This is a genomic window from Streptomyces sp. NPDC015532 (assembly GCF_043078065.1).
Classification (GTDB): Bacteria; Actinomycetota; Actinomycetes; order Streptomycetales; family Streptomycetaceae; genus Streptomyces.
In genome coordinates, this window is record NZ_JBIBSY010000008.1 from 32,089 (window position 1) to 236,159 (window position 204,071).

The 204,071-nt window shown below is 71.8% G+C and carries 173 protein-coding genes, 1 tRNA gene, 3 pseudogenes and 3 riboswitches; of the genes and pseudogenes, 96 read left to right on the top strand and 81 right to left on the bottom strand.

Annotated elements, in window-relative coordinates; all coding sequences use genetic code 11:
• The 3 genes and pseudogenes from ACF07B_RS23690 to ACF07B_RS23700 form a co-directional block, all read left to right on the top strand.
• On the top strand, positions 1 to 547 hold a 547-nt coding region (locus ACF07B_RS23690), incomplete at its 5' end, for a tetratricopeptide repeat protein (RefSeq protein ID WP_392180387.1).
• Between the two features lie 314 nt (positions 548 to 861).
• Positions 862 to 1,098: pseudogene (locus tag ACF07B_RS23695) on the top strand (ABC transporter permease); the annotation flags it as partial.
• Positions 1,099 to 1,347: 249 nt separating this feature from the next.
• Positions 1,348 to 1,830, top strand: a complete 483-nt coding sequence (locus ACF07B_RS23700; RefSeq protein WP_392180388.1) for a hypothetical protein — start codon at positions 1,348 to 1,350, stop codon at positions 1,828 to 1,830.
• 77 nt (positions 1,831 to 1,907) lie between these two features.
• On the opposite strand, the gene ACF07B_RS23705 is transcribed toward ACF07B_RS23700, so the two are convergent.
• Positions 1,908 to 3,251: a chloride channel protein gene (locus tag ACF07B_RS23705; RefSeq protein ID WP_392180389.1), complete on the bottom strand. Its 1,344-nt coding sequence runs from the start codon at positions 3,249 to 3,251 to the stop codon at positions 1,908 to 1,910.
• 295 nt (positions 3,252 to 3,546) lie between these two features.
• On the opposite strand from ACF07B_RS23705, the pseudogene ACF07B_RS23710 reads away from it, so the two are divergent.
• Together ACF07B_RS23710 and ACF07B_RS23715 are read left to right on the top strand one after the other, a co-directional pair.
• Positions 3,547 to 3,693 (top strand): annotated as a pseudogene (locus ACF07B_RS23710) (multidrug ABC transporter permease); the annotation flags it as partial.
• A 115-nt stretch (positions 3,694 to 3,808) separates the two neighbouring features.
• Positions 3,809 to 5,446, top strand: a complete 1,638-nt coding sequence (locus ACF07B_RS23715; RefSeq protein WP_392180390.1) for an MFS transporter — start codon at positions 3,809 to 3,811, stop codon at positions 5,444 to 5,446.
• 69 nt (positions 5,447 to 5,515) lie between these two features.
• On the opposite strand, the gene ACF07B_RS23720 is transcribed toward ACF07B_RS23715, so the two are convergent.
• Positions 5,516 to 8,248 carry a SpoIIE family protein phosphatase gene (locus tag ACF07B_RS23720; RefSeq protein WP_392180391.1) on the bottom strand — a complete coding sequence of 911 codons (2,733 nt, stop codon included), beginning with the start codon at positions 8,246 to 8,248 and terminating at the stop codon, positions 5,516 to 5,518.
• A gap of 188 nt (positions 8,249 to 8,436) precedes the next feature.
• Between ACF07B_RS23720 and ACF07B_RS23725 the strand changes: the two genes are divergently transcribed.
• Positions 8,437 to 8,673 carry a DUF6296 family protein gene (locus ACF07B_RS23725; protein WP_362408212.1) on the top strand — a complete coding sequence of 79 codons (237 nt, stop codon included), beginning with the start codon at positions 8,437 to 8,439 and terminating at the stop codon, positions 8,671 to 8,673.
• Here ACF07B_RS23725 and ACF07B_RS23730 read toward each other — a convergent pair.
• Together ACF07B_RS23730 and ACF07B_RS23735 are read right to left on the bottom strand one after the other, a co-directional pair.
• Positions 8,634 to 9,212 (bottom strand): GNAT family N-acetyltransferase, encoded by a 579-nt coding sequence (locus tag ACF07B_RS23730; protein WP_392180392.1) that lies wholly within the window; start codon positions 9,210 to 9,212, stop codon positions 8,634 to 8,636. The genes ACF07B_RS23725 and ACF07B_RS23730 overlap by 40 nt on opposite strands.
• A 79-nt stretch (positions 9,213 to 9,291) precedes the next feature.
• Positions 9,292 to 11,535 (bottom strand): MMPL family transporter, encoded by a 2,244-nt coding sequence (locus tag ACF07B_RS23735; protein ID WP_369481447.1) that lies wholly within the window; start codon positions 11,533 to 11,535, stop codon positions 9,292 to 9,294.
• Positions 11,536 to 12,010: 475 nt separating this feature from the next.
• Between ACF07B_RS23735 and ACF07B_RS23740 the strand changes: the two genes are divergently transcribed.
• Positions 12,011 to 14,365 carry a M4 family metallopeptidase gene (locus ACF07B_RS23740; protein ID WP_369481495.1) on the top strand — a complete coding sequence of 785 codons (2,355 nt, stop codon included), beginning with the start codon at positions 12,011 to 12,013 and terminating at the stop codon, positions 14,363 to 14,365.
• An 80-nt stretch (positions 14,366 to 14,445) separates the two neighbouring features.
• Here the strand turns inward: ACF07B_RS23740 and ACF07B_RS23745 are convergent, their stop codons facing one another.
• Positions 14,446 to 15,066 carry an L-threonylcarbamoyladenylate synthase gene (locus ACF07B_RS23745; protein WP_362408217.1) on the bottom strand — a complete coding sequence of 207 codons (621 nt, stop codon included), beginning with the start codon at positions 15,064 to 15,066 and terminating at the stop codon, positions 14,446 to 14,448.
• Positions 15,067 to 15,223: 157 nt separating this feature from the next.
• On the opposite strand from ACF07B_RS23745, the gene ACF07B_RS23750 reads away from it, so the two are divergent.
• Both ACF07B_RS23750 and ACF07B_RS23755 read left to right on the top strand, forming a co-directional pair.
• On the top strand, positions 15,224 to 16,297 hold the full coding sequence (locus ACF07B_RS23750) for a dihydrodipicolinate reductase (protein WP_392180393.1): 1,074 nt from the start codon (positions 15,224 to 15,226) through the stop codon (positions 16,295 to 16,297).
• A 9-nt stretch (positions 16,298 to 16,306) separates the two neighbouring features.
• The gene (locus ACF07B_RS23755) at positions 16,307 to 16,786 is read left to right on the top strand and encodes a carboxymuconolactone decarboxylase family protein (protein WP_392180591.1); all 480 of its coding nucleotides are present in this window, start codon (positions 16,307 to 16,309) and stop codon (positions 16,784 to 16,786) included.
• Positions 16,787 to 16,855: 69 nt separating this feature from the next.
• On the opposite strand, the gene ACF07B_RS23760 is transcribed toward ACF07B_RS23755, so the two are convergent.
• A complete protein-coding gene (locus tag ACF07B_RS23760; protein WP_392180394.1) occupies positions 16,856 to 18,499 on the bottom strand; it encodes a GMC oxidoreductase in 1,644 nt (547 codons plus the stop codon).
• A 249-nt stretch (positions 18,500 to 18,748) separates the two neighbouring features.
• Here ACF07B_RS23760 and kstD point away from each other — a divergent pair, with 249 nt between their 5' ends.
• Positions 18,749 to 20,551 (top strand): 3-oxosteroid 1-dehydrogenase, encoded by a 1,803-nt coding sequence (gene kstD / locus ACF07B_RS23765; protein ID WP_392180395.1) that lies wholly within the window; start codon positions 18,749 to 18,751, stop codon positions 20,549 to 20,551.
• A gap of 9 nt (positions 20,552 to 20,560) precedes the next feature.
• On the opposite strand, the gene ACF07B_RS23770 is transcribed toward kstD, so the two are convergent.
• Positions 20,561 to 21,694 (bottom strand): PP2C family protein-serine/threonine phosphatase, encoded by a 1,134-nt coding sequence (locus ACF07B_RS23770; RefSeq protein WP_392180396.1) that lies wholly within the window; start codon positions 21,692 to 21,694, stop codon positions 20,561 to 20,563.
• Positions 21,695 to 22,107: 413 nt separating this feature from the next.
• Here ACF07B_RS23770 and ACF07B_RS23775 point away from each other — a divergent pair, with 413 nt between their 5' ends.
• The gene (locus ACF07B_RS23775; protein ID WP_392180592.1) at positions 22,108 to 22,914 is read left to right on the top strand and encodes a DMT family transporter; all 807 of its coding nucleotides are present in this window, start codon (positions 22,108 to 22,110) and stop codon (positions 22,912 to 22,914) included.
• Positions 22,915 to 23,039: 125 nt separating this feature from the next.
• Positions 23,040 to 23,753, top strand: coding sequence for an HAD family hydrolase (locus ACF07B_RS23780; RefSeq protein WP_392180397.1), 714 nt, complete (start codon positions 23,040 to 23,042; stop codon positions 23,751 to 23,753).
• A gap of 181 nt (positions 23,754 to 23,934) precedes the next feature.
• Here the strand turns inward: ACF07B_RS23780 and ACF07B_RS23785 are convergent, their stop codons facing one another.
• From ACF07B_RS23785 to ACF07B_RS23795, 3 genes are all read right to left on the bottom strand, one after another.
• Positions 23,935 to 26,352, bottom strand: a complete 2,418-nt coding sequence (locus tag ACF07B_RS23785) for a SpoIIE family protein phosphatase (RefSeq protein WP_392180398.1) — start codon at positions 26,350 to 26,352, stop codon at positions 23,935 to 23,937.
• 102 nt (positions 26,353 to 26,454) lie between these two features.
• Entirely contained in the window at positions 26,455 to 30,732 is a 4,278-nt protein-coding gene (locus ACF07B_RS23790; RefSeq protein WP_392180399.1) for a HAMP domain-containing protein, read from the bottom strand.
• A gap of 354 nt (positions 30,733 to 31,086) precedes the next feature.
• Complete coding sequence (locus tag ACF07B_RS23795; RefSeq protein WP_392180400.1) at positions 31,087 to 31,968, bottom strand: RNA polymerase sigma factor SigF; 882 nt, start codon at positions 31,966 to 31,968, stop codon at positions 31,087 to 31,089.
• 474 nt (positions 31,969 to 32,442) lie between these two features.
• Here ACF07B_RS23795 and ACF07B_RS23800 point away from each other — a divergent pair, with 474 nt between their 5' ends.
• Entirely contained in the window at positions 32,443 to 33,378 is a 936-nt protein-coding gene (locus ACF07B_RS23800; protein ID WP_392180401.1) for an anti-sigma factor RsbA family regulatory protein, read from the top strand.
• 99 nt (positions 33,379 to 33,477) lie between these two features.
• Here ACF07B_RS23800 and ACF07B_RS23805 read toward each other — a convergent pair whose 3' ends face one another.
• Complete coding sequence (locus ACF07B_RS23805) at positions 33,478 to 34,047, bottom strand: Dps family protein (RefSeq protein WP_392180402.1); 570 nt, start codon at positions 34,045 to 34,047, stop codon at positions 33,478 to 33,480.
• A 332-nt stretch (positions 34,048 to 34,379) separates the two neighbouring features.
• Here ACF07B_RS23805 and ACF07B_RS23810 point away from each other — a divergent pair, with 332 nt between their 5' ends.
• The 12 genes from ACF07B_RS23810 (at position 34,380) to ACF07B_RS23865 (ending at position 42,832) form a co-directional block, all read left to right on the top strand.
• Positions 34,380 to 34,736 (top strand): DUF5133 domain-containing protein, encoded by a 357-nt coding sequence (locus ACF07B_RS23810; protein WP_384243136.1) that lies wholly within the window; start codon positions 34,380 to 34,382, stop codon positions 34,734 to 34,736.
• Positions 34,737 to 34,872: 136 nt separating this feature from the next.
• Positions 34,873 to 35,322, top strand: coding sequence for a hypothetical protein (locus ACF07B_RS23815; RefSeq protein ID WP_392180403.1), 450 nt, complete (start codon positions 34,873 to 34,875; stop codon positions 35,320 to 35,322).
• 432 nt (positions 35,323 to 35,754) lie between these two features.
• Entirely contained in the window at positions 35,755 to 35,931 is a 177-nt protein-coding gene (locus tag ACF07B_RS23820) for a hypothetical protein (RefSeq protein WP_192582574.1), read from the top strand.
• Between the two features lie 195 nt (positions 35,932 to 36,126).
• Complete coding sequence (locus ACF07B_RS23825) at positions 36,127 to 37,794, top strand: PP2C family protein-serine/threonine phosphatase (RefSeq protein WP_392180404.1); 1,668 nt, start codon at positions 36,127 to 36,129, stop codon at positions 37,792 to 37,794.
• Positions 37,791 to 37,991, top strand: coding sequence for a hypothetical protein (locus ACF07B_RS23830; protein ID WP_392180405.1), 201 nt, complete (start codon positions 37,791 to 37,793; stop codon positions 37,989 to 37,991). The genes ACF07B_RS23825 and ACF07B_RS23830 overlap by 4 nt, the downstream gene beginning before the upstream one ends.
• Positions 37,988 to 38,371, top strand: a complete 384-nt coding sequence (locus ACF07B_RS23835; protein WP_392180406.1) for an STAS domain-containing protein — start codon at positions 37,988 to 37,990, stop codon at positions 38,369 to 38,371. The genes ACF07B_RS23830 and ACF07B_RS23835 overlap by 4 nt, the downstream gene beginning before the upstream one ends.
• Before the next feature lie 155 nt (positions 38,372 to 38,526).
• Positions 38,527 to 38,892, top strand: a complete 366-nt coding sequence (locus ACF07B_RS23840; protein WP_384243079.1) for a PRC-barrel domain-containing protein — start codon at positions 38,527 to 38,529, stop codon at positions 38,890 to 38,892.
• A gap of 97 nt (positions 38,893 to 38,989) precedes the next feature.
• Positions 38,990 to 39,361 (top strand): STAS domain-containing protein, encoded by a 372-nt coding sequence (locus ACF07B_RS23845; protein ID WP_369481462.1) that lies wholly within the window; start codon positions 38,990 to 38,992, stop codon positions 39,359 to 39,361.
• Positions 39,358 to 39,789, top strand: a complete 432-nt coding sequence (locus ACF07B_RS23850) for an ATP-binding protein (RefSeq protein ID WP_392180407.1) — start codon at positions 39,358 to 39,360, stop codon at positions 39,787 to 39,789. The genes ACF07B_RS23845 and ACF07B_RS23850 overlap by 4 nt, the downstream gene beginning before the upstream one ends.
• 299 nt (positions 39,790 to 40,088) lie before the next feature.
• Entirely contained in the window at positions 40,089 to 41,012 is a 924-nt protein-coding gene (locus ACF07B_RS23855) for a YihY/virulence factor BrkB family protein (RefSeq protein WP_392180408.1), read from the top strand.
• A gap of 79 nt (positions 41,013 to 41,091) precedes the next feature.
• Entirely contained in the window at positions 41,092 to 41,370 is a 279-nt protein-coding gene (locus tag ACF07B_RS23860) for a GlsB/YeaQ/YmgE family stress response membrane protein (RefSeq protein WP_392180409.1), read from the top strand.
• Between the two features lie 253 nt (positions 41,371 to 41,623).
• Positions 41,624 to 42,832: a cysteine desulfurase-like protein gene (locus ACF07B_RS23865; RefSeq protein ID WP_392180410.1), complete on the top strand. Its 1,209-nt coding sequence runs from the start codon at positions 41,624 to 41,626 to the stop codon at positions 42,830 to 42,832.
• Positions 42,833 to 42,904: 72 nt separating this feature from the next.
• Here ACF07B_RS23865 and ACF07B_RS23870 read toward each other — a convergent pair whose 3' ends face one another.
• The 4 genes from ACF07B_RS23870 to ACF07B_RS23885 all read right to left on the bottom strand — a co-directional run bounded on the left by ACF07B_RS23870 (position 42,905) and on the right by ACF07B_RS23885 (position 47,222).
• Positions 42,905 to 43,990, bottom strand: coding sequence for a MerR family transcriptional regulator (locus tag ACF07B_RS23870; protein ID WP_392180411.1), 1,086 nt, complete (start codon positions 43,988 to 43,990; stop codon positions 42,905 to 42,907).
• A 248-nt stretch (positions 43,991 to 44,238) separates the two neighbouring features.
• A complete protein-coding gene (locus ACF07B_RS23875) occupies positions 44,239 to 45,126 on the bottom strand; it encodes an oxygenase MpaB family protein (RefSeq protein WP_369481468.1) in 888 nt (295 codons plus the stop codon).
• A 219-nt stretch (positions 45,127 to 45,345) separates the two neighbouring features.
• The gene (locus tag ACF07B_RS23880; RefSeq protein WP_392180412.1) at positions 45,346 to 46,296 is read right to left on the bottom strand and encodes an ornithine cyclodeaminase family protein; all 951 of its coding nucleotides are present in this window, start codon (positions 46,294 to 46,296) and stop codon (positions 45,346 to 45,348) included.
• Positions 46,293 to 47,222 (bottom strand): IclR family transcriptional regulator, encoded by a 930-nt coding sequence (locus ACF07B_RS23885; protein ID WP_392180413.1) that lies wholly within the window; start codon positions 47,220 to 47,222, stop codon positions 46,293 to 46,295. Before ACF07B_RS23885 ends, ACF07B_RS23880 begins: the two co-directional genes overlap by 4 nt.
• A 155-nt stretch (positions 47,223 to 47,377) precedes the next feature.
• On the opposite strand from ACF07B_RS23885, the gene ACF07B_RS23890 reads away from it, so the two are divergent.
• The 4 genes from ACF07B_RS23890 (at position 47,378) to ACF07B_RS23905 (ending at position 52,083) form a co-directional block, all read left to right on the top strand.
• A complete protein-coding gene (locus ACF07B_RS23890; RefSeq protein ID WP_392180414.1) occupies positions 47,378 to 48,805 on the top strand; it encodes an amidohydrolase family protein in 1,428 nt (475 codons plus the stop codon).
• Positions 48,802 to 49,881: a dipeptidase gene (locus ACF07B_RS23895; protein ID WP_392180415.1), complete on the top strand. Its 1,080-nt coding sequence runs from the start codon at positions 48,802 to 48,804 to the stop codon at positions 49,879 to 49,881. Before ACF07B_RS23890 ends, ACF07B_RS23895 begins: the two co-directional genes overlap by 4 nt.
• A 367-nt stretch (positions 49,882 to 50,248) precedes the next feature.
• Positions 50,249 to 51,598 (top strand): transaminase, encoded by a 1,350-nt coding sequence (locus ACF07B_RS23900; RefSeq protein WP_392180416.1) that lies wholly within the window; start codon positions 50,249 to 50,251, stop codon positions 51,596 to 51,598.
• 44 nt (positions 51,599 to 51,642) lie between these two features.
• On the top strand, positions 51,643 to 52,083 hold the full coding sequence (locus ACF07B_RS23905) for an Lrp/AsnC family transcriptional regulator (RefSeq protein WP_362390699.1): 441 nt from the start codon (positions 51,643 to 51,645) through the stop codon (positions 52,081 to 52,083).
• A gap of 108 nt (positions 52,084 to 52,191) precedes the next feature.
• On the opposite strand, the gene ACF07B_RS23910 is transcribed toward ACF07B_RS23905, so the two are convergent.
• Positions 52,192 to 54,462: an FUSC family protein gene (locus ACF07B_RS23910; RefSeq protein WP_392180417.1), complete on the bottom strand. Its 2,271-nt coding sequence runs from the start codon at positions 54,460 to 54,462 to the stop codon at positions 52,192 to 52,194.
• Positions 54,463 to 54,615: 153 nt separating this feature from the next.
• Here ACF07B_RS23910 and ACF07B_RS23915 point away from each other — a divergent pair, with 153 nt between their 5' ends.
• Positions 54,616 to 55,263 carry a GNAT family N-acetyltransferase gene (locus ACF07B_RS23915; protein ID WP_392180418.1) on the top strand — a complete coding sequence of 216 codons (648 nt, stop codon included), beginning with the start codon at positions 54,616 to 54,618 and terminating at the stop codon, positions 55,261 to 55,263.
• Positions 55,264 to 55,374: 111 nt separating this feature from the next.
• On the opposite strand, the gene ACF07B_RS23920 is transcribed toward ACF07B_RS23915, so the two are convergent.
• Positions 55,375 to 56,829 (bottom strand): MFS transporter, encoded by a 1,455-nt coding sequence (locus ACF07B_RS23920; protein ID WP_392180419.1) that lies wholly within the window; start codon positions 56,827 to 56,829, stop codon positions 55,375 to 55,377.
• Between the two features lie 185 nt (positions 56,830 to 57,014).
• On the opposite strand from ACF07B_RS23920, the gene ACF07B_RS23925 reads away from it, so the two are divergent.
• Positions 57,015 to 57,470 carry a MarR family winged helix-turn-helix transcriptional regulator gene (locus tag ACF07B_RS23925; protein WP_369481477.1) on the top strand — a complete coding sequence of 152 codons (456 nt, stop codon included), beginning with the start codon at positions 57,015 to 57,017 and terminating at the stop codon, positions 57,468 to 57,470.
• A 119-nt stretch (positions 57,471 to 57,589) separates the two neighbouring features.
• Positions 57,590 to 58,153 (top strand): exonuclease domain-containing protein, encoded by a 564-nt coding sequence (locus ACF07B_RS23930; RefSeq protein WP_392180420.1) that lies wholly within the window; start codon positions 57,590 to 57,592, stop codon positions 58,151 to 58,153.
• A gap of 33 nt (positions 58,154 to 58,186) precedes the next feature.
• Here ACF07B_RS23930 and ACF07B_RS23935 read toward each other — a convergent pair whose 3' ends face one another.
• On the bottom strand, positions 58,187 to 58,780 hold the full coding sequence (locus ACF07B_RS23935) for a DinB family protein (RefSeq protein ID WP_392180421.1): 594 nt from the start codon (positions 58,778 to 58,780) through the stop codon (positions 58,187 to 58,189).
• Positions 58,781 to 59,009: 229 nt separating this feature from the next.
• Here ACF07B_RS23935 and ACF07B_RS23940 point away from each other — a divergent pair, with 229 nt between their 5' ends.
• The 3 genes from ACF07B_RS23940 to ACF07B_RS23950 all read left to right on the top strand — a co-directional run bounded on the left by ACF07B_RS23940 (position 59,010) and on the right by ACF07B_RS23950 (position 61,596).
• Positions 59,010 to 59,384 (top strand): VOC family protein, encoded by a 375-nt coding sequence (locus ACF07B_RS23940; protein ID WP_362390711.1) that lies wholly within the window; start codon positions 59,010 to 59,012, stop codon positions 59,382 to 59,384.
• Between the two features lie 252 nt (positions 59,385 to 59,636).
• Positions 59,637 to 60,341 (top strand): beta-glucanase, encoded by a 705-nt coding sequence (locus ACF07B_RS23945; protein WP_392180422.1) that lies wholly within the window; start codon positions 59,637 to 59,639, stop codon positions 60,339 to 60,341.
• 526 nt (positions 60,342 to 60,867) lie between these two features.
• Positions 60,868 to 61,596, top strand: coding sequence for an alpha/beta hydrolase (locus ACF07B_RS23950; protein ID WP_392180423.1), 729 nt, complete (start codon positions 60,868 to 60,870; stop codon positions 61,594 to 61,596).
• A gap of 10 nt (positions 61,597 to 61,606) precedes the next feature.
• Here ACF07B_RS23950 and ACF07B_RS23955 read toward each other — a convergent pair whose 3' ends face one another.
• Positions 61,607 to 61,837 (bottom strand): hypothetical protein, encoded by a 231-nt coding sequence (locus ACF07B_RS23955; RefSeq protein WP_392180424.1) that lies wholly within the window; start codon positions 61,835 to 61,837, stop codon positions 61,607 to 61,609.
• A 499-nt stretch (positions 61,838 to 62,336) separates the two neighbouring features.
• Positions 62,337 to 62,508, top strand: a riboswitch (cyclic di-AMP (ydaO/yuaA leader).
• 7 nt (positions 62,509 to 62,515) lie between these two features.
• On the opposite strand from ACF07B_RS23955, the gene ACF07B_RS23960 reads away from it, so the two are divergent.
• A complete protein-coding gene (locus ACF07B_RS23960; protein ID WP_392180425.1) occupies positions 62,516 to 64,393 on the top strand; it encodes an NlpC/P60 family protein in 1,878 nt (625 codons plus the stop codon).
• Positions 64,394 to 64,487: 94 nt separating this feature from the next.
• Here ACF07B_RS23960 and ACF07B_RS23965 read toward each other — a convergent pair whose 3' ends face one another.
• Positions 64,488 to 64,805: a hypothetical protein gene (locus ACF07B_RS23965; RefSeq protein ID WP_392180426.1), complete on the bottom strand. Its 318-nt coding sequence runs from the start codon at positions 64,803 to 64,805 to the stop codon at positions 64,488 to 64,490.
• 178 nt (positions 64,806 to 64,983) lie between these two features.
• Here ACF07B_RS23965 and ACF07B_RS23970 point away from each other — a divergent pair, with 178 nt between their 5' ends.
• The 4 genes from ACF07B_RS23970 to ACF07B_RS23985 all read left to right on the top strand — a co-directional run bounded on the left by ACF07B_RS23970 (position 64,984) and on the right by ACF07B_RS23985 (position 68,683).
• Complete coding sequence (locus ACF07B_RS23970) at positions 64,984 to 65,514, top strand: PadR family transcriptional regulator (protein WP_369481484.1); 531 nt, start codon at positions 64,984 to 64,986, stop codon at positions 65,512 to 65,514.
• A gap of 84 nt (positions 65,515 to 65,598) precedes the next feature.
• The gene (locus tag ACF07B_RS23975) at positions 65,599 to 66,774 is read left to right on the top strand and encodes a DUF2306 domain-containing protein (RefSeq protein WP_392180427.1); all 1,176 of its coding nucleotides are present in this window, start codon (positions 65,599 to 65,601) and stop codon (positions 66,772 to 66,774) included.
• Between the two features lie 59 nt (positions 66,775 to 66,833).
• A complete protein-coding gene (locus ACF07B_RS23980; protein WP_392180428.1) occupies positions 66,834 to 67,760 on the top strand; it encodes a hypothetical protein in 927 nt (308 codons plus the stop codon).
• Positions 67,761 to 67,990: 230 nt separating this feature from the next.
• Positions 67,991 to 68,683, top strand: coding sequence for a hypothetical protein (locus ACF07B_RS23985; RefSeq protein ID WP_392180429.1), 693 nt, complete (start codon positions 67,991 to 67,993; stop codon positions 68,681 to 68,683).
• A 66-nt stretch (positions 68,684 to 68,749) separates the two neighbouring features.
• Here the strand turns inward: ACF07B_RS23985 and ACF07B_RS23990 are convergent, their stop codons facing one another.
• The gene (locus ACF07B_RS23990) at positions 68,750 to 69,979 is read right to left on the bottom strand and encodes a PP2C family protein-serine/threonine phosphatase (RefSeq protein ID WP_392180430.1); all 1,230 of its coding nucleotides are present in this window, start codon (positions 69,977 to 69,979) and stop codon (positions 68,750 to 68,752) included.
• A 367-nt stretch (positions 69,980 to 70,346) separates the two neighbouring features.
• Here ACF07B_RS23990 and ACF07B_RS23995 point away from each other — a divergent pair, with 367 nt between their 5' ends.
• The 4 genes from ACF07B_RS23995 (at position 70,347) to ACF07B_RS24010 (ending at position 73,995) form a co-directional block, all read left to right on the top strand.
• Positions 70,347 to 72,422, top strand: coding sequence for a DUF1996 domain-containing protein (locus tag ACF07B_RS23995; protein WP_392180431.1), 2,076 nt, complete (start codon positions 70,347 to 70,349; stop codon positions 72,420 to 72,422).
• A 256-nt stretch (positions 72,423 to 72,678) separates the two neighbouring features.
• Positions 72,679 to 73,110, top strand: coding sequence for a hypothetical protein (locus tag ACF07B_RS24000; RefSeq protein ID WP_362390737.1), 432 nt, complete (start codon positions 72,679 to 72,681; stop codon positions 73,108 to 73,110).
• Between the two features lie 74 nt (positions 73,111 to 73,184).
• Positions 73,185 to 73,258: transfer RNA gene (locus ACF07B_RS24005), tRNA-Met, on the top strand.
• Between the two features lie 143 nt (positions 73,259 to 73,401).
• Positions 73,402 to 73,995, top strand: coding sequence for a uridine kinase (locus ACF07B_RS24010; protein ID WP_392180432.1), 594 nt, complete (start codon positions 73,402 to 73,404; stop codon positions 73,993 to 73,995).
• Positions 73,996 to 74,007: 12 nt separating this feature from the next.
• Here ACF07B_RS24010 and ACF07B_RS24015 read toward each other — a convergent pair whose 3' ends face one another.
• Positions 74,008 to 74,238: a hypothetical protein gene (locus ACF07B_RS24015; protein ID WP_392180433.1), complete on the bottom strand. Its 231-nt coding sequence runs from the start codon at positions 74,236 to 74,238 to the stop codon at positions 74,008 to 74,010.
• Between ACF07B_RS24015 and ACF07B_RS24020 the strand changes: the two genes are divergently transcribed.
• The gene (locus ACF07B_RS24020) at positions 74,215 to 74,667 is read left to right on the top strand and encodes a flavodoxin family protein (RefSeq protein ID WP_362390743.1); all 453 of its coding nucleotides are present in this window, start codon (positions 74,215 to 74,217) and stop codon (positions 74,665 to 74,667) included. The two genes, ACF07B_RS24015 and ACF07B_RS24020, sit on opposite strands and share 24 nt — an antisense overlap.
• Here ACF07B_RS24020 and ACF07B_RS24025 read toward each other — a convergent pair whose 3' ends face one another.
• The 3 genes from ACF07B_RS24025 to ACF07B_RS24035 all read right to left on the bottom strand — a co-directional run bounded on the left by ACF07B_RS24025 (position 74,668) and on the right by ACF07B_RS24035 (position 78,282).
• On the bottom strand, positions 74,668 to 76,308 hold the full coding sequence (locus ACF07B_RS24025) for an FAD-dependent monooxygenase (protein WP_392180434.1): 1,641 nt from the start codon (positions 76,306 to 76,308) through the stop codon (positions 74,668 to 74,670).
• A 127-nt stretch (positions 76,309 to 76,435) separates the two neighbouring features.
• Entirely contained in the window at positions 76,436 to 77,614 is a 1,179-nt protein-coding gene (locus ACF07B_RS24030) for a PP2C family protein-serine/threonine phosphatase (protein WP_392180435.1), read from the bottom strand.
• Positions 77,615 to 77,808: 194 nt separating this feature from the next.
• Positions 77,809 to 78,282 carry a hypothetical protein gene (locus tag ACF07B_RS24035; protein WP_392180436.1) on the bottom strand — a complete coding sequence of 158 codons (474 nt, stop codon included), beginning with the start codon at positions 78,280 to 78,282 and terminating at the stop codon, positions 77,809 to 77,811.
• Between the two features lie 275 nt (positions 78,283 to 78,557).
• Here ACF07B_RS24035 and ACF07B_RS24040 point away from each other — a divergent pair, with 275 nt between their 5' ends.
• Positions 78,558 to 79,205 carry a TetR family transcriptional regulator gene (locus ACF07B_RS24040; protein WP_392180593.1) on the top strand — a complete coding sequence of 216 codons (648 nt, stop codon included), beginning with the start codon at positions 78,558 to 78,560 and terminating at the stop codon, positions 79,203 to 79,205.
• 421 nt (positions 79,206 to 79,626) lie between these two features.
• Here the strand turns inward: ACF07B_RS24040 and ACF07B_RS24045 are convergent, their stop codons facing one another.
• The 7 genes from ACF07B_RS24045 to katG form a co-directional block, all read right to left on the bottom strand.
• Positions 79,627 to 81,189: an MFS transporter gene (locus ACF07B_RS24045; RefSeq protein ID WP_392180437.1), complete on the bottom strand. Its 1,563-nt coding sequence runs from the start codon at positions 81,187 to 81,189 to the stop codon at positions 79,627 to 79,629.
• Between the two features lie 769 nt (positions 81,190 to 81,958).
• A complete protein-coding gene (locus tag ACF07B_RS24050; protein ID WP_392180438.1) occupies positions 81,959 to 82,711 on the bottom strand; it encodes an FAD binding domain-containing protein in 753 nt (250 codons plus the stop codon).
• A gap of 259 nt (positions 82,712 to 82,970) precedes the next feature.
• The gene (locus ACF07B_RS24055; protein WP_392180439.1) at positions 82,971 to 83,804 is read right to left on the bottom strand and encodes an ABC transporter ATP-binding protein; all 834 of its coding nucleotides are present in this window, start codon (positions 83,802 to 83,804) and stop codon (positions 82,971 to 82,973) included.
• A gap of 130 nt (positions 83,805 to 83,934) precedes the next feature.
• Positions 83,935 to 84,663, bottom strand: a complete 729-nt coding sequence (locus ACF07B_RS24060) for a hypothetical protein (RefSeq protein ID WP_392180440.1) — start codon at positions 84,661 to 84,663, stop codon at positions 83,935 to 83,937.
• Positions 84,664 to 84,802: 139 nt separating this feature from the next.
• Entirely contained in the window at positions 84,803 to 85,396 is a 594-nt protein-coding gene (locus ACF07B_RS24065; RefSeq protein ID WP_392180441.1) for a hypothetical protein, read from the bottom strand.
• A 181-nt stretch (positions 85,397 to 85,577) separates the two neighbouring features.
• Positions 85,578 to 86,978 carry a dihydrolipoyl dehydrogenase gene (gene lpdA / locus ACF07B_RS24070; protein ID WP_369483158.1) on the bottom strand — a complete coding sequence of 467 codons (1,401 nt, stop codon included), beginning with the start codon at positions 86,976 to 86,978 and terminating at the stop codon, positions 85,578 to 85,580.
• A gap of 123 nt (positions 86,979 to 87,101) precedes the next feature.
• Complete coding sequence (gene katG, locus ACF07B_RS24075; RefSeq protein WP_392180442.1) at positions 87,102 to 89,324, bottom strand: catalase/peroxidase HPI; 2,223 nt, start codon at positions 89,322 to 89,324, stop codon at positions 87,102 to 87,104.
• Between the two features lie 592 nt (positions 89,325 to 89,916).
• Between katG and ACF07B_RS24080 the strand changes: the two genes are divergently transcribed.
• Positions 89,917 to 90,327 (top strand): Fur family transcriptional regulator, encoded by a 411-nt coding sequence (locus tag ACF07B_RS24080; protein ID WP_384241767.1) that lies wholly within the window; start codon positions 89,917 to 89,919, stop codon positions 90,325 to 90,327.
• A 170-nt stretch (positions 90,328 to 90,497) separates the two neighbouring features.
• Positions 90,498 to 90,989: a GNAT family N-acetyltransferase gene (locus ACF07B_RS24085; RefSeq protein ID WP_369484600.1), complete on the top strand. Its 492-nt coding sequence runs from the start codon at positions 90,498 to 90,500 to the stop codon at positions 90,987 to 90,989.
• On the opposite strand, the gene ligA is transcribed toward ACF07B_RS24085, so the two are convergent.
• Positions 90,977 to 93,061, bottom strand: coding sequence for an NAD-dependent DNA ligase LigA (ligA, locus tag ACF07B_RS24090; protein ID WP_392180443.1), 2,085 nt, complete (start codon positions 93,059 to 93,061; stop codon positions 90,977 to 90,979). The two genes, ACF07B_RS24085 and ligA, sit on opposite strands and share 13 nt — an antisense overlap.
• Before the next feature lie 235 nt (positions 93,062 to 93,296).
• Here ligA and ACF07B_RS24095 point away from each other — a divergent pair, with 235 nt between their 5' ends.
• Entirely contained in the window at positions 93,297 to 94,271 is a 975-nt protein-coding gene (locus ACF07B_RS24095) for a helix-turn-helix domain-containing protein (RefSeq protein WP_392180444.1), read from the top strand.
• A 27-nt stretch (positions 94,272 to 94,298) separates the two neighbouring features.
• Here ACF07B_RS24095 and ACF07B_RS24100 read toward each other — a convergent pair whose 3' ends face one another.
• From ACF07B_RS24100 to ACF07B_RS24140, 9 genes are all read right to left on the bottom strand, one after another.
• Positions 94,299 to 94,673, bottom strand: coding sequence for a metalloregulator ArsR/SmtB family transcription factor (locus ACF07B_RS24100; RefSeq protein WP_384241774.1), 375 nt, complete (start codon positions 94,671 to 94,673; stop codon positions 94,299 to 94,301).
• Positions 94,674 to 94,952: 279 nt separating this feature from the next.
• On the bottom strand, positions 94,953 to 95,327 hold the full coding sequence (locus ACF07B_RS24105; protein ID WP_326789871.1) for a hypothetical protein: 375 nt from the start codon (positions 95,325 to 95,327) through the stop codon (positions 94,953 to 94,955).
• Positions 95,328 to 95,498: 171 nt separating this feature from the next.
• A complete protein-coding gene (locus ACF07B_RS24110) occupies positions 95,499 to 97,499 on the bottom strand; it encodes an acetoacetate--CoA ligase (protein WP_392180445.1) in 2,001 nt (666 codons plus the stop codon).
• Positions 97,500 to 97,531: 32 nt separating this feature from the next.
• Positions 97,532 to 98,110, bottom strand: coding sequence for an RBBP9/YdeN family alpha/beta hydrolase (locus tag ACF07B_RS24115; protein ID WP_392180446.1), 579 nt, complete (start codon positions 98,108 to 98,110; stop codon positions 97,532 to 97,534).
• Positions 98,107 to 99,459: an MFS transporter gene (locus tag ACF07B_RS24120; RefSeq protein WP_392180447.1), complete on the bottom strand. Its 1,353-nt coding sequence runs from the start codon at positions 99,457 to 99,459 to the stop codon at positions 98,107 to 98,109. Before ACF07B_RS24120 ends, ACF07B_RS24115 begins: the two co-directional genes overlap by 4 nt.
• 35 nt (positions 99,460 to 99,494) lie before the next feature.
• Positions 99,495 to 100,403: a TauD/TfdA dioxygenase family protein gene (locus tag ACF07B_RS24125; RefSeq protein WP_392180448.1), complete on the bottom strand. Its 909-nt coding sequence runs from the start codon at positions 100,401 to 100,403 to the stop codon at positions 99,495 to 99,497.
• Between the two features lie 54 nt (positions 100,404 to 100,457).
• On the bottom strand, positions 100,458 to 101,432 hold the full coding sequence (locus ACF07B_RS24130) for a quinone oxidoreductase (protein WP_369484590.1): 975 nt from the start codon (positions 101,430 to 101,432) through the stop codon (positions 100,458 to 100,460).
• A 433-nt stretch (positions 101,433 to 101,865) separates the two neighbouring features.
• Positions 101,866 to 102,918: a 3-keto-5-aminohexanoate cleavage protein gene (locus tag ACF07B_RS24135; protein ID WP_392180449.1), complete on the bottom strand. Its 1,053-nt coding sequence runs from the start codon at positions 102,916 to 102,918 to the stop codon at positions 101,866 to 101,868.
• Between the two features lie 357 nt (positions 102,919 to 103,275).
• Positions 103,276 to 104,277 (bottom strand): AraC family transcriptional regulator, encoded by a 1,002-nt coding sequence (locus tag ACF07B_RS24140; protein WP_369484588.1) that lies wholly within the window; start codon positions 104,275 to 104,277, stop codon positions 103,276 to 103,278.
• 161 nt (positions 104,278 to 104,438) lie between these two features.
• Between ACF07B_RS24140 and ACF07B_RS24145 the strand changes: the two genes are divergently transcribed.
• Together ACF07B_RS24145 and ACF07B_RS24150 are read left to right on the top strand one after the other, a co-directional pair.
• On the top strand, positions 104,439 to 105,518 hold the full coding sequence (locus ACF07B_RS24145; protein ID WP_392180450.1) for a TauD/TfdA family dioxygenase: 1,080 nt from the start codon (positions 104,439 to 104,441) through the stop codon (positions 105,516 to 105,518).
• A complete protein-coding gene (locus ACF07B_RS24150; RefSeq protein WP_392180451.1) occupies positions 105,515 to 107,008 on the top strand; it encodes a long-chain fatty acid--CoA ligase in 1,494 nt (497 codons plus the stop codon). The genes ACF07B_RS24145 and ACF07B_RS24150 overlap by 4 nt, the downstream gene beginning before the upstream one ends.
• Positions 107,009 to 107,054: 46 nt before the next feature.
• Here the strand turns inward: ACF07B_RS24150 and ACF07B_RS24155 are convergent, their stop codons facing one another.
• From ACF07B_RS24155 to sigK, 8 genes are all read right to left on the bottom strand, one after another.
• Positions 107,055 to 108,665, bottom strand: a complete 1,611-nt coding sequence (locus ACF07B_RS24155) for a cation acetate symporter (protein WP_392180452.1) — start codon at positions 108,663 to 108,665, stop codon at positions 107,055 to 107,057.
• Positions 108,662 to 109,135: a DUF485 domain-containing protein gene (locus ACF07B_RS24160; protein WP_392180453.1), complete on the bottom strand. Its 474-nt coding sequence runs from the start codon at positions 109,133 to 109,135 to the stop codon at positions 108,662 to 108,664. Before ACF07B_RS24160 ends, ACF07B_RS24155 begins: the two co-directional genes overlap by 4 nt.
• Positions 109,136 to 109,367: 232 nt before the next feature.
• Positions 109,368 to 109,931 carry a hypothetical protein gene (locus ACF07B_RS24165; RefSeq protein WP_392180454.1) on the bottom strand — a complete coding sequence of 188 codons (564 nt, stop codon included), beginning with the start codon at positions 109,929 to 109,931 and terminating at the stop codon, positions 109,368 to 109,370.
• Positions 109,932 to 110,305: 374 nt separating this feature from the next.
• Complete coding sequence (locus tag ACF07B_RS24170; protein WP_392180455.1) at positions 110,306 to 110,797, bottom strand: peptidylprolyl isomerase; 492 nt, start codon at positions 110,795 to 110,797, stop codon at positions 110,306 to 110,308.
• Positions 110,798 to 111,111: 314 nt separating this feature from the next.
• Entirely contained in the window at positions 111,112 to 112,629 is a 1,518-nt protein-coding gene (glpK, locus tag ACF07B_RS24175) for a glycerol kinase GlpK (protein WP_392180456.1), read from the bottom strand.
• A gap of 24 nt (positions 112,630 to 112,653) precedes the next feature.
• The gene (locus tag ACF07B_RS24180; protein WP_392180457.1) at positions 112,654 to 113,499 is read right to left on the bottom strand and encodes an MIP/aquaporin family protein; all 846 of its coding nucleotides are present in this window, start codon (positions 113,497 to 113,499) and stop codon (positions 112,654 to 112,656) included.
• Between the two features lie 196 nt (positions 113,500 to 113,695).
• Positions 113,696 to 114,430 (bottom strand): anti-sigma factor domain-containing protein, encoded by a 735-nt coding sequence (locus ACF07B_RS24185; RefSeq protein ID WP_392180458.1) that lies wholly within the window; start codon positions 114,428 to 114,430, stop codon positions 113,696 to 113,698.
• The gene (gene sigK / locus ACF07B_RS24190; RefSeq protein ID WP_384242736.1) at positions 114,427 to 115,029 is read right to left on the bottom strand and encodes an ECF RNA polymerase sigma factor SigK; all 603 of its coding nucleotides are present in this window, start codon (positions 115,027 to 115,029) and stop codon (positions 114,427 to 114,429) included. The genes ACF07B_RS24185 and sigK overlap by 4 nt, the downstream gene beginning before the upstream one ends.
• Positions 115,030 to 115,538: 509 nt before the next feature.
• Between sigK and ACF07B_RS24195 the strand changes: the two genes are divergently transcribed.
• The 5 genes from ACF07B_RS24195 (at position 115,539) to ACF07B_RS24215 (ending at position 119,451) form a co-directional block, all read left to right on the top strand.
• A complete protein-coding gene (locus ACF07B_RS24195) occupies positions 115,539 to 115,895 on the top strand; it encodes a hypothetical protein (protein WP_362390815.1) in 357 nt (118 codons plus the stop codon).
• 104 nt (positions 115,896 to 115,999) lie between these two features.
• Positions 116,000 to 116,359: a DUF6204 family protein gene (locus ACF07B_RS24200; RefSeq protein WP_369484576.1), complete on the top strand. Its 360-nt coding sequence runs from the start codon at positions 116,000 to 116,002 to the stop codon at positions 116,357 to 116,359.
• Positions 116,360 to 116,419: 60 nt separating this feature from the next.
• Positions 116,420 to 116,878: a MarR family winged helix-turn-helix transcriptional regulator gene (locus ACF07B_RS24205; protein WP_392180459.1), complete on the top strand. Its 459-nt coding sequence runs from the start codon at positions 116,420 to 116,422 to the stop codon at positions 116,876 to 116,878.
• Between the two features lie 485 nt (positions 116,879 to 117,363).
• Positions 117,364 to 118,122: an IclR family transcriptional regulator gene (locus tag ACF07B_RS24210; protein WP_392180460.1), complete on the top strand. Its 759-nt coding sequence runs from the start codon at positions 117,364 to 117,366 to the stop codon at positions 118,120 to 118,122.
• A gap of 90 nt (positions 118,123 to 118,212) precedes the next feature.
• On the top strand, positions 118,213 to 119,451 hold the full coding sequence (locus tag ACF07B_RS24215) for a PP2C family protein-serine/threonine phosphatase (protein ID WP_392180461.1): 1,239 nt from the start codon (positions 118,213 to 118,215) through the stop codon (positions 119,449 to 119,451).
• Positions 119,452 to 119,525: 74 nt separating this feature from the next.
• Here ACF07B_RS24215 and ACF07B_RS24220 read toward each other — a convergent pair whose 3' ends face one another.
• The 3 genes from ACF07B_RS24220 to ACF07B_RS24230 form a co-directional block, all read right to left on the bottom strand.
• The gene (locus tag ACF07B_RS24220; protein WP_392180462.1) at positions 119,526 to 120,482 is read right to left on the bottom strand and encodes an expansin EXLX1 family cellulose-binding protein; all 957 of its coding nucleotides are present in this window, start codon (positions 120,480 to 120,482) and stop codon (positions 119,526 to 119,528) included.
• Between the two features lie 113 nt (positions 120,483 to 120,595).
• Entirely contained in the window at positions 120,596 to 121,756 is a 1,161-nt protein-coding gene (locus ACF07B_RS24225; RefSeq protein ID WP_392180594.1) for an acyltransferase family protein, read from the bottom strand.
• A 422-nt stretch (positions 121,757 to 122,178) separates the two neighbouring features.
• The gene (locus ACF07B_RS24230) at positions 122,179 to 122,574 is read right to left on the bottom strand and encodes a cupin domain-containing protein (protein WP_392180463.1); all 396 of its coding nucleotides are present in this window, start codon (positions 122,572 to 122,574) and stop codon (positions 122,179 to 122,181) included.
• Between the two features lie 200 nt (positions 122,575 to 122,774).
• On the opposite strand from ACF07B_RS24230, the gene ACF07B_RS24235 reads away from it, so the two are divergent.
• The gene (locus ACF07B_RS24235; protein WP_369484570.1) at positions 122,775 to 123,641 is read left to right on the top strand and encodes a helix-turn-helix domain-containing protein; all 867 of its coding nucleotides are present in this window, start codon (positions 122,775 to 122,777) and stop codon (positions 123,639 to 123,641) included.
• A gap of 195 nt (positions 123,642 to 123,836) precedes the next feature.
• Here the strand turns inward: ACF07B_RS24235 and ACF07B_RS24240 are convergent, their stop codons facing one another.
• Both ACF07B_RS24240 and ACF07B_RS24245 read right to left on the bottom strand, forming a co-directional pair.
• On the bottom strand, positions 123,837 to 124,628 hold the full coding sequence (locus ACF07B_RS24240; protein ID WP_392180464.1) for a glutathione S-transferase C-terminal domain-containing protein: 792 nt from the start codon (positions 124,626 to 124,628) through the stop codon (positions 123,837 to 123,839).
• 111 nt (positions 124,629 to 124,739) lie between these two features.
• Positions 124,740 to 124,805, bottom strand: coding sequence for a putative leader peptide (locus ACF07B_RS24245; RefSeq protein WP_351121255.1), 66 nt, complete (start codon positions 124,803 to 124,805; stop codon positions 124,740 to 124,742).
• Positions 124,806 to 124,841: 36 nt separating this feature from the next.
• A riboswitch (SAM riboswitch) is annotated at positions 124,842 to 124,986 on the bottom strand.
• Between the two features lie 484 nt (positions 124,987 to 125,470).
• Here ACF07B_RS24245 and ACF07B_RS24250 point away from each other — a divergent pair.
• From ACF07B_RS24250 to ACF07B_RS24290, 9 genes are all read left to right on the top strand, one after another.
• Positions 125,471 to 126,475 carry an amino acid ABC transporter permease gene (locus ACF07B_RS24250; protein WP_392180465.1) on the top strand — a complete coding sequence of 335 codons (1,005 nt, stop codon included), beginning with the start codon at positions 125,471 to 125,473 and terminating at the stop codon, positions 126,473 to 126,475.
• Positions 126,472 to 127,371 (top strand): amino acid ABC transporter ATP-binding protein, encoded by a 900-nt coding sequence (locus ACF07B_RS24255; protein WP_384241614.1) that lies wholly within the window; start codon positions 126,472 to 126,474, stop codon positions 127,369 to 127,371. Before ACF07B_RS24250 ends, ACF07B_RS24255 begins: the two co-directional genes overlap by 4 nt.
• A 148-nt stretch (positions 127,372 to 127,519) precedes the next feature.
• Entirely contained in the window at positions 127,520 to 128,545 is a 1,026-nt protein-coding gene (locus tag ACF07B_RS24260) for a transporter substrate-binding domain-containing protein (protein ID WP_392180466.1), read from the top strand.
• Positions 128,546 to 128,633: 88 nt separating this feature from the next.
• Positions 128,634 to 129,419: a GNAT family N-acetyltransferase gene (locus ACF07B_RS24265; protein ID WP_392180467.1), complete on the top strand. Its 786-nt coding sequence runs from the start codon at positions 128,634 to 128,636 to the stop codon at positions 129,417 to 129,419.
• Between the two features lie 104 nt (positions 129,420 to 129,523).
• Positions 129,524 to 129,637: a putative leader peptide gene (locus tag ACF07B_RS24270; protein ID WP_369480671.1), complete on the top strand. Its 114-nt coding sequence runs from the start codon at positions 129,524 to 129,526 to the stop codon at positions 129,635 to 129,637.
• Positions 129,638 to 129,710: 73 nt separating this feature from the next.
• Complete coding sequence (locus ACF07B_RS24275; RefSeq protein WP_392180468.1) at positions 129,711 to 130,919, top strand: LLM class flavin-dependent oxidoreductase; 1,209 nt, start codon at positions 129,711 to 129,713, stop codon at positions 130,917 to 130,919.
• Positions 130,920 to 130,938: 19 nt separating this feature from the next.
• Positions 130,939 to 132,315 carry an NtaA/DmoA family FMN-dependent monooxygenase gene (locus tag ACF07B_RS24280; protein WP_384242089.1) on the top strand — a complete coding sequence of 459 codons (1,377 nt, stop codon included), beginning with the start codon at positions 130,939 to 130,941 and terminating at the stop codon, positions 132,313 to 132,315.
• Positions 132,312 to 133,433, top strand: a complete 1,122-nt coding sequence (locus tag ACF07B_RS24285; RefSeq protein ID WP_392180469.1) for an LLM class flavin-dependent oxidoreductase — start codon at positions 132,312 to 132,314, stop codon at positions 133,431 to 133,433. Before ACF07B_RS24280 ends, ACF07B_RS24285 begins: the two co-directional genes overlap by 4 nt.
• 14 nt (positions 133,434 to 133,447) lie before the next feature.
• Positions 133,448 to 134,575, top strand: coding sequence for an MsnO8 family LLM class oxidoreductase (locus ACF07B_RS24290; protein ID WP_392180470.1), 1,128 nt, complete (start codon positions 133,448 to 133,450; stop codon positions 134,573 to 134,575).
• A gap of 231 nt (positions 134,576 to 134,806) precedes the next feature.
• On the opposite strand, the gene ssuE is transcribed toward ACF07B_RS24290, so the two are convergent.
• From ssuE to ACF07B_RS24345, 11 genes are all read right to left on the bottom strand, one after another.
• Complete coding sequence (gene ssuE, locus ACF07B_RS24295) at positions 134,807 to 135,364, bottom strand: NADPH-dependent FMN reductase (RefSeq protein ID WP_362390855.1); 558 nt, start codon at positions 135,362 to 135,364, stop codon at positions 134,807 to 134,809.
• 101 nt (positions 135,365 to 135,465) lie between these two features.
• Entirely contained in the window at positions 135,466 to 136,242 is a 777-nt protein-coding gene (locus ACF07B_RS24300) for an alpha/beta hydrolase (protein ID WP_392180471.1), read from the bottom strand.
• Positions 136,239 to 137,312, bottom strand: a complete 1,074-nt coding sequence (locus tag ACF07B_RS24305; protein ID WP_392180472.1) for an LLM class flavin-dependent oxidoreductase — start codon at positions 137,310 to 137,312, stop codon at positions 136,239 to 136,241. Before ACF07B_RS24305 ends, ACF07B_RS24300 begins: the two co-directional genes overlap by 4 nt.
• A 117-nt stretch (positions 137,313 to 137,429) precedes the next feature.
• Positions 137,430 to 138,770, bottom strand: coding sequence for an LLM class flavin-dependent oxidoreductase (locus ACF07B_RS24310; protein ID WP_369480679.1), 1,341 nt, complete (start codon positions 138,768 to 138,770; stop codon positions 137,430 to 137,432).
• Positions 138,771 to 138,797: 27 nt separating this feature from the next.
• On the bottom strand, positions 138,798 to 139,679 hold the full coding sequence (locus tag ACF07B_RS24315; RefSeq protein ID WP_392180595.1) for an ABC transporter ATP-binding protein: 882 nt from the start codon (positions 139,677 to 139,679) through the stop codon (positions 138,798 to 138,800).
• Positions 139,680 to 139,750: 71 nt separating this feature from the next.
• Positions 139,751 to 140,665, bottom strand: coding sequence for an ABC transporter ATP-binding protein (locus tag ACF07B_RS24320; protein WP_392180473.1), 915 nt, complete (start codon positions 140,663 to 140,665; stop codon positions 139,751 to 139,753).
• Complete coding sequence (locus ACF07B_RS24325) at positions 140,662 to 141,552, bottom strand: ABC transporter permease (RefSeq protein ID WP_384241237.1); 891 nt, start codon at positions 141,550 to 141,552, stop codon at positions 140,662 to 140,664. The genes ACF07B_RS24320 and ACF07B_RS24325 overlap by 4 nt, the downstream gene beginning before the upstream one ends.
• A gap of 2 nt (positions 141,553 to 141,554) precedes the next feature.
• Positions 141,555 to 142,583, bottom strand: coding sequence for an ABC transporter permease (locus ACF07B_RS24330; RefSeq protein WP_392180474.1), 1,029 nt, complete (start codon positions 142,581 to 142,583; stop codon positions 141,555 to 141,557).
• A 31-nt stretch (positions 142,584 to 142,614) separates the two neighbouring features.
• On the bottom strand, positions 142,615 to 144,189 hold the full coding sequence (locus tag ACF07B_RS24335) for an ABC transporter substrate-binding protein (RefSeq protein WP_392180475.1): 1,575 nt from the start codon (positions 144,187 to 144,189) through the stop codon (positions 142,615 to 142,617).
• A 581-nt stretch (positions 144,190 to 144,770) separates the two neighbouring features.
• Positions 144,771 to 145,697, bottom strand: coding sequence for a DsbA family protein (locus ACF07B_RS24340; RefSeq protein ID WP_392180596.1), 927 nt, complete (start codon positions 145,695 to 145,697; stop codon positions 144,771 to 144,773).
• A 23-nt stretch (positions 145,698 to 145,720) separates the two neighbouring features.
• The gene (locus ACF07B_RS24345; protein WP_392180476.1) at positions 145,721 to 146,155 is read right to left on the bottom strand and encodes an RrF2 family transcriptional regulator; all 435 of its coding nucleotides are present in this window, start codon (positions 146,153 to 146,155) and stop codon (positions 145,721 to 145,723) included.
• 139 nt (positions 146,156 to 146,294) lie between these two features.
• Here ACF07B_RS24345 and ACF07B_RS24350 point away from each other — a divergent pair, with 139 nt between their 5' ends.
• The 4 genes from ACF07B_RS24350 (at position 146,295) to ACF07B_RS24365 (ending at position 149,296) form a co-directional block, all read left to right on the top strand.
• Positions 146,295 to 146,804: a cupin domain-containing protein gene (locus ACF07B_RS24350; protein WP_392180477.1), complete on the top strand. Its 510-nt coding sequence runs from the start codon at positions 146,295 to 146,297 to the stop codon at positions 146,802 to 146,804.
• Between the two features lie 135 nt (positions 146,805 to 146,939).
• Positions 146,940 to 148,049 (top strand): enoyl-CoA hydratase/isomerase family protein, encoded by a 1,110-nt coding sequence (locus tag ACF07B_RS24355; RefSeq protein ID WP_392180478.1) that lies wholly within the window; start codon positions 146,940 to 146,942, stop codon positions 148,047 to 148,049.
• 60 nt (positions 148,050 to 148,109) lie between these two features.
• A riboswitch (cobalamin riboswitch) is annotated at positions 148,110 to 148,255 on the top strand.
• 40 nt (positions 148,256 to 148,295) lie between these two features.
• Positions 148,296 to 148,517 carry a CbtB-domain containing protein gene (locus ACF07B_RS24360; RefSeq protein WP_362390876.1) on the top strand — a complete coding sequence of 74 codons (222 nt, stop codon included), beginning with the start codon at positions 148,296 to 148,298 and terminating at the stop codon, positions 148,515 to 148,517.
• 20 nt (positions 148,518 to 148,537) lie between these two features.
• Positions 148,538 to 149,296 (top strand): CbtA family protein, encoded by a 759-nt coding sequence (locus ACF07B_RS24365; RefSeq protein WP_392180479.1) that lies wholly within the window; start codon positions 148,538 to 148,540, stop codon positions 149,294 to 149,296.
• 158 nt (positions 149,297 to 149,454) lie between these two features.
• Here ACF07B_RS24365 and meaB read toward each other — a convergent pair whose 3' ends face one another.
• The 4 genes from meaB to ACF07B_RS24385 form a co-directional block, all read right to left on the bottom strand.
• Complete coding sequence (gene meaB / locus ACF07B_RS24370) at positions 149,455 to 150,438, bottom strand: methylmalonyl Co-A mutase-associated GTPase MeaB (RefSeq protein WP_392180480.1); 984 nt, start codon at positions 150,436 to 150,438, stop codon at positions 149,455 to 149,457.
• Positions 150,435 to 152,609, bottom strand: a complete 2,175-nt coding sequence (gene scpA, locus ACF07B_RS24375; RefSeq protein ID WP_392180481.1) for a methylmalonyl-CoA mutase — start codon at positions 152,607 to 152,609, stop codon at positions 150,435 to 150,437. Before scpA ends, meaB begins: the two co-directional genes overlap by 4 nt.
• Positions 152,609 to 154,417: a methylmalonyl-CoA mutase family protein gene (locus tag ACF07B_RS24380; protein WP_392180482.1), complete on the bottom strand. Its 1,809-nt coding sequence runs from the start codon at positions 154,415 to 154,417 to the stop codon at positions 152,609 to 152,611. Before ACF07B_RS24380 ends, scpA begins: the two co-directional genes overlap by 1 nt.
• 196 nt (positions 154,418 to 154,613) lie before the next feature.
• A complete protein-coding gene (locus tag ACF07B_RS24385) occupies positions 154,614 to 155,111 on the bottom strand; it encodes a hypothetical protein (RefSeq protein ID WP_392180601.1) in 498 nt (165 codons plus the stop codon).
• On the opposite strand from ACF07B_RS24385, the pseudogene ACF07B_RS24390 reads away from it, so the two are divergent.
• The 3 genes and pseudogenes from ACF07B_RS24390 to ACF07B_RS24400 form a co-directional block, all read left to right on the top strand.
• Positions 154,992 to 155,700 (top strand): annotated as a pseudogene (locus ACF07B_RS24390) (amidohydrolase); the annotation flags it as partial. The gene ACF07B_RS24385 and the pseudogene ACF07B_RS24390 overlap by 120 nt on opposite strands.
• 68 nt (positions 155,701 to 155,768) lie before the next feature.
• Positions 155,769 to 155,927, top strand: a complete 159-nt coding sequence (locus tag ACF07B_RS24395) for a hypothetical protein (protein ID WP_392180483.1) — start codon at positions 155,769 to 155,771, stop codon at positions 155,925 to 155,927.
• 50 nt (positions 155,928 to 155,977) lie between these two features.
• Entirely contained in the window at positions 155,978 to 156,475 is a 498-nt protein-coding gene (locus tag ACF07B_RS24400) for an NUDIX hydrolase (RefSeq protein WP_369480701.1), read from the top strand.
• A 39-nt stretch (positions 156,476 to 156,514) separates the two neighbouring features.
• On the opposite strand, the gene ACF07B_RS24405 is transcribed toward ACF07B_RS24400, so the two are convergent.
• Together ACF07B_RS24405 and ACF07B_RS24410 are read right to left on the bottom strand one after the other, a co-directional pair.
• Positions 156,515 to 160,606: a molybdopterin-dependent oxidoreductase gene (locus ACF07B_RS24405; RefSeq protein ID WP_392180597.1), complete on the bottom strand. Its 4,092-nt coding sequence runs from the start codon at positions 160,604 to 160,606 to the stop codon at positions 156,515 to 156,517.
• Between the two features lie 255 nt (positions 160,607 to 160,861).
• A complete protein-coding gene (locus ACF07B_RS24410; protein ID WP_369480703.1) occupies positions 160,862 to 162,418 on the bottom strand; it encodes a hypothetical protein in 1,557 nt (518 codons plus the stop codon).
• 514 nt (positions 162,419 to 162,932) lie between these two features.
• Here ACF07B_RS24410 and ACF07B_RS24415 point away from each other — a divergent pair.
• The gene (locus ACF07B_RS24415) at positions 162,933 to 163,136 is read left to right on the top strand and encodes a cold-shock protein (protein ID WP_037622929.1); all 204 of its coding nucleotides are present in this window, start codon (positions 162,933 to 162,935) and stop codon (positions 163,134 to 163,136) included.
• An 804-nt stretch (positions 163,137 to 163,940) separates the two neighbouring features.
• Complete coding sequence (locus tag ACF07B_RS24420; protein ID WP_392180484.1) at positions 163,941 to 164,444, top strand: lamin tail domain-containing protein; 504 nt, start codon at positions 163,941 to 163,943, stop codon at positions 164,442 to 164,444.
• 311 nt (positions 164,445 to 164,755) lie between these two features.
• Here the strand turns inward: ACF07B_RS24420 and ACF07B_RS24425 are convergent, their stop codons facing one another.
• Positions 164,756 to 165,628, bottom strand: a complete 873-nt coding sequence (locus ACF07B_RS24425) for a UbiA family prenyltransferase (protein WP_392180485.1) — start codon at positions 165,626 to 165,628, stop codon at positions 164,756 to 164,758.
• Between the two features lie 144 nt (positions 165,629 to 165,772).
• Here ACF07B_RS24425 and ACF07B_RS24430 point away from each other — a divergent pair, with 144 nt between their 5' ends.
• From ACF07B_RS24430 to ACF07B_RS24455, 6 genes are all read left to right on the top strand, one after another.
• Positions 165,773 to 166,831, top strand: a complete 1,059-nt coding sequence (locus tag ACF07B_RS24430; RefSeq protein ID WP_392180486.1) for a type III polyketide synthase — start codon at positions 165,773 to 165,775, stop codon at positions 166,829 to 166,831.
• 40 nt (positions 166,832 to 166,871) lie between these two features.
• Positions 166,872 to 167,405, top strand: coding sequence for an isoprenylcysteine carboxyl methyltransferase family protein (locus ACF07B_RS24435; protein WP_369480707.1), 534 nt, complete (start codon positions 166,872 to 166,874; stop codon positions 167,403 to 167,405).
• Positions 167,402 to 168,415 (top strand): NAD(P)/FAD-dependent oxidoreductase, encoded by a 1,014-nt coding sequence (locus ACF07B_RS24440; protein WP_392180487.1) that lies wholly within the window; start codon positions 167,402 to 167,404, stop codon positions 168,413 to 168,415. Before ACF07B_RS24435 ends, ACF07B_RS24440 begins: the two co-directional genes overlap by 4 nt.
• 155 nt (positions 168,416 to 168,570) lie before the next feature.
• Positions 168,571 to 169,074: a DUF3618 domain-containing protein gene (locus tag ACF07B_RS24445; RefSeq protein ID WP_392180488.1), complete on the top strand. Its 504-nt coding sequence runs from the start codon at positions 168,571 to 168,573 to the stop codon at positions 169,072 to 169,074.
• A gap of 158 nt (positions 169,075 to 169,232) precedes the next feature.
• The gene (locus ACF07B_RS24450) at positions 169,233 to 169,559 is read left to right on the top strand and encodes a plasmid stabilization protein (RefSeq protein ID WP_392180489.1); all 327 of its coding nucleotides are present in this window, start codon (positions 169,233 to 169,235) and stop codon (positions 169,557 to 169,559) included.
• 118 nt (positions 169,560 to 169,677) lie between these two features.
• A complete protein-coding gene (locus ACF07B_RS24455; protein WP_392180490.1) occupies positions 169,678 to 170,205 on the top strand; it encodes a DUF6328 family protein in 528 nt (175 codons plus the stop codon).
• Positions 170,206 to 170,559: 354 nt separating this feature from the next.
• On the opposite strand, the gene ACF07B_RS24460 is transcribed toward ACF07B_RS24455, so the two are convergent.
• Positions 170,560 to 171,345, bottom strand: a complete 786-nt coding sequence (locus tag ACF07B_RS24460; protein ID WP_392180491.1) for an SAM-dependent methyltransferase — start codon at positions 171,343 to 171,345, stop codon at positions 170,560 to 170,562.
• 249 nt (positions 171,346 to 171,594) lie between these two features.
• On the opposite strand from ACF07B_RS24460, the gene ACF07B_RS24465 reads away from it, so the two are divergent.
• Entirely contained in the window at positions 171,595 to 173,052 is a 1,458-nt protein-coding gene (locus tag ACF07B_RS24465; RefSeq protein ID WP_392180492.1) for an MFS transporter, read from the top strand.
• A gap of 362 nt (positions 173,053 to 173,414) precedes the next feature.
• Positions 173,415 to 174,356 carry a L,D-transpeptidase gene (locus tag ACF07B_RS24470; protein WP_362391329.1) on the top strand — a complete coding sequence of 314 codons (942 nt, stop codon included), beginning with the start codon at positions 173,415 to 173,417 and terminating at the stop codon, positions 174,354 to 174,356.
• A 29-nt stretch (positions 174,357 to 174,385) separates the two neighbouring features.
• Here the strand turns inward: ACF07B_RS24470 and ACF07B_RS24475 are convergent, their stop codons facing one another.
• Complete coding sequence (locus ACF07B_RS24475) at positions 174,386 to 175,267, bottom strand: diacylglycerol kinase family protein (RefSeq protein WP_392180493.1); 882 nt, start codon at positions 175,265 to 175,267, stop codon at positions 174,386 to 174,388.
• A 175-nt stretch (positions 175,268 to 175,442) separates the two neighbouring features.
• The gene (locus tag ACF07B_RS24480) at positions 175,443 to 177,032 is read right to left on the bottom strand and encodes an FAD-binding oxidoreductase (protein WP_392180494.1); all 1,590 of its coding nucleotides are present in this window, start codon (positions 177,030 to 177,032) and stop codon (positions 175,443 to 175,445) included.
• A 72-nt stretch (positions 177,033 to 177,104) separates the two neighbouring features.
• Here ACF07B_RS24480 and ACF07B_RS24485 point away from each other — a divergent pair, with 72 nt between their 5' ends.
• From ACF07B_RS24485 to ACF07B_RS24495, 3 genes are all read left to right on the top strand, one after another.
• Positions 177,105 to 177,704: a TetR/AcrR family transcriptional regulator gene (locus ACF07B_RS24485; protein WP_392180495.1), complete on the top strand. Its 600-nt coding sequence runs from the start codon at positions 177,105 to 177,107 to the stop codon at positions 177,702 to 177,704.
• On the top strand, positions 177,701 to 179,299 hold the full coding sequence (locus ACF07B_RS24490) for an FAD-dependent oxidoreductase (RefSeq protein WP_392180496.1): 1,599 nt from the start codon (positions 177,701 to 177,703) through the stop codon (positions 179,297 to 179,299). The genes ACF07B_RS24485 and ACF07B_RS24490 overlap by 4 nt, the downstream gene beginning before the upstream one ends.
• 443 nt (positions 179,300 to 179,742) lie before the next feature.
• Entirely contained in the window at positions 179,743 to 181,566 is a 1,824-nt protein-coding gene (locus ACF07B_RS24495) for an FAD-binding dehydrogenase (RefSeq protein ID WP_392180497.1), read from the top strand.
• Between the two features lie 96 nt (positions 181,567 to 181,662).
• Here the strand turns inward: ACF07B_RS24495 and ACF07B_RS24500 are convergent, their stop codons facing one another.
• Positions 181,663 to 182,340: a DUF4328 domain-containing protein gene (locus ACF07B_RS24500; protein WP_392180498.1), complete on the bottom strand. Its 678-nt coding sequence runs from the start codon at positions 182,338 to 182,340 to the stop codon at positions 181,663 to 181,665.
• A gap of 372 nt (positions 182,341 to 182,712) precedes the next feature.
• On the opposite strand from ACF07B_RS24500, the gene ACF07B_RS24505 reads away from it, so the two are divergent.
• On the top strand, positions 182,713 to 182,880 hold the full coding sequence (locus ACF07B_RS24505) for a hypothetical protein (RefSeq protein ID WP_392180499.1): 168 nt from the start codon (positions 182,713 to 182,715) through the stop codon (positions 182,878 to 182,880).
• 207 nt (positions 182,881 to 183,087) lie between these two features.
• Here the strand turns inward: ACF07B_RS24505 and ACF07B_RS24510 are convergent, their stop codons facing one another.
• Positions 183,088 to 183,981 carry an SDR family NAD(P)-dependent oxidoreductase gene (locus tag ACF07B_RS24510; protein ID WP_392180500.1) on the bottom strand — a complete coding sequence of 298 codons (894 nt, stop codon included), beginning with the start codon at positions 183,979 to 183,981 and terminating at the stop codon, positions 183,088 to 183,090.
• Positions 183,982 to 184,392: 411 nt separating this feature from the next.
• Here ACF07B_RS24510 and ACF07B_RS24515 point away from each other — a divergent pair, with 411 nt between their 5' ends.
• From ACF07B_RS24515 to ACF07B_RS24540, 6 genes are all read left to right on the top strand, one after another.
• Positions 184,393 to 184,944 (top strand): EF-hand domain-containing protein, encoded by a 552-nt coding sequence (locus ACF07B_RS24515; protein ID WP_392180501.1) that lies wholly within the window; start codon positions 184,393 to 184,395, stop codon positions 184,942 to 184,944.
• Positions 184,945 to 185,342: 398 nt separating this feature from the next.
• Entirely contained in the window at positions 185,343 to 186,167 is an 825-nt protein-coding gene (locus ACF07B_RS24520) for an SAM-dependent methyltransferase (RefSeq protein WP_392180502.1), read from the top strand.
• A gap of 31 nt (positions 186,168 to 186,198) precedes the next feature.
• Positions 186,199 to 187,461, top strand: coding sequence for a cytochrome P450 (locus ACF07B_RS24525; RefSeq protein ID WP_369480724.1), 1,263 nt, complete (start codon positions 186,199 to 186,201; stop codon positions 187,459 to 187,461).
• A 26-nt stretch (positions 187,462 to 187,487) separates the two neighbouring features.
• Positions 187,488 to 194,645, top strand: a complete 7,158-nt coding sequence (locus tag ACF07B_RS24530) for an amino acid adenylation domain-containing protein (protein ID WP_392180503.1) — start codon at positions 187,488 to 187,490, stop codon at positions 194,643 to 194,645.
• Positions 194,646 to 194,682: 37 nt separating this feature from the next.
• Complete coding sequence (locus ACF07B_RS24535) at positions 194,683 to 197,202, top strand: FAD-dependent monooxygenase (RefSeq protein ID WP_392180504.1); 2,520 nt, start codon at positions 194,683 to 194,685, stop codon at positions 197,200 to 197,202.
• Between the two features lie 105 nt (positions 197,203 to 197,307).
• Positions 197,308 to 198,141 carry a methyltransferase gene (locus ACF07B_RS24540; protein ID WP_392180505.1) on the top strand — a complete coding sequence of 278 codons (834 nt, stop codon included), beginning with the start codon at positions 197,308 to 197,310 and terminating at the stop codon, positions 198,139 to 198,141.
• A gap of 122 nt (positions 198,142 to 198,263) precedes the next feature.
• Here the strand turns inward: ACF07B_RS24540 and ACF07B_RS24545 are convergent, their stop codons facing one another.
• From ACF07B_RS24545 to ACF07B_RS24555, 3 genes are all read right to left on the bottom strand, one after another.
• The gene (locus ACF07B_RS24545; protein ID WP_392180506.1) at positions 198,264 to 198,497 is read right to left on the bottom strand and encodes an acyl carrier protein; all 234 of its coding nucleotides are present in this window, start codon (positions 198,495 to 198,497) and stop codon (positions 198,264 to 198,266) included.
• A gap of 19 nt (positions 198,498 to 198,516) precedes the next feature.
• Positions 198,517 to 199,461 (bottom strand): beta-ketoacyl-ACP synthase 3, encoded by a 945-nt coding sequence (locus ACF07B_RS24550; RefSeq protein ID WP_392180507.1) that lies wholly within the window; start codon positions 199,459 to 199,461, stop codon positions 198,517 to 198,519.
• Positions 199,462 to 199,660: 199 nt separating this feature from the next.
• On the bottom strand, positions 199,661 to 200,854 hold the full coding sequence (locus tag ACF07B_RS24555; RefSeq protein WP_392180508.1) for a cytochrome P450: 1,194 nt from the start codon (positions 200,852 to 200,854) through the stop codon (positions 199,661 to 199,663).
• Between the two features lie 196 nt (positions 200,855 to 201,050).
• Between ACF07B_RS24555 and ACF07B_RS24560 the strand changes: the two genes are divergently transcribed.
• The 3 genes from ACF07B_RS24560 to ACF07B_RS24570 form a co-directional block, all read left to right on the top strand.
• On the top strand, positions 201,051 to 201,800 hold the full coding sequence (locus tag ACF07B_RS24560; protein ID WP_392180509.1) for a YoaK family protein: 750 nt from the start codon (positions 201,051 to 201,053) through the stop codon (positions 201,798 to 201,800).
• A 121-nt stretch (positions 201,801 to 201,921) separates the two neighbouring features.
• Positions 201,922 to 203,607: a hypothetical protein gene (locus tag ACF07B_RS24565; RefSeq protein WP_392180510.1), complete on the top strand. Its 1,686-nt coding sequence runs from the start codon at positions 201,922 to 201,924 to the stop codon at positions 203,605 to 203,607.
• 171 nt (positions 203,608 to 203,778) lie between these two features.
• Positions 203,779 to 204,071, top strand: a 293-nt coding sequence (locus tag ACF07B_RS24570) for a hypothetical protein (RefSeq protein WP_392180511.1), incomplete at its 3' end; no start/stop codon positions are given.

The following is a 204,071-nucleotide window of genomic DNA, read 5'->3' on the forward strand; positions in this document are numbered from 1 at the left end:
CACGTTCAGTGATCTGGGGCGGCACGCCGAAGCCCTGCCGCTGAAGGAGCGGGCGCTGGCCATCACCGAGGCAGCCCTCGGCCCCGACCACCCCAACACTGTCCGCTGCTTGAACAATCTCGCCAAGACGTTCAGTGATCTGGGGCGGCACGCCGAAGCCCTGCCGCTAATGGAGCGGGCGCTGGCCATCGCCGAGGCAGCCCTCGGCCCCGACCACCCCAACACCGCCATCTGCTTGAACAATCTCGCCAGCACGTTCAGTGCGCTGGGGCGGCACGCCGAAGCCCTGCCGCTGAAGGAGCGGGCGCTGGCCATCGCCGAGGCAGCCCTCGGCCCCGACCACCCCAGAACCGCCATCCACCTGGGCAATCTCGCCAGCACGTTCAGTGATCTGGGGCGGCACGCCGAAGCCCTGCCGCTGAAGGAGCGGGCGCTGGCCATCACCGAGGCAGCCCTCGGCCCCGACCACCCCAGCACCGCCATCCACCTGAACAACCTCAGTGCGATCCGTGCAGCGCTGGAAGACCTAACAAGAGACGAACCCTAGCTACAACCTGCGTGCCAAGGGCTGGAGACGAAAGCTCAAAAGGCTACATTCGCCGAGGCGTTGCGCGCAGCGCCAAGAGATCCCAGGACTCATGACTTGGCGCGTCCGCCTATGGTCACAGGTGCAGTCGAAGCCCGAGCCCTTGGCGATGTTCGAGCGAGTCACGGCCTGACCACGTGCTGGCACCAGGTGGCACGTTCAAATCGCGTTCATGCCCATCTCGTGCGCAGGCGTGGTGCACGCCATAGGTGCATCGGACGTTCTGACAGCAAGGCATCCAGCGACGGCAAATACCTTGTGAACCTGTATTGACCCAGGCCATCACCATGCCCCTGTTCTTCGGTTCCAACGCCCTCTACCCGGTGGCCGTCATGCCCGGCTGGCTGAAGGCCGTCAGTCTGGTCAACCCGCTCAGCTACCAGGTCGACGCCCTGCGCGGCCTGTTGCTCGGCACGCCCGCGCACCTGGCCCTCGACTACGGCGTCCTGGCCGTGGCCGCGGCCCTGGGTGTCCTGTCGGCCTCGTCGCTGCTGGGACGGCTGGCCAGGTGAGGACGGCGAAACAGCCCCCGGACAGGCGCTGCTTGAGACCGACGACGAGCGGTTCTCACCGAAGGTTGACGGGCGGGCCCTCGGCTCAGGAGAGTCCGACCGCCATGGTCATCGGGCCGGGTATCGTCGCCGAGGCACTCGCGCCCGGTGGCAATCCCGCTCCGTCAGCGTGCGAGTTGCGACAGGCAGATGGAAACAGGGCTGTCGCGGTGACCATCGAGGAGGCACGCGCTGAACGCCGGTGAGCTCATGAAGGCAGAGCTGGACAGGTACGACTGGGCCGCGCTCCGATGCGCGTGCCAACACAGCGCGGCTCATTTGCCCGGCGACTTCCTGCTGCTGGCAGCCGCCAAGACGCGGGAAGACGCGTGGGCTCTCGGCCTCGAAAACCACCTCATGATCCAGTCGTTCCCGCAGGAGCCGGCTGTCCCCGCCGTGTCGGTGCTGATGGCAGCCCTCACACAAGAGCTGTCCGTCGGTGCGAGGACCGAGATACTCGATCTGCTACTGAGACTCGTCTACAACGACGACGAAGACGTCTCGAAAGCGTGCCAGCAGGCTGCCCGGCAGGGACTATGGCTGTTCTACGCCGAGATCGCAGCCGCACGACGGCCCGACACCGTCGCCTACGCCTGCGACATTCTGAAGCTCATCGAGCCCGATCCCACCCGCCTGTCGGACTACGTGGCTTCCGGTCGCTTCGACGTCCGCCCCTCTTGGATCGGTTCGTAGCCGAGCGATCCGCAGGCCTCCAGACCCTGTGCCGACACCCCGGGCCTGATGACCTGGGGTCGACCCGTCCTGCAAGGTCAGGGGACGGTCGGCGTGTCGGGTTTCCGCTCGCCGAGTTGAGGAATTTCGGGCTTGGCGAGTCGGAGAGTCAGTACGTATGCGACGACCACGGCCACGATCACCAACGGCATCACGGTCAGTCCCACGGTACCCAGGAGCAGGGTGGCCAACAGGACCGAGGTCATCGGCAGTTTGAGCATGGCGACGCTCAGGGCGCCCATGCCGAGCGCGAAGCCGGTGGTGGCGTCGAGGCCGGGGAGGTGGGACATGGCCAGCCCGCCCGCACCGCCGACGAACAGGGACGGGAAGACGGGACCTCCCCGGAAGGCGCTGAGGGAGGCGCTGTAGGCGAGGGACTTGAACACGACGAGGAGCAGCAGGGTGCCGAGGGAGTAGGTGGCCTGGTCGGCCAGGAGGGAGCCGATGGTGCTCTCGCCGGAAAACAGCACTCCGGAGATCGGTTTACCGGTGATGGTGGCGTAGAGCAGGGCGAACAGTCCGACACATACGCCCATCGCCACGGTGAGGGGCAGCCTGCGCCGTTCGACATGTCGCTGCAGGTACTGGCCCGAGCGGCGGATGGCCTCGCCGAGGATCGCGGCGGCGAGGCCGGCGAGGATCGCCCAGCCGAACGCGGCGAGTGTCGGCCGGTCGGCGGGCGGCACCTGGGTCATGGACAGGGAGTAGGTGCCCAGTCCGGTCCAGTTGTCCAGGCCGGTGAAGATCAGGGAGCCGACGCCTGCGGCGAGCAGTCCGGGCACCAGCACCACGCCGAGCATCAGGCCGGCCAGGCCGGAGGCTTCCATGAGCAGGAACGCTCCGAGCAGGGGGGAGCCGAGGAGTTCACTGATCGCCGCGAAGCTGCCCGCTGCCGCGACGACGGCAAGGCCGGTCGGAGGGGTGTCGCGTTTCAGCATCCGGATCGCCCCGGCCGCCAGTCCACCGCCGAGGGCGATGAGCGGGGCCTCCGGGCCGAGGACGGCACCGAAGCTGAGCGTGGCGATCGCGGCGAGGGCCACGCCGGGCACTGCCGTCACCGACGGGGTACCGCCGGTCTTGAGTCCTTCGGCCGGCTCGTGCCCGCCCTTTCCGGGCAGGTGGCGGATGGTGAGGGCGACGATCGCGCCGGCCACGGCGAGCAGGGGTACGGCCCACCAGTCCGGTGTTCCGCTGAAGCCGAGGCCCTTGGGCAGGTCCTCGTAGAGCAAGGACTGGAGTTCGGAGACGAGGGCGAGGAATCCGTAGGCCACGCAGGAGATGGGGACGCCCAGCACGGCCGAGATCGCCAGCAGGGAGATGTAGCTGCGGCTGCGGACGATTTCGAGGGGGTTCTGTGGGGCGGTGGCGGGTCCGGCCGGCATACGCATCCATTCCTCGCAGACGGGACTGGGGCCGCGGGTTCGGGCGACCCGCATCAGGTGTTACCACGGGGTAGGGATTCACCCCGGCTGCGGTGCTCGCGAGACCGCAGCGTTCACCCGTTTGAGCAGTCCGGCTGAGCCAACCGTCCGTCACGATGGTCTCGTCGGCGGCTGTGCTGGTGCTGGCCAGAGGTCTGCGCTCACAGCGCGACGGTTGGCTCCGCCGGTCGCAGACGGGGTGGCGCACACCTTGTTCATGCCACGTCGGTCTTCCACGTCGTCCCGGCGCGGAGTCAACCCGCTCAGCTATCAAGTCGATGCCCTGCGCGGCCTGTTGCTCGGCACGCCGGCGCACTTGGCCCTCGACTACGGCGTCCTGGCCGTGGCCGCGGCCCTCGGTGTCCTGTCGGCCTCGTCGCTGCTGGGACGGCTGGCCAGGTGAGACGGTGATCCCGGCCCCGCCCGTTGATCGATTGGTGAGGCCGGGCGGGCAGGCTTAACGTCGGTGGAGTGAACATCCACGTTCGCCGCCGACCCGCGATCCAGGGCCATCTCCGATGACGGCCGATCACGTGACATCCTCCGAGTCTGCCGAGTCCCCGCAGCGGGGCCGAGGCAGCGGTATCGCACTCCTCGTCATCGCCTCCTGTCAGCTGATGGTGGTCCTCGACATCACCATCGTGAACATCGCGCTTCCGCACATCCAGACCTCGCTCGGCTTCTCGACCGAGAACCTGTCCTGGGTGATCAACGCCTACACGCTGACCTTCGGCGGTCTGCTGCTGCTCGGCGGACGCTCCGGGGACATCCTCGGCCGACGGCGGATGTTCATGTTCGGCGTGCTGCTCTTCGTGTTCGCGTCGCTGCTCGGCGGACTCTCCCAGGATTCCTGGCAGTTGCTCGCCGCCCGCTCGCTTCAGGGCGTCGGCGGCGCGATCGCCTCACCCACGGCCCTGTCGCTCATCACCACCACCTTCCGCGAAGGACCCGAGCGCAACAGGGCGTTCGGCGTGTTCGCCGCCGTCTCCGCGGGCGGCAGCGCGATCGGGCTGCTCGCGGGAGGTGTCCTCGTCGAGTGGCTCGACTGGCGGTGGGTGTTCTTCGTGAACATCCCCATCGGTCTGCTGATCGTGCTCGCGACCCCCCGCTACATCAGGGAGTCCGAGAGGCACCCGGGCCACTTCGACCTCCTCGGCGCCATCACCTCCACGCTCGGTATGGTGCTGCTGGTCTACGGCTTCATCCGGGCCTCGGAGAAGGGCTGGAGCAACCCCCTCACCCTGGCGTCCTTCGGTGCCGCCCTGGTGTTCCTGATCGCGTTCATCGCCGTCGAACGCCGGTCGAGACAGCCCATCACGCCGCTGTGGATGTTCCGCGACCGCAACCGCTCGGGCGTCTACGCCATGATGCTGAGCCTGTCCGCCGCCATCTTCGGGATGTTCTTCTTCCTGACGCTGTTCGTGCAGAACATCCTCGGGTTCAGCCCGCTGGAGGCGGGCTTCGCCTTCCTGCCGGTGAGCGTGATCATCGCGATCGGCGCGGGGGTCGCCTCGAACCTGCTGCCCAGGTGGGGTCCCAAACCCTTCATGGCGGTGGGCGCGATCCTGGCCGCGCTGGGCCTCGGCTGGCTGACGCTGACCGACGTCGACAGCACGTATCTGGGAAGCATCCTCGGACCCACCCTCGTCTTCGGTTTCGGCATGGGCCTGCAGTTCGTGTCGCTGACGCTGATGGCGGTGTCCGGGGTACGGCCCAAGGACACGGGTGCCGCCTCCGGCATCCTCAACGCCACCCAGCAGGTCGGCGGATCCCTCGGCCTGTCCGTGCTGGTCACGGTCTTCGGCACGGCGAGCCGCAACGAGGCCACGGACCAGGTCGCGGACTTCCTGTCGAGCGCGACCCCGGCACAGCAACTGCAGTTCCGCAGGACGGGACAGCTGCCCGCGCCCTGGAGCGGCCAGGTGCTGACGTCCGGCATCACGGGCGCGTTCGTCGCCGCCGCCGCTTTCGCGGTCGTCGCCGCGCTGGTCGCCCTGTTCGTCATCCAGGTGCGCCCCTCCGACCTGGAGCGGCTCCAGGGAGGCGCAGCCTCCATGACTCCGGTGGACCCGGCCGGCGACGCCGAGGGGGCCCCGACCGGCGCGACCCCGGTGGCCGAGTCGGACGCCCGCGACGGCCCACCCGCCCCCGACTGACCCGGGCCGGGGGCGGCCCGGCCGACCTGGGCGCGCCCCGGAGGGTGCGCCCACGGGCGCGAGCCCGGCTCAGGGCAGCGGCTGTTCCGCCCAGATGACCTTGCCCTCGGGCGTGTAGCGGGTGCCCCAGCGGTCGGTGAGCTGGGCGACCAGGAACAGGCCGCGCCCGCCCTCGTCCGTCGTCGCCGCGTACCGCAGATGCGGCGAGGTGCTGCTGCCGTCGAAGACCTCGCAGATCAGCGTGCGGTCCAGGAGCATGCGGACCCCGATGGGCCCGTTGCCGTAGCGGATCGCGTTGGTCACCAGCTCGCTGAGGATCAGCTCCGTGGTGAACGTCAGCTCGTCGAGCCCCCACCGGGCCAGCTGCCGGCTGACCGAGGCGCGCACCTCGCCCACGGCGGACGGCTCGGACGGCACCTCCCACGAGGCGATCCGGTCGGGGTCGAGCGTGTGGGTACGGGCCACGATCAGGGCGATGTCGTCGCTCGGCCGGGCCGGGAGGAGGGCGCTCAACACGGCCTGGCAGGTGTCCTCCGGTGAGCGGTCGGCTCCGGCCAGCGCCGTGCGCAGCAGTTCGAGCCCGACGTCGATGTCCCGTTCCCGGTCCTCGACCAGGCCGTCCGTGTAGAGCACCAGTCGGCTGCCCTCCGCCAGTTCCAGCTCGGCCGTCTCGAACGGCAGACCGCCCAGGCCGAGCGGGGGGCCGGCCGGCACGTCGGGGAAGTCGACGCTGCCGTCCGGGCGGATCACCGCGGGCGGCGGGTGTCCGGCGCGGGCGACGGTACAGCGCCGGGTCGTGGGGTCGTAGACGGCGTACACACAGGTGGCGCCCGTGACGGCGGCTCCGGTGTCGTCCGGGAGCTCGTCCTGGTCGATCCGGCCGACCAGCTCGTCCAGAAGGCCGAGCAGTTCGTCCGGCGGCAGATCGAGCGCCGAGAAGTTGTGGACCGCCGTACGCAGCCGGCCCATCGTCGCCGCGGCCAGCAGTCCGTGGCCGACCACGTCGCCGACGACGACCGCGACCCGGGCACCGGGCAGCGGCAGCACGTCGAACCAGTCGCCGCCGACCCCCGCCTGCGCCGGCAGATAGCGGTAGGCGAGGTCGAGGGCGCTCTGGTCGGGCAGGGTGCGCGGCAGCAGGCTGCGCTGGAGGGTCACGGCCATCGTGTGCTCGCGCGTGTAGCGGCGCGCGTTGTCGATGGAGACGGCCGCACGGGCGACCAGCTCCTCGGCGAGGGCGAGATCGTCCACGTCGAACGGGTCGGGCTTCTCCGAGCGCCAGAAATTGACCACGCCCATGACCAGGGGCCCGACGCGCAGCGGGACCGTGATCAGGGAGTGGATCCCGTAGTCGACGACCTGTGCGGTGCGCTTCGGGTCCTGGGCCAGCCAGCCCGGGGCACCCCCGAGGTCGGGCTCGACCACGGCCTCCCCGGTGCGCAGGCTGTGGGCCTGGGGTGTGGAGGGGACGAACCCGATGTGCTCCCCGACCGGATAGAGCGGGGCGTCCTCGCGGATGCCGCCGTAGGCGGTGCGGCGCAGGCCGGCACCCGCGTCCGGCTCCTGGCCGTTGAGTACGGCTTCGGCCAGGTCCACGGTGACGAAGTCCGCGAACCGGGGCACGGCGACCGCCGTCAGCTCCTCGGCCGTGCTGGTGACGTCCAGACTCGTCCCGATGCGCACGCCGGCGTCGTAGAGGATCTTGAGTCGCTCGCGGGCGATGTCCGCGCGGCCGGAGAGGGCGCGCAGTTCGGTCGAGTCACGGAGCGTGGCGACACTTCCGGCCGGCCCGTCCCGCAGGTCCGTGGGCCGCTGGTTGATGGCCAGGAGCTGGTCCCCGACGAGGTGCACCTCGTCGGTGGCGACGCGGCCGGAGGCCAGCAGCTCCGCGGTGCCCGAGTCGAGGCCGAGTTCCTGGACATGCTGTCCCTCGGCGTCCGCGGGCAGGTGGAGCAGCCGGTTCGCCTCGTCGTTGGCCAGGAGGAGCTGCCCCTCCGCGCCGATGATGATCACGCCTTCCCGGACGGAGTGCAGCACGGCGTCGTGGTGCTCGTACATCCGGGTCATCTCGTACGGGCCGAGGCCGTGCGTCTGGCGCAGCAGGCGCCGGCTCACCAGCGCGGTGCTCGCGGTCGCCAGGGCGAGTGCCACGGCGGCGGCGCCCAGCAGCAGCGGCAGCTGGTGGTCGGCCGTGCCGCCCACGGTCGCCGTGGTGATCCCGGCGGACACCATGCCGACGACCTTGCCGTCGGGTGCCTTGATGGGGACCGTGGCCTGCACCAGCGGTCCGAGCGTCCCGGTGATCTGCTCGGTGATGGCGTGCCCGGCCAGGACGGGAGCGGTGGTCCCGACGAACTTCTTGCCGATCCGGTCGGGCTTGGGGTGGGTGTAGCGGATCGAGTCGGTGTTCAGCACGACGATGAAGTCCACGTCCGACGCCTTGCGGGCGGCTTCGGCGCTGGGCTGCAGGATGGCCGTCGGATCGGGGGCGCTGAGCGCCGCGCGCGTGCCGGGCGCGCTGGCGAAGGTCTCCGCGACGGCCAGAGAGCGGTTGCGGGCCTCCTGCGTGCTGTCATGCCGCACCTGGAGTACCAGTGCGACCACCGCGGCGACGACCAGGAGCAGCACGATCACCACTTGCAGGACGAACACCTGTCCGGCGACACTGCGCCCGCCCAGGGCGGAACGTAGCCCGTTGGGCGGGCTGTGCCTGTGCTTGCCGTCGTGTGGCCCGCGCTGGTGGTGCGCTGTACTGGGGCGGCGGGTCGACTGAGCCCGGGTTCGACCCAATAGTCCGACCATGAGCTATGTCTACACTGCCCGGCGTCCGGTGGCGAGAGGCGTCACGTTCCGTGATCGCTGACTCCACCGGTCGCGACGCCGGTCGGCGGGCGCGCCCGGCGCGGGCGACGCGGCGCGCGGGCGCGTGGACGCATGATGGAGACATAGACCCCCTTACCCGCATGTGTCGCTTCGGCGCGGAGGCCCTGATGAAGACCGTTGACCGCTACCGGCTGACCTTCACCCATCCCGGACCGGATGCGCGCATGGTGACGGATGAGGTGGTCGTCGAGCGGACGAGTGCCCACGGGCCGGGCGGCCACCCGGTCTACAGCGATCCCACGGGCATCCTCCGCGCCGAGATCAGCCCGGCGGGCGAGGTCCGCATGCTGGCCAGCGGCGCCTATCAGTCGCCGATCAACCCGGCCGCCGAACCGCTCTCCTGACCGGTGGCGCGCCCGGCCGGAAGCACGGCGTCGGCGGCGGGCGGAACCGCGTCGGCGGTGGAGAGATCCCGGGAGAAGCGAAGGCCCGGACGCCCGTTCAGCGCGATCTCGCCGGTCACGAGGAATCCGGCGCGGGCCAGAACCGTCCGGGATCCGGTGTTGTCGAGGGTCGTGACGGCGCGCAAGGTGTTCAGGGCGTACGCGCCCGCCGCCAGGGCGCACATCTCCCGTACGGCGGCCGTGGCGAGCCCCTGCCGCGCGGCCCGCTCGGCGACGCGGTATCCGAGGTCGGCCGCACCGTGTGCCACATCGACCAGGTTGACCCGGGCCAGCACCGCGCCGGAGTCGTCCACCACGACATGGAAGTGGGCGAGGCCCTCGGCCTGTTCGGCCAGACGTTCGTTCAGCAGGGCGTCGAACCGGGCGAAGAAGGTGTCGCCGCGGTCGGAGATCGACGTGGCGAAGTAGGCGCGGTTCTCCCGCTCGAACGAGAGCAGCGCGGGCGCGTGGTCGGGACGCAGGCGTTCGATGCGGGGCATCACGCCATGCTAGGGACCCGCTCGCCCCCGGTCACGCGGATTTCGGCGCGGGCCCCGGGGGAGCGCGCCGGCACCGTCCCTAGGGGTTCTCGCCCTCCGGGTCGATGTGCGGGAGGATCCGGTCCAGCCAGCGCGGTGACCACCAGGCGTGCGGCCCGAGCAGCGTCATCACCGCCGGAACCATCAGGAGCCGTACGACCGTCGCGTCGATCAGCACGCTCACGGCGAGCCCGAGGCCGAGCATCTTGACGACGATGCTGTCGCTCAGGATGAACGCGGCGAAGACGCTCATCATGATCAGGGCGGCGCAGGTGATCACGCGGGCTGTGATCTCCAGGGCGTGCGCGACGCTCGCCTTCGCGTCCCCGCTGCGCAGCCAGAACTCGTGGACCCGCGACAGCAGGAAGATCTCGTAGTCCATGCTGAGCCCGAAGATGATCGCGAACATCATCATCGGCACATAGCTCTCGATGGGGACCTTGCCCGAGACCCCGAGCGCCGGTCCGCCCCAGCCCCACTGGAAGACGGCGACGACGACACCGTAGGAGGCGGCGATGGAGAGCACGTTGAGGACGGCCGCCTTCAGCGCGACGAGCAGGCCGCGGAAGACGATCAGGATGATGATGAAGGCCAGTCCCACCACCACGGCGATGATGAGGGGCAGCCGGCTGGAGACGATGTTCCGGAAGTCGACCTGGGCGGCCGTCGTGCCCGTGACGTAACCCTTGGCGGAGGTCCCGGTCACCGCCTGCGGCAGGGTGTCGTCCACCAGACGGTTCGTCAGGTCCGTGGTGTCCTGGTTCTGCGGGGACACCTTGGAGTAGACCGTGCCCACCAGCACGTCCCCGTCCTGGGTGGCCGTCAGCGGCGTGACCACGGCCGCCCCTGACACGCCGTCGAGCGTCTTCTGCGCCTGTGACTCCAGCGAGGAACGCTTGTCGGACGGTACGCCGGTCTGGTCGATGACGACGGTCAGCGGGCCGTTGGAGCCGGGCCCGAAGGAGTCCGACATGATGTCGAACGCCCGTCTGTCCGTGAAGGACTTGGGGTCGGCGCCGTCACCGATGTGCCCGAGCTGGATCGTGAACAGGGGGATGGCCAGCACGACCACCGTGAGAAGGCCGCCGGTCAGGAACCGCCAGGGATGCCGCTCGACGCGCTGGGCGTAGCGGTGCCACGTGCCGGTGGCGGGCGCCCCGGGCTCGGCGTTCGTCTCCGCGATCGGCGTGCGCACGTGGTAGCGGTCGATGTGCCTGCCGATGAGCCCGAGCAGGGCGGGTACGAGGGTCAGCGCGCCGGCCACCGCGGAGACGACCGTGACGGCCGCCGCGAGGCCGAGCTTGCTGATGAACGAGACACCGGAGACCGACAGCCCGGCCAGGGCGACGATCACGGTGCAGCCCGAGACCAGGACGGCCCGTCCGCTGGTGGTGGCGGCCCGGCCCGCCGCCCGCACGGGGTCGGCCCCGTTGATGAGGTTCTGCCGGTGGCGGGTGATCAGGAACAGCGCGTAGTCGATGCCGACGCCCAGCCCGATCATGGTGGCGAGCGTCGGTGACACGGTCGCGAAGGTGGTCGCGGCGGCGAGCAGACCGAGGACGGCCAGGCCGCCCACCACGCTGACCAGGGCGGTGACCAGCGGCAGACCCGCCGCGATGACACTGCCGAACCCGACGAGCAGGACGACGATCGCCACCGCGAACCCGATCAGCTCGCTGATCTTGTCGTTCGCCGCGGGCCTGGCCAGTTCGCCCAGCGGCCCGCCGTACTCGACGTCCACGCCCGCGGACCGCAGCGGCTGGACGGCGCTGTCCACCCCGTGGAGGTACTCGTCGCCGAGGGTCGAGGGCTGCACATCGAAACGGACCGTGATGTACCCGGTCTTCCCGTCGCTGGACAGCGGTCCGACGTTCTGCTGCTGGGACTGCCCCGAGGAGGGCTGGGACCCGGGCGGCGGCAGCGGGTTCTGCGCCGACATGACGTGCGGCAGCTTCTCCAGGGAGTCGATGGTCTGGCTCATCTGGGAACTCAGCGAGGTCAGCGGCTTCTGCGTGTCGCGCAGCACGATCTGGCTGCTGTAGCCGCCCGCGGCCGGATCGTGCTTCTGGAGTACGTCCAGCCCTTTCGTGGACTGCACTCCCGGCAGCGAGAAGTTGTCGGAGTACTGTCCGCCGAAGGAGTGGTTCAGCCCCTGGAGCACGCCGAGGGCGACCAGCCACGCCACGATCACGATCACGAAATGGCGGGCGCACCACTCGCCCAGCCGCTGCAGCACTCCAGGCCTGGTCGGCCCGCTGGCTGAAGGGCCTTGTGTCGCCGACATGGGCAGCTCCTGCTCGAGGACGACTCCTCCGACTCCGTCATTAAACGACGCGACGATCATCGCGGCCCGCCGGGAATCTCGGCGTCTCCCCGCCGTCCGGTGGTCCGGGATCCACCGAACCGTCGTCCGGCGGTCCGGGATCCGCCGATCCGCTCCGGTCGCCTTCGGCATCGGCCCGGACGGCGTCGTCCGGGGAACGCGGCGCCCGGCAGGGGGTTTCGGTGTGCGGGCGTAGGGATAACCCTCGATCGCCCGCAACGGCATGTCATGGCTAGGTCAAGAGTGCAATCCTTCCCCCACCTGTAGGACAGGTCGTCCATGGCCTGCCCACAGCCGCGTTCCCGCGCGCCCCTGCTCAGCTCTTCCCCGGACAGCACATCCCGTCTGCCCGGCCTGTCACCGGCCGCCGACCGCGGCCGAAGCAGTAGGAGTACGAGTGAGACGTTTCCCCCGTCAGGCGACCGCGGCCGGAGCCATGGTGGCCACCGCCGCGTTCCTGGCCGTCGGTATACAGACGGTCCCGGCAGTCGCCAAGCCCGCCCCCCACACAACCCCCCTGCGCACGGGGGGACTTGAGGCAAAGCTGACCCCGGCCCAGCACGTGGCGCTGCTGACGAAGGCATCGAAGCAGACCACCGCGACCGCCGGCACCCTGGGCCTCGGCTCGAAGGAGAAGCTGGTCGTCAAGGACGTCGTCAAGGACAACGACGGCACCTTGCACACCCGTTACGAGCGCACCTACGCCGGCCTCCCGGTGCTCGGCGGCGACATCGTGGTCCACACCCCGCCCGCCTCGCGGGCCACCGGCACGGTGGGCACGACCTTCAACAACAAGCACGCCATCAAGGTCGCGAGCACCACCCCGGCCGTCACCAAGGCGACCGCCGGCGCCCAGGCGCTCAAGGCGGCCAAGTCGCTCAAGGCGGAGAAGCCCTCCACCGAGAGCGCCCGCAAGGTCATCTGGGCCGGCACCGGCACCCCCCGGCTCGCCTGGGAGACCGTGATCAGCGGCCTCCAGGACGACGGCACGCCGAGCAAGCTGCATGTCGTCACCGACGCCACCACCGGCAAGGAACTCACCCGGTACGAGGGCATCCAGACCGGCACCGGCAACACCCAGTACAGCGGCACCGTCACGCTGAACACCACGCTGTCGGGATCGACGTACCAGCTCACGGACTCGACCCGCGGCAGCCACAAGACGTACTCGCTGAACAACGGCACCTCCGGCACCGGCACGCTGATGACGGACGCCGACGACGTCTGGGGCACCGGCGCGGGTTCCAACACCCAGACCGCCGGCGCGGACGCGGCCTACGGCGCCCAGATGACCTGGGACTTCTACAAGAACACCTTCGGGCGCAGCGGCATCAAGAACAACGGTGTCGCCGCCTACTCGCGCGTCCACTACAGCACGGCGTACGTCAACGCCTTCTGGGACGACAGCTGCTTCTGCATGACCTACGGCGACGGCACCAGCAGCACCCACGCGCTGACCTCGCTCGACGTCGCGGGCCACGAGATGAGCCACGGCGTCACCTCCAACACCGCGGGCCTGAACTACACCGGTGAGTCCGGCGGCCTCAACGAGGCCACCTCGGACATCTTCGGCACCGGTGTGGAGTTCTACGCCAACAACTCCTCCGACGTGGGCGACTACCTCATCGGTGAGAAGATCAACATCAACGGTGACGGCACGCCGCTGCGTTACATGGACAAGCCGAGCAAGGACGGCGGCTCCGCGGACAGCTGGTACTCCGGCGTCGGCAACCTGGACGTCCACTACTCCTCGGGCCCGGCGAACCACATGTTCTACCTGCTCTCCGAGGGCAGCGGCACCAAGGTCATCAACGGCACCACGTACACCAGCTCGACCTCCGACGGCGTGGCCGTCGCGGGCATCGGCCGCGCCGCAGCCCTGCAGATCTGGTACAAGGCGCTGACGACGTACATGACGTCCAGCACCAACTACGCGGGCGCCCGCACCGCCGCGCTGAACGCCGCGACCGCGCTGTACGGCGCCGGCTCGGCGCAGTACGCGGGGGTGGCGAACGCCTTCGCCGGCATCGCCGTCGGCAGCCACGTCACCCCGCCGACCAGCGGCGTGACCGTCACCAACCCGGGCAGCCAGTCCTCCACCGTCGGCACCGCGGTGAGCCTGCAGGTCTCGGCCAGCAGCACGAACACCGGCTCCCTGACGTACTCCGCGACCGGCCTGCCCACCGGCCTGTCGATCAACAGCTCCACCGGGGCGATCACCGGGACCCCGACCACCGCCGGTACGTACAGCACCGTGGTGACCGTCAAGGACAGCACCGGCGCCACCGGCACCGCGTCGTTCACCTGGACCGTCAGCTCCTCCGGTGGCGGCGGCACCTGCACCTCGGCGCAGCTGCTCGGCAACGCCGGCTTCGAGTCCGGCAGCACCACCTGGACCGCGACCAGCGGCGTCATCAACAACGACACCGACGAGGCGGCCCACGCCGGTTCGTACAAGGCCTGGCTGGACGGCTACGGCTCCACCCACACCGACACGCTCTCCCAGTCGGTGACCATCCCCAGCGGCTGCAAGGCCTCGTTCACCTTCTACCTGCACATCGACACCGCGGAGACCACCACCAGCTCGCAGTACGACAAGCTGACGGTCACCGCCGGATCGACCACGCTGGCGACCTACTCCAACCTCAACAAGGCCACCGGCTACGCGCAGAAGACGTTCGACCTGTCCTCGTTCGCCGGCACCACCGTGAGCATCAAGTTCAGCGGTGTCGAGGACTCCTCCCTGCAGACCAGCTTCGTCGTGGATGACACCGCCGTGACGACCAGCTGACCTCAGGGCCCGGCATCCCCCCACAACGGCAGCGACGTGGGTCCTCCGCGAGGACCCACGTCGCACGCCGCTTTCCGGGGCTACTCGAACCGGGAGGGGTCCCCCGCTCCGAGGCGTACGAGCTCGGCCCCGCCGCCGGAGAAGTCGATGACGGTCGTCGGCTCGGTGCCGCAGTCGCCGGAGTCGATGACGGCGTCGACCACGTGGTCGAGGCGGTCCTTGATCTCCCAGCCCTGGGTCAGCGGCTTGTCCTCCTCCGGCAGGAGCAGGGTGCTCGACAGCAGCGGCTCGCCGAGTTCGGCCAGGATCGCCTGCGCGACGGCATGATCGGGGATCCGCACCCCGACGGTCTTCTTCTTCGGGTGCAGCAGCCTGCGCGGAGCCTCCTTCGTCGCCGGCAGGATGAAGGTGTAACTGCCGGGCGTAGCCGCCTTGACCGTACGGAAGACCGCGTTGTCGATCCGTACGAAGTGTCCGAGCTGTGCGAAGTCCTCGCACATCAGCGTGAAGTGGTGGCGCTCGTCGAGCTGGCGGATCGAGCGGATGCGGTCGATCCCGTCCCGGTTGCCGAGCGCGCAGCCGAGTGCGAAGCAGGAGTCCGTCGGGTAGACGATCAGCCCGCCGCTGCGGACGATCTCCACCACCTGGCCGATGATGCGCCGCTGCGGATTCTCCGGGTGAACGTCGAAGTACTTGGCCATGCCGCGAGCCTAGAGCCTGTGGGCCGTTCCCGGGCTCGCCCGGTCGGTGGCCGTGCGGCCCGACGTCCGGGCGGTGACAGAGGCTCCGGTCCACCGCCGGAATTCTCCCCGGTCACGGCTATAGGAACCTTGAGGCCGTCTCGCTACCCTCCGCCGCATGATTTCCACGGTGGTCTGGGGTACCGGCAATGTCGGCCGCGCGGCCATCCGCGCCGTCGAGGCCCACCCGAAACTCGAACTCGCGGCCGTCCTCGTCCACGACCCCGGCAAGGTCGGCCGCGACGCGGGCGACCTCGCCGGCCTCGGACACGGCCTCGGCGTCGCGGCGAGCGACGACATCGACGCCGTCCTGGCCGGTGACCCCGGAGCCGTGGTCTACGCGGCCACCGGCGACATCCGCCCCGACGAGGCCCTCGCCGACATCGGCAGGGCGATCCGGGCCGGTGCGGTGGTCGTCACCCCCGCCCTCTACCCGCTCTACGACCAGCGCAACGCCCCGCCCGAGTTCCGGGACCCCGTGCTCGCCGCCATCGCCGACGGCGGCGGCTCCCTGTTCGTCTCCGGGGTCGACCCGGGCTGGGGCAACGACGTCCTGCCCCTGCTGATCAGCGGTCTGGGCACCACGGTCGACGCCATCCGCTGCCAGGAGATCTTCGACTACTCCACATACGAACAGGAGGAGTCCGTACGGTACCTGGTCGGTATGGGACAGCCGATGGACTACGAGCCGCTGATGCTCGCCCCGTCGATCCCGACCATGGTGTGGGGCGGCCAGATACGGCTCATGGCTCGGGCCCTCGGCGTCGAACTCGACGACATCCGCGAGACGTTGGAGCGGCGCCCGCTCCCGGACACGGTGAACACCCGGACGATGGGGGAGTTCGCGGCCGGCACCCAGGGCGCCGTGCGCTTCGAGGTGCAGGGGATCGTCGGGGGAGAGCCCCGGATCGTCATCGAGCACGTGACCCGCATCCACGCCTCCTGCGCGCCGGACTGGCCGACGCCGCCCGGCGGGGACGGTGCCCACCGCGTGATCATCGAGGGGCGCCCGCGCATCGAGGTCACCGTCGCGGCCACCGACGAGGGCGAGAACCGCTCCGCCGGCGGGAACGCCACCGCGGTCGGCCGCCTGGTCGGCGCCATCGACTGGCTGGTGGACGCCGAACCAGGGCTCTACGACGCACTCGACGTCCCGCTGCGCCCCGCAGTCGGCCGACTCGGAAGGAAGTGACCCATGACCCTGCGCATCGACATTCCCGAGGGACAGGAACCGATCGGATACGTGTGGGGCGAGATGGTGCCCGGCATCGGCATGGCCGCCGCGAACTTCTCCCTGTCGGTGTACGAGCACACGACGCTGGGCCTGCGCGAGTTCGAGGCCGCCCGGCTGCGGATCGCGCAGATCAACGGGTGCCTGTTCTGTCTCGACTGGCGCACGGAACGGGAGGGTCTGAAGGTCGAGGAGGAGTTCGCTGACGCGGTGACCCAGTGGCGCACCACCGGTGCCTTCGACGAGCGGACACGGCTGGCAGCCGAGTACGCCGAGCGGTACGCCCTGGATCACCACGGTCTGGACGAGGAGTTCTGGACACGGATGACGGCGCTGTACAGCCAGCGGGAGATCGTGGAGCTGACGATGAGCATCGGCTCCTGGCTGGCGTTCGGCCGGCTCAACCATGTGCTGGGGCTGGACGCCGTGTGTGTTCTGCCCATCCACTGAGAGGCGCGGGTTCACCCGGCGGTTCTGGCCCCCAAAGCGGCTCCGGGCCCCACGCGCGGCCCGGACCCGCTAGAGGTCCACGGCGATGATGTTCTCGATGTTCCGTTCGGCGAGGGCGGTGATGGTGACGAACGGATTGACGCTGGTGTTGCCGGGGATCAGCGCGCCGTCGATGACGTACAGGCCCGCGTAGCCCCGCAGGCGGCCGTAGTTGTCGGTGGCCTTGTTGAGCACGGCGCCGCCGAGCGGGTGGTAGGTGAGATGGTCGCCCCAGATCTTGTACACACCGAAGAGATCGGTCCGGTAGATCGTCCCCTCCTTCGCGTTGATCTTGTCGAAGATGGACTTCGCCATGTCGATGGCGGGCTGTTTCCAGGCGGTCTGCCAGTTGAGGTCGACGGTGCCGGTGGAGGAGTTGAAGGTGAACTGGGCGCGGTTCGGGTTCTTGGTGATGGACAGGTAGAACGAGGCGTAGGTCTCGATGCCGGTGGGCAGCGGCGCCACCTCGGCGAACGCGCCGCCGGCGGTCCAGTTGTCGATGCCGCCGCAGGGGATGCTGGACTGGAGCGCGCCGGTCGGGTCCCACAGGTGGTTGGCCCGGCCGCACATGACGTTGCCGTTGTCGCCCCAGCCCTGGCCGATCTCGCCGTTCAGGCCGGGCAGCGCGCCGGTGGCCTTCAGCCTGACCAGGAGCTTGCTCGTTCCGACGCTTCCGGCGGCGAAGAACACCCGGTCCGCGGTCACCGTCTTGGTGGCGGTGGTGTCCCCGGTGGTGTTGAGCTGGTCGATCAGGACCGTGTAGCCGCCGCCCGACGCGGGGGAGACCGAGGTGACCTTGTGCAGCGGTGAGATGGTGACTCTTCCGGTGGACGCGGCCTGGGCGAGGTAGGTCTTCTGGAGTGACTTCTTGCCGTAGTTGTTGCCGTAGAGGATCTCCCCGGCGAGGGCCGACCTGGTGACGGTGCCCGCGGCCTCCCGCTTCATGTAGTCCCAGTCGTACACGTCGGGCACGAAGACGAAGGGGAACCCGGAGCGCTGGGCCTGCTTACGGCCGACCCGTGCGTACTGGTAGCAGTCGGTGGTGTCGAACCACGCCGGGTCGATGAGACCGACGCCGAGCGCGGCGTTGGCGCGCGGGTAGTAGGTCGCGTACATCTCGTCGGCGTTCACCGACGGGAGGATGGCGCCGAAGTTCTCCCGCTTGGGGGTGACCGCCATGCCGCCGTTGACCAGTGATCCGCCGCCGACGCCACGGCCCTGGTACACGATGATCTGGCCCATCTCCTCGGCGTCCAGGATCCCCGTGTAGCGGGGGATGTCCTTGTCGATAGGGAAGCCGAGGAAGTTGCTGAGGGGCTGTTTGGTTCTGGTGCGCAGCCAGTACGAACGCTGGTCCGGACTGGTCGTGTTGGCGAAGATCTTGCCGTCCGAGCCCGGTGTGTCCCAGGCCATGCCCATCTCGACCATCTGCACGTCGACGCCCGCCTGGGCGAGGCGCAGGGCGGCGACCGAACCGCCGTATCCGGTGCCGATCACCAGGACGGGGACGTGTGCTCCGGAAGGGATCGACGAGGCCGCCGTGGCGATCTGTGCGGGGGCCGCGACGGCGCGACCGGCAAGGCTCACTGCTCCAAGAATAGAACCTGTTCCAGCTATGAATCGTCGGCGCGAAACACCCCTGGAGTCCTTGGATTGCTGGTTGATGTCACCCATGTGACACTCCTCACTCTCGATGAGTGGGAACAGGTTCTACTGTTGCTGGCTTGCTAAGTCACTACATACCGGTTGGTAACTTCTGTCCGATCTTGGGGTGATCGGCGAGCTCTGACGGGCTTGCCCTTGACTTCACAAGACCCTCGCGCGACATTCCTGACGCTGCATCAGAACCGCTACGGCGGGGGCCTGCCGGCTCCCGGAGCAACGGAACGCCTCACCTTCCCTCGCCTGCTGGAGAGCCCTGCCATGTCGCCGAGCGCGGACCCCGCCAGACGTACCGACCCCCTTCCCGCACCCGGCCCGTCACGGCGGGGGGTGCTCGGCACGGCCACGGGCGCCGCACTCGCGCTCGCGACGGGCGCCGCGGCTTCCACCGGGTCCGCGGCGGCGGCCGACCTGCCCCCGCTCGGCACCTACGACGTCGTCGTGGTCGGCTCGGGAGCGGCGGGGATGACCGCGGCGCTCACCGCCGCGAAACGGGGACTGAGCTGCGTCGTCCTGGAGAAGGCGGCCACCTTCGGCGGCTCCGCGGCCCGCTCCGGCGCGGGCATCTGGATCCCCAACAACCCGGTGATCCTCGCCGCCGGCGTCCCCGACACCCCGGCGAAGGCCGCCGCCTACCTCGCCGCCGTGGTCGGCCCGGACGTCCCCGCCGGCCGGCAGCAGGCCTTCCTCGGCCACGGACCGGCCATGATCTCCTTCGTCATGGCCAACAGCCCGCTGCGCTTCCGCTGGATGGAGGGCTACAGCGACTACTACCCGGAACTCCCCGGCGGCCTCCCGGGCGGACGTTCCATGGAGCCCGACCAACTCGACGGCACCATCCTCGGAGCCGAACTCGCCCACCTGAACCCGGCGTACATGACCGTCCCGGCCGGCATGGTCGTCTTCAGCGCCGACTACAAATGGCTCACCCTCGCGGCCGTGAGCGCCAAGGGCGCGGCCGTCGCCACCGAGTGCCTGGCGCGCGGCACCAAGGCGGCGCTGCTCGGCCAGAAGCCGCTGACGATGGGCCAGTCGCTCGCGGCCGGGCTGCGCGCCGGCCTGCTCGCCGCCCAGGTCCCGGTGTGGCTGAACACCCCGCTGTCCGACCTGTTCGTGGAGAACGGCGCCGTCACCGGCGCGGTGGTCACCCGCAACGGCGCGCCGGGACTGGTCAGGGCCCGGCGCGGGGTCATCGTGGGCTCCGGCGGCTTCGAGCACAACGCGGCCATGCGCGCCGAATTCCAGCGGCAGCCCATCGGCACCGCCTGGACGGTGGGCGCCAAGGAGAACACCGGCGACGGCATCCAGGCGGGCCGGCGCGCCGGAGCCGCGCTCGACCTGATGGACGACGCCTGGTGGGGACCGGCCATCCCGCTGCCCGACCAGCCCTACTTCTGCCTCGCCGAACGCACCCTGCCCGGCGGCCTGCTGGTCAACGCCGCCGGCGCGCGCTTCGTCAACGAGGCCGGACCCTACAGCGACGTCGTGCACACCATGTACGACCGCCACCCGAGCGCCCCCGACATCCCGGCCTGGCTGGTCGTCGACCAGAACTACCGCAACCGCTACCTGTTCAAGGACGTCGCTCCGACCTTCACGTTCCCCGACTCCTGGTACACGTCCGGCGCCGTGTACAAGGCGTGGACCCTGGACGACCTCGCCGGCCGCGTCGGTGTCCCCGCGGCCGCCCTGCGCACCACCGTCAGCCGCTTCAACAGCCTGGCCCTGAGCGGCAGGGACACCGACTTCCACCGCGGTGACAGCGCCTACGACCACTACTACACGGACCCCGCGGTCCTCCCGAACTCCTGCCTCGCCCCGTTGTGGCTTCCCCCGTTCTACGCGTTCAGGATCGTCCCGGGCGACCTCGGCACCAAGGGCGGCCTGCGCACCGACGCCCGGGCCCGCGTCCTGCGCCCGGACGGCACGGTGATCCCCGGCCTGTACGCGGCCGGCAACGCCAGCGCGGCCGTCATGGGCCACAGCTACGCGGGAGCGGGTTCGACGATCGGTCCCGCGATGACGTTCGGCTACATCGCTGCACTCGACATCGCGGCGACCTGACGGGGCCCCTCAGCCGCGGTCGCCCTCGCTGCCGCCGTCGGTCCCGTCGCCGCGGAGCCGGGGCGACAGGACCAGGACGGAGACGTCGTCGCGGATCGAGGGGCAGAACGCGACGAGGTCCTCCCACAGGCGGTCGACGAGCACGTCCGACGGCTCCTCCGCGAGCGCGGCCAGCCGGTCCGGCAGCGGGTAGAAGGCCCCGGTGGTGTCCCGGCTCTCACTCACCCCGTCCGACGCCATGAACAGCCGGTCGCCGGGTTCCAGCTCGACGGTGCGGCTCTTCGGCGGGGACAGCTCGAAGAACCCCAGCCCCAGCGGGGCCGCGGGCTCGGCGTCGAGTTCGAGTGCCTTCCCGCCACGCAGCAGCAGCGGCGGAGGGTGCCCGCAGGACACCAGCCGTACGGTGTCGGTGCCGGGCGGGAACTCCAGGAGCAGTGCCGTGGCGAACAGCTCGGCGTGATCGACCGAAGCCGAGTCCACCACCAGCCTGCGGTCGAGTCGGGCGGCGGCGGCCTCCAGATCACGCTGGTCGAGCACCGTCTCCCGGAACGCCCCGAGCAGCGAGGCGACCGTCCCCACGGCCGACAGCCCGTGTCCCTGTACGTCGCCGATGACGGCCCGGACGCCGAACGGCCCGTCGCGCACCTCGAAGAAGTCACCTCCGACCAGCGTCTCCCGCTGCGCGGGCCGGTAGAGCCCGGCGCAGCGGACGGGTCCGACACGGTCCGGCAGCGGCGGCAGCACGGCGAGCTGAGCGGCTTCCGCGACCGACCGCACGGTGACCAGATGCGCGTCCCTGCGGCTGCGCACGAGCGACACGAACACGCTCAGCACGGCGATGAAGCTGATGGTGACCAGGTCCGCGTTGCCCGGACGGTTCAGATCGAGGGCGGGGACGTTCATCAGGACCACGACGATCACGCCGAAGGCGGCCGTCCCCAGGGGGCCGTAGGAGAGGACGGCCAGGGAAGGGATGGCACCCAGCAGAAAGCCGATGTCCAGCGCCTCACTGCTGACGAGCTCCCCCACACAGACGCCCACCAGCAGGACGGGCGGGAGCAGCCGTACCCAGCGCGGAGGGGGCGAGCCGCGCAGCCATCCCCGGTGGTCGTCCCGCCGGCCGGGCGAGGCCTTGGTGGCCATGGCACTCCTCCCTTTCCCACCACGCTCCCCCCTTCCGCGGCGTCACGCACTCTGATCGGTTCGCGGACGCGTGCTGGCCGGAGCGGTCCGGTGGCCGCCGGAGCGGGGAAGGGGCGACCGGCCGGAGAATTCCTGGCCGGGCGGGCGGCACGAAGCCCCGCCATCACGGGGATGAGATGACGGGGCTCCACGAGGCGGATGCCCCGTCGCCGATGTTCCATCCCACCCGACTTCCCGGCCATCGACGCCTCGGCCCGCCCTCCCGACCGCTCGCCGTCACGCCGAACCGGACGCGGTCGCACGGGACCCGCGGGCGGCGCCCCGGGGAGGCCCCGGCACCCGTGTCGGGGCATGGTGGAGGAGTGACGGGACTGGCCGTGCTGTTCGCACTCCTGGGAGCAGCCAGCAATGCGATGGGCACGGCGTTCCAGCGCAAGGCGGCCTCGCGCGTCAGCGAAGGCGGCGGACTGCGGCTCATCATCCGGCTGGCCCGGCAGCCGTCCTGGCTGATCGGTATCGCCGGGGTGATCGGGGCGGCGCTCTTCCAGGCGCTCGCGCTGGCGAACGGGCCGCTGTCCCTGGTGCAGCCCCTGTTCATCCTGGAACTGCCCTTCGCCCTGATGATCGCCGTCCCGCTGCTGCACCGGCGCCTCTCGCGCGCCGGATGGCAGGCGGTGGCCGGTGTGGTGGCCGGCCTCGGCCTCGTCCTGCTCGCGGCCGCCCCCTCGGGAGCACGGTCCGACGCCTCCATGGCACGCTGGATCCCGGTCCTGATCCTGTGCCTGGGCACCGTGGCGGCCGCGGTCCTCGTCGCCCGTCCGGGCCGCCCGCCGCTCTTCCGCGCGGCCATGCTGGGAGCGGCGTCGGCCATCAGCAACGCGCTGACCGCCGCCCTCCTCAAATCGGCCGTGGGCACACTCGACGACGACGGGTTCGCCGCCTTCCTGGGCGTGTGGCAGACGTACGGCTTCGTCCTGACCGGGATCACCGCCGTCCTGCTGCTGGAGAACGCCCTCCAGGCGGGCCCGCTGGCCGCCTCGCAGCCCGCGCTGACCATCGGCGACGCGACACTCAGCCTGGTGCTCGGTGTCACGCTCTTCGACGAGACGATCCGTACGGGCTGGTGGCTGCTGCCCGAGCTGATCGGCGCCGGACTGGTCCTGTGGGGCGTCCTGCGGCTGACCCGCGTGGTCCCGCACCTCGCGGACATGGCCCACTGACGACCGCTCGGCCCGGCCTGCCCCGCCCGCCCCTGACCGACGGCGAACCCGCGGCCACGCCGGCCGGGGGCGACCGGCCGGCGCCCGCTCGCTTAGTGACTGCCGGGACGGGAAAGACCCTGGTGGTGACGAGTCGGATCGAGAACGTTCGGGAACTGGTCGCACGGACGCGGTATGTCGTCCTCGGCTTCGACGGCCCGATCTGCCAGCTGTTCTCCGGGCCCTCGGCGACGGCCCTCGCGCGGGCCCAGCGGGACCGGCTGACGGAGGCGGGCCTCGGCCCGGTGCCCACCGAGGAGGAGCGCGGCCCCGCGGACCCCTGCCGCGACCTGACGGCGGCGGCCGGACGGCACCCGGGCAGCGAAGCCGTCGCCCGGCTCGACGCGTGGCTCACCCGGGCGGAGCTGGAGGCGGTGCGCACCGCGATGCCGACGGCGTACGCGGATCCGCTGATCCACACCTGGGCGGCGGTCGGGGCGAGCCTCGCCGTGGCGACCGGCACATCGGCCCGGGCCGTCACCTCGTACCTGGACGCCCGGGGGCTCACGCCCCGCTTCGCCCCGTACATATTCGGCCGGGCCCCGGATCAGGGAACGCTATCTCCCCGTCCGGCAGCCCTGGCACTGGCCCTGGACGCCATGGGGGCCGCACCGGACGCCTCGCTGATGATCGGCGGCACCCCGGCGGACCACGCGGCGGCGCACCGCGCCGGTGTCCGATTCCTCGGATACGCCCGCCACCCCGCCAGAGCGCGGGCACTGAGGGAGGCCGGCGTTCCCGAGCGGTGCGTCACGGACTCCCTGGAACCGCTCCTGCGTGCCCTGCGGGACGCCGCGTGAGCCGATCGTTCGGCCATACGAGGGGAATCCCGGCCGGAAACCCGTGTGCATGCATCGCCGGAAGCCGGGCAACAGCATCCTGAGACAGCTCGGGAAGCTACCCCCCTGGCGACACCCGAGCTGCACGGCCCCGCAGGCAGTCACTCCCCCCGGCTGCCGGCGGGGCCGCATTCGTGCGCCCCTACTCCACCCGGATACCGACGATGCAGGTGTCGTCGTCGGTGTCGGACCTGCTGTACGTCAGCAGCCGGTCGAGTTGATGGTCCAGCGTCCCGGACGTCGTACGGGCCGCGGTGAGAAGCTGGCGCAGCGACACCTCCACCGAGCGGTCCCGCCGTTCGATCAGACCGTCCGTGTACATCAGCAGCGTGTCGTGGATCTCCAGTTGCACCTCGTCCTCCTCGAACGTCGCCTCGGGGACGGCACCGAGCAGGATGCCCTTGAGGAGCGGCAGCGGGTTGGCGTCCGCGTCCCGGACCAGAACGGGCGGCAGATGCCCGGCCCTCGCCCAGCGCAGCACGCGGCGGCGCGGATCGTAGATCCCGCAGACCGCGGTGGCGGTGATCCCGCCCGTCAGATGGTGCGCCACGATGTTGAGCCAGGACAGCAGCTGCCCCGGCCCCGCACCCGTCACGGCCAGTCCGCGCAGCGCGTTGCGCAGCACCACCATGCTGGTCGCCGCCTCTATCCCGTGACCGGCCACATCGCCGACACACAGCAGGACCAGGCCGGACGACAGCACGACGGCGTCGTACCAGTCGCCCCCGACGAGCTGCTCGGTCTCCGCGGGCCGGTAGCGCACCGCCACGTCCAGGCCCGGAGCCCGCAACGGCGCCTGGGCCGGCGGCATGATCGCGTGCTGAAGCTGGAGGGTCAGCCGGTTGCGCTCGTGCGCCTGCTGCTCGGTGTGCGCGAGCTGGTCACGGGTGACCGCCAGCGCCACCTCGGTCCAGTGCTGCGCCGAGATGTCCTGGTAGGCCCCGCGGACCGCGAACAGCCGGTCGTCGGCGTCGAGCACCGGCTCGGCCACCACGCGGATGTGCCGGGTCACGCCGTCGGGACGCTGGAGCCGGAACGCGGCCGACGCGGGCCGGCGATGGTGCAGGACGGTCCGCAGGAAGCGGCCGATGGTGACGGCGTCGTCGTGGTGGGCGTGCGCGGCCAGCTCCTCCAGCGGTACGGCGGCGCCCGAGGGGGAGCGGCCGTACAGATCGAAGAGCGTCTCGTTCCAGATGGTCTCGCCGGTCAGCAGGTTCTCCTCGAAGCCGCCGATCCTGCCGAGCCGCTGGGCGTGCTGAAGGAGACTCGCCAGCCGCGCCGTCTCGTCCTCTATGCGCCAGATGAGCAGTACGGTTCCGCCGTGCCGGCTGACGTTGATGTCGGCCACGGCCGACAGCCGCACCTGGTCGACCAGCGCCGTCAGATCCATGCGCCGCGCCCGGAACGGCTCCCCGGTGGCGTAGACGCGCTCGACGCACGGGAAGAGGCCGCTGTCTCCCGCGGCCAGCGGATAGGCCTCCAGCAGCAGCGCCCCCTGGACGGTGCCACGCGGCCGGCCGGCCGGATCGAGGAAGCGCCCGTTCACATGACGGATGCGGAAGTCGGCGAGCCGTCCCTGGTCGTCGAGCTCGGGGACCAGAACCAGGGCGGGATCGTGCAACCCGTCCACCAGGTCGATCAGTTCGCAGACATCGGCCGTCCCCCGCACGTCGTGGAGGTCGCCCGGCGGCGCGTGGGTCTCCAGGGTGTGCGAGCACAGTTCGGCCAGTGCCTCGACCTGACGGACCACCTGCGGTGACTGAGGCACCAGGGCGGACGGCCACGCGATCTCCAGGACGCCGTGGATCCGGCCTCCGGAGCCGGCCGGTACCGCGACCCGTCCGCCGTCCGGATGCTCCGCGTGCCCGATGGAGGGCAGCCCGGTGTCCCTCAGCGAGCCCGCCCACTGCGCCGTACGGTCGGACAGCGCCCGGCGCGCCATCGTCGCCACGCCCGGGGGAACGTAGCGCCAGCGCCGCGCCTCGGCCGCCGAGAACCCGGCGCTGCCCGCCAGGGAGAGCGAACCATCGGCGTCCGCCGCCCAGATGGCCACGGCGACCGCCCCGAGCGGGGTCAGCGCGTGTTGGAGCAGGGAGTCGGCCACCGCCTGGCTGTCGCCGGCCGCCAGTGCGCCGCTCTCGGCCGCGCGCAGCCGTACCGCGGGGGCGTCGTCCTCGGGCGGATGCTCCGCCGTGGCGGACAGGAAGGCGCTGGTCACCTCCGAAAGCCGGTCGTGGGCCGTCTGGTTGATGATCTCGACCGCGAGCTGGAGCTGCGGCACCTTGGCCTGCTCGGCCAACTCGGTGAGCTGGCGGGCGGCTTGTGCCGGTCCACAGCCCAGCCGCTCGACGAGGATGCCTTTGGCCAGCTCGATCAGGGCCCGTCCGTCGGCCTCCGCCTGCGCGGTCCGGACCTCGCGGCGCAGCCGTTCGACGGTGGCCGCCAGCCGGCCGACCGGAGACGTCCGGGACACGCCCGACAGCTCGCCGGCCTGCCCGGCGTCCGCGACGTCGTCCGTGGCATCGGGGACGACCGGGCCGGTCGTCTCAGGACTGTTCATCGTGCGGCCGCTCCTCGGCGGGGACCCTGGGCAGGGCGGGGGAGGGGCGGCAGCGGCGGGTGTCCCGCCGGACGGCCGCGGTGGAGGGTGCCGGGCGTCATGTCACTCCCCGAGCCAGCGTCGGACACAGGCGATGAGGTCGTCGGTGTCGACCGGCTTGGTGACATGGTCGCTGGCGCCCGACAGCAGGCTCTTCTCCCGGTCGCCGGGCATGGCCTTCGCCGTCACCGCGATGATCGGCAGGTCCGCGTACCGGGGCATCTTGCGGATCTCGGCGGTCGCGGTGTACCCGTCCATCTCGGGCATCATCACGTCCATCAGGATCAGCGCCACCTCGGGCCGGGCCAGCAGGGTCTCGATGCCCTTCCTGCCGTTCTCCGCGTGCAGCACCTGGAACCCGTGCAGCTCCAGAATCCCGCTGAGCGCGAAGAGGTTACGGGCGTCGTCGTCGACGACGAGCACCGTACGGCCCTGGAAGGCGTTGTCGATCGGCCGCGCGGGCCGGTTCCTGGCCTCCTCGGCGCGCACCAGCGGCACCACGTCGCCCGGCTGCTCCGCGGACAGGTGCAGCGCGATCCGCTCGCGCAACTCGTCCAGACTCGACAGGAATTCCAGCGACCGCGCGCCCGAGCGGGACTGCAGCGCCTGCTCCTGCGCGAGGTCCACCCGGCTGCCGTTGTGCACGAGGACGGGCACGGTCGCCAGGGCGGAGTCACCCTCCACCGCCTCCAGGAACCGGGCCGTCTCGCCTTCCGGCATGCCGAGTTCGAGCACGACGCAGTGCCACGGCTCCGCGGCGAGGGCGCTCGCCGCCTCCTCGGCCCCGACGACGGTGACGACGTCGACGCGCTCCCGCGTGTCACCCTCGTCACGACTGCGCGCCACGTCCCCGACCGCGCTCTCGGCCACCAGGGTGAGCAGCCCGCGCGGCCGGTCCTCGACGACCAGAAGCCGGCGCCGGCGCCGGCGGGGCAGGCCGGCCGAACCGGGAGCGAGGTGCCGTGGTGCGGTGCGTGCCGAGGCGTCCTCGTCCACCGCCGGCTCGGGCGACCGGCCGCCGGCCAGCAGCTCCTCGAACTCGGGCCGGGCGACCGGGAGGAAGAGGGTGAACGTACTGCCCACCCCGGGGGTGCTGTCCACGGTGACCGCCCCGCCGAGCAGGTGGGCGATCTCCCGGGTGATGGACAGACCGAGACCGGTGCCGCCGTACTTGCGGCTCGTGGTGCCGTCGGCCTGCTGGAAGGCGCCGAAGATCGTCTCCAGCTGCTGCTCGGGGATGCCGATACCGGTGTCCTTGACCCGGAAAGCGGCGATCGTGCCACCGCGCGGAAGGCCCGGGGGGATCTCCGCGGCGGTCGCCGGTTCGATGCGCAGCTCGACCCTGCCCTGCTCGGTGAACTTGACGGCGTTCGACAGCAGGTTGCGCAGTACCTGCCGCAGCCGGGAGTCGTCGGTGAGCAGGTCCACCGGGGCCCCGGGAGCGGTGCTGACCGTGAACTCCAGGCTCTTCTGCGAGGTCATGGGGCGGAAGGTGGCCTCGACGTATTCGAGCAGCTGCCGCAGCGGGACCCGCTCGGGGGTCACGTCCATCTTGCCGGCCTCGACCTTCGACAGGTCGAGGATGTCGTTGATCAGCTGGAGCAGGTCGGACCCCGCGGAGTGGATGATGCCCGCGTACTCGACCTGCTTCGGCGTGAGATTGCGCGAGGGGTTCTGCGCCAGCAACTGGGCCAGGATGAGCAGGCTGTTGAGCGGGGTGCGCAGCTCGTGGCTCATGTTGGCGAGGAACTCGGACTTGTACTTGGACGCCAGCGACAACTGCTGGGCCCGTGCCTCCAGTTCCTGGCGTGCCTGTTCGATCTGGAGGTTCTTCGCCTCGATGTCGCGGTTCTGGGTCGCGAGCAGGGAGGCCTTGTCCTCCAGCTCGGCGTTGGAACGCTGGAGTTCGTCCTGCTGGACCTGCAACTCCTCGGAACGGGCCTGGAGCTCGGCGGTCAGGCGCTGCGACTCGCCCAGCAGCTCATCGGTGCGGGCGTTGGCCACGATGGTGCTGACGTTGACGCCGATGGTCTCCATCAGCTGTTCCAGGAACGTCCGGTGACCCTGCTTGAAGCGGGTGACCGAGGCGAGCTCGATGACGCCGAGCACCTGCTCCTCGACGACGATGGGCAGGACCACCAGCGCCGTCGGCGCGGTCTGTCCGAGGCCCGAGGAGATGGTGACGTACCCCGGCGGCACCTCGTCCACGGTGATCGCCCGCCTGCTGCGCGCGGCCTGCCCCACGAGGGAGCGGCCGAGCGGAATACGGGTGGGCCGCCCGTCCTCGTCGGGATAGCCGTACGACCCGACCAGCCTGAGCTCCGTGCCCTTCGCGGTCTCCTCGGCGAGGTAGAAGGCGCCGTACTGCGCGGTGACCAGCGGGGTGAGTTCGTCCATGATGAGGTCGGCCACCACGTCCAGGTCGCGGTAGCCCTGCATCAGCCCGGAGATACGGGCCAGGTTCGTCTTGAGCCAGTCCTGCTCCTGGTTGGCGCGCGTGGTCTCACGCAGCGACTCCACCATGGAGTTGATGTTGTCCTTGAGGTCGGCGACCTCGCCCGAGGCCTCCACGGTGATGGACCGGGTCAGGTCGCCCTCGGCCACGGCGCTGGTGACCTCGGCGATGGCGCGGACCTGGCGCGTGAGGTTGCCGGCGAGTTCGTTCACGTTCTCGGTCAGCCGCTTCCAGGTGCCCGAGACGCCCTCCACCTCGGCCTGGCCGCCGAGCCTGCCCTCGCTGCCGACCTCCCGCGCCACCCGGGTGACCTCGGCCGCGAACGCGGAGAGCTGGTCGACCATGGTGTTGATCGTCGTCTTGAGTTCGAGGATCTCGCCCCGGGCGTCGACGTCGATCTTCTTGGACAGGTCGCCCTTGGCCACCGCCGTGGTCACCAGGGCGATGTTGCGCACCTGTCCGGTGAGGTTGTTGGCCATCGAGTTGACGTTGTCGGTGAGGTCCTTCCAGGTGCCCGCCACGTTGGGCACGTGCGCCTGGCCGCCGAGACGTCCCTCGGTGCCGACCTCACGGGCGACGCGGGTGACCTCGTCGGCGAACGCGGACAGCGTGTCGACCATGGTGTTGATGACGTCGGCCAGGGCCGCGACCTCGCCCTTCGCCTCCACGGTGATCTTCTGCGACAGGTCGCCGCGGGCCACGGCGGTCGCCACCTGAGCGATGGAGCGGACCTGGCCGGTCAGGTTCGACGCCATGACGTTGACGTTGTCGGTGAGGTCCTTCCAGGTGCCGGAGACGCCCCGCACGGTGGCCTGTCCGCCCAGGTTGCCCGCCGTGCCGACCTCGCGGGCCACCCGGGTCACCTCGTCGGCGAACGCCGAGAGCTGCTCGACCATCGTGTTGATGGTCTCCTTGAGCTCCAGGATCTCGCCGCGGGCGTCCACGGTGATCTTCTGCGACAGGTCGCCCTTGGCCACCGCGGTGGCCACCTGGGCGATCGAGCGGACCTGGGCGGTGAGGTTGCCCGCCATGAAGTTCACCGAGTCGGTGAGATCGCGCCAGGTGCCCTTGACGCCCTTCACGTCGGCCTGGCCGCCGAGGCGTCCGTCGGTGCCGACCTCGCGGGCGACGCGGGTGACCTCGTCGGCGAAGGCGGAGAGCTGGTCGACCATCGTGTTGATGGTGTTCTTCAGTTCGAGGATCTCGCCGCGGGCGTCCACGGTGATCTTCTGGGAGAGATCTCCCTGCGCCACCGCCGTGGTGACCTGGGCCACGTTGCGGACCTGGGCGGTGAGGTTGCCGGCCATGAAGTTCACCGAGTCGGTGAGATCACGCCAGACGCCGCCGACCCCCGGGACCTGGGCCTGGCCGCCGAGGCGTCCGTCGGTGCCGACCTCGCGGGCGACGCGGGTGACCTCGTCGGCGAACGCGGAGAGCTGGTCGACCATCGTGTTGACGGTCTCCTTGAGCTGGAGGATCTCGCCGCGGGCCGGAACGTCGATCTTCTGCGAGAGATCACCCCGTGCGACCGCCGTGGCCACCTGCGCGATGTCGCGGACCTGCGTGGTGAGATTGCCCGCCATGGCGTTGACGGAGTCGGTGAGGTCGGCCCAGGTGCCCGAGACCCCCGGCACCTCCGCCTGGCCGCCGAGCGTCCCCTCCGTGCCCACCTCACGGGCCACCCGTGTCACTTCCGAGGTGAACACCGACAGCTGGTCGACCATGCCGTTGAACACGGTGGCGATGTCGCCCAGCAGGCCACCCGCCTCGTCGGGAAGCCGGGTGCCGAAGTCGCCGTCGCGCACGGCTGTCAGGCCGGCCAGCAGTTGCCGCAACTCCTGCTCGCCCGGCGTCCGTACGGACGTCCCGCTCGCTGCCCTGGTCATGGCCACCCTCGTTCCGCTCCCCTGGAGTCCCGTGTCACGGAACTCGGAACCGCGCGGGGCCCACGGGCAGCCCCCGCCCGCCCGTGGGATTCCCGCAGATCACAGGTCATCCCCTTAAGAAAATACGCCGCAGGCTAACCCAGATCGCGGGGACGGAACAAAGCGCCGGAGAGAATTCCGCAGGGGCCCTGGAAATATCGCCGATGGCAGGAATGAACTGGACCGAACTGGATACACAGGACCCTCTCGGTCCCGCTCGCCGGGTCCGCGTACGCGAAATCCCGCAGGCCCGCCCCGGACCTGGGTCCGGGGCGGGCCTGCGGGATCGTCGTAGGGCTGTGACGTGCGGGAGCCTCAGGCGACCGCGGGATCGAGGAGCCCGCTGCGCAGACGCTTGATGATGCGCGTGATCAGCCGGGAGACGTGCATCTGCGAGATACCGAGCTCCTCGCCGATCTGCGCCTGCGTCCACTCCTCGACGAAGCGCAGATGAATGATCCGGCGCTGCCGCTCGTCGAGCTGGGCGATCAGGGGGGCCAGGGAGTTGAAGTCCTCGACCAGTTCCAGCGAGGGATCCTCCTCGCCGATGAAGTCCGCGAGGACCGCCTCGCCGTCCGCGCCGCCGTCCGCCGTGAGTGCGGCGTCCAGGGACGAGGAGTTGTAGCCGTTCGACGCCTTGCGGGCCTCGATGACCTCTTCCTCGGACAGGCTCATCAGCTCGGACAGTTCACGAGTGGTGGGCGTACGGCCGAGCCGGGTGCGCAGTTCCTCCGTCGCCTTGGCGAGCTCGACGCGGGCCTCCTGCAGACGGCGGGGCACATGGACCGCCCAGCTCGTGTCGCGGAAGAAGCGCTTGATCTCACCGACGATGTAGGGAACCGCGAACGACGTGAACTCGACCTCGCGGGACAGCTCGAAACGGTCGATGGCCTTGATGAGCCCGATCGTGCCGACCTGGACGATGTCCTCCATCTCGCCCTGGCTGCGGCTGCGGAAGCGGGCCGCCGCGTACCGGACGAGGGAGAGGTTCATCTCGATGAGGGTGTTGCGCGCGTACTGGTACTCGTGCGTGCCCTCCTCCAGGACGGAGAGCCGGTCGAAGAACGGGCGGGACAGCTCACGCGCGTCCTTCGGGCTGATCTTCAGCGGCTCGTCGATCTGCGGCAGGACGCCTCCCGCGGCCGTCGCTGCCCGGTGCGCCGTGTCCGTTGCCTTCGCTGCCGTCACGGCCGCCATGCCGTCCACCCCAAATCGTCCGAAGGAAATGATGACAGAGCCCGTCTGCCCTGCTTCACACCGCTCATGCCACCCAGTTCGGAAATTCTGCGGGACGCGTATGTCCCGCCTCCCCTGACACCGGGTCAGGGACCACTTCCTCCCGGGGGCATCCTTCGGATGCGGGACGGTGACGTCCATTTCCCGACCGAGTTGAGCGGGTATTTGTCCCAACTGATACCGATTTAGTCCGAATGCTGACGCCGTTCCGTCGGCGGTCGAGGGGGGCGGGTGAGGGTGGAGTGTGACGCTCGCGACGGTGCTCCCGGGACCGGGGGCCTGCCCCGCTGTCATGACGGCGACGTAAAATGGGCCACGGGGTGAGTCGGTGGGTATCGAGCGGCGAGTCGGCCGAGCGCGCACGCGCTCGCCCTTGGTGTGCCCCGACGCGGAACCGTTCGCCGGGCGCCGGCCCCGGGACCCGGTGATCGTGGCATGACAACAGCGGCACTGCGCGACGATCCCTTCGTCCACCCCGCGCTCGTCTACGGCGACGAGCGTGAGTACGTGGAAGGGACGGCACGTTTCGTCTCCGACGGCGTAGCCGCGGGAGAGCCGGTGGCGGTGGCCGTCCCCGCCCCGCGACTGGAACTCATCCGCGGCGCACTGGGGTCGCTGGGCGACGGCGTCCGATGGATCGACATGACGCGGGCGGGCCTGAACCCGGGCCGCATCATCCCCTCCGTCCTGCGCGCGTTCGCCGACGCCCACCAGGGCGTCCATGTACGGATCATCGGCGAACCCGTCTGGCACGGCCGGACGGCGCTGGAGTACCCGGCCTGCGTCCAGCACGAAGCCCTGATCAACAGGGCCTTCGCGGGACGGGACGTGACCATCCTGTGTCCGTACGACGGGCGCGCCCTCTCCTCGGACGTGATCGCCGACGCCCACGCCACGCACCCGGTCGTGATCAGCGCCGGCCGCCGGAACGTCAGCCCGGCCTACGACCCGGACGGGGTTCTGGCGCGCTTCAACCAGGTGCTGCGCCACCCCCCGGGAGCGGCGACGGTCCGATTCGACGCCGAACTCCTGCCCGTCGCCCGCGATTTCGCCCTCACCGAGGCCCGGGGCCGTGGGATGACGGCGGCCCGGCTGCACGACCTGAACCTCGTCGTCGCGGAGCTGACGACCAACAGCGTGGTGCACGGGGGCGGTTCGGGCACGCTGAGGATCTGGGCCGAGAGCGAGCAGATCGTGTGCGAGGCACAGGACGAGGGCCGGCTGACCGATCCGCTGGCCGGCCGGCATCCCGTGCGTCCCGACCAGATCGGCGGACGGGGCCTGTTCCTGGTGCACTTCCTGTCGGACCTCGTCCGGATGCACACCGACGCCTCCGGAACGACGGTACGCAGCTACATCGGCCGCGGCTGACCCGCCCGCCACGCACGTCGGGGCCCGGACCTGTGTTCCCGGTCCGGGCCCCACGACCGACGTGTACCGCCGGTCCTCCGCATGATCCAGACGGCAGCCCTATTCCGCGGCGCCCTGCCGGGCCGATCGCGCCGCCTCGCGTTCCGTGCGGGCCCCGGCCTGCGACAGCGACCCGCCCGAACTCTCCAGGTGCGCCCGGACGAACCACTGGAACTGTTCGAGCGCGCGCAGCTGCTCGATGAGCAGGTCCTCGGTCACGGGGTCGATCTTGCCGACCTCGGCCACGGCCGCGCGGTGCTCCTCCACGATCCCCGTGTAGACGAGGTCGAGGGCGCCGAGGTGGGCGATGGCGTCGGCGCGGCCGAGGCTGTAGTCGTCCCAGGTCCGTTCGGCGACGAGCGCTCCCGGTGTACCGTGCGGCACCCCGCCGAGGGCGGAGATCCGTTCGGCGGCGTCGTCGGCCATCTCGCGCACGCGGTCCACCTGAGGGTCGAGCATCTCGTGCACGGCGATGAAATGCGGGCCCACGACGTTCCAGTGGATGTGTTTCAGCGTGAGCGACAGGTCGTTGAGAGCGTGCAGCCGCATACCCAGCAGATCGATGATCCGGCCGCCGTCGTGCGTACTGATGCCGGGGACGGTGTATTTCGGTGTCGTGGAAGTCGTCATGTCCCTCTCCTTCACACAGATCTTTTGTACGTGTTCCGGCGCGTGGCCGTCCGTGGTGGGGCTACGGGCGGTGCCGGCGGCCTCGGCCGCTGCCGGACGCGCCTGGCAGGGGAAGCATCGCCGTCAACCTCCGGTGCCTCCAAGTGCCCTGGTTCCTCTGCGTGACACCTCTTCGCCCGGGCGCCGCTCCGTTTCGCGGGCGACGGGTGGGAGCGGCGGGATGCCGCCACAGGGGCGTCGTTGGGCCACATAGGTTGTCTGGGGCGGTTGTTGTGAATGAACCATGGCGAACCAGGGCACACGGACGGAAACTCGAGAGAGGAGCCCTCGCCGTGCTCGTGCCCGACCCGAAGGTTGTCCGGAGGCTGCTGACGCGTTACGCGGCCCTGAAGATCGCGTACGCCGAGAAGGAGACCCTGGAGACGGCCCGCGGCCTGGAGGACGTCACGTACACGCTGTGTGTGATGACGGGAACCACCAGTGTGCGCGACGCCGTCGTCGCCGCCGACGCCCTGCTCGTGGCCGGAGAGAGGCGGCGGGACGCGGGGCAGGCCGGACTGCTGGGGAGTGTGACGTCCCCGGCGCCCTCGCCGAAGGCGGTGTCCGCCGCCCCGCCGCTCGCGCAGCCGCCCACGGAGGTACGGACGCTGGGCGGCCGGCGTCTGGACATGTCCGGTCCGCTCCGCTGAGCGCCGCTCGCGTACGCGGAGGGGCGCCACCCCTGATCGGGTGGCGCCCCTGTTGTCCGTCGAACGGCTGAACTACCTAGTCGGCCCCCGCTCGTTCTCCTGCTGTGAGCATCGTCGAGGCGGAGATGAGGAATCGATGAGCCGACACAGCAAAGGCCGCAGGCACCGCAAGGTGAACATGACGCCCCGTCCGGTCGGACCGAGGAGATCGCCCCGCGAGGTCCGGGAGCAGGTGGGCGCGGGCGCGGTCGGCCCGCGGCCGGAGCGGGCCAGGCCTCCCATGCCCGGGCAGGACACGAACGGGGAAAGGGCCGAGGCCGTGTCCAGGACGGTGAGCGAGAGCGGTCTGAGCCGTCATGCCGTGCGTACGTGGGAGCGATTGGCGGAAGCGGGCGCCGAGGGCGTCGAGGTCGCCGAACTCACCGTGTCCGTGGGCTTCCGGCGTTCCACCGTGCTCGGGCACCTGAAGGGCCTGGCCGGACTCGGACTGGCCGAGGACCACGAGAGCGTGTGGCGGGCGACCGGCCCGGTGGAGGGCGCGGCCGCGCTTGAGGGCGTGGGGGCTTCGGTCGGGAGCGTCACCTAGGACGGAGGTCCGAGGCGGCGCTCGCCGGGCGATCCGCCCGCGTCCGAGCGCCGCCTGCCGGTCCCGTACGTACCGTTGCGCACTGCCCTTTGCGTGGCTGCCCCTTGTGCGCCGGGTCTCCTGCCGCCCGCTCCTCAAGAGCGTGCCCCCACGACTTTCCGCCCCCGGCCGTCGCCCCCGCGTGCCCCGCGCGTGCCCGCCCCCCGGCCGTCGCCGCCTGCACGTCGGTCCTCGCGTGCCTGCCCTGTGCGTGCCCGCCCCGGCCGTCGCCCCCGCGTGCCCCCTCGCGTGCGTGGCCGCCTCTGGCGGGCTGCCGCGCGGGCCTCGACGGGAGTGGATTCGGCGGATCCCTCACACGACGTAGTGTCGGTCGGCCTTCTCGGGGCATCCGGACTCCATCGCTCGACTGCCGGACCTTCACAAGGAGTCCCCATGCTCGGCATAGCTGCCGCCGTACTGCTGTTCATCGCGTTCCTGATCAACGCCGGTGACGTCTCGACCAATCACGTGTTCACGTCCACCAACGTCATGCTCATCGGGCTGGCCCTGCTCGCCCTTCACCTCTCGGGTGTCGGCGGTGGCTGGACGACGCGCAGCCGTCGCCGCTGACGGGCGGGGACCGTCTGCCCGGCGGTGTGCGCTGCGGACGCGCATGACGCGGCGGCGCCCGCCGGCCGGAACGGTCCTTTTCGTGTGACTTCGCCCCGGTGACTTGCCGTGGCGCGGTCTGCCACGAGATGGTTGTCGGACGGAAACAATCTGTCGTCCGGAAAGGTGGTGGGCTCGCCGAGCGGGCCCTTGCTCGTGGACACTTCCCAGCAACCTCCCGCCGGCCCGCGTGGCGCCGGTCCGGCCGCCACGTGGGGTTTCGCCCCCTATCCCGTGGTGGTCGCCGACCCGTGCGGCGGGGTGGTCGACACCAACGCGGCGGCGGCCACGCTCTTCCCCGACGCGATCGCCGGGGCGTGGCTGCAGGACGTGGTCCCCGCGTGGATCGCCGACGCCCACACACGGCTGCGGGGCCTCGTGCCCGGGCCGCGGAACTCCGCTCCCGGCGCGTCCGTGCACGGTCCCGTCGGCGACCGGACCTTCGAAGCGCATCCCACCCCGACGGACGACGGCGACGTCATGTGGTGGCTGGTCGACGACACCGACCGGCGACAGGCGGAGGACGCCCTCAGGACCGAACGGGAACGCGCCGCCTTCCTGGCCGGCGCCTCCAGCGCGCTGCTGTCGTCACTGAACGTCGAACGGTGCATGGAGGTCACGGCAGGGCTGGCCGCCGAGCATCTCGCCGACGCCGCCGTGATCGTCGCCCCTCCACGCGGTCGCAAGGCCCAGCTCACGTTCTGCGGACCCGACGGCTCCGTGGTGCACCGGACGGTGCCGAACGACGTACAGGAGCTGCCGGGGCTCAGTGAGGCCCTGCGCGGATTCCCGCCCGTACCGTCCCGCTGGATCGACCCGGCCACCGTTCCCGGATGGGCCGTGCCGGAGGGGTTCACCGAACCGGTCGGGTCGGCCGTCGTGACCCCGCTGCCCGGCCACGGGGTGCCCGCGGGCGCCCTGATCCTGCTCCGGTCGAGCCGGCACGCCGCCTTCACGGAGAGCGAGGAGATCTTCGCCCGGCTCTTCGCCTCGCGCGCCGGAGCCGCCATGTCGGCGGCCCGCATGTACGCCGAACAGGCCGCCATCACGGCGACGTTGATGCGGGAGCTGCTGCCGCCCCGGCTGCACGCGGTGCACGGGGTCGAGTTCGCCGGACGGTACCGCCCCGCGGGCCGGGCCGAACGCGTCGGCGGCGACTTCTACGACGTCCACCCCGCCGCGGACGAGGGACAGGAATCCCTCGTCGTCCTCGGGGACGTCTGCGGCAAGGGACTCGAGGCCGCCGTGCTGACCGGAAAGATCCGCAACACGGTGCAGGCGCTCCTGCCGCTCGCCGATGACCACCAGCGGCTGCTGGGACTGCTCAACGGCGCGCTGATGAACTCCCATCACACCCGCTTCGCCACCCTGGCCATGGCCTCCGTCGTACGCCGCGCGGGCATCGTGCATCTGCGGGTCACCAGCGCGGGACATCCCGCTCCGCTGATCGTGCGGGCCGACGGCGCGGTCGAGCAGGCCCGCACCCGCGGGACGCTCATCGGCGCGTTCTGGGACGTCAGTTCCACCACGGCCCGGGTCGAACTCGCGCCCGGCGAGACCTGTCTCTTCTTCACGGACGGCATCACCGAGGCCAGGGGCGGGCCGCTGGGGGACGAGTTCTTCGGCGTACGACGGCTGGAGACGGCGCTCGCGCAGTGCGCCGGCATGCCCGCCGAGGCCGTCGTGGAGCACATCCAGATGCTCGCCGCGCAATGGGTCGGACGCGGCGGCCACGACGACATGGCGACCGTCGCGGTCACCGCACCCCACCACGCGCATCTGAGTGCGGTGAACGGCCACACCCGGGGCAGGTACACAGGATGACCCCGCCCCAGCCTCCGCCACCGCACACCGGACCGTGGACGATCTGCCGCACCTGGCCGACCGAGCCCGTTCTGGACCTGCTGACCCGGCAACTCAAGGACTTCCCACGCGCCTGCCGCACACTGGCCCGCGCGCGGGAGGCGCTCGGAGACCGAACGCCGCTGCCCCCGATCCCCGGCCTCGGAAAGCCCGTATGACCACTTCACATCCCCTCGCCTTCACGCTGACCGTCGACGTCCAGCCCGCCGCCCTCGTGATCCGGGTCGCCGGAGATCTCGACCACGAGACGTGCGACGAACTGATGAGAGCCGTCGACCAGAACCTCTTCGCCCCGCGGGACCTGGAGGGACGGTTCCTCGAACTGCGCGTCGACTTCGCCGGCCTCGGCGTCATGGACTCCATGGGCCTGGCCACCCTGCTGATGATCCGGCGCCGTACCGACGCCGCGGGTGTGCGCCTGTGCCTCGACCAGCGCCCCCGCGGCCTGGACCGGCTGCTGGAGATCACGGGAACGCTGGAGCACCTCACCGCACCCCGCGACGCGAGCGGCGGGGCACGGAGTCCCGGGACCGGCTGACACCACGTACGCCCCGGTCGTACTCCGGTGTTCGGCACCGAGCTCGCGTACCGGTCCGCCCGATTCATCGAATGCCCGCCGCGTAGCGGGGTATTGGCAGCCCTGTGAGACGGCGCGGGACGGATCGGCGAACCCGCGAGCCAACGGAGGAAGACATGACGATCAACGAGATCTGGTCGTACGCACCGGAGTTCAACCACCCCGAAGCAACGGAACTGGCCGGGTACAGCGTCGAGGCGACCGACGGGACGATAGGACACGTCGACCGGCAGGTCGACGCATCGGGGATGCGGCACATCGTCGTCGACACCGGCATCTGGGTGTTCGGCAAGAGTGTGCTGGTGCCCGTGGGTGTCGTCGCCGGCATCGACACGGAGTCCCAGAAGATCACCGTCGCGTGCACGCGCGACGAGATCAAATCGGCGCCGGTGTTCAAGACCGACCGCGAGACGCTGGACCCCGCGTACCTGTCCAGCGTAGGGACCTATTATCGAAGCCTTCCGCCGAGGCAGCCGGCATGAGCCCTCGTGCGGTGACCCACGGCGGTGCGCGTGCGGCCGGCCGCCGCGCCTCGAAGAACCGGCTCCGTCGCGGGAGCGTACGAGAAAGAGTGTGCACATGCCCGACGGGTCGGCAGCCACCGTGACGCACGGCGTGGCCCAGGACGCCTTCGTCGTGCGGGTCGGCGGCGCTGTCGACCACGAGAGCGCCTTCCGGCTGGAGGAGGCCCTGAGCCTGGCCCACCGGGCCGGCCCGGAACGCACGGTGGTCGATCTGTCGGAGACCGACTTCGCCGACTCCTCGATCCTGCACGTGCTTCTGGAGGCACAGCGCGCGCACCGGGCCCGCGGCACGTTCATGGTGGTCTGCGGGCCCTTCGGCGACATCGTTCGGAGGCTGTTCGACGTGACAGGGACCGAGGGCTTCTTCGTCCTCGCGGACAGCGTCGGAGCGGCGCTGGAACTCCCGGACCCGGCGACCGGTCGATGAACCCGGTCGACCACCCGCCGGAGGCCGGTCCGAGCCGGGGAGAGGGCGCCGCGGTCACGAGCGCCGCGACCGCGCGCGACCACGTCCGGGTGCTGCTGGGCGGGCACGGACGGACCGGTGGGCCGAGCCCTGACGCGGTCGTCGATCTGCTGCTGGTGGTCTCGGAACTGGTCACCAACGCGATCCGGCACGGCGGAGGGCTCGCCGGATTCGACGCGAGGCTGACCGACGGGGGCGTGTGGCTCGCGGTGCGCGACAACAGCGACGTCGTCCCCGAGCAGGCCCATGGCACCGGCGAGATCCCGCGGACGCACCGGACGACCGGAGGATACGGCTGGCCCTTGATCATCCGCCTCTCCACCGCCGTCACCTTCGAGCCGTGCCGCGAGGGCGGCAAGACCATCCACGTGTTCGTCCCTCTGACCTGACGCCCAGACCGCCTGGCCCGGACCGAGCCCGCCGATCTCCGCGTCCCCGCCGCGGGCGCCGCGCTCGAGGTGACCAGGCGTAGAGGGGCCGTCGCGTGGAAGGAGAGCCTCGACCGACTCCGCCGGACACGGGGTCCAGTACGCCGGCCCGACCGGCGCGGAGAGGTGAGGCATGAACAGACGCAGCGTCCCGCGGTTCCCGGAGGCGCCGGGCACCGCCGGCCCGTACCGGAGCCGCTCCGGGGCACGGACCCGCCACGACCCCCGACGGACCGGCGGCGACACCCACCGGACCGGGCATGTCCGCTGAATCGGGGCCGAACAGTGTCATCGAGGCGGTCCGCCCGGCACGGCTCCGCCGGTACGGGCCGCGGCTGCCCGCCCTCTGGTGGGCGGCGCTGCGCCGCACCCCGGTCTCGATGTGGAACGACGACGTGTCCGACTGGGCGGCGGCGCTGACGTACTACGCGATCCTCGCGGTGCTCCCGGCCCTGCTGGTGATGGTCATCGCCTTCGGCCTGATCAGCCCGGACACCGCCGAACAGCTCATCGCGCACGTCACGGCGTACGCGCCCGCGCAGTCGGGGGCCGAACTGCACCAGGCGCTGGGGGAGATGCTGCGGCAGCGGTCCGCCGCCTGGACGCTGCTGGTCACCGGTGCGGCCAGCGCGCTGTGGTCGGCGTCGAGCTACCTCGCGGTGTTCCGCAGGGCTCTGCACAGCATGCACGACGCGGCGGACCACCGTTCGGTCTGGCGCACCGCGCACCGGCTCGTGCTGACCGCGCTGGCGCTTCTCGGACTGCTCGTCGTCAGCGCGCTCGTCCTGTTGCTGACCGGCCCCCTGGCCGAGGCCGCCGGCCGTGTCGTGGGGGTCGACGGCCAGGTGGCCGTGGCGTGGAACCTGCTCCGCTGGCCCCTGTTGACGTGTCTGGTGGCCCTGCTGGTCCTCGTCGTGTTCCACACCGGGCCGCCGCCCGCCCGCCGTCGCCGGCACAGCCTGCCCGGCGGTGTCCTGGCCGCCGTCCTCTGGCTGGCCGTCTCGGCCGGATTCGCCCTGTACGCCTCCGTCCTCGGCGCCTACAGCCGGCTCTACGGGTCTCTCGCGGGCCCTGTCGTCTTCCTCGTGTGGCTGTGGCTGTCCAACCTCGCGCTGCTGGCCGGCGCGCAGTTCACGGCCGAACTCGACAAGGCCGCGGCGGCGAGAAGCCGGGCGACCGTATGAGGTTCACAGGTTTGTTCCGGTCAGGACGGCGCACACGGACTGAGGAAGTCACATCTGCTGTACGGACGATGGAGGAACTGTGGGCATCATCGCTTGGATTCTGATCGGGTTGCTTGCCGGTGCCATCGCCAAGCTGCTCCTGCCGGGCAAGGACCCGGGCGGGATCATCATCACCATGCTGATCGGGGTGGCGGGCGGCCTGCTGGGCGGCTGGCTGGGCAAGGTCGTCTTCGGCGTCGACTCCATCGACGGGTTCTTCGACCTGTCGACCTGGATCGCCGCGATCGCGGGGTCGCTGATCCTTCTGGTTCTGTACCGGATGCTGACCGGCAACCGTCGGTCGCACCGCCACGCGTGAAGGGGCACTGACCCGTTCGGCGCGTCATGACGTACGGCCTGGGGCCGGCACCGGGGTTCCCGGTTGCCGGCCCCAGGCCGTTCATACCTCTTCGGGGCGCGCCCGGAGCGCCGCGCCGCCTTCCCACCGCGGCGGACCCCCTGCCATGATCAACCGGAGAACGCGCGGGCCCGCCCGGTCACGGGCTTTCGGCGGCCGGACCCCGGTGCGGGCCGCCCGGTGCGGCCCGCGACGCAGCCAGTGAGGAGCCCGAGTGACGTACGACGTCGGCGCGTTGCGCGCCGAGATCCCCGCCCTGCTCTCCGGAGTCGCGCACTTCGACGGGCCGGGCGGCACCCAGACCCCGGCCCGGGTGGCCGGCGCGATCGCGGACGCGCTCACCGGCCCGCTGTCGATCCGGGGGCGCCTGACACCGGGAGAAGTGAACGCGGAGAACCTCGTCCAGGGGTTCCGGCGGGCGGTGGCGGATCTGGTGGGCGGTGATCCGTCCGGAGTCGTCTTCGGCCGGAGCGCCACCCAGCTCACGTACGACATCGCCCGTGCGCTCGCGAAGGACTGGGCTCCCGGGGACGAGGTCGTCGTCAGCCGTCTCGACCACGACGCGAACATCCGGCCCTGGGTCCAGGCGGCCGAACAGGCGGGCGCCCAGGTGCGCTGGGCGGACTTCGACCCACGGACGGGTGAACTCCCGCCTTCCGCGGTGGGCTCCCTGCTGACCGAGCGCACCCGGCTGGTCGCGGTCACCGCCGCCTCGAACCTGACGGGGACCGTGCCCGATGTCGCCGAGATCGCCCGCCTGGTCCACCGGCACCCGCGGGCGCTTCTTCACGTGGACGGGGTGCACTACGCGGCGCACGCCTTCGTGGATCTCGCGCGGCTCGGCGCCGACTTCTTCGTGTGCTCGCCCTACAAGTTCCTCGGCCCGCACCACGGGATCCTGACCGCGTCCCCGCGGCTGCTGGAGCGACTGCGCCCCGACAAACTGCTGCCGTCCACCGACGCGGTTCCCGAGCGGTTCGAACTGGGGACGCTGCCTTACGAGTTGCTCGCCGGCACGATCGCCGCGATCGACGTCCTCGCCGGTCTCTCGGGCGATACGACCGGCGGACGCCGCGACCGTCTGCGCACGGCCTTCGCGGCGATCGAACGGCATGAGGAAGGGCTGCGCGCACGGTTGGAGGCGGGCCTGGCCGAACTGCCCGGTGTCACCGTCCGCTCCCGGGCGGCCCGTCGTACGCCCACCCTGCTGCTCACGTTCGACCGCCGGGAAGCCGCCGACGCCTCCGCGCACCTGGCGGACCGCGGTGTGCACGCACCCGCCGGATCGTTCTACGCGCTGGAGGCGTCCCGGCACCTCGGCCTCGGGGACACCGGGGGCCTGCGGGTCGGGCTCTCGCCGTACAACGACAAGGACGACGTCGATCGGCTGCTGGAGGGCCTGGCGTCCTTCCTGCGGTCGTAGGCGCGGCGGCGGTTTCCGGGCGTCACGGGACCGGTGCCGCGCCGGGCCGCCGGCGGGCGTGGGGCCGGCCGGTCAGGAGCGCACCGGTGTCGGCGGGTCCGTCGTCCGGTCGTCCGGGGCGGTGAGCAGGCGGAGCGCCTCGGCGAGGTGACGTGGACGCAGGAGTCCGGGGCCGGGCTGTGTGCCCCAGCCCGGCCCGCTCAGCAGGATCCGGCTCCGGGTCCGTGCTCCCCGTACTCCCCAGCGCGTGGCGGCGAGGTGTTGGGCGAGCGGCAGGTTCGCCGTCGACCACGACTGGGACCACAGGACGACCGCCGGGGGACCGACGCGTTGCACCGCCGCCATGAGTGCCTCGGGCGGGACGGCGGCTCCGAGGGTCACGGCGGGTACACGCCGTTCCGCGAGCGCCGCGTTGAGGGCCTCCAGGGGCAGGGTGTGCTCTTCGCCCGGAGCGCAGGCAAGGAGGACGGGCGACACCGCGGCGGGCGGTCCGTGCCCCGCCGCTGACACGTAGGCGTGTCGCAGGGTGGCGGAGACGTGCCAGGTCAGCAGGTGCTCGACCTCGACGTAACGGTCTCCCGACGACTCCCATTTGCGGCCCACGGTCCGCAGGGCGGGCACCATCACCTCTTCCCAGGCCCTGGCCAGGCCGTGCGTGCGGACCGCCGTCGCCAGCCGTTCCTGGACGGCGGGGGCGTCGAGGCGGACGGCGGCACGCGCGAGACCCCGGCCCTCCTGGACCACGTCCGCCGACAGTGGCGCGGTGCCTGACGGCGATGCGGGTGTCCCCGGGTCCGGAGCCGTCGTCGGCGAACCCTCCGGGATCCGGACGCCGGTTCGCGTACGGGCGGTGGTCCGCGTCCGGGCGGCCAGCGCCGGGGACGTGGCGACACGGCCGCGAGCCGACTCCTTGGCCGCGCGGGCGGCCTCGGCGGGGGGCAGGCCGGCGGCGGTCAGCCGGCACATCTCCTGGACCATGGCCACGTCGTCGGGCGACCAGCGCCGGTGGCGGCCGTCCGCCCGCACGGCGGGCCCCAGACCGTAGCGCCGGTCCCAGGAGCGCAACGTCGTGGGCGACACCCCGAGCCTGCGCGCCAGGAAACCGGTCGTCACGCCCGCGCCCGTGGTCTCCGGCTCGTCGCCGGTGCTCAGTTCCACGGAGCGGCTCCCGGGAGAGCGATGGACGGTGCTCCGGCGGAGGGGCCCCACCCGCGGGTGGAGGGGGCCGGTGCGCGGCGGCAGCGGATCATGACGGGCCTCGCCTCGATTCCCGAGCCGTCCGGGACCCGGCCGGTCCGCCGGGCTCACCCCTGCTTCGCCGCGGGACGGCCCTCCGGATGCGGCGAACAGACCCGTCCCGCACCCGGCCGGCCCCGATGGGGCGGGGCGGGGCTCGCCGGCACTGCTCAGGTGACCGCCTGGACGGTCCGGGCGCGCTGGGGTGCCATCGCCCAGCGGACCGCCGAGGTGAAGGCGCTGCCGAGCGGACGTACGCACACGCTGTCCACCAACGGCAGCCGGGGCAAACGGAGTTCGGCGGCGGCCCACGCGGGCAGCAGGGACACCGCGTTCGCGGCGAGCACCCCGTACGGCAGGCGGGCCACCAGCGGCACCGGCGGGTTCAGCAGGAGGAAACGCGCGGCCTCGCGGGCCTGTGGCGTCGCGCGCACCTCGCCGCGGTACGCGTTCAGCCGCTCCGCGAGCTCCGCACGGTTCGTGGGCGGGTCCAGGACGCCCAGCGCGGCGGCGACGCGGGCCGTGTCCGCCACGTAGGCGTCGCGGTCGGCCCCGGAGAGCGGCCGCGAGCCGTACCGCTGATGCGCGCGCAGGAAGCTGTCGATCTCCGCGACGTGGACCCAGCCGAGGAGGTGGGGATCCGCCGCGTGGTACGGCGTTCCCTCCGAGGTCACACCGCGCACCCGCTCATGGACCGCCCGGACCCGGTCGCAGGCGTCCTGGGCGCTCTCGGCCGTGCCGTAGGTCGTGACCGCGAGGAAGGTGCTGGTGCGCTGGAGTCTTCCCCAGGGGTCGCCGCGGAAGCCCGAGTGGGCGGAGACGGCGGCCATGGCGAGGGGGTGCAGCGACTGGAGCAGCAGCGCGGAGAGGCCGCCGATGAACATCGACGCGTCCCCGTGCACGATGCGGATGGGGCGGTCCGGGCCGAACCAGCGGGGTCCGGGCGTGCCGTGGATACGGGCGCGGTTCTTCGGTCCGTCCGGGCCCGCGACCCGGGTGAACAGGGCGCTGCCCAGCCGTTCCCGTACTCCGCCGCCGTCCGCTCCGGTCACTCTCATGGGGCACCGGCCTCCTCCGCGTCGTGCTTCCGTCGCGCCCGCGGCCTCTTCCGGACCGGCCTGTCCGGGAGCGCTGCCGTGGCGTCCGGGGTCGCCCGCGGACCGGCGGAAACACCCTTCAGCATGGCCGAACCGGGGGAGGAAAGTCCACGGGCCCCATCGGCCGACGGGCGACGTCGGCGCCGAGCGAGCGGCACCGACGCTCACGGGGGCGCCGTCTCACAGGGTGACGCGGGTGCCCCACCCCTCCGCACGGGCGACGGAGTCGGCGACATGGGCGGCCGCGACGTCCAGGGCGGCGTGGCCGGTCGACTTGAACAGGGTGAGTTCGTCCTCGTCGCGCCGCCCGGGGTGTTCGCCGGCGAGGACCGAGCCGAGGAGCGTCACGTGCCGCCCGGACGGGAGGTCCTGCAACTCGTGGGCGCCGGAGGGGGGCCGGGTCGTGGCGGCGCCGTGCCATTCGGCGAAGAGGGCGGCGTCCCGGACCGTGGCGGCGTCCACCTCGGGCCCGTGGGAGCCGCCGACCGAGCTGATGTGGGTGCCGGGCGCGAGCCACGCGCGACGGATCACCGGGAGGACGGCGCCGGTGCAGCAGAACACCGTGCCGGCCCCGCGGACGGCGTCCTCGATGTGCTCCGCGACGCTGCCGGCGGGGTGGAGCGCGGCGGCGCTCGCGACGCGCCCGGGATCACGGCCCGCGACGCGGACGGGGGTCTCGGGGGCCACGGCCGCGAGCAGTGCGATCTGGGCGCGCGCCTGGGCGCCCGTCCCGATGACGGCGACCCGGTCGGCGTCCGGACGGGCCAGCGCGCGGGCGCTCAGTGTGGCCGTCGCCGCGGTACGGATCTCGGTCAGGGGCTCCGCGTCCATCAGGGCCAGCGGACGGCCGTCGGTCTCGTCGAAGAGCGCGACGATCCCCCGGTGGCTGCTGCGGCCCGGCCGCGCCGGGTCGGCGAACACCGAGACCAGTTTGGCCGCGAGCCCGAGGCCGGGCACATGGCCGGGCATCGCGCCGAGCAGGCCGTGCGGGGTGTGCGCGGCGATCCGCGGCGGTACGGAGACCTCGTCGCGGCCGATGGCGACGAGGGCCGTGGCCACGGCCTCCAGGACGCGTCGCGGTTCGAGTGCGGCGCGCGTCCGCGCCCCGTCGAGGAAGAGGATCTCGCTCATGCCGGGCCTTCGGTGGACGGGGAGGAGGGGGACGGGGAGGCGGACGTGGTCCGGGACGGGGACGAGGGCGGGTGCGACGCTTGGCCGGTGGCCCCGGTGGCCCCGGTGGCCCCGGTGGCCCCGGTGGCCCCGGTGGCCCCGGTGGCCCCGGTGGCCCCGGTGGCCCCGGGGACTTCGGGGGTTCCGGGGCCGGAGAGGATCCGCGCCAGTTCGTCCGTCGCCTCGCGCAGCCGCTCCCGCAGACCGGGAAGCAGGGCCTCGCCGAAGTCGGGGCCCAGCCCGACCAGGGTGAGGGCGCAGACGGGGGCGCCCTGACGCGTGACCACGGCGCGGGCGAGCGAGGCGACCGGCTGTTCGTTACGCCCGTACTCGACGGCGAATCCGGTGCGTTCGGCGTCCTCGATGTCGGCCAGCAGCCCGTCGGGTCCGTCCAGCGGATACCCGGACTCCTCCGCGGCGCGCAGATAGGGGACCCGGTCGGCCGGGGAGAGGGCGGCGACGAGGGCGAGCGGGCCGGCGAACCGGTGAACGGGCAGGGCCTGGCCGGTCAGACTGCTGATCATCGCCAGCCGGTCGGGTCGTACGACGTCGATCACGCGGGACCGGTCGACCTCGGGCACCTGAAGGTTGACCATCATGCCGGTGCGCTCGGACAGCGCCGCGAGGACCGGCCGGGCGAGGGCGCCGAGCGAGTTCCGGGCCGCCGAGGACGACAGTTGCAGGACCGCCGTGCCCGGCAGATAGCGGTCGCCGGCGCGCAGCACCCAGCCACGCCGGACCAGGTCGACGAGCACGCGGTAGGCGGTCGCGCGATGCAGCCCGACCTCCTCGGCGAGGTCGATGAGGCGCGGCGGCTGGGACGCACGGGCCACGGCCTCGACCAGGTCCAGGGCCTTGTCCACCGCGGTTCGGGGTGCTGCGGGCAATTCCGGCCCCTCCTTGTGACGGCGTGAGATGCGAGCGTACGGTAGCGCATGTTGCGAGAGACGATACGTCTGTTACGTAGAGCGTAACAAGATCTTTCAAGCGGCCCGCCGGTCCGGACAGAGCCGCTCCGGTCAGAGCTACTACTGAGGTGAAGATGACGGACGAGACTTCGGGCGCACCGGCCCCGCACGCGCCCGCGGTGAGGGGAGCCGTCGCGGTGTACCGCGGCGCGACACTGTTCGACGGGACCGGTGGCCCGGTCCGGACCTCGATGTCGATCGTGATCGACGGCCCGGTCATCCGTGCCGTCGGCGACGATGCCGCGATCGCCGAGACGCTGCCCGCCGACGCCCAGGTCTTCGACCTCGGCGGACGGTTCGTCATCCCCGGTCTGATCGACGCCCACCAGCACATCGCGACGCCGCCGGACCGGCCCGTCGCCGAGGCGGTGCTGCGCCGGCTCGTCCACAGCGGGGTCACGGCCATCCGCGACATGGCCGACGACCTGCGCCAGGTCGGTGACCTGGCGAGGGCGACGCTCGTCGGCGAGATCCCCGGCCCCGACATCCGCTACGCCGCGTTGATGGCGGGACCCGGCTTCTTCGACGACCCGCGCACCCACCAGGTGTCCCAGGGCGAGACGCCCGGTGCCGTGCCGTGGATGCAGGCGATCTCGAAGGACACCGACCTGCGGATCGCCGTCGCCGTGGCGCGCGGGACCCATGCCTCCGCGATCAAGGTGTACGCGGACCTCGACCACGTCACCGTCGCCGCGATCACCGCGGAGGCACACCGCCAGGGCATCCCCGTCTGGGCCCACGCCACCGTCTTCCCGGCCTCGCCCGGCGAGATCGTCGCGGCCGGCGCCGACAGCGTCTCCCACGTCACCCTGCTCGCGTTCGAGGGCACGGACGAGCCGCTGACCAGCTACAAGACCAAGCCGAAGGTCGACCACGAGCGCTTCGCCGCCGGTGACGACCCCCGTGTCGAGGAACTGTTCGCCCTGATGAGGCGGCGGGGTACGGTCCTCGACGCGACGGCGGGCATGTGGGCGAGCGAGGCCCTCGCGGGCGAGGGTCCCGAGGGCGCGGCTCGGGCGGCGGCCAACACCGAACTCGCCGCCGTGCTCACTGCCCAGGCCCACCGGGCCGGCGTGGAGATCGCGACCGGCACGGACTACGAGACCGACCCCGGGGACCCGTTCCCCGCCCTCTACGAGGAGTTGGAGTTCCTCGTGCGGCGCTGCGGGATGTCACCCGCGCAGGTGCTGCGCTCGGCCACGCTGATCGGGGCCCGCAGTGCCGGGGCCGAGGACGTCATGGGCAGTGTCGAGGCGGGCAAGCTCGCCAACTTCGTCGTCCTGGAGGACGATCCGCTGCTGGACATCACGCATCTGCGCAGCGTCACGCTGACCGTCAAGCGCGGCCGACGCTTCGAGCGCCGGGACTTCGACGCAACCGCCCCCGGCGCCGGGCGGCCCGAGGGTGTCGAGGGCCCCGCGTCCGAAGAGCCCGCCGTGTCCCAGCCCGTCGGCGTGAGCCACCCCGCCGAGTCGACCCACTCTGTCCAGGAGACCCGATGACCGACCTTCCCATGATCATCAACGCGCTCGGGCAGCTCGACAATCCGAACGCCCCCCAGTCGGCCGAGGCCGCAGCGCAGCTCAACCCCTCCAGCGAGCAGCTGACCGTCGACGCCCGCACGCTGGCCGACGCCCACGCCTCCGGCCTCACCGCCGTGAACATCACTCTCGGCTACACGATGGGCGATCTGCCGCCCTACGAGCACACGCTCCACGAGATCGCCGTCTGGGACGGGATCATCCGGGACAACGCGGCCGACCTCCTCAAGGTCCGCACGGCCGCGGACATCCGCCGGGCCAGGAAGGAGGGCAGGATCGGTGTCATCTACGGCTTCCAGAACGCCGTCGCGGTCGGCGAGGACGCCGGGCGCGTCGCCACCTTCGCCGATCTCGGTGTCAGGGTCGTCCAGCTCACGTACAACCAGGCCAATCACATCGGCGACGGCTCCATGGCGCCGGAGAACCGGGGACTGACCGACTTCGGCCGGAGCGTCGTCGAGGCGCTCGACGAGCACCGTCTGATGGTCGACCTCTCCCACAGTGGTGAGCGGACCTGTCTGGAGGCCGCCAAGACGGCCAGCCGCCCCGTGTCGATCAACCACACCGGCTGCCGCGCGCTCGCCGATCTCCCCCGCAACAAGACGGACGAGGAACTGCGCCTGGTGGCCTCGCGCGGCGGCTTCGTGGGCATCTACTTCATGCCGTTCCTGAACGTGTCGGGTCACGCGACGGCCGCCGACGTCGTGGAGCACATCGTCCACGCGGTCAACGTGTGCGGCGAGGACCACGTGGGCATCGGCACCGACGGGACGGTGACGTCCATCGACGACCTCGACGGGTACCGCGCGCATCTCGCCGAGCATGTCGCCCTGCGGCGCCAGGCGGGTGTGGGAGCGGCGGGGGAGCGCGACGACACGCTTCCCTTCGTGCTCGACCTGCGCGGAGTGGACCAGTTCCGGGAGCTCGTCCGCCTGCTGGAGCGGCGCGGCTACACCTCGGAGCGCATCGAGAAGATCCTCGGCAGGAACTTCCTGGACTACGCGGACCGGGTGTGGGCCCCGGAGGCTGCCCGGTAGGCGGCTCCGGCACCCGGGCGGAGCGGCGGGCGGGCAGAACGGTGGGCGGGCAGAACGGTGGGCGGGCAGAACGGTGGGCGGGTGGACCGGATCCGCCCGCCCACCGTTTCCGGCCGTCCGGTCACTCGTACAGGCGGCGGCCGCGTCGCCCTCGCCCGGACGAGCGGACGCCTGGCCGTTCCGTCCTTGAGAGCGCCGGATCGAGCGCCGCGACGAGAAGAGACGGCCGAATCGGTTGTTCATGCGACTGAATCGAGTGTCTGGTCTTGCTTCGACGCCTCATACGTTCGTACTCTGGCCGAATCCGTTCGCCGAACGTGTCGTCGACCGAGCTCGCCGACCGGGTGCACCGACAGAGGAGCCCTTGATGGACCGCACACGCCTGCACCAGCTCCTGGCTCGCGAGAGCGCCGAGGCGGAGCGTCGCAACCCGCGGTCCAGGGCCGCGTACGAGCGGGCCGAGCACCTGTTCGGCAGAGTCCCGATGACCTGGATGAACAAGACCGCCGGGGCCTTCCCGCGCTATCTGGACAGCGCGCGAGGCGCCCGCGTCACCGACATCGACGGGCACGAGTACATCGACTTCTGCCTCGGCGACACGGGCGCGATGGCCGGTCACTCGCCCGAGGTGGTCGCCGAGGCGGTGCGGACGCGCTTCGCCGAGAGCGGCGGCGCGACCGCGATGCTGCCCACGGAGGACGCGGAATGGGTGGGCGCCGAACTGACCCGCCGCTTCGGTCTCGCGCGCTGGAGCTTCTCGCTCACCGCGACCGACGCCAACCGCTGGTCCATCCGCCTGGCACGGGCGGTCACCGGCCGCCCGAAGATCCTCGTGAACAGCTACAGCTACCACGGCAGCGTCGACGAGTCGCTGATCGTCGTCGGACCGGACGGTCACGGCACCGCCCGCCCCGGAAACGTCGGCGCCCCCTGCGACGTCACCCTCACCAGCCGTGTCGCGGAGTTCAACGACCTGGAGCAGCTGGAGCGCGAGCTCGCGCACGGCGACGTCGCCGCCGTCCTCATGGAACCCGCGCTCACCAACATCGGCATCGTGCTGCCCGAGCCGGGCTACCTGGAAGGCGTCCGTGCCCTGACGCGCCGCTACGGAAGCCTCCTCATCAACGACGAGACGCACACCTTCTCCGCCGGCCCCGGTGGCTGCACCGCCGCCTGGGGCCTGGAGCCGGACATGCTCACGATCGGCAAGGCGATCGGCGGAGGGATCCCGGCCGGAGCGTACGGGCTCTCGGCCGAACTCGCCGACAAGCTGCTCGGCCGGGCCGATCTGGACCTGGTCGACATGGGCGGTGTCGGCGGCACCCTCGCCGGGAACGCCCTCTCCACCGCGGCGACGCGCGCGACCCTGGAACACGTCCTCACCGACGCCGCGTTCGCCACGATGGCGAAGCTCTCCGAACGCTTCGAGGCGGGTGTCCGGGCCGGAATCGACACCTGGGGCCTGCCGTGGTCGGTGAGCCGGCTCGGAGCCCGTACGGAATACCGGTTCGCCGATCCCGCGCCGCGCACCGGAACGGAGTCGGCCGCGGCGGCGGACACCGAGCTGGAGGACTTCCTCCATCTGTATCTCGCCAACCGGGGCATCCTGCTGACCCCGTTCCACAACATGGCGCTCATGTGCCCGGCGACCACCGAGGAGGATGTGGACCGGCACACCGAGGTCTTCGCCGCCGCCCTGGCCGAACTGGCGGGCTGAACGGCGCCGTTACCCTGGGACCGGGTCAGCCGGAGAGGAACAGCGTGGACGAGATCGACCGGGCCATCCTGCGGGAACTGCAGATCGACGGCCGTATCGCCTATGCCGAACTCGGCCCCAAGGTAGGGCTGTCCGCGTCTGCGGCCCGCCAGCGCCTGCAACGGCTGCTCGACTCGCAGGCGGTCCAGGTCGTCGGCGTCACCGACCCGATGGGCATGGGCGGACAGGCGATGGCCCTGCTCGGCATCGCCGTGGACGGCGATCCGCGAGCGGTCGCCGACGCGCTGGCCGAACGGGCCGAGGTCGTCTACGCGGTCCTGACGTCGGGCGGCTTCGATCTGTTCGCCGAGGTCGTCTGTCCCGGCCCGCGGGATCTGCTGGACTTCGTCAACGACGTCGTGCGGCCTATCGAGGGTGTCCGGCAGGTGCAGTCGTTCCCCTACTTCGGGATCCACACGCACCGGTTCCTGTGGAACGTGGGCTGAGCACAGACCCGCCGCGGGCACCACGTCCCGCCGCCGTGCGACGGACTGCGTCACGACCACCGTGCCATGCCGGTCCCCTGGCCGCCGCGCGACTCCTCACCGGGGCTCCTACGCCACGCTCCGGGCCGCCTTCTTGCCGGGCGTCGAGATCCGCACCCCCAGCGGGCGGGCCAGGCCGATCACCCCTTCGTCCAGACGCTGGAGATGCCGCAGGACCCGGCCCGTGACGCGGTCGTGGCGGGGTGAGTCCGGCGTGTCAGGTTCCAGCATGGCGGCGAGGCTCGCCCCGGTCTCCGCGACACCGTCCCCGGCGTCCGCCGCCACCCGGGCGACGAGGATGTCGATGTTGTGGCCGATCCGGCGGCCCGCCAGTTTGAGCCGGGGATCCGCCGCGACCGATCTGCTGTACGGAAGGAGTTCGGCCGTCGCGGCGAGGGACCGCGCGTGATAGGCGCACGTCTCCAGCAGGGCGACGATGTAGCGGGCGGTCTGACGGCGGGCCCGCCACGGAGTGATGGGGTGGGTCAGCGGTTTGGTGGAGGCCCGCAGTTTGTCCAGGGCCGCGTCCAGCTCGCGGGCCTTGCCCAGCAGATCGAGGGCGATACCGCCGCTGAGCTGCTCCACCGCCGCACCGCTGACGTCCCCGAGCCGGACGAGCACGGCCGCGAGGAGTTCGTCCGTACGGCGGTCGGTCTGCACCGGAAGGACCACGATGGCCGCGACCATCCCGCAGATCGCGCCGAGCGCCGTCTCCTCGATCCGCAGGACGAGCACTGACGGGCTGTAGGTGTTGAGCACCGTGTACAGCAGCCCCAGCATCGCCGTCACGAAGAAGGACATCAGGACGTACGACACGGGGGCGGTGAAGTACATGGCGAAGATGAACAGCAGGACCAGCGCGAACGCAGTCCAGGTGTGGCCACCCACCACGCCTGCCAGGAGGACACCCGCGACCACGCCGAGGATCGTCCCCAGCAGCCGGCGATAGCCCTTCACCAGGATCTCCCCGGTCGAGGACGTGTTCAGGAAGACGACCCAGCATGTCAGCACCGCCCAGTACCACCGCTGCGGGGAGAGCAGTTCCCCGCCGACGATGGCCAGGGTCGACCCGACCGAGACCTGTACCGCCGCCCGGGTCGTCGGCCGGTCCAGTCCCGTGGGGTGCGGCTCCTCGTCTTCGCCCTCCTCGGCGGCGATGGAGGCGTCCTCGGCGTCCAGTTCCTCGCGGGAACGCTTCGTCTCGGGGGAGTCGTCGGACTCGTCCTGGGGGCCGTCGAGCGCCACCCGCAGTCCGAGGGCCGCCCGCGTCGCCTCGCCGATACCGCGGAAGACGTCCTGCACGGCCGCCGGGGCGTGCGGCAGGTTCGCCTCGTCCCGGTAGCCGAGCAGCCGGTTGCGGAGCTGGGCCACCCCGGCACCGCGCTCACCCGAGACCGGTCCCGCGACGAGCACCTGCAGCGCTTCGAGGTCACGGTGCAGCGTCGCGATGGTGTCGTCCTGCTTCCGTAGCCGGTCTCCCGGCGCGGGCAGCGGCGCGTGCGGCAGGTGCAGGGCGAGTGTGTCGGCCTGTTCGGCGCTGCGCGCGGTGAGGATGAGGACGCCGAGCCGTTCCGCGGCGATCTCTGCTTCGGCGACCCGCCGCTGAAGCAGAGAGGCGGTCGCGCCGTCGGCGGTTCCCTCGTCCAGGCGGTCCTGGATCATCATCGCGCTCTCGTGCAGCCGCGCCGTGTGCAGCCGTACGTCGTCCAAGGCCTTCTCGACGTCGTCGGGACCGGCGTCGAGAAGGTCGATCTGGACGGACACCAACTGGGCCACGCGAGCCCGGAACGCCTTGCGCAGCCGTCGCAGGACCCGCTCGGTCGTCTCGGCGATGACGGCGAAGCGCACCAGGGCGCTGCAGGCGAAGCCGATGGCCAGCGTCGCCCAGAGTTCGGGAAGGGAGGAGTAGGTCGCTCCGCCGAACAGGGACAGGAAGTAGATCTGGAAGGCGATCAGCCCGAGCGCCGTACCGCGGTCTCCGTACCGGCGGCAGTAGACCGCGGCGAAGATCAGGGCGACGAAGCACGCGTCGCTCGCGACCGCATGACCGCGCAGCAGCGCGCCCAGTGACATCGACATGACCGCCACGGGCAGACCGAGCGCCAGGGTGACGGCCTGTTCGCCGCGATGCTTCTCCTTGATCGAGAACGTGGCGACCATGGCGGTCATGGCTCCGGTCACCATGCGGCTGGGACCGGATCCCATCAGGCCGAGGACGGCGAGAGTGAGGGCGATCGCGCCGACGGTCCGCAGCCCGGCCATGAGCCGCAGCAGGCCCGGGTCGGAAGCCACGAACCGGTTCCAGATCGCCGCTCGGTTCGGCCGTGTCACAGTACTCACGCTGCCGTCGTTCCCTGCTCCCAGGTCATGATCCGGTACTTCAGCATGGCACCATGCGGCGTTCCGCGCCGGATCTCGCCCAGCGGTCCTGGATGCGGCGGCCGTGCGCGGCCCCTCTTGTGGGAGCGCTCCCAAGAGGCCAGGATGCCGTCCATGAACCCAGTGCCGTTCATTCGCGCCTACAGGCCCGCCGACCATGACGCCGTCGCCGACGTGTGCGTGAGCACCGCGGACGACGGCGGGGATTCGCGGGCCCGGTTTCCCGACGAGGAGCTGATGCCGACGCTCTTCGCCGCGCCCTACTGCCATCTGGAGCCCGAGCTGGCCTTCGTCCTGGACGACGGGAGCGGGCGGGCCGTCGGCTATGTGGTCGGCACCGGCGACACCGCGAAGTTCGTCGCACGGTTCCGCGACACGTGGATCCCGCGCGTCGCGCACCGCTATCCCGCGCCCACGACGCCGCCGAGCACACCCGCTGAGGTGATGGTCGGGCTGCTGCACACCCCCGAGCGCATGATCCTGCCCGAACTCGACGGCTATCCGGCGCACCTGCACATCGACCTGCTGCCGGACTTCCAGCGGCGCGGCCACGGCAGCGCGCTGATGAACACCTTCCTCACCGCACTGCACGACCGCGGGGTGCCGGCGGTCCACCTGGGCATGGTCACCGCGAACCGGCCGGCGCGGGCCTTCTACGACCGTCTCGGCTTCCACGAGATTCCCGTCGGCGACCCGGGACCCCTCACCTACCTGGGCAGGTCGACGGCCGTGAAGGAGCCGGCGGCGGGCGACGGCGGGTAGCCGGCGGCTCCGGGCCGGAGATCCGGAGCCCGACGCTCCCGCGAGGGAACGTGGGCGCACCGGTTCCGGCGGACAGGGGCCGTCGGAACCGGTGCGGGTGGTGCGTGAAGGTCAGCCGGCGGCCGTGACCGCGTCCGGCGCGGCCGTACGGCCGGCCTTGTCGTCTCCGGCGGTGGCGCGGACGGCCGGGATCACGGCGGCGATGGCCGAGGCCACCAGGGCGACACATCCGCCGACGATGAGTCCGGTGCGGAAGCCGCCCTCGGAGGTGAAGGTGTAGCCGCCCGCGCTGGTCGTCATCTGGGCGAGGATGACGCCGACGACGGCCGAGCCGACGGAGGTGCCCAGCGAGCGCATCAGCGTGTTGAAGCCGTTGGCCGCGGCGGTCTCGGAGAGCGGGACCGAGCTCATGATCAGGGCCGGCATCGAGCCGTAGGCGAGTCCGATACCGCTGCTGGTGACCATGAGGGTCAGCATGAGACCCCAGGCCGAGCCCATGAGAACCAGCGACAGCCCGTAGCCGAGGGCGACGACGAGGACACCGCAGACCAGCGTGAACTTCGGGCCGCGGGCGTCCGTCAGCTTCCCGCCGAGCGGGGAGACGATCATCATCATGATGCCGCCGGGCGCCATCCACAGGCCCGCCGCGAGCATCGACTGGCCCAGGCCGTAGCCGGTGGCCTCGGGGAACTGGAGCAGCTGCGGGATGATGAGCATGCTCGCGTACATGCTGAAGCCGACGAAGATCGAGGCGACGTTGGTGAGCAGGACCCGGGGCCGCGCGGTGGTGCGCAGGTCGACCAGTGGGTCCGTGGTGCGCAGCTCCCAGGCGCCCCAGGCGACCAGGACCACGGCGGCGGCGGCGAACAGCCCGAGTGTCGTCGCGGAACCCCAGCCCCAGTCGGCGCCCTTGGAGACGCCGAGGAGCAGGCAGACCAGGCCGGCGCCGAGGCCGAGGGCGCCGAGCGCGTCGAAGCGCTGACCCTTGGCGCTGGCGGGCACGTCGGGGACGAGGAACCAGATCAGCGTTCCGATCGCCACGGCGAGCACGGCGGAGCCCCAGAACAGGACGCGCCAGTTCGTGTACTGGGCGACCGCGGCGGCGATGGGCAGGCCGAGGCCGCCGCCGATGCCCATGGAAGCACTGACCAGCGCGATCGAGGAGCTCAGCTTCTCCGTCGGCACCACGTCACGCAGCAGGGCGATGCCGAGCGGCACGATGCCCATGCCCATGCCCTGGAGGCCTCGTCCGACGATCATCGGGACGACGGACGAGGAGAGCGCGCACACGACCGAGCCCACGATGAGCGGGACGGAGCAGGCGAGCAGCATCCGCCGCTTGCCCACCAGGTCGCCCAGCCGGCCGGAGACCGGGACGCAGACCGCCGCGACCAGCAGCGTGACGGTGATGACCCAGGCGGAGTTCGCGGGCGTGGTGTGCAGGATCTGGGGCAGCTCGGCGATGAGCGGGGTGACCAGCGTCTGCATGATCGCCGCCACGGTGCCGGCGAAGGCGAGCGTGGCGACCACGCCACTCGCTCGGGCGGAAGGCTGGGGGGCGTCCATCAGGGGACTCCTCGGGTCTGTCTGCGGGGCAAGGGATGTGCATCGTACATGTCTTATGTATCGCGCATGTGGTGTGGTTCATGCATGCGATGTGGGCCGTGCATGAGGGTGTGGGACCATGAAGCCGGGCCGCACCGATGTGCGCGGGACGCGCGGCTCAGGTGACACCGGGAGGCGGCAGGCGGATGGTCAGGCCCACACACGAGGTCGAGTACGAGCAGATGCTGCTCAGCCGCCACGGATGGATGAACCACAGAGGCGGCCGTACCAAGGACGGGGTCCTGGAGCGCAGTGCGTACATCCTGCTCAGCCGTATCCGGATCCAGGGGCCGATGTCGATCGGTGAGCTGAGTGACGCCTTCGGGCTCGACGCCTCCACCCTCAACCGGCAGACCGCGGCGGCGATGCGTGCCGGGCTCGTCGAGCGCATCCCCGACCCCGACGGGGGCATGGCCCGCAAGTTCCGGATCACCGACGAAGGGGCCCGGCTCCTGGACCAGGAGCGACAGGGGCTCATCGACGCGCTGGACCGCGTCATGGCCGACTGGCCGGAGGAGGACATCGCCGCGTTCGCCTCCTACTTGCGGCGTTTCAACACGGACATCGAGCGCATCGGCGGAAGTCCCTGGCCGCGCCCGTGACCTGAGGGCCGACTGTCGCCGCTCCGAGGTCTCCTGACGGCGAGGTCCTTCTGCGGACGGGCAGGGCCGGGCGGAAAACCCGGCGACGCGGTGGCGCGCCGCCTTCTACGCTCGCCCGCATGAACAACTCCGGGAGACTGCTGAACGTCGTCGATGTCGAAGCGACCTGCTGGGATGGTCCGCCTCCGCCCGGAGCGGTGAGCGAGATCATCGAGATCGGCCTGACGGTCGTCGACCTGGACAACGGCGTTCGGTTGGCGAAGCACCGCCTTGTGGTGAGGCCCGCGCGGTCGACGGTCAGCGCCTTCTGCACCGAGCTCACCGGGCTGACGCCGGACGAGGTCGAGCAGGGACTCGAATTCACCGAGGCCTGCCGCGAGTTGGCCGCCCGGCATCGTACGGGGGAGCGGCCGTGGGCGAGTTGGGGTGACTACGACCGTCATCAGTTCACCCGCCAGTGCGCCGCCACGGCGGCTCCGTACCCCTTCGGCCGCCGGCACACCAACGCCAAGGCGGTCTTCACCGACGCGCACGGGCTGCGGAAACGGCCGGGGATGGCGCAGGCCCTCCGCCTGGCCGAACTGCCCCTGGAGGGACGGCACCACCGGGGCGAGGACGACGCGTGGAACATCGCCGCGCTCGTCCTCGACCTGGCGGGGCGCGGGGCCTGGCCGGAGGCGTGACGGCCTCGGCGACCGGTGGAGCCGGCCCCGGCCTCAGCCGTTCTTGCCTGCGTCCCGGGCCGCCTGCTCCAGCCGCGCCCGGTAGTCCTCCCACCATGCCGCGTCACCCGGCATCAGGCTGTCGTTGTCCTCGCTCATCCCGGCGGCGCCGTCCATGAGTTCGCGGATGATGTCGGCGTGCCCGGCGTGCCGCTGGGTGTCGGCGAGCACGCGGACGACCGCGTGATGCAAGGTCACCTCGTTCTTCCCGGCGGGCCACCACGGCACCGTGCCGGCCGTCTCCAGCGGCAGCGCGTCGATCGTCGCGTCCGCGTGCGCCCAAGCCCGGCGGTAGAGCCCCACGACGGACTCGCGTGTCTCGTCCGCGGTGGCCCACATGTCCCCGTTCGTCTCGTGGGCGTGCTCCAGCCAGGGGAGCGGTTCACCGGACGGCCGTCCGCAGGTGTCGCCGAGGTAACCCAGTTCGATCGTGGCCACGTGTTTCACCAGGCCGAGCAGGTTGGTCCCGGTGGGGGTGAACGGGCGGCGGACGTCGTACTCCGAGAGACCGTCGAGCTTCCAGATCAGGGCGTCGCGAGCCGACTGCAGATAGCGGTGAAGGTCGGCCTTGGGGTCCGGTGCATTCATGGCGTTCAGTCTGCCGCGCCGGGGGGCGTTGTCGTGGTCGACCGGATCAAGTAGCGTCACCCACGTGAACACCGGACCGGCGTCGAGCCACACACGGATGGGCGATCCGGTGGAGGGCTGATCGCCCCCTGGGTGCGCCGAAGGCACCGTCTCAGTCCGGCACGTGGACCTCCCCGTGTTCGTGCACCGCGAGTCCTTTTTCCGTGCCGAGCACTACTGAGGTCAGTCAATGACAGTCACGTTCAATCACACCATCATCGCCGCCAAGGACCGCCACGAGTCGGCACGCTTCTTCCGGGAGCTGCTGGAACTGCCGGAAGCGCCGTCCTGGGGTCCTTTCATCAACATCCAGCTGACGGACGGCGTGCTGTTGCAGTTCGCCGAGCCGCCGGTGGACATCCAGATGCAGCACTACGCGTTCCTGATCGACGACGAGCTGTTCGACCGGGCCTACCGGCGGCTCTGTGACGACGGCATCGAGCACTGGGCCGATCCCCAGATGCGGCGCTCGGGCGAGACGAACACCGAACACGGCGGCCGAGGCGTGTACTTCAAGGACCCGGCCGGCCATGCCATCGAGTTGATCACCCGCCCCTACCTGTAGCCGGGCGGAGCCTGGTCGGGCCCGCGGGACGCGGTGCCCGACCAGGCAGCCGGCCGAACCGGGGCGGCGTGCGCGGCGCGTGCGGGGCGAGCGTGGTGCGAGGCGCGGTCATCCGAGGGCACGGTGCGCCGGAGTACGACTGGTTCACCCCGATGGGTTGTTTTGTGGCGGGTTGTCGTGAACGGCGCGTGGATGTCCGGTGCTTGGGGAGAACCTGGAAGTACGCGCAACGCCGTCATCGAGGAGTGCCGCGTGTCCGATGTCGTCTTCACGGCGGATTTCGCCTCGCCTCGTCAATGGGTCGCGGGCCGTTCCTGGGCGTATCCCGACGGTGGTCCGGTCAATCCGGACGACGGGAAACTCGACCATCTGGTCACCGACCCCGCCTACTGCCGGGCGGGCCGTTTCCGGGCCACTCGGCGCCCGGACGGTGACTGGGACACCGGCCTGCTCACCACCGAGGGCAGCGCGGACGGGTTCATGGTCCGTACGGGGGACGTGCTGGAGACGCGGGTCAAGCTGCCGACGGTGACCGGGGCCTGGCCGGCCGTCTGGACGTGGCGGGACGGCGGTCAGGAGATCGACGTCTTCGAGTACCACCCCGACAACCCGGACCTGCTGGAACTGTCCAACCACGTACGCAACACCCACCGCTATTACCGGAACCAAGCCATTCAGCCCGGCGCCTGGGTCGACCTCATGGTCGAGTTCGGCGCCCAGCGGGTCGTGTGGTGGGTCAACGGGATCCGGGTCTTCGACGACCGGCGCGGAGTGGGCAGATCCTGGCACGCCTCTCTCATTGTCAACCTGTCCGTGTGCGCCGGGCGTTACCACCCTCCGCCGCCTCCCGAGGCCTCCGAGATGGACTTCGAGGTGGCCCGGCTGACGGTCCGCAGACCTCGGGTCGGCAGGCCTTTCCCCGCGGCGGAGGAGTACGGCGCCGACCTGCTCGACTGAGACCGATCAGGGCCGTCGGCGGGAGCCGGAAGCCGCGCGCCGGCCACCGAGGGCGCGGGCCGGGCACGGCGATCCTCGGCAGGTGCATCCGCCGAGGCCCTTGGAGCGGAAGCACGGCATCAGAAGCGACGTCGCGCCGGTGCGCGTCGCGCCGACAGGTGCCGAGGGCCATGCCGAATCCGGAGCCGGGGCGGGACGCCCCCGAGACCGCCTACGTCAGTCACGTCGGCAGTTGCCGCACGTGCCAACGGGAGTCGGGACGCTGCCGGCAGGCGGCACGCCTCTGGCGTCTTTACCAGGAGTGGCGCGACGGGTACCGCGTCCGGCCCGAGAACACGGGCTGATACCTGGCTTCGTCGGCTACGAATAGCCGGTGCGCGGTGCGCGGTGCGCGGTGCGCGGTGTCCGGTGGCTTGCGGCGAGTGCCGGTGGCCGGTGGCCGGTGAGACGATTCCTCCTCACGGTTCGGTGCGAGGCGTGCGGGAGCGCCACGAGGTGGAGAGGTGTCATGCGAGGTTCTGCGCGGATGTCCGCCGATGACGTGTCCCGGTCCGGGGAGACCGACGCCTCCGTGGCGCTGCGGCCGTGTCGCGTCGCCCGTCCGGACGCGGGTCCCGTGCGTGCCGCCGTACTGATCCTTCACGGGGGGACCGCCGACAGCAAGGACCCGCTGCGGCCGTGGAACGCGGCACGCGCCCGGATGCGGCCGTTCGTGCGCTCCGTGACGAGAGCCCTGCCGGACGAGAACGCTTTCGTCGGGCAGGTGCGCTACCGCTACCGGGGGTGGAACGGCGTGGACGCCGACCCCCTCGCCGACGTACTGCGGGCTCTGGACGAACTCACCGATCTGGTGGGGGAGGTGCCGGTCGTGCTCGTGGGCCATTCGATGGGCGGGCGCGCCGCCCTGCGGGCCGCGGCCGCGCCTCAGGTCCGGGCCGTGGTGGCGCTGGCGCCCTGGTGCCCCGAGGGTGAGCCGGTGGCCCACCTCCGGGACAAGCGCGTGATCGTGCTGCACGGTGACCGGGACCGGGTCACCGACCCCGCGGGGTCGTTCGCCCTCGTCCGCCGGGCCGCGGAGGCGGGTGCCTCCGCGAGCGCCGTGCGGGTCGAGGGCGGTGACCACGCGATGCTCCGGCGCGCGCGGACCTGGCACAGGGCCACGGGTGCGACGGTCGCCGCTCTGGTGACCCGGATCGGTGGCGGGCTCGACCCGCTCCCCGCCGAACGACCGGGCGGCGAACCCGACGTTCTCTAGCGGCCGGCCGTCAGGGGGCCGGGGTGTCGAGCCGGTCGTCGGGATCCGGGGTGGGGGAGAAGGAGCGGCGGCCGCCGGACGCCGGCCGCGCGGTGGACGCGGGAAGCGGGGCGCCCGTCGACGGATCCCAGCTGAGGATCCACTCGAAGTCGCGTTGCAGCCGACGGGCCTCGCTTCGCACGAGCCTCGGTATGTCGCCTCGTTCGGAGATCAGTTGGGCATAGATCGGCGCATCGTGCACGTGGGGATCCTCGACTCGCTCTCGTGGTCTGACGTGCTCGACGGTACGGCCGGCGCGTGGCCGCAGCGGTGATCCGGTCAGCTCGGCCAGAACTGGTCAAGGTGTGACCAAACGGTGCCGTCGATGTCGAACGACATGCCAGGGAACGCCAGTTCTGTGCACGCTTTCGACACATCCGGGACGCTTGGGCGGCTGACCGGCGGACCTGGACGGGTCACTCCCCTGTGGTCGGAAGGGAATCGGAGTGGAGCGGGGCGGGCCGGCCGAACGGGATTCCGGGGCGGGGCCGGGACGGTCATCGGGTCCAGGTCGCCCAACATCCTTGCTCAGCGGCCTTTTCGAGCACGGCCCGTGTCCTCACCGTCGCGCTGCGAGGCGATGCGATGAAGGTCACGAAAATGTATCGGACATCTGGGACGTGGATCTTCACATCCGGTGCACAACATGGCTAAGTTGGCGACCGGGCCGCCCGACTCCCTCCGGCGAAGTTCGCCGGGCGGTGCGGCCTCCGCCGAGTCCTGCCCGTCCCCGTGGCGGCTGGAGCCGGGGACCCACCGAACCTGGGGTGAATCGGCCAACTGCCTTTCGGGGCAGGGGTCGTAGGGCATACCTTCCGGAATCGTCCGCCCGAACCCGACAGCTAACCCGGTAGGCGGACGACGGAAGGAGTACTACTCCATGGCGCCGGAACGCACCCCGCCCAGCGGCGAAGAAGTCGCCCGACGGCTCTCGTCCCTCTACGACCAGGCGGAGCTCGCCAGCGGCAACTTCAACGGGACCCGCGCCCTGGCGAACTCCACCCGCAGGCCGGGCCGACGCGGTGCCGGGCAGGGGGGCGAGGTTTCCGATCCCGCCCAGGAAGATCTGATGCGGCAGTTGTACGACGGGGCACGCTCCCGGTTCGGACCCTCGGCTCCCGCCATCCTTCCGGCCGACAGGCAGCAGGCGCGCGGCGGCGAGAGTGCCCGTCCGAGGGAGGGCGCGAAGGGTGCCAGGGGGCCCTCGGCGGAGCTTCCGACGGTGTATCAGCTGGAGCAGATCGTGCGGCCCGTCGCCGAGTTGACCGCGGCCCCGATGCGGGAGCTGACCGCCGGTCCGGCTTCGGAGCCGGCCGCGCGCCCCGTCCTGGAGTTGACCGCGGGTCCGGCGGCCGGTAGCGCCCCGGCGCCCGGAGCCGACACGGCGGGCCGTGCGGCGCTTCCCGCGGGGTCCGTTCCGGAAGCCGCCTCACCGAAGCCCTCGCTGCACGTCAAGAAGCAGACGGCCCGGCGCAAGCTCGCCGCCGCGCAGGAGCTGATGGCGCGGCACGCGGCACGGCAGAGCATGCCCGTCGCGCAGGTTCCGGCGATCGAGTACCGGCCGGTGGAGGAACCCCAGCTCCCGTCCTACCCGTCGGTGGGTCAGACGGGTTCGTTCCCGTCGGTGGGCCAGACCGGATCCTTCCCGTCGGTGGGCCAGACCGGATCCTTCCCGTCGGTGGGTCAGACGGGTTCGTTCCCGTCGGTCGGCCAGACCGGATCCTTCCCGTCGGTGGGTCAGACGGGTTCGTTCCCGTCGGTCGGCCAGGCGGGGTCCTTCCCGTCGGTCGGTCAGACCGGATCCTTCCCCTCGGTGGGTCAGACGGGATCCTTCCCTTTGGTCGGTCAGACCGGCTCGTTCCCGGCGGCCGCTCAGGCACCCGTGTTCCAGGCGGCGCCCCAGCCCGCCCCGTACGAGCCGACGCCCCAGCCCGCGGCACCCCGGCCGGAGCCCATGCCCGCGGTCTTCGATACGGGGTCCATGCCCCGGGCGTACGAGGCGGCGCCGCCGACCGGTGAGTACCGGTCGGTGCTCCTGCCCCTCGGGTACGAGCCGCCGCCCCCGCCCTCCGAGTACACGTCGGTGCTCCTGCCCCTCGCGTACGAGACGCCGGCGCGGCCCAGCGGGTACCAGCCGGCTCCGATGCCTCCGGTGAGTGAGCCGGTGCCGCAGCCTCCGGCGTACGAGCCGGCGCCGGGTCCCGTCGCGTATCAGCCGGCCCCCGCTCCTCCGGCCGGCCCGCCGGCGCCTCCGTCGGCCGACGACGCCTGGCGTCAGGCGCTGCGGCCGGCCGGCGAGCGACAGACGTGGCCCGCCGCTCCAGCGGCCGTCGACACGAACCCCGGGTTCAGTATCGACAGTCTTGTCGCGCCCGCCGCCCCGCCGGTCGTCGGACCCGACAGCAGGGCCGCCGAGGCGGTCGCCTTCGCCCGTGCCCAGATCGGCAGACCGTGCGTGTGGGGAGCGTCCGGACCCGGTTCGTACGACCCCTCCGGGCTCACGCAGGCGTCCTGGAAGAGTGCCGGGGTCATGCTCCCCCGCGCGACGCAGGACCAGGCACAGGTCGGCCCGGCGGTCGCCCTCGGCGCCATGCAGCCGGGTGACCTGGTCTTCTTCCACGCCAACGTGAGTCACGTCGGTCTCTACGTGGGTGACGGCATGATGGTCCACGCTCCGAGTCCCGGAGCGCGGATCGCCGAGGAGTCGGTCGCGTACGCCGGGCAGGCGGCCATCCACAGCGTCGTACGTCCGGTCTGAGCTCCGGTCCGGACGGGGGCGTACCGCCGTCCGGGGCATACCGGCCGCTCGTGCAGTGCCCCCGTCCGCGAGGACGGGGCCCGACGGCACGCCGTCAGAATTCGCTGTCGATGCCCGTGACGGCGGCAGGTCCCAGGGGGGCGTCGTCGGGGGACAGGCCGCTGGACAGGAGTGCGCCGGAGACGAGCCGCACGGCTTCGGCCTCGGCAGCTCTCCGGTCCGCCGCCTCGACCTCCAGCCGGACGGAGAACCGGTTGTCCTCGTCGACGGACAGCAGGCTCAGTTCCTCGCTCTCGCCCAGGTCCGTGTTCTGCGGGTCCTGGGGGCGAAGCCTGCGCTCCACGTCGGCACGGGAGGTGTCGGACAGGCCGTGGACGAACGTCCCGGGAACGGTGATGACGTAGGTGGTCACAGGGGCTCCTAGTGCGGCCGGCGCGTGGGCCTGAAGTGCGGTCGGTTGTGTGATCGCCCGTATACCCCGCATTGTGCCGGGCATCCGGATCTTCTTCGCGTCGGGTGGAGCCGGCCGCGTGGTGCGCGTGCCCGGCGGTGCCTGCCGCCCGGTGATCGTGTGGCGATACGGTCCCCCCATGGCTGACGCTCGGTTGACCACCGCCTCCTATCTCGTCCTCGGCATCATCGACAAGCTGGGCGAGGCCAGCGCGTACGACGTGAAAGGGGAGGCGGCGCGGACGGTCGCGCCCTTCTGGTCGGTGCCGCACGCGCAGGTGTACGCGCAGTGCGACCGTCTCCTCGACGCGGGGATGCTGTCCCAGGTACGGCAGGAGAGCGGCCGCAACCGCAGGGTGCTGACCCTGACGGACCAGGGCAGGACGGCCCTGCGGAGCTGGCTCGACGACCCCGCGTTCGTCCCGGTGGAGGCTCGTGAGCGCGGCATCCTCAAGCTGTGGTTCGGTGGCGAGCCCACCGTGCTCGGCCCCGTACAGCTCGGTGAGCACCGCCGGACGCTCGGCGAGTACGAGGAACTCGCCGAGACCGTCGGGGAATTGCTGACGCGCGGGCAGCGGGACGCGCTGGAGTTCGGAATCCGGTACGAGCGAATGATGATCGACTTCTGGCAATGGGTGCAGCGCCGGGACGAGGACACGACAGACCGTTGACCGCGGCGGCGGACGGCCCTACCGTCTCGATAGTCCAAACGAGACTATCGATGGCCGGGTCGCGGCCACGAGCAGGGAGTCGTCGTGCGTCGTCCGACGGGCACCACCTGGCGCCGCCTCGCCGTCATCGCCGTGTCCGCCGTCTGCGTGGGCTACGCGCCGATCGCGATGACCGAGCTGTGGCCCTACGCGCGCCCCGGCGCCCCGGCGTTGGGTGAGTGGATCCTGGCCCACGTGGTCTCGCCCCGCTACGTGGCCGACGCGCTGGCCACCCGGATCGGGCCGTACCGCCACAGCCTCGTGCCGATGATCGTGCACTCGGTCCTCGGTGGGGTGCTGATGCTGCTGGGCCCCGCCCAGGTGCTCACCGCCGTACGACGGCGCACGCGGCTGCACCGGGGGCTCGGAGTGGTCTTCGCGGTCACCGTGTACGCCTCGATGGCGGGCGCCGGGCTGTACCTGGTGCGCACGGCCCCCGAGGACGCCTTCAGCGGCGGCGCCTTCTGGATCGTGCTCGCGACCATCCTGGTGGGCACCGTGATGAGCGTGACGTTCGGAGTGCTAGCCGCCGTCGGCGGGTTCCCCGACCTGCACCAGCGCTGGATGCTGCTGTGCTACGGCTTCCTGCTGACCGCCCCGCTGCTCCGGTTCGAGTGGGGTGGCCTGCCGCTGATCCTGCCGGGACTGTCCATGGCCGGGATCAACCAGCTGGCCACCATGCACCTGGGCTCCGTCGTCGCGATCGGCGCCCTGATCGCCTCGCGTTCCCTCGACCGGCGCGCGAACGTCGCGGGGGTGTCCGGGTCGTGGGCCCCGCTGCCCGTCCTGGCCCTCGCGCACCTGGCCGGAGCGGCCGCGCTGACCTGGATCGCGCGCGCCCTGCTCGACCACGGGGCGCAGGGGAGGCGGCTCCTGCTCGCCTATCTCCTGCCGTACGCCGTCACGTACGCGGTGATGGCCCTGCGCGCGAGGCGCGCCGGGCGGGAGGGCCGCCTCTGGGCGCGCGAGGAATGGCGCCTGCACTGGGTGGCCCTGTGTCTGGCGCCGGTGCTGTCGGCCGGGGCCGCTCCGCTCTTCGAACGGTCGCTGGGGCTCGACGGGCTCACCGCACTGGCCGCCGGGGCGGCGATCGGCTGCGGCGCGATGGCGTTCACGGCGACCCTGACGGTGAGCGTGCGCGTCATGTACGCACGTGAGGTCCTCAAGAGGGCCGCGCCCGCCCCCGGTTCGGTCACCCGTCTCTCCGCACCGGTCTCGTAACCCTCCTCGCCCCCGACGCGTCCACTCCGTGGCGCCCTACGTCCGGAAACGGAATCCCCATGCCGAACGCATCCGACCCGACCCGGACCGACGACGTCTCCGGGCAGCCGAGGCCCCTCGCGGCGGGCGGAAGGCCGCTGACCGCCGGAGTGGCGATGCTGGCCACCGCGGTCGCCGTGGTCAGCGTCCTGGTCGGCGGTCTGCTGGCGGCCGTGGCCCTCACCGGACACGTCTTCGGTGCGTGGCGCTCCCCCGAGTCGATCACTCCAGGACTGATCGGCGCGGCCATGCTCGGCACCGCGCCCGGACTCTTCGCGGTGAGCCGGGCCCGCGCCTGGCACGAGGTCCGCTCACTCGTCCACCCGCTGGCCGTCGTCCTGGTCGGGCTGTTCGGCGTGAGCCTGCTCAACGCGGGGCAGCTGTACATCGCCCGGGGCGGCTCCATCGTCCCGGTGCTGTTCAGCCTCGGCTGGCTCTTCGTGCTCGGCGCCCTGTGCGTGTGCGCCCTGATCGCGCTGGCCTGGCAGTACCTCGCCCCCGCCCGGCCGCCCGGCCCGCGCGGTGCGCCGCTGCCCGGCTGGTCGAAACCGGCGCTGGCCGTGCTCGGTTCGGCGTGGCTCGGTATCGGCACGGGCCTGCTCGTCCGGCCCGGCTTCTGGGCCGGCTTCGTGCCGTGGAGCGTCGACCGCCCCGACGCGCAGGCGCTCGGGGTCTGGGCGCTGGCCCTCGGTGTCGGCGTCCTCGGCGCTCTCGCCGAGGACGACCTCGGCCGTACGGGCCCGGCGCTGATCGCCCTGCCCGGGACCGCGGTCGCCGTGAGCGTCGTGCTGGCCTGCCGCGCCGCCACCGTCGACTGGTCCTCGGGTCCTGCCCTCTGCCTCGTGCCCATGGTGGCCGGGCTCCTGCTGGCCGGTCTCAGCGGGCGCGTCCTGCTGGCGCGGTCCTCGGCGGTGCGACCCCCGCGGAACCCCGCCACCGAGGGCTGAGGAAGCCGACTGCGCACGGAATCGGCCTATTTGACGCACTGTCACCAGGATGCCCGGATCGTCTTCGCTCCCGGGCGGTTCCGGCCGGATCTTCCCGGACCCTCGCTGCCGACTCCCGGAAACGTTGTCCACGCCATCTGTTCCGGACCGGGGCAGGGCCGCGGTGCCCGCCCGGACGGCAGGATACGAGGCGTCGACCGACGAGGAACGTTGCCGGGGGTGGTACGCGTATGCGCGGGTGGCGTCGTCCTGGGCCCGTCCAGGAGCCGGACCTGACGGCGTACGTGCGGAGCACGGTGTGGGGGCCCGCGGAGTTCGTCGGATGGCCGCCCCGGTGGCTGATGGGGGAGGGCATCGTCGCCGGGGTACTCGGTGTCGGATCGATCGTCGGCGCCGGAGTCCTGGGAGACCGGACCGGAGTGCCGGTACTGGCCAGCGGTGAGGCGGGACTCGGGTGCGCCGGGATCCTCGTCCTGCACCTGGTTCTCCAGCGGGCTGGGCGGGCGCTGGTCGGCATCGTCGCGGCCCTCGGCGTGTGTCTCGCCCTCCAGGCCCCGCAGGCCGCGGCGGACGTGGTGCCGGCGGACGGCGAGCGGGTGGCACCCATGATCGTCACATCCGTCGACGGCGGCGGGAAGGAGGGCGAGGGCCGCACCCGCTACCTGTGCTCGGTGGTCGCCCGGGACGGCGCCCCGCTCAAGGTCCGCGTGGGGCGCGGATGCGGGCGGACGACCCGGCCGGGGGACGTGCTCGCCGTCGTCTACGACCCCGAGGGACGGATGCCGCCACGCGCCCTGGCCGCGGGACCGGTGCCGACGGGGCCGCTGCGCGCCCTGGCCGCCCTGGCCGCGGCCCTCCTCGCCGCCTGCGTGCTCGCGGTCGTCCGCTCCCACCGGCTCACCCCGGTGGCCCCCACCGGCTGACGCCGTCCGGCGGCCACCGCCGTGGGGCGGCCGTCGGGGCCTGGAACCGTCCCTCACCGGGCGGGCTCACAGCGGGAGGATCACCAGCGCCGTGTCGTCCGTGACCCCGCCGGGCGGGAGCAGGTCCGACAGCAGCGCGTCGGCGAGGACCTCGGGCTCGGCCCCCCGGTGGTGGGTCAGCGCGGCGGCGAGCCGTCCGAGGCCCACGTCGATGTCCTCGGTACGCCGCTCGATCAGACCGTCGGTGTACAGGACCAGGGTGTCGCCCGCGACGAAGTCCGTCTCGGCCTCGGGGCGCTCCACGTGCTCCGGCCGGGCTCCCAGCGGCGGGTCGGTCGCCCCGTCCAGGAACTCCACTCTCCCGTCGCCGCGCAGGAGAGCCGGCGGAGGATGTCCCGCGCTGCTGTACGTGATCGTGTTGCTCTCCCAGTCGATCCAGGCCGTCACCGCCGTGGTGGACTCGGCGCCCTCGACGGAACGCGCGTACAGCCCGAGCACCTCGAGTGCGCGCGCGGGACCGGGGGCGGCCCGGGACGCGGCACTGAGGGCACTGCGCAACTGGCCCATGACACAGGCGGCGGACAGACCGTGGCCCACGACATCGCCCACCGCGATGGCCATCCGGTCGCCGTCCAGTGCCACCAGGTCGTACCAGTCCCCGCACACGTTCAGGGAACTCGTGGCCGGCTGGTAGCGCATCGCGGCATGGTGCGTCACCACCTGGTTCGGTGAGGGCAGCAGCGCGTCCTGGAGCGCGACGGCGACCTCCCGTTCACGGGCGTGGGCGCGCCGCAGGCGCTCGTTCACCTCCTGCAGCTCCCGGGCGCGCGTGTACAGCTCGGCCTCCAGCACCGGGGTCCGGTCACCCGGTGCGAGCCCGCCGCGGGCGCGGATGAGTTCGGTGACCTCCTCCACCCGGTGGACCAGCAGCGCCACCGTGCCGTCCGCGTGGAGCACCGGGGCGTTGACCGGGCTCCAGTACCGCTCCTCCCAGACACCCGGCCGGTCCAGCGACTCCACGTCGTACCGCTGGAGGGCCATGGTGTCGCGCTCCCCGGACTCCACCACCCGGCGCAGGGACGCCTCCAGGTTCCGCATCCCGGTGGACGCGGGGTCGCCGGGACGGTCGGGAAAGACGTCGAAGAGGTACCGGCCGACCAGTTGCTCCCGGGAGCGCCCGGAGTTGCTCAGGTAGTCCTCGTTGGCGTCCACGAAGACCAGGTCCGGGGTGAGCAGCGCGACCATGCCGGGCAGCGCGTGGAAGACACCGCCGAAGTCGATCTCCGCTCCCGCCACCGGTTCACCGCCTCACGCCGCTGCCCTGGCCGTGCCCACGGTGAAACGCGGCGGAGCACCCTGCCCTGTTCCACCGGCCCGGGCCATGACCGGGGCCCCAGTCCAGGGCGTACCTGTGGTGCAGTGCTCCCATCAGGCCATCGGTCCGCGTCCGGTGCAACCGCAGGGGTGTGCGGGCCGCGCCCGCCGGCGCCCGGTCCGTCCGGGAGCGAGCGGGTCCTCCGGCCTTCACCGAAGCGCCCTGGGGCAGTTGCTCCATACGGGGTCACTGTGAATTCTGGAGGCGGCTGAACACAACGCGACCCGCGTGCGTATAGGGCCGGGGGATTTCCATGCCGAGCCGACCACGACGCGTAGGAGCACCACCTTGGGACGCAACACGCGCAGACGCCCAACGGGCGCACGCCGCGCGACCTCTGCAGCAATCGCACTGATACTGGGCGGAGGCGGACTCGTAGGAGTCAACGTCTACGCATCGGCGAGCGAGACCGGCGCGACGGACGCGAACGTCCTGTCCGCCGGGTCCGCCACCATCGACTGCCCTGACGTCGGCGAACAGTTGAAGACGGTTCCGGACGCCGCGAAGGAGGGCGTCGACAAGGAACTCGCGGACCTGGACCAGCAGATCGCCGAGGCGTACCGCCAACTCCAGGCGCAAGCCGACCAGATGCAGCAGAACGGCGACAGCGGCGCCGACGCGATCATGAATCCGCTGAAGGAGAAGCGGTCCGCGTCGATCGGCCGCATCGTGGCCGCGATCGATGCCGCGGGCGACCCGCCGAGCGGGCTCGACGGTTTCGCGGCCTGCACACTGCGCCCCTCCGGCAACCAGCCCGGCACCGGGGCGGACACGGGCCAGAGCGCCGCGCCGCAGGACCAGAACAGCGCGTCACCGAGCGCCGGCGCGTCTCAGGACCCGGGCGGCCAGCAGGGAGGCGCCGCACCGGCCGGCAACGGCCCGGTGGCCGCCGACTACGCGGACATCAAGTCGGTCCAGCCCAACGTGGCGAACCCGCAGCCCCAGGCCGACGCCTCCCGGGGCGAGTTCGTCTCCAGCTGTGGAGTGAACGCCAACGGCCTGTTCAACTCGGACAACGTGATCGTGGCTCCCGGTGTCACCAACGGCGCCCACCACTTCCACGACTACATCGGCAACCAGTCCAACACGGCATTCGCCAGTGACGACGACCTGGCCAAGGCCGACACCTCCTGCCAGGACAAGGGCGACAAGTCCTCGTACTACTGGCCCGTGGTGCGCCTGCAGAACGGAACCCAGGAACGCGACGCGGGTTCCCCCGGCGGCGGCACCGAGGGCAACGCCGGCAAGATCGTCACGCCCAAGCAGGTCACGTTGACCTTCGTCGGCAACCCGCGCAGCAAGGTCACGGAGATGCCGCGCCTGCTGCGCATCATCACCGGTGACGCCAAGGCCTTCGTCAACGGCCCCGCGAACGCCAACGCCTCCTGGAGCTGCACCGGTTTCGAGGACCGGCAGCTGAAGGACAAGTACCCGCTCTGCCCGCAGGGCAGCGACGTGGTGCGCACCTTCAAGTTCCAGAGCTGCTGGGACGGCGCGAACATCGACAGCGCCAACCACCGTACCCACGTGGCCTTCGCCGACGCGCAGGGCAACTGCCCCGGTGCCTTCAAGGCGATTCCGCAGCTGGTGCAGCGCATCGTCTACGACATCGACGCGCCGAGCCTCCAGGACGGCGGCCGTACCTCGCCGCTGTTCGCGGTGGACTCCTTCCCGGAGAACCTCCACAAGCCGGTCACGGACCACGGCGACTTCATCAACGTCTTCGACGAAGGCACCATGAAGAACGTGGTCGACTGCATCAACAGCGGCAAGAAGTGCGGCGCGGGCGCCGGTGACGGGGGCGGGCAGCAGGAGGACCCGCCGGCCACCGACGAGCCGTCGCAGAGCGCCGAGCCGGACCCCTCCGAGGCGGCCCCCAACCCGTCGGAGGCGGACCCGAACCCCTCCGAGAAGCCCACGGAGAACCCCTCCGAGGAGCCCGCCGAGAACCCCTCGGAGAACCCTTCGGAGAATCCCTCGGAGGAGCCGGCGCCCACCGCGGACGACCCGTCCGACGGCAAGGACGAGCCGGGCTCCGGTGACAACGGGGGCGGTCAGGCCGACGAGCCCACGGAGGAAGCTCCGGCCACCGAGCCGGCCGGGGACGACGCGCCCGCCGCCTCGGTGGAGCCCAAGTCCGATGTGACCGCGGACGACGGCCAGGGCGCCGAGGTGGGGACACCCGCGCAGACGGAACCCGCGGCCGGGTCCTACCCGTCGGCCACATCGGGGATCGAGCCGCAGGCGGTCGGAACCGGCGGGCTCGCCGAGACCGGGGCGAACCTGTGGCCGGGCGCGATCGGCGGCGTCTTCGTCCTCGCCGGCATCTTCGTGCTCTACCGGATCCGGCGCACCTACGGGTGACACGGACCGCCCGGTACGGGCGAGTCCCGACGGACCGGTCCTGGCGGATGAGTCCTGACGGACGAAACACGCCGGACGCGTCCTGACGGACGAGTTCCGGACAACGAGTTTGAGGGGGCTCGTGGCCTGTGCGAACAGGGCACGAGCCCCCTCGGCCGTGTTCCGGGCGGTCGTCTCGACCGGCGGTGTGCTCCGATTCGCAGCATGCTGGTGGGAGACGCGATCATGTCGTCCACATTGGGGAAGGCGAAGCTCCATGGACGCATCAGAGCAGGCACCGGATGACCGGCCCCTCGACCTGTACCTCGAAATGCTCCGCCTGCGTATGGCTCCGGCGGACTACGCGCTCTTGCTGCGCATGGTCGAGCCCGTACTCGAAGCGATCAGGGAGGAGAGGGTGGGATCGATCGAACTGTGTCTCGACGGCGCGGAACCCGAGAGCGTCCCGCAGGAGGTCCGTGACGAGGCGTCCCTCGTGGTCGCCGTGGCCGTCACGGGACGTCTGGACAACCGGATCGTCGAGCTGGAGACCGAGGAGATCGGTGTCGTCCGGGTCGTCACGGATTCGGGTACGGCCGATGACCCCGAGCGGTGCAAAGAGATCGCCGACTTCATCGGAGAGCGGCACCGTCAGGACGAGGAGCTGCGCGGCATCGCCGAAGTGAGCGGTCTGCCCACCGACGTGTGACAGCCCGCGCGGCCCGCCGGCGGGTGATCATGGTTCTGGGTCCGGAGAAACTGGCGTAGAGTTGATTTCACCGACGCGGGGTGGAGCAGCTCGGTAGCTCGCTGGGCTCATAACCCAGAGGTCGCAGGTTCAAATCCTGTCCCCGCTACGAAGACAGAGGGGCCGACATCACGATGTCGGCCCCTCTGCCGTGTCATGGCTCCCCGGCCGCCCGGACCCGTGAGTCGTCGGAACCTACGAGTGCCGCTCATTCGGCCCGGGCGGAGCGCCCCGTGCCGACACAATCTCCGCATGACGAAGATCGAAACAGTCGCGGAGCGCGTCATGGCCGCCGCCCGCGCCCGCGCCGGCGAAGGACTGGTGCTGATCGCGGTCGACGGCATGGGCGGGTCGGGCAAGTCGACCCTGGCCTCCGCCGTCGCCCGGCTCGGTGATGCCGTGGTCGTGCACGGAGACGACTTCTACCGTCCGATGGACGCGGACGAACGCGCGGCACTGACCCCCGCCCAGGGCTACGACCGCTACTTCGACTGGCAGCGGCTGCGCGACGAGGTACTCACCCCGCTCGCCACCGGCCATGACGCCGCGTACCGGCGCTACGACTGGCCGACCGGATCCCTGGTGACGGACGAGGTCTGTTCCGTCGCCTGCGACGGCATCGTCCTCGTCGAGGGTGCCTACACCGCCCGGCCCGAACTCGCCGACCACTACGACCTGGTCGTCTACGTCGACACCCCGCCCGAGGAATCCCTGCGCCGCCTCCGGGCCCGCGGTGACGACCACGGCCCCATCGACTGGGAGGCCCGCTGGCGGCTGGCCGAGGAGCACTACCTGGACGCGACGTGTCCCCGGGAGAGGGCGGATCTCGTGGTTCCCGGACACTGATGGTTCAGCGGGTCATACCGCGTACAGGCCGTACGAGGCGAAGACGGGACGGGCTTCGGCGATCTGGGCGGCGCTCGGGACGGGCGTCGAGGCGAGGGTGAAGTCCATGCCCAGTCCCGCCCATTGGTCGGCGCCGAACTTGTGGAAGGGCAGGATGTCGACACGGGTGACGTTGCCCAGCGCTTGCGGTGGCGGCGGGCGGCGCGGCAGGGTGCGGGTGTGCCTACTCTGCTGATCGTGCATCACACGCCCTCGCCCAACTGCCAGGCCCTGTTCGAAGCCGTGCTCTCCGGCGCGACGGCGCCCGAGATCGAGGGCGTCCGGGTGGTGAGGCGGGCCGCGCTGGAGGCGACCGCCTCGGATGTACTGGCCGCCGACGGCTATCTGCTCGGCACCCCGGCCAACCTCGGCTACATGTCGGGCGCGCTGAAGCATTTCTTCGACCAGGTCTACTACCCGTGCCTGGACACGACGGCCGCGCGCCCCTTCGGCTACTACGTGCACGGCGGAAACGACGTCACCGGGGCGGTGCGCGGCATCGAGTCCGTGACGACGGGCCTCGGTTGGCGCCGCGCGGCCGAGGCCGTGAAGGTGACCGGCGAGCCGGGCAAGGCCGACATCGAGGCGTGCTGGGAGCTCGGTGCGACCCTCGCGGCCCAGCTGATGGACTGATCAACCCTGTTGAGGCCCAGCCGGGGCGAAGGTGCGGGCGAGGCGGGCCGTCAGCTCCGCCGCCGTCGGCGGACAGAGGCGGGCGCCGATGTATCCGTCCGGGCGAACCAGGAAGGCGGTCGTCCCGCCGGAGACGCCGTAGAGACGGGCGAACTCGCCGAGCGTGTCGACGTACGCCGGCAGGCCCGAGGTGTCGGTGGTGCTGCCGGCGGGCCGGATCACACAGACATCGACCCGTCCTCCGGAGAACTCGCGTGCCGCCTGGGCCAGTTGACCGCCCTGCTCGCCGTCCCCGTACACCAGCAGGACGTGCCCGCGATCGCGCAGGAGGTCGTACAGCCGCAGCGGGAAGGCCGCGATGTGCGCCGCGAGGCCGGTGCAGTCCGGCGCCCGGTCGCCCGGCTGGGGTCCGGGGCCCTCGGAGACCGGGCCGACGAGCGGGCTGCCGCGGTAGCCGACGAGGAGCTGTGCCTCGCGCAGCATCACGGTCTCCGGGTCGGCCGGGTCGGCCTGCACGCCCTGGGTGGCGTGGCGGACCGTGCGCTCGACGACTTCCTCGCCGACGGGCCGCCGCTCGGCGTCGTAACTCGCCGTCAGATCATGGTGCGCGCCGCCCTCGACGGCGAGGGCCAGCTTCCAGGCCAGGTTCCAGGCGTCCTGGACACCCGTGTTCATGCCCTGGGCGCCGGTCGGAGGGTGGATGTGTGCCGCGTCGCCCGCGACGAAGACCCGGCCGTCGCCGTAGCGGTCGACGATCCGGTGGCTGATGCGGAAGACCGAGGACCAGCGCAGACGGGAGGCGGTCGTGGGGCGCGGGGACAGCCGGTCCAGTACGGCCTGGATGTCGGAGAGCGCGGGCGCGTGACCGCCCTCCAGGCCGTGGACGACGCCGTCGGCCGGCCCGTCGTTCCGCCCCGCCGTGGAGAGCTCGGGCGGCACCATCATCGACATCCGGTACCGGTTCCGGCCGGGCAACGGGATGCACACCAGCACGTCGTCCACCGCGCCGTCGCCGTTGCGGTGCATGGCCCGGACCCCGTAGCCCTGCGGCAGGTCCCAGTCCACCTCCACGTCACCGAGCATGTACTCCTCCGGGAACGCGCTGCCCTCGAAGGTGAGACCGAGCTTCTTGCGCACGATGCTGTGCGCGCCGTCGCAGCCCACCAGATAGCGCGCCCTGACCTCTTCCTCGGCTCCGGACGCCGAACGCAGGGCGACCGTCACGCCGTCGGAGTCCTGGCTGAAACCGACCAGTTCCGTGCCCCGCTCGATCCCGGTACCGAACCGTGCGAGACACGCGTCGAGGATGCGCTCGGTCTCGTACTGCGGCAGGGCGGCGAAGCCGTACGGCACCTCGGGCGGCAGGACGAGGTCGATCCGGGCCTGTTCGGTGCCGTTGACGTAGGCGAACTGCCCGTACATCGGGGCCGCCGCCTCCAGAACCGTGCGGGTGAGCCCCATGTGGTCCCAGATCTCCAGCGTGCGCGGCTGGATGCCCACCGCCTTCGCGTACGGGAGCCGAGCCGGAAGCCGGTCGACGATCCGGCAGCGGACCCCGCGCCCGCGCAGTGCCGCGGCCGCCGTCAGACCCACCGGGCCCGCACCCGCCACGACGACGTCGGTTCCGAAGGTGTGGGCCACGGGAGCCTCCCTGGGTGAGCCCCCTGCGTCGAGTCGATCTCCCACCATCGTGGCCCCGCGGCGGCCGGACTCGCTAGTCGGGCCCGTGCGCGCGAGGCGCGTGGTGTCGCCTCGGCGCATCGCGCGTTCAGCGTGGTGCGGGAGGCGGTGACCCGTCGGGGGGGAGCCGGTGGTGGCCGTCCGGGGGACGGTGGGAGAGACGGAGGTGGTGCGCGGGGGTGCGTTCGATGACCAGGAAGGCGGCGTCGTCGCCGGGCTGGTCGCCGATGTGCCGGACGAGATCGTCGTGGATCTGGCGCAGCAGGACGTCGGGAGTGGAGGCGGCGAGGGTGGCGACCCGTTCGGCCAAGGGGTAGAAGGCGCCGTCCGGAGAGCGGGCCTCGATCACGCCGTCGGTGTACAGCAGCAGGAAGTCGCCGGCCTCGAAGGCGAAGGGATCGGAGTGGTGGCTGGTGGCGGGCAGCTCGCACATGCCCAGCGGGGGCACGGGATGCCGTGCGTGCAGCACGCTGACCTGGTGATCACGCAGGAGCAGCGGTGGGGGATGACCGCAGTTGATCATTTCGACCTGTGCGCCGTCGTCGGGGATGTCGAGAACGAGCGCCGTGACGAAGTGTTCGCCCGGGTCGTGCTCGGTGTCGGCCACCTCGTCGAGGTCCCGGCACACGCTCACCTCGAGGGCCGCCGTCAGTTCGGGCAGCGTGGCGTAGCGGTGGGCGCCCTCGCGGAAGGCGCCCAGCACCACCGAGGCCTCGCCGATGGCGGCCAGCCCCTTGCCCCGGACGTCCCCGATGATGACGCGGGTGGACGCGCCCGCGGCCCGGGTGACCGCGAACAGGTCGCCGCCGATCTGGGTGTCGTCCTCGGCGGCCAGATACAGCCAGGCCACGCGCAGCGGACCGATCCGGCGCGGCGGGGGCCGCAGCAGCACGCGTTGCGCGGTCTCGGCGATCGAGCGCGCCCGCATCAGCTCCCGGGCGCGCCGCTCCCGTACATGGCACACGAACACGACCAGGGCGGAGAGCACCACCAGTGCGACGAGCTGTGCCATGTGGTTGGTGGTGCCGAGTCCGCCGTGCAGGACGGCGATGACCACCTGGGCGGCGACGGCGAGCACGCCGACCAGCGCCGTCAGCGCGGGGCCCGCGAGTGAGGCCGTGAGGGTCGGCGCGATGACCAGCAGGGGGCCCAGGTGGACGTCGGTGGGGGAGCGGATGTCCACCACGGTGATCACGACGATCAACGCGAGCGGGATGGCCACCAGACCGCGGCCCGACGGTTGCTGCACGAGACGGTCCACTGACATGCGCCGGATACCCACATGCCCCATTTTGTACCTGTCTCCGTGGCTGTGGGGTTCCGTGCGGTGTTCACCATCGGCGGGTCGAGGGTGAACACCGTCGGCGGGTCCGGCGCGCGTGTCGGTTCTCGGGTGACCCCGCGGAACGGCCTCGGGCGGGGGCCGTCAGTCCGCGACGCCGGGTCGCCGAACGGCCGGTGTCAGTTCCACAGCGGGTAGCTGACCCTCTGCGCGTATCCGTCCGGGTGGTTCTGGGTGTAGGTCAGCGTCATCCGTGTGTAGTGCTGCACCTGCGGATTCTTCTTCCACGGCTGCGGGTGGTCCAGGCGGACGACGACCGGGTACGAGTGGAACTTGCCCGCCGCGCAGTACGGCTTGCAGTCGTTCACCATGTTGACGCCGCGGGCGACCGCGGAGTCCTGGTTCCAGCGCGACCAGTGGAGCGAGACGAGGCGGCTGTTGCCGTCCCCGCAGGCCAGGATGAACTCGGCGGGGCGCACATCCGGATGCCAGAAGCAGTCCACGAGTACGGGGGGCGCCTGTCGCTGCTGTGTGGCGTGCGTGGCATGCGTGGTGTGCGAGGTCGCGGGGGCGGCGGAAGCGGTACCCATCACCGCTGAGAGCGACGCGGCCGCGCAGACGGTGAACGCGGTCCGGATCGAGTTTCTGCGCATATCAGCTCCATGCGGGACGCTCTGTCATGTGGCCGTCAGCGTGTCGGCTCTGTCTCGACGCTACGGCCTCGGTGTGTGATGTACCACTCATACGGATTAACGATGCCATTTCGTGAGAAGAGGTCGACATCGGCACACAGGGCGACGCATCGGAACGCATCGCAACGCATCGGAACACACCGCGACACATCGCAACGCACCGCGACACGGGGAAGGCGTCGCGACGTGTCCGAACACCGTGACGTGGTTCGGTGGCGCAATAGAATTCGTCCGTGATGAATAAATCCGGTTCACAGCGCGGGCGCAGGCCGGGAAGCCCGGACACCCGGGCCGCGATCCTGGACGTGGCCCGGCGGCGGTTCCTCGAGGACGGCTATCACGCGGTGACCCTCCGGTCCGTCGCCGGCGAGGCCGACGTCGATCTCGCCCTGATCAGCTATTACTTCGGGTCCAAGAAGGGGCTGTTCGGTGCCGCCCTGGCGCTCGGGGCCAACCCGGCCGAACTCCTCGCGCGGGTCGTCGAGGAGGGTGAGCTCAGCACGTTCCCCGAACGGGTCGTCCGTCAGGTCGTCGCCGTCTGGGACGACCCCGCGACGGGCCCGCCGCTGCTCGCGATGATGAAGACCGCGATCGACGACGACTCCCTCGGCTCGCTGGTGAAGGAGGCAGTCGAGCGAGAGATCGTCGACAGGATCGCGGGCCTCGTGCCAGGACGCGACGCCCGGCAACGCGCCGCCGCGTTCATCACGGTGGTGGCCGGGCTGATCGCCACGCGCTATCTGCTGCGCCTTGAGCCCGCCGTCTCCATGACGACCGACGACCTGGTCCGTTTCATGAGCCCGCAACTCCGGCAGGCCCTGCGCGGCCCAGGCCGCCCCACGCCGGACCCCCGACCCGCCGGCCGCCCGACGCCACGCCGCTGATTCACCGGCTGGTTCGTTTCTATACGTGGGCGGCCTGGCGCACGGTGGCGGTCGGTGCTGCGCCGCTGATCCACCGGGTGGTCCGTCCTGCGGGTGGGCGGCCCGGGGCACGGCGGCGACCGGGGTCGCGCCCCTGATCCACTGGCCCTCTCGTCCCAAGGGTGGGCGGCTTGGCGCACGGTGGCGGTCGGTGCTGCGCCGCTGATCCACCGGGTGGTCCGTCCTGCGGGTGGGCGGGCCCGGGGCATGGCGGCGATCGGGGTCGCGCCCATCCATCGTCTCGTTCCGTCCTGTGGTGGGGCCTGACGTGACGAGGACCGGCCCGGTGCAAGCGTTCCGGCCCCTGGCCGGGGTTTCGCACGCACCGAAGGCCGGCGCCTCGCATCGTGCGAGGCGCCGGTCCGGAGTGCGCGGCGGGAGCTCAGAGGTACGAGGGCTGCTTCCGCGCGTCGACGATGTCCAGGGCCTCGTCATCCTCGGCGAAGGCTTCCGGGCTCGGAGCCGAACGCAGCAGGACCGCGACGGCGACGGCGGCGAGCACGGCGGCCGCGGCGGCGCCGAGGAGCGCCAGGTGCATGCCGTCGACGAACGCGGTCGTCGCCCGGCTGGAGACCGGGCCGCCGATGGCGTGGGCGGCGGCCAGCGAGGAGCGCGCCGCTTCCGCCACCTGCGACGGCAGGCCGGGCAGGCTCAGGTGGTCGCGGTAGGCGGCGCTGAGCAGGCTGCCGAGGACGGCGATCCCCAGAGCGCCGCCGAGCTCGCGCGCCAGGTCGTTCATGGCCGAACCGACGTTCTGCAGCGAGCGCGGCAGGGCGTCCGTGATGGCGGTCGTGGCCGGTGTCATGGCCAGGCCCATTCCCGCACCCAGGGGTACGAGACCGGCCGCGATGATCCAGTACGGGCTGGACGCGTCGAGCCGGGAGAGAATCCCCATGCCCGCCGCGACACCGGCGAGACCGGCCACCCAGGGTCCCCGGAATCCGAACCGGCCGACCAGCACAGGGGTGGCGCGGGAGACCGGCACCATGGTCACGGCCATGGGCAGCATCGCGGTCGCCGCCATCAAGGCGCTGTCGCCCCGCACCAGTTGCAGGTACTGCATCATCACGAAGACGAACCCGAAGAACACGAAGAACTGAAGCATGATCGACAGCGAGCCCGCGGCGAAGTGGCGGTTGCGGAAGAGCCGGGGGTCGAGCAGCGGGTTCTCGCGGCGCAGTTCGAAGACGACGAACCCCGCCAGCACGGCCAGGCCCAGCCCGATCCCGGCGAGCGTGACCGGGTCGGCCCACCCGCGGGTCGGCGCCTCGATGACCGAGTAGACCAGCGTGACCAGGCCCGCCACGGCGAGGACGGCGCCACCGACGTCGAGTCGGGGCTGCCGCGGTTCGGCGGACTCGGGCACGAACAGCAGCGTGCCGACCAGGGCGACCAGGGCCAGAGCGACGTTCAGCAGGAACACCGAGCGCCATGACCAGCCCTCCAGCAGGGCGCCGGAGGCGAACAGGCCCACCAGCGCGCTGGCTCCGGCGACCGCCGCCCAGACACTCACGGCTCGCGCCCGCTGGGCGCGCGGGAACGTGCTGGTGATGGTCGACAGCGTGGCCGGCATGACCAGCGCCGCCCCCACTCCGAGGACGCCGCGCAGCATGATGAGCGTCGAGGGCTCGGTGGTCAGCGAGGCGGCGGCGGATCCGGCGCCGAAGATCGCCAGCCCCGCGAGCAGGGCCCGCCTGCGGCCGAAACGGTCGCCCAGGGCGCCGGCAGGCAGCAGCAGCGAGGCGAAGACCAGGCTGTAGGCGTCGATGATCCAGGACAACTGCGTCTGCGTGGCATGGGTCTCGCGGGCGAGATCGGGCAGCGCCACATTGAGCGATGCCATGGCGGCGACCACCGAGCCGAGGGCGACGCAGGTGACCACCAGGACCAGGTTGTGTCGTACGGCCGGCGTGGAACCGGCGGCAGGGGTGCGGGTGGAGGGCATGTGCTCCGTCCTTCGTCCGGGCGGTCCGGGAGGTTCCCGGTGCCTGGACCCAGAGTCGGGAGTCCGCCGCGCGATTTCCACGTTGATGAATTAGGGAGACGGTCCGGCGGCCGGTGCCCGGGGGCCCCGGCCGACACGGCCCCCGGCCCCCCGCCCGGCCGGCAAGCCGGGACGCGGGCCCGGGGCCCCGGCGGGCGCGCCCCCCGGGCCCGCCGCCGCCCCCCCGCCCCCCCGCCCCCGCGCCCCCCCCCCCGGGGGGGGGGGGGGGGGGGGGGGGGGGGGCCGGGCCCCCCCCCCCCCCCCCCCCCCCGCGCCGGGCGGACATGCCGTTCAGCGGGCCGGGAGCCCGGGAGGGCGGCCCACCGGGGACGGGCGCGTCGGCGTCTCCGTCCCCGGATCGGTACAACTGACCGGCACCTGTTGAATTCCCGGCCCCTGCACCATGGAATGCCCGGCCCTGCCGCAGAGCCCGGGGGAGCGCGTACCCGTCCCCGTCTTCCGGGGGTGGGGCGACGGCGAGCCCCTAGGCCGTGTCCGCAAAGTCGCGCCTGCCCGGCGACGCCTGGCACGCTCCCCCAAGCTCTTCGAGCAGGGGGCACCCCCACTCGCCGCACCGGGCGAAGACCCAAGTACGTCCAGTACGAGGGCCTGCGCCCGGCACGCCGAGAGCACGCTCCCCCGAGCTCTCGGCTTCGCTCGAGCAGGGGGGACCCCCATGACGCCGCCGGACCCGCCCTCCGGGCGAACGACGCGACTTTGCGGACACGACCTAGCGGTCGGCGGCCTGCGCCAGCAGGTCGGTCACCTGTCGGCCTACGAGTTCCCGTGCCGAGGCCGGAAGGCGGCCGAGGGGACCGTTCCACAGGGTGCGCAGGATGTCGTCGGTGTCGGTGCCGGTGCCGGTGTCGGCGTCCGCGGGACCGTGGCATTCGGCGCTCTCGCTGAACACCTCGTCCTCGGAACGGACCGCGACGCGCAGGAGCGTCCCGCCGCCGTCGACGGAGTGCAGGGCGGCGGCGACGACGAGCGGCGAGGGCCCGCCCGGCTCGGCCGCGGCCTTGACATAGTTGCTGGTGACCGGTGTGCGCCAGCGCAGGCTCAGGAGCAGATGGCGCTTGGCGAGCACCTCGGCCAGATCGGTCTCGGCGACGCCCTCCGGTTCCAGGATCACCGCGCGGGCGTCCAGGACTAGGGCCGCGGGCAGCAGACAACGCAGCGTGCTCCCGACGATGTTGCCGCCCACCGTGGCCGTCCGGCGTACGGCGCCGGTACCCACGCCGGCGGCCGCCCGGCGCAGTACCTCCGGTACGCGGTCGTCTATGCGGCTGAGCACCACGGCCGCACCCAGGGCCTCGCGCTCGATCGTGTTGGCCTCAGGGAGTTCGCGCAGCGACATGGCGTGGTCGGGGAACCCGTCCCGCTGCCAGGTGGCCCACACCAGTGTGGCGCCGCCGATGGGCACAGCCCCCTCGGTCATGTACTCCTGTGCTTCGGACACGGACGTGGGCAGACGCAACAGCACGACAGCCGACCTGCTTTCCTGGTGACTTGGCGGCGGGGTACTCGGTGTCTTGGCGAAATCACCGTCGACAGGCGCATTTTCGCCGTATGGACGGGGGCGCGTACAGGGCACACTGCCCCGACCGGTGCGCCCCGCCGTGCGGATGCGCTCACGCCGGGGACGTGGCCCGGGGGCGGCCGCACGCGCTGTCCGCACTCACTGGGCGGCCATGGCGCCCGTCATGTTCCTTTCCCGCGCCGCGAGTTGCTTCGTACCGCTGTCAACTACCCTGGTGGGAGCCGGAATAGGCCGCCCATCGACCGCCGTGCCGGACCACGGTGATCCGCCGTCCGAAGCAGGTGGTCATCCAGGAATCGGTCAGGGTGTCCTCGACGGGGCCCTGCGCGAGGACGCGCCCCTCGCGCAGAAGCAGGGTGTGGCTGACGGCCGGGGACAGCTCCTCCAGATGGTGGGTGACCGTCACGGTGGCCAGTTCCGGGCGGCTCTCGGCCAGCCGCTGCATGGCCTCGACGAGGTCCTCGCGGGAGGGCAGGTCCAGGGCGTTGAACGGTTCGTCGAGCAGCAGCAGGGCCGGCTCGGCCATCAGCGCCCTGGCGATCAGGACACGGGCCCGCTGGCCGCCCGAGCAGACCCCGTACGGCCGGTCGGCCAGCTCCTTGATGTCCAGCTCGGCGAGCAGTTCGTGGCCACGTCGGCGCACCTCGGCGTCGTACTTCCGCCACAGCGGCTGCACCGTTCCGGTGTGGCCCGTCAGGACGACGGAGTGGGCGTCGAGGTCCCGCGGTACGCGCTGGGCCGTACTCACATGGCCGATACGGGCGCGCAGCTCGCGCACGTCGACCCGGCCGAGCCGGCAGCCGAGCACCTCGACGCTCCCCGTCGTCGGATGCATCAGCGCGCCCAGCAGCCGCAGCAGGGTCGTCTTGCCCGCGCCGTTGGCTCCGAGCAGGGCCCAGTGCTCGCCGGACCGTACCGTCCAGCCGATGTCCGAGAGGATCACCTGGCCGCTGGTGTGCCGGTGGACGCTCACATCGCGGAGCGCCACCACCGCGCCCGTGCCGCTGACGTCTGACGCGGTCCGCACCTCGGCCATGTCGGGCTCCCCTCGATCGCTCGTCGCACCTCGCACATTAGATGCACTCCGCATCTTGTTGCCCGGGTGTCCGTTTGACGGACGGCGGTGAGGCGGGTGAGGACAGGCCCGGACGCCGCTTTCGGGCTCGCTATCGTCGGGGCAGGTCGGGGGAGCCGAACACGGTGGTCCAGCGACCGGCGAGCGCCGCGTTTTCCTGGGGCGTGAGCAGATCGGGGGCTCCGAGCGCCAGCGCGGCCGCGTACGCCGCACGAGAGGCCCGCAGCCAGGCCGGATCCTTGAGCACCTCGACCCCGTCTTCCTCATCCGGGCCGAACAAGTGCGGGCCCACGTCGTGAGCGGCCTCGGCGACGACCCTGTTGAGAGTCGTCAGGGCGCATCCGACCGGAGAACCGGTGTGGTGGCGGTTCTGCCTCCAGCGAGCCCACAGCGCCTGTGTCAGCGGCTCCTCGCCTTCGTCCGGCAGCGCGGCGAGGGCATCGGCCTGGGCGGCGGTCAGGGTTCGCGTCCGGGCGATCACCCATTCCGCGGCGTCGCCGTGAGGTCCGGCGACCAGCCAGGTGGGCACCTGCTCCACGACCGTGAAGGCCCGGCAGAGCAACCACCTGTAGCTCATCAGCGGCCGCATCAGTTCGAGATCGGCCACGCGCCACAGACTGGACGGCCACAGCGCGACATCAGCGGCGATCTCGTTCACCATCAGTCCCTCGTCGCCGACCGGCTGTCGGTCCGCCGGTCGCACGGTACGGCGCTCACGAGCGGCGATCAGCTTGTCGGGAACGAAGGACACGCGCGTACCGGGCACGGGCTCCGGCTCGCCGTAGAAATGTTCGGCGTCGTACAAGGCGAAGAAGGACACGCCGCCACCGTACGTATCCCGACGCGGCGGCCGCCCGCCATTTACGGAGCGTCGGGACGGAGCCGCTGGTCAGGCTCCACCCCGGACCAGGATCACGCTCCCGCACGGCCGGCCCCGGCAGCCGCGTCGCGGGCTCTGGTCAGTGGCCGCCGCTCGGGGGCTCGCAGTTGCTGCCGTCGGGGTAGCCGCCGAAGGCATCCGCCTTGGTGGATTCACTGCTCATCGTGCCCTCCACACACCAGGGGGAGACGCCGATGTCGATGAGGAAGGCGACCCCGGCGGACCCGTTCTGGTACGCCTGTACCTTCTCGGCGGAGTAGCCGAGACCGGTGAGCGCGTCGCGGACGCCGTCCGGGGCGAAGTCGCCACGTCGGCGCAGGGGTTCGAGTGCTTCCTTGACGCGTCCGACGACGGTCAGCCCGTCGCAGCGGTTCTGGCCGTGGAGTTGAAGGGGAACCCTGAAGCCGTGGTTCTCGGCGTAGTGGTCGGCCGGCGTCTCGGTTGAGCCGGGGGTGGCGGCGGCCGTGGACTCCGTCGGCTCCGGGCTCTCGCCCGGACAGATGAAGTCCACCGCTGTGCTCGGTGTCGCCGTGCCGGTCGGCGTCGGATGCGAACTCCGGTACGCGTCGGCGGCATCCCCCGCCCGCTGGGTTCCGCACCCAGTCGCCGACAGGACCCACACCGCCAACACCAGCATCCCGAGGCGGGCTCTCATCTTCCTTGGCGTCGTCATCGCCCGATTCTTTCCCGCGCCTCGGCGGGCGTCATGAGTACTTCTACTCATGACCGCGCCATCGCGGTGGCCCGTAGCCCACCCCCGGGCCGAAGTCCCGGAGAAGTCCCGGAGCCGCCGCCGCACCCCTTCCCGGCTCGCTACGCGGCCAGGCCGGAAGGGGTGCGGCGGCATTCACCCGTCACATGTTGATCATGTGGCCGGCCAGGCCGTGAATGGCCTCCTTGACCGCCTCACCGAGCGTCGGGTGTCCGTGCACATTGCGTGCGACCTCGTGGACCGTCAGGTCCCACTGCTGAGCGAGCGTCAACTCCGGGAGCAGTTCGGTGACTTCGGGGCCGATCAGATGGGCACCGAGGAGTTCGCCGTAGCGCGCGTCGCTGAGGATCTTGACGAATCCCGCGGTCTCGCCCAGGCCGTGGGCCTTTCCGTTCGCGGTGAACGGGAACTTCGCCACCTTGACGTCGAAGCCCCTCTCGCGTGCCTGCGCCTCGGTCCAGCCGAAACTGGCGATCTGCGGCTGGCAGTAGGTCGCCCGCGGGATCATCACGTAGTCGAGTTCCATCGTCTCCGCGTCGGCGATCGTCTCGGTGGCGACGATGCCCATCGACTCGGCCGCGTGGGCCAGCATCAGCTTCGCCGTCACGTCACCGATGGCGTAGATGTGCGGCACGCTCGTACGGCACCGGCCGTCGATGTCGATCGCACCGCGGTCGGTGAGCTTCACACCGGTGTTCTCCAGCCCGTAGCCCTGTACACGCGGCTGGAACCCGATCGCCTGGAGCACCTTGCCGGCTTCCAGCGTCTGCCGCTGTCCGCCCGTGGTCACCATGACCTTGACCCTGTCCCCGGAGTCGTCGATCGCCTCGACACGGGTGGAGGTCAGCACATTGATGCCGAGCCGCTTGTAGCGGCGGGCCAGTTCGGCGGAGACCTCCTCGTCCTCCAAGGGCACGATCCGGTCCAGGAACTCGACGAGGGTGACCTGAACACCGTAGTTGTGGAGCACATAGGCGAACTCCACACCGATGGCGCCCGCGCCCGCGATGACGATGCTGTCCGGGAGGGTGTCCGACAGGATCTGCTCCTCGTACGTCACCACACGCTCGCTCAGTGAGGTTCCGGGGAGCAGCTTGGTGGTGGCGCCGGCGGCGATGACGCAGTGGTCGAAGGTGACCGTCTCCGTACCGCCGTCGGTCAGGGCGACGTCGAGCGTGTGGTCGTCGCGGAAGGCGCCACGGCCGTTGTACTGGGTGATCTTGTTCTTCTTCATCAGGTAGTGGACGCCCTTGACGCGTCCGTCCGCCACCTTGCGACTGCGGGTGAAGGCCGCTCCGTAGTCGAAGCTCACCTCCCCGTTCACCTGGATGCCGAAGGTCTTGGCCTCCTGGGTGAAGATGTGGGCGAGCTCCGCGTTGCGCAGCAGCGCCTTCGACGGGATGCACCCCACGTTGAGGCACACACCGCCCCAGTACTTCTCCTCGATGATCGCCGTGCTGAGTCCGAGCTGGGCCGCCCGGATCGCCGCGACATATCCGCCCGGGCCGGCGCCCAGGACCACCACGTCAAAGTGTGCGCTCATGACCTTCAGCCTAGAACGCCACCGCCCCCGGCGGCGCGACGGGCGCGGCCGGGGGCGGTGGCCTCTCACGCCGGGGAACGCGTACGGCCCGGTCCCCGCGGGGACCGGGCCGTACGCCAGGCGTCAGACGAGGTCGAACCGGTCGAGGTTCATGACCTTGTCCCAGGCGGCGACGAAGTCCTTGACGAACTTCGCCTGGGCGTCGTCGCTCGCGTAGACCTCGGCGAGCGCGCGCAGCTCGGAGTTCGAGCCGAAGACGAGGTCGGCACGCGTGCCGGTCCACTTGACCTCGCCGGTGGCGTCGTCGCGGCACTCGAAGGTGGTCGCGTCCCCCGACGTCGCCTTCCACGTCGTGCCCAGGTCGAGCAGGTTGACGAAGAAGTCGTTGGTGAGCTTGCCGGGGGTCGCGGTGAGGACACCGTGCGAGGACTGCCCGTGGTTCGCGCCCAGGACACGCAGACCGCCGACGAGGACGGTGAGTTCCGGGGCACTCAGGGTCAGCAGGTTCGCCCGGTCGAGCAGCAGGTACTCGGCCGGCAGCCGGTTGCCCTTCCCGAGGTAGTTGCGGAAGCCGTCCGAGGTCGGCTCCAGCGCGGCGAAGGACTCCGCGTCGGTCTGCTCGTCCGTCGCGTCCACGCGGCCCGGGGTGAAGGGCACCTGGACGTCGTGACCGGCGTCCTTGGCGGCCTTCTCGACCGCGGCGACGCCACCGAGGACGATCAGGTCGGCCAGCGAGACGTGCTTGTCACCGGAGTTGAAGTCGCGCTGGACGCCCTCCAGCGTGCGCAGCACCGTCGCCAGCGTGTCGGGGTCGTTGGCCTCCCAGCCGCGCTGCGGCTCCAGGCGGATGCGGCCGCCGTTGGCGCCGCCGCGCTTGTCGCTGCCGCGGAACGTCGAGGCCGACGCCCACGCGGTGAAGACGAGCTGCGCGACCGTCAGGTCCGAGCCGAGGATCTTCGCCTTGAGGGCGCTGATGTCGTCGGCTCCGATGACCTCGCCCTCCGCCTCCGGCAGCGGGTCCTGCCACAGCAGCGTCTCCTCGGGGACCTCGGGGCCGAGGTAGAGGGACTTCGGGCCCATGTCACGGTGGGTCAGCTTGTACCAGGCCCGCGCGAAGGCGTCCGCGAACTCGGCGGGGTTCTCGTGGAAGCGGCGGGAGATCGGACCGTAGATCGGGTCGACGCGCAGCGACAGGTCCGTCGTGAGCATCGAGGGGGCGATCTTCTTGGCCGGGTCGTGCGCGGCCGGGACGGTGCCCTCGCCGGCGCCGTCCTTCGGCTTCCACTGGTTGGCGCCGGCGGGGCTCTGGGTCAGCTCCCACTCGTAGCCGAAGAGGTTGTCGAAGAAGCCGTTGCTCCACTGCGTGGGCGTGGTGGTCCAGGTGACCTCCAGGCCGGAGGTGATGGCGTCGCCGCCCTTGCCGGTGCCGTAGGTGCTCTTCCAGCCCAGGCCCTGCGCCTCGATCGGGGCGGCCTCGGGGTCGTCGCCGACGCTCTCCGCCGGGCCGGCGCCGTGGGTCTTGCCGAAGGTGTGACCGCCCGCGATCAGGGCGACGGTCTCCTCGTCGTTCATCGCCATCCGGCGGAAGGTCTCACGGATGTCGCGGGCCGCGGCGATCGGGTCCGGGTTGCCGTTCGGGCCCTCGGGGTTGACGTAGATGAGGCCCATCTGGACGGCACCGAGCGGGTTCTCCAGCTCGCGGTCGCCGGTGTAGCGCTGGTCGTCGAGCCAGACGCTCTCGGGACCCCAGTACACGTCCTCCTCGGACTCCCACACGTCCTCGCGGCCGCCGGCGAAGCCGAAGGTGTCGAAGCCCATCTGCTCCAGGGCGACGTTGCCGGTGAGGATCATGAGGTCGGCCCAGGAGAGGCTCTGGCCGTACTTCTTCTTCACGGGCCACAGCAGACGGCGGGCCTTGTCCAGGTTGCCGTTGTCCGGCCAGCTGTTGAGGGGGGCGAAGCGCTGCTGGCCGGCACCGGCGCCGCCGCGGCCGTCGCTGATGCGGTAGGTGCCCGCGCTGTGCCAGGCCATACGGATCATGAAGGGGCCGTAGTTGCCGAAGTCGGCGGGCCACCAGTCCTGCGAGGTCGTGAGCACCTCGGCGATGTCCTGCTTCACCGCGGCGAGGTCGAGGGCCTCGAAGGCCGCCGCGTAGTCGAAGCCCTCGCCGAGCGGGTTGGCCACGGCCGGGTTCTTGGCGAGGATCTTCAGGTTGAGGCGCTCGGGCCACCACTGCCGGTTGCCGCCGCCCTGGGTCGGGTGCGGGGCGCGGTCGTGCGCGACCGGGCAGCCGCCCGTGGCCTCGGTTTTCGCGTCGGTGACGATCGCGTCGTGGTTCTCAGACATGGGAATCCTTCCGGATGGGCCGATCTCGGTGCTCAGCGACTGCGGGTGGGGGGAGCGGCCGGGGCGGGGCCCCGGCGGACGGCCCCGGGGCCGTCGACGGAGCCGACGGGGAGGTCGTTCTTCTCGGACGATGACGGGCGAAGGGGGCGACCGGCCGCGCGGCCGGGAGCGGGGACGCCGTACACGGCTCGCGCCGGACCGGCTGGACCGGTCCGATACGGGGTACGCATCCCGCCACGGCGGGCGGACGGAGGGCTGTGTGCGACGTACGGGCAGATGCGGCGCCGGGGCGTCCGTCCCGGCGGCGGTCGCGTCGCCGCCGGGGTGGTCCCGGGGTCCGGGATGGTCCCGGGCTGCGTGTCACGGTGGCCGTCACGCGCAGGCCGGCGCCGCGTGGTCCCACGGCGGTGGTCCCGACATCTGTGTCTCTCCTGCTCGTACCGAAGTCTTCTTGTCCCTTGGCCAGTGCCAAAACCGATCCTACGATGGACAGAGTCCAAGTCAAGAAGGACACCAGACCCATATTCGATCGGACCCAGGATGCACACCGATAAACTGCGGGTTCCCACCGATCCTGAAAAGGTGAACCGATATGAGTGACCTGCTGGAGCGACTGCGAGGACGTGGCTGGCGGATGACTTCCCAGCGTCGCGTCGTTGCGGAGGTCCTCGACGGTGATCATGTGCATCTCACGGCCGACGAGGTGCACGCCCGCGCGGCCGAACGGCTGCCCGAGATCTCCCGGGCGACCGTCTACAACGCCCTGGGGGAGCTGGTCTCGCTCGGCGAGGTCATCGAGGTCTCCACCGACGGCCGCGCCAAGCGCTACGACCCCAACGCGCACCGGCCGCACCAGCATCTGGTGTGCTCCGCCTGCGGCGCGGTCCGTGACGTCCACCCGACCGGCGACCCGCTGGCCGACCTTCCGGCGACGGAACGATTCGGTTTCACCGTGGCAGCCGTGGAGGTCACGTATCGGGGGCTGTGCCCTTCGTGCGTCTAGGTTCCGCCCGGATCCCGGGGACTCGCCGGTGGTGATCCTTCCGGCGACCGGTCCCGCGGCGGCCCACCCGTTCGGCCTAGGCTTCCGCCGTGAACAGCATCCAGTGGGACATCGCGCAGTCGATACGGATCAGGCCCGGCGGCCCGGCCGACGCACCCGCCGTTCTGGACATGCTCGATGGAGCGGTGGTCTGGATGAACGCCCGGGGCAACACCGAGCAGTGGGGCACGACCCCGTACTCGGGGACGGCGAACGGGGCGGAGCGCGTCCGGCGGTACATGACCGAGAACGCGCCCTTCGTCGCGGAGGCCGACGGAACACCCGTCGGAGCCATGGTCCTCGACACCGGGCCCAGCCCGCAGATGCCGATCGAGCCCGCCGGAGAACCCGAGCGGTACGTCCGGCTGCTGGTGTCCGACCGCCGGTACGCCGGCCACGGCATCGGCGCCGCGCTCCTGGCCCACGCCGCCGAGGAGACACGGCGGGCCGGAGTCGGACTGCTGCGGGTCGACTGCTGGGCGGGCGGCGGGGGCGCGCTGGTCGCGTTCTACGAGCGCCAGGGATTCACCCCCGCCGGGCGATTCCTGTCCGGGACCTGGCCGGGCCAGGTGCTGGCCCGGCGGATCGGCACATCCCCCGAGGGAATCGATCAGACGAGGTAGTCGGCGACGAGCTCCGCGAACTCCTCCGGCGCCGCGAGTCTGACCCCGAGGGTCTCCGCCTTGGCGCGCTTGGACCCGGCGCCCTCGCCGGCCACGACCAGGGTCGTCTTCTTCGACACGCTGGAGGAGGAACGGCCGCCGGCGCGCTCGATGAGCTCGTTCATCTGATTGCGGCTGAGCTGCTCCAGAGCCCCGGTCATCGCACCCGTGACGACCACCGTCATCCCGGCCAGCGGCCCGCCGGCGCTACCGCCCGCGTGCGCGTCCGTGCCGTCCTCGTCGGGCGCGGCGGGCGGGGTGGCCCCGGGCTCGGTCATATTGACCCCGGCGGCGACGAGCCTGTCGATGAGCGGGGCCAGCTCGGCCAGCTCCGCGACGATCGAGGGCGCCTTCTCCTTGCCGATGCCCTCGACCCGCTGCATCGTTTCCGCATCCGCCGCGCGCACCGCGTCCATGGTGGCGAAGTACCGGGCGATGCGCCGGGACATGGACCGGCCGGTGCCGCGGACACCGAGCGCGCACAGCACCCGTGACAGCGGCCGGCCCTTGGCCGTCTCGATCGCCGCGAGGAGGTTGTCGGTGCTGGTCTCACCCATCCGCTCCAGGCCGAGGAGCTGCTCACGGGTCAGACCGAACAGCCCGGCGAGATCGGCGACCAGACCGCTCTCGACGAGCTGGACGACCCGCGTGTGACCGAGGCCCTCGATGTCGAGCTGGTCGCGGCCCGCCGCGTACGAGAGCGCGGCGACGAGATGGCAGTTGCGGCCCTGCTCGCAGCGCCACCGCTGCTCGCTGGTGTCGATGGCGGATCCGCAGTTCGGGCACGCCTCGGGGAAGACGATGGGCGCTTCCTCGCCGGTGCGCAGATGGGCGACGGGCGCTTCGATCCGCGGGATGACGTCACCGGCGCGGTGGACCATCACGTGGTCGCCCAGCCGCAGATCGCGGCGCGTGATGTCCGCCGGGTTGTGCAGGGTGGCGTACGTGATGGTCGAGCCGTCGATCTCGACCGGCTCCAGCACGGCGCGTGGGGCGATGATGCCGGTGCGGCCCACGTTCCACTCGACCGCCAGCAGCCGGGTGATCTTCTCCACGGCCGGGAGCTTGTACGCGATCGCCCAGCGCGGCGCGCGTGAACCGGACCCGGCGGCCCGCTGGTCGGCCGCCAGGTCGGCCTTGACGACGATCCCGTCGATCCCGAACGGCAGCTCGGCGCGCAGCGCCCCGATCTCCTGGACGCGGGCCAGGACCTGCTCGGCGGTCGCCGCCGTGATCCCGGGGACGGCCGTGCTGGCGGTGGTGTTCACGCCCAGCTCGGCCGCCCGCGCCATGAGTTCGCTGTGCGCGAGCTCGCCCAGCCGTGCGGCCTCCTCGGCCTCGGTGCCGGAGACGGGCAGCAGACCGTAGCCGAAGAAGGTCATCGGTACCGTGTAGGCGCGCTCCTTGGCGCGCAGCGTGCCCGCCGCCGCGTTGCGCGGGTTCGCGAACGGCTGCCCGCCGTGCGCGGTGCGCACCTCGTTGGCGTGCTCGAACTGCGCGGTCGTCATGAGGACTTCGCCGCGCACCTCCAGCGTGAGGGGCTCCGTGAGCTCGCCGGGCAGGCCCTCGATCGTCCCGATCGCGTGGGACACGTCCTCACCGGCCGTGCCGTCCCCCCGGGTGATCAGCCGGGTGAGCCGGCCCTGCTGGTAGCGCGCCGCGATGGCCAGGCCGTCGAGCTTCGGCTCGACGCTGTACCGCTCCACGTCATGACCGGTCCGCCGGGTCAGCGACGCCGTCCAGGCGGTGAACTCCTCGGGCGAGAAGACGTTGTCCAGGCTCAGCATCGGCACCGTGTGCGGGACGTCCCCCTCGACGGCGCCGCCCGCGACCTTCCCGGTCGGCGAGTCGGGCAGCACCTGATCGGGATGTCCGGCCTCCCACGCGGCGATTCCGCGCACGAGCCGGTCGTACGCGTCGTCGTCCAGCACGGACGTGCCGCCCTCGTAGTAGGCGGCCGACGCCTTCAACGCGTCCTCGACCGCCTGCGCGTAGGCGACGGCGTCCACGATCACTGCAACAGGTGTTGTCATACCCGTCATCCTGCCTGCCACCACTGACAACGCCCTCCGAGCCTCGCGCCGCACCACGGATTCGTGGCTCGCTAGGCCCGCACTTGGGACGATGCGGGCAACAGCGTCACGCGGGAGGTGACACGGGCCCACGGCGTGAAGTAGACCTTGGAGGAACCGTGGGACCGGGCAGGCCACATGCCTGCGCAGCCCCCGTCCCGTCCGGCGTCACCACCCGAACTTCAAGGAGTGGCCCATGCTCGCCGCGCTCGGTCTCGGTCCGGCCGAGGAGGAGATCTACCGCCTCCTGGTGGCCCGGGGACGCGCTGCCGTCCATGAGCTGGCCGCCGACGGTGACCGCCCCGAGTCCGAGGTGCGTGACGTGCTCACCGGGCTGGCCGGCCGCGGTCTCGTCGTGCGTCAGGCGAGCGAGGGCACGGTCACCAGGTTCTTCGCGGCACCCCCGGCGGTGGCGCTCGGCGGGGAACTGCGGCGGCGCCGAGCCGAGTTGAGCGCGGCGGAGCACGCGGTGCTGACGCTCGCGGAGCAGCACCGCACGGGTGCCGAGGGCGGCGCGGTGGAGGTGATCAGTGACATCGACGCGGTTCGCCATCGGTTCAGACAGCTCCAGGAATCCGCCCGGCAGCAGGTGCGGGCGATGATGGTGCCCGAACAGACCGTTGTGTCGCGCAGCGACAACGACGCGGAGGGGGCCGGAGTCCGGCGTGGCGTGCTCTACCGGACGATCTTGCACCGGGAGGCGCTGACCGAGCCCGGGGCGCTTGCCCAGGCCCTCTGGGCGCTCGAAGCCGGACAGCAGGTCAGGGTCGCCGACGCCGTGCCGGTCAAACTCATGATCGCGGACCACGAACTGGCGATGCTTCCCTTGTCCAGCGGCCGCAACACCGCGGCCGCCTCGGTGCTGGTGCACGTCGGAGGACTGCTGGACGCGCTGGTCGCCTACTTCGAACTGGCCTGGGAGCAGGCGTACCCGCTGTCGCCGCACACGGCGGGCGACGGTGTCGACGAGCAGCGTCCGGACGCCATAGACGCGTTCGACGCCCGGATCCTCGCCCTGGTCCTGGCCGGACTCACCGACCAGGCGGTCGGCGCGCACCTCGGCGTCTCCCGTCGCACCGTGCAGCGGCGCATCGGTGAACTCATGGCGCGGGCCGGTGCCGAGAGCCGTATCCAGCTCGGCTGGCACGCCGCGCGCAAGGGGTGGGCCTGACGGCCCGGCAGCCGGTCCTCCCGGGCCTCAGTGTCCCCGGACCGCCGGGGAGGGCCGCGCGGACCGGGTGACGACGAGGTCCGGTTCGCGCGGACCGGGAGGCAGGCCCGTGCCGACGTCCGCCTGGCGCAGCTCGGCCAGCAACTCGGTCTGTCCGGCGAGCAGTTCGGTGAGGATACGGCGGGCGGCGCGCAGCAGTTCGGCGACGTCGCCGCCCGCCAGGGCGTAACTGACGGTCGATCCCTCGCGGATCGACACCACGATCCCCGAGCGGCGCAGCACGGCCAGCTGCTGCGAGAGGTTGGAGGGTTCGACCTCGATCTCGCTGAGCAGGTCGCGCACCGAGACGGGTCCGCTCTGCAGCAGTTCCAGGACCCGGATGCGCACCGGGTGTCCGAGCATGCGGAAGAACTCGGCCTTGGCCTGGTAGAGGGGAACCTGCCTGGTCAAAATCGTTCGCTCCCTGCCGCCTGGGGACGGGCTGTTGCTCCGGCTGGTGCGGTGGCTCTCCGCTTCTCCGGCTGGTGCGGTGGCTTCCGAGCGCCCGCCGCGAGCGGTGCCGTAAGGACCGATCCTGGCGGCTCCGCCTCCGCATGCCCACGAGATTGACTCGATCTGGATGTACCTAATTGAAGAAGTCTTCAAGTCGTGGGCATGCGAAGGCGCGGAGAACGTGGCTGTCTACACCTCTAGTTCGGCTTCGATGCGTGCGAGCTGGTGGCGGGCCATGGCCAGGTTCGAGGTCGCCTTGTTGAGCACGAGGTACAGGAACAGTCCGTTGCCGTTGCGGCCCGTGAGCGGCCGGATCACGTGGTACTGGTTCTCGAGCGTGATGAGCACGTCCTCGATCTTGCTCTTGAGCCCGAGGTGTTCCATGGTGCGTACCTTGGCGCGGACCACGTCGGTGTTCCCGGCCGCGGCGACGTTCAGGTCGAGGTCCTTGCCGCCCCCCAGCGTGCCCAGCGCCATGCCGCTCGTGTAGTCGACGAGGGCCACGCCCAGCGAGCCCTCGATCGACGTCATCGTCTCCTTGAGGGAGATCTCCACATTTGCCATACCGATGTCTCCTTCGGGTCACCGCGCGGACGGAGGAGTTCCCGACCGGCCGGTGATCCGGACCCTACGGACCGTCCGCGAGGTGCGGCCGGGTTGTTTCGGGACTGGCGGAAGGAGCATCGAAAGGCGTGCGGGATGACAGTTAATTGATCGCCGGTGGGCGGTGGTTGATCACGAATGACGCCCGACGCCCGCCGCGCGGGTGGCCGCGAACTCCGCGAACCACGCCAGCATCTCCGGGTGCGTGATGGACCCCTCACTGCTGACCTCGCCGGGGCGGGCGCCCTGGAGGACGCGCTTGACCGGGACCTCCAGCTTCTTGCCCGTGAGAGTGCGCGGCACGGCGGGGACCGGCACGATCACGTCGGGCACATGGCGCGGGGACAGCCGGCTCCTGATGGCCGTGGCGATGCGCAGGCGCAGACCGTCGTCGAGCGTGGTTCCCTCGGCGGGCACGACGAACAGCGGCATGAAGTAGGCGCCGTCGGGCTGTTCCACCCCGATGACGAGACTGTCGGCGATCTCGGGGAGCTGGTCGACGACGGCGTAGAGGTCGGCGGAACCCATGCGCACACCCGAGCGGTTCAGCGTGGAGTCGGAGCGGCCCGCGACGACGACCGACAGGTCCGGGTCGATGGTGACCCAGTCGCCGTGCCGCCACACCCCGGGGTAGGTGTCGAAGTAGCTGGCCCGGTAGCGGGCGCCGTCCGGGTCGCCGACGAAGCGCAGCGGCATGGACGGCAGCGGCGCGGTCACCACCAGCTCGCCCTGTTCGCCCGTCAGCGGACGTCCCTCGGGGTCCCAGGAGGCCAGGGCGACGCCGAGGGCGGGCGCCTGGATGCGGCCCAGGCGGACGGGCAGCAGCGGGGTGCTGCCCGCGAGGACGGAGCAGACGTCCGTGCCGCCGCAGATGGACTGGAGCCGCACGCCGGGCGCCAGCCGGTCGTGGACCCAGCGCCAGGTGCTCGGCGGCAGCGTCGACCCGGTCTGCAGGACGGTCCGCAGCCGCCCGAGTCCGAACGTGTCCGCGGGACGCGTGTCCGCCTTCTCGGCGGCGGTGAGATAGGCGGCGCCCACGCCGAGCACGGTCGCACCGGTCCGCTCGGCGATCTCCCAGGCGCCGTCGATTCCGGGATACGTGGGGCTGCCGTCGTACAGGACGACGGTGCTGCCGTGCAGCAGCCCGCCGACCAGGAAGTTCCACACCATCCAGCTGGTCGAGGTGATGAAGAGGTAGCGGTCCTCGGCGCGCAGGTCGACGCCCAGGCCCAGTGCCTTGAGCAGTTCGACCACGATGCCGCCGTGGCCCTGGACGATCCCCTTCGGTATCCCCGTGGTTCCCGACGACCACAGGATCCACAACGGGTGGTCGAAGGGCACGTCGGCGAACTCCGGCGGAGCGTCCGCGGACGGCAGCGCGGACCAGGCGTGCTGGTGGACGTCGGGCCGGTCGGACCACGGCTCCGCCGGGATGTCGAAGACGCTGTCGACGGCGAGGAGGTGGCGGACGGTGGGCAGCCCGTCCGCGAGCTCGGCGACCTCGGGCCGCCGGTCGTAGGTCTTGCCGCCGTAGCGGTATCCGTCCGCGGCCACGAGGACGACGGGCCGTGCCTGGCGGAGCCGGGCGAGCACGCTGGGCGTGCCGAAGTCGGGGGAGCAGGCCGTCCACACGGCGCCGACGGCGGCCGTGGCGAGCAGCGCCACCACGGTCTGGCGGAGGTTGGGGAGATAGCCGGCCACGCAGTCGCCGGGCTCCACGCCCATGCGGCGCAGCGCCGCCGCGACGTCGGCGACCTGCCGGCGCAGCTCGCTCCAGGAGATCTCCTCGGGGGTGCCGCCCTCGGTCAGACAGACGAGCGCGGGGCGGGCGTCGGTGGCCCGGGCGAAGCAGCGTTCGGCGAAGTTCAGCCGGGCGCCGGGGAACCAGTCGGCTCCCGGCATCGACGCCCGGCCCAGGACCTCGTCGTGGTCGGTGACCGCGTCCAGCCCGTAGAACTCCCACACCGCCGACCAGAATCCCGCGAGGTCGGTGGAACTCCACCGCCACAGCTCGGCGTAGTCGGAGAAGTGGACTCCCCGTACTTCGCTCACCCAGTTCATGAAGGTCGCGACGTTGGATTCCTCCAACTCGCGGCGACCGGGGGACCACAGGAGGTCGGTGTCGGTGTTCATCGGGTGTGCCTTTCCTGGGCTGGACGCGGCGTTCAGCCGGTTTCCACGTCGCGGAGCAGTTCTTCGGCGCGTGGCCACGGGCCGTAGCCGGACGCGGGGTTGAGATGGCCGACCTCGCCGAGTTCCACCAGCGCGGCGCCCCAGTCTCGGGCCAGTCCGGCGACCCGCTCGGCCGTGCCGAGGGGGTCGTTCGAGCTGGCGGCGACGACGCTGGGGAACGGCAGCGTGGTCCGGGGTACCGGCGTCCAGCCGTGCTCGGAGAGCACGTCGGGCGCCGGATAGCCCTCGGGCAGCGGGGTGCCGAAGTCCGGCGGCGTCACGAGCAGCGCTCCGCGCACCTGTGCCGCGTGTCCCTCGGCCCAGTGGACCGTGGTGATCACGCCGGCGCTGTGCGCGACGAGCACGACGGGGCCCCCGGCCTCCGAGACCACCTTGTCGAGCGCCGCCACACGGGCCGCGCGGCTCAAGGAGTCCTCGGTGAGCGGCGGGACGGTGCGCACGGTGCGCCCGGCCTCCGCCAGCCGGTCCGCCAGCAGGGTCTGCCAGTGCTCAGCGACGTGATCGCGCAGCCCCGGGACGATCACGACGACCGGGTCGGTCCCGCTGCTCACGCCGTAACCACCGCCTCCTCCGGCTCCGCGGCCGGGACGGTGCCGCTCGTCAGCCGGCTCAGATCACGCTCGTAGAAGTGACGGCCGATCAGGAACGCGGCGGTGGCGCCGAGGGCCGCGAGCGGGATGATCCGCAGGGCGCCGGCCAGACCCATGTGGTCGGCGAGCGCGCCCGTCACGGCGGGTCCGGGAGCCAGCCCGAGCAGGCTGTTGGCGAGGGTCAGGGTGGCGAAGGCCGTCGCGGAGATGGCCGCGGGGGTCAGGTTGGCCACCATGGCGGTCGCCGGACCGGCCGTGCCGGCCGACAGCAGGGCTCCGGCCGCCAGCGCCGCGAGCTGGAGCGGTCCGGTCGGCAGCCGGAAGGCGGTCATCAGCAGGACGAGCGAGCCGAGGCTGCACCCGATGGCGACGGCCCATTTGCGGATGGGGTACGCCCGGCTGATGCGGTCGGAGACGACACCGCCGCCGATCATGCCGACGCCGATGACGAGGATGAAGATCCCCGCGGTCGCGCCCGCCTTGGCGGTGGGCATGTCGTAGTAGCGGTTGAAGTAGCTGGGCAGCCAGGCCATCAAGGAGGCGGCGATGAACAGTTGGAGACCGCTGCCCACGTAGGCGCTGATCACCGACACGGAGGAGAACAGCCGGGGCAGCAGCACACGCAGCCGGCCCTGCGATCCGGGACCGGGCCCGGCGTCGGTGGAACCGGATTCCGGCGTCAGCCTCTTCTCGGTGACGACGACGCCGTAGACCGCGGCCAGCACCAGGCCGAAGATGCCCATGAATCCGAACGCCCAGCGCCAGCCGAGGTGTTCGGCGACGGCGCCGCCGATCGACACGCCGAGCACCGAACCGAAGGCACCGCCCGCGATGAAGGCACCGGACAGGGTGGCGCGCAGACCGATCGGGAAGATGCTCAGGACGACGGCGATGCCGACACTTCCGTACGCGGCCTCGCCTATGCCGACGAAGAGCCGGCCGACGAACATCTGGTCGTAGTTCGCGGAGACCGCGCAGCCGAGGGTCGCCACGCTCCACAGCGCCGCGGCGAGCAGCAGGCTCTTCACCCGGCCCCAGCGGTCGGCCATCAGCGACATGGGGAACGTGAGCAGGCCGACCATGAGGGCGACGACACTGCTGAGCGTGCCGAGTCTCGCGTCCGAGAGCAGCCACTCGCTCTTGAGGTCGGGGAAGACGGCGTTGAGAACCTGCCGGGACATGTAGTCGGACAGCAGCAGGCCGAAACTGAGGGCGAAGACCACCCAGGCATAGCGTCGGGGCACGGGCCATCCGGACGAGGCGGTCGTGTCCGTCTCGGGGATGGGTCCAGCAGTGGTGTGCAACTCCATCGTCATCACCTCACGCGCTGTTGGAGGAAGGGGGGTTAGAACGGTCTGTCGCCGACGATCCCGGCGCGCTCCATCCGGCGGACGGCGGGCCAGTAGTCCTGTACGGCGTAGTGCTGGGTGGAGCGGTTGTCCCAGATGGCGACGCTGTTCGGGGTCCAGCGCCAGCGCACCTGGTACTCCGGGATCGTCGCCTGGCTGATCAGGTGGTTGAGCAGGAGGCTCGCTCCGGGGGCGAAGTCCTGCCCGAACCGCACGTTCTGGGGCGTGTGGTAGTTCACGAAGTGGGTCGTGAACGCGTTGACGAAGAGGATCTCCTCGCCGGTCTCCGGGTGGACACGCACCACCGGGTGCTCCGCGTCCGGGAACCGCTCCTTGAGAGCGTGCCGCTTCTCCTGCGGCATGGCGGCGCCGAACGTGGCCTCGATGCTGTGCCGGGCCCGCAGGCCACGGATCCTGGTGCGGATGTCCTCGGGCAGCCGGCGGTACGCCTCGGCCATGTTCACCCAGATCGTGTCCCCGCCGACGGGCGGCCCCTCGATGCACCGGAGCACGGCGCCCATGGGCGGGCGCTCGCGCCACGTGGCATCGGTGTGCAGGGCTCCCTCGTACTGTTCCGCCGGGCTGTCCAGGTCCTTGTAGATCCGCACCAGGCCGGGGTACTCGGGGTCGCTGCCGGCCACCGGGTGGTCCTCCAGCGCGCCGAACCGCTCGGCGAAGGCCACGTGTTCGGCGCGCGTGATGTCCTGGTCCCGCAGGAACAACACCTTGTACTGGAGCAGCAACGCCCTGATCTCTTCGAAGAGGTCGTCGTCGCGTGCGGCGTCGCCGAGGTTCACTCCGGACAGTTCCGCGCCGATGCTACAGGTCAGCGGTTCGACCCTGATCGAGCCGCGGTGGTGGGCGCGGACCGGCGCGCCCTCGGGGTGAGCGAGCGTGTGTTCCATGGTGCTTCCTCCTGGAGAGAGCGGCGGAGTTGACCGAGGGGGAGCGGGTGGGACTCAGAGCACGAAGACGGACGATCCGGTGGTCTGCCCCGCTTCCAGGTCGCGGTGTGCCTGGGCGGCGTCCTCGAGGGCGTACCGCTGGTTGACCTCGATGGTGATGCGGCCGGAGGTGACGTGGTCGAAGAGCTCGCCCGCGAGCTCCGCCCGTTCCGCGGGGTCCGCGATGTAGTCGGCGAGCGCCGGCCGGGTGACGAACAGGGAGCCCTGGATGGCGAGTTGCATCGCGTCGATGGGCGGGACCGGGCCGGAGGCGGTGCCGAAGCAGACGAGCAGGCCGCGGCGGCGCAGCGAGGCGAGCGAGGAGGCGTAGGTGGTCCTGCCGACGCTGTCGAAGGCCACCGGGACCCCGGCGCCGTCGGTGAGTTCGCGCACCCGCTCGGCCACGTTCTCGCGCTTGTAGTGGATGACGTGGTCGCAGCCGTGCGCCCGGGCCAGTTCGGCTTTCTCCTCGGTGGACACGGTGCCGATGACGGTGAGTCCGAGCAGCTTGGCCCACTGGCAGACGATGAGGCCCACGCCGCCCGCGGCCGCCGTGAGGAGGATCGAGTCGCCCGCCGCGAGGGGGTGGATCCTGCGGAGCAGGTAGGCGGAGGTCAGACCGCGCATGGTCATCGCCGCCGCGGTCTCGAAGCCGATGCCGTCCGGCAGCCGGATCAGGGAGCCGACGGGCATGACGCGCTCGGTGCTGTAGGCGCCGAGCGGACTTCCCGTGTACGTGACCCGGTCGCCCTCGGTGAACCCGGTGACGCCCGCGCCGACCGCCTCGACCACGCCCGCCGCCTCTACGCCGAGCCCGGCGGGCAGCGGCGCGGGGTAGAGCCCGGTGCGGAAGTAGGTGTCGGCGAAGTTGAGGCCGACGGCGTGGTGGCGGATCCGGACCTCGCCCGGGCCGGGGTCGCCGACGACGACCTCCTCCCGGCGCAGGACCTCGGGACCGCCGGTCTCCTTGAATCGAATGGCGTGGGCCACGGTGGAGCTCCGTTGTTTCGTGTCGGGTGGATGGGGAGAGGAGGGACCGCCGGAACCGGGGGGTCTGGCCCCGGCGGCCCCGTGGCGTGTGCTCCCGCCCCGGCCGGGGCGGGTGGCACCGCGGGTCCGGGCGCCGCCCCGGCCCACCGCACCGGCGACCGGTGCGAAGGCCGGCGTACCGGCGACCTGTGCTGCGGGCCGGTGCGTCGGCGACCGGTGCGCGGTCGGCGTACCGCGGGTCCGCACCCGCGGTCGGGGTGGCGATCGGCGTACCGCGGGTCCGCACCCGCGGTCGGGGTGGCGATCGGCGTACGGCGGGTCCGACCCGGCGGTCGGAGTACGACGGGTCCGCGCCCGGGGTCGGGCGTGGCTGCCGGCGTACCGCGGGTCGGGACCGGGCGGTCGGTGTCGTGGCGCGGGGGAGCGCCTTCCGTCAGGCGTCGCGCAGCATGAACCCGCGCTGGCCGGGTCGCCGGTTGGGCACCATGCCGAGCTGGGCGAGCGTCTCGTCGGTGCTCGCGTAGGTCTCGCCGATCTTGTAGATCTTCCTGGCTTCCGCGCCGGTGGCGATGTCACGGCCGAGCGCCTGGGAGATCTGCACCATCTGCTCGACCTGCTCGACGCTGGACATGCGCTCGCCCTTGCGCCGCCACAGGTTGTCCTCGTTGCCCACCCGGACGTGCACGCCGAGGGCGATGCCGATCGCGTTCATGGGCGCCACGGCGCGCATGGAGGCCTCGATGGTGAGAACGGCGCCGTCGGGGACACGGCGGACGAACTCGATCAGGTCGGCGGGGTGACGGCCCGCGAAACCGCCGCCGATCGCGACGTAGTTGAGGACCAGCGGGCCCGTGTGGACGCCGGACCGGATCAGCCGCTCCACGGTTTCGAGCTGGGCCAGGGTCGCGAGCTGGAAGTGCGGCTGGATACCGCTCGCGTGCAGCCGCTTGAGGTGCTCCAGGTAGAAGTCCGGACCGGCCTCCAGGTACATGTCCCGGTACGCCTTGTAGTAGTCCGGCTTGCCGATCGAGGTGCCTTCGAGATCGTCGTCGGTCATGATCTCGACGATGTTCATCTGGCTGGTGTTGATCGCGATGGTGACCTGGTCCGGCTTCGGGTCGAGGTCGGCGAGCATGTGGCGGCTGTCGAAGTCGAGCCACTTGGCGTCCGCGCCCTCGCCCTCGGGGGCGAAGGAGATCGACCCGCCGATCTGGAGGACCATGTCCGGCACGGTCTCGCGCAGCCGTCCGATGAGCTCGTTGAACATGGACAGCCGCTTGGAGCCCTTGCCGTCGAGCTCGCGGACGTGGATGTGGAGAACGGTGGCACCGGCGTTGTAGCAGTCGACGGCCGCCTGCACGTGCTCGTCCATCGTCAGGGGAAGGTCGTCGGCGTCGCCGGGAAGCCATTCGGGCCCGTAGGGGGCGGCCTGGATGACGAGTTTTTCCTGGTTCTCGGGGAAGAGCGAGTCGTCGTGGAAGTGCACGGTCCGTCTCCTTCGTCGGATCGGTGATCACTCGCCGGGGGCATCGCCGCGCACTGCGCGGGCCTGGGATGTCCGGCGGGGATCGATGCGGGTCACCGGTGACAGCGGGCGACAGGCGCCCGCTGCGGTCGGCCGGTCCGGAGGGAGCCCGGGGGAGTGGTTCGGCTCCCTCCGACGGCTGACCGCGTTCTGCTGTGCGGTGGTGCAAACGTAGGGCCGACTCCAGCGACGTGCTTGCCGTCAGGGGACAGATGATTTGTCATTTGGGGACATCCGTGACGCGGGACTCCGGCGGGGACGGCGCGACGGCCGAGACGCGGGTTCCGGCCGTCCCTCCCGTCACCCAGGGGGGAGTTGCTACGGAGTCCTGCTCTCGCGCCAGACGCGAGGGCTGCACCCGAACTGCTCGCGGAACCACCGTGAGAACCCGCTCAGCGACGAGAATCCCAGCAGGTCGGAGATGTCCGTCAGCGACCGCCGGGGGTTCGCCACGAACTGCTCCGCGAGATGGCGGCGGGTGACATTGAGGAGCGAGGAGAACGTCTCGCCCGAACCGGCCAGATGGCGGTGGACCGTCCGCCGGTCGACGCCGAGGCTGCGCGCGACCTGCTCGACCGAGCAGCGCCCGGTGGGCAGCAGGACCTCGATCAGTTCGCGCACGCGGTCCGCGGCGGTGGTGTCCTTCGGTACGGCGATCGCGTCGAAGTACTGACGGGCGTACTCGCGCATCAGCGGGTCCGCCATGGCGTTCGGCGCGTCGAGGTCGTCGGCGTAGAAGACGATCCCGTCGATCTCGCGGTCGAACTCCACGATGGGCCCGAACGCGGTCCGGTGCGCCGAGGTGTCCGCCGGCGCGGAGTGCCGGAACCACACGGACAGCGGCTGCCAGCGGGCGTGCAGGAAGTCGCTCAGGATGCGGTGGAAGGCGGCGACGGCCAACTCCGTCGCCTGCCGGGACTCCATGGGCTCGCCGAGCCTCAGGTCCACCTTCAGCGTGGCCAGTCCGTCGCCCTCGGACAGCCGGGTGTGCAGCATCTCGTTGTACATGTACTGATGGCGGATCAGCATCTCCAGCGCGCTGCGCACGTCCGGTTCCTCGCGGACGACCAGGCTGATGGGGCCGAGCGTGGAGAAGCGGCGGAACTCGGCGAGGAGCACCCCGAAGTCCTCGTGGCCCGACTCGGCCGCCGAGAGTTCCAGCACCTGGACGGCGGCCGTCGCGGAGATCCACCGGTCCTGGACGGTGAGGGCGGCGGTGTCCAGGCCCACCCGCTTCAGCAGGGCCTGCGGATCGATCCCGAGGGAGCGGCACAGCTCGACGTAGCCGCTCAGGGCTGCGGTGCGGACCAGAGGTCTCATGGGGCACGCTCCAGGGATGTCCCGAAAAGCCAAGTCTCCTGTCCCGCCACGACAAGCGCGGCGGTGGTCGAGGAACCTAGCATGACGCCGTTCACCGGCCGGGCTCCCGCTCAGGGGCGTTCCTCACCGGCAGGGGAACCCTCGACCGATTGGAGGCGAACATGACAGGACTGACGGACGCGGACCGAACACCGCCCCCGCCCCCGCCCTGCTCGGGCCCCGCGGTGTGGACGGGCCCGGAGCTCGCCGGCCCCGGGCATTGGCGGACCCGCCTGTCGGAGACCGCGCTCGCCGAGATCGACTCCGCCCTGCGCGAGACGCGCCGACGGGACCTCACCCTGCTGAGACTGACGGCCGCCGACTTCCCGCTCCCCGGCCTCGGCGCCGACCTGGCGCGCCTCTCCGGTGTCCTCGGACACGGACGCGGGTTCGCGGTGGTCCGCGGCGTCCCCGTCGAGCGGCTCGGCGAGACGGCCGCGCGCACCGTGTTCTGGGGGCTCGGCCGGCACCTGGGGCACCCCCTGCCGCAGAACGCCGACGGGCTCGTCCTCGGCCGTGTCCAGGACACCGGTCGCGGCCCGGGCGACCCCGCCGCACGCGGCCACGAGACCCCCGAGGCCCCGGCCTTCCACACCGACCCCACCGATCTCCTCGCCCTGCTGACGCTGCGCACGCCCGACGCCGGCGGGCGCGTCTCCCTGGTCAGCGCGGCCGCGGTCCACAACGCGGTGCTGGACCTGCGCCCCGACCTCGCCGGACGCCTCTACCGCACGTACCACTTCGACCGCCGTGAGGAGCACGCTCCCGGTGAACCGCCCTGCGCGGCCGCCCCGTTGGTCACCCGCCACGACGGCCCCTCGGGCGGGCTGAGCATGCGGTACGACCGGTCCTGTCTCGAATCCGCCCAGCGCTTCCCCCACGTACCCCGCCTGGAACCGGCCGACCGCCAACTCTTCGATCTCATCGACTCGTTGGCCGGCTCCCCCGAGTACCGGCTCGACCTCGACCTCCGGGCCGGCGACCTGCTCGTGCTCAACACCCACCGGGTGATGCACGCCCGTACGGTGTTCGAGGACCGACGGTCGCCCGAACACGAAAGCCACCTGCTGCGCCTCTGGCTGGCCTTCCCGCAGGGATCCGGCAGCCGGGACACCCACCACTGGGTCACGCTTCGTGATGTGATCCGACCGCGCGGCACCGCCGCGCCCCGCGCGACGAACGCAAGGAGATACCCGGCATGACCGACCTCGTCACCCTTCTGGCCGCCACCGTCGCGGCCCACGGCGAGAGGGTCGCCGTCCGTCACGACGACGACACGCTCACCTACGCCGAACTCGACGACGCCAGCGCGCGGGTGGCCGCGCTGCTGCGGGCACGCGGCGTGCTGCCGGGCGACCGTGTCGCGCTGACCATGCCCAACGTCCCGCTGTTCCCGGTCCTCTACTACGGAATCCTGCGGGCCGGCGGAGTCGTCGTCCCGATGAACCCGCTGCTCAAGGCCCGTGAGGTCGCCTTCACCCTGCGCGACTGCGGAGCGCGCGCCGCGCTGGTGTCCCCGCTGTTCGCCGACGAGGTGACCAAGGCCGCCGCGGAGACGGGCACCGACTGCCTCGTGACCGGTTCCGAGGACTTCGACACCCTGCTGCGCGGCCACGAACCCCTGCGCGAGACCCCGGACCGGTCCGACGACGATCCCGCCCTGATCCTCTACACCTCCGGAACCACCGGCACGCCCAAGGGCGCCGAACTGTCGCACCGCAACCTGGCGAGCAACACCCTCACCACGGCCGAGACCCTTCTCCAGGTCGGACCGGACGACGTGCTCTTCGGCGGCCTGCCCCTCTTCCACGCCTTCGGCCAGACCTGCGCGCTCAACGTGGCCGTCGCGACCGGAGCCACCCTGACCCTGCTGCCCCGGTTCGACCCGCGCGGCGCCCTGGAGGTCATCGCCCGGGACAAGGTCACCGTCTTCCTCGGTGTGCCGACGATGTACGCGGCGCTGCTGCACGCCGAACTCCCCGACGGCTTCGACGCCGGCCTGGTGCGCCTGGCCGTCTCGGGCGGGGCCGCGCTTCCGGTCGAGGTCCTGCACGGATTCGAGCGGCGCTTCGGCGCCGCCGTGCTGGAGGGGTACGGACTGTCCGAGACGTCACCCGTGGCCGCGTTCAACCACCCGGACCGTCCGCGCAAGGCGGGCTCGATCGGCATGCCCATCCGCGGGGTCGAGATGCGGCTCGTCGCCGAGGACGGCGGCACGGTCGCGCACGGAGAGGTGGGCGAGATCGCCATCCGCGGCGAGAACGTCATGACCGGGTACTGGAACCGGCCGGACGCCACCGCGGAGGCGGTCCGCGACGGGTGGTTCCACAGCGGTGACCTGGCCCGCGTCGACGAGGACGGTTTCTACTTCATCGTCGACCGCAAGAAGGACATGATCATCCGCGGCGGATACAACGTCTACCCTCGCGAGATCGAGGAGGTGCTGTACGAGCACCCCGCCGTCGCCGAGGCCGCCGTCGTGGGGATGCCGCACCCCCTGCACGGTGAGGAGATCGCGGCCGTGGTTACGCTGCGGCCCGGCGCCGAGGCGACGGCCGAGGAGATCCGCGCGCACGCCAAGGAGCGGGTCGCCGCGTACAAGTACCCCCGGGTCGTCACGATCGCGGCCGAACTGCCCAAGGGTCCCACGGGCAAGATCCTCAAGCGGGAGATCGTGGTCAGCGGCCCGTGAACCGGTGACGGCGGGAATCCGGGTGACGGTGGTGGCCCTTCCGCCGTCACCGGTCCCTCGGTCGCGGTCCGGCGAGGATCAGGCTCTCGACACGTTCGTACACCCCGCGTTCCCGGTCCGCCGCGCGGCGCCCGGACAGCATGCTGCCGAGCCAGCCGAACACGAAGCCCAGCGGAATGGACACCAGCCCCGTGGTGGTGAACGGGAACCAGTTGAAGTCGGCGGCGGGAAAGGCGGACGTCGGGGAGCCGGACACCAGTCTGGTGCCCGGCATCAGCACCAGGACGGCGAGGGTGCCGCCGATCAGCGTGCACAGCAGACCGGCGCGGGTGTAGCGGCGCCAGAAGAGGCTGTAGACCAGGGCCGGGGCGATCGCCGAGGCGCCCACGCAGAAGGACATCGTGGCCAGCGGCTGGAGACTCCGGTTCTGGACGAGGACCGCGAGGGCGATCACGGGCGCGCCGACGACCAGGGCCGAGCCGCGGGCGAAGGCCGTCTCGCGCTGGGGCGACAGGGCGGTGCGGCGGCCCGCGAAGACGTCGTGGGCGAGCGAGTTGGCGCAGGCCAGGGTCATGCCGGCGACCGAGGCGAGCAGGGTGAGGAAGATCGCCGTGGTCACCGTGGTGAACAGGAGGGTCTCCGCCCGGGACACCACGGGGCCGAACGCGGCACGGGAGCCCAGCAGATAGGCGGTGTGCCCGCGCGGGTCGGCGGCGGTGACACCGGCCCGGCCGATCATGGCCGTCGCGCCGATGGCGACGACGCCCGCCATCAGCATGAACAAGGCCACCGACGACACCGCCCAGGACATCGAACGCCGCACCTGTCGGGCGCTGTTCGCGGTGAACATCCGCATGGTCACATGCGGGAGGCAGGCACCGCCCAGCACGATGGCGAACTGCGTACTGATCATGTCGAGCCGGGGGTGCGGGCCACCGGCGAACTGGAGTCCGCCGTGCAGGAACGCGTCCGGTGAGCCGCTGCGCCGCGCGGCCGCGATGAACAACGCCCCGGGGTCCCAATGGAATTGATCGAGGATCAGCAGCGAGACGACGACTCCGGAGCCGAGGAGCACGACCATCTTCAGAAGTTGGATCAACGCGGTGCCCCGCATGCCGCCGATGGCGGCGTACGTGATCATCAGGGTGCCGACTCCGACGATGCAGCCCGTCTTCATGGAGCTGTCCGTGAAGCCGAGGATGTACGCCAGGAGCTGTCCCGTGCTGGCGAGTTGGACGAGCATCATCGGCACGAGAGCGGCGATCGTGACGGCGCACCCCGTGATCCGTACGGTGCGGCCGGGCATCCTGCGGGCCAGGACGTCGCCCATGGTGAACTTCCCCGTGTTCCGCAGGGGTTCGGCCAGCAGGAACATCAGCACCAGCAGGGAGAGCAGCGTGCTGAGAGCGAGGACGACGCCGTCGAAACCGCACAGGGCGATCACACCGCCGATGGTCAGCACGGTCGCGGCGGAGATGTAGTCGCCGGCGATGGCGAGTCCGTTGCGCAGCGGGGAGAGCGAGCGGTAGCCGGTGTAGAACTCGGCGAGATCGTCGCTGTCGGGGCCGGTCAGAACGCACAGCAGCAGAGTGACGGTGACGGCGACGGAGAAGGCGACGAGGGACCAGGACTGCGTGGAGCCGGCGAAGTCGCTCACCGCCTCCGCTCCCGCTCGGCCTCGGCCCATGGAACGCTCCGGTTCACGCGGTGCGCGAGAGGATCGACGTAGCGGCGGGCGGTGCGTTCGTAGACGAGCACGGCGAGCCAGGTGGCGGGGATCTGGGAGACGGCGATGACCAGGCCGGCCGAGAGACCACCGGTGACGGGACGGTTCATCAGGCCGGGGCAGCCGGCGGTCAGGCCGAGGAAGAGGGAGAAGCAGCCGAGCACCGCGAAGGTGGTCACGCGCCGCTGGCGGCGGTAGGCGCGCCGCAGGATGCGCAGATCGCGGTGATGCCCGGTCCAGGTGCGGGGTGATGCCCCGCCGCGTAAGGGTTCCGCCGCGGCGGGGTCCGGGACGTGCTGGGCGAAGGAGTTCTGGTGTCCCCGCGGCGGTCGCGCGGGCTGTGGGGAGGAGCTGTCGTACGACATGCCGGTCTCCAGACGGGGTGCGGGCCCGGCGTGCATGGACCGCGGGACGGTGGGGGAACGGCTCGGGTCCTCGCACGCTATGCGGCCCGTCGGCCCGTGCGAAGGGCTTTCCTTCAACTACCTGGTCGGAACGTGTCCACGCCGCTGACCTCCTCTGTTGTGGGAGAAACCGCTGTTGCGCCCGGGTTCGGAGTGAGGACTGTGGTCGGGGTGGTGCGGACGTCCGGCGTGGGTCCCGCGAGCGGGCGGAGGGCGGCTCCGTACGGCCTCAGGGGGAGTCGCTCAGTTCGTTCAGCGGGGTTCCGTGCGCCCAGCGCCGCAGGCACGGACCGTCGATCAGGCGGACACCGCCCTGGCGTCGCGCCCACTGGACGTCACGCCGGGTGAAGGCCCCGCGGTGGACCACGAGACGAAGCGGGGGACCGGGGCCGTCCGGACGCCGCGAACGCGAGGGCGTGTCCTCGTCGGGCAGCGGCTCGGCCACGGGCCGGAAGGCGACCTCCAGACGGTGCCCCCGGCCGTCCCGCGCGCGGACCCGGACGCGGGCCTCGCTCCTGCGCTGCGGGAGGACCCGCCAGCCGTCCCGGCGCAGCATCCGGGAGACGGCCAGGGCCAGACCCTGGGTGTCCAGCTCCGCGAGTTCCTCGGGTGTGTAGAAGCCGAGGCGGCGGCGGGCCAGTGGCCGGTGCCGCCGTACCACGGCGGGGGTGAAGACGGCCAGGACGGCCAGGACGCCGATCGGCACGCCGATGCCGGCCACCCGGTAACCGACGGCGACGCCGGCGACGACCGCGCAGAGGATGACGACGACCGCCGCGAGAGCGGGCAGCACGTCACGAAGTGCGGGCCCGTAAGCCCCTTCCGCACGCAGCAGGCGGACGGCTCGGCGCCGCTGCGCGCTTGCTGACAGGCGTCTTCCCGGTGTCCGCCCCCTCGAACTCACTCGGGCCAGCTCCCCCCAACCCTCGCGCGCTTCGGCGTGTCCGGGGAGGGCTACCCCTCACGGGCGGGCCGGTCCCCCGCAGTACGGGTTCCGGCCACGAATCCGGCTGAACTCTTTCGAGGCGCCGCGACGCGTGGGGCTCGATCGGCTCCGGGGACCGCGGGGTCCGGTGCGGCGGTCCGCCCGGGGGCGGCGGGTGATGAACCCGCCGCCCCCGCCGGCACGGGTCCGCGAGAGGGACCCGGGACCGGCTGCCGGACCGCTCAGACGGTGCCGCTGTCGGAGATGACGATCTTCTTGGAGGTGGCGCCGTTGCCGCTGCCGAGCTTCTCGATCGCGTCCACGACGTCCATGCCGTTGACGACCTCACCGAAGACGACGTGCTTGCCGTCCAGCCAGTCGGTGACGATGGTGGTGATGAAGAACTGCGAGCCGTTGGTGTTCGGGCCCGCGTTGGCCATGGACAGCAGACCCGGCTTGGTGTGCTTCAGCTTGAAGTTCTCGTCGGCGAACTTCTCGCCGTAGATGCTCTTGCCGCCCGTGCCGTTCTGCCGCGTGAAGTCGCCGCCCTGGAGCATGAAGCCCGGGATGACCCGATGGAACGGCGAGTCCTTGTAACCGAAACCGTGTTCGCCGGTCGCGAGCTCACGGAAGTTCTGCGCGGTCTTCGGGACGACGTCGTCGTAGAGCTTGAACTCGATGCGGCCCAGCGGCTCGCCGTTTGCGGTGACCTCGAAGTAGACGTTCTTGCTCATTGCTCTGCTCCTCATGGATGCGAATGCTCGCCCCCGAGCATAGAGAAGCTGAGACGGTGGGTGCGTGACCGGGGGTGATCATTCGGCGTGTGCCCCGCCCGCGTGCGGGGGCGGGCCGCCGGTGACCCGGAGCCCGGAAATATGGGGACACCGCGGTCCCGGGCCGGGCGCCCGGGTTCGCGAGCGCGCGGGAGAGGCCCCGGGAGGCGGGTCCGGTCCCCGAGACGACACGGTCAGGCGCCGTACGGAGGACCCGCCGGGTCAGGCGCCGAACGGAGGACCCGCCGGCCACCCGGTGCGACCGGCGCGCCCGTCTACTCCACCTTCGCCCAGTCGAGCGTCCGCTCCACCGCCCTCTTCCAGTCCGCGTACCCCTGTTGGCGCCGGTCCTCCGACCATTGGGGCTCCCAGCGCCTGGACTCCTGCCAGTGGGTGCGCAGTTCGTCGGTGTCCCGCCAGAAGCCGGTGGCCAGACCGGCCGCGTACGAGGCGCCGAGCGCGGTGGTCTCGGCGACGACGGGACGGCTCACGGGCACGCCGAGGACGTCGGCCTGGATCTGCATGCACAGGTCGTTGGCGGTCACACCGCCGTCGACCTTGAGCACGTCGAGGTGGACTCCGGAATCCTGCTCCATCGCCTCGACGACATCGCGGCTCTGGTAGCAGATCGCCTCCAGTGTCGCGCGGGCCAGGTGGGCGTTGCTGTTGTACCGGGCGAGTCCGACGATCGCGCCGCGGGCGTCGGAACGCCAGTACGGGGCGAACAGGCCGGAGAACGCCGGGACGAAGTACATCCCGCCGTTGTCCTCCACCGTGCGGGCCAGCGTCTCGCTCCCGGCCGCGTCCGTGATGATCTTCATCTGGTCGCGCAGCCACTGCACCGCGGATCCGGTGACCGCGATGGAACCCTCCAGCGCGTAGACGGCGGGCTCGCCGCCGAACCGGTAGGCGACGGTGGTCAGCAGGCCGTGCTGTGAACGGACCAGTTCCGTGCCGGTGTTGAGGACCAGGAAGTTGCCGGTGCCGTACGTGTTCTTGGCCTCGCCGGGCGCGTAGCAGACCTGCCCGACGGTGGCCGCCTGCTGGTCGCCGAGCACCCCGGTGATGGGAACGGCGGCGCGCAGTGGCCTGGAGGTGCGTGCCGTGCCGTACGCCTCGGGGTCGGACGAGGAGTTGATGCTGGGCAGCATGGCCCTCGGCACCCCGAAGAAGCCCAGCAGCTCGTCGTCCCAGTCGAGGGTCTCGAGGTCCATGAGCATGGTGCGGCTGGCGTTGGTCACGTCGGTGGCGTGGATACCGCCGTCGGGACCGCCGGTCAGGTTCCACAGGACCCAGGCGTCGGTGTTGCCGAACAGGGCGTGCCCCTGCTCCGCCGCTTCCCGGACCCCGTCGACGTTCTCCAGGATCCACTGGATCTTGCCGCCGGAGAAGTAGGTCGCCGGCGGCAGCCCCGCCTTGCGGCGGATGACGTCGCCCCGGCCGGAACGCTCCAGGGCCGCGGCGATGGAATCGGTCCGGGTGTCCTGCCAGACGATGGCGTTGTAGTAGGGACGGCCGTTGCGCGGGTCCCACACGACGGTGGTCTCCCGCTGGTTGGTGATGCCGATGGCCGCCAGGTCCCCGGCGGTCAGGTTCTTGTGCCGCAGGGCGTTCTGGATCACCGAGTTGGTGCGTTCCCAGATCTCCACCGGGTCGTGCTCGACCCACCCGGAGCGCGGAAGGATCTGGGCGTGTTCCAGTTGGTGCTTCGCCACCTCGTTGCCGGCGTGGTCGAAGATCATGAATCGGGTGCTGGTGGTGCCCTGGTCCACCGCGCCCACGAAGTCAGCCATGGGATGCCGCCTCTGCCGGGGGTGTCAGGCCTTGGGAACCGGGATGCGTCCCGGCGGTTCGGGCTCCGCCGTCGGCAGGAACCTGCCGATGAAGAGCTTGTAGATGCCGGCGCCGAGCACACCGCCGATCAGCGGACCGAGGATCGGCACCCAGAAGTAGAAGTTGCCGTACTGATCTCGCCAGGCCCCTCCGTAGCCCGTGAGGAAGCTGGCCAGGCGCGGACCGAAGTCACGTGCCGGGTTGATCGCGTAGCCCGCGAGGGTTCCCCACGCCATGCCGATGCCCACGACGAGCAGACCGATGACGAACGGGCCCAGGTTCGCGCCGGGCGGGGTGTTGAGCAGGTCCGTGACCGCGAAGATCACCAGGAGCAGGATGGCGGTTCCGATGATCTGGTCGCGGAACGCGCCCCATTCGTGGACCGGCAGGTTCGGGTTGCCGTTGGCGGGCAGTGTGGAGAACACGCCCTGGGTCTTGATGGTGTGGCCGGGGTCGGCCTTGGCCAGGGCCTCCGTGTAGTTCCAGCGCACGATCAGCGCGGCCACGAAGGCGCCGACGGTCTGCGCCACCACGTAGGGCGCGACCTTGCGCCACGGGAATCCCTTGAACGTGGCGAGGGCGACGGTCACCGCGGGGTTGAGATGGGCGCCGCTCAGCCGTGCCGCGACGTAGACACCCATGGTGACGCCGATGCCCCAGGCCCACGCGATGCTGTCGTGGTTCCCCAGACCGCCCGGCGGCGTCGTGAGCGCGCCGCCGGCGACCACTTGGGCCACCACGCCGCACCCGAACAGGATGAGAATCATGGTGCCGAGGAACTCACCGGACAACTCGCCGATCAGCCCCGACCTTTTGAACCGCTCAGTCATGGAAGCCCGCTTCCCGCCGGTCCGGAACCGGCTGTTGACCGCCGCCCGAGCCCCCTCACCACAGCATAGGATGATCAACAGCTAATTGCATCAAAAGTGAACTATCCCGTTTTGCTGCGTCATATCGGTTTACCGATGGATTGAATCCGGCCTGGAGTGACGGGTGCCGCGGTCGCCTGCCCGACCCGCCGACGCGTCAGGCGGGCACCGTGACGATGCCGAGCGGATCGCTCGTCGGCTGCCGCGATCCGCCCGCCGGCTCGGCCGTGATGCCTACGGCGCTGACGTCGTCCAGGGAGCCGAGCAGCAGTCGGGCGTGCCCGCCGCCGGAGCCGGGAAGCAGGCCCGCCGGGCGCAGACCACCGGACTTCGCGGCGTACCAGAGTTCGTAGACCTGATCGTTCCCGAGGCGGGGCAGGTCCGAGGCGATGAAGGCCGCCCGGCCCTGGGAACGGGACGCGACGACGCCGATGTCGGCCCCATTGCCCAGTCTCTGCGTGCTGATCGTGGCGTCCCGGGCCGTCAGGAGGTCGGTGAGGGCGGAGGCCTGTTCCTTCCTGACGGTGACCTCGCCGCGTGCCTCGTCCGCCTCGGTGTGCTGCCAGACGGCGACACCGCCGAGCGCGGCGGCGAGAGCCAGGCACGCCGCCAGGGCCGCCCGCAGGGCCCGCCGGCGCACCGGAACGGGGTGCGGAAGGTGCTCCTGGCGTGTTCGGGCGATCTGTTCGAGGACGTGCCGGCGCAGTTCGGGGGACGGGGTCGCGTCCTGGTCCGAGGCCAGTCGCAGCGTGACCTCCGACAGTTCGGCCACTTCCTCGCGGCACGCGGCGCAGCCGGCGAGATGGTTCTCGAAGGAGGCCTCCTCGGCCGCCGGCAGGGCGTGCAGGACGTACGCGCCGACGAACTCGTGGGGGTCCTCGGCGGCCGTCATCGGCCGGCCTCCAGACATCTGCGGAGCAGGCGCAGCCCAGTGCGCATCCTGGACTTCACGGTGCCCGCCGGGGTGGCCAGACAGGCCGCCACCTCCAGATAGGTCATGCCCTGGTAGTAGGCGAGCACCAGCGGTACGCGCTGATGCCGTTCCAGGTCGGCGAGACAGCGCTGCACGCGATCGCGCTCCTCGTGCCGCTCCACGGCTTCGGCCACCTCGTCGAAGGGGCGGTCCTCCGCGAGCAGGGCGCTGCGCCGCTCCCGCGCCGTACTGGCCTGGACGTGCCGGACCCGGTCGACGGCCCGCCGGTGCGCGAGGGTCAGCACCCATCCGCGGGCGGTGCCGAGGTCCGGGCGATACCGGTCCGCGGTCCGCCAGATCTCCACCATCACGTCCTGGGTCACCTCCTCGGCCTGTGCCTCGTCCCGCAGTACGCGGCAGACCAGGCCCTTGACCGGCCGGGCGAGGGTGTCGTACACGTCGGCGAACGCGTCCTGGTCGCCTTGTGCGGCGCGCTCCAGCCGGGCGTCCAGCCACGCGTCCGCCGATGGGTGCCGTCGCGAACCGTGTCCGTCCCGGCCGGTCTTGGCATCGCTCACAGAATCCGTCCGTTGCTTCCTTCTCGCCCGGCCCGTCCGGCTCGACTCTCCGTGGTGGCGGTCCCCTTCGCAGCGCGAGGGGGGCCGTTCGCCGACGGGCGGCGCGCGGGGCGTGGCGTCGGGGACCGGCGTCGGCCACGCGGTCGGCGGGGTGGCGTTCGGCAGGTGCGCGGTCGGTCGCCGGTGCGGCCGGCGACCGGTCCCGTGGACGGGAGGGCTCTCGTCACCGTTTATTCGTCGCCACCCGGCCCGCGGATGAGCCGAGGCGCCGACGTGTTTCCGGTGCCGGGCCGGGGCCGGTCACCGCCGGAACCGCCCCGTTCACCCCCTCCCGAAAACTCGTACCAAAAACTTACACAGGTCTATCCTCATACATACCTTTTGTTGCTCCGAATGCCCTATGTCCCGCGCATCGAGGGCCTGGAAACGCACCGTCAGCTTCGGCGTGAACTTCCCGGACAGCGGCCCCCGTGGCGCACGTCCATCACATTGCGAGGGAGGTGAGTCCGATGACCACACGCATCAGCCCCCGGCGGCTGCTCGCCGGCGCGGCCGCGACCGGCCTGCTGGCCGGAGGGGCCGCTCTGGGCATGTCCGGTACCGCCGCGGCGGCCCCGGCCCCGACGTCCGCGCCTTCGGTGGCGGCAGCCGACCACCACGGTCACCACGACCGCTGCGAGTGGAAGAAGGGCCACTGGGAGAAGAAGTGGGTGCCCGGACACTGGGTCAAGAAGTGGGTCCACCAGGACACCTGGCACCACGGCCACCACGCCCACGGCTGGGTGAAGCAGTGGGTCTACGTTCCCGGTCACTGGGACCACGTGTGGGTCAAGGCCCACTGGGACTGCCACCACCACGGCCACTGAGCGTTCCGGCCGAGGCCTGAGGACCGGGTGCGGTGACCCCGCCCCGGTCCGTCCCCCGGGAAACGCGGTGGAACAGGGCCGATCCCGTTGGTTAGGCTCGTCCGATGACCACACGCACTTTCCGTATCACCGTTCGCGGAGTCTTCGACGGGCTCGACGCCGACCAGCGTGCCGAACTTCTGGCCCACGCGCCGGAGCACGACGTCCTGCGGGCGGCCTTCACGTCCGAGGGGCACCTCAGCTACGACGTGGCCGCCCGGCCGGCCTTCACGTTCCGCTTCCTGGACTCGGGTGAGGCGGAGGAGGACATCCTGGAGGCCGCCGAACGGGCCGAGGCAGCCGCCACGGCCTGGCTCACCGAGCGCGGCTACGGCTTCAAGCGGCTCAAGTCCCAGGCCGAGGATCTCTCCCAGGCGCCCCTCGGCAAACGGCAGCGGCGGACCATCGCGCAGAACACCCCCTGATCCCCGTACGTCAAGGGGAGCTGACGCTCCCCATATGCTTGAGTAGTCAAGGAGGCATCAATGAGTGGAGGGCTGGACGCGGCACTGCGTCTGGTGCGGGCGCAGGCCACCCTGGTGAAGCGGTTCGACGCGAGCCTCGGCGGACTGCACGGAGTGAGCCTGGCCGACTTCACGCTGCTGCTGCGTCTGTCCGAGGCCCCGGGACACCGCATGCGCCGGGTGGACCTGGCGGAGGCGCTGGGGCTGACCGCCTCCGGTGTCACCCGGGGGCTCGTCCCGCTGGAGCGCATCGGCCTGGTCAGACGGGACCCGGACGCCCGTGACGCGCGGGTCGCCTACGCGGCTTTGACGGAGACAGGCCGGGAACGTCTGGCGGAGATGCTCGTCACGGCGGAACGGGTCGCCGAAGAGGTCTTCGCCGAGCCGGCGTGGACCGAGGAGGAGACGACGCGGCTCGCCGGTCTCCTCTGCCGCCTCGGCGGTACCGGGTTCGCCGGCCGCCCGCCCGGCGGCTCCTGAGGGCTGTCGCCCACGGTCTCGGGCGAGGCGAGCGGCCGGACGCTCCGCCCGAGAGCGGCGTCCGCCCGAGACCGGCGTCCGCCCGAGACCGGCGTCCGCCCGAGAGCGGCGTCCGCCCGAGAGCGGCGTCCGCCCGAGAGCGGCGTCCGCCCGAGAGCGGCGTCCGCCCGAGAGCGGCGTCCGCCCGAGACCGGCGTCCCTCCCGTGACCGGCGTCTCTCCCGAGACCGCCGTTCCGCGCTCGGCCCGGGATCATCGACGGTCCCGGGAATCGACGGAACCGTGGCCTGGGCGGCGAGGAAGCGGCGCCCCGGGGTGCCCGGCCTCGTCCCTCGGCCGGGCGTCCGGCCTCGTTCTTCGCGCCCTCGGCTCGCGTACCTCCGGGCCTCACGGCAACGGCGGTCCCGAGGCCCGGGAGGGCGGGATGATGTCCACCGGATCCGGTGACGCCTTGCCTGCGCCGTGACCTCGGCGCACGCTGGGGGCATGGGAGCTCGCGACGGGCCCACGCTCATCACCTCCGTTCAGCGGGCCTTCCGCCTGCTGGAAGCGGTGAGCGCGCACGAGAACGGCGCGCCCGCCAAACAGCTGGCGCGCGAGGCCGAGCTGCCGCTGGCCACCGCCTATCACCTGCTCCGGACCCTCGTCCACGACGGTTACATCCGCAAACTCGACGACGGCGGATTCATCCTGGGCGACAAGATGCAGACGCTGCGGACGCAGAGCCGGGGGCAGGCGCTGCTCAGCCGCGTCCGTCCCACGCTCGCCGCCCTGCGCGACGAGCTCGCCTCGGCCGCCTACCTCACCTTCTACGAGGACGGTGAGATCAGGGTCGCCGAGATCGTCGACGGGCCCCGGGCGCCCCGGGTCGACCTGTGGGTCGGCTTCGAGGACGCCGGGCACGCCACCGCGCTGGGCAAGTCCGTACTGCGGGAGCTGGACGAGGAGTCCCGCAACGACTACCTCGCCCGGCACACCCTCGCCGACCTCACCCCGCGGACCATCACCACACGGCGGGAGCTGCTGCGCCACCTCGCCTCGTCACCGGTGGCCCCGGCCGTCACGGACCTGGAGGAGTACGCTCTCGGTACCGTCTGCGTGGCCGTACCCGTCTACAGCGGGGACACGCTCGGCTCGCTCGGCGTCTCACTCCCCGTCGAGCGGCTGTCCCGGCTCGACGAAGTCCTGACGCGACTGATCCCGACCGCGAACCGGGTGACCAGGGGCCTGTCACTCACTATTTGAAATCTCCGTGCTTGCGGGTCACGCCTCGAACGTCTTTCCTGGATCAACCGGACATTCAGGGATGAACCCAGGTGAGGACTGCGGACGAACATGAGTCAGGCCCGAGAGCACGGTAGCGAGCCCCGACCCAAGTGGACGTTCAGGAACCGAGGGAGCGGTTCCGGCGCGGCGGCCCGCAAGCGCGCCGCCCATCTCGCCTTCGGCACCCCGGTGCTGCCTTTACTGGTCGTCAGCGCCATCGTGCTCGTCGACCTGGCCGGGGGAGCGGGGATGATCTGGCTGCCGCTGCTGGCCGCGGGACCCGCGCTGGCCGCCACCACCAGCCGGCCGCTCGGAGTGCTGTGCGTCGGCCTGCTGGCCGCGGCGCTGAGCGCGGTGCTCGGCACCCGGGACGGCGTTCCGGGTGCCGAGCTCATGGCCGTCCTGTCCGCCCTGGCGGCCGTCACCCTGGCGAGCGCCCTGGCCAGCGCGCTGCGCTGGCGCCGGGAGCGGGTCCTCGCGGCCGTCCGCTCCGTCGCGGAGGCCGCCCAGCACGCTGTGCTCGCACCCATACCGTCGAGCGTCGGACCGTTCCAGGTGGCCGTCCGCTACAGCGCCGCCGCGGCGGAGGCCCGGATCGGCGGGGACCTCTACGCGCTGGTGCCGACGCCGTACGGGGTCCGCATGATCATCGGCGATGTCCGGGGCAAGGGACTGCCGGCCGTGGGCACGGCCGCGCTCGTCCTCGGCGTCTTCCGTGAGGCGGCCTACGACGAACCCGATCTCCTCACCGTCGTCACCCGGATCGAGCGGAGTCTGGCGCGCAACCTGGGCTACGACGACTTCGTGACCGCCGTGGTCGCCGGGTACCCGGAACCGGGCCGGCTGGAGGTCGTCAACTGCGGACACGCGCCCCCGCTGCACGTCCGCGCGTCCGGGAGCGTCGCCTCGGTCGACCCCGTCAACCCCGCCCCGCCGCTCGGGCTGCGCGCCCTGACGGGGGAGACCCCGAGCCTCCAGGTGCTGCCCCTCGCCGACGGCGACCAGCTCCTGCTGTACACCGACGGGGTCACCGAGGCCCGCGACCACGGCCGCGAGTTCTACGCCCTCGCGGAAGGGCTGGCACGGCACGTGTCCGACGAGCCGGCCTCCACGCTCGCCGCGCTCGACGCCGAGCTCCAGGCCCATGTGGGCGGCCGGCTGCACGACGACGCGGCCCTGCTGCTGCTCCGCATGCCGGCCTCCGCCGAGCCGGCACCCGCGGTCGCCGCGGGCGGCGGCTCCGTCACCGTCCCGTACCCGCCCCGGCCGCCCGCGGCGGGTGTGGGCTGCGCCAGGAGCGCGAAGTAGGCCGTCCCGGCGAGGGCGGCGCCTTCACCTCGAATGCGCTCCGGCGTGCGAGGGGGGCGCACTCCCCGCACCGCTCAGTGCCGGGCGAACTGGAGCCCGGTCGTCCGCGCGGTGCCGGGGCGCAGCGCGACGCCGTCGACGGTCAGGCGTTCACCGTAGATGTCGGTGATCCTGATCGTGCCCCCGCACCCGCCGCCGTCCTCGGCGAGGAAGTAGTTGTAGTCGGTGCGAGGCAGCCGTCGCCATCCACCGCCGACGCGCAGTTCCAGCCGGGCCACCGGATTGCGGTGGCCGATCACCTGGAGCGCGCACCAATAGCGGCTGGACCCGGTCTTGTAGCGGAGCGAGAGCGTGCCGGAACCGCCGGGGCTCAGCAGCTTCCATGTGATCGGGATCCGGCCGGCCGCCGGGTTCGCGAGCCGGGCGAACGCCTGGGCGCTGAGGTCGAGCTGCCCGGGAGCGCAGCCCGCCGGGCATTCGTTGGTGATCCGGACCGTGACGGTCGCGCCGCCGGCCGCGCGCACGAGTACGTAGGCCCCGCACGCCTTGGACGTCTCGTAGTCCGTGTGGTTCATCGCCGCCGTCATCAGATCGTCGCTCGGACCGTAGGAGCAGGCGCCGTCGCCGGTCCCGGCGTCGTACGTGGTCGCCACTCCGCGGTAGCCGACTCCCGGGCGGATCCGTCCCGCGAGCGAGGCCGTCGTCGCCGTGGTCCCGGAGGCGTCCGGGGCGGACGGCCGCGCCGACGCGGTGGAGGGGCGGGCCGTCGCGGTCGGGGAGTCGGCCGAGCCGGGCGACCGGGTCACCGTGGGGGACGCCGATCCGGGCGCGGACTCCCGGACGGGAGCCGCGGACCCGCGGGGACCGGCGGCGGCCGAGGCCGCCGTGTCCGCCGTATCGGCCCGGTGGCCGGGCCGGAACGCCACGGCCAGACAGATGAGAGCACCGACCGTGACCAGCGCGACCGGGGTGAGGGCCCACAGCGTCCGCCGACGACCGTGCCGTCGCGCGGCCTGCCTCGTTTCCTTCATGCGCATCCGTTCGGAGGATCGAGCCGGTGATGTGTCCGTCAGTCGCCGCCGGAGGCGAAAAGGTTGCCGCCCCTTCCCCGGGGATGTCTCGTGCGGACCACGCGCTCACGGCGTCACGTCGCACGCGGACGGCGGATCCGTCTCCGGCCCCGGGCCAGACCCGGCACCTCGACGAGACGACGGGTCAGCGCGGCCAACGGCAGCAGCACGGCGAAGAACGCCGCCTCCAGCAGGGGACTGTCGCGCCGGTACCGGCCGATCACGCTGTCGCTCACCGCCAGCAGGACCGGATGCACCAGGTACACCGAGTAGCTGACCGTCCCCAGCCAGGTCAGCGCGCGCGGAAATCTCCGGCGGCGCAGCGCGAGGGCCACGCCGAAGGTGAGCGCGGCCAGCAGGAAGGCGGCGATCCAGCCGCGCCGTGCGAAGGGGGCCGTCTCGCCGTGCTCGTACGCGCTGCCCACGGCGCAGACCAGCACGACGGCGGCGGTGCGGGCCGCGCACGGCCAGGTGCTCTCCCCGCTCTCCGCCCGCCGGACGGCGGTGCCGAGGAACATCACGGCCAGGATCACCAGGCCTTCCCAGAGCGGAACGGTGCCGTTGAAGGGGACCAGGACCAGCGCGAGCACGCCACCGGTCACGGCCCCCGGCACCCGCAGCGCCGACGTCGTGGAACTCCCGCAGCGGACGGCGAACACCAGCGCCGCCGCGGCGAGCGCGACGAGCGGGCCGGTACCGACCGCGCGGGAGAGCGCCGACGCGGGCGGCACGAACGCCACCGTCGCGCTCACGGCGGCCAGCGCTCCCAGAACCACCGCGACCGTCGCCGAACGCCGGTGCAGCCGGACCGTGAACAGGGCGACGACCAGCAGGTAGAACGCCAGCTCGTACGACAGCGTCCACAGGACGAGGACGACACTCGGCGTCCCCAGCAGTTCCTGGAGGAGGGTGACATGCGCGACCGCGACCGTGAGGGGATCGCGCCCGTCGAAGCGAGCGCCCGGATGCGCGACGCCCAGGAGATCCAGCGCGAGGACCGAGCCCACCACGGCGGCCCACAGCGGGTAGACGCGAAAGGCCCGCCCGATCCAGAAGGTCCTCACGCAGCCCCGGCGTTCGAGCGAGGCGGGGATGACGTAGCCGCTCACCAGGAAGAACACCATCACCCCGTACCGCCCGATGTTCAGCTGGGGCGTCACCTGCTCCCGGAACTCGGCCATGAAGGCGTACGAGGAATGGTCGACCGCCACGAGGAGCGCGGAGATCCCGCGCAGGGCGTCCAGCCAGCCCAGGCGTGGGGGAGCGCCCGAGCCGCCGGACGCGGGTGGGCCCGACGCCGGGGAGGGCCGCGGTGAAAGACGCTGGGGAACGGGAGGTGCGGGTGCCATGAACGTGCCTGCCTGGACCGGGTCCTGTGGGTGACGGGTGCGCAGGCCCGGCCGGGAAGGGCACGGCGGGCCGTGCGGCCCGGTCCGCGGCTCGCCGGCGCTCGGCTCGCGAGGCCCTGGACTCCCCATCGAAGTGCGGACACGCCGCGGAGCGGTACGGGACACGCCCTCAGGAGACGGCTTTCGCCGGGATCGCCTACGCGCCGGCCGGCCGCCCGGGGTGCCGGACACCGGGCAGTCGGTGAACGGGACCGGCCCGGCGACGGGCCGGCGCCCGTGGAAGGAGCGCGGGCCCGCCGCCCGTCGGCTCAGGTGCCGAGTGCGTGTCCGGTCGTCGAGTCCACGTGGTCCGGGATCTCGTCGTGGCGATCGCCCACGGTCGGTGTCCCGGCGGGCTCGAACATGAGGATCGCGGCGCCGGAGGGAGCGAACGGCTTGTGCTCCGTGCCCCGGGGAACGGTGAAGACCGCCCCTTGCGGGAGCAGGACCGTGCGCTCCCCGTCGGGCTCGCGCAACGAGATGTGCAGCTCGCCGTCGAGTACCAGGAAGAACTCGTCGGTGTCGTCGTGGACGTGCCAGACATGTTCGCCCGCGACCTTGGCGACGCGGACGTCGTAGTCGTTGACGCGCGTGACGATGCGGGGGCTCCACAGGGCGTCGAAGGAGGCCAGAGCCTTGCCGAGGGGAATGGGTTCGCTGCTCATGGGCTCATCCTGAGCCGTTTCGCACGGCCGGCGCGAGTGCTGGGAATCGCCCATGGCGGCGTCGTCTTGCGCGGGTGCGCCTCGCGTCGGGCGGGACATACGGGCGGCGAGCGGACCCGACCGCACCGGGCACGGAATGTCGGGTCCGGCACAGTGGGACCGCCCTAGCGTGGAGATCAGTGAGGGAAGGACGGCCAGGAGTGCTGGAGCGGCTGAATCAGGCCATGGACCACATCGAGGAACACCTCGGTGAGCCCATCGACGTGGCCGGGCTGGCCCGTATCGCCATGACGTCGGAGTACCACTTCCGGCGGATGTTCTCCGCGCTGGCGGGCATCCCGCTCTCCGAGTACATCCGCCGCCGGCGGCTCACGCTCGCCGGGGCCGAAGTGCTCGCCGGGGAGCGGACGCTGCTGGAGGTCGCGGTGCGGTACGGGTACAGCTCGGGCGAGGCGTTCGCGCGTGCCTTTCGCGCCGTGCACGGGGTCGGACCCGGCGAGGCGCGGCGGACGGGCGCGGCGCTGCACTCCCAGCCACGGATGTCCTTCCGGCTGATCGTCGAAGGGAGCGGCAGCATGCGGTACCGCGTGGTGGAGAAGGGCGGGTTCCGGCTCGTGGGCAGGGGGACACGGGTCCCGCTGGTCTACGAGGGGATGAACCCGGCCATCGTGGAGTTCGTCAAAGGAATCGGCAAGGAGACGCTGGGGCGCTGGCAGGAGTACGCGGACGGGGAGCCCGGCGGTGTCCTGGCCGCCGTCAGCAACCACTCCGCGGACGATGCGGAGGGCACCGAAATCGGCTACTTCCAGGGGGTGGTGAGCGACGCGGAGGTGCCCGGGGCTTCGGAGAGCCTCGACGTCGGGCCGGGGACGTGGGCGGTGTTCGAGTCCTCGGGCGCGTTCCCGACGGCGGTCCAGCACCTCTGGCGGGATGTGTACACGCAGTGGTTCCCCTCGAACCCGTACCGGAGCCGGCCGGGCCCGTCGCTCTCGCGCACCCGGGTGTCCGAGGACGGTACGCACGCGGACGCGGAGGTGTGGATTCCGGTGGAGCGGGCCGGCGGCTGAACCCCGAAGCGGGCCACGGCCCGCAGGGTCCTTCGGCCGGGCGATCAGGCAGAACCGCCCGCCGCAGGCGGGCGTGGATGCGCGCCGGTTCTCCGCCTGGTGATCCGTGCGGCCGCCGGGCCGGTGTCTCCGGCCCGGCGTTCAGCGTCCCGCGGAACCGTCCGCCGGCCCGGCACGCCCGCTTCGGCGGGAGTGTCAGACGTCCGCCGTCGGGCGCACCACATCACTGCCGTGCCGGAAGGCGGGGTGATCGCCGAGACGGCGTACGTAGTCCAGGAGCCGGGGATGCGAGCCGAGGGCGCCGGAGGGGCCCAGCCCGGTGAGAGCCGTCCACACGTCCACGTCCGCCGCCGTGAGCGTGTCACCCAACACGTAGGGCTTCGAAGCGAGTTGGCAGTCCAGCAGGTCCAGGGCCGCCGCGAGCTCCGAGGCCGGGGCGGACGCGGTGACATCGCGGTCCAGCAGATCGCGGAGCGCTTCGATGTCGGCGGCGAGGGACGGAGGGCGGAGCGCGGACGGGCTCGTCGTGGTGTGACCGGAGAACAGTCCGGCCAGATCGCGGAGGATGGCGGGCGGGTGGTTGCTGACGATGCGTCCGCTCCACCGGTCGCACAGGGCGGGAGCGGTGAGCGGTCCGTCGAAGTGGTACTCGGTGGCCTCGTAGGCGCGGCGCAGCGACGCGAAGGCGTCGGGTGTCCGCGCGGGGTCGGCCAGGAGCGTCGTGGCGACCGAGTCCCGCAGGCCGAGCAGGCCGAGGGTGATGGCGATACGCAGCGAGAACGGACAACTCCGCGACAGATACAGCTCGTAGCGGTGCGGAGCCGGGTAGAAGCCGCCGGCGAGACCGACACCGATGCGGCTGTCGACGCGGTGCGGGAGGGCGGACGATGCCACCGCCGGCTGGAGGCGAAGGGCCGAGGGGAACGAAATCTGCTCACAGGGGCGTGCGTTGGCAGTGCTGGACGTGCGCGAAGCTGTCTCGGGCATGACTCTCCCTGGGGGAAGAAGGAAGCCACCGCCGCTTTGTGGGCACCGGCGGCCGGATGCGGATTGACTGCGCTGGTCGCACCGGTCCGGATCGCACGGACCGGCCGCGAATCAGTAAGCGCTGGAGACACGCAACAGATCGATGTGCAGGCGCCTCGTCAAGCCGTTCCTTGGCATTCCCACCGGTCCCGACTTCGGGGCTCGCGAGACGCGAGACCGCACTTGCCCCACCGCACCGGCGGGACCCGGTCGTCACCCGGGGCACCCCGTCGCGGTGGAAGGGTTGCCTGTCAGCGGGCCGGGGCCGATGACCACTGGGGCGGGCGGACCCGCACCGTGGGCGCTGACAATCGTGACCGTCCATGCCAGTCTCGGTGCGCTCTGTTGTGCCGTCAAGGAGGCCGCACGCGCGGTCTCACCTGGTGGTCACCCGCATTGACATTGTTTTCGGCGCGGGCCTAACCTGCGGCCCACCACAGGATGCCTTTTCGGCCGGAGAAGAAATGGTGACGGCGATGCACACAGCTGACGGGACGGCCGCATGGCGGCGCCTCGGCCGTGATGTGCTGTGCGCCGACCGCTCCGTGGACCTGCTGCGTGTCAACAGCGCCCTCTGTACGGGCATGTGTCGCTCCCTCAGCCGAGGCTGACGGCCCCTTCGGGTCCTTGACGACCGCGGGCTGACGGCTCTCCTCCTCGACGACCACCGCTGTCGCGATGTGTCCTTTCCCGTCCAGCCCCCGTTCCACGTGTGCCCGCGCCTCGCCGCGCCCTGAGCCGTCCGGCTCGGCGTGGCGCTGCCGCTCCGTGGTCCGGGGTGTCCGAATCCGCTGGAGCTCTCCATGAGTCAACCTCCCGGCAGCGCTGTGTCCTTCGGAGCAGCGACGCCCGCCGAGGCGATCCCCCGTACCGACTTCCCCGCCGGGCCCAAGCCACTGGCGGCCCAGCGGGTCCTTCCGCTCCGGCGTCCCGGCCGCTGGATCATCACGGCCGTCGTGCTCGTGCTGGTCGCCCAGATCGCCCACGGCCTGGTGACCAACCCCTTCTACCAGTGGGATCGGTTCCAGTACTGGTTCTTCCGTCCGACCATCCTCGACGGCCTGCTCATCACCCTCGAAGTGGCTGCCTACAGCGCCGTGTTGGGCCTGCTCGGCGGCATCGTGCTGGCTCTGGCCAGGCTCTCCCGGAGCCCGGTGCTGCGCGCGGTCAGCTGGGTCTACACCTGGCTGTTCCGGTCGGTGCCGCTGATCGTGGTCCTGCTGTTCCTCTACAACTTCAGTGCCCTGTACCAGACGTTGAGCGTGGGCGTTCCGTTCGGGCCGGCGTTCTTCACCTTCGACGAGTCCCGCCTGGCCACCGACATGGCCGTCGCCGTCGTCGGACTGAGCCTGAACGAAGCGGCGTACGCCTCCGAAGTGGTGCGCGGCGGGCTCCTCTCCGTCGACCAGGGCCAGCACGAGGCGGCCTCCGCCCTGGGACTGCCGAAGCGGTACCAGTTCGGGAAGATCGTCTTCCCGCAGGCGCTGCGCTCCATCACCCCCAACTACGTGAACCAGCTGATCGGCCTGATCAAGGGCACCTCGCTGGTCTTCTACGTGTCCCTGCTGGACCTGTTCGGCTCCGTGCAGAGCATGGGCAGCACCTACCCGGGCGACATTGTGCCGCTGCTCCTCGTGGCCACCGCCTGGTATCTGATCCTCACCAGCGTCGTGTCCGTCATCCAGTTCTACGTCGAGCGGTACTACTCGCGGGGCGCGCTGCGCACCCTGCCGCCGACTCCGTTGCAGAAGGCGCGGAACGGTCTGCGTGACGTGCGGGCCCGGTTCCAGAGGGAGACGGCGATATGAGCGGCGAGACGCGTCTGACGACAGTGCGGGCAGGGACGGCCCCGGCCGCCGAGGCGGCGGACACGGCGTCGACCGCCGCCGTCCGGGCGGAGGACACCGCGGCGACCGCCGACAGCGCCGGAGCACTCCGGGCGGAGCCGGCCGCGGTCGAGGTGCACGATGTGCACAAGTGGTACGGAGCCCACCGGGTCCTGGACGGTGTGGAGTTGACCGTGCGGCCCGGCGAGGTGACGGTCGTCCTCGGCCCGTCCGGCTCCGGAAAGTCCACCCTCCTACGGGTGATCAACCACCTGGAGAAGCCCGAGATCGGCCATGTGAGCCTGAACGGTGAGCTCATCGGCGTCCGCAGGCACGGCGATCGACTCAAGGAGCTGAGCGAGCGGGCCATCCTGGCCCAGCGCAGCCGGATCGGGTTCGTGTTCCAGAACTTCAACCTCTTCCCGCACCTGACCGTGCTGGACAACGTGGCCGCCGCTCCCGTGGCGACCGGGCGGCTGTCCAGGGCCGGGGCGCGGGAACTGGCCCGCGATCTGCTCGCCCGGGTGGGCCTGGCCGACAAGGCCGCCGCCTACCCACGGCAGTTGTCGGGCGGTCAGCAGCAGCGCGTGGCCATCGCCCGCGCGCTCGCCCTGCGGCCCGGAGTCATCCTCTTCGACGAACCGACGTCGGCGCTCGACCCCGAACTGGTCGGTGAGGTTCTCGCCGTCATCAAGGATCTGGCCCACAGCGGCACGACCCTGGTCATCGTCACCCACGAGATCGGTTTCGCCCGCGAGATCGCCGACCGGGTGGTCTTCATGGACGACGGGCGCATCGTCGAACAGGGCCCGCCCGAGCAGGTGTTGGACCATCCGCGAGAAGCGCGCACCAGAGAGTTCCTGAGCAAGGTGCTCTGACCGCTTCCTCTCGGCGCGCGGCGAGAAGCCTCTCGCCGAGGCGCTCCCGCCTCGCCGCCCCGACCCGCGGGCGGGGCGGCCCCCCGATTCGACGGCCCGCCGGGACCGTTCCCCCACATCCCTCACCGCACACCCGATAAGGACAGCCATGCCCACCTTCAGCCTGAACCGCAAGGCCCTTCGCGGCGTCGCCGCCACCGCTGCCGTCGCCTCCCTCGCGGCCTCCCTCGCCGCGTGCGGGGCAGACAGCGACGCCGCCACCCGGACGCGGACCGACGCCGCCGGAACCGTGACCGTGGGCGCGCTCTCCAACGGGGCCGCCAAGGAGACCGTGCTGAAGGTCTCCGAGGTGAAGTCGATCAGCGATGAGCTGCCCAAGTCCGTAGCCGAGAGAGGCACGTTGGTGGTGGGGATCGGCGCACTGCCCGCCGGATCCCCGCCCCTGAACTTCGTCGGACAGGACCAGAAGACGCTCACCGGCAGCGAACCCGACCTCGGCAAGCTGGTCGCCGCGGTCCTCGGGCTGAAGCCGGTGGTGAAGAACTCGACCTGGGAGAACCTGTTCGTCGGCGTCGACAGCGGCAAGGTGGACGTCGCCTTCTCCAACGTCACCGACACCGAGGAGCGCAAGAAGAAGTACGAGTTCGCCTCGTACCGGCAGGACAACCTCGCCTTCGAGGTCCTGAAGAAGAGCACGTGGAACTTCGACGGCGACTACCGGAACCTGGCCGGCCAGACCGTCGCGGTGGGTGCCGGAACCAACCAGGAGAAGATCCTGCTGGAGTGGAAGGCGAAGCTGGCCAAGGCGGGCAAGAAGTTCACCGTCAAGTACTACCAGGACAACAACGCCACGGCCCTGGCCCTGAACAGCGGGAAGATCGACTCCTTCTTCGGCCCCAACCCGGCTGTCGCCTATCGCGCCATCCAGAACGCCAAGTCCCCCCACCCGACCCGCAACGCGGGTCAGTTCTCCGGCGCGGGCGAGACGATCCAGGGCCTGATCGCGGCCACCGCGAAGAAGGACAGCGGGCTCGCGAAGCCGGTGGCCGACGCCATCAACTACCTGATCAAGAACGGCCAGTACGGCAAGTGGCTGGCCTCCTGGAACCTCTCCAACGAGGCGGTGGAGACCTCCCAGGTCAACCCGCCCGGCCTGCCGCTCGACAACTCCTGAGCCACCGCGCGCCCCGGGACTTCGCCGTGCGCGACGAAGTCCCGGGGCGCGTCCGGCCGCGTTCCAGATACGGAGAACCCGCACCGCCATGTCCACCAGCGTCCACGCCGCCCCCGTCCCTTCCCCGACTCCTGCCCCACCGCACGTCCTGGACAACGCGGCGTGGGCCGCGTTGACCGGTCCGCACGCCCACCTCGCCGAGCGCGTCGGCCGGGCCGTCCGCTATCCCACGGACGTGTCCCCGTTCACCGCCCTCGCCGACCCCGCCGATCCCCGCGCGTGGGACGACCTGGCCGCGCTGGTCGGTCCGGGCGCGGTCACCCCCGTCACCGCGGTGCGGGCCGTACCCGATGGCTGGACGATCGAACACAGCGGCGACGGGGTCCAGTTGACCGCCACCGCGCTGCACTCGGAGCCCGCGCCCGAAGCGGTACGGCTCGGACTCGCCGAGGTGCCCGAGATCCTCGACCTGATCGCCCTCACCCGGCCGGGCCCCTTCCTGCCCCGTACCGTCGAACTCGGTACCTACCTGGGCATCCGGGAGGGCGGCCAACTGATCGCCCTGGCCGGCGAGCGTCTGCGCCCGCCGGGCTGGACCGAGATCAGCGCCGTGTGCACCCACCCCGGCCACCGAGGCCGAGGGCTGGCCACCCGCCTCGTCCGCGCCGTCGCGGCGGGGATCAGGGAGCGCGGGGACATCCCCTTCCTGCACGCCGCCGCCGACAACACGAACGCGATCCGGCTCTACGAGTCGATCGGGTTCACCCTGCGCCGCCGCACGCGGTTCGTGCTCGTCCGCACACCCGGCGGACAGCGGACGGTGTCCGCGGCGCGAGAAGAGGCCGGGCAGCCGGAAGAAAAGACGCGCCCGTGAGGTTGGGACTGTTCACGACCGTGCGGCGCCCTGTCGGGGACCCGCGAGGGTCGCGCGGAGGACGAACCCGGGAGCGCCGGGCCGAGAGGGCGGAGGCGAGGCACATGCGCCGTGCGTCCCGCCGTGTGCCGAGGCCGCTCGCACCCCGCCCCCTGCATCTGTACGGCCGGCCGCACATCGATCTGCTGCGGGTCGCCGGCGCGCTCTGTCGCCCCTGACCCGTCTCCACGCAGCCCCGCCCCGCTCGCCGGGGCCGGATTCCTCGTACGGCCGATCAGGAAGGCACCTCCCGTGTCCTCGTCACGCTCTCCCCTGCACCTCGCCGTCGCCCTCGACGGCGCCGGCTGGCACCCGGCCGCCTGGCGCGAACCGGTCGCCCGGCCCGGTGAACTGCTCACCGCCGCCTACTGGGCCGATCTGGTCACCGAGGCCGAGCACGGTCTGCTCGACTTCGTGACCATCGAGGACGCCCTCGGCCTCCAGTCCACCTCGCCCACGGAACCGGACGGCCGCACCGACCAGGTCCGCGGACGCCTGGACGCCGTCCTCATCGCCGCGCGGATCGCGCCACTGACCCGTCACATCGGCGTGGTGCCGACCGTAGTGGCCACCCACACAGAGCCGTTCCATATCTCCAAGGCGATAGCCACCCTCGACTATGTGAGCACCGGCCGTGCCGGTGTACGTGTCCAGGTCAGTGCACGCCAGAACGAGGCCGCGCACTTCGGACGCCGTACCCTCCCGCCGTTCCGACTCGAGGACTACCGCACGCCCGCCGGGCAGGAGCTCGTGACCGACCTCTTCGAGGAGGCCGCCGACTACGTCGAGGTGATCCGCAGGCTCTGGGACAGCTGGGAGGACGACGCGGAGATACGCGATGTCGCCACCGGCCGCTTCATCGACCGCGACAAGCTGCACTACATCGACTTCGAGAGCGGACGCTTCAGCGTCAAAGGCCCCTCGATCACCCCCCGGCCGCCCCAGGGCCAGCCGATCGTCAGCGCCCTGGCCCATGCCACCGTCCCCTACCGGTTGGTGGCCCGGGCCGCCGACCTCGGCTACGTCACCCCGCACGACGCCGTACAGGCACGCGCCGTCGTCGAGGAGATCCGCGCCGAACAGAGCGCGGCCGGCCGGGCGGACGAGACCGTGCACGTCTTCGGCGACCTCGTGGTCTTCCTGGACGACGCCCCCGGAGCCGCCGAGGCCCGCCGCGAACGCCTGGACGCCCTCGCGGGCCACCCGTACACCAGCGACGCGCGGATCTTCACCGGAACGCCGGCCGAACTCGCCGATCTGCTCCAGGAGTTCGGCGAGGCGGGGCTGTCCGGCTTCCGGCTGAGGCCCGCCGTCGTCGGACACGACCTCCCCGCGATCACCCGTGGTCTGGTGCCCGAACTCCAGCGCCGGGGCGCCTTCCGGCGGGCCTACGAGGCCGACACCCTGCGCGGGCTGCTCGGACTCGCCCACCCCGCGAACCGCTACGCCACCACCGCCTGAGCCGGAAGGACCCCCGACCATGAGCAAGCCGCTCAAGCAGATCCATCTCGCGGCGCACTTCCCCGGCGTCAACAACACCACCGTGTGGAGCGACCCCGAGGCCGGCAGCCATATCGAGTTCAGCTCCTTCGCGCACTTCGCGCGCACCGCCGAACGTGCCAAGTTCGACTTCCTGTTCCTCGCCGAAGGCCTGCGCCTGCGCGAACAGGGCGGACACATCTACGACCTGGACGTCGTCGGACGGCCCGACACCTTCACCGTCCTCACCGCGCTCGCCGCCGTCACCGAGCACCTCGGTCTGACCGGCACCATCAACTCCACCTTCAACGAGCCCTACGAGGTGGCCCGCCAGTTCGCCAGCCTCGACCACCTCTCCGGCGGGCGCGCCGCCTGGAACGTCGTCACCTCCTGGGACGCCTTCACCGGCGAGAACTTCCGGCGCGGCGGCTTCCTGCCGCAGGAGGAGCGCTACTCGCGGGCCAAAGAGTTCCTGGCCACGGCCAACGAGCTCTTCGACTCCTGGCGGGGGGACGAGATCGTCGCCGACCGGGCGGGCGGTACCTTCCTGAACGACGCCAAGGCCGGAGCCTTCGTCCACCACGGACAACACTTCGACATCGAGGGGCAGTTCAACGTCCCGCGCTCCCCGCAGGGCCGCCCGGTGATCTTCCAGGCCGGTGACTCCGAGGAAGGCCGCGAGTTCGCCGCCTCCGGCGCCGACGCCATCTTCAGCCGCTACTCCACGCTCAAGGAGGGCCAGGCCTTCTACACCGATGTCAAGGCGCGTCTCGCCCGCTACGGCCGCCGTTCCGACCAGCTGCTGATCCTGCCCGCCGCGACCTTCGTGCTCGGGGACACCGACGCCGAGGCCGAGGAGCACGCCCGCGAGGTACGGCGCCTCCAGGTCAGCGGTGCCACCGCCATCAAGCACCTGGAATTCGTCTGGAACCGCGACCTGTCCGCCTACGACCCGGACGGCCCGCTGCCCGACATCGATCCGGACCTCGGCGAACACACCGTCGCCCGCGGCCGCGCACAGGTCCGGATGTACCGCGACCCGCTGGCCACCGCCCGTGAGTGGCGGGAGCGGGCGGCCGCCAACAAGTGGTCCATCCGCGACCTCGTCATCGAGACCGGCAGCAGGCAGGCCTTCGTCGGCAGCCCGGCCACGGTCGCCGCGACCATCGACCACTTCGTCCAGGCGGACGCCTCCGACGGCTTCATCCTCGTCCCGCACATCACCCCGGGCGGACTCGACGCCTTCGCCGACAAGGTCGTCCCGCTCCTCCAGGAACGCGGCGTCCACCGCACCGAGTACGAGGGCACCACCCTGCGCGACCACCTCGGTCTCGACCACCCCGACGCCGGGAGCCCGGCCGACCGGGTGGCGTCATGAAGTTCCTGGCGATCACCCTGATCGTGCACGCGCCCCACCCCGTCACCGGGATCCGGAAACCCACGAACGACCGCTTCCGCGAGGTGATCGACAACGCGCTGCTCGCCGAGGAGCTGGGCTTCGACGGCTTCGGCGTGGGGGAGCGGCACGAGCGTCCGTTCATCTCGTCCTCACCGCCCGTGGTCCTCAGCCACATCGCCGCGCTCACCTCACGGATCCGGCTGTTCACCGCGGTCACCACACTCAGCCTCCTCGACCCGGTACGGGCGTACGAGGACTACGCGACGCTCGACCATCTGTCGGGCGGACGCCTGGAGCTGATCGTCGGCAAGGGGAACGGCGCCGCCCAACGGGAGCTGTTCCAGGTCACCCCCGAGGACCAGTGGGACCGCAACGCCGAGAGTTATGAGGTGTTCCGCCGGATCTGGAGGCAGGACAAGGTCACGGCGGCGACCCGCTTCCGCCCGGAACTCAAGGACGCCGAGGTGTGGCCCCGTCCCCTCCAGCGGCCCGTGCGGGTCTGGCACGGCAGCGCCACCAGCAAGGAGTCGGTCGACCTGGCCGCCCGCCACGGCGACCCGCTCTTCTCCGCCAACGTCACCAACCCCATCGAGCCGTACGCCGAGTTGATCCGCCACTACCGCGAACGCTGGGAGCACTACGGCCACGATCCGGCCGCCATCGCGGTCGGCGCGGGGACGGCCGGCATCCACGCGGCCCGGACCTCCCAAGAGGCGATCACCGCCTACCGGCCCGTCTTCGAGGGCAACCTGGCGTTCCAGAAGCGGCTCGGACTGGAGCCGGTGTTCACCTCGCTGGAGGACTTCGTGGAGCGCAGCTCGGCACTGATCGGCAGCCCCCAGCAGATCATCGACAAGGTGCACCGCTACCACGCCGAGTTCGGGCACAGCGTGCTGCATCTGCACGCGGACGCCGGGGGACTGACCGACCGTCAGCACAGGGACTCGCTCGAACTGTTCCAGTCCGCCGTCGCGCCCGTGCTGCGCCGCGAGATTCCCGATCCGCCGTTCCCGTGGGAGCCGGTCCTCGGGCCGTCCGGGCCCGCGCCCGAAGCCGTACCCGTTCTCGAACCCGTCCGTACATCCGCCGAGCGCTGAGGAGACCCCCGCACATGTCCGACATCCCCCTCGGCGTCCTTGATCTCGTTCCGATCTCCTCCGGCTCCACCGCCGGCGACGCCCTGCGCAACTCCATCGATCTGGCCCGGCGGGCCGAGCGTCTCGGATACGCCCGCTACTGGTTCGCCGAACACCATCTGAACCCGGGCGTGGCCGGAACCTCGCCCGCGGTCGTCCTCGCCCTGACCGCCTCCGCGACCTCGACCATCCGGCTCGGCTCCGGTGCCGTGCAACTCGGCCACCGCACCGCCCTGTCCACCGTCGAGGAGTTCGGCCTGATCGACGCGCTGCACCCCGGGCGCCTCGACCTGGGCCTCGGGCGCTCCGGTGGCAAACCGTCCGGCCCGCCTTCCGCTCCGCCCGTGACCGCGACCCCCGTGGTCGACGGCCGCGCCCCGAACGGACTCCGCATTCCACCCCGCTTCTCCTTCGAACACCTTCTGGGCTCACCGCGGGTCGCCGTCCAGCGCGCCCTCCTCCAGCAGCCCAACGCCGAGTCGCAGGACTACGGCGAGCAGATCGACGACATCCTCGCGCTGCTCGCGGGCACCTACCGTTCGGCGGACGGCACCCAGGCGCGCGCCGTCCCCGGCGAGGGCGCCGACCTGCAACTGTGGATCCTGGGCAGCAGCGGCGGGACGAGTGCCGAGGTCGCGGGCCGCGGCGGGCTCAGGTTCGCGGCGAACTACCACGTCAGTCCGGCCACCGTGCTGGAGGCGGTGGACGGCTACCGAGCGGCGTTCCAGCCCTCCGAGGTCCTCGACAAGCCGTACGTCAGCGTGTCCGCCGACGTCGTGGTCGCCGAGGACGACGAGACGGCCCGTGAGCTCGCCACGGGATACGGCCTCTGGGTCCGCAGCATCCGTACGGCCGAGGGGGCCATCGAGTTCCCCACGCCGGACGAGGCGCGCGCCCACGTCTGGTCGGACGCCGACCGGGCACTCGTCCAGGACCGTCTCGACACCCAGTTCATCGGCTCACCGCGTCGCGTCGCCGACCAGTTGGAGCAGCTCCAGGAAGCCACCGGCGCCGACGAGTTGCTGATCACGACGATCACCCACGGGCACGCGGACCGGGTGCGGTCCTACGAGCTGCTGGCCGAGGAGTGGCGCCAGAGGTGAGCCGCCGTCGGCCGCCGGGGACGAACCTCGCCGGCGGCCGTGAGCCGGACCGGACCGGTCGGCACGGAATCGCACAGCGTGCGCGACCGTGCCGACCGGTCCGTTTTCGTTCCGTCGCGGGATCGGCGTACACCGGCACCACGCATGGCATGGCTTCACCCCGCGCACCGGGGACCGACATCCACGGTGTGCGGGGTGAAAGGTGTGCGGGGTGAAGCCGGCGGGTCCGGTTCAGCCGGTCGACGCGAGAGCGGTCGTACGGCCTCCCAGCGCGGCGGAGAAGTGGTCCGTCACCTGTTCCAGCGCCTGGGCCGCGGCGGGCGCGATCACGGCGGTGCCGTCCTCGCCCGCGGTGACATCCTTGTCGAGGGTGAACCAGCCGGGCACGATGTGCGACGCGCCCATAGACGTGAGCACCGGACGCAACGCGTAGTCGATGGCCAGAACATGGGCCGTACTCCCGCCGGTGGCGAGGGGCAGTACGGTCTTGCCGGCCAGCGCGTACTGCGGGAGCAGGTCGAGGAGCGACTTCAGCAGGCCCGAGTAGGCGGCCTTGTACACGGGCGTGCCGATCACCACGCCGTCCGCCCCCTCGAACAGGGCGGCGGCCTCGACGATCGCGGGGTGCCGGAAGTCGGCCCCGAGCAGTGCCTGGGCGGGAAGGGCGCGTACCTCCAGCGGAATCACCTCATGCCCGTGGAGGCGGAGCCGGTCGTCGAGGTGACGCAGGAGACGGGTGGTGCGGGACGTGGGGGAGGGGCTTCCGGAGACGGACACGATCGTGGCCATGGCGGACCTTCCGGGTCGGGATTCGGTTGCGTGCGGCGGATGCGCGGTGAACGGCGGTGCGAGCGCGGCGGAGGGGCCCCCGCCGCGCCCCGCCGCGAGCCTCACCAGGCGCTCGACCGCACGGTGATCAGGGGCCGCAGGTCGCCCCGCAGCGCTTCGAGGAAGCCGACGACCTCGGCCGCCACCGAGCGGTGCTGAAGGTCGTTGAGGACGTCGTGGTGGGCGCCGTGCACGACCGAGAGGCGGGCCAGTGGGAGCGACTTGGCCAGGCCGGCGAGTGCCTCGTGGTCGGCGAGCGGATCGGCGTCGCCGACGAGCAGCAGGGCGGGGAGGGCCGTCTCGCTGTCGTAGGCCGCGGTGACCAGGGAATCCGGTACGGCGTCGTTGAGCGACCCGCGTCGTACCTGGGCGTCCTGGGAGAGGTTCCCGCGATGCGTGGGGCACGAGGTGCGGACGTCGAGCTCGTCGTCCCACGTCTCGACGGCGGCGCCGGTCTCCGCGGACGGGCCGGGAAGACCGGCGAGGACGAGGGCGTTCGGCCACCAGGAGGCCGGGGCCAGGTCCCCGCCGAAGAGCGCGGCGAGCGCGACGGCTCCCGAGTCCGCCCCCACCAGGACGACCGGCCGTACGACACCGTCCTTCGCGGAGGTGCCCTCGACGGCCTCGGCGAGCCGGGCCGCCAGATCGGTCAGGGACGCGGCCGGGTCCTCGGCGTCGAGGGCCGGGGGGTCGATCACCCGGACGCGGTACGCGTCGGCGGCGAGCCGACCGCCCAGGCGCGCGTAGGTCGCCCGGGTCTCGCCGCGACCGGGCACCACGAGGATCGTGCCGCGGACGAGGAGCCCTTCGGGCCCGTGGTGATCGCTGTACTCGGTCATCTCAAGACTCCTGCGGGTGCGGGTGCGGGTGCGGGTGCGGGTTCGACGGACGCCGGCTCGTCCGGGCGCGCGGGCTTCCAGCCCAGCGCGGGCGCCACCTCGGTCGCGATGAGTTCGAGGGCACGGACGGCGGCGTCGTGGTCGGGAACGGCGGGGTTGAACTGGGTGATCAGGTCCGTCGCGACGGGCAGGACCTTCTCGCGGCCCAGGGCCGCGACGATGTCGTCCGGGTGGCCGTAGAAGGCGTGGAAGCGGCGCAGCGCCTCGTCCGCGCCGAGGCCCTTCGGGAAAGCTCCGCTCTCGGACATGCGCAGTGCCGCCCGGTGCACGTCGTCGCCGATCGCGCGGAGCGCCGTGCGCCGGTCCTTGGCCGGAAAGACGAAGCGCGACAGGCCGATGCGCGGGCGGTGCGGCTGGTCCCAGGCGGCGAGGAAGGCGTCGGCCCAGGGCCGCTGCACCTCGTCGGTGGGGGCGTCGAACCCGTAGGCCGCCCGGTTGAGCAGCAGGTTCGAGCCGCGGCGCGCCGCGTACTCGGCTCCCTGCGCGCTGAAGACGCCCTGCCAGACGCGGCGGCCGAAGTCGCCGGGGCGGGGCTGGATGCGGAAGCCGGGTGCGCCCACCTCGTCGTGCGCCAGGGCCCGGCGCAGGACGTCGAGGTTCTCGCTGGTCAGTTCGCGCTTGCGGCCGGCGTCCTTGCCGAACGCGGCGTACTCCAGGGCGCTCGATCCGCTGCCCACGCCGATCTCGACCCGGCCGCCGCTGAGGGCGTCGACGGTGGCGATGTCCTCGGCGAGGCGGACCGGGTCCTCCAGCGGGAGGACGGTGACGGCGGTGCCCAGGCGGATCCGGGTGGTCCGCGCGGCCGCGTGGGCGAGGAAGGCCCAGGGCGAGGACAGCCCGCCGCCCTCGAGGGAGACGTGGTGCTGGGCGACCCACCCGACGTCGAAGCCGAGTTCGTCCGCCACGGCGAACAGTTCCTGCGCGTTGCGGTAGGTACGGGCGATGTCGTGATCGCGCCCCTGGACGTGGGTGAGGAAGCCGAGCCGGAAACGTGGTCGCTCGCTCGTCATGGGATGTCGGCCTTTCGGTGTCGGGCCGCCGTGCCGGCCGGCTGTCGGGTGTGCGGGCCGGTGGCCCCGGCCGGTGGGGGCGAAGGCGTGGTCCACCGGCCGGTCGCGGTGCGAATCTCAGTCGCTCACGAGCTGCGGCTCGCGGGTGTGACGGTTGGCCGGGACGGGCAGGCCGAGGTTGCCGCGCAGGGTGTCGGCCGCGTACTCGGTACGGAACAGCCCGCGCTTCTGGAGGATCGGGACGACCCCGTCGACGAAGAGGTTCAGTTCGTCCTCGGTGCGGAAGGCCAGGTTGATGCCGTCGAAGGTGCCGGCGTCGAACCACTTCTCGATGGTGTCGGCGACGGTCTCCGGGGCGCCGACGAAGGGCGAGCCGCGGAACTGGTTCACCGACTCCGCGACTTGACGCAGGGTCAGGCCCTCGGTGCGGGCCCGCTCGATGAGGGCGGACGCTCCGGTGCGGCCGCCCTTCTCCGCGAGGTGCGCGACATCGGGGAACGGCGCGTCCAGGTCGTGCGCGCTGAAGTCGTAGGCACCGAAGGAGCGGCCGAGCAGGGCGAGGTTGCGGTCGAAGTCGTTGTCCTCCTCGAAGATCTCCCGTTCGCGGCGCCGGGCGGCCTCGTCGGTGGCGGCGACGACCGGGCTCCCGTGGATGAAGATCTTGATGTGGTCCGGGTTCCGGCCGTAGGAAGCGGTGCGCTTCTTGATGTCGGCGTAGTAGTCCTGGGCCTGCTGGAGGGTGCCGCCCGGTGCGTAGATGCCCTCGGCGACCTGTGCGGCCAGGTCACGGCCCTCCTCGGAGACCCCGGCCTGGAAGATGACCGGCTGGCCCTGCGGGGAGCGGGAGAGGTTGAGCGGGCCCGCCACCTTGAAGTGCTCGCCCTCGTGGTCGAGCGCGTGCAGCCTGGCCGGGTCGAGGAACACGCCCCGGGCCACGTCGGCCGGGAAGGCGTCGTCCTCGTAGGAGTCCCACAGGCCGCGGGCGACCTGGACGAACTCCAGGGCGCGGCCGTAGCGGGTCGTGTAGTCGAGGTGTTCGTCGAGTCCGAAGTTCCGGGACGTGCCGGTGTCGAAGCTGGTGACGACGTTCCAGCCGGCCCGGCCGCCGCTGATGTGATCGAGGGAGGCGAACCGGCGGGCCAGGTTGAACGGCGAGTTGTACGTCGAACTCGCCGTGCCGACCAGGCCGATGTGCCGGGTGTGGGTCGCCACCGCGGACAACAGGGTCAGCGGTTCCAGGCGATTGAGGTAATGCGCCGGATAGGTGGCGTTGATGAACTGGCTGTCGACGATGAACAGCGCGTCGAAGAGGGCGTGTTCGGCCGCCTTCGCGAGCCGGATGTAGTAGTCGATGTCGATGCTGGAGTTCTTCGCCACGCGCGGGTCCTTCCACAGACCGTGCTGGCCGGGACCACCGACGCCGTAGGGGTGCAGGGCGAGATGAAGGGTGCGGGGCATGGCGTTTCTTCCTGTCTATCGGGAGGGTCAGACGTTCAGCAGGGCCCGCAGAGCGGCGCGTTCGGCCCGGTCGGCCGGGGCCGAGTGCAGCGTGGGGGCGGAACGGACCAGCAGGCGGGTGTAGGGGTGCCGGGGCCGGGCGATGACCTCGCGGGCGGCGCCGGTCTCGACCAGCTCGCCCTGGTACAGCACGGCGATGCGGTCGGCGATCCCGGCGACGGAACCGAGGTCGTGGGAGATGAAGACGAGGGCCACACCCTCGTCGCGGAGGTCCTGGAGGATCCGCAGGATCTGGACGCGGTTGGCGGAGTCCAGGGCGCTGACCGGCTCGTCGAGGATGACGAGCCGGGGCTCGGTGACCAACGCCCGTGCCACGGCGACGCGTTGGCGCTGGCCGCCGGAGAGTTCGCCGGGCAGCCGGCCGAGAAGGTCCTCGGAGAGGTGGACGCGGGCGAGGAACGCGCGGACCCGGCGTGCGGCCTCGTCGCGGGACACACCCCGCACGAGCAGCGGCTCGGCCAGGGAGGCCTCGATCGTGAGGTCCGGGTCGAGGCTGCGCAGCGGGTCCTGGAAGACGTACTGGACGAGACCGCGGCGGCGCAGCGCGCGCCACCCGTGCCCGCCGTAGGCCGTGACGTCCTCACCGTCGATGACGACGGATCCCGCGGAGGCGCGCACCAGGCCGAGCACGGCCCGCGCCAGGGTGGACTTGCCCGAGCCCGTCTCGCCGATGATCCCGACGGTCTCGCCGGGGACGACGCGCAGCGAGACGCCGCGCAGCGCGTGCCGGCGCCGCCGGCGCGGTCCGTAGCGCACTTCGAGGTCCGTGACCTCCAGGACGGGCCGGGTCGGCCCCCCGGAGACGGTGGCTCCCGCGGCCGGGGCGGTGTTCACGGCCCGGGTGTTCATGTCCTGGGTGTCCGTGGCTCCGGTGTTCACGGCCTCGGTGTCCGCGGCTTCGTTCCTCGCGGTCTCGGTGCTCATGCGTCCTCCTCGGGCGCGAGGAACTTCTCCAGGCCGTACTGCTGGTGTTCGGCGATCAGCAGCCGGGTGTACTCGTGCCGCGGACGGTGGAGTACGTCCGCGGTCGGCCCTTGTTCGACCACCTCGCCGTGGCGCATGACGAGGACCTCGTCGCACAGCTGGGCGACGACGGCCAGGTCGTGGGAGACCACGACGAGCGCCAGTCCGGTCCGCTCGCGCAGATCGGCGAGCAGGTCGAGGATCTCGGCCTGGACGGTGACGTCGAGCGCGGTGGTGGCCTCGTCGGCGATGAGGATCCGCGGTCCGGCGGCGATCGCCACGGCGATGAGGACCCGTTGGAGCATGCCGCCGGACAGCTCGTGGGGGTACTGGGCGCTGACGAGTTCCGGGTCCCGCAGGTGGACCGACCGCAGCAGTTCGACCGCCCGGCGGCGGGCCGCGCGCCGCTTCAGTCCCTTCTTGACCCGGACGACCTCGGCGATCTGGGCCCCGACCCGGATCGAGGGGTTGAGATAGGACGCCGGGTCCTGGAAGACCGCGCTGATCGTCCCGCCCCGCAGGTCCGTCCATCGGGCCGGGGACAGTCCGGCGATGTCGCTGCCGTCGATCTCCACCGAGCCGCCGGTGATCTCGAAGGGGGCGGGCAGGATGCCCAGGGCGGCGCGGCAGGTGAGGGTCTTTCCGCTGCCGGACTCGCCGACGATGCCGACGGCGCGGCCCGGTGTGAGCGCGAAACTCACGCCGTGCACGATCTCCCGGCCGGTGGCCGGGTCGCCGATGCGCACATCGCGTACGGCCAGCACCGGGGACGAAGAGCGGACCGGTTCGGCGGGACTGTGTCCGGGGTGTCCGGCGGGTGCCTCGGTCGTCCCGGCAGCCTGGGTGGGGAGCTTTTCGGACAGGGTGGTCATCGCGCACCTCCTGCGGGAGCGGGGTCGGCCTCGGTGCGGCGGCCGGCGCGTGCGCCGCGGTCGGCGGACGGCGTGCGGCCCGCCTCGCCGGAGACGTCCCGGACGGCGTCGGCGAGGAGGTTGCAGGCCCAGACGGTCACCATGATCAGCAGGGCGGGGGCGAGCGGCGCCCAGGGCTGGTGGCTGAGGTAGCCCAGGTCCGAGGCGAGCAGGCCGCCCCAGGTGGGTGCGGGGGGCTGGACCCCGATCCCGAGGAAGGTCAGGCTCGACACGATGACGAAGCCGACCCCGACCGTCTGCGCGAGCGCGACCGCGATCGGCGGAAGGACCTTGCCCCAGATGTGGCGGCGTACGATCCAGCCGGTCGAGGCGCCCGAGATGATCGCGGCCTCCACGTACGGCGAGCGGGCGACGGCCAGGGTGGCCGCGCGGGCCACGCGGTAGAACAGCGGGGACACCAGCGCGCCGGTGACCAGCATCGCCTGGGTGAGGCCGTTGCCGAGCAGGGCGACGACGGCGACGGCGAACAGCAGGAACGGCAGGGCGACCAGGGTGTCGGCGAGCCGGAGGGTGACCCATTCGAAGACCCGGCCGAGGTGGACCGACAGGATGCCGGGGACGGCGCCGATGGCCAGGGCCGTGAACGCGACCTCCAGCGAGCCGAGGACGCTGACCCGGGAGCCGTCGAGGAGCCGGCTCAGCACGTCGCGGCCGAGGTAGTCGGTCCCCAGCCAGTGGGCGCCGGAGGCGGCGGCGAGCGGATGGTCGCTGGTCGCCAGGGGGTTCTGCGGAGCGAGCAGCGGCCCGAACACGGCGAGCACGGCTATCGCGGTGAGGACGGCCAGGGCGATCCTGCCGGAGGTGAGGGCGAGAATGCGGCGCACCATGGTCACACCCCCCGCCGCGAGGCAGTCGTGACGCGGGCCAGCACCAGGTTGACGAGCAGGTTGAAGGCGACGACCAGGACGATCGACACCACGAGGACGCCCTGCACGGCCGGTACGTCCCCGGCCTGCGCCGAGTCGTTGGCGAACCGTCCGAAACCCTGGAGTCCGAAGATCCATTCCGTGACGACGGAGGCGCCGACCAGGGCGGGGAACTTCAGGCCGAGGGTGGCGAGCGCGGGCCCGAGGCCGTTGCGCAGCACGTGGCCGAAGAAGATCCGGCGCGGGCCGAGCCCGCGGACCACCGCGCCGGTCACGTAGTTCTCGCGATAGGCGCCGACGAGGCTTCCGCGCAACTGGCGGGCGACATCGGCGACGACATCGAAGCTCAGCGCCACGGCGGGCAGGGTGATGTGCGCGAGCCACGGCCCGAACCCCTGCTCCGCCGGTATGTATCCGGCGGACGGGAACAGGTGCAGTCCCACCGAGAAGACGGCGACCAGCACGATGCCGACGACGAAGGCCGGCATCACCGAGATGAGCGTCACGAAGCCGGTGATCGCGCGGTCGACCCAGGTGGTGCGGCGCACCGCCGCGAGCGTGCCGAGACCGAAGCCCGCGACGACACCGATGATCAGCGCGAAGGTCGCCACCGACAGGCTCACGCCCAGGCCGAGGCCGATGAGGGTGGAGATGTCGGCGCCGTTGGTCCAGCTCGTGCCGAGCCGGCCGTGCAGGACGTCACCGAACCAGTCCCCGTACTGGACGAGGAAGGGCCGGTCGAGGCCCCAGTGGGCCTCGACACGGGCGACCGCCTCGGGAGTCGCCTCCTCGCCCAACTGGATGCGCGCCGGGCTGAGTCCGCTCAGCGACCGCAGCGCGAACGTCACGAACGTCGCGACCAGGAAGACGGGCACGAAGATCGCGACCGACCGGGCGAGGGTGGCCAGGACGCGGCCCAGGGTGTGCCCGGTCCTGGCCGCGGCGGCCGGGAGACGGACGTCGGGCGGGGCCGTTGCCTCCGTCGTCGTCATGGGTTGCCCCCTCTCTGTGATGGACGGAGTGTCAGTTGCCGCCGGCGATGGTCACGCCGGTCCAGTCGATGTGGGCGGGGTTCTTCGGCAGGTCGGAGATGGTCTTGCTCTTGGCGATGAGGTTGGGCGAGGAGTAGGTGAAGACCAGCGCCTGGCTCTTGAGACCGGCCCGGGTCGCCGCCTGGAGGACCTTCGCGTAGTCGGGCGAGTCCAGCGGGGTCCGGCGGACCTTGGCGATGGCCGCCTCGAAGCCGGACGGCTCGTAGGGCGAGCTGAGGTTGAGCGGGCCGTTCGGGCCGAAGTGCGCGGTGAGCGTCTGCGCCGCGGAGTCACGGCCCGTGGTGCCGTACAGGGAGAACGCCAGGTCCTTGGCGAAGAACGGAGTGGCCCAGTTCTTGTCGATCTTGATCGTGACGGTGATGCCGACCTTGGCCAACTGCGCCTGGACTATCTCGGCTTGAGGGTCCTCGGCCGGGATGACCAGGTTGAGCTTGAGGTCACCGGGCTGGTGACCGGCCTCGGCGAGAAGCTTCTTCGCCTTCGCGGGGTCGTACGCGTAATCGCCGGCCGACTCCGGGTCGAAGGCGACGTACCCCTTCGGGAACGGCTGGTTGGTCACCGAGCCGTAGCCGAAGGTCAGCTTGTCGACGAACTCCTGACGGTTGATCGCGTAGCGGACCGCGTCGACGACCTTGTCGTTGTCGAACGGCGCCTTGTTGGTGTTGAGGCTGAGGTTGGAGGCGTTGAAGCCGGGCTGGACGAAGACGTCGAGTCCGGCCTTCTTGGCCGCGTCGGCCTGACTCGGGGCTATGTCGGCGAAGTTGTAGACGCCGGTCTGGAGTCCGGAGACGACGGTGGAGGCGTCGGGGGCGGAGCTCAGCTCGACGGTGTCGATGTGGATGTTCTTCGCGTCCCAGTAGTCCGGGTTCTTCTTCAGGACGGCCTTGGTGCCCGGGACGAGCTGGGTGACGATGAACGGGCCGGCGCCGACCGGCCCCTGGTCCAGCTTGCCGGGGGACGCCGCCGCCTTCGGGCTGGCGATCTGAAGGACGCGCTCGCCCAGCAGTTGGGGGATCTGGTAGTCGACCTGGCTGAGGTGGATCACCGCGTCGAGACCCTTGGCGTCCACCGCCGTGATCGAGGTCAGGTCGCCGAACAGGGCGGAGTTCTTCTGCTTCTTGGCCCGCTCGATCGCGGCCTTCACGGCGGCACCGTCGACCGGCGCGCCGTCGCTGAACTTCAGGTGCGGCCGCAGATGGAAGGTGATCACATCACCCTTGGCGTTGTAGTCCCAGCTCTCGGCCAGGTCGGGCACGGCCTTCCCGGTGTCGTCCGTCCGGGTCAACGAGGCATAGACCAGGGCGAGTTCGCGGAACTGGGCGCCGCTGCCGCTGACCACCGGGTCCCAGTGGGCGGGGAAGTAGGAGGAGGTCCACTTCAGCGCGGCGGAGCCGGCGGACGCGGAGGTCTCGCCGCCGCAGGCGCTCAGCGCGGGGACGAGCGCGGCGGCCAGGGCGGTGCCCAGGGCGGCGGCGCGCAGCCGGCCGGGTCGAGGGGCGGAACGGAAGGCCGGGGCGGGGGTGCGGGGCGTGAGACGTCCGGGCATCGGATTGCTTTCTGCGAAGGCTCCCGCCGCGCCGGGGCGGCGCGGTGGGGAGCGAGGCCGGCCCACTCCGCGGACGGACGCCACGCATGCCGGAGACGCGCATGCCGGTGTGTGCTTCGGTGCGCACGGGGGCATGCCGCGTTCAGGGCAGGAGGCGTCGGCGGATCGCGGGGAGGGCCGGGAGGCCGGGGGAGCGGAGACGACGAAACGCTGGGAGAACGGCGCGCGATGACGGGGGCCGGGCGGCGGGTCGGCTCGGGGCCGGTGCCGGCGGGACGGGCGTCAGGCGCCTGGGGGCCGCGGCTGGCGGGCGGTCAGCGACAGAGTGCGCTGCAGGTGCGCCGCAGGTCCACGTAGCGGCACACCACGCCGGGGTGCGTCGTGAGCATGGTGCACATCCTGGGGCCGGTTCTCGGCGGCTGTCAATGGACACCATTTGGTGTCTCATTGGGCGGGACGGGTTCTGACCGCTGATCAGAGCACCGCCAGGGACGGGACGCGGCACCAGTGCCCGCCCTGCCCCGCCCTGACCACCGGTCAGAGGCCCGTCGGGGCCCGGACGGGGCGCCACGGTCGCGCCGTCAGGGCGCGGTGGGAGCGCCGCGGTCGCGGGCCGGATGCACGGCGGCTTCCTCCGGGTGCAGCCACAGGGGGCCGTTGCCGGTCTCGACGCGCACGGCGTCCCCGGGAGGCCACGGGCCGTCGCTCAACACCGCCGCCTCCGGGCCGGTCAGGCTCCGGTACCGCGCGAGCGCCACCGGGGGAGCCGGCCGCGCGGGCTCCGTGAGCAGCCCGGGGCTCAGTTCGTCGACCGCCGACGCGTACTCCTCGTACGCGTGCCAGCCGGGTACGACGCGCCGTCCCGCGGGAGAGCGGACCAGCAGCGTCGGCAGCGCGTAGCGGTACCCGCCGTCGGCGGTCTCCTTGGCGGCACCGGGATGCGGTGAACCACCGCGCACCGACAGCACCTCGGCGACCGGCCGACGCGCCTCCGACCGGTCGGCGAGCACCGCTTCCCGGACCGACGCCGACGCCGCGTCGGCGGCCAGCCGCTCATGGTCGAGGCCCGGCACACCCCGTAGCGCGGACAACGCCAGCGCCGGGGTGTCCGCCGGTTCCCCGAGCACGAACACGCTCTCCCGCAGCCGCCGCAGCACCCGCCCGGCCACCTCGTCGCCCTGACGCTCCGCGGCCTTGGCCGCCAGCGAGGACGGCCACGAACTCGCCGCCACCCGGCTCAGCCGCCGCGCCCGCGGTGCCCCGGTGTGAGCGCTGATGTCCTTGACGTACCGCGCGTACCAGGCGGTCTCGGCGGCGGGATCGGGCGGTGGGTCGTCGTCGTGGTCGAACAGGACGCAGTACGCGCGCCGCCAGCGGACCCGGCCCGCCAGCGCGGTCCGGAGCCTGCGGAACACCGGCTCCGATCCCCAGGCCCAGGGACACAGCGGGTCGGTGTACTCGACGACCTCCACCGCGTCCGAGGCGTCGGCCACCTCCGCCGCGTCCACGACCGGCCGGTCCGGCGGGCGGGTCACGCGGCTCCCTTGTGGCCCATCCGCCCGGCCGCCTGGGCTGGCAGCAGCGCGGTGAGCGTCGTCCCGCCCAGTACGGCCGCGGCCTCCGCCTCGATACGACGCCAGACCCCGGGAAGCCCGGAGGCGGGCCCCGGATAGTCGAGCCCGGCCAGCGGCTCGCCCCGCAGGGTGATCAGCTCACCGTCCACGGCGCGTACGACGTCCAGCAGGGTGATCTCGTCGGCGGGCCGGCCGAGCCAGTACCCGCCCTCGCAGCCGCGTTGACTGCGTACCAGGCCGGCCCGGCGCAACTCGCCCACCACGGACTTCAGGAAGCGGAACGGAACATGCTGCGAGGAGGCTATGGCCTCACAGGTGAGCGGGCGGGCCGGTTCGCGGGCGAGCTCCAGCAGAGCTCGCGTGGCGTAGTCCGCCTTCGCGGAGATATGCATGGGCCCATGATGCCCGACCAGGGGTGCGCCGGCGGGGTCTCCACCGGTTCCCCACGTACATTGCGGGAACATTGCCGCAGGTGAAGCGCAATGGATACCTCTTGACATCCTTTTCCGGGCCGCTCTAGCGTCCCCCTTCATGAGCGAGCCGTCGACAACCCCCGGCGAAGGTTTCCACCCCCATCTCCCGGACGCCGAAGGGCGGTCCGTAGGCCCCCTGCGCACCCGCCTGCACCACGTCCGCGCCGACGCCCTCGACGGCGACACGGCGCAGTCCGGTGGCATGCGCCGATTCGCCGCCGTCAGCGGCACCACCGTCGGTTCCGAGAAGCTGTGGATGGGCCAGACCCACGTCGCCCCCTCCACCGCCTCCTCGGACCACCACCACGGAGCCTCCGAGACCGCCATCTACGTGGTCAGCGGACACCCCGAGTTCGTGTTCCTCGACGACTCGGGGGAAACGCCCGAGGAACTGCGGCTGCGCACCTCACCCGGTGACTACATCTTCGTGCCGCCGTTCGTGCCGCACCGCGAGGAGAACCCGGACCCCGCCGAGGAGGCCGTCGTGGTCATCGCCCGCAGCACCCAGGAGGCGATCGTGGTCAACCTGCCGGGCCTGTACGTGCTGCGGGACGGGGAAGAGGGCTGACGGCCCGGGCCGTTCGATGACCCGGTGGGTACGGTAGCGAGGAGAACGTCGTGACCTGCGACGCGACCGGCCCGTGGAAGGAAGCACCGAGATCATGCGCGTCATCGTGGCCCGCCGCCTGACGGAGGCGTTCCGATGAGCGGCACCGAGGCACCGGGCGCCGCCGGGGAATCCGTCCTGCTGCGCACCGAGGGACGGGCCGCCCACATCACCCTCAACCGGCCCAGGGCCCTGAACGCCCTGAACCACGCGATGGTGCGCCGCATCGACCAGGCGCTCACCGCCTGGGAACACGATCCGGCCGTCGAGAGCGTGGTCATCACCGGTGCGGGCGAACGCGGGCTGTGCGCGGGCGGCGACATCCGCGTCGTCCACGACGACGCGCGCGACGGGGACGGCACCGCGTCCGCCGCCTTCTGGCGCGACGAGTACCACCTCAACGCCCGTATCGCCCGCTACCCCAAGCCGTACGTGGCGGTCATGGACGGCATCGTCATGGGCGGCGGCGTCGGTGTCTCCGCGCACGGCAGCGTCCGGATCGTCACCGAGCGCTCGCGCGTCGCCATGCCCGAGACCGGCATCGGTTTCGTCCCCGACGTCGGCGGCACCCGCCTGCTCGCCCTCGCCCCGGGCGAACTCGGCACCCATCTCGCCCTGACGGGCGCCTCCTTCGGCGCCGGCGACGCGCTGCTGTGCGGCCTCGCCGACCACCATCTGCCGTCCTCCTCACTCCGGCGGTTCGTGTCCGACCTCGCGGACCGGCCCGTACCGGAGGCCGTGGCCGCGCACGCCCGTCCCGCGCCACCGGCGGAACTCGCGGAGCGGCGCGAGTGGATCGACGCCTGCTACAGCGCCGGCACGGTCGAGGAGATCATCCGGCGGCTGCTGGCGGCGGACGAACCGGCCGCCAAGGAGACGGCGGAGATCCTCCTCGGCAACTCGCCCACCGCCCTGAAGGTCACCCTGGCCAGTCTGCGCCGGGCCCGGCGGCTCGGATCGCTGGAGCGCGTTCTGGACCAGGAGTACCGCGTCTCCTGCGCTGCCCTGTCCGCACCCGACCTCGTCGAGGGCGTCCGGGCCCAGATCATCGACAAGGACCGCGAGCCGCGCTGGTCCCCCGCCACGCTCGCCGAGGTCACCGACGCCGACGTCGAGCGCTTCTTCTCCCCCCTCGGCGAGCATGAACTCGGGCTGCCCGAAGGCGAGTCCGCCACCGGCGGGGACACCGCGGCGCGGCAGGACTGAGGACAGGCGCGTCACCTGGGACGAGAGGAAGATCACCCCGGTCGGCGTGGTCTTGGCCAGGTACGCGCCACGCGGTACGGTCGGTCCGATATCGATGACGTCAAGACGGAAGCCGGCGGAAATCCGGCACGGTCGCGCCACTGTGAACGAGACGTCCCAGCCACGCTGGGCGCCCGTGAGTCAGACCCGTAGGCGTCATCCTGTGCACCACCGAGATGGGACGCGAACTCCCGAGGAGGTTCTGCCATGGCGCAGACCGTCGCTCCGCCGACAGCCACCACCCCCGCCCTTCCCGCCAAGCTGCCGATCGGTGCGATCGTCCCCTGGGCGGCGTTCTTCGGCATCCTGATGCTGGTTCTGCTGTACTTCGTCGGCGCCGAACAGGGCGCCACCGCCGTCGTCTCCGGCGAGGACGTCCACGAGTGGGTGCACGACGCCCGCCACCTGCTCGGTTTCCCCTGCCACTGACGCGAGGGACGGCACACACCATGAACTCGGCAACAGTCAGAAGCCTCCTCGTACGCGGCATGCTCGCCGGCCTCGCGGCCGGTGTACTCGCCCTGGTCGTCGCCTACTTGCTCGGTGAACCGAGTGTCGACAGCGCCATCGGCTTCGAGGAGGCCCACGCCCACGAGCACGGGCACGAGGTCGAACTCGTCTCCCGCAGCCTCCAGTCCACCGCCGGTCTCGCCACCGGCGTCCTGATCTACGGCGTCGCCTTCGGCGGGATCGCCGCGCTCGCCTACTGCTTCGCACTCGGCCGCGTGGGCCGCTTCGGCGCCCGCGCGACCGCGCTCCTGCTGTCCGGGACCGCGCTCCTCGCCGTGTACGTCGTGCCTTTCCTGAAGTATCCGGCCAACCCGCCGTCGGTCGGCGACCCCGACACCATCGGCAAGCGGACCACCCTCTACTTCCTGATGATGGTCCTCAGCGTGCTCCTGGCCGTGGGGGCCACCCTCCTCGGCAAGCGCCTCGCGCCCGGCCTGGGCACCTGGTACGCCACCCTGGTCGCGGTGGCCGCCTTCATCGCGGCGGTCGGCCTGGCCTACGCCTTCCTGCCCGTCGTCAACGAGGTGCCGGGGGACTTCCCGGCCACCCTCCTGTGGCGGTTCAGGCTCTCCGCGCTGGCCATCCAGACCGTCCTGTGGGGCGGATTCGGCCTGGTCTTCGGAGAGTTGGCCGAACGGATGCTCAACCCCCGTCCCGCGAAGGCCCCTTCGGGCCGGTCGGTCCCGGCCGCGAACTGAACCCTGGATACGCGACAGGCCCCCCGGAAGTCTTCCGGGGGGCCCGTCGCCTTCTCTGCGGGACGCGGAGGGCCGCGGCGGGGAGCCGGGTCCGTCGCGGGTCACCGCGGTCCTGAGCGGTGGCCGGGCTCCGACCTGCCCCGCCACCGCCGTCCGACTCAGCGGCCTTCGCCGCCGAACACCTTCAGAATCCGTTCCGCCGCGAGTGTGGCCGTCAACCCGCCCTCGCGTACCTGCCGTTCGAGGCCGGGTGCGAGCGCGCGTACGGCCTGATCGGAGCGCAGGCGGCCGAGGAGCTCGTCCCGGACCATCGTCCAGGTCCAGTCCACCTGCTGGTCACGGCGCTTCTCGGCGAGAGCGCCGGTCGAGTCGAGCAGCGTGCGGTGCTGTTCCAGACGGTCCCACAGGGTGTCCAGACCGGCCGACTCACGGGCGCTGCAACTCAGCACCGGCGGCGTCCAGGCCGCGTCCTTGCCGTGCATCAGCCGCAGTGCGCCCGCCAGTTCACGCGCGGCGGACTGGGCGTCGCGCTCGTGCGGACCGTCCGCCTTGTTGACGGCGATCACGTCGGCCAGCTCCAGGACACCCTTCTTGATGCCCTGCAACTGGTCCCCGGTGCGGGCCAGCGTCAGCAGAAGGAAGGAGTCGACCATGTTCGCGACCGCGGTCTCCGACTGGCCGACGCCGACGGTCTCCACCAGCACCACGTCGTAGCCGGCCGCCTCCATCACCACGATCGACTCGCGGGTCGCCTTCGCCACCCCGCCGAGCGTGCCGGCGGTGGGGGAGGGGCGGATGAACGCGGCCGGGTCCACGGCGAGGCGCTCCATACGGGTCTTGTCGCCGAGGATCGAGCCGCCCGTACGGGTGGAGGACGGGTCGACAGCCAGCACCGCGACCCGGTGCCCCAGCGACGTCAGCATGGTGCCGAACGCGTCGATGAACGTCGACTTGCCCACGCCGGGCACCCCGCTGACGCCGATCCGCCGGGCCTTCCCGCTGTACGGGAGCAGCTCGGTCAGCAACTCCTGCGCCAGCGCCCGGTGCTGGGGCCGGGTGGACTCGACGAGCGTGATGGCGCGGGCGACCAGCGCCCGCTTCCCGTCGAGCACACCCTTGACATAGGTGTCGAGTTCGATCACAGGGCGTGCCCGAGGTCGGCAGAGAGCCGCTGGACGAGGTCGTACGCCGCGTCCGGGATCACCGTCCCGGGCGGGAAGACCGCCGCCGCGCCCATCTCCAGCAGCGTCGGCACGTCCTGCGGCGGGATCACCCCGCCGACCACGATCATGATGTCCTCGCGGCCCTCCGCCGCCAGTTCCTCGCGCAGCGCAGGCACGAGGGTGAGGTGCCCGGCGGCCAGCGACGAGACGCCCACGATGTGCACGTCCGCCTCCACCGCCTGACGGGCGACCTCGCCCGGCGTCTGGAACAGCGGGCCGACGTCGACGTCGAAGCCCAGGTCGGCGAAGGCGGTCGCGATCACCTTCTGGCCGCGGTCGTGACCGTCCTGGCCCATCTTGGCGACCAGGATGCGCGGGCGCCGGCCCTCCGCCTCCTCGAACGCGTCCACCAGCGCCCGGGTGCGGTCCACGGACGGGGACTCCCCTGCCTCGTTGCGGTACACCCCGGAGATCGTACGGATCTGGCCCGCGTGCCGCCCGTACACCTTCTCCAGGGCGTCGGAGATCTCCCCGACGGTGGCCATCGCGCGGGCCGCGCGCACGGCCAGCTCCAGCAGGTTGCCCTCACCGGCCGCAGCGCGCGTCAGGTCCTCCAGCGCGTCCTGGACCGCCCGGTCGTCGCGCTCGGCCCGCAGCCGGCGCAGCTTCTCGATCTGCTGCGTGCGTACGGAGGAGTTGTCGACCTTGAGGACGTCGATCTTCTCGTCGGTCTCGACCCGGTACTTGTTGACGCCGATGACCGGCTGGCGGCCGGAGTCGATGCGGGCCTGCGTACGGGCCGCCGCCTCCTCGATCCGGAGCTTGGGGATGCCGGCGTCGATGGCCTGCGCCATGCCGCCCGCCGCCTCGACCTCCTCGATGTGCTGCCAGGCGCGGCGGGCGAGGTCGTACGTCAGCTTCTCGATGTACGCGCTGCCGCCCCACGGGTCGATGACCCGGGTCGTACCGGACTCCTGCTGGATCAGCAGCTGCGTGTTGCGGGCGATCCGCGCGGAGAAGTCGGTCGGCAGGGCGAGGGCCTCGTCCAGGGCGTTGGTGTGCAGCGACTGGGTGTGGCCCTGGGTGGCGGCCATGGCCTCCACGCACGTACGCGTCACGTTGTTGAACACGTCCTGCGCGGTCAGCGACCACCCGGACGTCTGCGAATGGGTGCGCAGCGAAAGGGACTTGGAGTTCTTCGGGTCGAACTGCTTCACCATCTTCGCCCACAGCAGGCGCGCCGCCCGCATCTTGGCGATCTCCATGAAGAAGTTCATGCCGATCGCCCAGAAGAACGAGAGCCGCGGCGCGAACGCGTCCACGTCCAGGCCCGCCTCGCGGCCCGCCCGGATGTACTCGATGCCGTCCGCGAGCGTGTACGCCAGCTCCAGGTCGGCCGTCGCGCCCGCCTCCTGGATGTGGTACCCGGAGATGGAGATGGAGTTGTAGCGCGGCATGCGCTGCGAGGTGTACGCGAAGATGTCGGAGATGATCCGCATCGACGGCTTCGGCGGATAGATGTAGGTGTTGCGGACCATGAACTCCTTCAGAATGTCGTTCTGAATGGTTCCGGCCAGCTTCTCGGGCGGCACGCCCTGCTCCTCGGCCGCCACGATGTACAGGGCGAGGACGGGCAGTACGGCGCCGTTCATCGTCATCGACACGGTCATCTTGTCCAGCGGGATGCCGTCGAAGAGCTGCCGCATGTCGTAGATGGAGTCGATGGCCACGCCCGCCATGCCGACGTCGCCCGTCACGCGCGGGTGGTCGCTGTCGTAACCGCGGTGCGTGGGAAGGTCGAAGGCGATCGACAGGCCCTTCTGGCCCGCGGCGAGGTTGCGGCGGTAGAAGGCGTTGGACTCCTCCGCCGTGGAGAAGCCCGCGTACTGGCGGATGGTCCAGGGCTGGTTGACGTACATCGTCGGGTACGGACCGCGCAGATACGGTGCCACGCCCGGGTACGTTTCCAGGAAGTCCAGGCCCTCCGTGTCACGGCCGGTGTACAGCGGCTTGACCGCGATGCCCTCCGGGGTCTCCCAGGTCGCCTCGTCCGCGCCCGTGGCCTTCGCGGCGGCGGCACTCCACTCGTCGGCGCCGCCTTCGGCGGTGGGCGTCCCCAGGTCGATTCCGGAGAAGTCGGGGATTCCCATCAGGACACTCCCATGCGGTCGAGGGTGGCGGAGAGGACGGCGACGGCGTCGCAGCCCGCGAAGACATAGGAGTCGACACCGGCGTACTGCCCGGGGCGGCCTGCCAGGAACACATGCCGGGCGCCCGCCGCGGCGAGGGCCTGAGCCGTGTCGGCGGCCTGCTCCTCGTACAGGGCGTCACTGGAGCACAGGCAGGCCTCGGTGGCGCCGCTGTCCTCGAACGCGCCGTCCGTGACCGGCTCGATGCCACCGGCCTGGAACAGGTTCGCGACGAAGGTGGTCCGCGCCGTGTGCGCGGCGGCCGGGCCGATCGCGGCCAGATAGATCCGGGGGCGGGCCCCGGTGGCGGCGAGATGCGCGTCGGAGCGGGCCCGCAGCTCCTCGTACGCCTCGTCGCGGCGCACTCGCGGCAGTCCGCCGGACGGCGCCTCGGGTGCGGGCCGGCGCTCCACCGGGCGCTCCGCCAGATGCGGGAACTCGCTGACGCCGGTGATCGGTTCGCGCCGCTTGGCGAGCTTGACGGAACGGGCCGCCCAGGTGTCCGCCAGGTCCTGCCGCAGCCGGCCCGAGCGCAGGACCGCGGCCTGGCCGCCGTCCCGCTCGATCTCCTGGAAGAACTCCCAGCCCGCGTGGGCGAGTTCGTCGGTCAGCTTCTCCACGTACCAGGAGCCGCCCGCCGGGTCGATCACCCGGGACAGGTGCGACTCCTCGATGAGGATCGTGGAGGTGTTGCGGGCGATGCGCCGCGCGAACGCGTCCGGAAGGCCCAGGGCGTGGTCGAAGGGGAGGACGGTGACGGAGTCGGCGCCGCCGACGCCGGCCGCGAGCGTCGCGATGGTCGCGCGCAGCATGTTCACCCACGGGTCGCGGCGCGACATCATCACCGGCGAGGTCACGGCGTGCTGCACCTGCGCACCCGCGCCCGGCGTCCCGCACACCTCGGCGACCCGGGCCCACAGCCTGCGCGCCGCCCTCAGCTTGGCGATCGTCAGGAACTGGTCGGCGGTCGCGGCGTAGCGGAACTCCAGCTGCGCACAGGCCTGTTCGACGGACAGACCCGCCTCGGTCAGCTCACGCAGATAGGTGACACCGGTCGCCAGGGAGGCGCCCAGCTCCTGCGCCGCCGAGCCGCCCGCCTCGTGGTAGGGGAGCGCGTCGACGGTCAGCGTCCGCAGTCCGGGGTACTCGTCGGCACATCGCAGGGCGAGGGCGGCGGCCGGAGCGAAGTCCAGGGCGGTACCGGTACGGGCCTCGTGGCCCAGGGGGTCGGCGCCGAGATTGCCGCGCACCTCACCCGGTACGACGCCGCGCTCCTCGTACAGCCGGAACAGCTCCCGGGCCGCCGACGTGACGTCAGGTCCGGCGTCGAGGGCGATGGGGGCCAGATCGAGGAAGACGCCCGCGAGGACCTCCTCGAGCGAGGAGACGGGGATGCCGCCCTCGCCGACGGCGAGCCACAGCGAGGTGACGCCGTTCTCCAGGTCTCCGAGCACCAGGGCGTTGTCGGCGTCCGTGTGGCGCTGCCGTACGTCCCAGCCGCCCGCGGTGTTGCCCTCGGGCCTGCTGCCCCGGACGAACGGGGCGAAGCCGGGGAAACCGGTGTCGGCGGCCGTGTCACGCGCGGTGTAGAGGGGCCTGGTGGCGAGACCGTCCTCGAGCGTTGTGGACAGCACGTCTTCGGCTGTCGCGCCCGAGGCCTCCTTGCCCGATTTGCGCAGCACGCCTTCTACCAGGAGCTGCCACTGGTCATGGGTCGCGGAAGGGAACTCGGCGGCCAGCGCGAGCCCGTCATTGGGCAGGACTGTCATGCTCGGATGCTAGGTCAGACCGCTAGGGCGACAGCAGAGGCGAGGCCTGTGACCTTGACCTCCTGCTCTCGGTGATCCAGATCTCAGGCGGCGGGCCGGGGTGTGCGGCACGTGTCGGTGGTCGTTCCGGGAAGCCGGACCCGGCCGTTCCGGCGGGCCCGTCGGTGGCGGACCGGCGGGCCCCCGGAAGGGGTCGTCAGGCCGTCGGGGCGGGCACCTTCGTCGCGGGGTCGCCGTCGACGGCGGCGGCGAGCTGCGGGACCAGGCGGTCGAGCATGTACGGCAGGCTCAGCACGGTGACGAAGGAGACCGCGTTGCCGTAGTCGCTGGTCTCCTTGATGAAGACCTCCCGGTTCTGCCGCGTGACCTTCAGGTCCGCGTAGAGGGCGTCCTTGTGGAGCTTGGCCGCGTCCTTGGCGGTGTCCGAGACGATCCAGACGATCGTGCCGGTGTCCAGGAGGTCGGTGCCTTGATGGTCGTGCTGCCGTACTTGTGCGCGATGGTGACGGGCCATGTCCTGTCCGAGGCCCCCGGCTTCGCGGAACCGGCGTCGGCGCTCCCCGAGGAGCCGCAGGCCGCGCTGAGAGGCCCCTACGAAGGACTCGGCCACGCCGGTCAGTTGCAGGACGACCCGGACGTGCTCGCCGAGACCGTCGTCGCCGGCCGTCTCGCCGGACGGCAGCTCGCCGTCCACGCGATCGGCGACCGGGCGCTCGACGTGGCCCTGGACGCGATCGAACGGGCCCAGCGCCTGCGGCCGCGCGGACGCACGGCACCGCGTCGAGCACGCGGGACTCGTCCGCCCCGGCCAACTGGCCCGCTTCGCGCGGCTCGGCCTGATCGCCGTCGTCCAGCCCGACTTCCTGCGCTCCTTCGGCGACGACTACGCGGCCGTCATGGGAGCCCGGCGCGCGCCCTGGCTGTACCGGGGCAAGGGCTTCCTGCGGCACGGCATCACGCTCGTGGGCAGCTCGGACCGCCCCGTCACGGACGGATCGCCGCTGCGTGCCGTCCAGTTCATGGTGGAGCGGGCCTCCGAAACGGGCCGGACCATCGGACCCGACGAGGGCATCGGTGTGGAGGAGGCGCTGCGCGCCTACACCGTGGGCGGGGCCTTCGCCTGCCGCTGGGAGGACAGCCTGGGAAGCCTCACCCCGGGCAAGTACGCTGATCTGGCGGTGCTCGCCGACGACCCGACGACGGTGGAGACCTCACGCATCGGCGGCATCGAGGTGGTCGCGGCCCTCGTCGGCGGCCAGGAGACCGAGGAGGCGGTGCTGTGAGCGCTCGGCCGGATGGCACAGGCCCGCCTACGGGGCCGGAAGCGGTGCCCCCGGACCCGCTCCGGTGGGTGATCTGGAACGCTCCGACCGGGGTGACGGTGTTCGACCGGGACCTCAACGGCCCGCTGCTCCTGGACGACGAGTCGGCCCTCGGCGAGATGCTGCGCGTGATGCGGGAGGCGGGCGTCCCGGAGAGCGACGAGTACCCGGGACGTCCCTGCGGCTGACGTCGTCCGGGCTGATCGACAGCGCGGTCCGGCTCTGTCAGGGTGAACCGATGCGGATACCCAGGCAGGCAGCGAGAGTCGCGGTGCTGGACCCGGAGGGCGCCGTCTTCATGTTCCGGTACGACAACGAGGAGGTCGGCGTCCACTGGGCGCTGCCCGGCGGCGGCATGGATCCGGGGGAGACCCCGCTCCAGGCCGCCGTGCGCGAGGTGCGGGAGGAGACCGGCTGGACGGACATCGAGCCCGGCGGCACGCCGCTGTGCTTCTGGGAACACGACTTCACCCGCATAGGTGTCCCCGTGCGGCAGTACGAGCACATCTTCCTCGCGTACGGCCCTCGCAGGCAGCCGGGCGGCGAACTGGGCGCCTCGCAGGCGGCGGAAGGCATTCTCGGCGGGAGATGGTGGTCGCCGCGCGATCTCTCGGACCCGGCGGAGCGGTTGTGGCCGCCCCGGCTGCCGGACCTGCTGGCCTCGGTACGGCGGGACGGCCCGCCCACGACGCCCGTCGACCTCGGCTTCATGCCCAACGGCGGCCCCACCCCCTGAGCGGGAGCGAGGCCCCGCGCACGGCGGGCCCCGCCGCGGTCAGTACACGTCGCGGACGTACCGCTTGTCGGCCGCGAGTTGCTTGACGTACGCGGCGGCACTGTCCGCGCTGTGGCCGCCGTGGGCGACCGCGATGTCCCGCAGGGCCTGGTCGACGTCCTTGGCCATGCGGGAGGCGTCGCCGCACACGTAGAAGTGCGCTCCGTCGCGGAGCCAGGACCACAGCTGGGGACCGCGCTCGCGCATCCGGTCCTGGACGTAGACCTTGGCCCGCTGGTCGCGGGAGAAGGCCGTGTCGAGGCGGCCGAGGGTGCCGTCGGCGAGAAGACCGGCCAGCTCCTCCTCGTAGTAGAAGTCGCTGGCCCGGTGCTGCTCGCCGAAGAACAGCCAGTTGGGTGCGTGGTGGCCCAGAGCGCGCCGTTCGTGCAGGAAGCCGATGAAGGGCGCGATCCCGGTGCCGGGGCCCACCATCACCATGGGGGTGGCGGGGTCGGCCGGTGGCCGGAACCTCGGGGAGGACTGGACGAAGACCGGCACCGGTGTGCCGAGGGCCGCGTCGGCGAGAAAGGGTGAGCAGACGCCCTGGCGCGGTCGTCCGGCGGGGTTCTCGTAGCGGACGACGGAGACCGTGAGCGAGACGAGGTGCGGGTCGCTCAGCGGGCTGGAGGATATGGAGTACAGCCGGGGCTGGAGCGGCTTCAGCATGTCGGCCCATTCCTGGGCGCCGGCCCGGACCGGGTGTTCGGCGACGAGGTCGACCGCCTGACGGCCCCAGGACCACCGGGCCAGTTCGTCCTTGTTGTCGGGGCGCAGCAGCTTCTTCAGGGCCCGGTCGTGGGTGCGTTCGGCGACGAAGCGCAGCATCCCGGGAGTGATCCGGGTGATGTCCAGATGCCGGTGCAGGGCCTCGTGGAAGGGGAGCTCCCCGCCGCCTTCCAGGCGCACGGTGGCGTCCGGCGGGAGTCCGGTCGTGGCGAGCCATTCCGTGACGAGGTCCGGGCAGTTGACGGGGCGTACGCCGAGGGCGTCGCCGGTCCGGTACACGAGCGGGGTCTCGCTGTCGCGGGTGTCGAAGGTGAAGCGCCGGACCTCCTTGCCCGCGCCGGGCAGGCTGAGCAGCTCGTTCCCGGCCAGCCGGGCGGTGACGGGGCCCGGCCTCCTCGGCGGGACGGCGGACGGCGGAGGGGGAGGGAGCGCTTCTGGCGCGGCCGTCGCCACGTCGTCGTCGGTCAGGGAGGTGAGGACCTGGTCGAGCCAGGCCGTGGCCGAGGGCCCGTAGTCGGGTTCGCAGTCGGTGCGCGGCGCGAGGCGTACGGCACCCAGTTCGCCCAGACGCCGGTCGAGGCGGCGGCCGTGCCCGCAGAAGTCGTCGTACGAGGAGTCGCCGAACGCGAGGACCGCGTAGCGCAGGCCCTCCAGGCGGGGCGTGTCGGGCGCGGCCAGGGCGTCCCAGAACCCGGAGCCGTTGTCGGGCGCGTCACCGTCACCGAAGGTGCTGGTGATCAGGAGGACGTCGGCGCCGGCGGGGAGTTCCCCCGGGTGGGCGTCGTGCATGCCGACGAGAGTGGCCTTGTGCCCGGTGGTGGTCAGCCGGTCGGCGGCGGCCGTGGCGAACTCCTCGGCGTTGCCGGTCTGCGAGGCCCACAGGACGACCACCTCCCGGACGGGGCCGACGGGCCCAGGGGCCGGTGGCGGCATGCCCGGAACGGCCCGGGAGTACAGGCCGGCGAGCACCCCGTTCACCCACAGGGCGTGCCCGGGACTGAAGGGCGCGCCCGGAGGCAGTACCGGTACGCCGGGAGCGCCCGGTTCGATGCCGGCGAGGAAGCCGACGAGATACTGCCGCTCGTGCTCCGCCAGGACCGGGGGCGGCGCGGGCTCCAGCCCGAAGAGGCGCGCGGTACCCGCGGGCACGGCGGCCGGCAGGTCCGGCCCCCCGGTCACGGCGGCCGCCGCGAGGTCAGGCAGCGCTCCGGCCCCGGTCCCGGCTCCCGTGGGGACGGTGGCCGCGACCGCGGCCGTACGCGGCGCCGCCACCGACACCGGTGTCGCCACCTTGGCCAGCGACACGGCGCACACCTTGAACTCCGGCTGGAAGGAGAGCGGGTCCACGGCGTCGCTGGTGACGGCGTTGACGCTCAGGTACTCACCGAACAGGTCGTTCCAGTGGAAGGGCGCGAAACAGCAGCCCGGCCGTACCCGGTCGGTCACCACCGCGGGCAGCACCGCCCGGCCGCGCCGGGAGGCGACCTCCACCGAGTCGCCGTCGGCGACACCGAGCGCGGCGGCGTCGTCCGGGTGCAGCTCCACGAAGGGCCCGGGGTTGAGCCTGTTCAGCTTGGCGACCCTGCCCGTCTTGGTGAGGGTGTGCCACTGGTGCTGCACCCGGCCGGTGTTCAGGACGTACGGGTAGTCGTCGTCCGGCATCTCGGCGGGAGCGATGTGCGGACGGGCGTAGAACACCGCCCGGCCGCTCGCCGTGGGGAACACCGGGCCCTCGCCGTCCTCGCCCCCATAGCGGATCGGATTGCGGTCGGGACCGTCCTCACGCGCGGACGGCCACTGCACCGGGGTGGAGCGCAGCCGCTCATAGGTGACGCCCCGAAGGTCGTAGCCCGTCTTCGGGTTGTGGGCGCGCTTGATCTCCTCGAAGACCTCTTCCGCGCTGTCGTAGGAGAAACCCCGCTCGTAGCCCATCGCGCGGGCGACGGCGGCGATGATCCGCCAGTCCGCCATCGCCTCCCCGGGCGGGTCCACCGCGGGCCGGGCGAGCGTGACATTGCGCTCGCTGTTGACGAGGACGCCCTCCGTCTCGGTCCACAGCGCCCCCGGCAGGACGACATCCGCGTACGCGTTGGTCTCCGTCTCGGCGAACACGTCCTGGGTGACGACGAACTCGGCCCGCTCCAGGCCCTCGATGACGGTCTTGCGGTTGGCCACGGACGCGACGGGGTTGGTGCAGATGATCCAGCACGCCTTGATGTCCCCTTCGGCCATCTTCCGGAACATCTCGATCGTGCCCCGGCCGACCCCGTCCGCGCGGACCGTGCCGGGGGCCAGGTCCCACAACTCCTCGATGAAGGCGCGCTCCGCGTCGACCAGCACCGACCGCTGGCCGGGCAGTCCCGGACCCATGTATCCCATCTCCCGGCCGCCCATGGCGTTGGGCTGGCCGGTCAGCGAGAAGGGGCCGCTGCCGGTCCGGCAGATCGCCCCCGTCGCCAGGTGCAGGTTCACCAGCGCGTTGGTGTTCCAGGTGCCGTGCGTGGACTGGTTGAGGCCCATGGTCCAGCAGCTCATCCACTCCCCGGCCTCGCCGATGAGCCGGGCCGCCTCGCGGATGTCGTCCTCCGCCACGCCCGTGATCGCGGCGACCGCGGCGGGCGCGTAGTCGGCCAGGAACTCCGGCATCGCCTCCCAGCCCTCGGTGTGCGCGGCGATGAAGGCCTCGTCCGTGTGCCCGTTCTCGTACAGCAGACGCAGCAGACCGTTGAGCAGCGCCAGGTCCGTACCGGGCCGGACCGGCAGGAACAGGTCCGCCTTGTCGGCGGTCGCGGTGCGCCGCGGGTCGACGACGATCAGCCGGGCGCCGCCCGACTTGACCCGGTCCATCATCCGCAGGAACAGGACGGGATGACAGTCGGCCATGTTGGAGCCGATCACGAGGAAGACGTCGGCGTGCTCGAAGTCCTGGTAGGAGCCGGGCGGGCCGTCCGCGCCCAGCGACAGCTTGTATCCGGCGCCCGCGCTGGCCATGCACAGCCGGGAGTTCGACTCGATCTGGTTGGTCCCGACGAAACCCTTGGCCAGCTTGTTCGCCAGGTACTGGGCCTCCAGGCTCATCTGTCCGGACACGTAGAACGCGAAGGCGTCCGGGCCGTGCTCGTCGATCACCGCGCGGAGCCGACGGGCCGTCTCGGCGATCGCGCCGTCCACCGGGGCGGGCTCGGCCTCCGCTCCCCGTTCGGAGCGCACGAGGGCCGAGGTCAGCCGGCCGGGGGCGGCGAGCAGGTCGGCCGTGGTCGCGCCCTTGGTGCACAGGCGCCCGAAGTTGGCGGGGTGCGCCTTGTCGCCGGACGCCTTCAGGACCGTACGCCGCCCGTCGGGGCCCATACCGATGTCGAGCACCATCCCGCAGCCGACACCGCAGTACGAGCAGACCGTCCGCACCTGCTGGGTGGTCGTGGTCACGAGCGGCCCTCCGTGTGATCGGTACCTTCCTCCACCGACGCTACGAAGGGCCCATTACGCGGTTGTCACGCGGCTCGATCACCGGGGGTTACGCGCTCCACACACCGCCGCTCCGAGCCCTGTGAGGTGCCCGTACGGTGCGGCCTGCGGCGATGGCGGCGCACCCGGCCTCGCGCCGGGCGCACCGCCACCGGCTCAGTAGCCGAAGCTCGAGGTCGTGTACGCGCACTCCGTGTAGAGGTAGCCCGGTGACAGTTTGGCGGTGTCCGAGGCGGGGGACTTCCCGGTGCCGCTGCGGGACTTGTGCACGAAGTAGGTGGTGCCGACGGGCAGGTGGATGGTCCGCTGCGGGTAGTGCTTGCCGCTGTCGCTGCACGGCTTGAAGCCGATTCCCAGCGTGCTGCCGAGGGAGTACGAGGAGCAGCCCCCGCAGGCCTTGAGGGTGAAACTCCCGGTCACCGGTCCCGTGTACATGACCGTGATGTCGTCGGGGCTGTCGTTCTTGACCGTGACGGCGATGCTGCCGCCCGACGCCGTGGTCGGCAGACGCTTGCCGGCCGCGGGCACGGTCTGCGCGACCTCCGCGGCGATGGCGATCTTCTGGGCGCGCGCCCGGTTCTTGTGGTGCGGGTTGTTCTTGGCGAAGTCGTTCATGGTGGTGACGGCGTCGGCGAAGCTTCCGTCCTTGTACTGGTCGACACCGCAGGCGTACGCGCCCGAACGCGCGCTCCGCGAGGCCCGGTCGGCGTCCTTTCCGAGGGCGTCGGCCACACCGGCCCGCTCCCCGGGCAGTCCGCGGACCTGGGTGTCGAGGGTGCCGAGCCGCTTCACGGCGGTGCACGGGTCGTCGCCGCCCACGGAGCCGACCGCCTTGTCGACCGCCCTCTTCACGGCGGGCTCGACCTTCCCGGCCTGCGCGGACCTGGGGAAGGTCGACAGCAGCTCGCCGAACTGTGCGGTCCAGCCCGCTTCCCCGCCGCTCAGGGACGCCGTCGCGCAGGCGTAGAGCGACGTGGCCAGCCGGTCGTCGGGCCAGTGGGCGAGGTTTCCCAGCGCCTTCTTGTCCATGGTGCCCGGCAGCGTGCGCAGGTACTGCAAGGGCGGTACGGCGGAGCAGTAGTCCTTTCGCGCGTACGGGGCGGCGACGGTGGCGTAGTAGGTCTTGAGCCGGTCGGGCACTCGCCGGGCCGCGCGTGAGCCCGGGTGGTCCTCGCCGAGCGCGCTGTAGGCGGTCAGGGCGCGGCGATAGCCGGCCTCGGCCGTCGCGAAGTCCTGCTTCCCGGACTGTTCGACCAGCCTGTCGGCCCGGTCGAGCCGGTCGAGGAGCATCCGTTCCGTCGCCTCGTCGCGCGCGCCGTCGTACAGGACGACTCCCCCCGCGGGCACGGCCAGCAGGACGACACCGAGCACCGCAGCGATCAACGCGCTGGGCAGCAGCGCCAACCGGGCCCGCAGGCCCACGGACGCGCCGTGCGCGGCGGCCAGAGCCAGGAAGACCAGGTAGAGCACGAGCGCGGTGCCCGGGACCCCGTCGGGGTCCGCGGGCAGGGCCACCACGAGCAGGATCGCCGTCGCGATCCAGCAGACGGCCATCAGTCCCCAGCGGCGCACGACGGCATAACCGAGCCCGAGTCCGCTGAGGTTGAGCAACGCCACCGCGAGGGCCCGCCAGGGGCTGGCGGGAGCGGGTGGCGGTGCGGCCGGCATCGGCGGAACGACGAAGCCGTCACGAGCACTCTGATCCCAGGACATGACGGTCCCCCCCGTCGATCACGCCTGAAGTTATCTGAGTTGTCAGCGTACGGACAGTCAGCGGCCTGCGACAGGGCCGGCATCGCTTCTCTGTGCCGCGCTCGTCACACCGAACACCGGCGGCCCGCACGTCGCACACGCGGCGACCACGCTCCGCAGGGTGTTCTGCGTCACGTGGTGCCGCCCTTCCGCGAACCTTTGCGGTGCCGCCCTGACGGGTGGTTCATGACCGTGAGCCATGGGGCTGCCGCCTTCCGGCGCCGACGGACGACCGGGGCCGGGCGTGGAGATCGAGCCGCCGTGGGGCGTGTGTGTCTGCAGTGGCGCTGCACCTGACGGCCCTCGCTCTCTGGTGAGAGGCGCTCTCGCCGTGTAACGTCGCTGGCAGATGTCGTGGTTCGCAGTACCTGCCCGCGCCGTGGTGCGGGCGTTTTGCTGTGCAGTGCCCGAGGACCAGGACGACTACCTCCGGGTCCGCGCGGTGCGGACCCGTCATCGAGTGAGAGGCACTGGCATGGCCAGCGGAACTGTCAAGTGGTTCAACGCCGAAAAGGGCTTCGGTTTCATCGCGCAGGACGGCGGCGGCCCCGACGTCTTCGCGCACTACTCCAACATCAACGCCACTGGCTTCCGTGAGCTTCAGGAAGGCCAGGCCGTGACGTTCGACATCACCCAGGGTCAGAAGGGCCCGCAGGCGGAGAACATCACCCCCGCCTGATTTTCGCGTCACGTCCGCACGGCGCCTCGCCGGCCATGGGTCGTCGAGGTGCCGTGCGGGACGGCGTACGACGAAGGCTCGCCGTTCTCCCCAAGCGGGGCGGCCGGGCCGCGTACTGACACAGCGGCAGCGTGCGACACGCCCGCGACGGGCGGTATCCGCCCTTTCCGGCGCCTCCGGCGCCGATGCTCCCGACGGCCCCAGTGGCGCCGTCCTCCCTCGTCGGCGCCCCACCACCTAGCGCAGGTCGTGCCGGAGCGCCCGGGTTCTCCTGGCCCCCGGACCGGGACGAGGCCGTCGGCGACGGTCCGGCCGACGACGTCTGCCGCCGCGCCGATTTCCCCCATCGCTTCCGCGGCTTGTGGTCCGGCCCCGTCGATGATGTCTCTGTCCCCGGACCTGTCCTCCGGGTCGTATACGTCGAGGCCCCATCCCCGGGCCCGTCCGTCACGCGGTCGGACCGGAGCGGAACGGTGTTACTCACTTTCGGGTGACCGTCCGGTGCGCTGCGGTGACGTGGAGGATGTCCGGCTATCTCCTGGAAGCTGTAGGAGTACGGGAGTTGGAGATGGCGAGCTGTCACTCATCGGCTTTCAGCAGTTAAAGGGCTGATACAAGCATCTGTAACCGACATGTCCGTAATTCGTAACAGGCGCCGGGTGTCGCCCGTCCTGGGCGGGGATGTGCAGCAAGTTATGAGTCCTCGGCCACCGGGCCGGGACTCGCACAGGGTCGCACCGTGCGGGTTCCCCGAAAGGGGTGCCCGCACGGGGTGTGCCGGCTCTCGAACCTTGAGGAGCAATCATGTCCGTTTCCACGTCTGTCACTGCCCGCCGCGTGGCGGCCGCGGTCATCGCGGCCGGCGCGCTGGTCGGCTCGGCGTCCGTGTCGGCCTCGGCCGCCGCCCCGCGCGACCGCTCGCACGTCGCCATCAGCAGGGTCCAGAGCGACGCCCCGGGCTTTGACGACCGCTCCGCCCGTTCCTTGAACGCGGAGTGGGTGGAAATCACCAACTCCGGTCGCCACGGGGTGAACCTGAACGGGTGGACGCTGAAGGACGAAGACGGCAACCGCTACACCTTCAGGCACTACACCCTGGCCGGCCGTTCCACCGTCCGCGTCCACACCGGTTACGGCCGTGACACCAACCGTGACCTCTTCCAGGACCGCCGCAACGAGGTGTGGGACAACCGCTCCGACACCGCCACGCTGCGCAGCGACCGCGGCCGCTTCGTCGACAGCGTCTCCTGGGGCCGGCACCACGACCGCAACCACGGCCGTGACGACCACCGCGGCCACGGCCACTGAACATCCCCTGACGGCACGCCCGTTCAGAGCCGGATGATGGTGGATGACCGGCCGAGGGCCGGACGCCGCCAGACCCCGTGATCACTCGGCTCGCCGACGGCCTCGCTGAGGAAGACCCGCACCGCACGGTGCGGGTCTTCCGCGTGTACGGGAACACGGCCCTCCGCCCGGACAGCCGGACAGCCGCGTCGCGTTCGGCGCGCGGCCGAAGCACACGCCAACCGGCCACCACGGTCCCGTTCGGTGCTGCCGCGGAAGAGCGCGACAGACCCGAAGCCGAGCCCTCGCCGGCCCTGCGGGGCCACGGCCGCTCAGCCGGGCCCCATCCCGGAGCCGCCGAGCAGCAGGCCCACATCGACCGCCGCCACGACGACCGCCGTCACGAACGCCAGCCGCTCCCGGCGGCGCCCCAGCACCGTCCCCGTCACCGCCACCAGGAGGACCAGGGCCAGCGCCGTCACCTCGCGCCGCCCGGGCGGCCCGGCGGGCCCCAGTGCCAGCAGCGCGGACGCGATCACCAGCGGTACCGGAAGCAGCAGCCGCGCACGGTCCGGGCCCAGCCGCTGCGGCCACCCCCGTACACCCGTGACCAGATCACCGCGAATGTCGGGAAGCACATCGCCCAGATGCGCTCCGACCCCCAGGAGCGCCCCGGCGGCGAGGATCCACCAGGCCGGCCACGGATGGCCGGGCAGCTCGAGCGTCACGAAGGCGGGGAGCGCGGCGAACCCCAGCGCGTAGGGCGCCCAGGACCAACAGGTGGCCTTGAGCCGCAGGTTGTACGCCCATGCCGCCCCGACCGCGGCCAGGTGGACCGCGCCGGCCCAGAGGCCGCAGAGGAGCGAGAGAGGCACACACAGGGCCAGCGCCGCGTACGCGGCAGCCCACGCCTGACCCGCTCCGATCACGCCGTCCACGACGGGCTTGCCACGGCGGCCGGCCGCGATGTCCCGCCGCGCGTCGAACGCGTCGTTGCACCAGCCGACGGAGAGCTGCCCCGCGAGCACGGCGGCCCAGACCAGGAGACAGCCCCGGGGCCCGCGGCCGGTGATCACGGCCAGCGCCGCCGTCAGGGTGGAGACGGCCCCGACCGCGCCGGGGTGGCACGCGCGGCCCAGACCGGCCACCAGGCCGCTCCCGCGTCCCGCGGTGTCTCCGGCCGTCGTGTGCTCGGGAGTACCCACCCGGCGATGGTAGGAGGCCTCGTCCGCCCGGTCCGGGCCCGCCACGGGACGAACCGCCGGACGGGCGATCCCTGGTGGCGATGAGCCGGCCCGGGGAAGGGCTGTTGGGCCAAGCCCACCCCAGCCGGTTCGGACGGGAGCCCTATGACGCGGATCGCCGCCGTTCACGGAACCCTCGCGCCGCACCGCTACGACCAGTCCGAGATCACCGACATGGTGGCCCGCAGATGTCTCGGGGACGGCGCCGACCGCCGTGCGCTCGACCGCCTGCACCGCGCCGCGAAGGTGGGCGGCCGCCACATGACCCTGCCGCTCGAACAGTACGACGAACTGGACGGATTCGGCGCCGCGAACAGCGTCTTCGTCCAGGTCGCGACGGACATGGGGGCCAAGGCCGTCCGGGAGGCACTGCGCCTGGCCGGTCTGTCCGCGGCCGACGTGGACCTGCTGGTCTTCACCTCCGTCACGGGGATCGCCGCGCCCTCCGTCGACGCCCGGCTGGCGGGCCGCCTGGGACTGCGGCCGGACGTCAGGCGGCTGCCGATGTTCGGCCTGGGCTGCGCCGGGGGAGCCGCGGGCCTCTCGCGGATGCACGACTACCTGCTGGGCCGGCCCGGGGAGGTCGCGGTCCTGCTGTCGGTGGAACTGTGCTCGCTGACCTTCCAGCGCGGCGACGCCTCCCTGGCCAACCTGGTCGCCACCGGTCTGTTCGGCGACGGCGCCGCCGCGGTGGTGGCCTGCGGATCCCGTCGCAGGGGCGAGGCCGCCGGCCCCACGATCGTGGACACGCGCAGCCGGCTGTACCCCGACACCGGCCGCATCCTCGGCTGGGACATCAAGGACTCGGGCTTCCAGGTCGTGCTGGACCCGGAGATCCCCGAGGTGGTGCGCCGTCACCTCGCCGACGACGTACGGGGGTTCCTGGACGACCACGGTCTGAAGGCGAAGGACATCGGCGCGTGGGTGTGCCATCCCGGCGGGCCCCAGATCCTGGAGGCCGTCGGTGACGCTCTCGACCTGCCGGACGGGGCCCTGGACGTGAGCTGGCGTCATCTGGCCGACGTGGGCAACCTCTCCTCGTCGTCCGTGCTGCACGTACTGCGCGACACCCTGGCCACCCGCCGCCCGCCCGCCGGTACCCCGGGTGTACTGCTGGCGATGGGGCCGGGCTTCGCCTGTGAACTGGTGCTGTTGCGCTGGTAGGCCACCCGGCGCACGACATGGAACGGTGGGACACGGAGACATGGACTGGTACGCACTGCTGGTGGGCGCCGTCGCCGCCGAACGGGTGGGCGAACTCGTCGTCGCCCGTCGCAACGCGCGCTGGAGCCGTGCGCGCGGCGCGATCGAGGCGGGCCGGGGCCACTACCCGGCGATGGTCGCCCTGCACACCGCCCTGCTCATCGGCTGCCCGGCCGAGGTGTGGCTGGCCGATCGGCCCTTCGTCCCGGCGCTCGGCTGGTCCATGCTGGCCGTGCTCGTGGCCGCCCAGGCCTTGCGCTGGTGGTGCATCGTCACCCTGGGGTCCCGGTGGAACACCCGGGTGATCGTCGTGCCCGGCCTGCCGCTGGTGGCGCGCGGCCCCTACAGGGCGCTGCGGCATCCGAACTACGTGGCGGTCGTCGCGGAAGGCGTGGCGCTCCCCCTGGTGCACACCGCCTGGGTCACGGCGGTCGTCTTCACCCTGGTGAACGCCGCCGTTCTCACGGTACGTATCCGGTGCGAGAACCGGGCACTGGCCGGCGTGGCCACCTCCTTCGCGTCCGTACCGGCGTGATCGACGTCCTGGTGGCCGGGGGCGGCCCGGCCGGTCTGGCCGCCGCGATCCACAGCGCGCTGGCGGGCCTGGAGGCGGTCGTCGTCGAGCCGCGGACCGCGCCCGTCGACAAGGCCTGCGGAGAAGGCGTCATGCCGAGCGGCGTCGCCGGGCTGCGGGCGCTGGGTGTCCGGCCCGTGGGCAAGGAACTGCGCGGAATCCGGTACGTGGACGGCACCGCCCGCGCCGAGGCGTCCTTCCGGGGCCCCCGCGGCCTGGGCATCCGCCGTACCGAGCTGCACCGGGCGCTGCACGAGCGCGCGCTCGGCCTCGGGGTACGGATCGTGCCGGGCAGGGCGGGGGAGGTGTGCCAGACCGCGGACACGGTCACCGCCGCGGGACTCACGGCGCGCTGGCTGATCGCCGCCGACGGTCTGCACTCCGCCGTCCGCCGCGGCCTCGGTCTTGACCTGCCCGGCGGCGCGCACCGGCGCTACGGACTGCGCCGGCACTACCGTGTCGAGCCCTGGACGGACTTCGTCGAGGTCCATTGGTCCGGCCGGGGCGAGGCCTACGTGACACCGGTCGCCGACGACCTGGTCGGCGTCGCGGTCCTCAGCCGCGAGCGGCGCGGATACGACGAGCACCTGGCCGGCTTCCCGGACCTCACCGCGTCGCTGCGCGGGGCCGGGGCCACCGACGTGCGAGGCGCCGGGCCGCTGCTCCAGCGGGTACGCCGCAGGGTCGCCGGCCGGGTCCTGCTCGTCGGCGACGCGGCGGGCTATGTCGACGCCCTCACCGGGGAGGGGATCGCCCTCGGCCTGGCGACCGCCGGCGCCGCCGTCCGCTGCCTCGCGGCGGGCAGGCCAGGGGAGTACGAGCGGGCGTGGGCGCTGCTGACCAGGCGCCACCGGTTGCTGACCGGCGCTCTCCTGGCCGCGAGCCGCCGTCCCGGCACCGCCCGCCTGGTCGTCCCGGCGGCGGCCCGGCTGCCACCGGTGTTCACCGCCGCGGTCCGCGCCCTCCAGTAGCGCGGCGGAAAACTCACCGACCCGGAAGGACGAGAACCGCCCTGGACCGCCGGGTTCGGGGTACCCGGGTCCTCAGCGATGGCCGGAGCGCGCTGGGTCCCGGCACATCAGGCCCTCGTGGCCACCGTGATCGCGATCAAGAGGAGTGCCCACCGATGAGCGAACCGTCCGACGACAACCACACCCCCACGACACCCGGCGAGATGCGTGAGCAGGTCGAGCGGACCCGCACCGAGCTGGGAGAGACGGTCCAGGCACTGTCCGACAAGGCCGATGCCAGGGCCCGCGCCAAGGAGAAGGGCGTCGAGGTCAAGGAGAAGACCGTGGAGATGGCCGAGCAGGCCAAGGAGAAGACCGCCGAGGTCGCCGAGCAGGCCCTGGCCAAGGCGGGCGAGCTGAGGACCAGGGCGGCCAAGGCCGCGCACACCGTGCAGGACAAGGTGCCCGACCCGGTCAAGGACCGGGCGGCCCAGGCCGCGGACCAGGTGCGGGACAAGGCCGCGCAGGCCGGTGGCGTATGGCAGGAGAAGGCACCGGAACCCCTGCGGCAGCAGGCGGCCCAGGGGGCTCGGCTGGCGCGCGAGAACCGGGCGCTGGTGCTGGCCGCGGCGGGCACCGCCGTCCTCGTCTGGCTGGTGCTCCGGAACCGGAAGGGATGAACGGGCGGCCGCGCGGATCGGCGTCGGGCTGATCCGGCGCCCCGCGCGGTGCTCGCGATTCCGGGCGACCTGTGAGGCCGCGGACCATCGGGGGTACTCGATGTCCGCGTACGGGCACCTCCGGCACGTACAGGCCACATCCAGGAAGAGGGCGCACCATGCCTGCAGGATCGAACAGGAAGCGCGAGCGGCAGTACGAACACATCAAGCAGAGCGCGCAGGACCGCGGCGAGTCCACGAGCCGTGCCGAGGAGATCGCGGCCCGCACGGTGAACAAGGAGCGGGCCCGGGCCGGCGAGTCCGAGACGGCGAGCAAGGCGTCCTTGCGCGACCCGAAGTCGGCGTCGCAGCGGGGTGGCGAGCGTTCGCACTCCGGGGCGCAGGGTCCCACCAGGGACCAGTTGTACGAAGAGGCCAAGAAGCGCGACATCCACGGACGCTCGTCCATGAGCAAGCAGCAGCTGAAGAACGCGCTGGGCCGCTGAGAGACGTACCGCGGCGCCGGGCGGAAGACCGGCCGCCGGCCGGAAGGGCGCGTCACACGGGCGAGCCGCGACACCAGGGGCGGCTTCGCGGGTGGGGCCATCAGGAGAGGGACTGCCGATGCAGGGCGACGCACGGACGAACGGACGCGATGAATCACCAGAGGAGCGGGCCGACCGCAAGTGGCTCGACCTGCTCCAGGAGATCCGCGTGGCCCAGACCGGCGTGCAGATCCTGTTCGGCTTCCTGCTGACCGTGGTGTTCCAGCCGTCCTACCGGCGGCTGTCCGAGGCGGACCAGAGCCTGTACATGGTCACGATCGTCCTCGGCGCGGCCGCCGTCGGCACGCTGGTCGCCCCGGTGGCGTTCCACCGCATCGTGACGGGCCGCTTCATCAAGCCGGAGGCCGTCGTGTGGGCGTCCAGGCTGACCCTGCTCGGTCTGCTGCTCCTGCTGCTCACCATGACCTCCTCCCTCCTGCTGGTGCTGCGCACGGCCACCGACGACGACGGGTACGTGCCCTGGATCGTCGCGGGTGTGGCGGGGCTGTACATCCTGTGGTGGCTCGTCATCCCGGCGGCTCTTCGTGTGCGCATGGCGGACCGTACGGGCGACTCCCGCGACGCGGACGGCCCGGAAGCGGACTGAACCGGACGCCCGGCACCTGCCCCGGGTGGGACGGCCGCTGCGGCCGTCCCACCCGGCGGCCGCCCGGACGCGCGCTGTCCGGGACCGCGTGGGGGCGTCTCGGTCAGCGGTTGCGGATGGCGCTGGTGGTGAAGAATCCGGTGGCGGCGGCGGCGACAAGAGCACAGACAGACAACAGCATGGTTCGACGCACGGGACGTCCTCTCTGACTGATCGTGAGTTGGCACCGTGCACAACGCCGGTCATGCCATCAGGGGCTCGCCGCCGCCCCATACGCCACCCGCATGGACGCGATGCCGGGCCGCGTCCCGCGCGTCACCAGGTGGCCCGGCACATCCGCCGTAACCGTGCCGCTCAGCGAACGCGTGCCACCGCCGCGTAGATGCCGCTGTCCTCCGGAGCGGGCGCCGCCGACTTGGCCCACTTCGTCGCCGTCACCAGGCCGGGGGAGACGAGGTCGAGGCCGTCGAAGAAGCGCTCCACCTCGGCGCGGGTACGGAAGCCGAGCTGGATGCCGCCCTTCGCGTACTCGGCGGTGACCTGTGCGGAGAGCTCGGGGAACACGTCGGAGGAGGCGTGCGACAGCACCAGGTAACTGCCCGAGGGCAGGGTGTCGACCAGGTTGCGGACGATGGAGTGGGCGTCCTGCTCGTCGGGGATGAAGTGCATGAGCGCGATCAGCGACAGCGCGATCGGACGGCTGAAGTCCAGGACGTGGCGGGCGTGTTGGACGATGTCCTGCGGCCGCCGCACATCGGCCTGGATGTAGTCGGTGACACCCTCGGGCCGGCTCACCAGGAGCGCCTCGGCGTGACGCAGCACGATCGGGTCGTTGTCGGTGTAGACGACCTTCGCCGACGGCGTGATGTCCTGGACGATCTGGTGCAGGTTCGGCTGGGTGGGGATGCCGGTGCCTATGTCCAGGAACTGGTCGACGCCCTGTCCGGCGAGCCAGGCGGACGCCCGCTGCATGAACTCCCGGTTCTGCCGGGCCGCGTCCCTCGCCTCGGGCGGCAGCTTCTCTCCCACCGCCTCGTCGACCGGGTAGTTGTCCTTGCCGCCCAACAGCCAGTCGTAGACCCGCGCGGGATGCGCCTTGCTGGTGTCGAGCGGCGGAAACGACTGTCGGTCGATCGTCATGCTAGCTCCCATCGCACCACGCAAACGCGGGCAGGCCAAATGTTCGATCATCCTACTCGGAGCGGTCATGTGGGCGGCGCCGTAGGGGAGTTGAGGGAACGACGAGCCACCCGTGAGGAACGGGACAGGCCGGGCACTCCGGCCGTAATCGCGGATTCGCGCGGAAGGACGGGCCGGGCTCCGGTTGCGTGGCTCCGCGGGCGCCCGCAGGCTGGCTGGAGGAGTGACCCGTGGCAGGGGATGGTCGTCGTGAGCGGATCCGCAGGCCGGACGACGCGACTGTTCTCACGCCGGGACCGCGCCGTCATCGCCGCCGCCTCGATCGCGATGCTCCTGGTGGAGCTGGACTGGTTCGCGCTGAACCTGATGCTGCCCGTGATCGCCCGTGACTTCGGGACACCGGCCACGAACCTTCAGTGGCTCGTGAGCGGCTACATGCTGACACTCGGGGCATTGATGATCGTCGGCGGGCGGGCGGCGGACCTGTACGGCCGCAGACGGATCATCGTCGTCGGGCTGACCGGCTTCGCCGTGATGTCGGTGGTGTGCAGCGCCGCGCCGAACGCGGCCTGGCTGACCGCGGGACGCGTGGTCCAGGGGATGGCCGCGGCCCTGGTCCTGCCCATCGCGGTGGCGGTGGTGACCGCGCACTTTCGTGACGGCCGTCAGGGCCGGGCCGTCGGGACGGTTCTCGCCTTCAGCGCCGTGGGTACGGCGCTGGGGCCCTTCGTCGGCGGCACCTTCGCCGAGCTCGTCAGCTGGCGCGCGGTCTTCCTGCTGAACGTTCCGTTCTGCGCGCTGGCCGCGCTGCTGATGCTGCGGTACGTGACGGAGTCGCGGGACGAGGGGGCCGCACGGGGGATGGACCTGCCGGGCGCCGTCACGCTGGCCGGCGGTCTGACGGCCGTCATGATCGCCGTGGACCAGGGATCGAGCTGGGGCTGGGCCTCGACGGCCACGCTGGCGTGCTTCGCCGTGGGCGCGGTGATGCTGGCCCTGTTCGTGGTGGTCGAGCGGCGTGCGGCGGAACCGCTGATCGACCTGTCCCTGCTGCGCAACCGGCCGTTCGTGACCGTGACGGTGGCCGGGACGGTGTCGAACATCGTGTACTGCCTCGTCGCGGTGCTGGCGGCGCTGTACCTGGAGCAGGCGCGGGGGCTGTCACCGCTGGAGTCGGGAGTGGTCTTCCTGGCGCTGTCGGCGGGAGTCGGCGCGGCGAGCTACTGGTCGGGTCATCTGGCGCACCGGTGGCGGGCGGAGGTGCTGATGACGGTCGGGCTGCTGCTGAGTGGGGTGGCGCTCGCCGCGCTGACCTGGGTGCATCCCCTGCCGCTCTACGCCGCCGTGTTCGCGGTGGTCGGAGCGGGCGTCGGGCTCGGCTGGGCGCTCACCAACGCGGCCACCCAGTCGTACGTGTCCGCAGGGCGGCTCGCGGCCGCGTCGGGACTGGTGCTCACCTCCCTGGTGCTGTGGGGCGCCGTGGCCGTGACGGTGGCCGCGACCGTGCTGGAGGAGGTCAGCGGCTCCGCGGGCGGAGCGGCGTCCGACGGCTCGGCGATCAACGGGGTGCTGCGGGTGGTCGCCGTGCTCGCCGTGGCCGGTGCCGCGGTGCTGGTACCGCTCGTCCGCTCCGGCACGGGGACACCCGCGGGAGAGCCCGCGCCGGCGCCCCGAGGAGTCGACGCGGCCGGGCGAACGCCCTCCTAGCGTCCGGTGGGCGAGGACCCCGCCTTCGCCGGTGCGGCGGAAGGCGCCTCGGGGCGCGGCCCCGCGGAGCCGGACGCGCCGCGCGACGAGCGGGAGACCGCGGCACGGTACCGAGGGTGGCCGCACAGGCGTGACCCGGCCCGAAGCGGGTACCGGTGCCCGGCGGTTGGACACCGGCACCCGTCGCGCGTTCCGGTCGGTCCGTGCGGGCGAGAGCCTCTCGAGTCGGGTTTTGAACCGCGCTTTACATACGTACTGCAACCGTGGGCCGGTGCCCGCAGTCCAAATGAACAGTGAGGCAGGCACGATTGTGAGCCGGGGTAAAAGTGAAGCGACGTAGCGGGATATCGACGGCACTCGTCATGGTGGCGGTGCTGGCGGGGGCCAGTGCCTGTGGCGGGGGTACGCCGAAGGCGAGTTCAGACGACGGAAAGGCGGGGTCGAAGAAGCCGACGGCCAGTGCGAAGCCGTCTCCATCGAAGCCCGCCGGGCCACCGATGCTCTTGGAGACGATCACGCCGCAGACCGGTGCCACGGTCGGCGTCGCGATGCCGATCTCGGTGATCTTCACCAATCCGGTGGCCCAGAAGGCGCGCGCCGGCATCGAGAAGCACATGAAGGTCACCAGCACCCAGCCGATGACGGGCGCGTGGCACTGGTTCGGGGACCGGCGCGCCGACTGGCGGCCCAAGTCGTACTGGGCGAGCGGGACGAAGGTGAAGGTCACCGCCGACCTGAAGGGTGTCGCCAACGGCAACGGCCGCTACGGCACGCGTTCCTACATCCACGACTTCACGGTCGGCGACGACGTCCGAGCGGATGTGTCGGTCACCGGCCACACGATGAAGGTCACCAAGAACGGCGCGCCCGTACGGACCCTGTCGATCAACGCGGGCAGCGCCGAATACCCCACGTGGAACGGCGTGATGGCGGTGATCGACAAGCAGGAGAAGGTCCACATGACCTCGTGCAGCGTCGGCATCAGCTGCAACAAGGGCGACGCGAACTACTACGACCTGACCCTTCCCTGGGACGTCCACCTGACCCAGTCCGGGACCTACGTCCACTACTCGACCGGTGACCCGAACCCGGGCAGTGGCAGCGCCCGGGGCTCGCACGGCTGTGTCCACCTCTCCATCACCGACGCCAAGTGGTTCTACGGCCAGGTCAAGCAGGGTGACCCGGTGTCCGTCACCGGCTCCCCGCGCGCCAAGGCCCCGGCCGACAACGGCTACGCCTCGTTCAACCTGAGCTGGGACCAGTGGCTGGCGGGCAGCGCGAGCGGAGAGACCACCGCGGGGTGACGCGTGGTGGCGCACCGGGGCCGGGGTGATCAGAAGAGCATGGCCAGATCGCCCGGCCGCACCCGGGCCGTGACGGGGAGGGTGGCCTCGACCTCCCCGTCGGCGCCGTAGGGCACGGGCCGGTCGGCCTCGATGCGGATCTCCCGGCCCCGCAGGATCACGACTTCCGGCCGCGCGGTGTGCGCGCCGGTCTTGAGCTCGTTCATGAGGGTGAAGAACAGCCGGCGCGGGGCCTCGCGGATCATGACGACGTCCAGCAGGCCGTCGTCCGTCAGGGCCGCCGGGGCGATGATGCGCCCGGAGCCGTAGTAGGCGGAGTTGGCGGCCACGACGGTGTAGCCGCGGTGGAGGTGTTCCTCCCCGTCGACGGTGACGCGGTACGACACCGGCCGCCAGCCGGTGACCGCGCGCAGGCCGCCGGCGTAGTACGAGGCGGCCCCGCGCAGCACGCGTGCGTGGTTGGCGTGCTGATTGGCGAGCGCGTCGACGCCCGCGTACACGCTCCCGAGGACAACGGTGCGCGGGTGGACGGCGGATTCCACCTCGATGGTGTCGACGCGCCGGGGTTCGCTGTGCAGCAGGACGCGTGCCAGGTCCGCGGCCGCGGTGGGCAGTCGGAGCGCGCGGGCGAAGTCGTTGCCGCGGCCGGCGGGTATCAGGCCGAGGACGGTGTCGGTGCCGCTGAGGGCGCCGCCGATTCCGCCCGCGATGCCGTCGCCGCCCACGGCGAGGACGACCCGGCCCCGCTCCCCGGCGCTGAGCGCGAGCTCCTGCGCGTGGGCCAGGCTGCGGCTGTACTCGGTCTCCAGGCCGGCTCCGGCCTCCCTGAGCAGGCGGGCCACCGGGAGCAGCGCCGCCGCCCCGGTGGAGCCGCCCGCGGTGGGATTGACGACGGCGGTGAACTGTCGCATCGGTGTGCCTCCGGGCAGTGACGGGTGGGACGGAGCGGGTAGGGGCGGGACCTGGGGACGGCGCCGGTGTCCGGGGCCGGAGCCGGTGGTTGGGCTGTGCGCGGCGGGGTCCGGGCCGCCGGAACCCGATGGTGTGGCGGCGGCCCCGGGCCGCCGCCACACCATCGCCGTGGTGTCAGTCGACGGGCAGCAGGATCCCGGGGTTGAGGAGGCCGTCGGGGTCCAGCCGCCGCTTGACGGCCCGCAGGGCCTCGACGCCCAGCGTCCCGGCCTCCCGCAGGTACCAGTCACGGTGGTCCGTCCCCACCCCGTGGTGGTGGCTGATGGTTCCGCCCGCGTTCAGCACGGCCTCGTTGGCGGCCTCCTTGGCCGGCATCCAGTGGGCCACGGCGTCCTCGCCCTGCGCGGAGACCACGGTGAAGTAGAGCGAGGCACCGTTCTCGTAGACGTGCGAGATGTGGCACATGACCAGGGGCGGGGTTCCGGCGGCGGAGAGCGTCTCGGTCAGGGCGGCGCGTACGGAGGCGTACAGCTCGGGAACGCGTGACCAGAAGGTCGCGGTCTCCAGCGTCTCGGCGAAGGCCCCGGCGTCGAGCAGCGCGTCGCGCAGATAGGGCGCCGAGTAGCGGCCGTGCGCCCAGCGTTCGCCGGGTTCGGCGCCCAGGTAGGTGCCTCCGGCCGCGCGCAGGACCGCCGCGGCCTCCTCGCGGCGGCGCGCGGTCTCCTCCTCGGTCCCCTCGTATCCGGCGATGGCCGTGCAGCCGGCGGGCGTGGGGGCCTCGGCGGCGCCGATGGCGTCGGGCTGGGCGAGTCCGACGAAGGTCTCGGTCTCGTCGGACAGCCGCAGCACCGTGGGGCGCGGTCCGTCCTGGGCGAGCCGGCGCAGCGCGGTGGCCCCCTCCTCGAACGAGGCGAACCGCCACCCCTCGTAGACCCGCGTCCGCGGCAGCGGCCTGATCCGTACGGTGACGGAGGTGATGACCCCGAAGGCGCCCTCGGAGCCGAGGACCAGTTGCCGCAGGTCGGGGCCGGCCGCCGACCGGGGGGCACGGCCCGTGTCCAGGGTGCCCTCAGGGGTCGCGAGGGTCAGACCGAGGACCATCTCGTCGAAGCGGCCGTATCCGGCGGAGGCCTGGCCGCTGGAACGGGCGGCGGCGAACCCGCCGATGGTCGCCCACTCGTAGGACTGGGGGAAGTGCCCCAGGGTGAAGCCGTGTTCGGCCAGGAGCGCCTCCGCGTCGGGAGCGCGCAGGCCCGGCTGGAGCGTCGCCGTCCGGGAGACCGGGTCGATGCCGACCAGGGCGTTCATGCGGCGCAGGTCGAGGGCGACGAAGGCGCTGCGCTCCGGGGCGAGGCCGCCGACGACGGAGGTGCCGCCGCCGAACGGGACGACGGCGAGGCCGTGTTCGGAGCAGACGCGCAGCACGGCGAGGACCTCGTCGTGGGTGGAGGGCAGGACGACGGCCCCGGGGGCGTCCCCCGCGTCGCCCGCGCGGAGCTTCAGCAGATCGGGCGTGGACTTCCCGCGGGTGTGCCTGATCCGGGTCTCCGCGTCGGCGCGCACATGCTCCGCGCCGCCGACGGCCTCCGCCAGCGCGTCCAGGGCCGGGCCCGGCAACGGCTCGGGAACGGAGATCTCCTCGAGAGCGTGCGCGGCGGTGTCCCGCGGCTTGACGCCGAGCAGATCCCGCAGCAGGCCGGTCACCGAGTCGGGCAGCGGTGCCGCCTTGGCCGGGTCGCCCCAGCCACTCCACAGCATGTCCATGAACTAGTCCTCATCGGTCGGTCGCGACGTGCCGTCTCCCGCACAGCCGCACGGGGCGTTACACTGTGACACATGACGCCTATTCGTCACAAGCACTCGGACGGCGACCCCGTCCTCGACGCCGTCCGCGACTGCGTTCTGGCGGTCGGAGTCCGGCGCACCACCCTGACCGACGTGGCCCGCCGCGCCGGTGTCTCGCGCATGACGCTCTACCGGCGCTGGCCCGATGTGCGGTCGCTGGTCGGCGACCTGATGACCCGTGAGTGGATCGAGGTGGCGACCCGCGCCATGCCCGAGCCGCACCCGGAGCGGGAGACGCGGACCCAGATCGTGGACGGACTGGTGGCCGGAGTGGAGGGCTTCCGCGCCCACCCGCTCTTCCGCAAGATCATCGACGTCGACCCCGAACTCCTGCTCCCCTACGTGCTGGACCGCCGAGGAGCCAGCCAGGAAGCCCTCCTGGAACTCCTCGCCGACGCCCTGGAGCAAGGGCACGCCGACGGCTCGGTGCGGCTCGCGCCCACGAGGAGACAGGCCCGGGCCGTGCTCCTCGTGGTCCAGTCCTTCACCCTGTCCCTGCGGACCATGACCGAAGAGGGCGACCCCGAACTGACCAGCACGGCCTTTCTCGACGAGCTGCGCACCCTTCTGGAGAGGACCCTCACGCCATGAGTCCCACGAGCGCTCCGTCCGGCCCGGCCGCCCCGGCGCCCGGAACCTCGCTGTCCGCCGCCCGCCGCCGCCGTGAACTGGCCGAGGCCGTGGGCGGCGACACGGTGGACGTCCTGGTGATCGGACTCGGCGCCACCGGCGCCGGGGTCGCCCTGGACGCCGCCGCGCGCGGCCTCAGCGTCGTCGCCGTCGACGCCCACGACCTCGCCTTCGGCACCTCGCGCTGGAGCTCCAAGCTCATCCACGGCGGACTGCGCTACCTGGCCTCCGGCCAGCTCGACGTCGCCCACGAGAGCGCGGTCGAACGCGGTGTCCTCATGGAACGCACCGCCCCCCACCTGGTGCGCGCCCAGCCCTTCGTCCTGCCCCTGACGCCGCTGGTGTCACGCGGCCAGGCCTCCCTGGCCTGGGCCGGGTTCCGGGCCGGGGACACCCTGCGACTGGCCGCCCGCACCTCCCGCGCCACCCTGCCCGCACCGCGCCGCCTCTCCGCGGTGGAGGCCCGGCACCTGGCGCCGTCGGTGCGCCCGGCGGGCCTGCGCGGCGGCCTGCTGTCCTGGGACGGCAAAGTGACCGACGACGCCCGGCTCGTGACGGCGCTCGCCCGCACCGCGGCCGCCCACGGCGCGAAGATCCTCACCCGGGTGCGGGTCCTGAGCGCGGGGGGGACCGTCGCCCGGGTCCGCGACGAACTGACCGGCGAGCAGGGCGAGATCAAGGCCCGCGCGGTCGTCAACGCGTCCGGCGTCTGGGCGGGCGACCTGGTCGAGGGCATCCGCATCCGCCCCTCGCGCGGAACGCATCTGGTGCTGCGTGCCGACCTCTTCGGACCGCTGCCCGCCGGGCTGCACATCCCGATCCCGGGCGAGACCAACAGGTTCGTCCTCGTTCTGCCGCAGGACGACGGCCGCGTTTACGTGGGCCTGACCGACGAACCCGTCGACGGCGACCTCCCGGACGTGCCGCAGGTTCCGGAGTCGGACATCGGCTTCCTGCTCGACGTCGTCGGCTCGGCCCTGGACACCCCCGTGCGGCGCGATGACGTCGTCGGCGCCTTCGCGGGACTGCGCCCCTTGCTCGACACCGCGCCGGGCCGCTCGGGAGAGGCCGCCCGCACCTCCGACATCTCCCGCCGGCACGCCGTCCTCACCTCCGACGACGGGGTGACCACCGTGGTCGGCGGCAAGCTCACCACCTACCGGCGCATGGCCCAGGACGCCGTCGACGCGGCGGTCGAGGCCCGGGGTCTGCGCGCCGGTCCCTCGACGACCGCCTCCCTGCCGCTGGTCGGCGCGGCCGCCCCGCACCGGCTCGGCTCCCTGGCCGCCCCGGGCCACCTGATCCGTCGCTACGGCGCCGAGGCCCCCGCCGTCGACGCCCTCGCCGCCCGCGATCCCCGGCTGGGCGAGCCCGTGGTGCCCGGACACCCCGTCACGCGGGCCGCGCTGCTGTGGGCCGTGCTGCACGAAGGCGCCCTCGACGCGGCCGACCTCCTGGACCGGCGGACCCGCATCGGCCTGGTTCCCGAGGACCGGGCCGCCGCCGTGTCAGCGGCGCGTGAGGCGCTCGACGCGGCTGCGGAGCACGCTGTCTGACGTTCCATCAGGTGACGGGGGGGGCGGGCTGCCGCAGCCGTGCGAAGGCCGCCAAGCGTTCAGGGGTGCAGTGGATGCACCGCCTGACACCTCGTCAGGACAGCTGCGCGAACGGCGGAGCCGGCACACGGCCCGCCGTTCCGCGTGTGGCCGCGCGGGCTGCGTACGGCGCTGTCCCTCCGTGACGCGGCCGGCCGTCTTTGCGCCGGGCCGGTTTCCGCATGTCCCGGCTCTGGCCCAACTCCCTCTATTTCAAGGTCTGTTGTAACGCGGACCTCATGAGCTACCGTCGGTAACACCTGCCGGTTAACCCATCGGTAACACCTGTCGGTCGACCCATCGCCCCTACCCGCCCGTCGGCCCGCGGGTGACACCTGCGCGCCCCGGCGCCGCCCCGCGCACGTATCTCCCGTACCTCCGGCACCTCTTGACGAAAGGCAGCCATGGAGACTCCCAGAGGCAACTCCGCATCACGTCACGGGAACGACGCGGAGGCGGGAGGGGGCATCACACGCCGCCGCGCCCTCACCGTCACCGGAGGGATGATCGCCGGAGCCGCGCTCGCCGCCCAGGCCTTCCCCGCCTTCGGTGCCGAGTCGCAGGACGCGGACGCGATCGTGGTCGGCCACGGGCTCGCCGGGCTGGTCGCGACCGCGGAACTCGCCGCGGCCGGAAGGAAGGTGCTCCTCCTCGACCAGGAGCCGGAGGCGAGTCTGGGCGGTCAGGCCTTCTGGTCCTTCGGCGGACTGTTCTTCGTCGACTCCGACGAGCAGCGGCTGATGGGTGTCAAGGACTCCCGTGACCTCGCCTGGCAGGACTGGCTCGGCAGCGCGGGCTTCGACCGGGGTGTCGGTGACCCGTCCGGCCAGGACCACTGGGCGTACAAGTGGGCCGAGGCCTACGTGGACTTCGCCGCCGGGGAGAAGCGGTCGTGGCTCTCCGGCCTGGGCGTGCAGTGGTTCCCGGTCGTCGGCTGGGCCGAGCGGGGCGGCGGGCTCGCGGACGGACACGGCAACTCGGTACCGCGCTTCCATGTCACCTGGGGCACCGGCCCCGCGGTGGTCGAGCCGTTCGAGAAGAAGGTGCGCGCGGCGGTGGCGGCCGGCAAGGTCACCTTCAAGTTCCGGCACCGGGTCGACGGGATCGTGACGACCGGCGGCGTCGTCACGGCTGTCCGCGGCGCGGTTCTGGAACCCAGTGGCGTGGCACGCGGGAAGCCCAGTTCCCGCACCGTCGTGGGTGACTTCGAGCTGCGCGCCCCGGTCGTCGTCGTCACCTCCGGGGGCATCGGCGCCAACCACGATCTCGTACGGCAGAACTGGCCGGACCGCCTCGGCACCCCGCCCAAGTTCATGGCCACCGGTGTGCCCGCGCACGTGGACGGCCGCATGCTGGCGATCACCGAGCAGGCCGGCGGCCGGATCGTGAACCCGGACCGGATGTGGCACTACACCGAGGGGCTGCGCAACTACGACCCGATCTGGCCCGGACACGGCATCCGCATCCTGCCCGGCCCGTCGTCGATGTGGTTCGACGCGCGGGGCCGCCGGTTCGGCAGCCCCGACATCCCCGGCTACGACACCCTCCACACCCTCAAGTCGATCACCGGCTCCGGCTACGACTACTCCTGGTTCGTCACCACACAGAAGATCCTGGCCAAGGAGTTCGCGCTCTCCGGCTCCGAGCAGAATCCGGACCTCACCAACAAGGACGTGTGGAAACTGCTCTCCCGGATCTGGCAGAGCCCGGAGCCGATCGAGAAGTTCAAGAAGAACGGCGCCGACTTCGTGGTCGCCACCACGCTCGCCGACCTCGTCACCGGGATGAACAAGCTCACCGGGGACAACCTCGTCGACCGTGCCGACCTCCAGCGCCAGATCGAGGCCCGCGACCGCGAGATGGACAACCCCTACACCAAGGACGTCCAGGTGATGGGCATCCGCAACGCGCTCGCCTACGTCGGGGATTCCCTCAGCCGCACCGCGCCCGCCCACAAGATCCTGGACCCCGCCGCCGGTCCGCTCATCGCCGTACGGCTCAACATCCTCACGCGCAAGACGCTCGGCGGCCTCCAGACCGACCTCTCGGGCCGGGTCCTGAACGCCGCCGGCAGCCCGGTCCCCGGTCTGTACGCGGCCGGTGAGGTCGCCGGCTTCGGCGGCGGCGGAGTTCACGGCTACCGCTCCCTGGAAGGGACCTTCCTGGGCGGCTGCCTCTTCTCCGGCCGCCAGGCGGGACGCGCGGCGGCGGCCGCCACCGCGACCTGACGCCGACGACGAGGACAGGGTGGGGCCGACAGGCCCCTCCCCGACACCCTCTCTTCGCGACCCTCTCCTCGCGCTGGAGAGCGTCGGCGCGGCCGTCTAGCTCGCCGGAATCGCGGGGCGGACCTCAACCGGCGCGATCACCGTCTGCGCGGCGCGTTCCAGCCTGCGGACGAGCTGCCCGACGACGACGACCGACAGGGCGGCGGCACAGAGGTAGAGACCGTCGCCGATCATGAGCTGCCGCAGGGCAAGACGAGCCTGGCTCACGCTGGCCGCCTTCCTCAGATGGTCGTAGGCGTCGCTGTACGCGTGCGCCGCGACCAGGACGGACAGCCACCAGGCCGTGAGCAGCGGATGTCCTCGACGGCGCCCCGGTTCCGGCCGGCCGGCGGCCCACAGGTCGTTGACGAACATCTTGGGTACGAAGAGCTGCGCCACCGGTATCACCCAGCCGAAGACCAGCCACGCCCGGCGCCGACGCTGTCCCTGGCGCCAGAGCACGTCCGCGACGTCGCGCATACTGGCCAGCCAGACGCTGAACTGGAGCAGGCCCATGAGAAGCAGAGCGGTCCGCCAGCCCATCAGGTTTCTGAAGTACGTGTCGGCCTCGACGAACGGGTTGTCGACGTACGGTCCTCGCGTCAGGGGTTCGGCCAGCAGCTGGTACTTGTGCCACGTCACCAGCCCGGCCGCGAGGGTCACCAGCGCGAACGCGGCGATCGCGCAGCAGGTGAACCGGGCCTGCGCGCGCGGCACCCTGACCGATCCGGCCATGTCACACCCCCTGGAACCCGCCCGTTCGGACTTTCCGCAGGTCGGCAGCGGATCTTAACCCCCAGGGGACCCGATGCCACAGCCCGGTCCACGAGCCCGGCGGCCGTGGGATTCGTGACACGTCGGGCGGTGGCCCGTGATGCCTCACCTGGGCGAATACGATCCCGCGGGCGTCGGCCCGGTGTCGGCACGGTCGGCCGGCACCGTGGGGAAGGCCCCGCTTCCGAGCGGGATCTCGGACCCTCGGGCCCTCCTGCGGATGGCCCGGCCGACCGCGTGGGGTCCCGAGTCCCGCATGAGCCCCCACACGCGGGTCAGCCGACTGCCACGGGTAGCCTTCCCGTCCGTTCGACGGTCTCTGGAGGGTTCCCTGTGCACACCACCCTTTTCCTGCTGCGCGACGCACTGGGATTTGGCGGCGCTCTGGCGTTCGCGTGGGAGCTGAACAGCCAGGCTTCGGGACCGGGCTGGAGAAAGCCGCGGGTCTTCACCGCGGCGGCGGCTGGACTGCTCGCCGCGCTGCTGACCGCCTACGTCTAGAGGGCGCGGCCGACCCGCCCCTCCAGGCCTGGCACTTCGCTTCCGGCGGCCCGGGCCCGTAGCGGCACCTGCGGAGAAGTACCGCAGAGACCGGCGCTGACCGACCCGGGACGCTGTCACTTCCGGGCCGGCAACTTCGGTCGGCCTGACAGCCGTCAGGGCGAGGAGGTCGCGACCCGATCGCTTCCCCGTCCTCGGCGGGCTCGCTCAGTTCCTGAGGTTCGTCCACACCGACGCTCCGCCGAAGATCCGGTCCAGCGCCCGGTCGGGCAGCAGCCGCGACAGCACGCGGCTGCCGGTCGCGTCCCGGCCGATGGTGTACCGGGTCCTGGGCCGCTCGGCGACCAGCGCGCGGAAGATCACCCGGGCGACGTCGTCGACGGTCGTACGGCTGCTGCGGGCCGAGGTCTCGTTGGCCTCCATGAACCCGAGGAAGGAACGGCGGTAGAGCTCCTGGACCGGTTCGGGGGCGCCCTCCAGGGCACGGTTGCCCGTGTCCGACATCTTGGACCAGAGCGGGGTCAGGACGGCGCCCGGCTGGACCACGACGACGGGGACGCGCTGCGGGGCGAGCTCGCGGCGGAGCGCGTCGCTGAGGGCCTCCTTGGCGAACTGGGAAGCCGCGTAGGCGCCGAGATAGGGAAGAGCGACGTTACCGAGGCCCGAGGACACGTTGACGATCCTCCCGGCGCCGGCCCGCAGCAGCGGCAGGAACCCCTGGATCATCCGCACCTGGCCGATCACGTTGATGTCGAGCTGACGGCGCATCTGCTCCATGGGTACGCATTCCAGGGGAGCCGTGACCGCGATGCCGGCGTTGTTGACCAGTCCCCACAGGCCGGACCCACCGACCAGCCCGGTGACCTCGTGCACGGCCGCCTGGACCGACTTCTCGTCCGTCACATCGACGATCACCGGGGTCAGCCGTCCGACGGCTGCCCCGCGCAGCCGTTCTCCGTCCTCGGGGCGGCGGACCCCGGCAAGGGTGTGGAAGCCGACCCGGGACATGTGGAGCGCGCAGGCTTCCCCCAGGCCGGACGAGGCCCCGGTGATCAGCACGGCCCGGCCCGCGGGTGGCGTCGGACCCGACGATTTCGACACGTGTTTCCTCCGGTTGAGGATCGAGAGGCGGGCAGGGCCGTGCCCCGCCGATCGGTCGGCGGATCACTGTTCCCATGTGCCGTCGTGGAACCGGTCGCACGCTTTGCCGCTGTTTGCCCGCTCATGACCGATATCGACCGTCCCACAGTAGAGGCTGCCGTCGGACGAGCCGGGACGGACACAGGGAGAAATCCTGTCCGTGCCCCGTGACGTCGACGGCGTGGCGGGCGCGTGCCGTGCCCCGGCCCGTGAGCGAGCCCTCGGCGGGTGCGGCGGCCTCTGCCGAGCGCGGCTCTACGGGTGACCGGGCTGCGCCGAAGGGGTGGAAGGCGGGAAGGGGCACTTTTGTGCGGAATATGCCCGGTGCAAAAGTCCTCGTGTACATCCCCCCTTCGTCCCCAAGGAGGACACGTGACCGCCGCGGTACAGGACGTCATCACCACCAAGCTCGAGCGCACCTTCGACACCATGGACGCCAACAACGACGGCTACCTGGACTGGTCGGACTACCAGAAGCTCGCCGACCGCTACATCCAGGCCTACCGGCTCGACAAGAACGACCGCCGGGCCCGGGCGCTCCAGACCTTCTGCCAGATCTACTGGCTGGAACTGCTGCGTCACGCGGGCGTGGACGGCGACCGGCTGACGAAGGACCAGTTCGTCACGGCCAACCGTCTCGCGGTCGTCGACACCAGCCGGCTCAACGTCACCGAGGGCGGCGGCCACGCGATCTTCGACGTCATCGACGTCGACGGCGACAACGAGATCAGCAAGGACGAGTTCCAGCGCTTCCTGCGGGACGTGTGGAAGAGCGACGCGCCCGACGCGATGGACATGTTCACGAAGCTGGACACCGACGGTGACGGCGTCATCTCGCGCCACGAGTTCATCCGCGTGATCCGCGAGCACTTCCTGTCGAACGACCCGGACGCGCCGGGCAGCCTGTTCTTCGGGCGCGTCTGAGCGGATCCGGTCCGCACGCACTGACACCGCGACCGCACTCCCCGGCACCCGCTCCGGCGGGCACGGCTCCGCATGCACCCTCAAGGTGGAGGACGGATCCACCCCGGTGGAGGCGGGTGCCGAGAAGGGGCCCCGCCCGACCGGCGGCGGCACTCGGAGTGCGGTCGCGGCTCCCGCCCTGGCGGACAACGGCAGCGCGCCGCGGCGCCCGCGGCGTCACGCCGCGCCATCTCACGGGCTTCCCCACGCAACCGCGGCCCGTTCGAGCCATCTCGACCAACGCGCTGTCACCGCCGACACGCGTACCGCGCCTCGCATCACCGGACCGGTCGCGCAGACCGACCGGCCTCCTCCGCAGCCACAGCAGGTGGCTCGACGAACCGTGAAGGGTCACCCTCATGCTGACGCAACACCGTCATACGTCCGGCGACGTGGGGACCTTTTACAACCGCCATACGGATGTGTACGACCACGCCCTCGGCGGCAACATCCACGTCGGATACTGGGACGACGACACGGACGGCAGTTCCATGCGGGCGGCGACCGACCGGCTGACGGACCTCGTCACCGAACGCCTCGGCCCGGTCGAGGGCGAGCACCTGCTCGACGTGGGCTGTGGCCACGGCAGCACCGCGGCGCGCATCGTCGCCCATCACGCCGTGCGGATCACCGGCATCAGCGTCAGCGACTACCAGGTGGACCTCGCCAATGGCCGTTCCTTGCCGTCGTCCCTTCCCGGACGGGCCACGTTCCGGCTGGCCGACGCCATGGAGAACCCCTTCGAGGACGAGACCTTCGACGGCGCGTACGCCATCGAGTCCCTGATGCACATGAAGGACAAGACGGCGGCCGTCGGGCACATCGCGAGGGTCCTGCGTCCCGGCGGACGGCTCGTCATCGCCGAACACAGCCTCGCGGGCGAGCTCGACGCCCCCGACGCGGCCCGTATGGCCGACGCGTACGCGTATTTCAAGTTCTCGCTGACCACGGACATGTACGGGGCACTGCTGCGGGAGGCCGGACTGGAGGTGGTGGACCACACCGACATCACCGAGAACGTCCGGCGCTGCTACGACAGCATGATCAGTGGCTGGCGGGACGCCGCGAACAACTCCACCGGCGAGACGTCACGTGAATGGGCGACGGCGGCCGACCTGGGCGAGTGGTTCTTCTGCAGGGTCCCGGAGCTCCGCTACGGACTCCTGACCGCCGTTCGTCACTGAGCACCGACTACCGCCGCAGAGGTCGTACGCCATGCCCTCCCCGCTCTCCCGGAGCCGCTGCCCCTACCGCCTGGACGGCAGCGCCGCGGACGTCCACGGCGAAGCCGGGGCACTGCGCGCGCTGGGGCCCGCCGCCCGGGTCGAACTGCCCGGTGGCGTACCGGCGTGGTCGGTCACCGACCCGGGCCTCGTCCGACGGCTACTGGTCCACCCCCGCGTCTCCAAGGATGCCCACCAGCACTGGCCCGCCTTCGTCAACGGTGAGCTTCCCCCCGACTGGTCACTGCGGATCTGGGTCGACATCCGCACCGTCCAGACCGCCTACGGGTCCGACCACAGCCGGCTGCGTCATCCCTTGGTACCCGCGTTCAGCGCCCGGCGCGTACGGGCGCTCGCCCCGTGGATAGAGGAGACCACCGCCGCGCTGCTGGACGACCTCGCGCGGGAGGCCGTCCTCGCCCCCGACGGGGTCGTGGACCTGCGGACGCGGTTCGCCACCCGGCTGCCGTGGCGGACGGTCACCACGCTGGTCGGGTTGCCGGAGACCATGTACGACCGTTTCCAGGCCGTCAACGACATGGTCTTCACCACCGACCTGAGTGCGGAGCAGGCGAGCGACACCGAGGCGGAGGCCGCGAGGCTGCTCGCGGACCTGATCGGGATCAAGTCCGACCAGCCGGGCGACGACATCGCCACCGCACTGGTCGACGCACATCGCGAGGGCCGGCTCGACGAGCGGGAGCTGGCCGACAACATCTGGCTGGTGCTGGGCGCCGGTTACGGGACCACGGCGAATCTCCTCGACCATGCCGTGGTCAACCTGCTCAGCCATCCGGACCAGCTGGACCTGGCCGTCTCGGGCCGGGTCGGCTGGGACCGGGTCGTGGAGGAGACGCTGCGCCACCAGGCCCCGGTGGCCAACTTCATGATGCGTTTCCCCACCGAGGACCTGTACGACGAACCGACAGGGCTGACGTTCGAGCGGGGCGACGCCCTGGTCATCAACTACGCCGCGGTCGGACGCGATCCCGGAGTGCACGGTCCGGGGGCCGACCTCTTCGACATCACCCGTCCCACCGCCCGCGAGCACCTGGCCTTCAGCCACGGTCCCACCTACTGCCTGGGAGCCGAACTCGCCCGACTGGAAGGCCGTATCGCACTGTCCGCGCTCTTCTCCCGGTTCCCGGCCCTCGAACTCGCCGTCAGTTCGGACCGCCTGGCGCCGCTGCCCTCTCTCATCTTCAACGGCCACCGGGAGATCCCGGTTCGGCTCGGAGGAAAAGCTCACAGTTGATCACCAACCCGGCATCATCACACCAGTTGACGTCGTACCAGCGAGACGTCTGGTCCATCGGATCCCGATCGCCGGAATCAGCGCAGTTCAACTGCGTGCTCCACGAGCGGCTGCACGGCGATGTCGACCACCGAAGACTCGCCGCCTGCGTGGAACTCGCCCTGCACCGCCACGAGACGTTCCGGCTACGGTTCGCCGACAGCGCCGGTGTCCCCTTCCAGTGGGTGGCGCAGGAGGCGGTTCCGGTCACCGTGGTCGACCTCTCGCACGCGCCCGAACCGGACACCGCCTGCGCCGAGTGGATGCGCGCGTCGATGGCGGCCGCCCTGCCGCTCGACAGCGGCCCCCTGGTCGAAGCCACCGTTCTCCTGGAGAGCGCGGGCGTCACCCACCTGTACGTCAAGGCACACCACATCGTCGCCGACGGCTGGACCCTCGACCGGCTGAGCCACCAGATCCTCCGGGAATACGCCCGGGCGCCGGAGGGCGACCGGCGGAGCACCACAGGGGAGGCTCCCTCCTTCCTGGCATTCGTCGAGGAGGACTCCGCCTACCGCGCGGGGGCGGACGGCGACCGCGACCGCGCCTTCTACCGGGAGTACCTCGCGGGGGTGACACCGGCGCTGTTCACCCGTACCACGGGAAGCGGCCCCCGCGAACGCGGCCGCCACTCGTTCGTGATCGACGGCGCCCTCATCGACCGGGTCCGCGACGCGGGCCACTGGCCCTTCACCTACGTCGCGGCCATGCTCGGCACCTGCCTGACACGTCTGCACCGGAGCGGGGAAGTCGTCCTCGGCATCCCCTTCCTCAACCGTCCGACGAAGCGGCACAGGGACGCCCTCGGCCAGTTCGCCAACACCCTTCCGCTCCGGGTCGCGGCGCCCGGCGGGCTGACCGTCCGGGAACTCCTCGCCGAGATCCAGGACACGACCCGTCGGCTCCGAGGCCATGAGCGCCTCGCCCTCGGCGACATCCTGCGCGAGACCTCCCCCGCGGCCCGGAGCCCGCGGCAGCTCTTCGACGTGACGCTCTCCTACCTGAACTGGTCCCGGCCGGACATTCCGGGAGTCGTTCGGCGCAGTGCCCTGATGGCCCCCTCGCACGACCAGGAGGCACTGGGCGTCCTGGTCTCCGCCTTCGACGACACGGCCGACATCCGCGTCGACCTCGACTACGCCCGCGACGTCTTCGACGAGGACTTCCCCATCGACGCCCTGGCCGGTCACCTCACGACGCTCCTGGAGCACGGCCTGGACGTGTTGGACCGACCGCTTCGCGCTGTCCCCATGCTGACGCCGGCCGAGCACCAGGACCTCACCGCCGGACGCGCACAGGGTCCCCGGGTGCCCTACGCGGACCAGGCCACGCTGCACGGGCTGATCGAGGCCCGGGCCGCCCGCAGCCCGGGGCGGACCGCCGTCGTCACGGCGTCCGGCCGGACGCTGACCTACGCCGAGTTCGACGAGCGGGCCAACCGCGTCGCCCAGGCACTGCGGGCGGAGGGCATCGGCCCGGACGACCGCGTCGCGGTGATGATGGAGCGGGGACCGCGACTGCTGGTCGCGCTGCTCGGCATCCTGAAGTCCGGCGGCGCCTACGTACCCGTGGACCCCGGACTCCCGGCCGGGCGCGTGGACTTCCTGCTGCGTGACAGCCGCGCCAGGCTGGTGATCGTCGACGACACCCCCGCCGGCCTTCCCCCGGACGCGACGGTCCGGCACATCGACGGACTGCTGACCGGCAGCGGAGCCCCGGTCGAGCCGGTCGCCACCTCCCGTGACCTCGCCTACGTCATCTACACCTCCGGTTCCACCGGACAGCCCAAGGGCGTCATGGTCGAGCACCACAGCGTGGTCAACCGCCTCGCGTGGATGCAGCGCCGCTATCCGCTCGGGGAAGGGGACGTGCTCCTGCAGAAGACGCCGGTCTCCTTCGACGTCTCGGTATGGGAGTTGTTCTGGTGGGCCGTCGAGGGCGCGACCGTGGCCCTGCTGCCGCCCGGCGGCCATCGGGACCCGCGCGAGGTGCTTCGGGTGATCCGCCGGCACCGGGTCACCGCCGTGCACTTCGTCCCCTCGATGCTCGGTCCGTTCCTCGACCTGCTGGAGGAGTCGCCGAGGGCACGCCGGGGCATCGTGTCGCTGCGCCACGTGCACTGCAGCGGCGAGGCCCTGTCCGGGCCGCAGGTCGAGCGGTTCAACCGCCTCGCCGCCCGGGCCTGCGCTGAGAGCGGTGGTGAACGGCCGACACGGCTCGTGAACCTGTACGGCCCGACCGAGGCGACGGTCGACGTCTCGTCCTACGACTGCCCGCCCGGCACAGCGCGCGGGGTCGCACGGGTTCCCATCGGGCGACCGATCGACAACACCAGGCTGTACGTGCTGGGCGCCGACGACCTGCCGCAACCCGTCGGTGTCGCAGGCGAGTTGTGCATCGGCGGGGCCGGCGTCGCCCGGGGGTACCTCGACCGTCCGGAACTGACCGCCGAGAAGTTCGCCGGCGACCCGTTCGCGCCGGGCGGTCGCCTCTACCGCAGCGGGGATCTGGCCCGGTGGCTCGCGGACGGCACCCTGGAGTACCTCGGACGGATCGACGACCAGGTCAAGATCCGGGGCCACCGCGTCGAGCCCGGGGAGGCGGCGGCCGCCCTGCGCGCGGTCCCCGGGGTGCGGGATGCCGTCGTGGTGGGACGTGAGACCACCGACCGGGGAACCGTCCTGGCCGCCTACTACGTCGCCGAGACCCCGATCGACGCGGCACTGCTGCGTGAGCGGCTCGGGTGGGTGCTTCCGGCGTTCATGGTTCCGGCGTCCTTCACCCGGATCGACGCGGTTCCGCTGTCCCCGAACGGCAAGACCGACCGCCGCGCGCTTCCCCCGCCGGACGACACTCCGAGGGCCACCGGGGGAGGGCAGCCGCGCAACCGTGCCGAGGCGGTCCTCGTCGAGGTCCTGGCGCGGGTCCTGGGCCATGACGCCGTCGGGGTGCACGACGACTACTTCGCCCTCGGCGGTGACTCGATCACCATGCTCAGGGTGCGCGCCGAGGCGGAGGCCAGGGGCCTGCGTTTCTCGCTCACCGACCTCCTGCGCAACCCGACGGCGGCCGGTCTCGCCTCATGTGCCGAGGAGTGCGACGTGCCCGGGGCCGAGGCCGTCCCGGCTCCTTTCGCCCTCGTGGCCGACGTGGACCGAGCCCGGCTGCGGGACGCCGAGGACGCCTATCCCCTCAACCGGCTCCAGCTGGGCCTGATCTACCACAGCCGCAGACACGAGTCCTCGGCCACCTACCGGGACGTCTTCCGGTACACCCTGGAAATGCCCTGGGAGGAAGAGGAGTTCCGCCGCGCCTTCGACCGGCTGACGGCACGGCATCCGGCGCTGCGGTCGGCCTTCGACCTGAACGGTGCCGAACCGCTGCAGGTCGTCAGGCCTCAGGTGCGCGGCGGCCTGGAGATCGCCGACCTGCGTCCGCTGGACGACACGGCGGCCGAGACCGAGGTGCGCGCGCACATCGAGGAACGCCGCCGCCACCCGTACGCCTTCGACCGGCCGCCGCTGTACCTCTTCCGCGTCCATGTGCGGCCCACCGCCGTCGATCTGGTCCTCAGCTTTCACCACGCGCTCCTCGACGGCGGCAGCGTCGCCACGCTGCTCCAGGAACTGCTTCAGGACTACGCGCACGGCCTCGGTCTGGACACCGGACCCGTCGAGGACGCGGCGCTCGCGTCACCGGCGGCCCACGTACGGCTGGAGCGGGGCGCCCTGCGTTCGCGGGAGGCCCGGCGCTACTGGCGCGAGAAGCTGGCCGGCTGCGAGCCCCTGCCGGTCGAGTCGTTCTCGCCCCACCTGTCCGGCGCCGGCCATCGGCCGGCCTCCCGGCGCGTCGACCTGCCCGCCGCCCTCGTCGAGGAGGTGCGGCGTCTCGCGGCCGAACACACCCTGCCGGTCAAGTCCGTACTCTTCGCGGCGCACGCGCTGACGCTGGCCGCACTCGCCGGTACCCGTGACGTCACCACGGGTCTGATCACCCACGGCAGGCCCGAAGCGGCCGGAGCGGAGCGCATCGCCGGGCTCTTCCTGAACACCGTGCCCGTACGCCTGGACACCGCGCGGGACAGCTGGCTGGAGGTGGCGCGCGAAGGCTTCCGCCAGGAGCGGGACGGCCACCCCCACCGCCGCTACCCGCTGAGCGCCATCCAGGAGGACCACGGCGGTCCCGTGCTGGACACCGCCTTCAACTACGTGCACTTCCACCAGCTCTCCCGCGTACTCGGGCTGCCAGGTCTGCGCCTCGTCGGGTTCAGCACCTGGGAGGAGAACGACTTCCGGCTCCTGGTGAACGCGGTCACGGAACCGGACGGCACCGGCATGTGGCTGCGGCTCGACTGCGACGGAACGACGTTCCCGGCCGAGCAGGGCGACCTCTACGCGGCCGGCTATCTGAACATCTTGCGCCGCCTGGTCCAACAGCCGCACGACAGGCCGGACTTCGCCTTCCTCGCTCCCCGGCCCGCCCTCGCCACCCCCACCGAGCACCCCACGGTCGTCTCGCGCTTCCTCGGACAGGCGGACCGCACCCCGGACGCGACCGCCGTGGTGATGGATGAGGAACGGTGGAGCTACGCCCGGCTGGCCGAGGCCGCGGAGAACGTGGCCGGACGGCTGCACGCGCTCGGGGCCCCTGCCAACGCCCGCGTCGGGATCGCCATGAACCGGTCTCCGCTGGCCATGGCGGTACTCCTGGGCGTCATGCGCGCCGGATGCGCGGTCGTCCCGATGGACGTCGGTTACCCCGCCGCCCGGCTGGCCACCATGGTGGAGCAGGCCCGGCCCTTCCGCGTCGTCGCCGAGGCGCCCTACGCCCATCTCGCCGGTGACCCGGCGCTGCTGCTGCCCGCCGAGTCGGTGGCGGCGCCCGCACCGGTGTGCCCGGCAGGGGGCGGAACGGACGGCGCGAGCACCGCGTACGTCCTGTTCACCTCGGGCTCCACCGGGACCCCCAAGGGCGTCGCCATGCCGCACCGCACCCTGGCCGCCCTGGTGGCCTGGCAGGCGGTGGCGCCCAGCGCGGTCCCGGGCGGCGTCACCCTGCAGTTCGCACCGCTGAGCTTCGACATCTCCTTCCAGGAGATCTTCTCCACGCTGTGCTTCGGCGGCACCCTGTGCCTGGCCGGCGACGCACAGCGGCGCGACATGCCCGCACTGCTGCGCCTGCTCGACCGTGAACGCGTCGAGCAGGTCTTCCTCCCCCCGGTGGCCTTCCAGCAGCTCGCGGAAGCCGCCGGCACGCTGGACATCACGCCGCCGGCCCTGCGGGTCGTGATCACCTGCGGCGAGCAGCTGCGCGTCACCCCGGAGATCCGCGCGTTCTGCGCCAGGCTCCCGGGAGCCGTCCTGGAGAACCAGTACGGCCCCACCGAGACCCACGTGGTCACCGCCTTCCCCATGACCGGGGACCCCGAGGCCTTTCCCGCGCTGCCACCGATCGGCCGCGCCCTCGACGGAGCCGAGGTACACGTCCTGGACAAGCGCATGCGCCCGGTGCCGGCCGGTGCACGGGGCGACGTCTATCTGGGCGGCGACTTCCTGGCCGACGGCTACGAAGGCCGGCCGGACCTGACCGAGGAGCGGTTCCTGCCGCATCCCCTCGCGGACGACGACCGCCGGCTCTACTACACCGGCGACGTCGGCATGGTGCTTCCGGACGGCGACGTCGTCTTCCTCGGACGGGACGACGCGCAGGTCAAGGTACGGGGCTTTCGGGTGGAGCCGGCCGAGGTGGAACTGGCCGTCACCGGCCTGGCGCCGAGCTGTCCCGGCCTCCGTGACGCCGCGGTCGTGGCCCGCGAGCGGACGGACGGTGAGACCTTCCTCGCCGCCTTCCTTCTCGGCGAGGGCACGGACGACGACCTGACCGGCATCCGTGAACGGCTGCACGCCACCCTGCCCGCCTACATGGTCCCCTCGCACCTGCAATGGGTCTCCCGGTGGCCGCTGACTCCCAGCGGCAAGCGGGACGACGCCGCACTGCGCCGCACCCCGCTGACCGCCCCCGGCCGCGCCCCCGACGGCGGACCGCGCGACGCGTACGAGCGGGCACTCGCCGAGATGATGGCGGACGTGCTGAGGCTGGACACGGTGGGGGTGCACGACAGCCTCTTCGACCTCGGCGGCACCTCCCTGACCGCGATGCGGCTCGTGGTCCGGATCGAACAGCGCTACCGGGTGAACATCCCGCTGGCCGAGTTCGTCGCGACGCCCACCTCCGCCGGAATCGCGGCACGGCTGCGCGACGGCGGGGCGACGGCCGCGTTCGACCCCCTCGTGCCGATCCGTCCGCACGGCACCCGCCCGCCGCTGTTCATGGTCCACCCGATGGGCGGCACCGTGCTGTGCTACGTCGCCTTCGCCCGGCACCTCCCGGCCGACCGGCCGCTGTACGCACTCCAGGCAGCCGGAGCCGACCCCGGCACCACACCGCTGTGCACGGTGGAGGACCTCGCGGACAGCTACCTCGCCGCGCTGCGAACGGTGCGGCCACACGGCCCCTACACCATCGGCGGATGGTCCTTCGGCGGCTTCGTCGCCTTCGAGATCGCCCGCCGGCTGCGGGCGGCGGGCGAACAGGTGACCCTCCTGGTGGTGGACACCACCGCTCTGGGCCAGGAACCGCGTTCCCCGCACGACGACGAGGCCATGCTGGAGTGGTTCTTCCACGAGTTGCTCTGGCCGCGCGACGGCGGCACGGCACCCGCCCGGACCGTCCCGGGCGGATTCGCATCGCCGGAGGCGCGGTTCACGTACATGGCCCGCGTCGCGAGTGAGCGGGGTGTGCTGCCGGAGGGCAGCTCCGGGGCCGTCATCCGCCGCCTGTTCGACGTCTACCGGGCGAACTGGCGCGCGACACTGGCCTACCGCCCCCCGCGCGAGGACCAGGACCTCACTCTGGTCCGCGCCGCGGAGCCGCTTCCCGCCGTCCTGTCCGCCATGCACGGCGCCGCCCGAACCCGACACCAGGACCCCTGCAACGGCTGGAGCGCCATGACCAGCGGACAGATCCGGACGGTCCGTGTTCCGGGAGACCATCTGACGATCATGGAAGAACCGCATGTGGAGCGGCTGGCGAACACCGTCGCCGAACTGATCGACGATCCCGCCCGAAGCGGACGGGTGGGCTGACGCCATGTCATCAGGACGCATGCCGTCAGGGCGCCGTGTGAAAGCCCTCGTCATCGGTGCCGGTATCGGCGGTCTGACGTGTGCGGTCGCGCTCAGGCGCGTCGGCGTCGACGTCGAGGTGTACGAACGCGCCACCGAACTGCGCGAAGCCGGCTCCGGCCTGTCGGTCATGAGCAACGCCGTCACCGCCCTCGCCGGCCTCGGCATCGACCTGGGCCTGGACAAGCGCGGACAGGCCGTGGAGTCGTTCAAGATCATGGACCCGCGCGGCCGGGTCATCAGGGACCTGCCGTTCAAGGACGCCTGTGAGCAGGTGGGCGCGCCGAGCTTCTGCCTCAGCCGCGCGGACCTCCAGGAGGCCCTGCTGACGGAGGCGGGCGACTGCCCGGTCCACCTCGGGGTGACCGCCGTCGGCTTCGAGGCCGGGGGCCCGGGGGTCACCGTCCGCTTCAGAGACGGCCGTTCGGCGAGCGGGGACGTTCTGATCGGCGCCGACGGGTTCAACTCGGCCGTACGGCGCCACCTCGTCGGACCCGAGCGGCCACAGGACTGTGACCACCTCTTCCGGCTCGGGATCGTCCCCTTCCAGCACCCGTGCCTCACCACGGGGGCCGTACGCCACTACTGGGGGCGTGGACAGCGGTTCGGCCTCATCGACATCGGGCACGGCCGGTGCTACTGGTGGGCCGCCATGAGCACCACCCCCGGGGTGCCCGCCCCGGGCCATGCCAAGGACGCCGTCCGGCAGGCGTACGAGGGGTGGGCCGACGAGGTGCGGGCGGTCATCGAGGCCACTCCCGAGGCGGACATCCTCTCCGTCCCCTCGCGCGACCGGGCCTTCCTGGAACGGTGGGGCGACGGTCCCGTCACCCTGCTCGGTGACGCCGCCCACCCCATGCTGACCACGCTCGCCCAAGGGGCCGGCATGGCCATGGAGGATGCCGTCGTGCTGGCCCGGACGCTGGCGGAGCCGACGAGCGACGATCCCGTGCGGGCCCTGCGCGCGTACGAGGAACTGCGCCGCGACCGCACACGGGCGATGGTGGCCGGGTCCCGCGGCATGAACAGACTGACCCAGGGGGCCCGCCCGCACCGCCGTCTGATCCGCGACGCCTACTTCCGGCTGGTGCCCCGCCGCGTCCTCGTCCGGCAGACCGTCCAAGCCCTCGCCTACCCGGACGAGCCGGCCGCCGGACCCCGCAGCGTCCGACGGGACCTGAGCCCCCTGGAACGGCTGTACTGGACCGCCGACCTGACCTCGCCGCTCAACGTCATCGCCCGCGCCCGGGTCCACGGGCACCTGTCCCCGTCGCTGCACCGCCGCGCCCTGGACATCCTTCAGCTGCGGCACCCCCTCCTGCGTGTCGCGATCACCGACGACGGCACCGGAGCACACCCCGCCTTCGCCCCCCTGGACGGACGGCAGATCCCGCTTCGGCACGTCCGTGTGCGACCGGACGATCCCACGGCCGACACCCGGTGGCAGCACGAGGTCGACAGCCACGAGCTCGCGGAGGGCCTGGACTGGAGCGCGGGGCCGCTCCTGCGCGCGCTGGTGATCACGGCCGGAGGGACGGAGGACGAGGACGGAGGGGGCGTCCACGACCTGCTGCTGACGGTCTCTCACGTCATCGCCGACGGCAAGACGTGCCTGTCCCTGGTCCGTGAGTGGATCGAGATCGCCGCACGGCTGGACCGCGGCGCGCCGCCGCGGGCCGTTCAACGGCGGGTCCTACCCGCGACGGACGACCTGCTCCCGCGCCGTCACCGGGGCGCCGCGGGTGTCGCCGGCTTCAGAGCCATGATGCGACGGGAGGAGCGGGCCTCCCTGAGCCGCCCCGCACAGCGGGTCGTCCCCAGCGAACACGTCCCGTTCGAAGAGCGTCGCACCCGGATGACCCACCGGTTCCTCACCGCCGTCCAGTTGGAGCTCCTGGTGCGGACCGCCAAGCGGCACGGCACCACGGTCCACGGGACGCTGGCCGCCGCGATGGTGTCGGCGGTCGCCCGCGACGCGGGCACCCCGGCCACCGCGTACTTCTCGATCGGTTCGCCGGTCGACTTCCGCGCCGACCTCGAACCACCCGTCCTTCCCGACGAGGCCGGCACCTACGTGGCCACGGTTCCCTCCCGCGTCCGGTACGAGCCCGGCGGGCCGCTGTGGCCCATGGCCCGGGCCATCAGCCAGGACCTGGTACGGCGCCGAGAGAGGCAGGAGCACCTGGCCACGATCAGCCTGCCGCGCGTGGCGGGCCCCGGTTCGCTGGCGGACAGCGCGTCGTTCATGCGGTTCATGGACGAGGAAGGGCCGATCAACCTGTGCCTGTCCAACGTCGGCCGCTACGACTTTCCCGAGCGGATGGGTCCCTGGCGGGTCGACGGTGCCCAGTTCCTCACGGGCGTCTCGGTGATGGGCGCCATCGTGGCGGCGGTGACGACCAGTCACGGCCGGCTCTCGTGGAACTTCGGCTATGTCGAGGGCCTGGTTCCGGAGTCGCGCGCGCAGCGCATCGCCGACGACTCCGTGCGCGTCGTGCTGTCCGCCCTCACCGATTGACCGGCCGAGCCGGATACATGCCGGACGCGGCGGACCCCTCGTGATGCCGCTCCCCGCTCCTTGGAGCTGTCGGCCGCCCCCCTCCCGTCGAAAGGTTCCGTTCCGATGACCAGTGCTCCTGACCGCTCGCCGACACGACGCAGTGTCCTGCCCGCCGGCGAGAACGGCTCGCTGTGGGAGGTCCGGCCCTCGTGCGGGATCTTCGAGTTCCGTGGCGTGCGGCTGCGGCTCATGGTGGAGGACCCCGCCGAGGTCCTGTTCCCGACCGACTGCGGGCTGAGCCTGCTCAGCGCGCTCAACGGTGGCGGCGCTCCCGCGCTGGAGGGCGTCAGCGCCCTGGACCTCGGAGCCGGATCCGGCATCTACAGCGTCGCCCTGCTCGCGGCCGGTGCCGCGCGGGTGACCGCCTTGGACATCAACCCCGCCTCCGTCGCCCAGACCGTGGCCAACGTGACGGCCAACGGGCTCGACGGCACACGGTTGACGTGTGTCACCTCACCGCTGGAGGAGTACACACCGGACGCGCGGTTCGACCTGGTGATCACCAACCCGCCGCACCTTCCCTACGATCCGAGTTATGCCAGGGCGGACGGTCTGGAAACGGCCCTCGTCGCCCGAAGAGGCGGCCGAGCGGTGTACGACGCCGTCATCGACCGCGTGGACAGCTTCCTGGAGCCGGGCGGCTCCCTGCTCATGGCGCACTCCTCTCTTGCCGACATTCCCCGAACCGTCACGGAACTCACCGCACGTGGCTACGAGACCGAGACGCTGGAGATCTTCGAGATGGACATCCCGCTGCTGGCGTACGCCGAGCACATGGAGACCCTGCAGACCCGTCTGAAAGAACTGCGGACGGCGGGACGGGCGGAATTCGACGGATCGCGCTTCACGGTGCACGCCCTGCTCTTCCGGCGCCCCCCGGGTGCCGTCCGCCGCTGACGGCACCCGGACACCGCCCCGCGCCTGGGGTTCGCGGGGGCCCGCCGCATCGGCGGGCCCCCGCGACCGGTCTCCGGCGGCGGCGACGGCCCGAGCCGGTCCGGGCCGCTGCTCCGCGGGCCTCAGAGCGACGCATCCCGCCTGTCCCGCATCAGCCGTGCGATGTCGGCGATGGTGGTCGCCTGCGAGAGTTCGTCGAAGCCGACCTTGAGCCCGGACTCCTCTTCCAGCACGAAGGACAGTTCCACCACGAACAACGAGTCCAGTCCGAGCGCCGTGGGCGTGGCCTCGGGGGACACCAGCTCGGACCGCACCTGAAACCTGTCGGCCAGGATGTTCACCAACGTGTCGTACATGCCGTTCCTCCGGGGCGAGTCAGCGGGAATTCTCCAGGTGCGGCCACACGAGGGTCGTGGCCCCCCAGGTGAGGCCGCCGCCGAAGGCCGTGAGCAGGGCCCGGTGTCCGGGCTTGAGGTCTCCCGCACGGTCGGCGTGATCGAGCAAGATCGGAATCGAGGCGGCCGAGGTGTTGCCGACCTGCTCGATGTTGGACAGCGCGCAGTCCGTCGTGACGCCCAACTGCTGCGCGAGCATGGTCAGGATCCGCGCGTTCGCCTGGTGCGCGACGATCCGGTCCACTTCCCCCGGCGTCCACCGCGCGGCGTCCAGCGCCGAGCGTGAGGCGGCCGTCATGTGGTCAACGGCACGCCGGAACACTTCCCGCCCCTCCAGGCGCATGTACGGGTCCGCCGGAGCACCGCCGGCCTTCGAGCGTTCCTCGGATCCGCCACCGCGTACGGTGATCAGATCGCGGCCCCCGCCATCACTGCCCAGCACGCATGTCCCGAGGGCGCCGGGTTCCTCGCGACGGCCCGAACGCAGGACGACGGCACCGGCGCCGTCGCCGAAGAGCATGCTCGTGGGGTCGTCCGGCGCGACGCTCAGCGAGAGCGTGTCCGTGCCGATGACCAGGGCGCTGTCGGCCGTGCCCGCGGCGATCAGGCCCTGCGCGACCCCCAGTCCGTAGACGAAGCCCGCGCACACGGCCTGGACGTCCAGCGCGGTCACCCCGGTCATCCCCAGCCGCGAGGCGACGTTCGGGGCGGTGCCGGGGCACGGCCTGTCCGGTGACGTCGTGGCGACGACCACGGCCGCGACATCGCCGACCGCCGATCGGGAGAGCGCCTCGCGGCCGGCCGCGACCGCCAGGTCTCCGCTGGTGGTGCCCGGTTCCACGACGTGCCGGAACCGGATGCCGGAGCGTTGGAAGATCCATTCCGGTTCCCGGCCCAGGCGCTCCGCCAGTTCCTCGTTCGCCACCCGGCGTGGGGGCAGACACGATCCGACCCCCATCAGGACGGACGCCGGGACGCCTCGGCCCGGCCGTGAAGGTGCATTCGTGAGCAAATCCCCCATAAGCCAAACTCGTATCACGCCGAGGAGTCCGGAGCCGGACCGCCGCGCGGCCCGGGGGTCTTCGAGCGTGGCCGGGGCGCCGGGCGAGTGCCGACGGTCTGGGTCATCCCCGGTCGACGGCCACGCGGAGTCCGCGGATCACATAGCCCCCTATCTCGTCCTGGAACGTGACGCGGGGCGGGGTGAGCATGCGGATGCCGTCGAGGGCGAAGAGGTGCCCGAGGAAGACGTTGGTCTCCATCATCGCGAGGTCGGCACCGGGGCAGCGGTGCGGTCCGTCTCCGAAGGACAGGGCGGCCGCGTACCGCCCGGTCGTTGCGGGCCGGCCGGGGCAGACCGCCGTGGGGGCGGCGCCCACAGCCTCCGGGTCGGTGTTGGCCTCGTCCACGAAGACGTCGACGAGCGCGCCGGCCGGCACCGTGACCGGGCCGTCGGCGCCCGGGACGTCGAGGGCGCCGGTGGTCCGCCGGCTCAGACGGGCGACCGCGGGTTCCAGGCGCAGGATCTCGTGGATCACCGCAAGGCGTTCGGTCTCGCTCCCGGCCCGGTAGCGCTCGCGCAGAGCCGCGTCGGTGAACAGGTGCCACGCGGCGACACAGATGAACTCGCGGGTGGTGACCATGCCCGCGGCGGCGTACGTGAGGCACTCGCCGAGGATCTCCGGGTTCGAACAGCCCTCCGCGATCAGATGCGAGATCAGGTTGTCGGCGGGCCGTTCGCGGTGGGCGCGGACGGCCGGGCGGACGTCGGCGAGGTAGATCCGCAGCCAGTTGGTGTTCTGGCGGAACAGCCAGTAGATCCCGTGGGGACTGGTCAGCCCGGGCTTGCCGAACTCCTCGGGGAAGAAGCGCTCCAGCCGGCGCTGGATGCCGGTTCTGCTGTGGGTCAGGCCGATCACCCCGCACGCCACGTCGATCGCGACGCCGAAGGTGAGGTCCTCCAGCCGTGCCTCACCTTCGGTCCGCAGGGTGTTCAGGTACGTGTGCGTGACGCGTTCGGTGAGTTCCCGGTAGTGCTCCTCCACGCGGCGGGGTGTGAAGTAGCGGGCGGTCTGACGACGGTGCTCCCGGTGTTCGGACCCGTCGCGGTACAGCACGGGCCGCCGGATACGGGCGGGCAGCTTCTCGACGGTCTCGATGCCCAGACCCGCCTGTACGGTGTCGGCGCTGCGCAGTACGGCGCGTGCCGCCGGGTAGCCGCGCACCTGCCACGTGCCGTCCTCCCTTTGGCCGATCGGGCAGCCGGGTCCGGTGTGATCCCTGCGAATCTTCCGTACGTCGTCGTCGGCTCGGTCCATCGGCTGCCGCCTCGGTCGTCGTGTCGGTACCCCTCCCGGGAGGAGTCCGCTGTCAGGCACGTGCGGCCAGACTTCAGGATCGCCGCCCCGGCCGCCAGGGCTTTGCCCAGGCTGGTGCGCCGTCCATTGGCGGCACCTCGGCGCGTGTCGGACCGGACACCGCGGCTGTGAAGGCGCCGTTGCCGAGACTGTCCGCATGAGTGAAGAATCCGCACCGCCACCGGCGGCGCCATCGGCCGCCGAACGACGCGAACGCCAACGGACCGTCGTCATGGCGACCCTCACCGTCCTGGCGGGCGCGGCCGACGCGGTCAGCTTCCTGACCATGGGCCACGTCTTCACCGCCCTGGCCACCGGCAACGTGCTCTTCCTGTCCTTCGCCGTCGCCGGTGAGGGACAGGTGCCGGTGGCCCGCCCGGCGATCGCCCTGGGCGCGTTCGTCCTCGGGGCCCTGGCCGGTGCCCTGGCCACCAAGGGTCTCGTCGCACACCACCGGCACTGGTTCGCGGCCGCGTTGACGGTGGAAGGGGTGCTGCTGGCGCTCGCGGGCGCGACAGTGCTGTGGCGGCACGGTTCCGGCTCACTCACCGAGGACCCGGACAACCTGGTCATCGCCATCGTCGGATTCGCCATGGGACTGCGCGCGGACACCGCACTGCGCGCGGCCGTTCCCGGTATGCCCACCCTGCTCGTCCAGGTGTCGCTGGTCCGCCTCATCCACGGCCTCACCGGAGCCACCCCCTCGACACCGGAACGGCACACGATCCGTCCCCGGCTCGTCGCCACCGTCGTCGGCATCTTCGCGGGCGGCGCCCTCGGCACGCTCATCACGCCGTGGGGGACGGGCCGCGCGCTGCTCGCCATCGCCGCCGCGGTCCTGCTCATCGCGGCGCTCAACGTGCTCCTGGCGCGGTATCACCGCCTCGCGCCGGAACTGATCGGCTGACCTCGCCGCGCGGACGGAGGGGGCGCGATGACGAAGTGACATCATCTGTGCAGGTCACAGCCCTGCATCAGTTCATCCAGGAGTGGCTCTGTCGAAGATCGACAGCGGCTATTCTCCGCTTGTGTCCCCAACCCCCGCACAGCGTCGGCTGCGTGACGACCCGCGCACCGCCGAGGTGGCCGCCCGCGAGATCGTCCCCCTTCCCCTCCGTCAGGCCGAGGCCCTGCTCCGTACGCTCCGGTCCGGGGAGAAGGTGCTGGCGCTCTACCACCAGGGGCTGGGACACGCCGCGCTCACCACCGGCGCGCTCATCCTCCTGAACGGGCAGACGCCCGCGCGGGTGGTCAGGCCTCTGGTGATCACGCGGCCCGCGCACGGGGGCGCGTCACGCGTGGAGGTGTCCGTGGAGGGGCGACGGATCACCGTGTGGGGTTCGGTGATCGACCCGTCCGGCGACCTTCTGCAGGGGACCGGGAACATGGCGCGGGGCTCCACCGCCGATGACCCGCGCCTGGCCGCGGTCGTCGCCGGCGAGAAGCTGTCGCTGCCCGGCGACCAGAAGAAGGCACTGCTCGCGGAACTCGGACCCGGTGAATCCGTGCGGTCCCTCTATCACTGCGGCTGGGGCTACGCGGCGCTCACCGGGCGCGGACTGGTGCTTCTGCGCGGCCTCGTGGCCCCCAAGGCGACCCGGGTGCCCGAACCCGTGTCCGTCCTTCGCCGCGAGCACGGCATCCTCGACTCCACCGTCATCGTCGTCGACGGCAAGGAGTTCAGGCTTCACGGGTCCACGCTCGACCCGAAGGGGTCCCTGCTCGCGGAGGCCGGCGAGATGCTGCCCGACGGTTCCTTCGTACGCCCCCGGGGCCGAGCCCGGGTATGGGCCTGGGCCCGCAGGCACCCCATCCTCGCCTCCATGGTCGCGGTGTCGATGGTCTCCGCCGCCTGGGGCGTGGGACACCCGGAACCCGCCCGGGCGGGCGCCGACGGCCCCGTGGCGGTGCGGGACTTCAAGGGGACGGCCCTCACCACGGCTGTCGCGGAGGCACGACGTCAGTCCTGGATGGCCGTGACGACGACCGATGCCTCCTCGTCCTTCCGGCCGGTGAAGAATTCGGCGCCCGGCTGGCGGGTCTGCTTCCAGACGCCCTCGGGACGGGAGACGGTCCGCCCGGCCGTCAGTGCTCTGACGCTCTACGCGGTCCCCGAGAAGGAGGCGTGCCCCACACGGCTGCTCGGCCCCCGAAGGATCGTCATGCCGGACCTGCGGGGTGAGACTTTCGGCGAGGCCTCACATGCCATCGACGACCTGGGCTTCGTGTACACGGCCGCCTGGCACGCGTACACGGGTGAGCGCCTCGACCAGGGTTCCCGGGACGTGGACGACTGGCGGGTGTGCCGCCAGCAGCCGTCACCCGACCGCGAGGTTCTGTTCTCGGCCCGGGTGGAGCTGTGGCTGATCGGTCCCGGTGACCCCTGTGCCAAGCCCAGCCCGAAGCCCTCCGCGAAGCCGAAGCCGAAGCCCAAACCGAGGCCGACACCCGCGGCGAAACCGCGTACCGGGGGCACGAGCGGCTCCGCCTCGGCGGGCGGTACGTCAGGAGGCGGCACCGGCGGCGGTGGTTCCACGGGCGGCTCCTCCGGGACCTCGGGCGGAACCACCGGCGGCACGGGCGGCGGGTCCGGCATCGGTTTCGGGCAGTCCTGCTCTCCCGTGGGTGCCACCGCGACCACGGCCGACGGGCGCCCCGCGAAGTGCTTCATGGGCAGGGACGGCCATGCCCGCTGGGGCTACAACTCCGGCTGATCGGGAGCGCTCAGGGGGCCGCGGCTCCGGCTGGTCGGGCCGCGGCCCCCGTGGAGCGCTCGATGTTGCCGGAAACCGGCAGTTCAGCCGGGGCTCCACGTTTCCGGGACCTGCCATGTCGGCCGATCGGGCACGTGTGACCTAATGCTCCGGAACGAAGGAGACACGGGAGTGGCTGTGCGGACGGCGGACCGGTGGATCGCGGCACGGATCCGGCACGAGCGGTGGTACGCGGCAGCGTGGGCCCTGCTCGGACTGGCCCTGTCGGCGGTGGCCGTGGGGCCCGGCATGGTCGTCCCCGGACAGGTCGCCACGGAGGCGGCCTTCCGCGACGCCGTCCCGTGCGCCGGTGAAGCCGCGTCACGGGACGACGGCTTCACCGGCGCACGGGACGGCGGCACGAGCTGGCGGCGCCCGCTGCGGGGCCCCGTGCTGGACCCCCCGCTGGGCAAGAGCGGCCGGCC

Bases quoted from the DNA above. Each gene is read 5' to 3' on its own strand.
- scpA (WP_392180481.1), bottom strand. From the start codon at position 152,609: ATGGGAATCCCCGACTTCTCCGGAATCGACCTGGGGACGCCCACCGCC.
- ACF07B_RS24500 (WP_392180498.1), bottom strand. From the start codon at position 182,340: ATGGCCGGATCGGTCAGGGTGCCGCGCGCGCAGGCCCGGTTCACCTGC.
- ACF07B_RS24480 (WP_392180494.1), bottom strand. From the start codon at position 177,032: ATGGACATGCTGTGGAGTGGCTGGGGCGACCCGGCCAAGGCGGCACCG.
- ACF07B_RS23800 (WP_392180401.1), top strand. From the start codon at position 32,443: ATGACAACAGCGGCACTGCGCGACGATCCCTTCGTCCACCCCGCGCTC.
- ACF07B_RS24230 (WP_392180463.1), bottom strand. From the start codon at position 122,574: ATGAGCAGCGAACCCATTCCCCTCGGCAAGGCTCTGGCCTCCTTCGAC.
- ACF07B_RS24315 (WP_392180595.1), bottom strand. From the start codon at position 139,679: ATGAACACCCGGGCCGTGAACACCGCCCCGGCCGCGGGAGCCACCGTC.
- ACF07B_RS23940 (WP_362390711.1), top strand. From the start codon at position 59,010: ATGACAGTCACGTTCAATCACACCATCATCGCCGCCAAGGACCGCCAC.
- ligA (WP_392180443.1), bottom strand. From the start codon at position 93,061: ATGACAACACCTGTTGCAGTGATCGTGGACGCCGTCGCCTACGCGCAG.
- ACF07B_RS24180 (WP_392180457.1), bottom strand. From the start codon at position 113,499: ATGACTGAGCGGTTCAAAAGGTCGGGGCTGATCGGCGAGTTGTCCGGT.
- ACF07B_RS23775 (WP_392180592.1), top strand. From the start codon at position 22,108: ATGGGCACGGCGTTCCAGCGCAAGGCGGCCTCGCGCGTCAGCGAAGGC.
- ACF07B_RS24400 (WP_369480701.1), top strand. From the start codon at position 155,978: ATGCGGATACCCAGGCAGGCAGCGAGAGTCGCGGTGCTGGACCCGGAG.
- ACF07B_RS24485 (WP_392180495.1), top strand. From the start codon at position 177,105: ATGACGCCTATTCGTCACAAGCACTCGGACGGCGACCCCGTCCTCGAC.
- ACF07B_RS23895 (WP_392180415.1), top strand. From the start codon at position 48,802: ATGACCGACCTTCCCATGATCATCAACGCGCTCGGGCAGCTCGACAAT.
- ACF07B_RS24560 (WP_392180509.1), top strand. From the start codon at position 201,051: ATGAGTGAAGAATCCGCACCGCCACCGGCGGCGCCATCGGCCGCCGAA.
- ACF07B_RS24085 (WP_369484600.1), top strand. From the start codon at position 90,498: ATGCTCGATGGAGCGGTGGTCTGGATGAACGCCCGGGGCAACACCGAG.
- ACF07B_RS24260 (WP_392180466.1), top strand. From the start codon at position 127,520: ATGCCCACCTTCAGCCTGAACCGCAAGGCCCTTCGCGGCGTCGCCGCC.
- ACF07B_RS23790 (WP_392180399.1), bottom strand. From the start codon at position 30,732: ATGACCAGGGCAGCGAGCGGGACGTCCGTACGGACGCCGGGCGAGCAG.
- ACF07B_RS23915 (WP_392180418.1), top strand. From the start codon at position 54,616: ATGAACCCAGTGCCGTTCATTCGCGCCTACAGGCCCGCCGACCATGAC.
- ACF07B_RS23830 (WP_392180405.1), top strand. From the start codon at position 37,791: ATGACCCCGCCCCAGCCTCCGCCACCGCACACCGGACCGTGGACGATC.
- ACF07B_RS24445 (WP_392180488.1), top strand. From the start codon at position 168,571: ATGAGCGAACCGTCCGACGACAACCACACCCCCACGACACCCGGCGAG.
- ACF07B_RS23840 (WP_384243079.1), top strand. From the start codon at position 38,527: ATGACGATCAACGAGATCTGGTCGTACGCACCGGAGTTCAACCACCCC.
- ACF07B_RS23850 (WP_392180407.1), top strand. From the start codon at position 39,358: ATGAACCCGGTCGACCACCCGCCGGAGGCCGGTCCGAGCCGGGGAGAG.
- ACF07B_RS24415 (WP_037622929.1), top strand. From the start codon at position 162,933: ATGGCCAGCGGAACTGTCAAGTGGTTCAACGCCGAAAAGGGCTTCGGT.
- ACF07B_RS24065 (WP_392180441.1), bottom strand. From the start codon at position 85,396: ATGACGACGCCAAGGAAGATGAGAGCCCGCCTCGGGATGCTGGTGTTG.
- ACF07B_RS24015 (WP_392180433.1), bottom strand. From the start codon at position 74,238: ATGCACGATCAGCAGAGTAGGCACACCCGCACCCTGCCGCGCCGCCCG.
- ACF07B_RS23890 (WP_392180414.1), top strand. From the start codon at position 47,378: ATGACGGACGAGACTTCGGGCGCACCGGCCCCGCACGCGCCCGCGGTG.
- ACF07B_RS23985 (WP_392180429.1), top strand. From the start codon at position 67,991: ATGCGCGGGTGGCGTCGTCCTGGGCCCGTCCAGGAGCCGGACCTGACG.
- ACF07B_RS23770 (WP_392180396.1), bottom strand. From the start codon at position 21,694: ATGGCCACCAAGGCCTCGCCCGGCCGGCGGGACGACCACCGGGGATGG.
- ACF07B_RS23715 (WP_392180390.1), top strand. From the start codon at position 3,809: ATGACGGCCGATCACGTGACATCCTCCGAGTCTGCCGAGTCCCCGCAG.
- ACF07B_RS23795 (WP_392180400.1), bottom strand. From the start codon at position 31,968: ATGGCGGCCGTGACGGCAGCGAAGGCAACGGACACGGCGCACCGGGCA.
- ACF07B_RS24185 (WP_392180458.1), bottom strand. From the start codon at position 114,430: ATGACGGCCGCCGAGGACCCCCACGAGTTCGTCGGCGCGTACGTCCTG.
- ACF07B_RS24195 (WP_362390815.1), top strand. From the start codon at position 115,539: ATGACCACACGCATCAGCCCCCGGCGGCTGCTCGCCGGCGCGGCCGCG.
- ACF07B_RS24105 (WP_326789871.1), bottom strand. From the start codon at position 95,327: ATGGCAAATGTGGAGATCTCCCTCAAGGAGACGATGACGTCGATCGAG.
- ACF07B_RS23970 (WP_369481484.1), top strand. From the start codon at position 64,984: ATGGCTGACGCTCGGTTGACCACCGCCTCCTATCTCGTCCTCGGCATC.
- ACF07B_RS24150 (WP_392180451.1), top strand. From the start codon at position 105,515: ATGACCGACCTCGTCACCCTTCTGGCCGCCACCGTCGCGGCCCACGGC.
- ACF07B_RS23920 (WP_392180419.1), bottom strand. From the start codon at position 56,829: ATGGACGCCCCCCAGCCTTCCGCCCGAGCGAGTGGCGTGGTCGCCACG.
- ACF07B_RS24545 (WP_392180506.1), bottom strand. From the start codon at position 198,497: ATGTACGACACGTTGGTGAACATCCTGGCCGACAGGTTTCAGGTGCGG.
- ACF07B_RS24345 (WP_392180476.1), bottom strand. From the start codon at position 146,155: ATGCATATCTCCGCGAAGGCGGACTACGCCACGCGAGCTCTGCTGGAG.
- ACF07B_RS24475 (WP_392180493.1), bottom strand. From the start codon at position 175,267: ATGCGACAGTTCACCGCCGTCGTCAATCCCACCGCGGGCGGCTCCACC.
- ACF07B_RS24010 (WP_392180432.1), top strand. From the start codon at position 73,402: ATGACGAAGATCGAAACAGTCGCGGAGCGCGTCATGGCCGCCGCCCGC.
- ACF07B_RS23880 (WP_392180412.1), bottom strand. From the start codon at position 46,296: ATGAGCGAGATCCTCTTCCTCGACGGGGCGCGGACGCGCGCCGCACTC.
- ACF07B_RS24055 (WP_392180439.1), bottom strand. From the start codon at position 83,804: ATGGCCGAGGTGCGGACCGCGTCAGACGTCAGCGGCACGGGCGCGGTG.
- ACF07B_RS24490 (WP_392180496.1), top strand. From the start codon at position 177,701: ATGAGTCCCACGAGCGCTCCGTCCGGCCCGGCCGCCCCGGCGCCCGGA.
- ACF07B_RS24270 (WP_369480671.1), top strand. From the start codon at position 129,524: ATGCGCCGTGCGTCCCGCCGTGTGCCGAGGCCGCTCGCACCCCGCCCC.
- ACF07B_RS24170 (WP_392180455.1), bottom strand. From the start codon at position 110,797: ATGAGCAAGAACGTCTACTTCGAGGTCACCGCAAACGGCGAGCCGCTG.
- ACF07B_RS24410 (WP_369480703.1), bottom strand. From the start codon at position 162,418: ATGTCCTGGGATCAGAGTGCTCGTGACGGCTTCGTCGTTCCGCCGATG.
- ACF07B_RS23930 (WP_392180420.1), top strand. From the start codon at position 57,590: ATGAACAACTCCGGGAGACTGCTGAACGTCGTCGATGTCGAAGCGACC.
- ACF07B_RS23750 (WP_392180393.1), top strand. From the start codon at position 15,224: ATGATTTCCACGGTGGTCTGGGGTACCGGCAATGTCGGCCGCGCGGCC.
- ACF07B_RS24265 (WP_392180467.1), top strand. From the start codon at position 128,634: ATGTCCACCAGCGTCCACGCCGCCCCCGTCCCTTCCCCGACTCCTGCC.
- ACF07B_RS23720 (WP_392180391.1), bottom strand. From the start codon at position 8,248: ATGGTCGGACTATTGGGTCGAACCCGGGCTCAGTCGACCCGCCGCCCC.
- ACF07B_RS24210 (WP_392180460.1), top strand. From the start codon at position 117,364: ATGGGAGCTCGCGACGGGCCCACGCTCATCACCTCCGTTCAGCGGGCC.
- ACF07B_RS24350 (WP_392180477.1), top strand. From the start codon at position 146,295: ATGAGCGAGCCGTCGACAACCCCCGGCGAAGGTTTCCACCCCCATCTC.
- ACF07B_RS24120 (WP_392180447.1), bottom strand. From the start codon at position 99,459: ATGGAGTTGCACACCACTGCTGGACCCATCCCCGAGACGGACACGACC.
- ACF07B_RS24300 (WP_392180471.1), bottom strand. From the start codon at position 136,242: ATGACCGAGTACAGCGATCACCACGGGCCCGAAGGGCTCCTCGTCCGC.
- ACF07B_RS23935 (WP_392180421.1), bottom strand. From the start codon at position 58,780: ATGAATGCACCGGACCCCAAGGCCGACCTTCACCGCTATCTGCAGTCG.
- ACF07B_RS24145 (WP_392180450.1), top strand. From the start codon at position 104,439: ATGACAGGACTGACGGACGCGGACCGAACACCGCCCCCGCCCCCGCCC.
- ACF07B_RS23735 (WP_369481447.1), bottom strand. From the start codon at position 11,535: ATGTCGGCGACACAAGGCCCTTCAGCCAGCGGGCCGACCAGGCCTGGA.
- ACF07B_RS24045 (WP_392180437.1), bottom strand. From the start codon at position 81,189: ATGCCCTCCACCCGCACCCCTGCCGCCGGTTCCACGCCGGCCGTACGA.
- ACF07B_RS23705 (WP_392180389.1), bottom strand. From the start codon at position 3,251: ATGCCGGCCGGACCCGCCACCGCCCCACAGAACCCCCTCGAAATCGTC.
- ACF07B_RS24030 (WP_392180435.1), bottom strand. From the start codon at position 77,614: ATGTCAGTGGACCGTCTCGTGCAGCAACCGTCGGGCCGCGGTCTGGTG.
- ACF07B_RS24380 (WP_392180482.1), bottom strand. From the start codon at position 154,417: ATGACAGTCCTGCCCAATGACGGGCTCGCGCTGGCCGCCGAGTTCCCT.
- ACF07B_RS24495 (WP_392180497.1), top strand. From the start codon at position 179,743: ATGGAGACTCCCAGAGGCAACTCCGCATCACGTCACGGGAACGACGCG.
- ACF07B_RS23725 (WP_362408212.1), top strand. From the start codon at position 8,437: ATGAAGACCGTTGACCGCTACCGGCTGACCTTCACCCATCCCGGACCG.
- ACF07B_RS24125 (WP_392180448.1), bottom strand. From the start codon at position 100,403: ATGGAACACACGCTCGCTCACCCCGAGGGCGCGCCGGTCCGCGCCCAC.
- ACF07B_RS23760 (WP_392180394.1), bottom strand. From the start codon at position 18,499: ATGGGTGACATCAACCAGCAATCCAAGGACTCCAGGGGTGTTTCGCGC.
- ACF07B_RS23805 (WP_392180402.1), bottom strand. From the start codon at position 34,047: ATGACGACTTCCACGACACCGAAATACACCGTCCCCGGCATCAGTACG.
- ACF07B_RS24435 (WP_369480707.1), top strand. From the start codon at position 166,872: ATGGACTGGTACGCACTGCTGGTGGGCGCCGTCGCCGCCGAACGGGTG.
- ACF07B_RS24080 (WP_384241767.1), top strand. From the start codon at position 89,917: ATGAGTGACCTGCTGGAGCGACTGCGAGGACGTGGCTGGCGGATGACT.
- ACF07B_RS23855 (WP_392180408.1), top strand. From the start codon at position 40,089: ATGTCCGCTGAATCGGGGCCGAACAGTGTCATCGAGGCGGTCCGCCCG.
- ACF07B_RS24285 (WP_392180469.1), top strand. From the start codon at position 132,312: ATGAAGTTCCTGGCGATCACCCTGATCGTGCACGCGCCCCACCCCGTC.
- kstD (WP_392180395.1), top strand. From the start codon at position 18,749: ATGTCGCCGAGCGCGGACCCCGCCAGACGTACCGACCCCCTTCCCGCA.
- katG (WP_392180442.1), bottom strand. From the start codon at position 89,324: ATGTCTGAGAACCACGACGCGATCGTCACCGACGCGAAAACCGAGGCC.
- ACF07B_RS24520 (WP_392180502.1), top strand. From the start codon at position 185,343: ATGCTGACGCAACACCGTCATACGTCCGGCGACGTGGGGACCTTTTAC.
- ACF07B_RS23925 (WP_369481477.1), top strand. From the start codon at position 57,015: ATGGTCAGGCCCACACACGAGGTCGAGTACGAGCAGATGCTGCTCAGC.
- ACF07B_RS24310 (WP_369480679.1), bottom strand. From the start codon at position 138,770: ATGCCCCGCACCCTTCATCTCGCCCTGCACCCCTACGGCGTCGGTGGT.
- ACF07B_RS24110 (WP_392180445.1), bottom strand. From the start codon at position 97,499: ATGAACACCGACACCGACCTCCTGTGGTCCCCCGGTCGCCGCGAGTTG.
- ACF07B_RS24100 (WP_384241774.1), bottom strand. From the start codon at position 94,673: ATGCTCGGACACCCGGTGCGCATCCGGGTCCTGGAACTGCTGCAGAGC.
- ACF07B_RS23700 (WP_392180388.1), top strand. From the start codon at position 1,348: ATGAAGGCAGAGCTGGACAGGTACGACTGGGCCGCGCTCCGATGCGCG.
- ACF07B_RS24325 (WP_384241237.1), bottom strand. From the start codon at position 141,552: ATGGTGCGCCGCATTCTCGCCCTCACCTCCGGCAGGATCGCCCTGGCC.
- ACF07B_RS24455 (WP_392180490.1), top strand. From the start codon at position 169,678: ATGCAGGGCGACGCACGGACGAACGGACGCGATGAATCACCAGAGGAG.
- ACF07B_RS24140 (WP_369484588.1), bottom strand. From the start codon at position 104,277: ATGAGACCTCTGGTCCGCACCGCAGCCCTGAGCGGCTACGTCGAGCTG.
- ACF07B_RS23900 (WP_392180416.1), top strand. From the start codon at position 50,249: ATGGACCGCACACGCCTGCACCAGCTCCTGGCTCGCGAGAGCGCCGAG.
- ACF07B_RS23740 (WP_369481495.1), top strand. From the start codon at position 12,011: ATGGTGGCCACCGCCGCGTTCCTGGCCGTCGGTATACAGACGGTCCCG.
- ACF07B_RS23980 (WP_392180428.1), top strand. From the start codon at position 66,834: ATGCCGAACGCATCCGACCCGACCCGGACCGACGACGTCTCCGGGCAG.
- ACF07B_RS23835 (WP_392180406.1), top strand. From the start codon at position 37,988: ATGACCACTTCACATCCCCTCGCCTTCACGCTGACCGTCGACGTCCAG.
- ACF07B_RS24000 (WP_362390737.1), top strand. From the start codon at position 72,679: ATGGACGCATCAGAGCAGGCACCGGATGACCGGCCCCTCGACCTGTAC.
- ACF07B_RS24360 (WP_362390876.1), top strand. From the start codon at position 148,296: ATGGCGCAGACCGTCGCTCCGCCGACAGCCACCACCCCCGCCCTTCCC.
- ACF07B_RS24240 (WP_392180464.1), bottom strand. From the start codon at position 124,628: ATGCCCGAGACAGCTTCGCGCACGTCCAGCACTGCCAACGCACGCCCC.
- ACF07B_RS24365 (WP_392180479.1), top strand. From the start codon at position 148,538: ATGAACTCGGCAACAGTCAGAAGCCTCCTCGTACGCGGCATGCTCGCC.
- ACF07B_RS24450 (WP_392180489.1), top strand. From the start codon at position 169,233: ATGCCTGCAGGATCGAACAGGAAGCGCGAGCGGCAGTACGAACACATC.
- ACF07B_RS24555 (WP_392180508.1), bottom strand. From the start codon at position 200,854: ATGGACCGAGCCGACGACGACGTACGGAAGATTCGCAGGGATCACACC.
- ACF07B_RS24305 (WP_392180472.1), bottom strand. From the start codon at position 137,312: ATGACGAGCGAGCGACCACGTTTCCGGCTCGGCTTCCTCACCCACGTC.
- ACF07B_RS24460 (WP_392180491.1), bottom strand. From the start codon at position 171,345: ATGACGATCGACCGACAGTCGTTTCCGCCGCTCGACACCAGCAAGGCG.
- ACF07B_RS23845 (WP_369481462.1), top strand. From the start codon at position 38,990: ATGCCCGACGGGTCGGCAGCCACCGTGACGCACGGCGTGGCCCAGGAC.
- ACF07B_RS24255 (WP_384241614.1), top strand. From the start codon at position 126,472: ATGAGCGGCGAGACGCGTCTGACGACAGTGCGGGCAGGGACGGCCCCG.
- ACF07B_RS24335 (WP_392180475.1), bottom strand. From the start codon at position 144,189: ATGCCCGGACGTCTCACGCCCCGCACCCCCGCCCCGGCCTTCCGTTCC.
- ACF07B_RS24470 (WP_362391329.1), top strand. From the start codon at position 173,415: ATGGTGGCGGTGCTGGCGGGGGCCAGTGCCTGTGGCGGGGGTACGCCG.
- ACF07B_RS23820 (WP_192582574.1), top strand. From the start codon at position 35,755: ATGCTCGGCATAGCTGCCGCCGTACTGCTGTTCATCGCGTTCCTGATC.
- ACF07B_RS24430 (WP_392180486.1), top strand. From the start codon at position 165,773: ATGACGCGGATCGCCGCCGTTCACGGAACCCTCGCGCCGCACCGCTAC.
- ACF07B_RS24250 (WP_392180465.1), top strand. From the start codon at position 125,471: ATGAGTCAACCTCCCGGCAGCGCTGTGTCCTTCGGAGCAGCGACGCCC.
- ACF07B_RS24205 (WP_392180459.1), top strand. From the start codon at position 116,420: ATGAGTGGAGGGCTGGACGCGGCACTGCGTCTGGTGCGGGCGCAGGCC.
- ACF07B_RS24330 (WP_392180474.1), bottom strand. From the start codon at position 142,583: ATGACGACGACGGAGGCAACGGCCCCGCCCGACGTCCGTCTCCCGGCC.
- ACF07B_RS24215 (WP_392180461.1), top strand. From the start codon at position 118,213: ATGAGTCAGGCCCGAGAGCACGGTAGCGAGCCCCGACCCAAGTGGACG.
- ACF07B_RS24405 (WP_392180597.1), bottom strand. From the start codon at position 160,606: ATGGTGCTCGACATCGGTATGGGCCCCGACGGGCGGCGTACGGTCCTG.
- ACF07B_RS24040 (WP_392180593.1), top strand. From the start codon at position 78,558: ATGAATAAATCCGGTTCACAGCGCGGGCGCAGGCCGGGAAGCCCGGAC.
- ACF07B_RS24160 (WP_392180453.1), bottom strand. From the start codon at position 109,135: ATGCACGCCGGGCCCGCACCCCGTCTGGAGACCGGCATGTCGTACGAC.
- ACF07B_RS24355 (WP_392180478.1), top strand. From the start codon at position 146,940: ATGAGCGGCACCGAGGCACCGGGCGCCGCCGGGGAATCCGTCCTGCTG.
- ssuE (WP_362390855.1), bottom strand. From the start codon at position 135,364: ATGGCCACGATCGTGTCCGTCTCCGGAAGCCCCTCCCCCACGTCCCGC.
- ACF07B_RS24290 (WP_392180470.1), top strand. From the start codon at position 133,448: ATGTCCGACATCCCCCTCGGCGTCCTTGATCTCGTTCCGATCTCCTCC.
- ACF07B_RS23815 (WP_392180403.1), top strand. From the start codon at position 34,873: ATGAGCCGACACAGCAAAGGCCGCAGGCACCGCAAGGTGAACATGACG.
- ACF07B_RS24540 (WP_392180505.1), top strand. From the start codon at position 197,308: ATGACCAGTGCTCCTGACCGCTCGCCGACACGACGCAGTGTCCTGCCC.
- ACF07B_RS24220 (WP_392180462.1), bottom strand. From the start codon at position 120,482: ATGAAGGAAACGAGGCAGGCCGCGCGACGGCACGGTCGTCGGCGGACG.
- ACF07B_RS23875 (WP_369481468.1), bottom strand. From the start codon at position 45,126: ATGAGAGTGACCGGAGCGGACGGCGGCGGAGTACGGGAACGGCTGGGC.
- ACF07B_RS24035 (WP_392180436.1), bottom strand. From the start codon at position 78,282: ATGCGCAGAAACTCGATCCGGACCGCGTTCACCGTCTGCGCGGCCGCG.
- ACF07B_RS23785 (WP_392180398.1), bottom strand. From the start codon at position 26,352: ATGAACAGTCCTGAGACGACCGGCCCGGTCGTCCCCGATGCCACGGAC.
- glpK (WP_392180456.1), bottom strand. From the start codon at position 112,629: ATGGCTGACTTCGTGGGCGCGGTGGACCAGGGCACCACCAGCACCCGA.
- ACF07B_RS23950 (WP_392180423.1), top strand. From the start codon at position 60,868: ATGTCCGCCGATGACGTGTCCCGGTCCGGGGAGACCGACGCCTCCGTG.
- ACF07B_RS24420 (WP_392180484.1), top strand. From the start codon at position 163,941: ATGTCCGTTTCCACGTCTGTCACTGCCCGCCGCGTGGCGGCCGCGGTC.
- ACF07B_RS24095 (WP_392180444.1), top strand. From the start codon at position 93,297: ATGCTCGCCGCGCTCGGTCTCGGTCCGGCCGAGGAGGAGATCTACCGC.
- lpdA (WP_369483158.1), bottom strand. From the start codon at position 86,978: ATGAGCGCACACTTTGACGTGGTGGTCCTGGGCGCCGGCCCGGGCGGA.
- ACF07B_RS24525 (WP_369480724.1), top strand. From the start codon at position 186,199: ATGCCCTCCCCGCTCTCCCGGAGCCGCTGCCCCTACCGCCTGGACGGC.
- ACF07B_RS24200 (WP_369484576.1), top strand. From the start codon at position 116,000: ATGACCACACGCACTTTCCGTATCACCGTTCGCGGAGTCTTCGACGGG.
- ACF07B_RS23745 (WP_362408217.1), bottom strand. From the start codon at position 15,066: ATGGCCAAGTACTTCGACGTTCACCCGGAGAATCCGCAGCGGCGCATC.
- ACF07B_RS23730 (WP_392180392.1), bottom strand. From the start codon at position 9,212: ATGCCCCGCATCGAACGCCTGCGTCCCGACCACGCGCCCGCGCTGCTC.
- ACF07B_RS24320 (WP_392180473.1), bottom strand. From the start codon at position 140,665: ATGACCACCCTGTCCGAAAAGCTCCCCACCCAGGCTGCCGGGACGACC.
- ACF07B_RS23960 (WP_392180425.1), top strand. From the start codon at position 62,516: ATGGCGCCGGAACGCACCCCGCCCAGCGGCGAAGAAGTCGCCCGACGG.
- ACF07B_RS24280 (WP_384242089.1), top strand. From the start codon at position 130,939: ATGAGCAAGCCGCTCAAGCAGATCCATCTCGCGGCGCACTTCCCCGGC.